The sequence below is a fragment of the Pseudomonas sp. NFIX10 genome, assembly GCF_900111955.1.
Taxonomy (GTDB): domain Bacteria; phylum Pseudomonadota; class Gammaproteobacteria; order Pseudomonadales; family Pseudomonadaceae; genus Aquipseudomonas; species Aquipseudomonas fluorescens_AA.
On sequence record NZ_FOKH01000003.1, the window covers coordinates 1 to 223,003 of the forward strand.

The 223,003-nt window shown below is 62.0% G+C and carries 218 protein-coding genes and 5 pseudogenes (1 of these 223 cut by a window edge); 102 read left to right on the plus strand and 121 right to left on the minus strand.

The window, feature by feature from the left end; all coding sequences use genetic code 11:
• Window positions 1-276: transposase (locus tag BM321_RS03440; protein WP_139236195.1), on the plus strand; the 276-nt coding region annotated here is incomplete at its 5' end.
• Between the two features lie 82 nt (window positions 277-358).
• Here the strand turns inward: BM321_RS03440 and BM321_RS03445 are convergent.
• Both BM321_RS03445 and BM321_RS03450 read right to left on the minus strand, forming a co-directional pair.
• The gene (locus BM321_RS03445; RefSeq protein ID WP_092441523.1) at window positions 359-859 is read right to left on the minus strand and encodes an HIT family protein; all 501 of its coding nucleotides are present in this window, start codon (window positions 857-859) and stop codon (window positions 359-361) included.
• Between the two features lie 227 nt (window positions 860-1,086).
• Window positions 1,087-1,953 carry a LysR family transcriptional regulator gene (locus BM321_RS03450; protein ID WP_092441524.1) on the minus strand — a complete coding sequence of 289 codons (867 nt, stop codon included), beginning with the start codon at window positions 1,951-1,953 and terminating at the stop codon, window positions 1,087-1,089.
• A 110-nt stretch (window positions 1,954-2,063) separates the two neighbouring features.
• Between BM321_RS03450 and BM321_RS03455 the strand changes: the two genes are divergently transcribed.
• Window positions 2,064-2,993, plus strand: a complete 930-nt coding sequence (locus BM321_RS03455; protein ID WP_092441525.1) for a DMT family transporter — start codon at window positions 2,064-2,066, stop codon at window positions 2,991-2,993.
• A gap of 174 nt (window positions 2,994-3,167) precedes the next feature.
• On the opposite strand, the gene BM321_RS03460 is transcribed toward BM321_RS03455, so the two are convergent.
• The 14 genes from BM321_RS03460 to BM321_RS03530 all read right to left on the minus strand — a co-directional run bounded on the left by BM321_RS03460 (window position 3,168) and on the right by BM321_RS03530 (window position 17,927).
• Window positions 3,168-3,710: a hypothetical protein gene (locus BM321_RS03460; protein WP_092441526.1), complete on the minus strand. Its 543-nt coding sequence runs from the start codon at window positions 3,708-3,710 to the stop codon at window positions 3,168-3,170.
• Window positions 3,711-3,786: 76 nt separating this feature from the next.
• Window positions 3,787-4,425: a response regulator transcription factor gene (locus BM321_RS03465; RefSeq protein ID WP_092441527.1), complete on the minus strand. Its 639-nt coding sequence runs from the start codon at window positions 4,423-4,425 to the stop codon at window positions 3,787-3,789.
• A complete protein-coding gene (locus BM321_RS03470) occupies window positions 4,412-5,470 on the minus strand; it encodes a sensor histidine kinase (protein WP_092441528.1) in 1,059 nt (352 codons plus the stop codon). Before BM321_RS03470 ends, BM321_RS03465 begins: the two co-directional genes overlap by 14 nt.
• A 58-nt stretch (window positions 5,471-5,528) precedes the next feature.
• Complete coding sequence (locus tag BM321_RS03475; protein ID WP_092328097.1) at window positions 5,529-6,833, minus strand: ABC transporter ATP-binding protein; 1,305 nt, start codon at window positions 6,831-6,833, stop codon at window positions 5,529-5,531.
• A gap of 10 nt (window positions 6,834-6,843) precedes the next feature.
• Window positions 6,844-8,592, minus strand: a complete 1,749-nt coding sequence (locus tag BM321_RS03480) for an ABC transporter permease (RefSeq protein WP_092441529.1) — start codon at window positions 8,590-8,592, stop codon at window positions 6,844-6,846.
• Window positions 8,593-9,227: 635 nt separating this feature from the next.
• A complete protein-coding gene (locus tag BM321_RS03490; RefSeq protein ID WP_092328094.1) occupies window positions 9,228-10,301 on the minus strand; it encodes a protein-glutamate methylesterase/protein-glutamine glutaminase in 1,074 nt (357 codons plus the stop codon).
• 2 nt (window positions 10,302-10,303) lie between these two features.
• The gene (cheD, locus tag BM321_RS03495; RefSeq protein WP_092441531.1) at window positions 10,304-10,801 is read right to left on the minus strand and encodes a chemoreceptor glutamine deamidase CheD; all 498 of its coding nucleotides are present in this window, start codon (window positions 10,799-10,801) and stop codon (window positions 10,304-10,306) included.
• Window positions 10,798-11,634, minus strand: a complete 837-nt coding sequence (locus tag BM321_RS03500) for a CheR family methyltransferase (protein WP_175534897.1) — start codon at window positions 11,632-11,634, stop codon at window positions 10,798-10,800. Before BM321_RS03500 ends, cheD begins: the two co-directional genes overlap by 4 nt.
• Window positions 11,631-12,167, minus strand: coding sequence for a chemotaxis protein CheW (locus BM321_RS03505; RefSeq protein ID WP_092328091.1), 537 nt, complete (start codon window positions 12,165-12,167; stop codon window positions 11,631-11,633). Before BM321_RS03505 ends, BM321_RS03500 begins: the two co-directional genes overlap by 4 nt.
• 39 nt (window positions 12,168-12,206) lie before the next feature.
• Complete coding sequence (locus tag BM321_RS03510) at window positions 12,207-13,865, minus strand: methyl-accepting chemotaxis protein (protein WP_092441532.1); 1,659 nt, start codon at window positions 13,863-13,865, stop codon at window positions 12,207-12,209.
• A gap of 33 nt (window positions 13,866-13,898) precedes the next feature.
• A complete protein-coding gene (locus tag BM321_RS03515) occupies window positions 13,899-16,001 on the minus strand; it encodes a chemotaxis protein CheA (RefSeq protein ID WP_092441706.1) in 2,103 nt (700 codons plus the stop codon).
• Between the two features lie 28 nt (window positions 16,002-16,029).
• A complete protein-coding gene (locus BM321_RS03520) occupies window positions 16,030-16,314 on the minus strand; it encodes an STAS domain-containing protein (RefSeq protein ID WP_092441533.1) in 285 nt (94 codons plus the stop codon).
• Between the two features lie 15 nt (window positions 16,315-16,329).
• The gene (locus BM321_RS03525; protein WP_003203044.1) at window positions 16,330-16,698 is read right to left on the minus strand and encodes a response regulator; all 369 of its coding nucleotides are present in this window, start codon (window positions 16,696-16,698) and stop codon (window positions 16,330-16,332) included.
• 11 nt (window positions 16,699-16,709) lie between these two features.
• Complete coding sequence (locus BM321_RS03530) at window positions 16,710-17,927, minus strand: methyl-accepting chemotaxis protein (RefSeq protein WP_092441534.1); 1,218 nt, start codon at window positions 17,925-17,927, stop codon at window positions 16,710-16,712.
• Window positions 17,928-18,299: 372 nt separating this feature from the next.
• Between BM321_RS03530 and BM321_RS03535 the strand changes: the two genes are divergently transcribed.
• Window positions 18,300-19,646, plus strand: a complete 1,347-nt coding sequence (locus BM321_RS03535) for an MATE family efflux transporter (protein WP_092441535.1) — start codon at window positions 18,300-18,302, stop codon at window positions 19,644-19,646.
• Between the two features lie 171 nt (window positions 19,647-19,817).
• Entirely contained in the window at window positions 19,818-20,486 is a 669-nt protein-coding gene (locus tag BM321_RS03540; RefSeq protein WP_092441536.1) for an HAD-IA family hydrolase, read from the plus strand.
• Between the two features lie 129 nt (window positions 20,487-20,615).
• Here the strand turns inward: BM321_RS03540 and ppnN are convergent, their stop codons facing one another.
• The gene (gene ppnN / locus BM321_RS03545; protein WP_092441537.1) at window positions 20,616-21,989 is read right to left on the minus strand and encodes a nucleotide 5'-monophosphate nucleosidase PpnN; all 1,374 of its coding nucleotides are present in this window, start codon (window positions 21,987-21,989) and stop codon (window positions 20,616-20,618) included.
• Between the two features lie 217 nt (window positions 21,990-22,206).
• On the opposite strand from ppnN, the gene BM321_RS03550 reads away from it, so the two are divergent.
• Entirely contained in the window at window positions 22,207-22,740 is a 534-nt protein-coding gene (locus BM321_RS03550; protein ID WP_092441538.1) for a DUF3087 family protein, read from the plus strand.
• A 4-nt stretch (window positions 22,741-22,744) separates the two neighbouring features.
• Here BM321_RS03550 and BM321_RS03555 read toward each other — a convergent pair whose 3' ends face one another.
• From BM321_RS03555 to BM321_RS03600, 9 genes are all read right to left on the minus strand, one after another.
• A complete protein-coding gene (locus BM321_RS03555; protein ID WP_092441539.1) occupies window positions 22,745-23,215 on the minus strand; it encodes an arsenate reductase ArsC in 471 nt (156 codons plus the stop codon).
• A 186-nt stretch (window positions 23,216-23,401) separates the two neighbouring features.
• Complete coding sequence (locus tag BM321_RS03560; protein ID WP_092441540.1) at window positions 23,402-23,629, minus strand: hypothetical protein; 228 nt, start codon at window positions 23,627-23,629, stop codon at window positions 23,402-23,404.
• A gap of 63 nt (window positions 23,630-23,692) precedes the next feature.
• Window positions 23,693-23,872 (minus strand): con-10 family general stress protein, encoded by a 180-nt coding sequence (locus BM321_RS03565; RefSeq protein ID WP_082343568.1) that lies wholly within the window; start codon window positions 23,870-23,872, stop codon window positions 23,693-23,695.
• A 220-nt stretch (window positions 23,873-24,092) separates the two neighbouring features.
• Complete coding sequence (locus BM321_RS03570) at window positions 24,093-24,656, minus strand: ATP-dependent Clp protease proteolytic subunit (protein ID WP_092328079.1); 564 nt, start codon at window positions 24,654-24,656, stop codon at window positions 24,093-24,095.
• A gap of 115 nt (window positions 24,657-24,771) precedes the next feature.
• Window positions 24,772-25,827, minus strand: coding sequence for a DNA topoisomerase IB (locus BM321_RS03575; protein WP_092441541.1), 1,056 nt, complete (start codon window positions 25,825-25,827; stop codon window positions 24,772-24,774).
• Window positions 25,828-26,017: 190 nt separating this feature from the next.
• Window positions 26,018-27,097: a molybdenum ABC transporter ATP-binding protein gene (gene modC / locus BM321_RS03585; RefSeq protein WP_092441543.1), complete on the minus strand. Its 1,080-nt coding sequence runs from the start codon at window positions 27,095-27,097 to the stop codon at window positions 26,018-26,020.
• Window positions 27,098-27,100: 3 nt separating this feature from the next.
• Window positions 27,101-27,781: a molybdate ABC transporter permease subunit gene (gene modB, locus BM321_RS03590; protein ID WP_092441544.1), complete on the minus strand. Its 681-nt coding sequence runs from the start codon at window positions 27,779-27,781 to the stop codon at window positions 27,101-27,103.
• Window positions 27,782-28,534, minus strand: a complete 753-nt coding sequence (gene modA, locus BM321_RS03595) for a molybdate ABC transporter substrate-binding protein (protein ID WP_092441545.1) — start codon at window positions 28,532-28,534, stop codon at window positions 27,782-27,784.
• A gap of 224 nt (window positions 28,535-28,758) precedes the next feature.
• Window positions 28,759-29,832, minus strand: a complete 1,074-nt coding sequence (locus tag BM321_RS03600; RefSeq protein ID WP_092441546.1) for an NAD(P)H-dependent flavin oxidoreductase — start codon at window positions 29,830-29,832, stop codon at window positions 28,759-28,761.
• A gap of 148 nt (window positions 29,833-29,980) precedes the next feature.
• Here BM321_RS03600 and BM321_RS03605 point away from each other — a divergent pair, with 148 nt between their 5' ends.
• Window positions 29,981-30,469, plus strand: coding sequence for a GyrI-like domain-containing protein (locus tag BM321_RS03605; protein ID WP_092441547.1), 489 nt, complete (start codon window positions 29,981-29,983; stop codon window positions 30,467-30,469).
• On the opposite strand, the gene ada is transcribed toward BM321_RS03605, so the two are convergent.
• From ada to BM321_RS03630, 5 genes are all read right to left on the minus strand, one after another.
• A complete protein-coding gene (gene ada, locus BM321_RS03610) occupies window positions 30,433-31,506 on the minus strand; it encodes a bifunctional DNA-binding transcriptional regulator/O6-methylguanine-DNA methyltransferase Ada (protein ID WP_092328069.1) in 1,074 nt (357 codons plus the stop codon). The genes BM321_RS03605 and ada overlap by 37 nt on opposite strands.
• Window positions 31,507-31,593: 87 nt before the next feature.
• The gene (alkB, locus tag BM321_RS03615; RefSeq protein WP_092441548.1) at window positions 31,594-32,274 is read right to left on the minus strand and encodes a DNA oxidative demethylase AlkB; all 681 of its coding nucleotides are present in this window, start codon (window positions 32,272-32,274) and stop codon (window positions 31,594-31,596) included.
• Window positions 32,261-32,989 (minus strand): 2OG-Fe(II) oxygenase, encoded by a 729-nt coding sequence (locus tag BM321_RS03620; RefSeq protein ID WP_092328066.1) that lies wholly within the window; start codon window positions 32,987-32,989, stop codon window positions 32,261-32,263. The genes alkB and BM321_RS03620 overlap by 14 nt, the downstream gene beginning before the upstream one ends.
• Window positions 32,990-33,287: 298 nt before the next feature.
• Window positions 33,288-33,458 carry a hypothetical protein gene (locus BM321_RS30390; RefSeq protein ID WP_092441549.1) on the minus strand — a complete coding sequence of 57 codons (171 nt, stop codon included), beginning with the start codon at window positions 33,456-33,458 and terminating at the stop codon, window positions 33,288-33,290.
• Between the two features lie 28 nt (window positions 33,459-33,486).
• Window positions 33,487-33,789: a DUF1883 domain-containing protein gene (locus tag BM321_RS03630; protein WP_003182962.1), complete on the minus strand. Its 303-nt coding sequence runs from the start codon at window positions 33,787-33,789 to the stop codon at window positions 33,487-33,489.
• A 202-nt stretch (window positions 33,790-33,991) separates the two neighbouring features.
• Here BM321_RS03630 and BM321_RS03635 point away from each other — a divergent pair, with 202 nt between their 5' ends.
• Both BM321_RS03635 and BM321_RS03640 read left to right on the plus strand, forming a co-directional pair.
• Window positions 33,992-34,342, plus strand: coding sequence for a hypothetical protein (locus BM321_RS03635; RefSeq protein WP_092328063.1), 351 nt, complete (start codon window positions 33,992-33,994; stop codon window positions 34,340-34,342).
• Window positions 34,343-34,450: 108 nt separating this feature from the next.
• On the plus strand, window positions 34,451-34,681 hold the full coding sequence (locus tag BM321_RS03640) for a hypothetical protein (protein ID WP_072411518.1): 231 nt from the start codon (window positions 34,451-34,453) through the stop codon (window positions 34,679-34,681).
• 30 nt (window positions 34,682-34,711) lie between these two features.
• Here the strand turns inward: BM321_RS03640 and BM321_RS03645 are convergent, their stop codons facing one another.
• Window positions 34,712-34,993 carry a hypothetical protein gene (locus tag BM321_RS03645; RefSeq protein ID WP_092196633.1) on the minus strand — a complete coding sequence of 94 codons (282 nt, stop codon included), beginning with the start codon at window positions 34,991-34,993 and terminating at the stop codon, window positions 34,712-34,714.
• Between the two features lie 115 nt (window positions 34,994-35,108).
• Window positions 35,109-35,321 carry a hypothetical protein gene (locus BM321_RS03650; protein ID WP_072411522.1) on the minus strand — a complete coding sequence of 71 codons (213 nt, stop codon included), beginning with the start codon at window positions 35,319-35,321 and terminating at the stop codon, window positions 35,109-35,111.
• 234 nt (window positions 35,322-35,555) lie between these two features.
• On the opposite strand from BM321_RS03650, the gene galU reads away from it, so the two are divergent.
• The 4 genes from galU (at window position 35,556) to ahpF (ending at window position 40,534) form a co-directional block, all read left to right on the plus strand.
• Window positions 35,556-36,395 carry a UTP--glucose-1-phosphate uridylyltransferase GalU gene (gene galU / locus BM321_RS03655; protein ID WP_003182953.1) on the plus strand — a complete coding sequence of 280 codons (840 nt, stop codon included), beginning with the start codon at window positions 35,556-35,558 and terminating at the stop codon, window positions 36,393-36,395.
• A 292-nt stretch (window positions 36,396-36,687) separates the two neighbouring features.
• Window positions 36,688-38,043 (plus strand): glutathione-disulfide reductase, encoded by a 1,356-nt coding sequence (gene gorA, locus BM321_RS03660; RefSeq protein ID WP_092441550.1) that lies wholly within the window; start codon window positions 36,688-36,690, stop codon window positions 38,041-38,043.
• A gap of 241 nt (window positions 38,044-38,284) precedes the next feature.
• Entirely contained in the window at window positions 38,285-38,848 is a 564-nt protein-coding gene (gene ahpC / locus BM321_RS03665) for an alkyl hydroperoxide reductase subunit C (protein ID WP_092441551.1), read from the plus strand.
• Window positions 38,849-38,971: 123 nt separating this feature from the next.
• Window positions 38,972-40,534 carry an alkyl hydroperoxide reductase subunit F gene (gene ahpF, locus BM321_RS03670; protein WP_092441552.1) on the plus strand — a complete coding sequence of 521 codons (1,563 nt, stop codon included), beginning with the start codon at window positions 38,972-38,974 and terminating at the stop codon, window positions 40,532-40,534.
• 175 nt (window positions 40,535-40,709) lie between these two features.
• On the opposite strand, the gene gloA is transcribed toward ahpF, so the two are convergent.
• Window positions 40,710-41,231, minus strand: a complete 522-nt coding sequence (gene gloA / locus BM321_RS03675; RefSeq protein ID WP_092441553.1) for a lactoylglutathione lyase — start codon at window positions 41,229-41,231, stop codon at window positions 40,710-40,712.
• A 195-nt stretch (window positions 41,232-41,426) separates the two neighbouring features.
• Between gloA and BM321_RS03680 the strand changes: the two genes are divergently transcribed.
• Window positions 41,427-41,963 (plus strand): DUF4946 domain-containing protein, encoded by a 537-nt coding sequence (locus tag BM321_RS03680; RefSeq protein ID WP_092441554.1) that lies wholly within the window; start codon window positions 41,427-41,429, stop codon window positions 41,961-41,963.
• A gap of 109 nt (window positions 41,964-42,072) precedes the next feature.
• Here BM321_RS03680 and BM321_RS03685 read toward each other — a convergent pair whose 3' ends face one another.
• Both BM321_RS03685 and BM321_RS03690 read right to left on the minus strand, forming a co-directional pair.
• Window positions 42,073-42,438: a histone-like nucleoid-structuring protein, MvaT/MvaU family gene (locus BM321_RS03685; protein ID WP_092328055.1), complete on the minus strand. Its 366-nt coding sequence runs from the start codon at window positions 42,436-42,438 to the stop codon at window positions 42,073-42,075.
• Window positions 42,439-42,662: 224 nt separating this feature from the next.
• Entirely contained in the window at window positions 42,663-44,207 is a 1,545-nt protein-coding gene (locus BM321_RS03690; protein WP_092441555.1) for an EAL domain-containing protein, read from the minus strand.
• A gap of 153 nt (window positions 44,208-44,360) precedes the next feature.
• On the opposite strand from BM321_RS03690, the pseudogene BM321_RS29420 reads away from it, so the two are divergent.
• Together BM321_RS29420 and hppD are read left to right on the plus strand one after the other, a co-directional pair.
• Window positions 44,361-44,492: pseudogene (locus BM321_RS29420) on the plus strand (EamA/RhaT family transporter); the annotation flags it as partial.
• 290 nt (window positions 44,493-44,782) lie between these two features.
• Window positions 44,783-45,859 (plus strand): 4-hydroxyphenylpyruvate dioxygenase, encoded by a 1,077-nt coding sequence (hppD, locus tag BM321_RS03700; RefSeq protein ID WP_092441557.1) that lies wholly within the window; start codon window positions 44,783-44,785, stop codon window positions 45,857-45,859.
• A 176-nt stretch (window positions 45,860-46,035) separates the two neighbouring features.
• Here hppD and rarD read toward each other — a convergent pair whose 3' ends face one another.
• The 3 genes from rarD to BM321_RS03720 all read right to left on the minus strand — a co-directional run bounded on the left by rarD (window position 46,036) and on the right by BM321_RS03720 (window position 49,585).
• Window positions 46,036-46,920, minus strand: a complete 885-nt coding sequence (gene rarD / locus BM321_RS03705) for an EamA family transporter RarD (protein WP_092441558.1) — start codon at window positions 46,918-46,920, stop codon at window positions 46,036-46,038.
• 145 nt (window positions 46,921-47,065) lie between these two features.
• On the minus strand, window positions 47,066-48,079 hold the full coding sequence (locus BM321_RS03715; RefSeq protein WP_092441560.1) for an aldo/keto reductase: 1,014 nt from the start codon (window positions 48,077-48,079) through the stop codon (window positions 47,066-47,068).
• Window positions 48,080-48,274: 195 nt separating this feature from the next.
• On the minus strand, window positions 48,275-49,585 hold the full coding sequence (locus BM321_RS03720; RefSeq protein ID WP_092441561.1) for an MFS transporter: 1,311 nt from the start codon (window positions 49,583-49,585) through the stop codon (window positions 48,275-48,277).
• Window positions 49,586-49,771: 186 nt separating this feature from the next.
• On the opposite strand from BM321_RS03720, the gene BM321_RS03725 reads away from it, so the two are divergent.
• The 5 genes from BM321_RS03725 (at window position 49,772) to BM321_RS03745 (ending at window position 55,873) form a co-directional block, all read left to right on the plus strand.
• On the plus strand, window positions 49,772-50,896 hold the full coding sequence (locus BM321_RS03725) for a sugar diacid recognition domain-containing protein (protein ID WP_092441562.1): 1,125 nt from the start codon (window positions 49,772-49,774) through the stop codon (window positions 50,894-50,896).
• Between the two features lie 284 nt (window positions 50,897-51,180).
• Window positions 51,181-52,317, plus strand: a complete 1,137-nt coding sequence (locus BM321_RS03730; protein WP_092441563.1) for a glycerate kinase — start codon at window positions 51,181-51,183, stop codon at window positions 52,315-52,317.
• Between the two features lie 80 nt (window positions 52,318-52,397).
• Window positions 52,398-53,579: a pyridoxal phosphate-dependent aminotransferase gene (locus tag BM321_RS03735; RefSeq protein WP_092441564.1), complete on the plus strand. Its 1,182-nt coding sequence runs from the start codon at window positions 52,398-52,400 to the stop codon at window positions 53,577-53,579.
• Between the two features lie 286 nt (window positions 53,580-53,865).
• Window positions 53,866-54,567 (plus strand): response regulator, encoded by a 702-nt coding sequence (locus tag BM321_RS03740; protein WP_092441565.1) that lies wholly within the window; start codon window positions 53,866-53,868, stop codon window positions 54,565-54,567.
• A gap of 4 nt (window positions 54,568-54,571) precedes the next feature.
• Window positions 54,572-55,873: an ATP-binding protein gene (locus BM321_RS03745; protein ID WP_092441566.1), complete on the plus strand. Its 1,302-nt coding sequence runs from the start codon at window positions 54,572-54,574 to the stop codon at window positions 55,871-55,873.
• A gap of 56 nt (window positions 55,874-55,929) precedes the next feature.
• Here BM321_RS03745 and BM321_RS03750 read toward each other — a convergent pair whose 3' ends face one another.
• Complete coding sequence (locus tag BM321_RS03750) at window positions 55,930-56,571, minus strand: DUF1345 domain-containing protein (protein ID WP_060741690.1); 642 nt, start codon at window positions 56,569-56,571, stop codon at window positions 55,930-55,932.
• A gap of 44 nt (window positions 56,572-56,615) precedes the next feature.
• Complete coding sequence (locus BM321_RS30395; protein WP_175534893.1) at window positions 56,616-56,810, minus strand: hypothetical protein; 195 nt, start codon at window positions 56,808-56,810, stop codon at window positions 56,616-56,618.
• Window positions 56,811-57,169: 359 nt separating this feature from the next.
• Between BM321_RS30395 and BM321_RS03760 the strand changes: the two genes are divergently transcribed.
• Entirely contained in the window at window positions 57,170-59,248 is a 2,079-nt protein-coding gene (locus tag BM321_RS03760) for a putative bifunctional diguanylate cyclase/phosphodiesterase (protein ID WP_092441568.1), read from the plus strand.
• A gap of 5 nt (window positions 59,249-59,253) precedes the next feature.
• Here the strand turns inward: BM321_RS03760 and BM321_RS03765 are convergent, their stop codons facing one another.
• Complete coding sequence (locus BM321_RS03765; RefSeq protein WP_092441569.1) at window positions 59,254-60,357, minus strand: DNA alkylation repair protein; 1,104 nt, start codon at window positions 60,355-60,357, stop codon at window positions 59,254-59,256.
• Between the two features lie 255 nt (window positions 60,358-60,612).
• Between BM321_RS03765 and BM321_RS03770 the strand changes: the two genes are divergently transcribed.
• Window positions 60,613-60,924, plus strand: coding sequence for an RcnB family protein (locus BM321_RS03770; protein ID WP_092328025.1), 312 nt, complete (start codon window positions 60,613-60,615; stop codon window positions 60,922-60,924).
• A gap of 4 nt (window positions 60,925-60,928) precedes the next feature.
• Here BM321_RS03770 and BM321_RS03775 read toward each other — a convergent pair whose 3' ends face one another.
• Window positions 60,929-61,252, minus strand: a complete 324-nt coding sequence (locus tag BM321_RS03775) for a protealysin inhibitor emfourin (RefSeq protein ID WP_053122893.1) — start codon at window positions 61,250-61,252, stop codon at window positions 60,929-60,931.
• Window positions 61,252-62,313 carry a M4 family metallopeptidase gene (locus BM321_RS03780; RefSeq protein ID WP_092328024.1) on the minus strand — a complete coding sequence of 354 codons (1,062 nt, stop codon included), beginning with the start codon at window positions 62,311-62,313 and terminating at the stop codon, window positions 61,252-61,254. The genes BM321_RS03775 and BM321_RS03780 overlap by 1 nt, the downstream gene beginning before the upstream one ends.
• A 145-nt stretch (window positions 62,314-62,458) precedes the next feature.
• Here BM321_RS03780 and BM321_RS03785 point away from each other — a divergent pair, with 145 nt between their 5' ends.
• Together BM321_RS03785 and BM321_RS03790 are read left to right on the plus strand one after the other, a co-directional pair.
• Window positions 62,459-62,800 (plus strand): FKBP-type peptidyl-prolyl cis-trans isomerase, encoded by a 342-nt coding sequence (locus BM321_RS03785; RefSeq protein ID WP_092441570.1) that lies wholly within the window; start codon window positions 62,459-62,461, stop codon window positions 62,798-62,800.
• Between the two features lie 132 nt (window positions 62,801-62,932).
• On the plus strand, window positions 62,933-63,709 hold the full coding sequence (locus tag BM321_RS03790; RefSeq protein ID WP_092441571.1) for an ArsR/SmtB family transcription factor: 777 nt from the start codon (window positions 62,933-62,935) through the stop codon (window positions 63,707-63,709).
• 60 nt (window positions 63,710-63,769) lie between these two features.
• On the opposite strand, the gene BM321_RS03795 is transcribed toward BM321_RS03790, so the two are convergent.
• The gene (locus BM321_RS03795) at window positions 63,770-64,564 is read right to left on the minus strand and encodes an AraC family transcriptional regulator (protein ID WP_092441572.1); all 795 of its coding nucleotides are present in this window, start codon (window positions 64,562-64,564) and stop codon (window positions 63,770-63,772) included.
• A gap of 109 nt (window positions 64,565-64,673) precedes the next feature.
• Between BM321_RS03795 and BM321_RS03800 the strand changes: the two genes are divergently transcribed.
• Window positions 64,674-65,603, plus strand: a complete 930-nt coding sequence (locus BM321_RS03800; RefSeq protein ID WP_092441573.1) for a DMT family transporter — start codon at window positions 64,674-64,676, stop codon at window positions 65,601-65,603.
• 83 nt (window positions 65,604-65,686) lie between these two features.
• On the opposite strand, the gene BM321_RS03805 is transcribed toward BM321_RS03800, so the two are convergent.
• The 5 genes from BM321_RS03805 to BM321_RS03825 all read right to left on the minus strand — a co-directional run bounded on the left by BM321_RS03805 (window position 65,687) and on the right by BM321_RS03825 (window position 71,908).
• Complete coding sequence (locus tag BM321_RS03805; protein ID WP_092441574.1) at window positions 65,687-66,706, minus strand: branched-chain amino acid aminotransferase; 1,020 nt, start codon at window positions 66,704-66,706, stop codon at window positions 65,687-65,689.
• 236 nt (window positions 66,707-66,942) lie between these two features.
• On the minus strand, window positions 66,943-68,325 hold the full coding sequence (lpdA, locus tag BM321_RS03810) for a dihydrolipoyl dehydrogenase (protein WP_092441575.1): 1,383 nt from the start codon (window positions 68,323-68,325) through the stop codon (window positions 66,943-66,945).
• Between the two features lie 18 nt (window positions 68,326-68,343).
• Window positions 68,344-69,612, minus strand: a complete 1,269-nt coding sequence (locus BM321_RS03815) for a dihydrolipoamide acetyltransferase family protein (RefSeq protein ID WP_092441576.1) — start codon at window positions 69,610-69,612, stop codon at window positions 68,344-68,346.
• Complete coding sequence (locus BM321_RS03820; protein ID WP_018605866.1) at window positions 69,613-70,671, minus strand: alpha-ketoacid dehydrogenase subunit beta; 1,059 nt, start codon at window positions 70,669-70,671, stop codon at window positions 69,613-69,615. It lies immediately after the preceding gene.
• Window position 70,672: 1 nt separating this feature from the next.
• Window positions 70,673-71,908, minus strand: coding sequence for a 3-methyl-2-oxobutanoate dehydrogenase (2-methylpropanoyl-transferring) subunit alpha (locus BM321_RS03825; protein ID WP_092441577.1), 1,236 nt, complete (start codon window positions 71,906-71,908; stop codon window positions 70,673-70,675).
• Window positions 71,909-72,100: 192 nt separating this feature from the next.
• Between BM321_RS03825 and bkdR the strand changes: the two genes are divergently transcribed.
• Window positions 72,101-72,589, plus strand: coding sequence for a Bkd operon transcriptional regulator BkdR (gene bkdR / locus BM321_RS03830; RefSeq protein WP_003202929.1), 489 nt, complete (start codon window positions 72,101-72,103; stop codon window positions 72,587-72,589).
• 128 nt (window positions 72,590-72,717) lie between these two features.
• Here the strand turns inward: bkdR and BM321_RS03835 are convergent, their stop codons facing one another.
• Complete coding sequence (locus tag BM321_RS03835) at window positions 72,718-73,581, minus strand: MBL fold metallo-hydrolase (protein WP_092441578.1); 864 nt, start codon at window positions 73,579-73,581, stop codon at window positions 72,718-72,720.
• A gap of 206 nt (window positions 73,582-73,787) precedes the next feature.
• Between BM321_RS03835 and BM321_RS03840 the strand changes: the two genes are divergently transcribed.
• Window positions 73,788-74,588, plus strand: a complete 801-nt coding sequence (locus BM321_RS03840) for a sulfite exporter TauE/SafE family protein (RefSeq protein ID WP_092441579.1) — start codon at window positions 73,788-73,790, stop codon at window positions 74,586-74,588.
• A 35-nt stretch (window positions 74,589-74,623) separates the two neighbouring features.
• Here the strand turns inward: BM321_RS03840 and BM321_RS03845 are convergent, their stop codons facing one another.
• From BM321_RS03845 to BM321_RS03875, 7 genes are all read right to left on the minus strand, one after another.
• Window positions 74,624-75,493 (minus strand): aldose 1-epimerase, encoded by an 870-nt coding sequence (locus BM321_RS03845; RefSeq protein WP_092441580.1) that lies wholly within the window; start codon window positions 75,491-75,493, stop codon window positions 74,624-74,626.
• A 139-nt stretch (window positions 75,494-75,632) separates the two neighbouring features.
• The gene (locus BM321_RS03850) at window positions 75,633-76,913 is read right to left on the minus strand and encodes a TRAP transporter large permease (protein WP_072411600.1); all 1,281 of its coding nucleotides are present in this window, start codon (window positions 76,911-76,913) and stop codon (window positions 75,633-75,635) included.
• On the minus strand, window positions 76,913-77,440 hold the full coding sequence (locus tag BM321_RS03855; protein WP_092441581.1) for a TRAP transporter small permease: 528 nt from the start codon (window positions 77,438-77,440) through the stop codon (window positions 76,913-76,915). The genes BM321_RS03850 and BM321_RS03855 overlap by 1 nt, the downstream gene beginning before the upstream one ends.
• 75 nt (window positions 77,441-77,515) lie before the next feature.
• Entirely contained in the window at window positions 77,516-78,484 is a 969-nt protein-coding gene (locus BM321_RS03860) for a TRAP transporter substrate-binding protein (RefSeq protein WP_092441582.1), read from the minus strand.
• Between the two features lie 56 nt (window positions 78,485-78,540).
• Window positions 78,541-79,446 carry an SMP-30/gluconolactonase/LRE family protein gene (locus tag BM321_RS03865; RefSeq protein ID WP_092441583.1) on the minus strand — a complete coding sequence of 302 codons (906 nt, stop codon included), beginning with the start codon at window positions 79,444-79,446 and terminating at the stop codon, window positions 78,541-78,543.
• 42 nt (window positions 79,447-79,488) lie between these two features.
• Entirely contained in the window at window positions 79,489-80,310 is an 822-nt protein-coding gene (locus BM321_RS03870) for an NAD-dependent epimerase/dehydratase family protein (RefSeq protein WP_092196517.1), read from the minus strand.
• 145 nt (window positions 80,311-80,455) lie between these two features.
• Complete coding sequence (locus tag BM321_RS03875; RefSeq protein WP_092441584.1) at window positions 80,456-81,757, minus strand: OprD family porin; 1,302 nt, start codon at window positions 81,755-81,757, stop codon at window positions 80,456-80,458.
• 793 nt (window positions 81,758-82,550) lie between these two features.
• On the opposite strand from BM321_RS03875, the gene BM321_RS03880 reads away from it, so the two are divergent.
• Both BM321_RS03880 and BM321_RS03885 read left to right on the plus strand, forming a co-directional pair.
• Window positions 82,551-82,886 carry a DUF6124 family protein gene (locus BM321_RS03880; RefSeq protein WP_072341965.1) on the plus strand — a complete coding sequence of 112 codons (336 nt, stop codon included), beginning with the start codon at window positions 82,551-82,553 and terminating at the stop codon, window positions 82,884-82,886.
• Between the two features lie 268 nt (window positions 82,887-83,154).
• Window positions 83,155-83,775, plus strand: a complete 621-nt coding sequence (locus BM321_RS03885) for a TetR/AcrR family transcriptional regulator (RefSeq protein ID WP_060741719.1) — start codon at window positions 83,155-83,157, stop codon at window positions 83,773-83,775.
• A gap of 143 nt (window positions 83,776-83,918) precedes the next feature.
• Here the strand turns inward: BM321_RS03885 and preA are convergent, their stop codons facing one another.
• From preA to hydA, 3 genes are all read right to left on the minus strand, one after another.
• The gene (gene preA, locus BM321_RS03890; protein ID WP_092441585.1) at window positions 83,919-85,193 is read right to left on the minus strand and encodes an NAD-dependent dihydropyrimidine dehydrogenase subunit PreA; all 1,275 of its coding nucleotides are present in this window, start codon (window positions 85,191-85,193) and stop codon (window positions 83,919-83,921) included.
• Window positions 85,194-86,561 (minus strand): NAD(P)-dependent oxidoreductase, encoded by a 1,368-nt coding sequence (locus BM321_RS03895; RefSeq protein WP_092441586.1) that lies wholly within the window; start codon window positions 86,559-86,561, stop codon window positions 85,194-85,196. It abuts the gene before it with no gap.
• A gap of 182 nt (window positions 86,562-86,743) precedes the next feature.
• The gene (gene hydA, locus BM321_RS03900; protein WP_092441587.1) at window positions 86,744-88,183 is read right to left on the minus strand and encodes a dihydropyrimidinase; all 1,440 of its coding nucleotides are present in this window, start codon (window positions 88,181-88,183) and stop codon (window positions 86,744-86,746) included.
• A gap of 608 nt (window positions 88,184-88,791) precedes the next feature.
• Here hydA and BM321_RS03905 point away from each other — a divergent pair.
• The 4 genes from BM321_RS03905 (at window position 88,792) to BM321_RS03920 (ending at window position 93,797) form a co-directional block, all read left to right on the plus strand.
• Complete coding sequence (locus BM321_RS03905; RefSeq protein WP_092441588.1) at window positions 88,792-90,276, plus strand: NCS1 family nucleobase:cation symporter-1; 1,485 nt, start codon at window positions 88,792-88,794, stop codon at window positions 90,274-90,276.
• Between the two features lie 149 nt (window positions 90,277-90,425).
• Window positions 90,426-91,709: a Zn-dependent hydrolase gene (locus tag BM321_RS03910; RefSeq protein WP_092441589.1), complete on the plus strand. Its 1,284-nt coding sequence runs from the start codon at window positions 90,426-90,428 to the stop codon at window positions 91,707-91,709.
• Window positions 91,710-91,827: 118 nt separating this feature from the next.
• The gene (locus BM321_RS03915; RefSeq protein ID WP_092441590.1) at window positions 91,828-93,312 is read left to right on the plus strand and encodes a helix-turn-helix transcriptional regulator; all 1,485 of its coding nucleotides are present in this window, start codon (window positions 91,828-91,830) and stop codon (window positions 93,310-93,312) included.
• Between the two features lie 239 nt (window positions 93,313-93,551).
• On the plus strand, window positions 93,552-93,797 hold the full coding sequence (locus BM321_RS03920; protein WP_092327991.1) for a DUF1652 domain-containing protein: 246 nt from the start codon (window positions 93,552-93,554) through the stop codon (window positions 93,795-93,797).
• Window positions 93,798-93,832: 35 nt separating this feature from the next.
• Here BM321_RS03920 and BM321_RS03925 read toward each other — a convergent pair whose 3' ends face one another.
• Both BM321_RS03925 and BM321_RS03930 read right to left on the minus strand, forming a co-directional pair.
• Complete coding sequence (locus BM321_RS03925) at window positions 93,833-95,218, minus strand: sensor histidine kinase (protein WP_092441591.1); 1,386 nt, start codon at window positions 95,216-95,218, stop codon at window positions 93,833-93,835.
• Window positions 95,196-95,879, minus strand: a complete 684-nt coding sequence (locus BM321_RS03930; protein WP_053122824.1) for a response regulator transcription factor — start codon at window positions 95,877-95,879, stop codon at window positions 95,196-95,198. The genes BM321_RS03925 and BM321_RS03930 overlap by 23 nt, the downstream gene beginning before the upstream one ends.
• Before the next feature lie 276 nt (window positions 95,880-96,155).
• Between BM321_RS03930 and hcnA the strand changes: the two genes are divergently transcribed.
• The 3 genes from hcnA to hcnC are packed head-to-tail and all read left to right on the plus strand — an operon-like array spanning window position 96,156 to window position 99,140.
• Window positions 96,156-96,479 (plus strand): cyanide-forming glycine dehydrogenase subunit HcnA, encoded by a 324-nt coding sequence (gene hcnA, locus BM321_RS03940; protein ID WP_092204872.1) that lies wholly within the window; start codon window positions 96,156-96,158, stop codon window positions 96,477-96,479.
• The gene (gene hcnB / locus BM321_RS03945; RefSeq protein ID WP_092441592.1) at window positions 96,476-97,885 is read left to right on the plus strand and encodes a cyanide-forming glycine dehydrogenase subunit HcnB; all 1,410 of its coding nucleotides are present in this window, start codon (window positions 96,476-96,478) and stop codon (window positions 97,883-97,885) included. Before hcnA ends, hcnB begins: the two co-directional genes overlap by 4 nt.
• Window positions 97,878-99,140: a cyanide-forming glycine dehydrogenase subunit HcnC gene (gene hcnC, locus BM321_RS03950; protein ID WP_092441593.1), complete on the plus strand. Its 1,263-nt coding sequence runs from the start codon at window positions 97,878-97,880 to the stop codon at window positions 99,138-99,140. The genes hcnB and hcnC overlap by 8 nt, the downstream gene beginning before the upstream one ends.
• 178 nt (window positions 99,141-99,318) lie before the next feature.
• On the opposite strand, the gene BM321_RS03955 is transcribed toward hcnC, so the two are convergent.
• Both BM321_RS03955 and BM321_RS03960 read right to left on the minus strand, forming a co-directional pair.
• The gene (locus BM321_RS03955; RefSeq protein WP_092327983.1) at window positions 99,319-99,930 is read right to left on the minus strand and encodes a glutathione S-transferase; all 612 of its coding nucleotides are present in this window, start codon (window positions 99,928-99,930) and stop codon (window positions 99,319-99,321) included.
• Between the two features lie 30 nt (window positions 99,931-99,960).
• A complete protein-coding gene (locus tag BM321_RS03960) occupies window positions 99,961-100,884 on the minus strand; it encodes a MurR/RpiR family transcriptional regulator (RefSeq protein ID WP_003202885.1) in 924 nt (307 codons plus the stop codon).
• A gap of 313 nt (window positions 100,885-101,197) precedes the next feature.
• On the opposite strand from BM321_RS03960, the gene iolC reads away from it, so the two are divergent.
• The 14 genes from iolC (at window position 101,198) to BM321_RS04025 (ending at window position 118,186) form a co-directional block, all read left to right on the plus strand.
• Window positions 101,198-103,144 (plus strand): bifunctional 5-dehydro-2-deoxygluconokinase/5-dehydro-2-deoxyphosphogluconate aldolase, encoded by a 1,947-nt coding sequence (iolC, locus tag BM321_RS03965; RefSeq protein WP_092441594.1) that lies wholly within the window; start codon window positions 101,198-101,200, stop codon window positions 103,142-103,144.
• Between the two features lie 150 nt (window positions 103,145-103,294).
• Window positions 103,295-104,188, plus strand: a complete 894-nt coding sequence (gene iolE / locus BM321_RS03970; protein WP_092441595.1) for a myo-inosose-2 dehydratase — start codon at window positions 103,295-103,297, stop codon at window positions 104,186-104,188.
• A complete protein-coding gene (gene iolB, locus BM321_RS03975) occupies window positions 104,185-104,994 on the plus strand; it encodes a 5-deoxy-glucuronate isomerase (RefSeq protein WP_092441596.1) in 810 nt (269 codons plus the stop codon). Before iolE ends, iolB begins: the two co-directional genes overlap by 4 nt.
• 30 nt (window positions 104,995-105,024) lie before the next feature.
• The gene (locus tag BM321_RS03980) at window positions 105,025-106,527 is read left to right on the plus strand and encodes a CoA-acylating methylmalonate-semialdehyde dehydrogenase (protein ID WP_092441597.1); all 1,503 of its coding nucleotides are present in this window, start codon (window positions 105,025-105,027) and stop codon (window positions 106,525-106,527) included.
• A gap of 35 nt (window positions 106,528-106,562) precedes the next feature.
• Entirely contained in the window at window positions 106,563-107,384 is an 822-nt protein-coding gene (locus BM321_RS03985; protein WP_092441598.1) for a TIM barrel protein, read from the plus strand.
• Between the two features lie 151 nt (window positions 107,385-107,535).
• Entirely contained in the window at window positions 107,536-109,467 is a 1,932-nt protein-coding gene (gene iolD / locus BM321_RS03990) for a 3D-(3,5/4)-trihydroxycyclohexane-1,2-dione acylhydrolase (decyclizing) (protein ID WP_092441599.1), read from the plus strand.
• Window positions 109,468-109,496: 29 nt separating this feature from the next.
• Complete coding sequence (locus BM321_RS03995) at window positions 109,497-110,507, plus strand: bifunctional inositol 2-dehydrogenase/D-chiro-inositol 1-dehydrogenase (protein ID WP_092441600.1); 1,011 nt, start codon at window positions 109,497-109,499, stop codon at window positions 110,505-110,507.
• Between the two features lie 153 nt (window positions 110,508-110,660).
• Entirely contained in the window at window positions 110,661-111,713 is a 1,053-nt protein-coding gene (locus BM321_RS04000) for a Gfo/Idh/MocA family protein (protein WP_092441601.1), read from the plus strand.
• A gap of 142 nt (window positions 111,714-111,855) precedes the next feature.
• Window positions 111,856-112,008 (plus strand): hypothetical protein, encoded by a 153-nt coding sequence (locus tag BM321_RS30400; protein WP_170842345.1) that lies wholly within the window; start codon window positions 111,856-111,858, stop codon window positions 112,006-112,008.
• A gap of 51 nt (window positions 112,009-112,059) precedes the next feature.
• Entirely contained in the window at window positions 112,060-112,986 is a 927-nt protein-coding gene (locus BM321_RS04005) for a sugar ABC transporter substrate-binding protein (RefSeq protein WP_092441602.1), read from the plus strand.
• Window positions 112,987-113,060: 74 nt separating this feature from the next.
• Window positions 113,061-114,614: a sugar ABC transporter ATP-binding protein gene (locus BM321_RS04010; RefSeq protein ID WP_092327968.1), complete on the plus strand. Its 1,554-nt coding sequence runs from the start codon at window positions 113,061-113,063 to the stop codon at window positions 114,612-114,614.
• A gap of 34 nt (window positions 114,615-114,648) precedes the next feature.
• Entirely contained in the window at window positions 114,649-115,671 is a 1,023-nt protein-coding gene (locus BM321_RS04015; protein WP_072404895.1) for an ABC transporter permease, read from the plus strand.
• 327 nt (window positions 115,672-115,998) lie between these two features.
• A complete protein-coding gene (locus BM321_RS04020) occupies window positions 115,999-116,403 on the plus strand; it encodes a TraR/DksA family transcriptional regulator (RefSeq protein ID WP_003202859.1) in 405 nt (134 codons plus the stop codon).
• A 559-nt stretch (window positions 116,404-116,962) separates the two neighbouring features.
• Complete coding sequence (locus BM321_RS04025; RefSeq protein ID WP_371856609.1) at window positions 116,963-118,186, plus strand: methyl-accepting chemotaxis protein; 1,224 nt, start codon at window positions 116,963-116,965, stop codon at window positions 118,184-118,186.
• A gap of 186 nt (window positions 118,187-118,372) precedes the next feature.
• Here the strand turns inward: BM321_RS04025 and BM321_RS04030 are convergent, their stop codons facing one another.
• The 3 genes from BM321_RS04030 to BM321_RS04040 form a co-directional block, all read right to left on the minus strand.
• Window positions 118,373-118,609 carry a DUF2789 family protein gene (locus BM321_RS04030; protein ID WP_092327966.1) on the minus strand — a complete coding sequence of 79 codons (237 nt, stop codon included), beginning with the start codon at window positions 118,607-118,609 and terminating at the stop codon, window positions 118,373-118,375.
• A gap of 87 nt (window positions 118,610-118,696) precedes the next feature.
• Window positions 118,697-118,927 (minus strand): hypothetical protein, encoded by a 231-nt coding sequence (locus BM321_RS04035; protein ID WP_060741744.1) that lies wholly within the window; start codon window positions 118,925-118,927, stop codon window positions 118,697-118,699.
• Between the two features lie 131 nt (window positions 118,928-119,058).
• Window positions 119,059-119,295 carry a hypothetical protein gene (locus BM321_RS04040; protein WP_092441603.1) on the minus strand — a complete coding sequence of 79 codons (237 nt, stop codon included), beginning with the start codon at window positions 119,293-119,295 and terminating at the stop codon, window positions 119,059-119,061.
• A 428-nt stretch (window positions 119,296-119,723) separates the two neighbouring features.
• Between BM321_RS04040 and BM321_RS04045 the strand changes: the two genes are divergently transcribed.
• From BM321_RS04045 to BM321_RS04055, 3 genes are all read left to right on the plus strand, one after another.
• On the plus strand, window positions 119,724-120,173 hold the full coding sequence (locus BM321_RS04045; protein ID WP_060741745.1) for a hypothetical protein: 450 nt from the start codon (window positions 119,724-119,726) through the stop codon (window positions 120,171-120,173).
• Window positions 120,174-120,325: 152 nt separating this feature from the next.
• A complete protein-coding gene (locus tag BM321_RS04050; RefSeq protein WP_092327963.1) occupies window positions 120,326-121,336 on the plus strand; it encodes an ABC transporter substrate-binding protein in 1,011 nt (336 codons plus the stop codon).
• Window positions 121,337-121,471: 135 nt separating this feature from the next.
• A complete protein-coding gene (locus tag BM321_RS04055; RefSeq protein WP_072404887.1) occupies window positions 121,472-121,909 on the plus strand; it encodes a DUF3995 domain-containing protein in 438 nt (145 codons plus the stop codon).
• A gap of 194 nt (window positions 121,910-122,103) precedes the next feature.
• Here the strand turns inward: BM321_RS04055 and BM321_RS04060 are convergent, their stop codons facing one another.
• The 7 genes from BM321_RS04060 to BM321_RS04090 all read right to left on the minus strand — a co-directional run bounded on the left by BM321_RS04060 (window position 122,104) and on the right by BM321_RS04090 (window position 129,383).
• Window positions 122,104-122,466, minus strand: a complete 363-nt coding sequence (locus BM321_RS04060; RefSeq protein WP_092252613.1) for a Na+/H+ antiporter subunit G — start codon at window positions 122,464-122,466, stop codon at window positions 122,104-122,106.
• Complete coding sequence (locus tag BM321_RS04065; RefSeq protein WP_003202841.1) at window positions 122,463-122,741, minus strand: K+/H+ antiporter subunit F; 279 nt, start codon at window positions 122,739-122,741, stop codon at window positions 122,463-122,465. The genes BM321_RS04060 and BM321_RS04065 overlap by 4 nt, the downstream gene beginning before the upstream one ends.
• Window positions 122,738-123,226: a Na+/H+ antiporter subunit E gene (locus BM321_RS04070; protein ID WP_092327961.1), complete on the minus strand. Its 489-nt coding sequence runs from the start codon at window positions 123,224-123,226 to the stop codon at window positions 122,738-122,740. The genes BM321_RS04065 and BM321_RS04070 overlap by 4 nt, the downstream gene beginning before the upstream one ends.
• A complete protein-coding gene (locus BM321_RS04075; RefSeq protein WP_092441604.1) occupies window positions 123,223-124,908 on the minus strand; it encodes a monovalent cation/H+ antiporter subunit D in 1,686 nt (561 codons plus the stop codon). Before BM321_RS04075 ends, BM321_RS04070 begins: the two co-directional genes overlap by 4 nt.
• Window positions 124,905-125,249, minus strand: coding sequence for a Na+/H+ antiporter subunit C (locus BM321_RS04080; RefSeq protein WP_003202835.1), 345 nt, complete (start codon window positions 125,247-125,249; stop codon window positions 124,905-124,907). The genes BM321_RS04075 and BM321_RS04080 overlap by 4 nt, the downstream gene beginning before the upstream one ends.
• A complete protein-coding gene (locus BM321_RS04085) occupies window positions 125,249-128,173 on the minus strand; it encodes a monovalent cation/H+ antiporter subunit A (protein WP_092441605.1) in 2,925 nt (974 codons plus the stop codon). Before BM321_RS04085 ends, BM321_RS04080 begins: the two co-directional genes overlap by 1 nt.
• Window positions 128,174-128,378: 205 nt before the next feature.
• A complete protein-coding gene (locus tag BM321_RS04090; protein ID WP_175534899.1) occupies window positions 128,379-129,383 on the minus strand; it encodes a DMT family transporter in 1,005 nt (334 codons plus the stop codon).
• 12 nt (window positions 129,384-129,395) lie between these two features.
• Between BM321_RS04090 and BM321_RS04095 the strand changes: the two genes are divergently transcribed.
• Window positions 129,396-129,959, plus strand: coding sequence for a helix-turn-helix domain-containing protein (locus BM321_RS04095; RefSeq protein ID WP_092441607.1), 564 nt, complete (start codon window positions 129,396-129,398; stop codon window positions 129,957-129,959).
• 14 nt (window positions 129,960-129,973) lie between these two features.
• Window positions 129,974-131,413, plus strand: a complete 1,440-nt coding sequence (locus BM321_RS04100; RefSeq protein ID WP_092441608.1) for an FAD/NAD(P)-binding protein — start codon at window positions 129,974-129,976, stop codon at window positions 131,411-131,413.
• A gap of 171 nt (window positions 131,414-131,584) precedes the next feature.
• Here BM321_RS04100 and BM321_RS04105 read toward each other — a convergent pair whose 3' ends face one another.
• The 10 genes and pseudogenes from BM321_RS04105 to BM321_RS04145 form a co-directional block, all read right to left on the minus strand.
• Entirely contained in the window at window positions 131,585-132,700 is a 1,116-nt protein-coding gene (locus BM321_RS04105) for a Gfo/Idh/MocA family protein (protein WP_092441609.1), read from the minus strand.
• A gap of 230 nt (window positions 132,701-132,930) precedes the next feature.
• A complete protein-coding gene (locus BM321_RS04110; RefSeq protein WP_003180553.1) occupies window positions 132,931-133,698 on the minus strand; it encodes an SDR family oxidoreductase in 768 nt (255 codons plus the stop codon).
• Between the two features lie 23 nt (window positions 133,699-133,721).
• Complete coding sequence (locus BM321_RS04115; RefSeq protein WP_092441610.1) at window positions 133,722-134,789, minus strand: phosphotransferase family protein; 1,068 nt, start codon at window positions 134,787-134,789, stop codon at window positions 133,722-133,724.
• Window positions 134,790-135,107: 318 nt separating this feature from the next.
• Entirely contained in the window at window positions 135,108-135,785 is a 678-nt protein-coding gene (locus tag BM321_RS31170) for a methyl-accepting chemotaxis protein (RefSeq protein WP_371856610.1), read from the minus strand.
• A 195-nt stretch (window positions 135,786-135,980) separates the two neighbouring features.
• Window positions 135,981-137,408 (minus strand): annotated as a pseudogene (locus BM321_RS31175) (FIST signal transduction protein); the annotation flags it as partial.
• Between the two features lie 426 nt (window positions 137,409-137,834).
• Window positions 137,835-138,674, minus strand: a complete 840-nt coding sequence (gene yghU / locus BM321_RS04125) for a glutathione-dependent disulfide-bond oxidoreductase (protein ID WP_092441612.1) — start codon at window positions 138,672-138,674, stop codon at window positions 137,835-137,837.
• 43 nt (window positions 138,675-138,717) lie between these two features.
• Window positions 138,718-139,452 (minus strand): substrate-binding periplasmic protein, encoded by a 735-nt coding sequence (locus tag BM321_RS04130; RefSeq protein WP_092441613.1) that lies wholly within the window; start codon window positions 139,450-139,452, stop codon window positions 138,718-138,720.
• Between the two features lie 28 nt (window positions 139,453-139,480).
• Window positions 139,481-140,824 carry a GGDEF domain-containing protein gene (locus BM321_RS04135; RefSeq protein WP_092441614.1) on the minus strand — a complete coding sequence of 448 codons (1,344 nt, stop codon included), beginning with the start codon at window positions 140,822-140,824 and terminating at the stop codon, window positions 139,481-139,483.
• Window position 140,825: 1 nt separating this feature from the next.
• On the minus strand, window positions 140,826-141,584 hold the full coding sequence (locus tag BM321_RS04140) for a substrate-binding periplasmic protein (protein WP_092441615.1): 759 nt from the start codon (window positions 141,582-141,584) through the stop codon (window positions 140,826-140,828).
• Window positions 141,585-141,706: 122 nt separating this feature from the next.
• Window positions 141,707-142,702 carry an aldo/keto reductase gene (locus BM321_RS04145; RefSeq protein ID WP_092441616.1) on the minus strand — a complete coding sequence of 332 codons (996 nt, stop codon included), beginning with the start codon at window positions 142,700-142,702 and terminating at the stop codon, window positions 141,707-141,709.
• A 114-nt stretch (window positions 142,703-142,816) separates the two neighbouring features.
• Here BM321_RS04145 and BM321_RS04150 point away from each other — a divergent pair, with 114 nt between their 5' ends.
• Window positions 142,817-143,740, plus strand: coding sequence for a LysR family transcriptional regulator (locus BM321_RS04150; protein ID WP_092441617.1), 924 nt, complete (start codon window positions 142,817-142,819; stop codon window positions 143,738-143,740).
• A 7-nt stretch (window positions 143,741-143,747) separates the two neighbouring features.
• On the opposite strand, the gene BM321_RS04155 is transcribed toward BM321_RS04150, so the two are convergent.
• Window positions 143,748-144,359, minus strand: a complete 612-nt coding sequence (locus BM321_RS04155) for a TetR/AcrR family transcriptional regulator (protein ID WP_092441618.1) — start codon at window positions 144,357-144,359, stop codon at window positions 143,748-143,750.
• 184 nt (window positions 144,360-144,543) lie between these two features.
• Between BM321_RS04155 and BM321_RS04160 the strand changes: the two genes are divergently transcribed.
• Window positions 144,544-145,269, plus strand: coding sequence for an SDR family NAD(P)-dependent oxidoreductase (locus BM321_RS04160; protein WP_256573368.1), 726 nt, complete (start codon window positions 144,544-144,546; stop codon window positions 145,267-145,269).
• A gap of 35 nt (window positions 145,270-145,304) precedes the next feature.
• The gene (locus BM321_RS04165; protein ID WP_092204315.1) at window positions 145,305-145,964 is read left to right on the plus strand and encodes an NADPH-dependent F420 reductase; all 660 of its coding nucleotides are present in this window, start codon (window positions 145,305-145,307) and stop codon (window positions 145,962-145,964) included.
• Between the two features lie 81 nt (window positions 145,965-146,045).
• Here BM321_RS04165 and phnE read toward each other — a convergent pair whose 3' ends face one another.
• The 6 genes from phnE to ppk2 form a co-directional block, all read right to left on the minus strand.
• Window positions 146,046-146,813, minus strand: a complete 768-nt coding sequence (gene phnE, locus BM321_RS04170; RefSeq protein ID WP_092441619.1) for a phosphonate ABC transporter, permease protein PhnE — start codon at window positions 146,811-146,813, stop codon at window positions 146,046-146,048.
• The gene (locus BM321_RS04175; protein WP_092441620.1) at window positions 146,810-147,637 is read right to left on the minus strand and encodes a PhnE/PtxC family ABC transporter permease; all 828 of its coding nucleotides are present in this window, start codon (window positions 147,635-147,637) and stop codon (window positions 146,810-146,812) included. Before BM321_RS04175 ends, phnE begins: the two co-directional genes overlap by 4 nt.
• Complete coding sequence (locus BM321_RS04180; RefSeq protein ID WP_092441621.1) at window positions 147,631-148,431, minus strand: phosphonate ABC transporter ATP-binding protein; 801 nt, start codon at window positions 148,429-148,431, stop codon at window positions 147,631-147,633. The genes BM321_RS04175 and BM321_RS04180 overlap by 7 nt, the downstream gene beginning before the upstream one ends.
• A complete protein-coding gene (locus BM321_RS04185; protein WP_092204319.1) occupies window positions 148,428-149,279 on the minus strand; it encodes a putative selenate ABC transporter substrate-binding protein in 852 nt (283 codons plus the stop codon). The genes BM321_RS04180 and BM321_RS04185 overlap by 4 nt, the downstream gene beginning before the upstream one ends.
• Window positions 149,280-149,478: 199 nt before the next feature.
• Window positions 149,479-151,098: an inorganic phosphate transporter gene (locus tag BM321_RS04190; protein ID WP_092327610.1), complete on the minus strand. Its 1,620-nt coding sequence runs from the start codon at window positions 151,096-151,098 to the stop codon at window positions 149,479-149,481.
• 67 nt (window positions 151,099-151,165) lie between these two features.
• Window positions 151,166-152,083 (minus strand): polyphosphate kinase 2, encoded by a 918-nt coding sequence (gene ppk2 / locus BM321_RS04195; RefSeq protein WP_092327920.1) that lies wholly within the window; start codon window positions 152,081-152,083, stop codon window positions 151,166-151,168.
• 222 nt (window positions 152,084-152,305) lie between these two features.
• Between ppk2 and BM321_RS04200 the strand changes: the two genes are divergently transcribed.
• From BM321_RS04200 to BM321_RS04215, 4 genes and pseudogenes are all read left to right on the plus strand, one after another.
• Window positions 152,306-153,241 carry a Ppx/GppA family phosphatase gene (locus tag BM321_RS04200; protein WP_092441622.1) on the plus strand — a complete coding sequence of 312 codons (936 nt, stop codon included), beginning with the start codon at window positions 152,306-152,308 and terminating at the stop codon, window positions 153,239-153,241.
• A gap of 250 nt (window positions 153,242-153,491) precedes the next feature.
• Window positions 153,492-154,589, plus strand: a complete 1,098-nt coding sequence (locus BM321_RS04205) for a carboxynorspermidine decarboxylase (RefSeq protein WP_058545429.1) — start codon at window positions 153,492-153,494, stop codon at window positions 154,587-154,589.
• Between the two features lie 25 nt (window positions 154,590-154,614).
• Window positions 154,615-155,859 carry a saccharopine dehydrogenase family protein gene (locus tag BM321_RS04210; RefSeq protein ID WP_041476374.1) on the plus strand — a complete coding sequence of 415 codons (1,245 nt, stop codon included), beginning with the start codon at window positions 154,615-154,617 and terminating at the stop codon, window positions 155,857-155,859.
• Window positions 155,860-156,177: 318 nt separating this feature from the next.
• A pseudogene (locus BM321_RS04215) lies at window positions 156,178-156,679 on the plus strand (GNAT family N-acetyltransferase).
• Between the two features lie 84 nt (window positions 156,680-156,763).
• Here the strand turns inward: BM321_RS04215 and BM321_RS04220 are convergent.
• The 5 genes from BM321_RS04220 to BM321_RS04235 all read right to left on the minus strand — a co-directional run bounded on the left by BM321_RS04220 (window position 156,764) and on the right by BM321_RS04235 (window position 159,675).
• Window positions 156,764-157,552 carry a nucleotidyltransferase domain-containing protein gene (locus BM321_RS04220; protein ID WP_092441623.1) on the minus strand — a complete coding sequence of 263 codons (789 nt, stop codon included), beginning with the start codon at window positions 157,550-157,552 and terminating at the stop codon, window positions 156,764-156,766.
• A 96-nt stretch (window positions 157,553-157,648) separates the two neighbouring features.
• Entirely contained in the window at window positions 157,649-157,807 is a 159-nt protein-coding gene (locus BM321_RS30405; protein WP_158264733.1) for a hypothetical protein, read from the minus strand.
• A 197-nt stretch (window positions 157,808-158,004) separates the two neighbouring features.
• Window positions 158,005-158,760 carry an SIR2 family NAD-dependent protein deacylase gene (locus tag BM321_RS04225; RefSeq protein WP_092441624.1) on the minus strand — a complete coding sequence of 252 codons (756 nt, stop codon included), beginning with the start codon at window positions 158,758-158,760 and terminating at the stop codon, window positions 158,005-158,007.
• Between the two features lie 14 nt (window positions 158,761-158,774).
• Window positions 158,775-159,254, minus strand: coding sequence for a DUF4760 domain-containing protein (locus tag BM321_RS04230; RefSeq protein ID WP_092441625.1), 480 nt, complete (start codon window positions 159,252-159,254; stop codon window positions 158,775-158,777).
• The gene (locus BM321_RS04235) at window positions 159,247-159,675 is read right to left on the minus strand and encodes a DUF1810 domain-containing protein (protein WP_092327619.1); all 429 of its coding nucleotides are present in this window, start codon (window positions 159,673-159,675) and stop codon (window positions 159,247-159,249) included. Before BM321_RS04235 ends, BM321_RS04230 begins: the two co-directional genes overlap by 8 nt.
• A 226-nt stretch (window positions 159,676-159,901) precedes the next feature.
• Between BM321_RS04235 and BM321_RS04240 the strand changes: the two genes are divergently transcribed.
• Both BM321_RS04240 and BM321_RS04245 read left to right on the plus strand, forming a co-directional pair.
• Window positions 159,902-160,702, plus strand: a complete 801-nt coding sequence (locus BM321_RS04240; protein WP_256573367.1) for a DUF3108 domain-containing protein — start codon at window positions 159,902-159,904, stop codon at window positions 160,700-160,702.
• The gene (locus tag BM321_RS04245; RefSeq protein ID WP_092441626.1) at window positions 160,689-161,354 is read left to right on the plus strand and encodes a LuxR C-terminal-related transcriptional regulator; all 666 of its coding nucleotides are present in this window, start codon (window positions 160,689-160,691) and stop codon (window positions 161,352-161,354) included. Before BM321_RS04240 ends, BM321_RS04245 begins: the two co-directional genes overlap by 14 nt.
• A 251-nt stretch (window positions 161,355-161,605) precedes the next feature.
• Here the strand turns inward: BM321_RS04245 and BM321_RS30410 are convergent, their stop codons facing one another.
• Window positions 161,606-162,289, minus strand: coding sequence for a PDC sensor domain-containing protein (locus BM321_RS30410; protein ID WP_092441627.1), 684 nt, complete (start codon window positions 162,287-162,289; stop codon window positions 161,606-161,608).
• A gap of 295 nt (window positions 162,290-162,584) precedes the next feature.
• On the opposite strand from BM321_RS30410, the gene BM321_RS04255 reads away from it, so the two are divergent.
• Entirely contained in the window at window positions 162,585-163,496 is a 912-nt protein-coding gene (locus BM321_RS04255) for a bifunctional helix-turn-helix transcriptional regulator/GNAT family N-acetyltransferase (protein ID WP_092441628.1), read from the plus strand.
• A gap of 6 nt (window positions 163,497-163,502) precedes the next feature.
• On the opposite strand, the gene BM321_RS04260 is transcribed toward BM321_RS04255, so the two are convergent.
• Entirely contained in the window at window positions 163,503-164,246 is a 744-nt protein-coding gene (locus BM321_RS04260; RefSeq protein ID WP_092441629.1) for a GntR family transcriptional regulator, read from the minus strand.
• A gap of 134 nt (window positions 164,247-164,380) precedes the next feature.
• On the opposite strand from BM321_RS04260, the gene BM321_RS04265 reads away from it, so the two are divergent.
• The 5 genes from BM321_RS04265 (at window position 164,381) to BM321_RS04285 (ending at window position 170,429) form a co-directional block, all read left to right on the plus strand.
• Entirely contained in the window at window positions 164,381-165,220 is an 840-nt protein-coding gene (locus BM321_RS04265) for an ABC transporter ATP-binding protein (RefSeq protein ID WP_092441630.1), read from the plus strand.
• Window positions 165,217-166,218, plus strand: a complete 1,002-nt coding sequence (locus tag BM321_RS04270) for an ABC transporter substrate-binding protein (protein ID WP_092441631.1) — start codon at window positions 165,217-165,219, stop codon at window positions 166,216-166,218. The genes BM321_RS04265 and BM321_RS04270 overlap by 4 nt, the downstream gene beginning before the upstream one ends.
• A gap of 7 nt (window positions 166,219-166,225) precedes the next feature.
• Window positions 166,226-166,975 (plus strand): ABC transporter permease, encoded by a 750-nt coding sequence (locus BM321_RS04275; protein ID WP_060741800.1) that lies wholly within the window; start codon window positions 166,226-166,228, stop codon window positions 166,973-166,975.
• Between the two features lie 52 nt (window positions 166,976-167,027).
• Complete coding sequence (locus tag BM321_RS04280; RefSeq protein ID WP_092441632.1) at window positions 167,028-169,397, plus strand: hypothetical protein; 2,370 nt, start codon at window positions 167,028-167,030, stop codon at window positions 169,395-169,397.
• Between the two features lie 267 nt (window positions 169,398-169,664).
• A complete protein-coding gene (locus tag BM321_RS04285) occupies window positions 169,665-170,429 on the plus strand; it encodes an SDR family NAD(P)-dependent oxidoreductase (protein ID WP_092441633.1) in 765 nt (254 codons plus the stop codon).
• A 176-nt stretch (window positions 170,430-170,605) separates the two neighbouring features.
• Here the strand turns inward: BM321_RS04285 and BM321_RS04290 are convergent, their stop codons facing one another.
• Window positions 170,606-171,421 (minus strand): helix-turn-helix transcriptional regulator, encoded by an 816-nt coding sequence (locus BM321_RS04290; RefSeq protein ID WP_371856607.1) that lies wholly within the window; start codon window positions 171,419-171,421, stop codon window positions 170,606-170,608.
• A gap of 94 nt (window positions 171,422-171,515) precedes the next feature.
• On the opposite strand from BM321_RS04290, the gene BM321_RS04295 reads away from it, so the two are divergent.
• Together BM321_RS04295 and BM321_RS04300 are read left to right on the plus strand one after the other, a co-directional pair.
• Complete coding sequence (locus tag BM321_RS04295) at window positions 171,516-172,472, plus strand: threonine dehydratase (protein ID WP_092441634.1); 957 nt, start codon at window positions 171,516-171,518, stop codon at window positions 172,470-172,472.
• Window positions 172,473-172,764: 292 nt separating this feature from the next.
• A complete protein-coding gene (locus tag BM321_RS04300) occupies window positions 172,765-173,274 on the plus strand; it encodes a hypothetical protein (protein ID WP_175534896.1) in 510 nt (169 codons plus the stop codon).
• A 131-nt stretch (window positions 173,275-173,405) separates the two neighbouring features.
• On the opposite strand, the gene BM321_RS04305 is transcribed toward BM321_RS04300, so the two are convergent.
• From BM321_RS04305 to BM321_RS04320, 5 genes are all read right to left on the minus strand, one after another.
• Complete coding sequence (locus tag BM321_RS04305) at window positions 173,406-173,996, minus strand: helix-turn-helix domain-containing protein (RefSeq protein WP_170866797.1); 591 nt, start codon at window positions 173,994-173,996, stop codon at window positions 173,406-173,408.
• A 53-nt stretch (window positions 173,997-174,049) separates the two neighbouring features.
• The gene (locus BM321_RS30415) at window positions 174,050-174,211 is read right to left on the minus strand and encodes a hypothetical protein (RefSeq protein WP_170847644.1); all 162 of its coding nucleotides are present in this window, start codon (window positions 174,209-174,211) and stop codon (window positions 174,050-174,052) included.
• 122 nt (window positions 174,212-174,333) lie between these two features.
• Window positions 174,334-175,047, minus strand: coding sequence for an ABC transporter ATP-binding protein (locus tag BM321_RS04310; protein ID WP_092441636.1), 714 nt, complete (start codon window positions 175,045-175,047; stop codon window positions 174,334-174,336).
• 3 nt (window positions 175,048-175,050) lie between these two features.
• A complete protein-coding gene (locus BM321_RS04315; RefSeq protein WP_092441637.1) occupies window positions 175,051-175,896 on the minus strand; it encodes an ABC transporter permease in 846 nt (281 codons plus the stop codon).
• A 62-nt stretch (window positions 175,897-175,958) separates the two neighbouring features.
• Entirely contained in the window at window positions 175,959-176,951 is a 993-nt protein-coding gene (locus BM321_RS04320) for an aliphatic sulfonate ABC transporter substrate-binding protein (RefSeq protein ID WP_092441638.1), read from the minus strand.
• Window positions 176,952-177,253: 302 nt separating this feature from the next.
• On the opposite strand from BM321_RS04320, the gene BM321_RS04325 reads away from it, so the two are divergent.
• A complete protein-coding gene (locus tag BM321_RS04325) occupies window positions 177,254-178,201 on the plus strand; it encodes an ABC transporter substrate-binding protein (RefSeq protein ID WP_092327642.1) in 948 nt (315 codons plus the stop codon).
• A gap of 280 nt (window positions 178,202-178,481) precedes the next feature.
• On the opposite strand, the gene BM321_RS04330 is transcribed toward BM321_RS04325, so the two are convergent.
• Entirely contained in the window at window positions 178,482-179,432 is a 951-nt protein-coding gene (locus BM321_RS04330) for a DNA/RNA non-specific endonuclease (protein ID WP_092441639.1), read from the minus strand.
• A 123-nt stretch (window positions 179,433-179,555) separates the two neighbouring features.
• On the minus strand, window positions 179,556-180,155 hold the full coding sequence (gstA, locus tag BM321_RS04335; protein ID WP_092441640.1) for a glutathione transferase GstA: 600 nt from the start codon (window positions 180,153-180,155) through the stop codon (window positions 179,556-179,558).
• A 112-nt stretch (window positions 180,156-180,267) separates the two neighbouring features.
• Here gstA and BM321_RS04340 point away from each other — a divergent pair, with 112 nt between their 5' ends.
• The 3 genes and pseudogenes from BM321_RS04340 to BM321_RS31185 all read left to right on the plus strand — a co-directional run.
• Window positions 180,268-181,173: a transcriptional regulator GcvA gene (locus tag BM321_RS04340; protein WP_092441641.1), complete on the plus strand. Its 906-nt coding sequence runs from the start codon at window positions 180,268-180,270 to the stop codon at window positions 181,171-181,173.
• Window positions 181,174-181,337: 164 nt separating this feature from the next.
• Window positions 181,338-182,015: pseudogene (locus BM321_RS31180) on the plus strand (PAS domain-containing protein); the annotation flags it as partial.
• A gap of 114 nt (window positions 182,016-182,129) precedes the next feature.
• A pseudogene (locus BM321_RS31185) lies at window positions 182,130-182,603 on the plus strand (methyl-accepting chemotaxis protein); the annotation flags it as partial.
• Here BM321_RS31185 and BM321_RS04350 read toward each other — a convergent pair.
• Window positions 182,584-184,218, minus strand: a complete 1,635-nt coding sequence (locus tag BM321_RS04350) for an ATP-binding response regulator (protein WP_092441643.1) — start codon at window positions 184,216-184,218, stop codon at window positions 182,584-182,586. The pseudogene BM321_RS31185 and the gene BM321_RS04350 overlap by 20 nt on opposite strands.
• Window positions 184,219-184,349: 131 nt before the next feature.
• Between BM321_RS04350 and BM321_RS04355 the strand changes: the two genes are divergently transcribed.
• On the plus strand, window positions 184,350-184,739 hold the full coding sequence (locus BM321_RS04355) for a hypothetical protein (RefSeq protein WP_139230449.1): 390 nt from the start codon (window positions 184,350-184,352) through the stop codon (window positions 184,737-184,739).
• 61 nt (window positions 184,740-184,800) lie between these two features.
• Here BM321_RS04355 and BM321_RS04360 read toward each other — a convergent pair whose 3' ends face one another.
• The 3 genes from BM321_RS04360 to BM321_RS04370 all read right to left on the minus strand — a co-directional run bounded on the left by BM321_RS04360 (window position 184,801) and on the right by BM321_RS04370 (window position 186,720).
• On the minus strand, window positions 184,801-185,226 hold the full coding sequence (locus BM321_RS04360) for a hypothetical protein (RefSeq protein WP_139230448.1): 426 nt from the start codon (window positions 185,224-185,226) through the stop codon (window positions 184,801-184,803).
• A gap of 41 nt (window positions 185,227-185,267) precedes the next feature.
• Window positions 185,268-185,765 (minus strand): hypothetical protein, encoded by a 498-nt coding sequence (locus BM321_RS04365; RefSeq protein ID WP_092441646.1) that lies wholly within the window; start codon window positions 185,763-185,765, stop codon window positions 185,268-185,270.
• Between the two features lie 316 nt (window positions 185,766-186,081).
• The gene (locus tag BM321_RS04370) at window positions 186,082-186,720 is read right to left on the minus strand and encodes a response regulator (RefSeq protein WP_092327652.1); all 639 of its coding nucleotides are present in this window, start codon (window positions 186,718-186,720) and stop codon (window positions 186,082-186,084) included.
• Window positions 186,721-186,820: 100 nt separating this feature from the next.
• On the opposite strand from BM321_RS04370, the gene BM321_RS04375 reads away from it, so the two are divergent.
• The 5 genes from BM321_RS04375 to BM321_RS04395 all read left to right on the plus strand — a co-directional run bounded on the left by BM321_RS04375 (window position 186,821) and on the right by BM321_RS04395 (window position 193,346).
• Window positions 186,821-188,428 (plus strand): ATP-binding response regulator, encoded by a 1,608-nt coding sequence (locus BM321_RS04375; protein WP_092441647.1) that lies wholly within the window; start codon window positions 186,821-186,823, stop codon window positions 188,426-188,428.
• A gap of 174 nt (window positions 188,429-188,602) precedes the next feature.
• Window positions 188,603-190,657, plus strand: coding sequence for a 2Fe-2S iron-sulfur cluster-binding protein (locus tag BM321_RS04380; protein WP_092441648.1), 2,055 nt, complete (start codon window positions 188,603-188,605; stop codon window positions 190,655-190,657).
• A gap of 129 nt (window positions 190,658-190,786) precedes the next feature.
• The gene (locus BM321_RS04385) at window positions 190,787-191,416 is read left to right on the plus strand and encodes a glutathione S-transferase family protein (RefSeq protein WP_092441649.1); all 630 of its coding nucleotides are present in this window, start codon (window positions 190,787-190,789) and stop codon (window positions 191,414-191,416) included.
• 98 nt (window positions 191,417-191,514) lie between these two features.
• On the plus strand, window positions 191,515-192,435 hold the full coding sequence (locus tag BM321_RS04390) for a LysR family transcriptional regulator (RefSeq protein ID WP_092441650.1): 921 nt from the start codon (window positions 191,515-191,517) through the stop codon (window positions 192,433-192,435).
• On the plus strand, window positions 192,435-193,346 hold the full coding sequence (locus tag BM321_RS04395) for a LysR family transcriptional regulator (RefSeq protein ID WP_092441651.1): 912 nt from the start codon (window positions 192,435-192,437) through the stop codon (window positions 193,344-193,346). The genes BM321_RS04390 and BM321_RS04395 overlap by 1 nt, the downstream gene beginning before the upstream one ends.
• A gap of 3 nt (window positions 193,347-193,349) precedes the next feature.
• Here BM321_RS04395 and BM321_RS04400 read toward each other — a convergent pair whose 3' ends face one another.
• Complete coding sequence (locus BM321_RS04400; RefSeq protein ID WP_092441652.1) at window positions 193,350-194,273, minus strand: AraC family transcriptional regulator; 924 nt, start codon at window positions 194,271-194,273, stop codon at window positions 193,350-193,352.
• 110 nt (window positions 194,274-194,383) lie between these two features.
• On the opposite strand from BM321_RS04400, the gene BM321_RS04405 reads away from it, so the two are divergent.
• On the plus strand, window positions 194,384-194,731 hold the full coding sequence (locus tag BM321_RS04405) for a carboxymuconolactone decarboxylase family protein (RefSeq protein WP_092441653.1): 348 nt from the start codon (window positions 194,384-194,386) through the stop codon (window positions 194,729-194,731).
• 283 nt (window positions 194,732-195,014) lie between these two features.
• On the plus strand, window positions 195,015-195,929 hold the full coding sequence (cynR, locus tag BM321_RS04410; protein ID WP_092441654.1) for a transcriptional regulator CynR: 915 nt from the start codon (window positions 195,015-195,017) through the stop codon (window positions 195,927-195,929).
• Window positions 195,930-195,944: 15 nt separating this feature from the next.
• On the opposite strand, the gene BM321_RS04415 is transcribed toward cynR, so the two are convergent.
• Together BM321_RS04415 and cynS are read right to left on the minus strand one after the other, a co-directional pair.
• A complete protein-coding gene (locus BM321_RS04415; RefSeq protein WP_092197834.1) occupies window positions 195,945-196,604 on the minus strand; it encodes a carbonic anhydrase in 660 nt (219 codons plus the stop codon).
• Window positions 196,605-196,703: 99 nt separating this feature from the next.
• The gene (cynS, locus tag BM321_RS04420; protein WP_092327666.1) at window positions 196,704-197,171 is read right to left on the minus strand and encodes a cyanase; all 468 of its coding nucleotides are present in this window, start codon (window positions 197,169-197,171) and stop codon (window positions 196,704-196,706) included.
• Between the two features lie 227 nt (window positions 197,172-197,398).
• Here cynS and BM321_RS30420 point away from each other — a divergent pair, with 227 nt between their 5' ends.
• A complete protein-coding gene (locus BM321_RS30420; protein WP_256573366.1) occupies window positions 197,399-197,671 on the plus strand; it encodes a hypothetical protein in 273 nt (90 codons plus the stop codon).
• 17 nt (window positions 197,672-197,688) lie between these two features.
• Here BM321_RS30420 and BM321_RS30650 read toward each other — a convergent pair whose 3' ends face one another.
• Both BM321_RS30650 and BM321_RS04435 read right to left on the minus strand, forming a co-directional pair.
• Entirely contained in the window at window positions 197,689-198,051 is a 363-nt protein-coding gene (locus BM321_RS30650; protein WP_218190438.1) for a hypothetical protein, read from the minus strand.
• 63 nt (window positions 198,052-198,114) lie between these two features.
• Window positions 198,115-199,056, minus strand: a complete 942-nt coding sequence (locus BM321_RS04435) for a DMT family transporter (protein WP_175534894.1) — start codon at window positions 199,054-199,056, stop codon at window positions 198,115-198,117.
• Window positions 199,057-199,130: 74 nt separating this feature from the next.
• On the opposite strand from BM321_RS04435, the gene BM321_RS04440 reads away from it, so the two are divergent.
• The gene (locus BM321_RS04440) at window positions 199,131-199,985 is read left to right on the plus strand and encodes a LysR family transcriptional regulator (RefSeq protein ID WP_092441656.1); all 855 of its coding nucleotides are present in this window, start codon (window positions 199,131-199,133) and stop codon (window positions 199,983-199,985) included.
• 41 nt (window positions 199,986-200,026) lie between these two features.
• On the opposite strand, the gene BM321_RS04445 is transcribed toward BM321_RS04440, so the two are convergent.
• The 3 genes from BM321_RS04445 to BM321_RS04450 form a co-directional block, all read right to left on the minus strand.
• Window positions 200,027-201,733, minus strand: coding sequence for an amidase (locus BM321_RS04445; RefSeq protein ID WP_092441657.1), 1,707 nt, complete (start codon window positions 201,731-201,733; stop codon window positions 200,027-200,029).
• Window positions 201,734-201,952: 219 nt separating this feature from the next.
• Window positions 201,953-202,123 carry a hypothetical protein gene (locus BM321_RS30425; protein ID WP_175534892.1) on the minus strand — a complete coding sequence of 57 codons (171 nt, stop codon included), beginning with the start codon at window positions 202,121-202,123 and terminating at the stop codon, window positions 201,953-201,955.
• 67 nt (window positions 202,124-202,190) lie between these two features.
• Window positions 202,191-203,534 carry an OprD family porin gene (locus BM321_RS04450; RefSeq protein WP_092441658.1) on the minus strand — a complete coding sequence of 448 codons (1,344 nt, stop codon included), beginning with the start codon at window positions 203,532-203,534 and terminating at the stop codon, window positions 202,191-202,193.
• Between the two features lie 310 nt (window positions 203,535-203,844).
• On the opposite strand from BM321_RS04450, the gene BM321_RS04455 reads away from it, so the two are divergent.
• From BM321_RS04455 to BM321_RS04465, 3 genes are all read left to right on the plus strand, one after another.
• On the plus strand, window positions 203,845-204,576 hold the full coding sequence (locus BM321_RS04455) for a GntR family transcriptional regulator (RefSeq protein ID WP_092441659.1): 732 nt from the start codon (window positions 203,845-203,847) through the stop codon (window positions 204,574-204,576).
• Window positions 204,577-204,698: 122 nt separating this feature from the next.
• Entirely contained in the window at window positions 204,699-205,988 is a 1,290-nt protein-coding gene (locus tag BM321_RS04460; protein WP_092441660.1) for an MFS transporter, read from the plus strand.
• Between the two features lie 28 nt (window positions 205,989-206,016).
• A complete protein-coding gene (locus BM321_RS04465; protein ID WP_092441661.1) occupies window positions 206,017-206,847 on the plus strand; it encodes an amidohydrolase family protein in 831 nt (276 codons plus the stop codon).
• Between the two features lie 109 nt (window positions 206,848-206,956).
• On the opposite strand, the gene BM321_RS04470 is transcribed toward BM321_RS04465, so the two are convergent.
• Window positions 206,957-208,306 carry a S8 family serine peptidase gene (locus BM321_RS04470; protein WP_092441662.1) on the minus strand — a complete coding sequence of 450 codons (1,350 nt, stop codon included), beginning with the start codon at window positions 208,304-208,306 and terminating at the stop codon, window positions 206,957-206,959.
• A gap of 215 nt (window positions 208,307-208,521) precedes the next feature.
• Here BM321_RS04470 and BM321_RS04475 point away from each other — a divergent pair, with 215 nt between their 5' ends.
• The 4 genes from BM321_RS04475 to BM321_RS04490 all read left to right on the plus strand — a co-directional run bounded on the left by BM321_RS04475 (window position 208,522) and on the right by BM321_RS04490 (window position 212,122).
• The gene (locus tag BM321_RS04475) at window positions 208,522-208,743 is read left to right on the plus strand and encodes a hypothetical protein (protein ID WP_092441663.1); all 222 of its coding nucleotides are present in this window, start codon (window positions 208,522-208,524) and stop codon (window positions 208,741-208,743) included.
• A gap of 95 nt (window positions 208,744-208,838) precedes the next feature.
• Complete coding sequence (locus BM321_RS04480; protein WP_092441664.1) at window positions 208,839-211,022, plus strand: PAS domain-containing sensor histidine kinase; 2,184 nt, start codon at window positions 208,839-208,841, stop codon at window positions 211,020-211,022.
• Entirely contained in the window at window positions 211,019-211,420 is a 402-nt protein-coding gene (locus BM321_RS04485; RefSeq protein WP_092441665.1) for a response regulator, read from the plus strand. The genes BM321_RS04480 and BM321_RS04485 overlap by 4 nt, the downstream gene beginning before the upstream one ends.
• 258 nt (window positions 211,421-211,678) lie before the next feature.
• Entirely contained in the window at window positions 211,679-212,122 is a 444-nt protein-coding gene (locus tag BM321_RS04490) for an HIT family protein (protein WP_092327690.1), read from the plus strand.
• A gap of 36 nt (window positions 212,123-212,158) precedes the next feature.
• Here BM321_RS04490 and BM321_RS04495 read toward each other — a convergent pair whose 3' ends face one another.
• On the minus strand, window positions 212,159-213,016 hold the full coding sequence (locus BM321_RS04495; protein ID WP_092441666.1) for a LysR substrate-binding domain-containing protein: 858 nt from the start codon (window positions 213,014-213,016) through the stop codon (window positions 212,159-212,161).
• 242 nt (window positions 213,017-213,258) lie between these two features.
• On the opposite strand from BM321_RS04495, the gene BM321_RS04500 reads away from it, so the two are divergent.
• The 9 genes in view from BM321_RS04500 to metC are tightly spaced (at most 55 nt apart) and all read left to right on the plus strand, a layout consistent with a single transcriptional unit that may run on beyond the window.
• Window positions 213,259-214,101 (plus strand): transporter substrate-binding domain-containing protein, encoded by an 843-nt coding sequence (locus BM321_RS04500; protein ID WP_092441667.1) that lies wholly within the window; start codon window positions 213,259-213,261, stop codon window positions 214,099-214,101.
• A 55-nt stretch (window positions 214,102-214,156) separates the two neighbouring features.
• A complete protein-coding gene (locus tag BM321_RS04505) occupies window positions 214,157-215,008 on the plus strand; it encodes a transporter substrate-binding domain-containing protein (protein WP_092441668.1) in 852 nt (283 codons plus the stop codon).
• Window positions 215,005-216,429, plus strand: coding sequence for an FAD-binding oxidoreductase (locus tag BM321_RS04510; protein WP_092441669.1), 1,425 nt, complete (start codon window positions 215,005-215,007; stop codon window positions 216,427-216,429). The genes BM321_RS04505 and BM321_RS04510 overlap by 4 nt, the downstream gene beginning before the upstream one ends.
• On the plus strand, window positions 216,426-217,637 hold the full coding sequence (locus BM321_RS04515; RefSeq protein ID WP_092441670.1) for an aminotransferase class I/II-fold pyridoxal phosphate-dependent enzyme: 1,212 nt from the start codon (window positions 216,426-216,428) through the stop codon (window positions 217,635-217,637). Before BM321_RS04510 ends, BM321_RS04515 begins: the two co-directional genes overlap by 4 nt.
• Window positions 217,634-218,368: an amino acid ABC transporter permease gene (locus BM321_RS04520; protein ID WP_060741886.1), complete on the plus strand. Its 735-nt coding sequence runs from the start codon at window positions 217,634-217,636 to the stop codon at window positions 218,366-218,368. The genes BM321_RS04515 and BM321_RS04520 overlap by 4 nt, the downstream gene beginning before the upstream one ends.
• The gene (locus BM321_RS04525; protein ID WP_092441671.1) at window positions 218,358-219,146 is read left to right on the plus strand and encodes an amino acid ABC transporter permease; all 789 of its coding nucleotides are present in this window, start codon (window positions 218,358-218,360) and stop codon (window positions 219,144-219,146) included. Before BM321_RS04520 ends, BM321_RS04525 begins: the two co-directional genes overlap by 11 nt.
• Window positions 219,133-219,969, plus strand: coding sequence for an amino acid ABC transporter ATP-binding protein (locus BM321_RS04530; protein ID WP_060741888.1), 837 nt, complete (start codon window positions 219,133-219,135; stop codon window positions 219,967-219,969). Before BM321_RS04525 ends, BM321_RS04530 begins: the two co-directional genes overlap by 14 nt.
• 11 nt (window positions 219,970-219,980) lie before the next feature.
• Window positions 219,981-220,580, plus strand: a complete 600-nt coding sequence (locus BM321_RS04535) for a cysteine dioxygenase family protein (protein WP_092441672.1) — start codon at window positions 219,981-219,983, stop codon at window positions 220,578-220,580.
• 46 nt (window positions 220,581-220,626) lie between these two features.
• On the plus strand, window positions 220,627-223,003 hold the 5' portion of the coding sequence (metC, locus tag BM321_RS04540) for a cystathionine beta-lyase (protein WP_092441673.1). 392 nt of this gene lie beyond the right edge of the window; 2,377 of the gene's 2,769 nt are visible here — the first part of the coding sequence; it begins with the start codon at window positions 220,627-220,629; its stop codon lies beyond the right edge, outside the window.

Consider the following 223,003-nt stretch of genomic DNA (forward strand, 5'->3'; position numbering starts at 1 on the left):
CGCGCCTGGGATCGAGTCGTCCCATTTTTTGTTTTCCCACCGGCCATTCGAAAAGTGATCTACACGACCAATGCAATCGAAAGCATCAACGCTCAACTGCGCAAGATCATTAAAACGAGAGGACACTTCCCAACCGATGACGCTGCAATCAAATTAATCTGGCTGGGCTTGCGCAATATCACGGCGAACTGGGGCAGTGCGGCCCACGACTGGAAAAGTGCCATGAATCAATTCGCGATCCTGTACGGGGACCGGTTCATCAGGCCGACGTGGTAAATGAAGGTCTGCCTAACGGCAGGCCGTTACCGGCCCGCACACAAAAAACCTGACACTCCCGCGACGGATGATGTTTTGATGTTCATGTGACCGGTACAACTGAGTTGAATGACTGACTCAATCTTTCAATCACTTGTTCAATTGACGGCCCCTGAATGGTTGGCGGCGTTGTGCTCTCCCCAAACTCCCGCCAAATGAACAACGTCAGCTCCGCACCGTCGGTCAATGTCTGGGCATCCCTTTGATTCCCAAAGCTCTCCAGCAGCCTGTACCGCGTATCTTTCCAAAATAACGCCTCGACCCAGTCGTACACCGGGATGAAATGGAAGTGGATCGGGTAGCGGGGATCGTGGCCGAATCGGCTGATGTAAAGCCATTTGGGGTTGAGCTGTGTTTCAAGGACGCTCTGGATGTGTGCCATCAGGCCACCCAGCTCCGCTAACGCCGACGCGGGCAATTGGGCCAATGAGTTCACGTGAGCTTTGGCGCCGAGCATGAGGTAGCCGGGCAGGGCGGACGCCAAGTGATGGTTGACTGTCCAATGGTTCGTTTCATGGAGGATAAACGGTGGTGCTGGTTCCAAAGCTGACTCCCTGTCGTAGTGCGGTTAGGACCGATCCTTCAACTATGTAACATTTTTCAGCCGTGCGCTGACAGGCAAGATTGATGAGAACCTGTGGCGAGGGAGGGCGGTGGACCGAGTTGTTGGCTTTTAGGGCCGCTTCGCGCCCCAACGGGGATAAATCCCCTTGCCACAAGAATGGTCAGTGGGATACCGCCAATCCAATGGCTTTTGTGGCGAGGTTGCAACTACCCTTCGAACTCCGTCTTCAACATCGTCAAAAACGCTTCCCTGGCAGGATGCCGGCCAGCGTTTTCATGCCAGTAGAAAAGGTTATCGATGCCCGTCAGCTCAGGGAATTCATACCCTATCCAGCCAGCCCCCTGGCGGTATTGCTCATAGATCCCACGAGGCACCAGCGAGACGCCGGCACCGGCACTGACGCAGCCGACGATGGCGCCATAGCTGGCGATGCTGATGATCGGTTGCACTTGGTCATGGCGCAGCAACCACTGCTCCAAGGCAAAGCGGTACGGACAGCCCGGGGGCCACATGAAGATGGCCTTGCCTTGCAGGTCGGCGGCGTTGCGCAAGGGGCCGTGGGATTCGGAGGCGATGAGCATCAGGTCTTCGCGGTACATCACGGCGCGCTTGAGCCCCGGCCGCTCCACATCGACCGCCACGATCACACCGTCGAGCCGGTGGTGCTGGGTATCGTCCAGCAACTGTGCCCAAGTCCCCGTGCTCAGTTCCAGCGACACCTGAGGATACTGCGCGTGGTATTTGGCCAATAACTGCGGCAGGCGCCCCGTGGCGCTGGATTCGATGGCGCCAATGCGCAGCGGTCCGCTTGGCGTGTGACTGGGGTTGACCACGCGGCGGGCTTCTTCCGTCAGGCCGAGGATTTTTATCGCGTATCCCAGGAACACCTCGCCCGCCGGGCTGACCCGCAAGCCGCGACCTTCACGAAAAAACAACGGTGTACCCAACTCCCGCTCCAGGGATTTGAGCCGTGCCGTGATGTTGGACGGCACGCAGTGCAGCACTTCGGCGGCGCGGGCGATGCTGCCGGTGTCGCAGACGGTCTTGAGCATGCGCAGTTGGGACAGGTCCATAACTCACCCAAAGTGAATAGTTGGCTGAGTTTAAGTCACTTGTATTGAGGGTGGGTGGTTTTGATACTGCGGCGTAAATAGACCAAGCGCTCAGTGCGCAGGAACTCTGAATGGAAACCCGTTGTGTGCCGTTTGAAGGCTTGAAGAACCCCAGCAGACCCCGCGTAAAAGTGATCCTGGCGACGATGTTCGTGATTCTTTGCTGGGCCTATTCGCCGATTGGTATTCGCATCGGCTTGCAGGCCTACGAACCGGGTCAACTGGCATTGGTACGGTTTCTCATCGCTTCGGTGTTCATGGCCGTCGTCGCGATGGCGAAGGGTATTGCCTGGCCACGTCTCGGGGATTGGCCGTTGCTGGCGGTGTTGGGTTTCTTTGCCGTGAGTCTGCACCACATCGCTCTCAATTACGGGCAGCGGGGTGTCAGCGCTGGGGCGGCCAGTGTCCTGGCCCAGTCCACCCCTCTGTTCAGTACGTTGCTGGCGCATTCTGTCTTCAAGGAAAGAGTTGGCGCTTGGCAATGGGGCTGTGTCCTGTGCGGCTTGCTTGGCGCTGCCATAGTCGTCACGGGGGATCGAGGCTTGGGTGACATGGACGCCCGTGGGCTATTGATTCTGCTGGCGGCGCTGTCCTGGAGTATGTATTTCGCTTTGCAGAAGCGCCATACCCATCGCTACGACGGTTTGACCCTGGTTTGTTACACCGTCTGGTCGGGCACACTCCTTTTGTTCATTTTCGCGCCGGGCATGTTGAGCGCGGCACGACAGGCTTCGGCTTCGGTGAACCTGGCGGTGTTGGTTCTCGGTATTTTTCCCAGCGCGCTGGCATACCTTGCTTGGGCCTACGTGCTGGCGCACAGCAACGTGAGCCGCGCTTCCATGGCGCTTTACCTGATACCGCCCACGGCGATGTCGATGGCTTGTCTAGTCCTGGCCGAACGCCCAGCGGCGATGGTGATGGTTGGGGCGGTTATCGTGTTGGCGAGTGTGCTTGCGTTGAATTTTGAGCCGGCGAAGGTGGCAAAAGCCGCCGCTGGCTGAGGATTACCTGACCGGATGGTGATGTGCCAGGCCGGCTGACGCGGATCGATCGTTCCCATGCTCCCGCGTGGGAATGCCACCAGGGACGCTCTGCGTTCCGCCCTTGGCATATGACGCAGAGCGTCACGGGATGCATTCCCACGCGGAGCGTGGGAACGATCAACGCAGCGCCCCTTATTTTTTAACCTGATAATCCTGGCCCCACACGCGCACGGTGTTGATTTTCTCGTTCAACCCTTCAAACACAAACTTCTGCCGCACGGCCGTCTTCGGCGGAATGGTGACTTCATCCGGGTTTTCAAACCCTGCGAGCTTGTTGGCGTAACCGGCCTGGTCGATGGCGAGCAAGGCGCCCGTCTGGCCGAGGTTGATCAGGCGCAGTTGGGTGTCGGTGCTGTTCTTGAAGCCGAGGGTGACGCTGAAGGTGTCGTCGACGGGCTCCAGCTTCAGGACTTCGATGGTGACGCGGTCTTTCAGGTGCTCATTGGAAGAAATGATCGCCGCGCCGTCGGTGCCCTGCACCGATTCACGGCCATCGAGCACGCCTTCGCTGACACCGCCCAACAGGTTCTTGCCAGCGGTAATGAAGCTTGAGACGGCTGCCTTGGTCGAGTCCTTGATGAGGCTGCCGTCGGTTGGCTCGCCTTCGGCGAAGCACAGCGAACTGAGCAAAAGGCTGGAGACGAAGAGGGTAGAGCGTGACGGCAGAAGGTTCATACCTGAGTCCTTGAGGGGGGCAGCGACATCGCCCGTCAACAGGGCGAACGGCAATGATAGCCGTGATCATGGGCCGCTAGCGATCTGCTTCCTTGAGTTTTTCCGACATCTTCACCAGCGTTGCCAACGAGTCCGCATCCATCTTGCGCATCAACGACCCGCGGCGCACTTTCACGGTCACCTCGCTCAAGCCCAGTCGGGCGGCCACCTGCTTGTTCAACAGCCCTGACACGACCAGGTCCATCACCTCGCGTTCGCCGTCAGTCAACGCGTCATGCCGACGTTTCAACGCGTCGACACTCGCCGCGGCCTTGCGCCGTTCCAGGTCGCGGTTCAGGCCCAGGGTGATTGCATCGAGCAGGTCCTGTTCGCGGAATGGCTTGGTCAGGAACTCCAGCGCCCCGGCCTTCATGGCTTTGACGGACATGGGAATGTCGCCATGGGCGGTGATGAACACCACCGGAACCTGGATATTCAAACGCGCCATTTCCTGTTGGAAATCCAACCCACTCAGGCCCGGCATGCGCACGTCGAGGATCAGGCACGCCGGGACGTCCGGCCGTTCGGTATCCATGAATTCACGGGCCGAGCCGAAGGCCATGCTCGCCAGGCCCACGGAGGCCAGCAGGTCTTGCAGTGAGGCCCGCACCGAAGGGTCGTCGTCGACGATGAAGACCCTCGAATCGGGCTGGTCTTGCATGTCAGTTTGGCTCATCGGATTCCCTTGTGACGGCGGGCAGCGTGAAGTGAAAGGTCGAACCTGACGGCAAATGGCTGGTGGCCCAGAGCCGTCCGTCATGGGCCTCGATGATCGAGCGGCTGATGGCCAAGCCCATCCCCATGCCGTCCTGCTTGGTGCTGTAGAAGGCGTCGAACACCCGTTCACGGTCGCTGGCCGGCAAGCCATTGCCTTGGTCGGATACCGAAAAGAGCAGTTGCCCAGGCGATTCGAGCGTCACCTGAAACTGCAGAATCCGCTGCTCGACGTCAACCTGACGCATGGCGTCGAGCGCATTCATCGCCAGGTTCAGGATCACTTGCTGGATCTGCACTTCGTCCGCCAGCATCGGCGGCAGTCCGTCCTGGACCTGCACCTGCACAGTGATGTTCTGCTCGTTCAGCTCGCCCGTCATCAAGCGCAACGCGGCATGGACCGTGTCGGCCACGTTCAGCCACTGCTTCGTCGGTGCTTGATGCCGGGCCATGCCGCGCAACCGAACGATGATATCGCTGGCCCGGTGGGTGTCGGCGATGATCCGCTCCACCGCCTGCCGGGCCTTGGGCAGGTTGGGCGGCTCGGTCGCCATCCAGCGCAGGCAGGCACCGCCGCTGGCGGCCACGGCAGCCAGGGGCTGGTTGACTTCGTGGGCGATCGAGGCGGCGAGCTCGCCGAGCATGTTGATGCGGGCGATGTGTGCCAGGTGGGCGCGGGTCTGGTGCACCGTGCGCACGGCGGCCGAGAGCCGCAGCGCCAGGTACGTCGTGCCGGCGATGGCCGCCAGGCTGATCAGCACGTTGATCAGCCCGGCCTCGGTGTCGCCAAATCGCGTCAGCCGATAGCTCAGGATCGTCAGGACCATGCAGATGAACGCGACCCCGGCCACGGCGCGTGCCGGCAGGATTCTCACCGCGATCAGCACCACCACGATCTGGAAGACCCCGACCGCGATTTCCAGGTCGGTGACCGTATCGATCGCCGCGATGCCGAGGGCCAACCCCAGCAGGAGCAGCAGGCGCAGGGTCAGCTGGGTTCTTCTCATTGAATGTCCATCGCGCATTGCTCCAATGACCGATCCACGCAGTTTATACCGCAGCACCTCAGGATGGATTGTCCAGGCTGAACTGATCGGCCACTTCGTCATAGGCGAACAACTCGGCGTAGCGTCCCCATTGCGTGACACAGTCCAGCGTAATAGCGGCATCGTGCTCGGACATGAAATCTTCCAGTTGGTCACGGAAACGTCTGGCCGGTGCGGTGCGGGTGGGGCGGTCGTCCAGCACCCGGCGCACATGCCCCACCAACGGCACATATTTAAGCAGGTGCCGGGCAAACAGGTGCTTGCGCTCATCCACCGCTGACTCGGCGTAGCGCAGCCCGGCCGGCAGGAGGGTGATGTGGCCGTCCTGCAGGTCGGCCAGGCGCAGGAGCTGCAACACCTCGGCGACGGGCAAAAGATCACTGGCGGTGTAGCGCAATGCGTCGGCGAGTTCGCGCAAATCCGCTTGGCCGGCAAATGGCTGATCCTGCACCGCTTCGATCAGCCCGGCCAGGGCATTGCTGGAAATCGACGGCAGGACCATGCCCACGCCACTGCCTGCAAAGCTCTCCTGGCGTGCGGAGCCGACATTCGCGCCGCCGGCCATCTGCACGTAAATGTGTTCGACCAAGGCTTGGAACGCCGGGTCGGCGCGATTGCGCGGCTGGCTGAGGTCCACGGCGATCTCACTCATGACCCGCCCCGGGTTGGAGGAAAAAATCAGTATCCGGTCACACATCAGTACGGCTTCTTCGATGTTATGGGTGACCATCAGGATCGACCTGATTGGCATGCGCCCTTCACGCCACAACTCCAGCAGATCGGTGCGCAGCGTTTCGGCGGTCAATACGTCCAGGGCGGAAAACGGCTCGTCCATCAACAACACATCCGGATTGACCACCAGTGCGCGGGCCAGGCCGACGCGCTGGCGCATGCCGCCCGACAGTTCCTTGGGGAAGGCGCTTTCGAAGCCGTCGAGGCCGATCATATCGATGGCGGCCAGTGCCCGCCGCCGTCGTTCAGGCGCCGCCACGCCTAAGGCTTCGAGGCCGATCTCGACGTTTTGCAGCACCGTCAGCCAGGGGAACAGGGCGAAGCTCTGGAACACCATGCGCACCGAACTCGCCAGTCCTTGGGCATTGGGCGGAAAATCCACCACCCCCGTGGTGGGCGAAATCAGGCCGGCGATGGAGCGCAGCAAGGTCGATTTGCCGGAGCCCGAACGCCCCAGCAGGCCGACGATTTCGCCTTCGTCCAAGCGCATGCAGACATTGTCCAGGACCCGGCGCTCGGCACCGCCGCCCGTGCCGTAGACATGGCCGACTTGCTGCACATCCACCAGGCAGCGTTTGTCTATCACTTGCATGAGATTCCCCTCAATCAATTCGAAGCCGACGTTCGGCGAAACCGTACAGCGGGCGCCACAGCAACCGGTTGAAACCGACCACGAAAATCGACATGACCACAACGCCCAGCGCCACCCGATGCAGATCCCCGGCCGTGGTGGCCTGGGCGATAAAGGCACCCAAGCCGGATGCATACAGATGCTGATCGCCCCAGGACACCGCCTCGGCGACAATGCTGGCGTTCCATGAGCCACCCGCTGCCGTGAGGGCGCCGGTGATGTAGTAAGGGAAGACGCCCGGCAGCGCGACCTGGCGCCACCACTGCCAGCCGCGTACGTGGAAGCTGCGCGCCGCCTCGCGCAAATCCGTTGGCAGGGCGCTGGCACCGGCAATCACGTTAAACAGGATGTACCACTGGGTGCCCAGGATCATCAGCGGCGAGAGCCAGACATCGGGATCGAGTTTCAGGGCAACGATGGCGATCACCGCAAACGGAAACAGCACGTTGGCGGGGAAGGCCGCCAGCAATTGCGCGACGGGTTGCAGGCGTTCGGCCCAGCGTGGGTTCAAGCCGATCCAGACGCCGATGGGCACCCACACTACGCTGGCCAGCACGATGAGCACGCTGACTCGCAACAGGGTGGCCAGGCCCAGGCCGAAGGTACTGGCGACATCGTCCCAGCCCAAGGTGCTGCCAATGAAACGCGACAGGTGCAGGATGCCGGCGATGCAGGCCGCGGCGACCAGGGCGAGCCAAGCCAGGTCGGCGGCGCGGCTGACGCGGGCGCTGGTCTTGAAGCGGATGGACGGCAGCCGAGGGATCTTTTCCAGAAACAACGACGCCTTGATGCTGCCCAGCGCCAGCAGCACCAAGGGCACCAGTCGAGTCGAGCGCAGCAGGTCATAGACTCTGGACCGTGGGCGTTTCTGGGAGGCGGTCTGTTCAAAGCGGAATTTGTCCGCCCAGGCGACAATCGGCCGGAAAAACAGCAGATCATAGGCAATGATCACCCCAACCATGGCCAGCACCGCCCAAGCGATCGCGGCGATGTTTTGCTGCTCGATCGCCAGTGCCAGCCATGAACCGATGCCCGGCAGGCTGACGGTGGTGTCGCCGACGGTAATGGCTTCGGACGCGACGACGAAAAACCAGCCGCCGGACATCGACATCATCATGTTCCACACCAGGCCCGGCGTGGCGAACGGTAGCTCCAACCTGACAAAACGTTGCCATGGCGAAAACGAGAACTGTCGGCTGACGTCGTAGAGATCGTTGGGCACGGTTCTCAGCGATTGATAGAAACTGAAGGTCATATTCCAGACTTGGCTGGTGAAGATGGCAAAGATCGCCGCGCACTCCACGCCGGTCTCCTTGCCCGGGAACAGTCCCATGAAGAACACAACGGTAAAAGTGAGAAAGCCCAGGACTGGCACGGATTGGAGAATATCCAGCGCCGGCAGGATAAGCATTGCCGCCTTGCGGCTTTTGGCTGCCAAGGTGGCAATGACCAGGGAAAAAACCAATGAAACGAACAAGGCGATGAACATGCGCAACGTGGTGCGCAAGGCATATTCCGGCAGGTGCACCAGCTCCAGGGACAGTGGCGAAGCGTCCAGCACGCCGAGGGGCTGGTTCATCTGATCCAGGCCATGGAATACAAAGGCAGCCAAGAGCACCAGGAGGCCCAATAGCGCCATGTCGGCGCGCCAGGAATGGGCGGGGAGTTGTCCTCTGTTTTTGAAGGGCGTCAATGCGGGTGCAAGGAATGAAGGGCGCATGGATCACCTCTATAACTAAGCTTTGGAAATCAGGGCAGCGACCACACTGGCGATCATCGGAAGTCATGAAGTTGAAGCGCACTTGAACGGTGGCGTTAAATGCCCGGCAAGATTAAGTGCTGCCCGGGTCGATGACCACGCTGACTTGGGACATGAAAATATACGTTGGTATATCCGTTCCCTTCGGTGAGAGAACTCTGCGGCAGGGCTTTATCTTTTGTTGCTCAATGAAATTGTGCGAGGAGGGTAGGAGGGTGTTCGTCTGATCCGTATTTTCCTGCGTCAGGTGCCTCTGTAATGAACCTGGGCCCGGCCCCAGAATAACCACGCGGCCAGCCTATCGAGCTGCCCGTGTGCTGCTTTTTTTTGGTCCAGGAGTGTTCATGGCGAAGATGGCGATTTTTCTAGGTGGGTTTTTGGCACTGACTCTTTTGATCGGCGTGCTGGCGACGATTTCGCCCGTATAGGCATAGGCTGCTGAAGCTTCTGTGACGAGGGATCGCGCCTCGCCACAACTCCACTGTGGGAGCGAGCTTGCTCGCGATAGCGGTGGTACAGCTTGCATCCATGTTGAATGGTCCGCCGCCATCGCGAGCAAGCTCGCTCCCACAGGTTTTGATTGCCTTTTTTATCTGTTACCGATGCAAGATCACCTGCGCAATGTCCTGCAACCCCATCACCCGTTGTGCAGCATTGAGTTTGATCGCTTCCTTGGGCATGCCGAAGACCACGCAACTGGCTTCGTCCTGGGCCACGGTGGCGGCACCGGCGTCGAGCATTTCCTTCAGGCCGCGGGCGCCGTCGTCGCCCATGCCGGTCATGATGATGCCGGTGGCGTTGCGGCCGGCGAATTTGGCGACTGAGCGAAACAATACATCCACCGAGGGGCGATGGCGGTTGACCAACGGGCCGTCCACCACTTGCACGTGGTAGAACGCGCCGCTGCGGGTCACCATCATGTGTTTGCCGCCCGGGGCGATGAGCGCCAGGCCCGGGTGGATGCGGTCGTTGTTACGGGCTTCGCGCACTTCGATCTGGCACAGGCTGTTGAGCCGGGCAGCGAACGAGGCGGTGAATTTTTCCGGCATGTGCTGGACGATGACGATGCCCGGACAGACCCGTGGCAGGGCGGTGAGCACCGCTTCCAGGGCCTGGGTACCACCGGTGGAGGTGCCCAGGGCGACGATGCGTTCGGTGGTCTGCGCCATGGCATGGCCGTTGGCGGCGGGCAGCATGGCGTCGGCGGTGAGTTTGGTCGCCGGTGTCAGCGTCGTCGGGGCGGGACGCTTGCCGAGGTTGCGCACGTTGACCTGGGCGGCGGCACGGATCGCCGACACCAATTCCGGCGCCGACTCCAACAGAAAGTTCTTCAGCCCGGTGGTGGGCTTGGTGATGATTTCCACCGCACCGGCGGCCATCGCCTGCAACGTCGTTTCCGCGCCCCGGGGCGTCAGGGACGAACAGATCACCACCGGGGTGGGGCGTTCGCTCATGATTTTCTTCAGGAAGGTGATGCCGTCCATGCGCGGCATTTCCACGTCCAGCACGATCACGTCGGGCCATTCCTTGGCCAGTTTATCCATGGCGAAAATCGGGTCGGACGCCGCGCCCATGACGTGGATGTCCGGTGTCTCGCTGAGAATCGCCAATAACACCTGGCGAACCACGGCAGAGTCATCCACCAGCAGTACATTGATCTTTTTTGACATGGTCAGTGCCGGGTCCTTATAGGTTGGTGCCTGACCCACACATCGCCACTGCACAGGTCGAAGATGATGCTGCGGTGGCCGGTGCTGCCCATGTCCTGGGCGATCAGGTCGAGGCGATAGAGGGCGGCCATTTCCAGCGCGGCATTGACGTTCAGTCGCGCCACATCGCCGTAGGGCACATGCCGTTGCAGTTCGGGGAACATCTCCCCGCCGCCGAACAGCTTGAGTTGGTAGTCCTCGGGGTCGGTGTGGTGCGCCCGGGCCTGACGGATGAACAGTTCGATGGCTTCGTCGGCGTAGAGGCCATTCAGTGCGGTGGAGCAGCGCACTCGGCTGGGCAGCATGAAGTGGCACATGGCACCGATCCTGCGTTCGGGGTGCCACAGCGTGATCGCCACGCAAGAGCCAAGAATCGTGCGCAGGCGGGTCGGGCAGGTGGCGAAGCGAAACTCCCCTGGCGCCAGGTACTCCTCGGCCACTGCTCTGATGGCGGCGTTCATGGTTTGCGGTAAATCGAGGGCGCCACCAGTTTCAACGCATCGGACACACCGTTGAGACTCTCCGAGTGGCTGACGATGAAATACCCGCCGGGCTTGAGCCGGGGGATCAAGCGGGCGACCACTTTGCTTTTGGTCGGTTGGTCGAAATAGATCATGACGTTGCGCAGGAAGATCACATCGAACTCCCCCAGCTCCGGCAACGTGTCGTTGAGGTTGACCTGGATGAAGTTGACCCGGTTGCGCAACGCCCGGTCGATGAGGAACGTGCCTTGCTGGCTGCCGGTGCCCTTGAGGCAGTATTTCACCAGCAGCGGCTGGGGCAGGGTGCGGGCGCGTTCCATCGGGTAATGCCCGGAGCGCGCCTTGGCCAGCACCTGGCTGCTGATGTCCGAACCAATCACTTCCCAGGGCGTGGTGCCCAGCCCTTCGGCCAGGGTCATGGCCAGGCTATAGGGTTCTTCCCCGGAAGAGCTGGCCGCGCTCCACAGGCGGAAGGTCTTGCCCGGCTTCGCGTGGGGCAGTACGTGTTGGCGCAGGAAGTCGAAATGTTTGGGCTCGCGGAAAAAGTAGGTCTCGTTGGTCGTCAGCAGGTCCAGCGCCACTTGTAATTCATCGGTGCGCTGGCCGTTCATGATCAGCTTGAAATACTCGCCGTAGCTGTCCAGCCCATAGTGCTTGAGGCGCTTGAACAGACGCCCGGCCACCAGGGCTTTCTTGGCCTCGGACAGGCTGATGCCGGCGGCCTGGTATAGCCAGGACTGGAACTGGCCGAACTCTCGGTCACTGAGCGCCAGCGCATTCGCGGGGCGTTCCTTGCAGCTATCGGCGTTCACGGGGCATCCACTTCCAGCGCGTTCGGGCTGGTTTCGGCGAGTTGGGACATTTCGTCGATGGACAACACGCGGTCCACCTCCAGCACGATGACGAACTTGCCATCGACCTTGGCCATGCCACTGATGAAATCGGCTCGGATCTTCGCGCCGAAGCTCGGTGGCGGCTCGATCTGCGAAGCCGGGATCTCCAGCACCGCCGACACCGTGTCCACCAGCAGGCCAATGTCCTGGGCCTGGCCGTCGGCACTGGACGCCTCGATGATCACCACGCACGAGCGCCGGCTGATCGCCGAATTCGGCCGGCCGAAACGGGCCGACAGGTCGACGACCGGCACGACCGCGCCCCGCAGGTTGATCACCCCGCGCACGAAGGTCGGCATCATCGGTACCACGGTCAGGTTGCCGTATTCGATGATTTCCTTGATGCACAGGATGCCGATGGCAAACATCTCCGTGCCGAGCATGAACGTCAGGTATTGCGCTTCTTCCTCGACCGCGATGGCGGTCTGACGTGTGGTCGCGATGGCGCCCATTGCTTTTTCTCCTTTAAGCAAGCCTGTGGAACCGGGCCATCAGAACCGGGTGAATTCCGATTCGTCCGGGGCGGTGGCCATGTTGTAGGCAAACGCCTTGGGCATGATCGGTGCCGGTGCCCGCGTCGGTTTGCGGCCGGAGGAGCCGGGGGTGTTATCGACCCTGGCAACTTGCACAGCAGACTTGGGCGGCGTGTCCAGGGTGAAGAAGCTCATGGCCTGTTGCAGCTGTTCGGCCTGGCTGCTCATTTCCTCGGCGGTGGCGGCCAGCTCTTCGCTGCTGGAGGCGTTCTGTTGGGTCACCTGGTTGAGCTGGGTCATGGCGGTGTTGATCTGCGCCACACCGGCGGCCTGCTCTTCGGAGGCGGCGCTGATTTCCTGCACCAGATCCGAGGTCTTGTTGATCGAGGGGACCATCTCGTTGAGCAGGTTCCCAGCCTTTTCCGCCATATCGACGCTGCTGGAAGACAGTTCGCCGATTTCCTGGGCGGCCACCTGGCTGCGTTCGGCCAGCTTGCGCACTTCGGCGGCGACCACGGCGAAACCTTTGCCGTGTTCACCGGCTCGGGCCGCCTCGATGGCCGCGTTGAGCGCCAGCAGGTTGGTCTGGTAGGCGATGTCGTCGATGATGCTGATGCGCTGGGCGATTTTCTTCATCGCCACCACAGTCTGCTGCACCGATTCGCCGCCGTCGGTGGCTTCCTTGGCGGCTTTGCTGGCCATGCCATCGGTGACCTTGGCGTTCTCGGTGTTCTGGTTGATGCTGGCGCTCATCTGCTCGATGGACGCGCTGGTTTCCTCGACACTGGCCGCTTGCTCGCTGGTGGCCTGGCTCATCGATTGCGCGGTGGCGCTGACTTCTTCCGAGGCGCTGGCCAGGTTGTCCGCGGCGTTACGCACTTCGCCAATGATGTGCGAGAGCTTGCCGACCATGTTCTGCATGGCGTTGAGCACCATGCCGGTTTCGTCCTTGGAGCCGCTTTCGATTTTCGCGTTCAGGTTGCCTTCGGCCAATTGTTCGGCGACGGCGGCGGCCTGTTTCAGGGGGCGGGAAATGATTCGTGAAATGAACAGCGCCAGGCCCAGGCCCACCAGCAGGGCGGCAATCAGCACGACGATGATCGACAGGCGCGACTTTTCAAACAGCGCTGCGCCACGCTCGCTGGCGGCGCCAGCGCCGGCGTCATTGAGTTCCACCAGTTTTTGCAGGTCGTTGACCACCAGATCGAATTGACGCTTGGATTCGCCCTTGAGCAGGGCATGGGCTTGCTCGGTCAGGTTTTGCCGAGACAGTGCAAGCAGGTCCTTGCTGACGGCGAGGTAAGCGACCCAGTCATTGCGGGTGGTTTCGAACAGCTGGCGGTCCTCTGCATTGGAGAGCAGTTTTTCATAGGTCGCCAGGCGCGTCTCGAAGGCCTTTTTGGCCTCTTCGGCTTCTTGCTCGATGGTGACGCGTTCCTGTTCGGAATCGGCGGTAATGTGGCGGTTTTCCTTGAGGCGGTAGTTTGCCCCGTAGAAACGCATGCCCGAGGCGGCACGCATGGAGGGCATCCAGTTTTCCCGGATCTCGACGGTGGTGCTGTTCACCTCGCCCAGTTGGATGATCGCGAACACCCCCATGACGGCTGTCAGGGCCAGCACCACAAGAAATGAAGTGATCAGTTTGGTGGCGATTCTAAGATCGTAGAACCATTTCATTGGGAAGTACCTCTCCATGGAATTGCTAAAGCGTCAGCGAGCGTTGGCTTGTTGTAATTGAGTCGGGGTGTAGCGGTTTTCTGTCTGGGCGATCTCGGTGAGCAGCGCCGGTACGTCGAGAATCAACGCCACGGCGCCACTGCCCAGGATGGTCGAGCCACTGATGCCGCGAAGGGCGCCAAACAGCTTGCCCAGCGGTTTGATCACGGTCTGGAATTCACCCAGCAAGTCATCCACCACCAGCCCGGCCTTGAGTTCGGCGTAGCGCACCACCACCACGTTCTGCCGACGCGCCGCCGGGCCTTCGTGGCTGAAGTGATCGCGCAGGTAGACCAGGGGCAGCACCTCGCCGCGCAGGTCGAGGTAGCCTTGCTCGCGGCTGGCGAGCCCATCGTCTTCGCTCAGCTCGATGCATTCCTGGACCATGTCCAGCGGTATCACATAGGTCGACTGACCGATGCCCACCAGGAATCCATTGATGATCGCCAGGGTCAGTGGCAGGCGGATGCGCACCACGGTGCCCTTGCCAGGCTGGCTGTCCAGGTCGACGGTGCCGCGCAGCAGGGTGATGTTGCGCTTGACTACGTCCATGCCCACGCCACGCCCCGAAAGGTTGGTCACGGCCTGGGCGGTGGAAAAGCCGGGTTCGAAAATCAGGTTGTAGATTTCCTGGTCGGTGGGGCTGGCACCGGGCTGTACCAGGCCACGTTCCTGGGCTTTTTCCAGGATCCGGTCGCGGTTCAGGCCGGCGCCGTCGTCGGCGATTTCCAGCACGATGCTGCCGGAGTCGTGATACGCGTTGAGGTGCAAGTGCCCCTTGACCGGTTTGCCGGCCGCCAGCCGGGCCTCGGCGGTTTCAATGCCGTGGTCCATGGCGTTGCGCAGCAGGTGCATGAGTGGGTCGCCGATTTTTTCCACCACGGTCTTGTCCAGCTCGGTCTCCGCGCCGCTGATGATCAGGTCGATGTCCTTGCCCAGTTCCTGGCTGACATCGCGCACCACCCGACGGAAGCGGTTGAAGGTTTCGCCAATGGGGATCATGCGCAGGCGCAGGGCGCCGTCGAGAATTTCTTCCACCAGCCCGGAGACCGACGAGGTGGCTTCCTGCAACGGGTCGTTGTGGCAGGTGCGGGCCAGCAGGCTGGCGCCGGCGCTGGCAATGACCAGTTCGCCCACCAGGTTGATCAACTCGTCGAGCTTGTCGGCGTTGACCCGTACGTAGGTGCCGTCCTTGGCCTTGCTGTCGCTGGTCACCGCTTGTTTGTCGGTGGCGATCTGGGCGGGCATGCGCGGTGTCTTGCGCTGGTCGGACAGCAACTCGCCGGTGGCGACCAGCGCAGTGGTTTCCTCGGCCGGTTCCGGTGATGTGGTCATCAGGCCGGTGTTGGCCGGAGGCGCAATGTCGTCATCTTGGGCAACGATCTCGATCTCGCAGTCTTCCCGGACGAAATCGAACACTTCGTTGATCGCCCCGTGGCTGGCGGCCGAGCGAAACGCGATGTCGAAGCCCAGGTAGCAGGACTCGGCGTCCCAGGCATCGGCGGCGGGCAGAGCGTCGGTCAGGGTGGTGAGGTCGACGATTTCACCCAGGGTTTGCAGGTAGCGCAGGAACGACAGCGGGTCCATGCCGTTGCGGAACACGTCCTGGCCGAAGCGCAGGGAAAGATGCCAGAGGCGCGTTTCGCCAGGTTCGCGGGTTTCGGTTTCCTGCGCCGGCGTTGGCGCCGCGGCCGGCGAGGGCGCCTGGTATTCCTGCAGGATCTGGCACAGCTCCACTTCCCGTTGCAGGGCCGGTGGCGGCAGCGCTCCGCCCTGGTTGGCGGCCACGTTGACCAGTTCCAGCATGTGGTCGCTGGACTTGAGCAACACCGCAATCAGGCCGGCGTCCACCTCGACGCTGCCGTTGCGCAGGCGGTCGAGCACGTCTTCGACGATGTGGGTAAAGCTGACGATCGGTTCCAGGCCGAACAGGCCGGCCGACCCCTTGATCGTGTGGGCCGCCCGGAAGATCGCGCCGATGGCGTCATCGTCGCCGGGGTCGGTTTCCAGTTGCAGCAGCGACTCTTCCATCGCCTGCAACTGTTCCCGCGCCTCGACGATGAAGGTCTGTTGTGCCTGATCGAGATTGATGCTCACGCTCATTTCCTTTGTCGTGTCCGACGTCCTAGGCAACCAGGTTGCACAGGGCAAGTGTCTCCGTGACGGCCTGGCTTTGGCCGGTGAGGGTCAGTTGGGTCCCGGCCCGGGAGGCCTCGCGCTGCACCATCAGCAGCAATTGCAGGCCAGCGCCGTCCATCTCGGTGATCTGCGACAGATCAAGGGCCATTCGCGGCGTTGCCCCCAGGTGCGGCAGCCACTGTGCGGCCAGCTCGGTCGCGGTGTAGATCGTCAGCTCGCCGTCGATGTGCACCTGGGCGGTGTCATCCTGTGTTTCGTAGTGCAACGGCATGGGAGCCTCCGGCTATCAAGGAAGAATCAGCTTGGATACCGCCGCCAGCATCTGCGCCGGCTGGAACGGCTTGACCACCCAGGCCTTGGCCCCGGCGGCCTGGCCTTCCTGTTTCTTCGATTCCTGGGATTCGGTGGTGAGCATGATGATCGGCGTGAACTTGTAGCTGGCCAGCTTCTTGACCTCCTTGACGAAGGTGATGCCGTCCATGTTGGGCATGTTCACGTCACTGATGATCAGATGCACTTTCTGGCCGTTGAGCTTGCCCAGCGCGTCCTTGCCATCGCTGGCTTCGATCACGTCATAGCCGGCACTTTTCAATGCGATGCCGACCACCTGCCGAACGCTCGCGGAGTCGTCGACAACCAATACACTTTTAGCCATGAGCGGCTCTCCTAAAAGAAGGTAATTTCCTGTGAACTCTGTTGCGCGCTCGAGTCGCCGTGGTGATTGCGGCGTTGCTCGTCGGTGGCGTAGGTGGTTTCCATGCGCGCCAGCCATTGGCGGGCATCGATGGAGACGGCCTGGTCGGGCGACTGACTGGCCTGCTGCAGATGCACATGCAGGTCCTCTATGTTGTCGCGCACGTGGCTGAGGATCTGGCTGACCCGATCCTGGAATTGCAGGCTGACCAGCACCTCGGTGAGTTCATCACGGATGCCGAAGCTTTCCCGTTGCAGCATGTCGGCCGAGTCGGCCAGGCGGCCGGTGACACTCTTGAAGCGCTCCAGCACCTGCTGGATGCTTTGCTCGGAGGCACTGACCGAATGGCTGTCCTGGTCCGCGCCGCTGGAGGCGGCATGCACCAGTTGGGTGATGGCGGTGTTGATGATGTCGACCTTGGCCGACATCTGCTGGCCGGTCTCGCTGGACTTGCTCGAGAGGCTGCGCACGGCGTCGGCCACCACCGCAAACCCACGCCCGGCCTCGCCGGCACGGGCGGCCTCGATGGCGGCGTTGAGGGCCAGCAGGTTGGTCTGCGCGGCAATCGCCGCGACGTCGGCGGCCATGGTCCGCAGCTCGCCGGTATAGGCCGTCAGGTTGCGCACCTGGGCCAGGGTTTCGTCGCGGCTGGCCTGGGTGGCCTTCAGGGAATCGATGACCTTGACCAGTTCACCTTCGCTTTGGGCCAGCACCTGCACGGCGCCGCCACCGCTGCCGCCGGCCAGTTCACCGGCGGCCAATTGCGAGGCTTGCACGGTGTCTTCCAGGCGTGACGAAATGCCGGTGAAGCGGCTGGTCAGGGAAACGATCGCGGTTTCGGTCTGCTGCCGGGAACTTTCGACCTGCTTGGCCCAGATCGGCATGGCACCGAGGATGACGTCGTTGAGTTGTGCGTGGGTTTTATGGGCCAGGTGCTCGCTGCCTTGCAGGTCGTGGTGGGCGATGGCGGCGGCGAGGGCACTGTCGAACTGCTGGCGTTGCGAACGCGCACCCCATACGCCAGCACCGACGCCCAGCGCCAGGATCGCCACACTCAAACCGATGTTTTGCCCACTCGTGCCATTGAACGCCAGCACGCCAATGCCCGCGGCAATGGCCACCAGCACGGCACTCCAGAGAATGCGTGGTTGTGATTGGGAAAGGGAATGACCGTGAGAGTACGACGTCATGGTTCGGTCCTTGAACAGTGGTGCTGAGGTAATTTGCGAATAACTGGTTATCTGCAAAGTCGGCACTGTCTTGAGGACCAGTCGTCCGATTTCGATAAAAATAATGGCACAGTGATATCTGAGAATAGACGAGATTGGGAAATTGTCGAGATGGCCTGACCTGTGGAGATCCCCGGGCTAGGGCGCTTGCTCCGGCTGGGGCGTGAGGCGAGCCTTTGCGCCAAGGGCGTTAGTCCTGTGGATTTGGGACGGCTGCGCAGCCCGACGGTAGCATGCGCCCTCGCCACGAAAACGGACATCTTCTGAAACAGAATCGATGTATTGAGCTAAATTACCCCGCATCGGATTTTCGAACCTGCCATCAGAGTCCCCATGCCGACCCAGCCCCTCTGGAAAACCTATCTCCTGTTCCTGATCCCCATGGTCCTGTCCAACTTCCTGCAGTCCATGTCCGGCACGTTCAACAGCATCTACATCGGCCAGATGCTCGGCACCCAGGCATTGGCGTCGGTGTCGGGCATGTTTCCCATCGTGTTTTTCTTTATCGCCTTGGTGATCGGCCTGGGCGCGGGGGCGGGGGTGTTGATCGGGCAGGCCTATGGTGCCGGCGAAACCGGTACGGTGAAGGCGATTGCCGGTTCGACCTTGTTGCTGGGAGCGATCATTGGCCTGGTGGCGGCGGTGCTTGGCAGTGTCTTTGCGCGTCAGGCGTTGCAAGGGCTCGGCACGCCGGCCGATGTGCTGGAGGACGCCATTTCCTATGCCCGGGTCATGCTGTGGATCTTGCCGATGTTGCTGGTATTCGTACTGTTCACCCAGCTGCTGCGCGGGGTGAGCGATACGGTGTCACCGATGTTGGCGCTGCTGGTGTCCACCAGTGTCGGGCTGCTGCTCACGCCAGCGTTGATTCGCGGCTGGCTGGGGTTGCCGCAGATGGGCATCCAGAGTGCGGCATGGGCGGGGCTGGCGGGGACGACGTCGGCGATGCTGATGCTGGCGTGGCGCCTGCGTCGCCGCGAGCATGCCCTGGCGCCGGACCGTGCGTTGTTCGCGGCGATGCGCCTGGACAGGGACATCCTCGGCAAGGTGTTGCGCATCGGCCTGCCCACGGGGTTGCAGATGGTGGTGATCTCGTTGTCGGAATTGGTGATCCTGGCGCTGGTCAATCGCCACGGCTCCCAGGCCACGGCGGCCTACGGCGCGGTGACGCAGATCGTCAACTACGTGCAGTTTCCGGCGCTGTCGATTGCCATCACTGCCTCTATCCTCGGCGCCCAGGCCATCGGTGCCGGCCGCCTGGAGCGCCTGGGGCCGATCCTGCGCACGGGGCTTGCATTCAACCTCTGGCTCACCGGTGGGCTGGTGCTCCTGGGCTACCTGTTGTCCCACTGGCTGCTGGGGCTGTTCATCACTGACCCGGCGGCCCGGGTCCAGGCCGAACATTTGCTGCATATCATGCTCTGGAGTTTGCTGGTGTTCGGCTTCCAGGCGATCGTCGGCGGCATCATGCGCGCCAGCGGCACGGTGTTGGTGCCGGTCGCCATCTCGATTTTCTGCATCGTCGCTGTGCAAGTGCCGGCCGCGTATCTGCTGGACGCGCACTTCGGGCTGCAAGGGGTGTGGATGGCGTTCCCGGTGGCTTACTTGAGCATGCTGTTGTTGCAGACGCTTTACTACAAGCGGGTCTGGCAGCATCAGCCGATCGAGCGGTTGGTGTAATCAATCCATCACCGGCCCCTGTGGGAGCGAGCTTGCTCGCGATGGCGTCGGCACACTCGGCATCGATGCAGGCTGATCCACCGCTATCGCGAGCAAGCTCGCTCCCACAAGGGTTTGGTGCCTGGCGATGTTACAGTGGTCGTTACCCGTCATGCCGCCACCGAGGATCCGATGCCAGCCAGCCCTCTACCCAACCTTGCCTACCGCGCCTTCCTCTTCGACATGGACGGCACACTGCTCAATTCCATTGCCGCCACCGAGCGGATCTGGACACGCTGGGCCCTGCGCCATGGCTTGGACGTGGCGACGTTCCTGCCGACCATCCATGGTGTGCGCGCCATCGACACCATCGCCCGCCAGCACCTGCCAGGGGTAGATGCCCAGGCCGAGGCCGAGCAGCTTACCCGGGAAGAAATCGAAGACGTCGAAGGGGTGGTGCAAGTGCCCGGTGCGCTGGCATTTCTGAAAAGCCTGCCGCCAGAGCGATGGGCAATCGTCACCTCAGCGCCCATGGCATTGGCTTTGCGGCGTATGGAAGCGGCGGGGATCCCGCGCCCGGCAGTGATGGTGACCGCCGAGGACGTGAGTGACGGCAAGCCCGACCCCACCTGCTATCGCCTGGCGGCCGAACGCTTGCAGGTGGCGCCCCAGGAGTGTCTGGTGTTTGAAGACGCCGAGGCCGGTATTCGGGCAGGCGAGGCCGCCGGGGCCGATGTGATGGTGGTGACGACAACGCACACGCACCCCGTGGTCACCCTTCATCCGCAGATCAAGGATTACCTCGGGCTAGGCATTGAGGTGGATGAGGCCGGCCTGATGCGACTGCCTTCGATGCTATGACCGCCGCGAAACTCCTGTGGGAGCGAGCTTGCTCGCGATAGCGGTGGTTCAGCCTGCATCAATGCTGAATGTACCGACGCCATCGCGAGCAAGCTCGCTCCCACATTGGATCTGTGGTCCTCAGAGAGGTCAGGTCACCACGCGATAACACGGCACATATGCCGCGCCGCCCGGCAGTTTCATGCGGTGTTGGGCGACGAAGGCCTGGAGCAGGCGGTCGAGGGGTTCCATGATGGCGGCGTCGCCGTGGATCTCGTAAGGACCGTGCTCTTCGATCAGGCGGATGCCCTTGTCCTTGACATTACCGGCCACGATCCCCGAGAACGCCCGGCGCAGGTTGGCGGCCAGTTCGTGGGCGGGCAGGTCACGGCTCAGGCCGAGGCTGGCCATGTTGGCGTGAGTCGGGTCGAACGGGCGCTGGAAGCCCTCGTCGATCTTCAGCAGCCAGTTGAAGTGGAAGGCGTCGTTGCGCTCGCGGCGGAACTGCTTGACCTCCTTGAGCCCCTGGGTCATCTGACGGGCCACTTCGGCCGGGTCGTCAATGATGATCTGGTAGTGCTTCTGCGCGGCCTCGCCCAAGGTTGCACCGACGAACGCATGCAACTGGTCGAGGTACGGCGCGGCGCTTTTCGGCCCGGTGAGCACGACGGGGAAGGGCAGGTCCTCGTTGGCTGGGTGCATCAGGATGCCCAGCAGGTACAGGAACTCTTCCGCCGTACCGGCGCCGCCGGGGAAGATGATGATGCCGTGGCCCACACGCACGAAGGCTTCCAGGCGTTTCTCGATGTCCGGCAGGATCACCAGCTCATTGACGATCGGGTTCGGCGCCTCGGCGGCGATGATTCCCGGCTCCGTCAGGCCCAGGTAGCGCCCACCCTGGATGCGCTGCTTGGCATGGGCGATGGTGGCGCCTTTCATCGGGCCTTTCATCACGCCCGGGCCGCAGCCGGTGCAGATGTCCAGGCTGCGCAGGCCGAGTTCGTGGCCGACCTTCTTGGTGTATTTGTATTCTTCGGTGTTGATCGAGTGACCGCCCCAGCACACGACGATTTTCGGCTCCACGCCAGGGCGCAGGGTGCGGGCGTTGCGCAGCAGGTGGAACACGTAGTCGCTGATGCCCTGGGACGAGCTGAGGTCGATGCGCTGGCTGTCCAGTTCGTTCTCGGTGTAGACGATATCGCGCAGGGCACTGAAGAGCATTTCCCGGGTGCTGGCGATCATTTCGCCGTCGACGAACGCATCGGCTGGCGCGTTCAGCAGCTCCAGGCGTACGCCCCGGTCCTGCTGGTGAATGCGGATCTCGAAGTCCTTGTAGGCTTCCAGGATGGTCTTGGCGTTATCGACATGGGCGCCGGTATTGAGAATGGCCAGGGCGCACTGGCGAAAAAGGGTATAGATACTGCCGGAACCGGCTTCGCTCAGTTGCTGCACTTCGCGCTGGGACAAGGTCTCCAGGCTGCCCTTGGGGCTTACCGAGGCGTTGATTACATGTCTTTGAGTCATTCAGCTTTCCTTGAAAACGATGCCATGCACACAACGACGGCATCTTGAAAAAAACGTCCACGCCGAAAGATCGCACGATCCTTGCGCTATCGCCATGGACTTCGATCCGGGCCCGGCGAGTCGGCGGCCATACAAAATGAGCCCCAGCATAGCTAAATCGACCGGGCAGGCGATAATGCGTGACTCTTTTGATGCCGTACAAGGAAATTGCGCCGCGATGTTCGAGATCAAACCGTGGGATGGCGACACCTACCGCAGGCAGACCCGCCGCAGCACCCTGATCATCGCGGTGGTGTTCCTGGCCCTGGCGATGCTGCTGTCCAGCCTGGCCGTGATGCTGTTGGGTACGCCCGGAGGCGATAACTTTCGCTTCAACCTCGGTGGGGTGATTGTCGCCGTGTTGGCGATGGCCGTGCTGATGCGCCAGTATTTCTGGTCGCAGCCGTGGATGGCCGCCGCGGTATATGGCTGGCAGCTCAAGCGCAGCCTGATGAAAATCACCAACGTGATGCACCAGGTGACGGCCGGTGTGCAGGCCCAGGACCCCACCGCCATGAAGCTGCTGCGCTTCTATCACCTGGGACTGGCCCAGATGCATCAGCTGGACGCCAACTCCAGCGCCCAGGGCTCATTGGCGCGTGAAGCCGACGGGCACCTGGCGAACATGCGGGCGCTGGGCCTGGACACCGAACAGTCGCGCCTGGACCCAAGCTGGATCGAGACGGTGAAGCAGGCGTATAACGCCGGTTGAGCGGTCAGAGGGTGCCGATGCGGTCCAGCTCGGCTTTCAGGGCCTGGGCGTCCAACTGGTCGAAGGGCAGGGCGAAGAAGGCCCGGCAGCGGGCTTCGATGCGGTCCAGGGTGCTGTGGAACGCCTGGCCGACCTGATCATCGTTGCCTTTGGCCTCCGACGGGTCCGCCAGGCCCCAGTGGCTCTTGAGCGCCGGACCGAAATACACCGGGCAGGCCTCGTTGGCGGCGTTGTCGCACACCGTGATCACGACGTCCGGCGGGCTGCTTTCGAAAGCATCGTTGCCTTTGCTGCACAAGCCGTTGATACAGATACCGGCCTCCTGCAAGGTGCTCAGGCTGCGCGGCAGCACTTGGCCCTTGGGAAAGCTGCCGGCGCTGACGGCTTCGAACCCGGCCGGGGCCAGATGGTTGAACATCGCTTCGCTGAGAATGCTGCGGCAGCTGTTGGCGGTGCACATGAAGAGGACTTTCATCGATTCGGCTCCGATAGGCGCGGGGTGGGCTGCGCTGGAGTATATATGGATAGTCGAATATATGAAATTCCATATTTTTAGCGCCGTTGGATGGTTGAAATGCCAGTGCGTGGCGAAGGAGTTTGCTCCCTAGCCGCAGGGTGTTCGAAGTGTCAAACAAACGGGGCGTTACGGAATTAGTTTGAATTATGGCTGTTTGAAATGTCCCGGCACGCCATGTTCTTCTTCGTTGGGCCTGGTTTTCTTCTGAACTTGCACATCGCTGAGTTCAACTTTCTCGAGTTCATTGAACGTTGCCCTCAACAAGGCTTCGGCTTCGCTGACACTCAATGTCTCGGAGCGGGCCTCGACCACGCGATTGTCGGGTTGGCCGTTGCTGATGAAACTGATAATGAATCGATCCCGGCTGCTCATGGGCGACCTCTGTACGATCAAGCGCCAGGGCGCAGCGTGACTGCGTCCTGGCGGTTTTCCAGGTTACGATTTTCTGCCGCCGCCATGGCTGCGTTCGCCACCTTTCCTACCGGCTTCAGAGGCTTTTTCCCGGTCGTTCGCAAAATTGCCGCCCGAAGCATGTCCGCCTTTCTTGCCGGCTTCCGATGCTTTTTCACGATCATTTGCAAAATTACCTGGGTTCTTGTTTCCAGTGTTAGCCATGTTGAGAATCCTCATTTTGGTTAAGCGAGCAACTGCCTCGCCTAGCTGTGAAAGAAGATTCCCGGGGGAAGTTTAATGAAAACGTTTCGTTGGCGACGAACGGTTATAGATCGAATAAAAGCCAAGGGGAAAGTTATACAGCCGCTTCGCTTGAAAGTTGTACAGGATTACTGGGTTTTATTGATAAGCCCATAAGCATTTTATTTATCAATGACATTATTTAATCTTCACCGCCGCTGACTTTCCAGTGCTTGGCCTCCACAGGAAACACGACTTGCTCGACCCGATGGGCGATGCCAAAGGCCAGGGAATTTTCAGCCGGAATCACCCGTTCCTCGGCGCACAGGCACTTGAAGATATCCAATTGAGTCGCGGCGCCAGCGGTTTCCTTGACGTAGATCTCCACGTACCGCGCCACGTCGTTGTCCAGGCTGGACAGGTACTCACGCAGGCGTGAATGGTCCACGGATTTCTGGCCGAAATACCAGTTCATCGGATGAATCAGGAACCTCGAGTGCGGGGTGGTGGTGCGGTCGCTGGCGGCCAGGAACATGATGATGCCCATCGACTCGATGTTGCCGGCGTTGACCGCCCGCACCGGCACTGGAAGGGACTTGATGAAGGTATAGAGCGTAAAACCGAAGTTGGTGCTGCCGCCGACGGTGGAGAGGTTGAGCATCAGCGAGTCGGCGCCTTTTTCAATGGCTTCCAGGCAATTGTCCCGGAAGCGTTCCGTGGTGCCCTGATCGATCTGGCAATGGAAATGGACAATGTGTTCGGACATCTGAAGCTCCTGTCGATTTCACCCTTTTTAAATCTGCACGTGGTCGTGCCGTAAAATTGGGAGTCCGGTGGCCTGCCGATGTTCCGCCTTCTTGGCTCGTTACGGGCGAATCGCGTCAAGCCGATTGCGCCTGTTCGCATGCCTCGGCGGCTTGTGTCATCCGTTGCAAGAATAGCGTCAATCCGGCTTCTTCTTCGCTGAGGCCTTTGCGGGCCCGGGGTTTGGGCAGTGCCTTCAGGGCACCGAGCAGAAAGCCTTCCACCACCGCCGGGTGGATATAGCATTTGCGACAGACGGTCGGTGTGTTGCCCAGTTGTCGGGAGACCTGCTTGACCATCTCGGTGACGTGTCTCTTGGCTTCGGTCTCGGTTTCCCAACGCAGCGCCCGCAGCCCGGCCAGAGCGGCTGCGCTGCCGGCCCAGGTGCGGTAGTCCTTGGCGGTGAAGTCGGCGCCGGTCAGGGTCTTGAGGTAAGCGTTGATGTCCGAAGAACTGATGGAGTGGCGCTCGCCGTGTTCGTCCAGGTACTGGAACAGGTTCTGCCCGGGAATCTCCTGGCAGCGCTTGATGATCCGCGCCAGGCGCCGGTCCTTCACGGTGATCTGGTGCTCGATGCCGCTTTTGCCGCGGAACTGAAAGGCGATGGCACTGCCGTTGACTTCCACATGCTTGTTGCGCAGGGTCGTCAGGCCGTAGGAGCGATTGGCGCGAGCGTATTGGGGGTTGCCGACGCGGATCAGGGTCATGTCCAGGAGGGTGATGACCGTGGCCATGACTTTGTCGCGGCTGAAACCGGGCGTGGCGAGGATTTCTTCCAGGCGTTTGCGCAGGCGCGGCAGGGCACGTCCGAATTCCAGCATCCGCGAATACTTGTCCGCATCGCGCACCTCACGCCAGCGCGCGTGGTAGCGGTACTGCTTGCGCCCGCGGGCATCGCGCCCGGTGGCCTGGAGATGACCTCGGGGGTCGGTGCAGATCCACACATCCGTGTAGGCCGGCGGCACCGCCAGGGCGTTGATGCGCTGGATCTCGGCCGCGTCGGTGATGCGCTGGCCCTGCGGGTCGAAATAACAGAACTTGCCACGCAATTTCTTGCGGGTGATGCCGGGGGCGGTGTCGTCGACGTAATGCAGGTCGGCCGGCAGTGCATCCGGCGGCAGGGTGTCGGGCATGAAGAAAGTCCTTGGCAGCGAATCCGGTGGCCTGTGATCGATTGACCGCAGCCCGTTGCGGTCGTGCCAAGATTCTGCGGTTGCCCGCACCCCTTGTGGGAGCGAGCTTGCTCGCGATAGCGATGAATCAGCTTGCATCAATGCTGGATGTACCGCCGTCATCGCGAGCAAGCTCGCTCCCACAAGGGGACTACGCCAACACTGCCACCGCCTTGATCTGCGCCCACAACGCCAGCCCCGGCCGCAGGTTCAACTGGTCGCGGGAATAGCGAGTGATGCGCGCCAGCAGCGGAGTACCGGCGGCTTCCAGGCGGACCAGCACATGGGCGGCGTTGTCGGCGGTCTGTTCGCTGACCACTGTGACCGGCAGGCGGTTGAGGATGCTGGTCTGGGCATCGTTCGCCAGGCTGAGGCTGACGTCCCGGGCCTGGACCTTGAAGCGCAACGGCTGGCCGAGGGCCAGGGACGTGTGGGCCACGCGCACGGTCAGTTGGCTGTCGGGCAGGTTCAGGGTCAGCAATTGATACGCCGGGTCATAGCTGCTGACCTTGCCCTCGATCACCACCCCGGCGTCATCCCCCAGGGCCAATGGCAGGTCTAGCCGGGCCAGGGTTTCGCCGATGGGGCCGCTGGCCTGCGCGCGGCCAGCGTCGAGCAGCACGATATGATCGGCCAGGCGCGCCACTTCGTCCTGGGAATGGCTGACATACAGCACCGGGATGTCCAGCTCATCGTGGAGTCGTTGCAGGTAGGGCAGGATTTCGTTTTTGCGCCGGGTATCGAGGGCCGCCAGCGGCTCATCCATCAGCAGCAGCCGCGGGCTGGTGAGCAAGGCACGGGCGATGCCCACCCGTTGGCGCTCGCCGCCGGAGAGGTTGTGCGGCTGGCGCTCGAGCAAGTGCCCGATACCCAGCAGATCGGTGGCCTGGTCCATGTCCACCCGCCGTTGTGCCGGCGCGATGCGCTTGAGGCCGAACGCCAGGTTGGCCCGTACCGACAGATGGGCGAACAGGCTGGCCTCCTGGAACACATACCCCACCGGCCGCTTGTGGGGCGGCATGAACACACCGTGCACGCTGTCCTGCCACACTTGGCCGTTGACCTCGATAAAGCCCCGGCCCGGCCGCCCCAACCCGGCAATGCAGCGCAGGCAAGTGGTCTTGCCGGATCCGGAAGGCCCATACAGGGCGGTCACGCCACGGCCTGGCAGTTGCACATCCAGGTCCAGGGAAAAAGTCCCGTGGTCGAGTTGCAAACGCACGTTGATCATCGATCAGCCCCAACCGGCACGGGTTCGACGGCTGGAATACAACGCCAGCAGCACCAGGAATGAAAACACCAGCATCGCCGCCGCCAGCCAGTGGGCCTGGGCATACTCCAGGGCTTCGACATGGTCGTAGATCTGCACCGACACCACCCGGGTTTTCTCCGGGATGTTGCCGCCGATCATCAGCACCACGCCGAATTCGCCGACGGTGTGAGCGAAACCCAGAATCGCCGCGGTGATGAAACCGGGACGGGCCAGGGGCAGGATGACGCTGAAAAACGTATCCCAGGGCCCTGCTCGCAGGGTGGCGGCGACTTCCAGGGGGCGACTGCCGATGGCCGCGAAGGCGTTTTGCAACGGCTGCACCACAAACGGCATGGAATAGATCACCGAGCCGATCACCAGCCCGGTAAAGCTGAAGGTGAGGGTACCCAACCCGAGGACCTGTGTGAGCTGGCCGATCCAGCCGTTCGGCCCCAATGCCAGCAGCAGGTAAAAGCCAATCACCGTGGGCGGCAGCACCAACGGCAACGCCACTAATGCCCCCACCGGCCCGCGCAACCGGGAGCGGGTGCGTGACAGCCACAACGCGATGGGCGTGCCGACGAGCAGCAGGATCACCGTGGTCAGTGACGCCAGTTTCAGGGTCAGCCAGATGGCGGCATAGTCGGCGCTGGTCAGGGGCATTTAGCGTTGGTAACCGTAGGCTTGGATGATGGCAGCGGCTTTCGGGCCCTTGAGGTAATCCACAAGGGCCACGGCGGCGGGGTTGTCCCGGCCCTTGGTGAGGATCACCGCGTCCTGTCTGATCGGGTCATGCAGTTTGGCCGGGACGATCCACGCCGAACCGCTGGTGACCTTGCCGTCCTTGTAGATTTGCGACAAGGCGACGAAGCCCAGTTCGGCGTTACCGGTGGAGACGAACTGGTAGGCCTGGGTGATGTTCTGGCCTTCGACGAGCTTGCTTTTGACCTGGTCGGTCAAGCCCAGCTTGTCCAGCACCTGGGTCGCGGCCAGGCCATAGGGCGCGGCTTTCGGGTTGGCGATGGACAGGTGTTGGAAGTCGTTGCGCTTGAGGACCTGGCCCTGGTTGTCGATATAACCGGCCTTGGCCGACCACAGCGCCAGGGTGCCGACAGCGTAGGTGAAGCGCGAGCCCTTGACGGTGTCGCCTTCGCTTTCGAGCCTGGCCGGGGTGGTGTCGTCGGCGGCGAGGAAAACCTCGAATGGCGCGCCATTCTTGATCTGCGTGTAGAACTGCCCGGTGGCGCCGTACGCCGCCACCAGTTTATGCCCGGTGTCTTTTTCGAAATCGGCGGCAATGGCCTGGATCGGCGCAGTGAAATTGGCGGCGACCGCCACCTGCACCTCGGCGGCCTGGACGGCGCCAATAGTCAGGAACGGGATCAACAGCAACGGCGCGAAGCGGGTGAGGCGCATAGGTGGAGGCTCCGAGGGCAGGTTCGCTATATACCGGAATATATAGCGAATGGCCGACAAACGGAACGTGGCATTTTGTCGGGGCAACGAGAAGGCGAGGACTGGCCCCATCGCGAGCAAGCTCGCTCCCACAAGGGATAAGGGCACCGGCAAATCCGGACACACCACCGGACCTGTGGGAGCGAGCTTGCTCGCGATGGCGGCCTGACAGGCGATGACGACCGTCAGGACCGCCCACGGTTGTTGAATCGGGCCAATGCCTCTTCAGCCAACCGCCGGGTCAGTTCGGCGCTCGACAGCTCGCGCCCCAAGGGAAACGCCTGGCCGGCCCAGAGGTTGCTGAAGTCCGCTTCGCCCTTGGCGCGCAACGGCATCAATGCGCCGCCCGCCAGGGGAAATGCCGGCGCGAGCGGGCTCATCGGGCCCACTTCGCGCATCACCCGGTTGACGATGCCCCGGGCCGGGCGGCCGGTGAACAGGTTGGTGACGGCGGTCTGGCTTTCCTTGGCCGTGCGCAACGCCCGGTGATGGGACGCGCTGATTTTCGCCTCGGGAGTGAACAGGTAGGCGCTGCCCAGTTGCACCGCCGAGGCGCCCAGGGCGAATGCCGCGACAATCCCGCGCGCATCGCCAATGCCGCCGGTGGCGATCACCGGTACCTTCACCGCATCTACCACCTGCGGCAGCAAGGCAAACAGGCCGACCTGGGTGTTGAGGTCGTCGCTGAGGAACATCCCGCGATGCCCCCCGGCTTCATAGCCCATGGCGATGATCGCGTCGCAACCATGCTGTTCGAGCCAAATGGCTTCCTCGACGGTGGTGGCCGACGAAAGGATTTTCGCCCCGGTGGCCTTTACCCGGTCCAGCAGGGATTTTTCCGGCAGGCCAAAGTGGAAACTGACCACCTTGGGACGCATCTCCTCCAACACCCGGCAGGCGGCATCATCGAAGGGGGTGCGGTTGGACACCGGGGTTGGTGCGTCGAAGTCGACGCCCAGTTCCTGATAATACGGCTTGAGCCGTTGCTTCCAGGTCTCGGCCCGCTGTTCGTCGAAGGCCGGCGGCTGGTGACAGAAAAAGTTCACGTTGAACGGCTTGTCGGTCTGTTCGCTGATGGTCGTCAGCGCCTGGCGCAACTGCTCGACATCGAGCATCGCCGCCGGCATCGAACCCAGCCCGCCGGCATTGCAGGTGGCGACCACCATGGCCGGCCCGGTCACCCCGGCCAGCGGCCCCTGGATGATGGGCAGCTCGATACCGAGCAGATCAAGAAGGCGAGTGTCTGGCCACTGGCTCATGTGCGGGGTCTCCGACGGCAGAAGGAAACAGCGTTTTTAGCAGGTGTGGGCCGGCGAGGGCCAGTCGAGTTTTTCAATCGCCCTCCGCAACTTGATCCCGTCGGTGGGAGGGTTACCATGCGGCTTCAGTCATCAAGGAGCCTGACCCATGGACGTGAAACTCAAGACCGTCGAACCCTTCACCGTGGCCGGTTTGCAGGTGCGTACGCGCAACACTGACGAGCAGCGGCCCGACACGGCGAAGATCGGCCCGATGTGGCAGCAGTTCTTCAACGAAGGGTTGTTCGACCGCATCCCGGCCCGGCAGTCGGAGTCGTTCGTCTACGGGGTGTATTCCAACTACGAGTCCGACGCCACCGGCTACTTCGATGTGACGGCCGGCGTACAGGTGGATGCGACCAGCGCCGGTTACCCCGCCGTGGACATCGAGGGCGGGGATTACCTGGTGTTTTCGGCCAAGGGGCCGATGCCCGATTGCGTGATCCAGACCTGGGGCCTGATCTGGGCCTACTTCGCCGATAACCCGCAAACCCTGCGCCGTTTCACCACCGATTTCGAGGTCTACAGCGGCCCCGACTCGGTGGCGATCTACATCGGCGTTCAGTCCCCGGCCGAGCGCTCCAGCGCCAGCAACTGACGCTTGCGCTCCACGCCCCAGCGATAGCCCGACAGGTTGCCGTCGCTGCGCACCACCCGGTGGCAAGGGATCGCCACCGCCAGGCTGTTAGCGCCGCAGGCTTGGGCCACGGCGCGCACGGCCTTGGGCATGCCGATGCGCTGGGCGATCTCGGCGTAGCTGGCGGTGCTGCCCGCGGGAATGTCCCGCAACGCTTGCCAGACCCGTTCCTGAAAGGCGGTGCCGCGCAGGTCCAAGGGCAGGTCCAGGCCCAGGGCCGGTGCTTCGACAAAGCCCACCACTTGGGCAATCAACTGCTCGAATTCCCGGTCGGCGCCAATGAGGTTGGCCCGGCGGAATTTGTCCTGCAGGTCCCGCACCAGCGCGTCGGGGTCGTCTCCCAGCAGGATCGCGCACACGCCACGCTCGCTTTGCGCCACCAGGATCGCCCCGAGGGAGCATTGGCCGACGGCGAAACGGATGTCGGTGTTCTGCCCGGCGGCGCGGTAGTCCGTAGGCTTCATGCCCAACACTTTGTCGGCGGCTTCATAGAAGCGGCTGTTGGAGTTGAAACCGGCGTCGTACAGCGCTTCGGTGATCGTGCCGCCATCGGCCAGGCGTGCGCGTACCTTGCGTGAACGATGGGCGGCGGCGTAACCCTTGGGCGTCAGGCCGGTGACGGCCTTGAAGACCCGATGAAAATGGAAGGGGCTCAAGCCGGCGCTTGCTGCCAGCTCATTCAGGCCTGGCAGTTCCTCGGCCGCCTCGATCTGCCGGCAGGCCGCCGCGACTCGGGCCGCTTGTTGGGCGGCGATCTGGGTCTGGTCCCGGGCCACGCGCTTGCTGGGCCGGTAGCCGGCGGCCTGGGCCTGTTCCGGCGTGTCGAAGAATTCGACGTTGCGCGGGTTGGGCAGGCGCGACAGGCTGCTGGGGTGGCAATAGATGCCGGTGGTTTTCACGCCATAGACGAATTGCCCATCGGCGCGCGGATCCCGGGCGAGCACGGCGGCCCAGCGGGGATCCAGTTCAGGGGCAAGATTGTTCGAAGTGTTGTTCATGGTCGTTATCCCATTGGCCCGTTTTGCCTACAGTAGCGAGCCATCCACGTGGCGACACTCCGGGTCTTGCGGTTGAATTCTGCACCTTCATCCGGCGGTGCGAAACGTCAGGTTGATCCGCTGGGCCCCCAGGCGCGGGTGTTGTCCTTCCTTGAGCGGCAACACGCCGTGGTAACGCAACCGGTCCACGCCGCCCCAGACCACGATGTCACCATGGAGCAGCGGGATGCGCAGGCTCTTGTCGCTGCGCTCGAAGCCGCCGAACTGGAACACCGCTGGCAAGCCCAGGGAGATCGAGACGATGGGCGCGGCGAGGGAGCGTTCGTCCTTGTCCTGGTGCAGCGACATCCGCGCGCCAGGCACGTAGCGGTTGATCAGGCAGCTGTCGGGTTCGAAGTGCTCGAACTGCGCCTGCCGGGCGGCGGCCTGGGCCAGTTCGCGAAACACCGCCGGCATGTCGGGCCAGGGGTGGCCGGTCTGCGGGTCATGGGCGGTGTAGCGATAGCCGCTGCGGTCGGTGGTCCAGCCCAGGGCGCCGCAACTGCTCAAGGCCACCGACATGGTAAAGCCACCGGGCGTGACCATCTGCCGGAACGGCGCAGCCTGCAGGACGCTTTCCAGCGCCGGCAGCAAACGGTCGAGCCAGGGCAAGGCGAACCCACGCAGCACGAAGGATTGTTGGCCAATCTGTTCGATCTGGCCGGACGTGGTGGGCGCCTGGTCGGCGAACAGGTCCAATGTGATCGGTGTGTCGTTACTGCGCATCATGAAAAATGATTCCCAGGGTGTGCCGTCTGCCGCTGTGCACGCGGCTGACGCCATGGCGCATGTTCACCCGATAATAACCGCGAACGCCTTTGACTGGCCGTTGGTGCACGGCAAATACCACGGCGTCGCCCTGTTTCAGATCGATGACCTGGGGCCGCGACTGCATGCGCGGGCGCTGTTCAGTGAGGACAAACTCGCCGCCGGTAAAGTCCTGGCCCGGTTCCGACAACAGGATCGCGACCTGCAAGGGGAACACTTGCTCGCCATACAGATCCTGGTGCAGGCAGTTGTAGTCCTGCGGACCGTATTGCAGCAATAAGGGCGTCGGACGCGATTGTCCCGCAGCGTGACAGCGTTGGATGAAGTCGGCGTGCTGGTCGGGATATCGCCCTTCAAGGCCCATGCATTCGTTCCAGCGGTTCGCCAGCGGCACCAGCATTGGGTACAACGCCTGACGCAGCTGTTGGATGAGGTCCGGTAGCGGATAGCGGAAATACTGATACTCGCCGCGCCCGAATCCGTGGCGGGCCATGATCACCCGAGAACGAAAAAGCCCGCTCTCTGCGTATAAACCGCTGAGCATTCGACATTGCGTGGCGGGCAGCAGGTTGCGGATGAGCGCGCTGCCGTCCTGCTCGAGGCTGTGTTCCAGGGCCGACCCATCCAGGTGATTTATTCGTTGGGTCAGTGAGGGCAGATGCGGGGGGGTGGGCATGATGACAATCCTTGGTGCAAAGGATTGATCAGTCTGGGGAGTGCTTCGTTGGTCAACACTCCGGTTCTTGCGATGCATCAATGTCTTGAGTCGCTCCCGTCAGCAGGCACGACGAATCCTCTGTGGCGAGGGAGCTTGCTCCCGCTCGACTGCGCAGCAGTCGTAAAACCTGCCAGCGCGGTCTGCCTGCAAGAATGCACCAGACAATGGGGCGGCTTCGCCGCCCAGCGGGAGCAAGCTCCCTCGCCACAAAAGCATTGTGCCGCCTTGATGCCACAAAATTTATCAGGGTGAGTCTTTACAGCGCTTTACTGACACTGACGTCGCTGATTACATCGTCGGTTTCGCCATGCAGCTTTTGCAACGCGGCCCGGGCTTCTTCCTCGGTGCCGGTTTCCATCTGCGCGAATTCGAAGCGGCGTTCGCCGTTTAGCTTGTACTTGATGACATATTTGGTCGTCTGGGCCACGGTTTTGCCTTTCTTGAAAGGGCGATGCTCAGCTCAGTTTCGAGCTGGAACGCCGGATGATTTTGATCTTGTGGGTCAGGGTCGGCTTGCGCGTGACGCTGATTGCACGGCGGTTGACGGTGTCGATGGTGATGTTCCAGAAACCGGTGCTCGGCGCTGTGATCCTGGCCGGGAACGTGTCGAACGCGCCACCGTGATAGGTGTGCCGGCCGCCGTTCTTGAAGCTGCGGAAGTTGGCGTCGTTCATCAAACGGATGTTGCACATTTGGGAGCATTCGATGACGACAATGTCGTCTTCGTTCAGGTGCTCGCGCTGGTGAATGAATTTCATGGGCGCCTCCAGAAGGGCTTTTTCTACAAAATCAAAACGATAGCAAAGGGCAATGAGGCGCAGTTTATCAGCCTCGAGTGTTAATATCCGGCTCGCGCTCCAGGCTTTGTTCATTTATCGCAGGTGGCGGGGAAAAAAAGCGGTTCGGCGCCGGAGCAAAACGGCGTCTGCACTGTCGGAGGATCTTTATTGGAGGAAACATATGAAGCGCAGCGTGTGGGTGTTGGCATTGGCCATGAGTGGATGTGCATCGGTATCGGACATCAATCAGACGCCTCCCACCATGAGCGTCATCTCCGGAAAGAAACCACACGAATATGCCAAGTGCGTTGCCGACAAGCTGGCCAGCAGCCGTGGCTCGCTGCAAATGGAGCCGCACAAGAGCGGCGTGCGGCTGATCGTGCCGGGCAAACTGTCGTCCTTGCCGGCGGCGGTGTTCGACATTGACGAGCGTTCCAGTGGCAGCAGCATCAAGCTGCACGAAAGCATGTCCAACGTGCCGGTGCGTCCGGGCGACGTGCAGGATGCGGCCAACGCCTGTATTTCCGGCTGAGCACCGTCAGCGCCTGACGAGCGGGCGGCCATCGGCTAGACTGGTGCCCTCGACAAAAAATGCCGCCACGGTCAACGTTGGCGGCATTGTCATTCATGGAGTCAGTCGATGAAACGCGAGCAGGTGCGCGAGCGCCATGCAGAAGGCCTTATTTACGCCACCCACGTGATTCAGAACCCGGCGAACCCGGGCGAATGGGTGGTGTTCTTCAAGAAAAGCGCAGGGCGCAGTTTTTTCCTGGTGGATGAGCAGGACGAAGTCGAGTCCTTCAGCCAACTCGATGACCTGATCGAGACCATACGCGGGCTGGGCATCAAGACCGCCGAGATCCACATCTAGTGTCCTGTATCGTAGATACAGGACACTCGCTTATTTACAGACCACCACGACACTGCGGCTGCTGAAGTTGCCGACGTCGACGCCCAGGGTCTTCTCGCTTTCCTTGGCCTGGGGCGTGCCGTCGGTGCCGACGATGCGGTAGCCGGTGCCGGCACAGGACGCATCGGCCTTTTCATAGCAGGTCGCCCAGGAATTGGCCTCGCCCGAGCAGTCGATGGTCAAGCCCTGCTCGCCATTATCGAGATAGGTTTTTTCGGCCGAGGCACAGCCCGCCAGGGCCAGGACTGTAAACAGCGCCAGAAGTGTCTTCATGGGATCGTCATCGAGGAGGAAAGGGCAACGGCGAGATTATAGCGAATGGCCATTGCGGTACAGCGAAACCGGCCTCATTCGATGCCCGGGTGGCATTTACTAGAGGCCGGTCTGTTTATTTCTTGCGGCGGGGGCTGCGTGCGGGGGCGCTTTCGCGTTCATTCGTCGCTGGGGCAGCGCGTTCGTCCTGGAATACCGCAGCCACTTCCACTGCCATGGCCTTGCTAGGCAAGGGACCGGCGACCTGCTCGCCGTGGTAGTTGATAATCCACCACTGGCCGTCCTTGCCCTGGCTGACCGAATAACCGTTTGCGTTTCTTGCCGACATCTAGCTGCCTCAATTGGCGTGATCAAGGGCGTCATGATACGTCAAATGCTCGCAAACAGCGCTCACTGGCGTACAGTGGACCGCTGCTGCCATCGAAACGAAAGGCGATTGAACTATCCGCCGTTTTTTATTTCTCTATGATGGCACCGGTTGGCCAGTGCGGGCATTGTAAGGTGCCCGTCGCCTGATTAGACTGCGCCGAAACTCGTACACACCGCCTTTTCAAGGACTTATATGATCAAGAAATGCTTGTTCCCAGCAGCCGGTTACGGTACTCGCTTCCTGCCAGCGACTAAAGCCATGCCCAAAGAAATGCTGCCGGTGGTGAACAAGCCACTGATCCAGTACGGCGTCGAAGAAGCCCTCGATGCGGGCCTGACTGAAATCTCCATCGTGACTGGTCGTGGTAAACGCGCGCTGGAAGACCATTTCGACATCAGCTACGAGCTGGAAAACCAGATCAAAGGCACCGACAAGGAAAAATACCTGGTCGGCATCCGCAAACTGCTGGATGAGTGCTCGTTCTCCTACACCCGCCAGACCGAAATGAAAGGCCTGGGCCACGCGATCCTGACCGGCCGCCCATTGATCGGCGACGAACCGTTCGCCGTGGTCCTGGCGGACGACCTGTGCGTCAACCTCGAAGGCGACGGCGTCCTGACCCAGATGGTCAAGCTGTACAAGCAGTTCCGCTGCTCCATCGTGGCGATCCAGGAAGTCGATCCGCAGGAAACCAACAAGTACGGCGTGATTGCCGGCGAAATGATCCGCGACGACATCTACCGTGTGCACAGCATGGTTGAAAAACCAAAGCCTGAAGACGCACCGTCGAACCTGGCGATCATCGGTCGCTACATCCTGACCCCGGATATCTTCGACCTGATCGAACAGACCGAGCCAGGCAAGGGCGGCGAAATCCAGATCACCGACGCCCTGATGAAACAGGCCCAGAACGGCTGCGTCATGGCCTACAAGTTCAAGGGCAAGCGTTTCGACTGCGGTGGCGCCGAAGGCTACATCGACGCGACCAACTTCTGCTTCGAGAACTTCTACAAGACCGGCAAGGCTTACTGATAGCCGCCGCGCCTTGAAAAACGCCCCGACTGGTTCGGGGCGTTTTTTTGCGCGGGGAAAGTCTCTCGCACACAAGCAAACCCCCTGTGGGAGCGAGCTTGCTCGCGATCGCAGTGTGCCAGCCAACATCAATGCTGCTGATCCGACGCCATCGCGAGCAAGTTCGCTCCCACAGGAATTGCGTTTAATCCAGCCCGGCTGGCTTTTTCGTTTTCCGCCCCCATAACCCACCGCAACGCTGCCTCAGGTGAAAACAGCAGGTATGCTGATGACCTGCCGAAGGAGATAGAAAATGGCCTATGATTTTGACTTGTATGTGATTGGCGCCGGTTCCGGTGGTGTGCGGGCTGCGCGGTTCGCCGCCGGTTTTGGGGCAAAGGTGGCCGTGGCGGAAAGTCGCTATCTGGGCGGGACCTGCGTCAACGTGGGCTGCGTGCCGAAAAAACTGCTGGTCTATGGCGCGCATTACGCCGAGGACTTCGAGCAAGCGTCGGCCTATGGCTGGACGGCGGGCGAGGCGAGTTTCGACTGGGCCACGCTGATCGCCAACAAGGACCAGGAGATCAATCGCCTCAACGGCATCTACCGCAACCTGCTGGTCAACAGCGGCGTCACGTTGCACGAAGGTCACGCCAGGCTGACCGGGCCCCATGAGGTCGAGATCAACGGCCAGCGTCACACCGCCAGGCATATCCTGATCGCCACCGGCGGCTGGCCGGTGATCCCGGACATTCCGGGGCGCGAGCACGCCATCAGCTCCAACGAGGCATTCTTTCTCAAGGAGCTGCCCAAGCGCGTCATCGTGGTGGGCGGTGGCTACATTGCGGTGGAGTTCGCCGGGATCTTCCACGGCATGGGCGCGCAGACGTCGTTGCTGTATCGCGGCGAACTGTTCCTGCGCGGTTTCGACGGTGCGGTGCGCAAGCACCTGGCCGAAGAACTGACCCGTCGTGGCTTGGACCTGCAATTCAACGCCGACATTAAATCCATCGAAAAACTGGACGACGGCAGCCTGAGGGTCGAGCTCAAGGATGGCCAAACGTTAATCACCGATTGTGTGTTCTACGCCACCGGCCGACGACCGATGCTCGACAATCTCGGCCTGGAAAACACCACCGTCGCGGTGGACGAGAAGGGTTTCGTCAAGGTCAACGAAAAATACGAGACCACCGAACCGTCGATCCTGGCCATTGGCGACGTGATCGGTCGCGTCCAGCTCACCCCTGTCGCCCTGGCCGAAGGCATGGCGGTGGCGCGGCGTCTGTTCAAGCCCGAGCAATATCGACTGGTGGATTACCGGATGATCCCCACCGCCGTGTTCAGCCTGCCGAACATCGGCACGGTGGGCCTGACCGAGGAGCAGGCCAGGGAAGAGGGGCATGAGGTCGAGATCTTCGAAAGCCGTTTCCGGCCGATGAAGCTGAGCTTGACTGATTGCCAGGAGCGCACCCTGATGAAACTGGTGGTGGATGCCCAGACCGACAAGGTCCTGGGTTGCCACATGGTCGGCCCGGATGCCGGTGAAATCGTCCAAGGCTTGGCCATCGCCCTCAAGGCCGGTGCCACCAAGCGCGACTTCGACGAGACCATCGGCGTGCACCCGACCGCCGCCGAAGAGTTCGTGACGATGCGTACGCCCGTCGCCTGACGCGGCCCGTAGCCGTTGCGTAGGAGCTGACGAGTGCAACGAGGCTGCGATCTTTCCCCCAGACACTTGAGTCCCAAGCGGAAGATCGTAGCCTTCACCAGTACCTACAGATTTTTTCTATCTATATAGATTCCTGATAGCCAAAACCAATCATTCACATCAGGTTTGCCAATGAGCCAGCCGGGGGATGAGTGGTTAAGATTCCCTCCATCAACTTCTCAACCCTGATGGAGAAACATCGATGCCTATCATCAACAGCCAAGTTAAACCGTTCAACGCTACCGCTTTCAAAAACGGCGCATTCGTCGAAGTCTCGGATGCCGACCTGAAAGGCAAGTGGTCTGTCGTGTTCTTCTATCCGGCCGACTTCACCTTCGTTTGCCCAACCGAGCTGGAAGACCTGGCCGACAACTACGCCGAATTCCAGAAGTTGGGTGTCGAGATCTACAGCGTCTCCACCGACACTCACTTTGCTCACGCTGCCTGGCACAACACTTCGCCAGCCATCGGCAAGATCCAGTACACCATGATCGGCGACCCGACCCACGTCATCTCCCGCAACTTCGACGTGCTGATCGAAGACGTCGGCCTGGCTGACCGCGGTACTTTCGTGATCAACCCTGAAGGCCAGATCAAGATCGTCGAGATCAACGACGGTGGTGTAGGCCGCGACGCTTCCGAGCTGCTGCGCAAGATCAAGGCCGCTCAGTACGTTGCCGCTCACCCGGGCGAAGTCTGCCCAGCCAAGTGGAAAGAAGGCGAGGCCACCCTGGCTCCGTCCCTGGACCTGGTCGGCAAGATCTAAGTCTGTGAGTCATCCGAGGGCGATCCGCTCTTAATCAAGTAAGCCGCTTCGCCCCAAAAACGCCCGGGCGAGATTCGCTCGGGCGTTGTTTTTTTCTGAATTCACAAAATGGAAATCGCCCGTATGTTGGACGCCAATCTTAAAGCTCAGTTGAAGTCATACCTGGAACGGGTCACCCAGCCGATCGAGATCGTCGCCTCCCTCGATGACGGTGCGAAATCCCAGGAAATGCTCGCGTTACTCCAAGACGTTGCCAGTCTTTCCGACAAGATTACCTTGCTCGACAACGGTACCGATGGGCGCAAGCCGTCGTTTTCGTTGAACCGCCCGGGCGCCGATATCAGCCTGCGTTTTGCCGGCATCCCCATGGGCCACGAATTCACTTCGCTGGTGTTGGCCCTGCTGCAAGTCGGCGGCCACCCATCGAAGGCCAGTGTCGAGGTCATCGAACAGATTCGCGCCCTTGAAGGCGAGTTCAACTTCGAGACGTATTTCTCGCTGTCGTGCCAGAACTGTCCGGACGTGGTCCAGGCGCTGAACCTGATGGCGGTGCTGAACCCGAACATTCGCCACGTCGCCATCGACGGCGCGCTGTTCCAGGCCGAAGTCGATGAACGCCAGATCATGGCCGTGCCCAGCATTTACCTGAACGGCGTGAACTTCGGCCAGGGCCGCATGGGCCTGGAAGAGATTCTCGCCAAGATCGACACCAGCGGCATCGAACGCCAGGCTGAGAAAATCAGCGCCAAGGATGCTTTCGATGTGCTGGTGGTCGGCGGCGGCCCGGCTGGCGCTTCGGCGGCGATCTACGCGGCCCGTAAAGGCATCCGCACCGGTGTGGCGGCCGAACGTTTCGGCGGCCAGGTGCTCGACACCATGGCCATCGAGAACTTCATCTCGGTCCAGGAAACCGAAGGGCCGAAACTGGCCGTTGCCCTGGAAGAACACGTCAAGCAGTACGACGTGGACATCATGAACCTGCAGCGTGCCGACGCCTTGCTGCCGGGCAAGGACGGCAGCCTGCATGAAATCAAGTTCGCCAGCGGTGCGAGCCTCAAGGCCAAGACCGTGATCCTGGCGACCGGTGCCCGCTGGCGCGAAATGAACGTGCCGGGCGAGCAGCACTATCGCAACAAGGGCGTGGCGTACTGCCCGCACTGCGACGGCCCGTTGTTCAAAGGCAAGCGCGTGGCGGTGATCGGCGGTGGTAACTCCGGCGTCGAGGCGGCGATCGACCTGGCGGGTATCGTGGCCCACGTCACCTTGCTGGAGTTCGATGTGCAATTGCGTGCCGACGCGGTGTTGCAGCGCAAGCTGCACAGCCTGCCGAACGTGGCAGTGGTGACCAACGCCCAGACCACCGAAGTGACGGGGGACGGCCAGAAGGTCAATGGCTTGCGCTACAAGGACCGTCCGAGCGGTGAAGTGCGGGACGTGGAGCTGGAAGGGATCTTCGTGCAGATCGGCCTGTTGCCCAACACCGATTGGCTCAAAGGCACCGTCGAGCTGTCGCCGAGGGGTGAGATTATCGTCGATGCCCGTGGTGAAACCTCGATCCCAGGCGTGTTCGCCGCCGGTGACGTGACCACTGTGCCGTACAAGCAGATCGTGATCGCCGTGGGCGAGGGCGCCAAGGCTTCGCTGAGTGCCTTTGACCACCTGATCCGCACCTCCGCGCCGGCATAAACAGCCGAAAGCGGCAAGACAAAACCCCAGGGGCCATGGCTCATGGGGTTTTTTATCGACCATCATTCTGTGGGAGCGAGCTTGCTCGCGATGGCGGTGGGGCAGCTTGCCTCAATGCTGAATGTGCTGCCCTCATCGCGAGCGAGCTCGCTCCCACAATGGACATCAGTACAGCTTACAGCGGCGCAGGTTGGATGATTTCGACCCAGTAGCCATCCGGGTCCTTGATGAAGGCCAGGCTTTTCATGCGGCCATCGGTCAGGCGTTTCTGGAAGTCGCAGCCCAGTGCTTCGAAGCGCTCGCAGGCCGCGACGATGTCCGGTACCGAGATGCAGATGTGGCCGAAACCGCGTGGGTCGGTGTTGCCGTTATGGTAGGCGAACGCCGGGTCGCTTTCGGTGCCGTGGTTGTGGGTCAGTTCCAGGATGCCAGGGATCGATTTCATCCATTCGGTACGCGCCGCCGCGTCCGTCGGGATCTGGTTCTTGTCCACCAGCGCCAGGAAGTACAGGCTGAATTCGGCTTCCGGGAAGTCGCGTTTTTCCACCAGCGAGAAACCCAGCACGCGGGTATAGAAATCCAGGGACTTGGTGATGTCCTTGACCCGCAGCATGGTGTGGTTGAAGACGAACCTGGCCGTGGCGGCGTCAGGTTGTGCGGTGACGCCAGGGAAAGTATTGAGTTCGTGCAGGCTCATGGGCCCTCCGGAAAATAAGTGGGGCAAACGGCATCGCAAGCGTGGTCGCGACGGTTCCTGGGCTTGCGTCAGACGGCTTCCTTGCAGGTACGCCCATGATACGCAAGGGGCGCGGCATCGCCAAACCACACGTGGCTATTGCCTGGTGCTGCCCCGGGCTTCAGACTTTACGATTCGTCCTTGAGTGGCCTCGCAATGATTCGACCGTTCCTTTCGCTGTTTGTCCTGCTGTTTGCCAGTGTTGCGAGTGTCGGTGGTGTCCAGGCCGACGAACCGCAGATCCTGTGGCCCCAGGGCTGGGTCGTCGAACCGCTGCCGGCAGACGCATCGGCCTCGGCGCCACCCGGAACCCTGCGCCAACGGGCAACCAAAAGTGATCCCGCAGGCAACGCCGTGATGGTCATGGAACTGACCACCACCCCCGTCGAGCCCGATCATCAGGTCAACTTGCAAGGCGTATTGTTGGAAATGCGCAAGTCAATCCAGAAGGATTTTTTCCAAGGGGGTTACCAAAGTGTATGCACTAAGGTCCATGCCTCAATGTTGGGCGGTGTAACTGCATTGGAAACCACTTGCACGATCACGCAAAACGGACGACATGTATTGTCTCAGGCACTCGTCGCGGCACTAAATGAGGGCAAGGCTTATGTGCTGTCCTATGCAGGGCAGGCGCAGGTGTTTGTTGAAAGCCAGGATGAAATACAGTCGGTGCGAAACAGTTTGAAACTATGACGTCTTCAGCGTAATACGCCAATGGGTTTAATCCTAAAGTCCTGCCCATAAAAAAGCCCTGAGTGTTCAGGGCTTTTTTGCGTCTTGGGGGGTTGTCAACCACGCACTGTCAACCACGCAGCCAAGAATCGACGGTCTTTGCACCGTACTGTTCTTTCCAGGCTTTCAGGCCGCGGTGATTGCCGCCCTTGGTCTCGATCAGTTCGCCGGTGTGCGGGTTCTGGTAAACCTTTACCACGCGCGCGCGGCGTGTCTTGGTGGGCTTGGTCGATTGCAGGCTCGCCTTGGATGGGTTCGGATCGAGGATCGCGACGATGTCGCGCAGGTTCTTGCCGTAGGTTTTCATCAGTCCCTGGAGCTTTTCCTCGAATTCGATTTCCTTCTTGAGCCCGGCATCGTTCTTCAGCGATTCCAGCTGCTTGAGCTGTTCTTGAAGGGCCTTTTCGGCTGCACGAAATTCAGCGAGTCTGGACAAAATGATTACTCCAATCAAAATATTTGGCTGATACCAACCGCAAACAAAGCTATAAGCCAAGCGCCTTGAAGCGACTCGGTGTTAATGACTCTCTCCTGTTATGTGGCACAGGTAGAAAAATTGTAGTAGTTAATCCAGAAAGTGTAAATCGTAACTTTTTCGTTATGTAACAACAGCAAACGCTTTTATCAATTGGCAGGACATCGTCAATAGATCGACGGCAGTTAACTGCCATTAGTGCCGGTCAAGGTCTCGACGAATGCCTGCCCGCTCATCGGTCGGCCAAATAGATAGCCTTGTAGAAAGTTCACCCCATGGGTGCTCAGGTAGTCGCTTTGTTCGACGGTTTCGACGCCCTCGGCAACCATATCCAGGCCCAACTTGCCCGACAGTTCGATGATGCTATCGAGGAGGTGGCGCGACAGGGCGTCGGCACCGATCATCGCGACAAAACTCTGGTCGATCTTCAGGAAGTCCACGTTGAACTGGCGCAAGTACGCCAGGCTGGAATGACCGGTGCCGAAATCGTCGAGGGCGATCTTGACGCCCAAATCCCTCAGTTGGTCGAACAGTTGTCGGGTCACGGCTGTCGGTTCGATCAGCTCGCGCTCGGTCAACTCCAGCACCAGGGTCATTGCTCCCGGCACGAAGGCATTGAGGAACTCGCGGCATTCGTCCACCAGCGCCAGATCCTGGCAGTGGCGGGCGGTGATGTTGATACCGACATGAAACGGCGCTTCGAGTCGAGGCGCAAGCGGCACCAGCAGATGCATGGTTTGCTGCATCAGCGCACGGGTCATCGGCACGATCACGCCACTGTGTTCGGCGAAGGGGATGAACAGATCCGGGCGGACCAGGCCTTCCTTGGGATGGTTCCAGCGCATCAGCACCTCGACGCCGGCCCAGCGTTTACTGTCGCTGTGCACGACTGGTTGCAGGTAGGGCACGAACTCGCCGGCTTCCAGCGCCCGTTGCAATTCACGGCTGGGAGACGAGGCGCGCTGTTGCAGCCAGTGTCCGAGTGTCCCGGCCACAACGCCGAAGAAAATCAGCAGGCTGAACAGCGGCGGATATTCCCTGGCCATGTAGCGCCAGGTTTCACCCTCGTCGAATCCGGCTTCCACATTGAAGGCGTAGCGCGCTGAACCCAGTTCGGTCTGGGCCACCGGCGACCCGGGCAAGGGCGCTGGCCGGACCTTGCCGTCCGCCGCCAGCCAATTCGGCCCGACTTGCAGCCGCAGCCGGGCCTGGCGGCCGATCAGGCGCAGGACGTTGGCCAGGTGATACCCGTCAAGGGTGGCCAAGGCGCCTTGCCGGCCTTCATTGAGCCGGTAGATCAGCAACGCGGTGTCCGGGGTCACCGGGTTGCCGTCCAGGAGCCACAGCGTGCCTTGGTGATAGTCGCTCGGGTTGACGCGTTCCTCGAAGGCCCCGAACAGCGAGCTGCAATAGAGGTTGTTGTCCCAGATCAGGTTGGTCGAGCGGACGAAGGGCCGGCGCGTCACCTGTTCGCGCAAGGCCAGCTTCACCGCTTCGCAGGGCTGGCCGGCCAGGGGCAATAGTTCACGGGCCGCCAACGCGGTGTTGTCGAGCATCAGTTCGATCTGCCGGACCGACTCCTCGGCGGTCTGCCGGGTGTGTTGCGCCAGCGTCCGTTCGGCTTGCATGTACAAAATGACCAGCCCCGACAGGATCGGCACCAGGCCGCAAAGCAGGGTGACCAGATAGCGACGGGGCCGGGTGTGCGAGCGGGTGGCGGTCAAGGGCATCGGCACAACCTGAGGGAAAGGGGATGAGGGGAGCGTCGGATGCCGACCATGATAGATGGCCTGTCGGTGACTTGCCTGTCTGTGGGCAGGCCCGCAATGAATCCCCCTCGCCACAGGTTTCGCGTTGTTCTCATTAGCGTGCGGTGTGAAACCATGAAAACCCTCGAACAAACCGTCCCGATTCCGTCGGACCTGCCGGTCTACCTGAAGCTCGCCATGGTCACCATGATCTGGGGCGGGACCTTCGTGGCCGGCCGGATCCTTGCCGATGTCTATTTTCCTGTGCAACAAACCCCTTGCGCGGTCGAAGGAAAAGGCGATTTGATACAGAAGGCGGACAAATCCGGTTACGCTGTGTAGAATCGATTTACGCATATAAGAATAACGTCTTCTGGCAGCAGAAGCCTCGCCCGCAAGAGCCTTGGGTCGACAATGAAGATACTTGGGTTTCAACTGATCTACGGCGATTTCCTCGCCCGCAGCGTTCGTGGCATTTCCTGCGCGCCGCCCCGTGTCCCCAGCATTGCCTGCAACTAACGTTTTTTGTTAATTGACCAGAATGATGAGGCGCCGACATGGCAGATCTATACGAAAACCCCATGGGCCTGATGGGCTTCGAATTCATTGAATTCGCATCCCCGACCCCCAACACCCTGGAGCCGATCTTCGAGATCATGGGCTTCACCAAGGTGGCTACCCACCGCTCCAAGGATGTGCACCTGTATCGCCAGGGCGCGATCAACCTGATCCTCAACAACGAACCCCACAGCGTGGCGTCGTACTTTGCCGCCGAGCACGGCCCATCGGTGTGCGGCATGGCGTTCCGGGTCAAGGATTCGCAACTGGCCTACAAGCGCGCCCTGGAACTCGGCGCCCAGCCAATCCACATCGAGACCGGCCCGATGGAGCTGAACCTGCCGGCCATCAAGGGCATCGGCGGCGCGCCGCTGTACCTGATCGACCGTTTTGGCGAAGGCAGCTCGATCTATGACATCGATTTCGTGTTCCTCGAAGGCGTGGACCGCAACCCGGTGGGCGCGGGCCTGAAAATCATCGATCACCTGACCCACAACGTCTACCGCGGGCGCATGGCCTACTGGGCCGGCTTCTACGAGAAGTTGTTCAACTTCCGCGAGATCCGTTACTTCGACATCAAGGGCGAATACACCGGCCTGACCTCCAAGGCCATGACCGCCCCGGATGGCATGATCCGCATCCCGTTGAACGAAGAGTCGTCCAAGGGCGCCGGGCAAATCGAAGAGTTCCTGATGCAGTTCAACGGCGAGGGCATCCAGCACGTGGCCTTCCTCACCGATGACCTGATCAAGACCTGGGACCACTTGAAAAGCATCGGCATGCGTTTCATGACCGCGCCGCCGGACACCTACTACGAAATGCTCGAAGGCCGCCTGCCGAACCACGGCGAACCGGTGAATGAATTGCAATCGCGGGGCATTTTGCTCGATGGTGCTTCCGAGCAGGGTGACAAGCGCCTGCTGCTGCAGATCTTCTCGGAAACCCTGATGGGGCCGGTGTTTTTCGAATTCATCCAGCGCAAGGGCGACGACGGCTTTGGCGAAGGCAACTTCAAGGCGCTGTTCGAGTCCATCGAACGCGACCAGGTGCGTCGGGGCGTGCTGGCCACCGATTAACACCTGATCCATGAAAAAGCCCGCCCGGCAGTGATGTCGGGCGGGCTTTTTATTGAACGACGCAGACCTCCTGTGGGAGCGAGCTTGCTCGCGATAGCGGTGGGTCAGCTTGTATCGATATTGGCTGATCAGACGCCATCGCGAGCAAGCTCGCTCCCACAGGGCTCGCGTTGGCCTCAAGCCCTGCGCCGCTGCCGCACCAGGTGCTTGAAGCCTTCGAACACCAACACTGCCACGGCCATCCAGATGGGGATGTAGGTCAGCCATTCAGCGGCCTTGATGCTTTCGCCCAACAGCAGCGCAACGCCCAGCAGCAGGACCGGTTCGACGTAACTCAACAAGCCGAACAGGCTGAACGGCAGCAGCCGGCTGGCAACGATGTAGGACACCAGCGCGCTGACGCTGATCACCCCGAGCAACGGGATCAGCAGCGACAGCCGCGGGTATTGATCGAACACGTTGAAACCCTGTTCACCGCTTTGCACGAACCACAGCGCCACGGGCAGCATTAGGGTCATGTCCAGCCAGAGCCCGCCGAGGTTGTCGGTCTTGATGCGTTTGCGCAGGATGAAATAGATCGGGTAGCCGATCACCACCAGCAAGGTTGCCCAGGAAAAACCACCCACCTGGTACAACTCGTTGAACACGCCAAGGGTGGCGAAGAACACGGCGACTTTCTGCAGGTAGGACAGGCGCTCGCCATAGACGATGCGCCCGGTCAGGACCATCGACAGCGGCAGCAGGAAGTACCCCAGCGACACGTCCAGGCTGTAGCCATTGAGCGGCGCCCACATGAACAGCCACAGCTGCGCGCCCATCAGGGCCGAAGAGACGATTGCCGCGATCAATAGCCGTGGCATGGCGATCAGGCGGCGGAGCAGCGCCGTGACCAGGTGCCACTCCCGTACCATCAACATGAACACGGTCATGCATGGCATCGTCAGCAGCATGCGCCAGCCGAAAATCTCCAGGCCGGTCAACGGTGAGAGCAGCGAGGTGTAGTAGTACATGACGGCGAACAGCGCAGAGGCCGAGACCGATAGAGCGATGCCTTTGGACACTGAGGCCTCTTATTTTGATGGGCAGGAACACCGTTGTGGCGAGGGAGCTTGCTCCCGCTCGGCTGCGCAGCGGCCGCAACTGAAGGGGCCGCTGCGCGGCCCAGCGGGAGCAAGCTCCCTCGCCACGTTCTTGTTCGATGAATGATTATGACGTACGCGGAACTCGCCCCGACACGAAATGACTCACATCATTGAACCCCGGCGTCGACGCATGCCCCGGCGTCACCAGCGAATCGATGAAGGCTTCATCTTCCGCGCTGATCTTCACCGCCTGCGCCTTGATGTACGAATCCCACTGCTCCTCGGTGCGCGGCCCGACGATGGCCGAGGTCACGGCGCTGTTGTTCAGCACCCAGGCGATGGCGAACTCGACGATGCCCACGCCCCGGCCCTGGGTGTATTGCAGGATCTGCTGGGCAATGCGCAGGGACTCGACCCGCCATTCGGTTTCCAGGATGCGTTTGTCCTGGCGCCCGGCACGGCTGTTGGCGTCCGGTGCCACATCCGGCGCGTACTTGCCGCTGAGCACGCCGCGGGCCAGCGGGCTGAACGGCACCACGCCAAGGCCATAGTGCTGCGCCGCGGTGATCTGCTCGGTTTCCGCCTGGCGGTTGACGATGTTGTACAGCGGTTGGCTGATCACCGGTCGGTCGATGCCCAGGCTGTCGGCGATCCGGATCACTTCGGCGATGCGCCAGCCACGGTAGTTCGACAGGCCCCAGTAGCGGATCTTGCCCTGGCGAATCAAGTCGCCGACGGTCGACACGGTGACGTGCAGCGGGGTGTTGTGGTCTTCGCGGTGCAGGTAATAGATGTCCAGGTAATCGGTGCCCAGGCGCGTCAGGCTGGCCTCGATGCCATTGAACAGGTGCTTGCGGCTCAGGCCGCTGCGGTTGGGCACGCCATCCGGAGGGCCGAAGCCGACCTTGGTGGCCAGCACCCATTCGTGGCGGTGACGGGCGATCGCCTCGCCGACGATTTCCTCGGAGCGACCGTGGGTGTAGACGTCCGCGGTGTCGATGAAGTTGATGCCCTGGTCCCAGGCCTTGTCGATGATCCGCAGCGAATCCTCGGTGCTGGTCTGTTCGCCGAACATCATCGTGCCCAGGGTCAACGTCGAGACTTGCAACCCGGAATGGCCTAGCGTGCGGTAGCTCATGACAAGATCCTTTTATCCATGGAGAAAGGCTCAATCAAACCCCAGAACCACCGCGCGGATCAAACAGATTTATCAAACACCGCTGAATCCCTGTGGGAGCGAGCTTGCTCGCGATAGCGGTCGAACAGTCAACATCAATGCCGACTGATCCGGCGTTATCGCGAGCAAGCTCGCTCCCACAGGGAAAAATGGGCGTCAGGTGCGCAGGGTGCGGGTCATACGCAGCGCCAGCAGGCTGCCACACACGATCACCCCGGCGAGCAGGTACAACGCCGCGTCGGTCGAGCCGGTGGCGTCCTTGACCCAACCCACCAGGTACGGGCTGAGGAAACCGGCCATCTGACCCATGGAATTGATCAAGGCCAAGCCACCGGCGGCGGCTCCGGCGCTGAGCAGGGCGGTGGGCACCGGCCAGAACATCGGCAGGCCGGTGAGGGCACCCATGGTGGCAATGGACAGGCCGATGATGGCGATGGCCGGGGTGGTGGCGAAGTTGACGGCAATCAGCAGCCCGGTCGCGCCCATCAGCATCGGCACCACCAAGTGCCAGCGACGCTCCTTGTGCAGGTCCGCCGAGCGGCCCACCAGCAACATGAACACCGCTGCCAGCAGGTAAGGGATCGCACTCAGCCAGCCAATCACCAGGTTATCGCTGAAACCCAGGTTCTTGATGATCGACGGCAGCCAGAAGTTGATCGCATAAACGCCGCTCTGGATGCAGAAGTACACCAGGCCGAAGGCCCAGATCGCCGGGTTCTTGAACACCGCGAGCAACGAATCGGTGGCGTTTTTTGGCTTGTTGGCCAGGTCTTCGGCATGGTCGGCGGTGAGCACGGCGCGTTCCTCGGCGGTCAACCATTTGGCGTTGGCGAAGGTGTCGCTGAGCAGGAAGAACGCCAGAGCGCCGAGAATCACCGTCGGGATGCCTTGCAGCAGAAACATCCACTGCCATCCCGCCAGGCCGCCCTGGCCCGCGGCGAAGTGGTTGAAGATCCACCCGGAAAACGGGCTGCCCAACAGGCCGGACACCGGGATGGCCGACATGAACAACGCCATGATCCGGCCGCGACGGAATGTCGGGAACCATTGCGAGAGGTACAGCACCACGCCAGGAAAGAATCCGGCTTCGGCCGCACCCGTGAACAACCGCAGGGTATAGAACTGAGTGGGGGTGGTGACGAACAGCAGGCAGGTCGACAGCGTGCCCCAGGTGATCATCATCAATGCGATCCAGCGCCGGGGGCCGAACCGGGTCAGGGCCAGGTTGCTCGGTACGCCACACAGCACGTAGCCGATGAAGAAAATCCCGGCGCCGAGACCGTACACGGTTTCACTGAATTTCAAGGCATCGAGCATCTGCAGCTTGGCGAAGCCAACGTTGACCCGGTCGAGGTAGTTGAACAGGTAGCAGATGAAGATGAAGGGGATCAAACGCAGGGTGATGCGCTTGTAGACGGTATTCTTTTCGTCGTGGGTAGCCAGGAGGGCTGCTGCGCTCTGGGACATGGCGAGGTCTCTCTTTATTATGATTTTTGCGAGCCAGGGGGTAACGTTGACCGCCCCTTGAGTCTCGGCCAGCCCAAGGTCCGGTGTCTTTGTGCTTGAGCACAGGATTTGAATGCCGGTCCTGTGCGCCTGACCAACCCCATGCCTGATAACAACAATTCATGTCCCCTGCAAGGAACACCGCCCATGTTCGAACTCGATCACGACCTGGCACAGGACATCGTCGACCGGGCGATGGCGATCCTGCCGTATAACGTCAATGTCATGGACAATCAGGGCCTGATCCTCGGCAGTGGCGAGCGCGAGCGGGTCAATACGCGCCATGAGGGTGCGCAACTGGTCCTGGCCAATGGCCGGGTGGTGGAAATCGACGAGCACACCGCGATGCACCTCAAGGGCGTGCAGCCGGGAATCAACTTGCCGCTGATGCTCGATCAACGGCTGATCGGCGTCCTGGGCATCACCGGCGAGCCTGCGCAACTGCGTACCTATGCCGAACTGGTGCGCATGACCGCGGAGATGCTGGTGGGCCAGCGCAACCAGCAGGCCGAACAGCAATGGCGCCGCCAGCGTTGCGATGACTTGCTGGCGTTGCTGCTGGGGGACGCCGGGGATTCGCCACGACTGCTGGACGAAGCCCGGCAATTGGGGCTCAAGCCACAATTATCGCGGGTGCCGTACCTGTTCGAACTGGGCCTGGAGCACGGGTCCGGCCAGACCGTCGAGACATTGAGCGCCTGGCTGATGTCTCGCTACCCGGACAGTTGGTGCCTGACGTCGTCCGAATCTTCCTTGCTGTGGTGCCGGCCGGTGACCGCCTCGGTGGAGAACGAGCGCCTGCTGGGCAAGCTCGACGGGTTGGGCTGGTGCATTCTGCGCGTGGCGGTGGGCGGCCAGGCCGAAGGGCTCGCGGGCCTGCGTCGTTGCTACCGGCGAGTCGGGGACCTGCTGGCCTACGGGCGCGATGTGTTGCCGCAGTCGCGAATGCTGATCCTCAACCGTTATCGCTTGCCGGTGATGCTCTGGCGTCATCGCAGCGACGACGCCCTGGATGAATTGCTGACCCCGCTGCGCAAGGTCATCGCCAAGGACAGCAACGGCCAGTTGCTCGCTACCCTACGCAGTTGGTGCGAACACGACGGCCAAAGCCAGGCCTGTGCCGAAGCCCTGGGCATCCACCGCAACAGCCTGCGCTACCGCATGGAACGCATCGCCGAGCTCAGCGGCGTGGATCCGTTGCGGCTAGATGGGATGCTGGCGTTGTACCTGGGAGTGCAACTGTTGCCGCAGACCGAAAGCACACCGCTATAACCCTGTGGGAGCGAGCTTGCTCGCGATGACGGTGGCACATCCAATACCTGTGCAAGCTGACACACCGCTATCGTGAGCAAGCTCGCTCCCACAGTTTGATCTGCGGCACTACTTCTGTGGGAGCGAGCCTGCTCGCGATGAGGCCGGCAGCTTCAACCTGAATCCTCCTGGAAAACCGGTATTTGTGAAAGTGAACAATAATGCCCGGTGTCTTTTGTGCGGCAGACCGGCGTCACGGCTGCGGTCAACTGGCAGCATGGCGTGCATCGGAACCGGAGAATCATATGAAAATAGTCATCGCCCCCGACTCGTTCAAGGACAGCCTCAGTGCCCAGGGCGTCGCCGATGCCATTGCCCAGGGGTTGGCTCAGGTCTGGCCGGATGCCCAGTTGGTCAAGTGTCCAATGGCCGACGGCGGCGAGGGGACGGTGGAGTCGGTGCTGGCCGCCTGCAACGGTGAGTGGCGTCACACCCGGGTCCGCGGCCCCCTGGGCACTCCCGTCGAGGCCCGCTGGGGCTGGTTGGCCGACAGCCGCACCGCGATCATCGAGATGGCCGAAGCCAGTGGCTTGCAGCTCGTGCCACCGGAGCAGCGCGATGCCTGTTCCAGCAGCACCTACGGCACCGGCGAGTTGATCCGTGCCGCCTTGGACGAAGGGGCCGGGCGGGTGATCCTGGCCATCGGCGGCAGTGCCACCAACGATGGCGGTGCCGGCGCGATGCAGGCCCTGGGCGTGGCGTTGCTGGATGACCAGGGCCAACCCCTTCCGCCCGGCGGACTGGCTTTGGCGAACCTGGCGCGCATCGACCTGGGCGACCTGGATCCGCGCTTGTCCCAGGTCAGTTTCGAGATCGCCGCCGATGTCGATAACCCGTTGTGCGGGCCCCATGGCGCTTCCGCGGTCTTTGGGCCACAGAAGGGCGCCTCGGCCTCTCAAGTGCAGGCATTGGACCGGGCCCTGGGGCATTTTGCCGAACACTGCGCCCGGACGTTGAATAAGGACGTGCGTGACGAGCCGGGCAGCGGCGCCGCCGGTGGCCTGGGGTTCGCGGCCAAGGCGTTTTTGGGGGCGCAGTTTCGTGCCGGCGTGGATGTCGTCGCCCAACTGACCGGGCTGGCCGATGCGGTCAGCGGCGCCGACCTGGTGATCACCGGCGAAGGCCGTTTCGACGCCCAGACCCTGCGCGGCAAGACCCCCTTCGGCGTGGCCCGTATCGCCCGCCAGCACGGCGTACCGGTGGTGGTCATTGCCGGCACGCTGGGGGAGGGTTACCAGGCACTGTATGAGCATGGCATCGACGCCGCCTTCGCCCTAGCCAGCGGGCCGATGACCCTGCAAGAAGCCTGCGCCGACGCCCCGCGCCTGCTGAGCGAGCGCGCCCGGGATATCGCCCGGCTTTGGCGGGTGGCGGCCCGATAGCCCCTCACCACAAAAGCGCTGGCGCGGAGTGTGATTTGAGATAGGGTTGAGGCTGGACATCGCGCAACCAGGAGACGTACATGCGCTTTTCAGCCTTGACCCAACGCATCACCGGCGACGGTGCCGCTGCCTGGGATATTCACGACCGGGCGCTGGCCATGCGCGAACAGGGCATGGATGTGTTGCTGTTGTCGGTGGGCGACCCGGACTTCGACACGCCGCGCGCCATCGTCGACGCCGCGGTGGGCAGCCTGCGGGCTGGCGACACCCATTATTCCGACATCCGCGGCCTGCACACCCTGCGTTCCAGCATTGCCCGGCGTCACCGCCAGCGTTGCGGCCAACCAGTGGGCGCCGAACACGTCACCGTGTTGCCAGGGGCGCAATGCGGGGTGTATGCGGTCGCGCAATGCCTGCTCAACCCTGGCGACGAAGTCATCGTCGCTGAGCCGATGTATGTCACCTACGAAGCGGTGTTCGGCGCCTGCGGGGCAAAAGTGGTGCCGGTAGCGGTCCGCCCGGAGAACGGTTTTCGGGTCGAACCGGCGGACGTTGCCCGTCTTGTGACCCCGCGTACCCGGGCGATGCTGCTCAACAGCCCGAACAACCCGTCCGGTGCCAGCCTGCCGATGCCCACCTGGCAAGCCTTGGCGCGGTTGTGCATCGAACATGACCTGTGGCTGATCAGTGACGAGGTCTACAGCGACCTGATCTACGAAGGCGAACACATCAGCCCGGCCAGCCTGCCAGGCATGGCCGAGCGCACGGCGACAATCAACAGCCTGTCCAAATCCCACGCCATGACGGGGTGGCGCATCGGCTGGGTCATCGGGCCGCAGGCGCTGGCCGGGCATTTGGCGAACCTGTCGCTGTGCATGCTGTTCGGCTTGCCGGATTTCGTGCAACGCGCCGCCCAGGTAGCCCTGGAGCAGGATTTGCCCGAAGTGGCGCAGATGCACGAGCAATATCGCCAGCGTCGCGACCTGGTGTGCGCCATGCTCGATGACTGCCCGGGTCTCAAGCCGGTGCGGCCTGACGGCGGCATGTTCGTGATGGTCGACGTGCGCCAGACCGGCCTCGATGCCCAGGCGTTCGCCGAGCGGCTGCTGGACGGATATGGCGTGTCGGTCCTGGCCGGCGAGGCGTTCGGACCGAGTGCGGCGGGGCATATCCGGATTGGGTTGGTGGTCGATCAGGTGAAGTTGGCGGAGGCCTGCAGGCGGATTGCCTCGTGTGCCGGTCAGTCCTTACAAATGCGCTGAAGTTTCACAATGCTCAATCGCAGTGTATTCACAAAGAGCTCACGATCCAGAAAAGGGGGAATCCGGTAAAGCTTTGTAGGCAGTGTGTGAAATTGTGTAAGGGATTTAGCGCTGGGTGAGCGAGGGCGTATATCCTTGGCAGCTTGAGATTTTTCTGCGCCTGTTACACCGCTATCGCGAGCAAGCTCGCTCCCACAGTGGTTTTGTGTCGTCCCCAAGACTCTTGTGGGAGCGAGCTTGCTCGCGATAGCGGCATTGCCGGCGCCACAGCATTTTCTGGAAACACATGGCCAACATCCTCCTGGTGGAAGACGACACCGCACTCTCTGAACTGATCGCCAGTTACCTGGAGCGCAACGGCTATCAGGTCAGCGTCCTCAGCCGTGGCGATCATGTGTGTGAGCGGGCGCGGGTCGATCCGCCGGACCTGGTGATCCTCGACCTGATGCTACCGGGGCTGGACGGCCTGCAGGTCTGCCGCCTGTTGCGGACCGACTCGGCGACCTTGCCGATTCTGATGCTCACCGCCCGGGATGACAGTCACGACCAGGTACTGGGTCTGGAGATGGGCGCCGACGACTACGTCACCAAGCCTTGCGAGCCCCGGGTATTGCTGGCGCGGGTGCGCACCTTGTTACGGCGCAGTAGCCTCATCGAGCCGCAGACGGCCAACGACCGCATCCTGGTGGGCAACCTGTGCATCGACCTGTCCGAGCGCACGGTGACCTGGCGCGGGCAGGCGGTGGAATTGTCCAGTGGCGAATACAACCTGCTGGTGGTGCTGGCCCGGCATTCCGGCGAAGTGCTGAGCCGCGACCAGATCCTGCAGCGCCTGCGGGGTATCGAATTCAACGGTACCGACCGTTCGGTGGACGTGGCGATTTCCAAGTTACGACGCAAGTTCGACGACAACGCCGACGAAGCCCGCAAGATCAAGACCGTGTGGGGCAAGGGCTACTTGTTCAGCCGTTCCGAGTGGGAATGCTGAGCCGATGTGGAAGCTGCTGATCCGCCTGTACCTGGTCACCATCGTGTCCTACAGCGCGGCGATCTACCTGATGCCGGAACTGGTGGTGCGCCTGTTCCACGAGCGTTTCCTGACCTACAACCTCGATTATTCCCGGGGCCTGCAAACCTTGTTGGTCAAGCAATTCCGCGCTGTGCCCAGCGAACAGTGGCCGACGCTGGCGGCGCAGATGGACAAGGAGTTCGACCCGCTGCGCATTCAACTGGCCGCCATTGATGACAACGGTTTCAGCGCCGAGGAACAGACGCGTCTCAAGCGTGGCGAGAATGTGGTGCGCCTCGGTGACTGGGCCTGGCGAACCCTGGCGGCGGCGCCGCTGGATGAGCGCACGGCGGTGAAGATGGTCGTGCCGCCGGACCCGGCCGATGTCAGCTGGTTGTACTGGAGCATCAACGTGTTGATCGGCGCGACGATGCTGGCCTGCCTGTTGCTCTGGTTGCGGCCTCACTGGCGCGACCTGGAACGCCTGCGGCGCACCGCCGAGCGTTTCGGCAAAGGTCATCTGGGGGAGCGTACGCACATCGCCTCCAGTTCGAATATCGGCAGCCTGGCCCACGTGTTCGACACGATGGCGGGGGACATCGAGAACCTGCTCAACCAACAGCGGGATCTGCTCAACGCCGTGTCCCACGAACTGCGCACGCCCCTGACGCGGCTCGACTTCGGCCTGGCCCTGGCGCTGTCCGATGACCTGCCGGCACCCAGTCGCGAGCGTCTGCAAGGGCTGGTGGCGCACATTCGCGAGCTGGATGAGTTGGTGTTGGAGCTGCTGTCCTACAGCCGGTTGCAAAACCCGCAACGCTTGCCCGAACGGGTCGAAGTGGCACTGGATGAGTTTGTCGACAGCATCCTGGGCAGCGTCGACGAGGACCTGACGGCACCGGACGTGGTGATTGATGTGTTGTTGCATGGGACGCTGGAGCGTTTCGTGCTGGACCCACGGCTGACCGCACGGGCGTTGCAGAACCTGCTGCGCAATGCCATGCGGTATTGCGAAAAGCACATCCAGATCGGCGTGCTGGTGGGGGATCGAGGCTGTGAGATCTGGGTCGACGACGACGGCATCGGCATTCCCGACAGCGAACGCGAGCGGGTGTTCGAGCCGTTCTACCGCCTGGACCGCAGCCGCGACCGCGCCACGGGCGGCTTTGGCCTCGGCCTGGCCATCAGCCGCCGGGCTCTGGAAGCCCAGGGCGGCACCTTGACGGTGGAAGCCTCGCCACTGGGCGGGGCACGTTTCAGGCTGTGGCTGCCAACACCGCCCTGAAGCCTGTGGCGAGGGCGCTTGCTCCCGCTGGACCGCGAAGCGGTCCCAATGGCCCCTTACCCAAACAACCCCGCCGCAATATTGATCGAAAACCCCAGGATCGCCGTGTTGAACACAAACCCGATCAACGATTGCGCCAATACGATCTTGCGTAATTGCCGCGTGGCAACCCCCACATCCGAGGTCTGCACCGCGACCCCGATGGTGAAAGAGAAATACAGAAAATCCCAATAGTTGGGCGTGGTCAGCCCTTCGGCAAACCGCAACGCCGGCTCCTTGCCCTCCCAGGTGTAATACAGCCGTGCGTAGTGAACGCTGAAAATCACCCCGATCAGCAACCATGAACCGATCACGGTCATTGCCGTGAAGCCGTAATGCAACAGCTTGCCAGCGGCTTGCAGGTCGCGGCTGCCGGCCAGCTCGAAGGTGATGGTCGCCAGGCTGGCCAATGCCGCGACGCAGACCGTCAGCAGCACCAGCCCGGCATTTTCATCTTCAATTTCGGCGATGCGCTTCACATCGGGCGCCTTGGCCCGCACGGTCAGCCAGAACATCAGCACCAGGTAGGTCCAGACCCCGGCATTCCAGCCGATCAGGATCTTGCTGATGATCGAGTCTACGGGAGCCAGGATACCCACCGCCAGGCCAAGGACCGTGGCGCTGGAAAGACGCGGGTGAGTGCGGGCGAGGAAGGGCATGGAGGCTCACTGTCCGGAAAAGAGGCGCCTAGTAGTATGAGGCATCAAGCGAAGGGGCGACTGTCTATCGCGCTGGATTCGATCAATTGCACGCCCGCTTCCTGCATCCGCCGGATCGCCGCCTCCATCGAGCCCTCCCTGTCGATGCCCCGGCAGGCGTCTTGAGGTAGCCGGTCAAAACCGGTCGGGGTCTGGTGGTCCGCTTCCATGGCCCGGGGCCCGTGTGCAGACTGACTCACCGCTATCGCGAGCAAGCTCGCTCCCACACTGGATCTCCAGTGAATCTAAAACCTGCGCCCGGCCTAAATCCCACTGTGGGAGCGAGCTTGCTCGCGATGACGGCGGCTCATTCAACATTGATGCAAGCTGACCCACCGCTTTCGCGAGCAAGCCCGCTCCCACATTGGAGCTGCGGTGAACGCATGATGGATGGCTTGCAAAAAAATCTCCCGGCTCGGGGAGTGTCTTTCGTCGAAAATATTCCAGCGTTGATGGCTTTTTGATATTTGCTTCGTGCGTCCCTGTCACGATTCAGTACAATCGCCGACCTCTGACCGGGCATGGAAGCAGTACGGCTCTTCTGTTACGAGAAAAAACCATGCTCATCGGCAGTTATTCCCCCGCCCTTGTTTCGATTTCCTTGTTTGTTGCCGTGCTGGCTTCCTACACCGCGCTGGATCTGGCCGGGCGTATCGCGACCGCCCAGGGGCGTGCCGCGCATTTATGGATGACCGGGGGCGCGCTGGCGATGGGGGTGGGCATCTGGTCCATGCACTTCATCGGCATGCTGGCGTTCACCTTGCCGGTTGAGCTTGGCTACGATGTCTCGATCACCGCGCTGTCGCTGCTGACCGCCATTCTTTCCAGCGGTTTTGCCCTGTGGCTGGTCAGCCAGCCGCGATTGCCGGCGTGGCAGTTGGCATTCGGTGCACTGATCATGGGCGCCGGGATCAGCGCCATGCATTACACCGGCATGGCCGCGCTGCGGATGCAGCCGGGCATCGATTATGACCCGACGCTGTTCGGGGCTTCGTTGGTGATTGCTGTCGGCGCGTCGGCGGCGGCGCTGTGGATTGCCTTTCGCCTGCGCCAGAACAGCCCCCACGTGCGTCTGGCGCGCGCGGGCGCTGCGGTGGTCATGGGCATCGCCATCGTCGGCATGCACTACACCGGCATGGCCGGGGCGCGGTTCAGCGAGGGCAGTTTCTGTGGTTCTCTGGACGGCTTGAGCGGCAAGGGCCTGGACAATCTGGTGTTGATCACCACCCTGGCGGTGTTGGCCATTGCCTTGCTGACATCGATTCTCGATGCGCGCCTGGAAGCCCGCACCGCCGAGCTGGCCCAGTCCCTGACCCGGGCCAACCGGGAGCTGACGCAGTTGGCCCTGCACGATCCCCTCACCGGGCTGCCCAACCGTGTGCTGCTGGCCGACCGGATCGACCAGGCCATGCATCGGGTGCAAGAGCAGGGCGGCTGCTTCGCCTTGATGTTCATCGACCTCGATGGTTTCAAGCCGGTCAACGATGCCTTTGGTCACCACATGGGCGACCTGTTGCTGCGGGACGTGGCCCTGCGCCTGCGCGAAGACCTGCGCAGCCAGGACACCCTGGCGCGGATCGGTGGTGACGAATTCGTGCTGTTGGTGCAACTGGCCGAGCCCGACGATGCCCTGCGACTGGCGGCACGCCAGGTCGGCTTGATCGGGCGCACGTTCCGGGTGTCTGAGCATGACTTGCAGATCTCCGCCAGCGTCGGCATCGCCCTTTACCCTGGCAACGGTCAGAGCGCTGAAGAGCTGCTGATGAACGCCGACGCGGCGATGTACCACGCCAAGGGCGCCGGCAAAAATGGCTACAGTTTTTTCGACGCCTCGATGAACAGTAACGCCCGCAAGCAATTGCAGCTGTTGCAAGACTTGCGCATGGCCGTCGAACAGCGACAGTTCAGCCTGCATTACCAGCCCAAGTTCGACGCGGCCAATGGCCGTCCGGTCGGGGCCGAAGCCTTGTTGCGCTGGACCCACCCGACCCAAGGCCTGTTGATGCCCGACACGTTCATCGACCTGGCGGAAAAGACCGGGTTGATCATCCCTATCGGCGAATGGGTGTTGAACGAAGCCTGCCGGCAGATGCGCGAATGGTACGTGCTCGGTTATACCGACTGGCGCATCGCGGTGAACCTCTCGGCCTTGCAGTTCTGCCACACCGGTTTGGTGCAGAGCGTGGCCAAGGCGTTGGAAACGCACAAGCTGCCGGCCAACAGCCTGACCCTGGAAATCACCGAAACCACCGCCATGAGCGATGCGGACGCGAGCATGACGGTGTTGCAACTGCTCTCGGACATGGGCGTGGATTTGTCCATCGACGACTTCGGCACCGGCTATTCGAGCCTGATGTACCTCAAGCGCCTGCCGGCCAACGAGCTGAAGATCGATCGCGGCTTCGTGCGGGACCTGGAGCACGACAGCGATGACGCGGCCATCGTCTCGGCCATCGTTGCCCTCGGCCAGGCCCTGGACCTGCGGATTGTCGCCGAAGGCGTGGAGACCGACATGCAACAAGACTTCCTGACCCAGTTGGGTTGCGATTCGCTGCAGGGCTATCTGTTGGGCCATCCGCTGCCGGCCGAGCGTTTCCTGCAGGACATTCGCCAGGCGAAAACCATGGCGATAGCCTGACCCCCTCAGGAGACGATATCGAACGCCGTGCTGCCCAGCCGCTCGCCGTTGACCAGCAGGTGCACGGCATGCCGGCCCGCGTAGTGTTTGCGGGTGGTCAGCTCGCGAATATGTTGCGAACGGCTGAGGTTGACGCGACCCTGGGCGGGCAAGTCGAAGGTCTTGAGTTTGAAGACTTTGGCCGAGGTGCCGCCCGAGGCTTTCACGTAGTCGACGGCGTAGTCGATCACCAGGCGCTGGCTCTGCCCGAGGGTTGATTGCACCGTGAAGGACAGCGTGACCTGTTCTCCCAAGCGAATCACCGCCGGTGTCACCTGCAAATCCAGCACTTGGACCTGCGCCTTGCCGCCGGCGCCGATGACCCCCAGCGCCCTCGGGTTACCTTGTTTGATCAAGCTACGCAGCGCATGCCGGGCAATCCACGCGGTGTGGCGGTCTTGCAATGGCCAGCCTTCGATCTGGTCCAGCACCCAGTCGGGATGCTGCTTGGTGACGTCGTTGAGGTGGTTGGCCACGGATTTGCGCACATAAAGGCTCTCGTCGCCCTTGAGCGTGTCGAGGATCGCGGCGGCCAGGTCGGGGTTGGCCTGGATCGGTTCCAGGTGAAACGACCACGGCAGGCGCGGCCGACTACCTTCGCTGGCCAGGCGGCGCACGTGCTCGTTGGCGTCCAGGGCCCAGCCGTGCATGACCTTGAGGGTGCGCTCCAGATCGTCCCGCAAGAAGTGCCGCACGGCGAACTCCGACGAGCCGAACCGAGTGAAATACTGGAGCGCGTCCAACGACACGTCGAAGTGATTGCGGCCGTAAGACGCCACGTAGTGCGGCAGGAACATGCTGACGAACATGCTGTTCAGGCGCGGGGCCAGGGCGCGCAGCACCTCCAGCGACGCTTCATAATCGAGAGGCAGCACAGCGTGCAGGCACTCGCTGACCCGGGCCATGCGCTGCATCACCGACAACTCGGCCAGCCCGTCGTTGGCCATGCGCAAGAATGCCTTGGCGTCGAATGCCGGATACACCGCGCGCATTTCGCTGGCGATGTGTTCCAGGCGGGCGCTGTTGAAGATTTCCTTGAGGGCAGGGGAGGCAGTGGTCGGGGTCGTCATGGCAGGGTCCGTCGTGCAGGGGCTGTCACTATATCCCGTGGCGAGGGAGCTTGCTCCCGCTCGGCTGCGTTGTAGGAGCTGCCGAAGGCTGCGATCTTTTGATCTTTCGCTTGGGATTCAAGTGTTTTGGGAAAGATCGCAGCCTCGTTGTACTCGACAGCTCCTACGAGTTCCTACGAGCTTCTACGGTAAAAGGAATGATTTGCCGCCCGCGAAGTCCCAGATTCAGTCCCTCGAATAACTGGAGTTTTTTCTATGCGCAAACCCACCCTGATCGCCAGCCTGGTCCTGATTGCCAGCCTTGGAACAACCCTTGGGCCTGTTGCGCAAGCGGTCGAGAAAACCGGAGACGCCCTGGAGCATTCGCCGAGCAATGGCCGCAGGCTGGTGGAGAACGACCGGGTACCGGCGGACTACCAGCGCGCGGACAGGGCCATGAAAGACTGGAAGCAGAAGAAACTGGAACAGCCGACAAGCGAGCAGCAATGGGTGCAGATCGACGACAAGTACCTGCTGATCGAAACCGTGTCCGGCGCGATCGTCAAGATCGTACCGGCCACACGTTAAATCTTCAGAGCACTTCGCCTTTGTCCCATAGGTGAACCAACTCGCCGGGTGCCCGGTCCTCGGGCACCTGCAGCACCATCTCGTCGTCCTGGTCGTTGGCGCGATAACGCACCTCGATCTGGAAAAACCGCTGGTCGCCGCGCCCGGGCGTGGAGGAGGTCAGCGGCAGGCAGCCCTCCAGGACCGAACAGATGCGTGTGCGCTGGTCGAGGTCGCACTGGGCGAACTCGATTTCCCGTGGCCGGGTCAACGCATGGATGGCGGCCACGCCGCCCTGGCGCGATAGCCGTACCACGGCTTTGTCGTCGAGGTCTGGAAGGGTTTTCATCAGCTCTCCTGTGTCAGGTCGACGCCGACCTGGGCCCAGCCGTTCTGTACCGCTTGCACTTCCCGCGTGCCGAAGCGCTGGCGGGCATGCTCGACGGTCAGGCGGGCGAAGGCGCTGAAGGACGCGTCATTGGCCAGTCTTCGGTCGCACAAGGTTTCATACCAGATCCGGCCGGCCTTTTCCCAGGCAAATCCGCCCAGCGTGGTCGCTACCAGATAAAAGGCCCGGTTGGGAATGCCGGAGTTGATGTGCACGCCACCGTTGTCTTCACGGGTAATCACGAATTCGCGCATGTGCGCCGGTTGCGGGTCCTTGCCCAGCAGCGGGTCATCGTAGGCGCTGCCGGGGTTGGACATGCTGCGCAGGCCGTCGCCGTTGATCTTGTCGGTGAGCAGGTCGGCGCCGATCAGCCAGTCGGCCTGGTCGGCGGTCTGTTCGAGCACGAACTGCTTGACCAGCACACCGAACACGTCGGAGATGGACTCGTTCAGCGCACCGGACTGGTTGGCATAGATCAATCCGGCTTCGCTTTCGGTGACGCCATGGGCCAGTTCGTGGGCCACCACGTCCAGGGAGCGGGTGAAGCGCTGGAAGATTTCGCCGTCACCGTCGCCAAACACCATCTGTGCGCCGTTCCAGAAGGCGTTTTCATAGCCCTGGCCGTAATGCACGCTGCCCACCAGGGCGAAGCCTTTGTTGTCGATGGAATCGCGCCCCAGGACCTTCCAGAAAAAATCGTAGGTGGCGCCCAGGGCGTCGTAGGCCTCGTCCACGGCGGGATCGCCACTGGCCCGCTGGCCTTCCAGGCGTACCGGCTGGCCGGGCAGTTCCATGCTGTTCTGGGCGTCATGCACGCTGCGTTGCGGGTGTCCGGCCTTGCCGGGCTTGGGCAGCGCCGCCGCGACGGGCGGGGAGCTAGGCGGGCCAGGGTTGTGCCGCAGGTTGCGCACGTGGGTCAAGGTGCCGAGGGCGCTGGAGCGTTGCTGTTCGGAACCGTGGGCAATGATGCGATTGAGGATGTACGGTGGAATGAAGCCGTGGAGCGGACGAGAGTCGATCATCAGAAAATCCTTATCTGAAACGCAGGGTCGATACCCATGTGAACCGAATAGGTCGTTGCGGTTCCCTGATGCGTGGCAGACAACGTTTGCCATGCAGCCTGATTTCTGCGAAAACCCCGCGCCTGGATCACACGAGGGATACGCCATGAATGAAGAACTGCAAATCATCGACCTGCAACAGGGCGACGGCAAAAGCGTAGTCAAAGGTGCGCTGATCACCACCCAATACCGCGGCACCCTTGAAGACGGCACCGAATTCGATTCGTCCTACAGTCGCGGCAAACCCTTCCAATGCGTGATCGGCACCGGTCGCGTCATCAAGGGCTGGGACCTGGGCCTGATGGGCATGCAAGTCGGTGGCAAGCGCAAGTTGTTGGTGCCGGCCCACCTGGCCTACGGTGAACGGTCCATGGGCGCATACATCAAGCCCAACGCCAACCTGATCTTTGAAATCGAGTTGCTGGAAGTGCTGACCCGGGACGATTGAAGGATGCAGGAGCCGGTCCGCAGGCTCGTGTAGCAGGGGGACGTGTCCATGACGAGATGCTTTGATCGTGAGGGGAAAAGTGCTGCTACTATCTCCAGTTGATGCATGGCTTGATTCGTCCTGGAGCGAAATATGAACGCAGAGCGTCATGACGTAGGTGTGTCCCAAGTGGCCGCAGCGATTGCCGAGCCGGCCCGTACCCGAATGCTCTGCGCCTTGATGGACAGCCATGCCCGGACCAGCACTGAGCTGGCGAGCATCGCCGAGGTCAGCGCATCGACCGCCAGCGCCCACCTGACGAAACTCAAGGACCTGGCCTTGGTGCGGCTGCATGTCCAGGGCCGGCACCGCTATTACAGCCTGGCGGATCCCCGTGTCGCCCAGGCCCTGGAAGCACTGATGGTGATCGGCCAGAGCGCCGCGCCTACTTTCACGCCACGCACACCGGATCGCTTGCAATGGGCGCGCACCTGCTACGACCACATGGCCGGCACCCTGGCGGTGCGGCTGCATGATCGGATGATCGAGGCCGGGTGGCTGGTGGAGGTGCCAGAACAGGGCTATCGGTTGAGTGAAGCCGGTGTGGGGCTGTTCGAGGGGTTGGGCATTGACCTCCAGGTCGTCGCCGCGCAACGACGCCGATTCGCATGCCCCTGCCTGGACTGGAGCATGCGCCGTGAGCACCTGGGTGGGGCCCTGGGAGCGGCGTTGCTGCAAGTGGCGATCAAGCGCAAGTGGGTGATCCAGGACCTGGATAGCCGGGCGCTGGGCGTGACGGCCATTGGTCGTCGGGAGCTGGCGGGGCGGTTCGGGGTCAGTGCAGAGAGGGATGTCGAGCCCGCCATCGCCATCGCCATCGCGAGCAAGCTCGCTCCCACCATGGACCTGCGGCAAGCGCAGGATCTGTAGACAACGGATAACCTTGTGGGAGCGAGCTTGCTCGCGATAGCAGTATCAGCAGCCCCCTCGCTATCCGGTCATATGTTGGCGTCGATACTCATCCGGCGTGGTGCCCATCATTTTGCGAAACATGCTGATGAACGCCGAGGCGCTGCTGTAGCCCAGGTCCAGGCCAATGGTTTCCACGCTCTGGCCACGTTCGAGCAGGGCCAGGGCCTCGATGACTTTAAGGCGCTGGCGCCATTCCACCAGAGACATGCCCAGGTCCCGTTGGGCCCGGCGCATCAGCGTGCGTTCGGTGGTGTTGGCGGCGCGGGCCAGTTGCGGCAAGGAGCGCGGGTCGCTGGGATTCGCCTCCAGGGCCCGCAATACGGGGCCCAGCAGTGGATCATCCGAGAAGGGCAGGTAGCTACCGGCCTGGGGCGCCTGAGTCAGCTTGTCCACCAGCACCTGCAGCAAGCGCTGCTGCTCGGGTGTCTGGGGTTGGCTCGGCGGGTCGCTGCGCAGCTCTTCCAGCAACGCGCGGATCAGTGGACTCAAGGTCAGCGCGCAGGGTACGGCCGGCAGCGCAGCGCACAGTTCGGCCGCCAGGTACAACGAGCAATGACAGGCCTCATGCCGATTGAACCCAACGTGTTCCATGTCCGGCGGCAGCCAGATGCCGTACTGCGGTGGCGCCAGGTAGTGGTGCTGGGCGATCTCGATTTCCATCACCCCGCTGTAGGAATAGACGAACTCACCCCAGGCATGCCGATGCCGGGGATAAGTGGCGTGGGCCGGCATGCAGGCGCTGCGAAAGAAAATCGGCGAGGGCAGGGCCGCGTCGAACGGAGGCATTTTCAGATGTTGGGCTGGAGGCTGCATATCGACCGCAATGGCGGATTACCGGGATGGCTTGTCGGGTAATCACTATATCCAGCAAAGGTGTCAGGCAGACAATCCTTTCATCCATTTCTGCCCAAGGACCTTTCCCATGACCACCCGCCGCGCCCTGGATGGCCAGGTCAGTGCCCTGATGACTGGACTCTGTGCCATCTGGGGGTTCCAGCAAGTCGCGATCAAGGCCAGCGCCGCCGACATGGCGCCGATGCTGCAACTGGGCGTGCGCTCGGCCATCGCCGCGGTGCTGGTCTGGCTGTTGGTGCTGGCGCGGGGTGAACGCCTGTCCCTGGCCGATGGCAGTTGGCGTCCTGGCCTGTTGGTGGGGCTGTTGTTTGCCCTGGAGTTCGTGATGGTGGGCGAAGGCCTGCGTCATACGACGGCTTCGCACATGGTGATCTTCCTGTACACCGCCCCGATGTTCGCCGCCCTCGGCTTGCACTGGAAACTGCCGAGCGAACGCCTCAAGCCGGCGCAATGGTTGGGCATCGCGGTTGCCTTCGGCGGGATCGTGGTGGCCTTCAGTGGCGGCTCGGGGGCGGCGGGCGGCAGCTCGTTGCTCGGTGACGGCATGGGCTTGTTGGCCGGCGCGCTGTGGGGCGCGACTACGGTGACCGTCCGTTGTTCGCGATTGACGAACCTGCCCGCCAGCCAGACGCTGCTGTATCAATTGGTCGGCGCCGGGGTGCTGCTGATCGGGATGTCGGTGGCGTTGGCGCAAACGACGATCAACCCCACGCCGCAACTCATTGCCAGCCTGGCGTTCCAGGTGTTGCTGGTGTCCTTCGCCAGTTTCCTGATCTGGTTCTCGCTGCTGCGCCACTACCTGGCTTCGCAGTTGGGCGTGCTGTCGTTCATGACGCCGCTGTTTGGCATCGGTTTTGGTGTCTGGTTGCTGGATGAGCCGCTGGAGCCGAACTTTATCGTTGGCGCGGTTCTGGTGTTGGGCGGGATCTTGCTGGTCAGCGGTTACGGCTGGTTTCGCCAGCGTTGGGGGCGGTGGTTGGTATTGCGTCGGGGGTAGCCGAAGCAGCCAGTAAAAAGCCCACCCTTGCCGAGGCAGGGGTGGGCTTTTTCATGCACGCACTGAGCAGGCGGTTGCTTAGGTCAAACCTTGACGATCCAACCCGCTGGCGCTTCCACGTCGCCGGTCTGCACGCCGGTCAGCTCTTTGTAGAGCTTCTGGGTGATCGGGCCGACTTCGGTTTCGCTGTGGAATACGTGCAGCTTGTCCTTGTAGCTGATGCCGCCAATCGGGGTGATCACCGCCGCAGTACCGCAGGCACCGGCTTCCTTGAAGTCCGACAGCTTGTCGATGAACACGTCGCCTTCGATCACTTCCAGGCCCAGGCGCGATTTGGCCAGTTCGATCAACGACAGGCGGGTGATGCCCGGCAGGACCGAAGGGGATTTGGGGGTGACGAATTTGTCGTCGTGGGTGATGCCGAAGAAGTTGGCCGAGCCGACTTCCTCGATTTTCGAATGGGTCATCGGGTCGAGGTAGATGCAGTCGGCGAAACTGGCTTTCTTGGCCTGGGAGCCGGGCATCAGGCTGGCGGCATAGTTGCCACCGACCTTGGCCGCACCGGTGCCTTGCGGGGCGGCGCGGTCGAAGCTGGAGATCAGGAAGTTGTGCGGGGTCAGGCCGCCCTTGAAGTAGGCGCCAACCGGGATGCAGAAAATCGAAAAGATGAACTCGGGTGCGGTGCGCACGCCGATGTTGTCACCCACGCCGATCACGAACGGGCGCAGGTACAGCGCGCCGCCGGTGCCATACGGCGGGATGAAGCGCTCGTTGGCGCGGACCACTTGCTTGCAGGCTTCGACGAACTGCTCGGTGTCGACCTGCGGCATCAGCAGGCGGGCGCAGCTGCGCTGCATGCGGGCGGCGTTCTGGTCCGGGCGGAACAGGTTGATCGAACCGTCCTTGCAGCGATAGGCCTTCAGGCCTTCGAAGCACTGCTGACCGTAGTGCAGGGCGGTGGAGCCCTCGCTGATGTGCAGCACGTTGTCGTCGGTCAGGGTGCCCGCGTCCCAGGCGCCATCGCGCCAGTGCGACAGGTAGCGCTTGTCGGTCTTGATGTAGTCAAAGCCCAGTTTGTCCCAATTGATGCTCTCGTTACCCATGACACCCTCTATTGCTTAACAACCGTCGAAACGGTTCAAGGCTTCTGACGTTTTTTGGATGGGGACAACAATACTTCATTCCGGGGCTGTTTCGCAGCCTCACTGACATGATTGTTCCCACGCTCCGCGTGGGAATACTTCAACGGACGCTCCGCGTTCGGCTTTGGGACGCGGAGCGTCCCTGGCTGCATTCCCACGCGGAGCATGGGAACGATCCTTGGCGGTGGACTCCATCTTTACAGATGCAACGCATGCCCCAACGCCCGCAACGCCGCTTCCTGCACAGCCTCGCCCAGCGTCGGATGGGCGTGGATGGTGCCGGCGATGTCCTCCAGGCGCGCCCCCATTTCCAGGGACTGGCCGAATGCCGTGGACAGCTCCGATACGCCGACGCCGACCGCTTGCCAGCCCACGATCAGGTGATTGTCCCGGCGCGCCACGACCCGGACGAAACCGCTTTTCGATTCCAGGGTCATGGCCCGGCCGTTGGCGGCGAACGGGAAGCTCGAAACCAGGCAGTCCAGCCCGGCAGCCTTGGCCTCGTCCGGCGTCTTGCCGACCACCACCAGTTCCGGGTCGGTGAAGCACACCGCGGCGATGGCGGTCGGGTTGAATTCCCGATGCTGGCCGGCGATCAGTTCGGCGACCATTTCGCCCTGGGCCATGGCCCGGTGCGCGAGCATCGGTTCGCCGCTCAGGTCGCCGATGGCCCAGACGTTGCGCATGCTGGTCTGGCAACGGTTGTCGATTTTCACCGCCGAACCGTTCATCGCCAGGTCCAGCGCTTCGAGGTTCCAGCCCTGGGTGTTGGGTTTGCGCCCGACCGCCACCAGCACCCGGTCGGTGTCCAGGTTCAGCGTGTCGCCATTGGGATCACGCACTTGCAAGGTGCTGGCCTGGGCATCGAACCCTTCGACGCTGTGCTTGAGGTACAGCTTCACGCCCAGTTGCTTGAGCGCCTCGTGCACCGGCTGCGTCAACTCGCCGTCGTAAGCTGGCAGGACCCGCTCCTGGGCCTCGACCACGCTGACCTCGGCGCCGAGCTTGCGATAGGCGATGCCCAACTCCAGGCCGATGTAGCCGCCGCCGACCACCACCAGGTGCTTGGGCACCGAGGTGGGGGCGAGGGCTTCGGTGGAGGAAATGATCGGCCCGCCCAGTGGCAGCATCGGCAGGTTGACGCTTTTCGAACCGGTAGCCAGCAGCAGGTGTTCACACTGGATGCGGGTGTCGCCGACGTCAACGGTCTTGCCATCGACCACCTTGGCCCAGCCATGAATGACCTGGACCTTGTGCTTTTTCAGCAATGCCGCGACGCCGGTGGTCAGGCGATCGACGATGCCGTCTTTCCATTCCACGCTTTTGCCGATGTCCAGCGTTGGCGCCGCCACCGTGATGCCCAGGGCCGAGCCCTGACTGTGATGTCGGGTCTGGTGGAACTGCTCGGCCACATGGATCAACGCCTTGGACGGGATGCAGCCGATGTTCAGGCAGGTCCCGCCCAACGCCTGGCCTTCCACCAGGATGGTCGGGATGCCCAGCTGGCCGGCGCGGATCGCCGCCACATAACCGCCAGGACCGCCGCCGATGATCAGCAGCGTAGTGTTCAAAGTTTGCATTGCCTGCTCCATTGATGATTAGTCCACGAACAGGGTGGCGGGTTGTTCGAGCAGGCCGCGCAGGGCCTGGATGAATTGCGCCGCATCCATGCCGTCGACCACCCGGTGATCGAAGGAGCTGGAGAGGTTCATCATCTTGCGGATCACGATCTGCCCCTTGATCACCATGGGCCGCTCGACGATTTTGTTCACGCCGACAATCGCCACTTCCGGCAGGTTCAGCACCGGCGTGCTGACAATGCCGCCGAGGGCACCGAGGCTGGTCAGGGTGATGGTCGAGCCGGACAGTTCATCACGGCTGGCCTTGCCCGTGCGCGCTGCTGTGGCCAGGCGGGCGATTTCCGCCGCGCTGTCCCACAGGCTACGGGCTTCGGCGTGACGCACCACCGGCACCATCAGGCCAACGTCGCTCTGGGTGGCAACGCCCACATGCACCGCGCCTGAGCGATGGATGACCTGGGCTTCGTCGTCGTAGCGGGCATTCATCTGCGGAAAGTCCCGCAGGGCCACGACCAGGGCGCGGACCAGGAAAGGCAACACGGTCAGCTTGCCGCGACTGGCGCCGTGTTTTTCATTCAAGTGAGCCCGCAGCTCTTCCAGGGCTGTGACGTCGATTTCCTCGACGTAGCTGAAATGAGCCGCGCGCTGGGTCGCTTCCTGCATGCGCTGGGCGATCTTGCGGCGCATGCCGATCACCGGGATCTGCTGCTCGTCGTGGCGTTCGGCATAACCCGAACCGCCCTTGGCCTGGGACGACGGCCCCTGGGCCAGATAGGCTTCGAGGTCTTCGTGCAGGATCCGCCCGGCCGGGCCGCTGCCCTGGACCAGGCGCAATTGAATGCCCAGGTCCAGCGCGTGTTTGCGCACGGCCGGCGAGGCCAGTGGACGCTCGTCGGGATCGCGGGCCACCGGGGCTTGCGGCGCCGGGCGAGGGGCGGCGGTCTTCTCCACCACCGGATCAGGCGTGGCCACTGGCGCCGGCTTCGGCGCTTGCACAGCCGCCGCGGCGGGAGTCGGTTGTGCCGATTCTTTCAAGTTACCCGCACCCTCGACTTCAATGCGGATCAGTTCGCTGCCCACCGCCATGACTTCACCCGGCTCGCCACCCAGGGCGATGACCCGGCCATGCACCGGCGAAGGGATGTCCACCATCGCCTTGTCGGTCATGACATCGGCCAGTACCTGGTCTTCGACCACCATGTCGCCGACCTTGACGTGCCACACCGACAGTTCCACTTCCGCGATGCCTTCGCCGATGTCCGGCATCTTGATAACGTGCGTGCCCATTCAGACCTCCATGACCCGTTTCAACGCCGCGCCCACTCGGGACGGCCCAGGGAAATACGCCCACTCCTGCGCATGCGGGTAGGGGGTGTCCCAACCGGTGACACGCTCGATGGGCGCTTCCAGGTGGTGGAAGCAGTGTTCTTGCACCAACGACACCAGTTCGGCGCCGAAACCGCAGGTGCGGGTGGCTTCGTGCACCACCACGCAGCGGCCGGTTTTCTTCACGGATTTGACGATGGTTTCAAGGTCCAGCGGCCAGAGGCTGCGCAGGTCGATGACTTCGGCGTCGATGCCGGTTTCTTCGGCCGCCACTTGAGAGACGTAGACCGTGGTGCCGTAGGTGAGCACCGTCACGTCCTTGCCCGGGCGGGTGATGGCGGCAACGTCCAGCGGCACGGTGTAGTAGCCGTCCGGCACCTGGGCCGAGGGGTGTTTCGACCACGGGGTTACCGGGCGGTCGTGGTGGCCGTCGAACGGGCCGTTATACAGGCGCTTGGGTTCGAGGAAGATCACCGGGTCATCGTTTTCGATGGAGGCGATCAGCAAGCCCTTGGCGTCGTAGGGGTTGGAGGGCATCACGGTGCGCAGGCCGCAGACCTGGGTGAACATCGCCTCGATGCTCTGGCTGTGGGTCTGGCCGCCATAGATGCCGCCGCCGCAGGGCATGCGCAGGGTCATCGGCGCGGTGAACTCGCCGGCCGAGCGATAGCGCAGGCGCGCCGCCTCGGAAATGATCTGGTCCGAGGCCGGGTAGACGTAGTCGGCGAACTGGATCTCGGCCACCGGCCGCAATCCGTAGGCGCCCATGCCCACCGCCACGCCGACGATGCCGCTTTCGGAAATCGGGGCGTCGAACACCCGCGAAGTGCCGTATTTGTTCTGCAGGCCTTCGGTGCAGCGGAACACGCCGCCGAAGTAGCCCACGTCCTGGCCGAACACCACGACGTTGTCGTCGCGCTCGAGCATCACGTCCATGGCCGAGCGCAGGGCTTGGATCATGGTCATGGTGGTAGTGGTCATGGCGGTGTCCAACGCAATATTGTTGTTGTGGTCGTTCATGTCAGATCCCCAACTGCTGACGCTGGCGCTTCAAGTGCTCCGGCATCTCTTTGTAGACGTCTTCGAACATGGTCGCGGCGCTTGGAATCTGCCCCCCGGCGAGGGTGCCGTACTGTTCGGCTTCCTTCTGCGCGGCGATCACCTCGGCTTCGAGTTCGGCGCTGACCGCCGCATGTTCCTCTTCGGACCACTGCCCGATCTTGACCATGTGCTGCTTGAGACGGGCAATCGGATCGCCCAGCGGGAAGTGGCTCCAGTCGTCGGCGGGGCGGTACTTGGAGGGATCGTCCGAGGTGGAGTGCGGACCGGCGCGGTAAGTGACCCATTCGATCAGGGCCGGGCCGAGGTTGCGGCGGGCGCGTTCGGCGGCCCAGCGCGAGGCGGCGTAGACCGCCATGAAATCGTTGCCATCGACACGCAGGGAGGCGATGCCGCAACCGACGCCGCGTCCGGCGAACGTCGTGGCTTCACCGCCGGCAATGGCCTGGAAGGTGGAAATCGCCCACTGGTTGTTGACCACGTTGAGGATCACCGGCGCCCGGTAGACGTGGGCGAAGGTGAGGGCGGTGTGGAAGTCCGATTCGGCGGTGGCGCCATCACCGATCCAGGCCGAGGCGATCTTGGTATCGCCCTTGATCGCCGAGGCCATGCCCCAGCCCACGCCCTGGATGAATTGCGTGGCGAGGTTGCCGGAAATGGTGAAGAAACCGGCGTCCTTGACCGAGTACATGATCGGCAACTGCCGGCCCTTGAGCGGATCGCGCTCGTTGGACAGCAGTTGGCAGATCATGCCCTCCAGCGGCACGTCGCGGGCCATCAGGATGCTTTGCTGGCGGTAGGTGGGAAAGCACATGTCATCGATGTTCAGCGCCAAGGCCTGGCCGCTGCCGATGGCTTCCTCGCCAAGGCTTTGCATGTAGAACGACATTTTTTTCTGGCGCTGGGCGACCACCATGCGGTTGTCGTAGATGCGCGTCTTGAGCATGGCGCGCATGCCTTTGCGCAGGATCTCGACGGGAATGTCCGCCGCCCAGTCGCCCAAGGCATTGCCCTGGTCATCGAGCACGCGGATCAGGCTGCGGGCCAGGTCGGCGGTGTCGGCGGGTTCGACGTCGATGGGAGGTTTGCGCACCGTGCCGGCATCGGACAGATGCAGGTAGGAAAAGTCGGTCTTGCAGCCGGGACGGCCCGAGGGTTCGGGGACGTGCAGGCGTAGCGGTTCGTACGCTGGGTTCATGGCTTTCTACGCTCGATCTTGTGAGTTTCTTGTAGTGGGCGCGCTAGCTGACGAATGTCCCCGGGTAGGGGAAATTGTCCTACAACAATCATAGGCTCGGCGAAGAAGAATATTTTTCTCTGTTAGCTTGCTGTTCAGATCATTTGCAGATAAAAAATCTGCACAACGATAAAAAACAGGATTATTTGTCTCATGCGTAAATTGGATCGCACCGACATCGGCATTCTGAACAGCCTTCAGGAAAACGCCCGCATCACCAACGCCGATCTTGCCCGTTCGGTCAATCTGTCGCCGACGCCGTGCTTCAACCGCGTCCGGGCGATGGAGGAGCTGGGAGTGATCCGCGAGCAGGTCACGCTGCTGGATGCCGACCTGCTGGGGTTGCACGTCAACGTGTTCATCCATGTCAGCCTGGAGAAGCAGGTGGAGGAGGCGTTGCAGCACTTCGAGGAGGCGATTTCCGACCGGCCGGAGGTGATGGAGTGCTACTTGATGGCCGGCGATCCGGACTACCTGATCCGCGTGCTGGTGCCGACCATCCAGTCGCTGGAGCGGTTCATGATGGACTTCCTGACCAAGGTCCCGGGGGTGGCGAACATCCGTTCGAGCTTTGCCCTCAAGCAGGTGCGCTACAAGACCGCGCTGCCGTTGCCGGCCAATGGGCTGACCTTGGGGACCTGAGGCTCCATTGTTGCCTGACCCACTGCCATCGCGAGCAAGCTCGCTCCCACACTGGATTGGTGGTGTTAATCAATCCCCTGTGGGAGCGAGCTTGCTCGCGATGAGGCCATTGCATTCAGTACAAGCTTCTAAAGCTGATTGATCGGAATCTTCAGATAGGTCACGCCATTGTCCTCGGCCGGCGGCAGGTGGCCGGCCCGCACATTCACCTGGATCGCCGGCAACAGCAGCGTCGGCATGCCCAGTGTCTTGTCGCGCTGGGTACGCATGGCCACGAACGAGGCTTCATCGATGCCATCGCGGACATGAATGTTGTGCTGGCGCTGCTCACCCACGGTACTCACGCAGTGGGACTCGCGTTCCTCCGGTGGATAGTCGTGGCACACGTACAGCCGCACTCCGGCGGGAAAGGCCAGCAGCTTGCGGATCGAGGCGTAGAGCTGATGGGCATTGCCGCCGGGGAAGTCGCAACGGGCGGTGCCTACGTCGGGCATGAACAGCGTGTCGCCCACCAGGATCACGTCGCCGTCGATCAGGTAGGCCATGTCCGCCGGGGTGTGGCCGGGCACGTGCAGGGCGGTGGCCTTGAGGTTGCCGATCAGGAAGGACTCGTCGGGCGCGAACAGACGGTCGAACTGCGAACCGTCGACGGCGAAGTGCGGCTCCAGGTTGAACAGGGTCTTGAACACGTTCTGCACCTGGCCGATGGACTCGCCGATGGCGATCTTGCCGCCCAGCTCCCGCCGCAGATAAGGCGCGGCGGACAAGTGATCGGCATGGGCGTGGGTCTCCAGCAGCCATTGCACCGTCAGTCGATGTTCCCGCACAAACGCGATCACCCGATCCGCCTGCGCGGTGCCGCTGCGGCCCGAGGCCGGATCGTAGTCGAGCACCGGATCGACCACCGCGCAGTGCCCGCCATCGTGTTCATACACAACATGGGTATAGGTCTTGGAGGCGGGGTCGAGAAAACTCTGGATCTGCGCGGACATGACAGCGAACCTGTACGGGAAGAACTCATGAAAGGGGCTGCTACGCAGCCCAGCGGGAGCAAGCTCCCTCGCCACATACCAATCTAAAATAGCTTGTTGCAACGCTTGAGGTTTACAACATATGGTCCGCAGCTTAGTGAGGGCCAAGGCGTCCTGCAAATGCGATCGCACCTGCCAACAGGTGTGCGCGGCTTGAGAGAACCTGAATGTTACTGGCAAGTTTTTTTGGTGTGGTCATGGGCCTGGTCCTTGGCCTGACGGGGGCGGGTGGCGGCATCCTGGCAGTGCCGGCGTTGGTGTTGGGCCTGGGCTGGAGCATGACCCAGGCCGCGCCGGTGGCGTTGTTCGCGGTGGGCAGCGCGGCGGCGGTGGGGGCCATCGACGGGCTGCGCCATGGCCTGGTGCGCTACCGTGCGGCCCTGCTGATCGCACTGCTGGGCGCGGTGTTTTCGCCGCTGGGCATCTACCTCGCCCACCAGCTCTCGGAAAAAATCCTGATGATGCTGTTCAGCCTGCTGATGGTGCTGGTGGCGGCGCGCATGTTGCGTCGCGAAACGCCGCAAGTCGGCCCCAGCGATCATGGCGCCGCCAGTTGGGGCCAGAAAAACTGCATGCTCGACCGCCAGACCGGCCGCCTGGCCTGGACGCCTCGTTGCACCGCCACGCTGTCGGCATTGGGCGCAGTGACAGGCATGGTCTCGGGGCTGCTGGGCGTGGGGGGCGGCTTCCTGATCGTGCCGGCATTCAAGCAACTGACCGACGTGCAGATGCGCGGGATCGTCGCGACGTCCTTGATGGTCATCAGCCTGATTTCGTTGATTGGCGTGGTGGGCGCGTTCCATGCCGGGGTGAGCATCGACCGGGTAGGGATGGCGTTCATTGCGGCGAGCATCGTCGGGATGCTACTCGGCCGGCAAGTGTCGGCCAAGGTTCCGGCCCGGGCGCTGCAGGTGGGGTTCGCCGGGGTGTGCCTGGGGGTGGCAGTGTTCATGTGGGTGCGGGCGTAGCGGTCATGAACCGGGACTGCCCATGGCCAGAGGGGTTACAGCAACCGACATTGCATCGAAAACCCCAGCGCCACCGATTGCCCTTGCTCCAGCAAACGCAACCCCGGTCGTCCCGGCCAGTGGTGGGCGTTGACTGGGTGGCTGACCGGTTCGATGCAAAAGAAATCCAGGCCCACGGGGCAGTACAGCAGGAAGTAATCGCAGCCGCTGGCCTGGCACTCCAGCTCATAGCCCAGGTCCGGCTGTTGGATCAGGCAATGCCCGTCCCAGCCACCGAAGCCATTGTCCACGAGGGTGTCCGGCAGTAAACGGGCCTCCTGGAAACTCCAGTGTTCGGGAAGGTCGATCCGTTCCGTCGGCAGTTTCGTGGCGTCGCACAGCCAGGCTTCGCTCGCCCGGGTTTGCAGGCGTGTGCCGGCGGTGCGCGGGAAGTACGGGTGAAGGCCGAACCCATGCCACGCCGGCTGTTTTGCCGTGTGGGTGACGAGCATCGCGATCTGCAACTGGCCGCCGCGCAAGCGGACACGCAAACTGGCGCAATAGCCGAACGGCTGCTGGCTGTCGAGTTGCAGCAGCGCTTCCTGGGCATTCTGTTCGGTCACTTGCCACGGTTGCTGCCAGGCGCTGCCATGGATGGGGAACGGGTCGTTGGGGCTGTTGGCGTCCAGGGCCAGCCAGCCATCAGGGCAATCGAAACCGCCGTTGGCGATCCGGTTCGACCAGGGGATCAACGGGAAGCCACCGAGCTTGCCGGGCAGGCCGTTTTCCAGGGCTTGGGGGGCCGGCGGGCGTAGCAATGGCGCGCCGCTGCTGCGCAAGGTCCAGTCCACCAGGCTGGCGCCCAGGTGCGGGGCCAGGGTGAGGCGGGTCAGTTCGTCTTCGAGATGGAGAAGGGGTGGGGTCATGGTGGTGTTGGTCTGCTGAATTGAAAATGGTGTTACAGCGTTTTTTGTGCGAACGCTGTTGTGGCGAGGGGATAAATCCCCTCGCCACAGATAATCTCTGCCACAGATAAATCCCCTGATCACAGGGGATTTGTCATTCTTACAACACCAGGTGCGGCAACCACAGCGACAGGGCTGGCACGTAGGTCACGAGCATCAGCACCAGGAACAGCACGGCGTAGAACGGCAGCAGCGCCTTGACAGTGGCTTCGATGCTGACCTTGCCGATGGCGGAGCCGACGAACAGCACCGCCCCCACGGGCGGCGTGATCAGCCCGATGCCCAGGTTCACCAGCATGATCATGCCGAACTGCACCGGGTCCACGCCGATGCCGACGATAACCGGCATCAGGATCGGCGTCAGGATCAGGATCAGCGGCGCCATGTCCATCACGGTGCCCAACAACAGCAACATCACGTTGATGCACATCAGGATCACGTAGCGGTTGTCCGACAGGGTCAGGAACATCGTGGTGATCTTCGCCGGGATCTGCATCAGCGTCATGATGTAGCCGAAACTGGCGGCGAAGCCGATCAGGATCATCACGATGGAGATGGTGCGCACGGTGCGGTGCATCAGCTTCGGCAGTTCACGCCACTTGTAGTCGCGGTAGATGAACATGGTCACGAAGAACGACCACAGCACCGCGATGGCCGCCGATTCGGTGGCGGTGAAGATGCCCGACAGGATGCCGCCAAGGATGATCACCATCGCCATCAGGCCCCACAGGGCTTCGCCGACGATTTTCAACGCCTGGCGCATCGGGATCACTTCGCCCTTGGGGTAGTTGCGCTTTTTCGCGAAGATCAGGCACAACACCATCAGGCACGCGCTCATCAGCAAGCCCGGCACGATGCCCGCCATGAACAGCGAGGCAATCGAGACCGTGCCGCCGGCGGCCAGGGAGTAGAGCACCGAGTTATGGCTTGGCGGGGTGAGCAGGGCTTGCACCGAACCGCTGACGGTCACGGCGGTGGAAAAGTCTCGCGGATAGCCCTTGCGTTCCATTTCCGGAATCAGCACCGAGCCCACCGACGCGGTGTCGGCCACCGACGAACCGGAGATCGCACCGAAGAAGGTCGAGGCCACGATGTTGACCAGTGACAGGCCACCACGCACAAAACCCACCAGCACCCCGGCACACGCCACCAAGCGGCGGGACATGCCGCCCTCGGCCATGATCGCACCGGCCAGCACGAAGAACGGAATGGCCAGCAGGGAGAACTTGTTCACCCCGCCCGCCACCTGGATCATCACGGCCTGGAACGGGATGTCGATCCACCACGCACCGATCAGGGCGGCGGCGCCCAAGGCGTAGGCGACCGGCATGCCGATCAGGATCAACACGATAAAACTGCCCAGCAGAATCAGAGCGTCCATTAAGCGGCACCTTCACTTTCTTCAACCAGGTCGAACTGCACGACCCGCCGTTTGCTCTGGTCACCGAGCAAGAGTTTTTCCAGGACGAAAACCAGCGTCAGCAAGCCGCCCAGGGGAATCGGCAAATAGGTCACGCCAACTCGCAGGCCGGGCAGGGAAGCCATGAACTGGTTCCAGGTGGACATGCACAGCTTGAAGCCCCAGACCGTCATGAAGATGCAGATCAGGGCCATGAGCAATTGGGAAAGAATCGACGCCGCGGATTTCAGGTGCGGTGGCATGCGGTCGGTGACCATGGCCACGGCCATGTGCGCACCGGCGCGGTAACTGGCGGCGGCACCAATGAAGGTGAACACCATCATCAGCAGGATCGCCGTGGGCTCGGGCCAGCTCGAGCCGGAACCCAGCACGTAGCGGGCGAACACGCCCCAGGGAATCATCAGGGAAATCGCCAGGACGGAAAGGCCGGCAACCCAGATGCACGTCATGTAGATCTTATCGTTGATACGCAGCAGCAAATTCTTCATCGGGTTCCACCGTAACCGGGCACGCCTTGGGCATCAGGCGTGCCGGGCCTTTTCATGAGTACAGAACGGGAGGCATTACTGAACGGCTTCGATACGCTTGATCAGGTCGGCATAGGGCGCGCCGTACTTGGCTCGTACCGGTGCGGTGGCGTCGTAGAAGGGTTTTTTGTCGACCGTGATGAACTCGACACCCGCCGCCTTGAGTTTTTCTTCGCTGGCGGCGGACTTCTGGTCCCACAGCGCGCGTTCTTCGGCCTGGGCAGCCTTGGCGGCCTTCCTGACCAACGCCTGTTGATCCGGGGTCAGTTTCTCCCAAGTGATTTTCGACATCACGATCGGCTCTGGCAGGATCAGGTGTCCGGTGAGGCTGTAGTACTTGGCGTTTTGGTAGTGGTTGTGTTCGAGCAGGGTCGGCGGGTTGTTTTCCGCGCCGTCGATCACGCCGGTCTGCAGGGCGCTGAAGATTTCACCGGTGTCCATCGCGATACCGTTGGCGCCCATGGCGTTCATCATCTCGATGAACATCGGGTTGCCTTGCACACGGATCTTCATGCCCTTGAGGTCTTCGAGCTTGCGCACCGGCTTCTTGGTGTAGATGTTGCGCGTGCCGCCGTCCATCCAGGCCAGGGCCACCAGGCCGAACTCGGAATTGGTGATCCGGTCGAGGATCGCATCGCCCACATCACCGTCGATGACGGCGCGCATGTGGGCCTGGTCGCGGAAGATGAACGGCATGTTGAACACGTTCACATCCGGCACCACTGGACCGACGATGCCCAGGCTGACCCGGGACATCTGTATCGCGCCGACTTGCATCTGCTCGATGACTTCCTTCTCGGAACCCAATACACCGCCTGGGAAGTATTTGAAGGTCAGCTCGCCGTTGGTCTCTTTGGTCAGGGTATTGCCCATGCTTTCTTCGGCCATCACGGTGGGATAGCCCTTGGGATGGATGTCGGCGATCTTGAGTTCAAGGGCATGGGCCGCCTGGGCCAGGAAGGCCAGGGGCAGGGCTGCGATCAAAAGCGTGCGTTTGAAATTCATGGTCCATCTCCAGTGTTGTTGTTTTTATGGCTCATCCAATGAAGCGGCACAGCAGGTCAGTTCGCGGAGTGCTTCAACCCTCCAAAAGCGGGTTCGGCCAGGCCCTTGACGCCAGGCTTGAGGGCGAACACGCCCCCGGCCAGGGACTGTGGGTCGTTGTCGTCGCCGGGGCGGATCGAGGTGACGAAGAGGGTGTCCAGACGGCTGCCGCCAAAGGCGCACATGGTGGGTTTTTTTACCGGTACCTCCAGTGAGCGGTCGAGACGTCCATCCGGGGTGAACCGGTGAATCAGCCCGGCGTCATTGGCGCAGATCCAGTAGCAACCGTCGGCGTCGACTGCCGCGCCGTCCGGGCGACCGGCCAGGGGCAGCATGTCGACGAACAGCCGCCGGTTGGATGGGGTACCGCTGTCGATGTCGTAATCGAACGCCCAGATCTGCTGGACCAACGGGTGTGAATCGGAGAGGTACATCGTCCGCCCGTCCGGGCTGAATCCCAGGCCGTTGGGCACGATGAAACCGCTCAGTTGCGCCTCGACCGGGCTGCGTTGCCCGGCTTCATACCGGTACATCCGGCCTTCGTCGGCGTTGGCGGCCATGTTCAGCACCATGCTGCCGGCCCAGAAGCGGCCCTGGCGGTCGCAACGGCCATCGTTGAGGCGCATGTCGACGCGGCTGTGCTCGACGCTCGCACAGCGTTCGCTGTCCAGGCTGCCGTCGTCATGGGGGTGCAGGCGGAAGAAACCGCTTTCCATGCCCGCGACCCAGCCGCCGTCCTGGTGACGGGCGATGCAGGCAAGCATTTCGGGGGCTTCCCAGCCCTGGATTTTTCCGCTGCTGGCATTCCAGCGTTGCAGGCCACCGCTGGGGATGTTCACCCAATACAGGGCGTTTTCCTCGGGAACCCACACCGGGCTCTCCCCGACGGCGTTGCGTGCATCGACAATCAATTCGGCTTGCATGGTGATTCCTTTGTACGTTCGTATCCCATGGAAACAGGCCAATCAGTCGTCGAACGGGCCGGCCGCTACGAAGGCACCGCCCTGGTAGATCCTGGCCGGGTCATCGGCGGCCGGCATTGGCTGGGCTTCGATCTTGTCGCGGAAAATCTCGGAAGTGTCCTTGGGTTGGTAACCCAGGTGCGCGGCGTGGCTGTTGTCCCACCAGACGTCACGGTTGGCGGACACGCCATAGACCACGGTGTGGCCGACCTTTGGCGTGTAGAGCGAGCATTCGATCAGTTGGGTGAGGTCGTCGAAGCTCAGCCAGGTGCTCATCATCCGGCGGTTCTGTGGCTCGGCGAACGAGGAGCCGATGCGGATGCTCACGGTCTCGATGCCGTAGCGATCGAAGTAGAAACTGGCGACGTCTTCGCCGTAGGACTTGGACAGGCCGTAGTAGCCATCCGGACGGCGAGGGGAGAGGGCGTCGAGGGCCTCGTCCTGCTTGTAGAAGCCGATGACGTGGTTGGAGCTGGCGAAGATCACACGCTTGACGCCGTGCTTGCGCGCCGCTTCGTAAATGTGGAAAACGCCGCTGATATTGGCGCCCAGGATTTCTTCGAATGGGCGTTCGACCGAAACACCCCCGAAATGCAGGATGGCGTCGACGCCTTCCACCAATCGGTGCACGGCCTGTTTATCGGACAGGTCACACGGCACCACTTCTTCGCTTTCATCGATGGCCGGGGCCATGTTGGCGATGTCCGACAGCCGGATGTGACGGGCGAAAGGCTTGAGGCGCTCGCGCAGGACTTTGCCCAGGCCGCCGGCGGCGCCGGTCAGCAGCAGGCGATTGAGGGGTTGGCGAATCGGTGTCGTCGTCATGGCATTACCTGAGCAAACAGTGAGTGATATCCGTTGTATAGGCCATATGACCGCGGGCACAGGGTGACCTTTCCTTGTGGGAGCGAGCCTGCTCGCGAAGGCGCCAGCCCAGCCGCCCCCTCACCAGCAGACCCACCCAACCGCCTTACAACAAACTGATCGGATAGCTGATGAAAATACGGTTCTCATCGAACTCGTTGGTGCTGAAATCCCGGCGCATTGTCGAGTTACGCCACTTCACGTTGAGGCTCTTCAACGCGCCGCTCTGCACGGTGTAGGCCAGCTCACTTTCCCGTCCCCACTCCTTGCCATCGTCGACCGTGGCGGTGTGCACGTTGTCACCGCTGATGTAGCGGTTCATCAGGGTCAGGCCCGGCACGCCGACGGCGGCGAAGTTGAAGTCGTGGCGCAGTTGCCAGGATTTTTCCTTGGCGTTGTCGTAGCTGGAGTTGTAGCTGTCGTTGGCTAGGGTGCCGCCGCTGGTGCCGTTGACGCGCATCCAGGCGTCATCGCCGCCGACTTTCTGCAGGCCGACGTAGAAGGTGTTGCCGCCGTATTTGGCCGAGAGCATGGCGAACGCGGTTTTGTTGTCCAGGTCGCCGGCCAGGGCGCTGCCGTCTTCCTTGCCGATGAAGTAACCGAGGTTGGCGCCCAAAGTCCAGTCGCCGATGGGCTGGCTGTGGGTCAGGTTGAAATATTGCTGCTGATAGATGTCGGACAGTTCCGCGTACCAGACACCGACCTGGGTGCGTTTTTCATTAAAGGCGTATTCACCGCCACCGAAATTGAAACGGTCGGAGGTGAACGCACCGCGGCCGTTCATGGACATGTCTTCCATGCTCGCGTCATTGCGCGGGCTGTTGCCACGGAACTGGCCGCCGTAGAGGCTCAGGCCGTTGATTTCGGTGGAGGTCACCTGGCCGCCACGGAAGGTTTGCGGCAGGGAGCGGCCGTCGTCGGAACGCAGGATCGGCAGCACCGGCATCCACTCGCCAACCTTCAATTCGGTCTTCGACACCTTGGCCTTCAGGGCCACGCCCAAACGGCCGAAGTCGTCGGCCGGGCGACCGTCGTCATGCACCGGCAGCAATTGCGTGCCCGCCGTGCCACGGCCGCCGTCGAGTTTCACCGAGTACAGGCCCAGCACGTCCACGCCGAAACCGACCACGCCCTGGGTGAAGCCGGACTTGGCGTCGAGGATGAAGTTCTGGGTCCACTCTTCGGCCTTGCCCTGGGCGTTGTTCGGGTTGGTGAAGTTGCGGTTGAAGTAGGCGTTGCGCAGGTTCAGCGTCGCCTTGGCGTCATCGACGAAGCCTTCGGCGCTGGCGGCCGTTGGTAGAAAGGCGGCAAGGCCGCTGCAACCGAACAGGATCAGGGCGGGGCTGGTGTTGAGAAGGGTATGGCGGTTTGGACGTTGGTCGGGCGAAAAACGGACACGTGTGCTCACTTTGACGCTCCCTACTTTTTTGTTGTTTTTATTTTTGTCATACGTCGTCGTACAACATTTGAGGGATTATTTGGAAGCGACTGCTCATTGTCAACTGGCCATTATCGGAATTGTCCAACTCGGCTGTGCTTCAAGATGAGGCGTTTCAATGGCTGTTGTTGGACGAGGTTAAGATCCCAGGCGTAGCGCCGGGCAGATCTGTGGTTTGAGGATAGTGGGGAGGGTGCTTGGTTGTGCGATGACTGGTCTAAGACATTAGTCGAATGCCCACGATCTAATTGACGGTGAGGTCTCTTGTGGCGAGGGAGCTTGCTCCCGCTGGGCTGCGCAGCAGCCCCAAGTTCTTTGTTTCAGCACAATTTTTGGGGGCGGCTTCGCCACCCAGCGGGAGCAAGCTCCCTCGCCACAGGTGTTTTGTTAACCCAGGCTTCCAGTCCATCAGGGAAACCGTGTTTATTCAGATGTAGGAACGTTCTGGATCGGGCTACGTCGTCTTGCGCCATTGCCTACACCTGCGCCAGAATCCGCCGGCTTGTGCGCCTTGCGGTCGGGTTTTATCGTTTCCGGGTCACTGATTGAATCAGTGATCGGGTTTGGTAGCCCGGGCTGTCGGTGCATAGCGTCATCTCTTGCGAGTGCAATCACGCACTTCGCTTTTTGGTGGCCATGCGCAGGGTCTCTTCGGAGGCGCCGGCTCCGATGCCCGGTCTACCAACCTTCGTATGGCCGCCACCCTAATTCGTTTGGTAGCGAGAGGGTGTTGGCTCCCTTCTACAGCATCGGAGCTTCAACTATGTTCAAAGTAACTCCCAACCCGCCGGACACCGATCCAGCCAACTCAAAAAAATTCGACAAAACCGCCGACCGCATCCTCGACGCCTACCTCAAGCCCAAACCCGGCAAACCCGAGGCCGATCCCGGCCAACTGTTCACCGTCGCCCATGGCGTCGACACCGAAACCCTGCTCGCCAACCTCAGCGAAAACCTGGCCTCGGCCAATGCCATGGTCAATGACCTGGCCTTCGACCTGGAAGGTCCCAGGCGTCACATCGCCCTGGGCATCCAACAATTGATTGAACTGAGCGGACTGCTGGCGAACCGCGCGCTGGATAACGTCGAAGCACGCTAGCCGGCTCACCACCCCCCCCCTGTGGCGAGGGAGCTTGCTCCCGCTGGGCTGCGCAGCAGCCCCAAAATGAACTGACGCGGTTCTTCCAGGAACACCGCTCCAGCCGGTTTTACGACTGCTGCGCAGCCGAGCGGGAGCAAGCTCCCTCGCCACAGGGGCACTGTGTACATCCGCCTGAGCATGCACGGTCAAATAGGGAGCGAGTCCCCAGTGTTTTCGAAAGTGGGCGGATGCTAGTCTTGAGCAACGCTGTTGCCAGGGAGCCCTCATGGGCAATCACAAGATCGAGATTCGTCGCAGTAACGTCGAGAAAATCCTGTTGGCCGCCGAGAAGGTCTTTGCCGAGAAAGGCTTCGGCAGCACCGCCATGGCCGACATCGCCGCCGAAGTGCAATTGCCGCGTTCCAACCTGCATTACTACTTCAGCACCAAGAGCGAACTGTACAGCGCCGTGCTGTTCGATCTGCTGGAGGTGTGGAAACAGGATGCCTTGTGCTTCGAAATGTTCGACGACCCGCGGGTGGTGCTCAGCAGCTACATCCGCGCCAAGATGAACCACTCCCGCAGCCGGCCCTACGGCTCCAAGGTCTGGGCCAACGAAATCATCCACGGTGCCCCGACCCTGGGCCAGGCGCTGGACGCCAGTCTCTATGACTGGGCCAAGATGAAGGAAGCGAAAATCCGCCAGTGGGTGGAGGACAAACGCATCCTCCCGGTGGAGCCCTCGAGCCTGCTCTACATGATCTGGGCCTCGACCCAGCACTACGCCGACTTCGACCACCAGATCAATATCCTCAACGACCACCAGCCGCTGTCCGACATGCAATTCGAACGGGCGGTGCAGACGGTGACCGGTGTGATTCTGCGGGGGATCGGGTTGGAGCCTTGAGGTGTCGTGGTGAAGCTGATGGCCTCATCGCGAGCAAGCTCGCTCCCACACTGGATCTCGGGTGTACACAACATCTGTGAACGACACGATCCACTGTGGGAGCGAGCTTGCTCGCGATGGCGCCAGTCCAGGCACCTCAGTCCTCAAACCGCGACATGATAGGGATTGCGCGGATCATGGTTCCAATCCAGAAACGGCTTGCCGGTGTCCACCGTCACCATTTCGATGCAGTCCTGCACCGGGCAGGTGATCTGGCACAGGTTGCAACCCACGCACTCTTCATCGATCACTTCATATTTACGCGTACCGTCCGCCTGCTTGAGGCTGGCGATGGCCTGGTGTGAGGTGTCTTCGCAGGCGATGTGGCAGCGCCCGCAACCGATGCAGGCCTCCTGGTCGATCTTGGCGATGACCTGGTAGTTGATGTCCAGGTACTTCCAGTCAGTGGTGTTGCCCACTGCGCGACCGGAGAATGCTTGCAGATTGGCGTGACCTTGACTGTCCATCCAGCGTGACAGGCCGTCCTTCATCTCCTCCACAATGCGGAAACCATGCAGCATCGCCGCCGTGCAGACCTGCACAGCGCCGCTGCCCAGGGCGATGAATTCCGCCGCGTCGCGCCAGCTGCCGATGCCGCCGATGCCGCAGATCGGCAGACCTTGGGTCTGCGGGTCGCGGGCGATTTCGGCGACCATGTTCAAGGCGATGGGCTTGACCGCCGAACCGCAGTAACCGCCATGGGTGCTCTGGCTGCCGACGCTGGGCAGGGCGACCATGCGGTCCAGGTCGACGCTGGTGATGGAGTTGATGGTGTTGATCAACGACACCGCGTCCGCACCGCCCCGATGAGCCGCCCGTGCGGCGACGCGGATGTCGGTGATGTTCGGCGTGAGCTTGACGATCACCGGCAGCGAGCAATAGGTCTTGCACCAGCGGGTCACTTGCTCGACGTATTCTGGCACCTGGCCGACCGCCGCGCCCATGCCGCGTTCCGGCATGCCGTGGGGGCAGCCGAAGTTCAGTTCGATGCCGTCGGCGCCGGTGGCTTCCACCAGGGGCAGGATGCGTTTCCAGGATTCTTCGACGCAGGGCACCATCAGCGACACGATCAACGCCCGGTCCGGCCAGTTCTTTTTCACCTGGGTGATTTCCCGCAGGTTGATCTCCAGGGAACGGTCGGTGATCAGCTCGATGTTGTTGATGCCCAAGACCTCGCGATTGGCACCGTAGTGGGCCGAATAACGCGAGGACACATTCACGGCCGCTGGATCCTCACCGAGGGTTTTCCAGACCACGCCACCCCAGCCGGCCTCGAAGGCGCGGACCACGTTGTAGGCCTTGTCGGTGGGTGGCGCGGAGGCCAGCCAGAACGGGTTGGGTGCTTTGATGCCGGCGAAGACAATCGACAGATCGGCCATTTACGCAGCCTCCACGTTAAGCATCAGTTGAGCGTTGATCGCCTCGGCGGCGAGCTTGCCGTGCTGCACGGCCTGCACGGTGAGGTCCTGGTCCAGGCTGGTGCAATCGCCGCCGGCGTAGACACCGGGAACACTGGTGCGCAGGTGTTCGTCCACCAGAATTCGCCCGTCCTGGCGCTTGAGCTCCCGGGCCAGTGGATCCACCAGTGCGTTGTCATCGAAGGCTTGGCCGATGGCTTTGAAAACGGCGTCGGCGGCCAGGTCGAAGGTCTCGGCCCCGATGACCAGTCGACCGTTTTCCAGATGGGTCCGGGAAAAGCGCATGCCGCGCACATGCCCGGCATCATCGAGCAACACCCGTTGCGGTTGGGCCCAGGTCAGCAGACGCACCTGATTGGCCTTGGCGATGTCTTGCTCATGCAAGGTGGCCCCCATGTCCTCAAGGCCACGACGGTAGACCAGGCTGACGTCCCGGGCGCCGAGGCGAGCCATCTGCACGGCCATGTCGATGGCGGTGTTGCCGGCACCGAGCACGATGCAACGGTCGGCCAGGGGCAACTGGCTGAGGTCGTCGGCCTGGCGCAGTTCGCGGATGTACTCGGTGGCGGCCAGCAGCCCCGGCGCCTGTTCGTCGCTCAGGCCCAGTTGTTTGCTGGCGGCCAGGCCGAGGCCGAGGAACACTGCGTCGAACTGCTGGTGCAGGTCGCTCAGGCTCAGGTTCTCGCCGAGTTTCTGGCCGTGACGGATTTCGATGCCGCCGATGCCCAGCAGGAAATCCAGCTCGCGCTGGGCGTAATCGTCCACCAGTTTGTACTTGGCGATCCCGTATTCGTTGAGGCCGCCGGCCTTGTCCCGGGCTTCGAAAATCACCACGTCATGGCCATGCATCGCGCTGCGGTGCGCACATGCCAGCCCCGCCGGCCCGGCCCCGACCACCGCGATGCGCTTGCCTGTGGCGGCGGCACGCTTGAATGGGTGTTCGCTGAAGTGCGCATTGTCCACCGCGTAGCGTTGCAGCGAGCCGATCAACACCGGCGCGCATTCATGGGCGTTGTTGCGCACGCAGGCTTGCTGGCACAGCACCTCCGTGGGGCAGACCCGGGCGCAACTGCCGCCGAGGATGTTGGCCGAAAGAATTTTCTGGGCCGCGCCTTGGACGTTGTCCTGGTGGATGTTGCGAATGAACGAGGGAATGTCGATTTCGCTCGGGCAGGCGTTCACGCAGGGTGCGTCGTAGCAGTACAGGCAGCGAGACGCTTCCAGGTGGGCCTGGCGCGCGTTGAGCGGCGGCGCCAGGTCGCTGAAGCGGGCGGCGAGGGTGGCCGGGTCTTCCTGGGAATGGGGGAGGTGACTCAAGGGCTGGATCATGGAGTGGGCCTCACGGTGTTTGAGGTGCTGCCTCTGGTGGGCAGTGGTTTTTTCGGTGTCTGGACTGGCGCCTTCGCGGGCAAGCCCGCTCCCACAAGGGATTTGCGGCATACCACATATCTGCGTCTATCCCAGATCCAATGTGGGAGCGGGCTTGCTCGCGAAGGCCGAAGGCCTGGATTTCAGCGTTTCACGGCGGTTGGCTTATTCAACTCCGCCCGCTTGCTCAGCAAATCGAACACCGCCGGGTACGCCGGCCGTTCGATGTAGCGCCCGGCGCCGCGCTCGGCCCGCAGGTCGCCGTCGGCCCACACCAGCCGACCCTGGCTGATGGTGTGGCTGGGCACGCCGCGCACGGTCTTGCCTTCGAAGATGTTGAAGTCCACTTGCTGGTGGTGGGTCTTGGCTGAGATCGTGCGGCTGCCCTGGGGATCCCAGAGCACCAGGTCCGCATCGGCGCCGACGCGGATCGCCCCCTTGTGTGGGTAGAGGTTGAAGATTTTCGCGGTGTTGGTGGAGGTGAGGGCGACGAAGTCCTGCATCGACAATTTGCCGCTATTGACCCCCTCGTCCCAGAGCACCGCCATGCGGTCTTCGATTCCGGCGGTGCCGTTGGGGATCTTGCTGAAGTCGTCACGCCCGGCGGCCTTCTGTTCGGCGCAGAAGCAGCAGTGGTCGGTGGCGGTGGTGTGCAGGTTGCCGGACTGCAAGCCGTGCCAGAGTGCCTCTTGATGCCCGCGTGGGCGGAAGGGCGGGCTCATCACGTAGCCGGCGGCGGTCTGCCAGTCGGGATTGCGATAAACACTGTCGTCCAGCAGCAGATGCCCGGCCAGTACTTCACCGTAGACCGGTTGGCCCTTGCTGCGGGCGTAGGTGATTTCGTCCAGGGCTTCCTTGGTGGACACGTGCACCAGGTACAGCGGCGTGCCCAGGGTTTCGGCGATGCGGATGGCGCGGCTCGCGGCTTCGCCTTCCACTTGGGAAGGGCGTGACAACGGATGGGCTTCGGGGCCGGTGATGCCCTGGGCCAGCAGCTTGCGTTGCAGGTGGTAGACCAGTTCGCCATTCTCGGCGTGCACGGTGGGCACCGCGCCCAATTCCAGGCAGCGCTCGAAGCTCGCCACCAAGGTGTCGTCGGCGGCCATGATTGCATTCTTGTAGGCCATGAAATGCTTGAAGCTGTTCACCCCGTGATGGCTGACCAGCTCGGCCATTTCTTCGCGCACCTGTTCGCTCCACCAGGTGATCGCCACGTGGAAACCGTAGTCACTGGCGCTTTTCTCGGCCCAGCCCCGCCATTGATGAAAGGCTTCCATCAGCGACTGTTGGGGGTTGGGAATCACGAAGTCGATGATCGAGGTGGTGCCGCCGGCGAGACCCGCCGCCGTGCCGCTGAAGAAGTCTTCACTGGCGACCGTGCCCATGAACGGCAATTGCATATGCGTATGGGGATCGATGCCGCCGGGCATCAGGTATTGACCGCTGCCGTCGAGCACTTCGACAGCGGCGGGAACATCCAGGTTGTCGCCGATGGCCTTGATCACGCCGTCGGCGCAAAACACATCGGCGCGATAACTTTCATCATGGGTAATAACGGTGGCGCCACGGATCAACAGAGACATTCCGAGTTCCTCGCAGGCATGACCGACTGTTGCCGGTTCTTTATGTTTTATCGATCACGGTAGGTAAAGTCGTGCCGGTTTATATTCTTGTCACAACTGTCAGGATTAGACGCTAGCTGGAGTTTATGAAATGAGCAAGATTATTTTTTATAAGCTTATTAGTTAATTAAATTATTGAAATTTAAGGATTAAATTATAAATTCACCAAAATGGTGAGCCTGCTCACCATTTTGACGCACTTGACAGGATCGTTATTTGAGCGAGATTTGTCATGGTAAATCAGCGGCTTGAAAGCGTTGCAAGTACGGCCTAGACACTTCCCGTCGATCCGGGGTGCACCACTTTGAATCCCTCACTCGACAGGGCGCGAAGGTCATCTAGCCTCTAGGGCGGTAGGCAGGAAGTGAAACAAGGCAATAACGTGGCTTTAAAACGTTAAACATCAAAAGGTTGAAAGGGTTATATCGATCATCCGGTCAGCTCGGCGCATTATCCGGCACGGTTATTGAGTGCCGTCGTGGGTCTGGCGGGGTGGTCGGTAGCACGCGTGCAAGTACTCCGGCCATCGCCCGTCGATGAGCAAAAATAATGAAAACAGTGGAGCGGACATGACCAGATCAACAGTGACCGAGCGCGATGGATTGTTCGAGCTTGAGGCCGGCAGCGACGTCCTCGACAGCCCCCGTTATAACCACGACATCGCGCCGACCAAGGTGCACGAGCGAACCTGGAACAAATGGCACATCACCGCACTGTGGGTGGGCATGGCGATCTGCGTGCCGACCTACACCCTCGGCGGCGTGCTCACCGCCTATTTCGGCCTGACGGTGGGCGAGGCGCTGCTGGCAATTCTGTTTGCCAACATCATCGTGCTGATCCCCCTGACCCTGAACGCCTTCGCCGGGACCAAGTACGGCATTCCGTTTCCGGTTCTCTTGCGCTCGTCCTTTGGGGTCATCGGTTCCAACGTACCGTGCCTGATCCGCGCCCTGGTGGCGTGCGGCTGGTTCGGCATCCAGACGATGTTCGGCGGGCTGGCGATCCACCTGTTTCTCGGCTCGGTGTTCGACGGCTGGAAGAGCCTGGGCGGCACCGGCGAAGTGATCGGCTTCATGGTGTTCTGGGTCATCAACCTGTGGGTGGTGTTGCGCGGAGCCGAGTCGATCAAATGGCTGGAAACCTTGTCTGCGCCCCTGCTGGTGCTGGTGGGCGTCGGACTGTTGGTGTGGGCATTGCCCAACGTTTCATTGACTGAACTGATGGCGGTCCCGGCCAAGCGGCCCGAAGGCGCCGGGGTGACCGGCTATTTCCTCGCCGGGCTGACGGCCATGGTCGGTTTCTGGGCCACCCTGTCGTTGAACATTCCGGACTTCAGCCGGTATGCCAAGAGCCAGAAAGACCAAGTCGTGGGGCAGATCATCGGCCTGCCGTTGACCATGTTCCTGTTCGCCTCCCTCGGCGTGGTCATGACCGCCGCCTCGGAAAAGCTGGTGGGGGTGACCGTCTCCGACCCGGTGACCTTGATCGGGCACATTCAGAGCCCGGTATGGGTGGCGCTGGCCATGGTGCTGATCATCGTCGCCACGCTGTCGACCAACACCGCCGCCAACATCGTTTCCCCCACCAACGACTTCCAGAACCTGGCGCCGAAACTGATCGGCCGCACCAAGGCCGTGATGCTCACCGGGCTGGTGGGGCTGGCGCTGATGGCCCACGAACTGTTGAAGAAACTCGGCCTGATCGTCTCCGAGGTCAGCCTCGAGTCGGTCTATTCCAATTGGTTGCTGGGTTATTCCAGCCTGCTGGGGCCGATTGCCGGGATCATGGTGGTGGATTATTTCCTGATCAAGAAACAGCAACTGGACCTGGCCGGGTTGTACCGCGACGACATTTACCCGGCGTGGAACTGGAACGGCTTCATCGCCTTTGGTGTGCCGGTGGTGCTGACACTGTTGGCCCTGGGCAGCGATGCGTTCAGCTGGTTCTACAGCTACGGCTGGTTCACCGGCTCGGCGCTGGGCGGGGTGATTTATTACGGGCTGTGCAGTCTGCAGGGGGCCAGCCCGGCTGTCGCCAAGTCACCTCTGCAATAACAGATGAATGCGGTTCCTGTGGGAGCGGGCTTGCTCGCGAATGCGGTGTATCAGCCAAAATTGATGTTGACTGACCCACCGCATTCGCGAGCAAGCCCGCTCCCACACTGGACCGCGTTGAATGAGATAACTGCCTGAAGGAGATGCCCATGAACGCAGCCATCGACGTCCTGCAATCCACCCATCCGCACATCAACCGCGACCGCCTGTGGCAATCGATCATGGACCTGGCCCAGCTCGGTGCCACGGTCAAGGGCGGTGTGTGCCGGCTGGCCCTGACCGACCTCGACCGCCAGGCCCGCGACCTGTTCGTGCAATGGACCCAGGCGGCGGGCTGCACCGTCAGCATCGATGGGGTGGGCAATATCTTCGCCCGGCGCCCGGGGCGCAATCCGAACCTGCCACCGGTCATGACCGGCAGCCACATCGACACCCAACCCACCGGCGGCAAATTCGACGGCTGTTTCGGCGTACTGTCCGGCCTGGAGGTGCTGCGCACCCTCAATGATTTGAACATCGAGACCGAAGCCCCCTTGGAAGTGGTGGTCTGGACCAACGAAGAAGGCTCGCGCTTCGCCCCGTGCATGATGGGCTCCGGGGTGTTCGCCGAGAAATTCACCCTCGAAGAAACCCTCGCCAAGACCGACGCCGAGGGCATCAGCGTGGGCCAGGCGCTCAACGCCATCGGCTATGCCGGCCCGCGTCCGGTCAGCGGGCATCCGGTGGGGGCGTATTTCGAGGCGCACATCGAACAGGGGCCGATCCTCGAGGACGAGGGCAAGACCATCGGCGTGGTGATGGGCGCCCTGGGGCAGAAGTGGTTCGACCTGACTTTGCGGGGCGTCGAGGCTCATGCCGGCCCGACCCCGATGCACCTGCGCAAGGACGCCCTGGTGGGCGCGTCGGTCATCGTCGGCGCCGTCAACCGCGCCGCCCTCGGTCATCAGCCCCATGCCTGCGGCACGGTCGGTTGCCTGCAGGCCTATCCGGGCTCGCGCAACGTCATCCCCGGCGAGGTGCGCATGACCCTGGATTTCCGTCATCTGGAACCGGTGCGCCTGGATTCGATGATCGCCGAGGTCAAGCAAGTGATCGAAGACACCTGCCGGCAGCACGGCCTGACCTTCGATTTGAAACCCACCGCCGACTTCCCACCGCTGTATTTCGACCAGGGCTGCGTCGACGCCGTGCGCGGGGCCGCCCAAGGGCTGGGCCTGTCCCACCTGGACATCGTCAGCGGTGCCGGCCATGACGCGATCTTCCTCGCCGAACTGGGCCCGGCCGGGATGATCTTCGTGCCCTGTGAAGGCGGCATCAGCCACAACGAAATCGAAAACGCCGCCCCGGATGACCTCGCCGCCGGCTGCGCGGTGTTGCTGCGGGCGATGCTGGCGGCCTCCCAGGCGATTGCCGAGGGGCGCATGGCGGCGTGAAGGGTGGAAGATCGCAACCTCGTTGCACGCGACAGCTCCTACACGGCTGCTACAGGGAACGTGTCATCAATGGGGATGGTCGTAACTTCCATGCGCGCCTGAATCACATGGAGACCCAATGAATCAGCAAGTCCCGACCACCGATACCAACCGTCGCCAATTGCTGCAGATCATTGCCGGACTGTCCGACGGGGTGATGTTGATCGAGGTCGACCAGACCATTGCCTGGGCCAACGCAGCGGTCTTGACCATGCACGGGGTCACTGATCTCAAGGCGCTGGGTGCTAATGCCGAGGAGTACGCCCAGCGCTTCAATTTGCGTTACCGCAACAATCATCCGCTGACGGAAGACAACTACCCCATCGCCCGGGTTGCCCGTGGCGATGAGTTCAGCGATGTGTTGGTGGAAGTCACGCCCAGGGCCGAGCCGGACCGTACCTGGGTGCATCGGATCCGCAGCATGGTCCTGGCCGACCGCAACGGCGAGCCGGAACTGCTCGTGTTGATCCTCAGCGATGCCACTGAATGGGCCAGCGCCGAGCAGCGCTTCGAGAAAACCTTTGGGGCCAACCCGGCGCCGGCGGTGATCTGTCGCCTCAGCGACCTGCGCTACATCAAGGTCAATCCGGGGTTCCTGGAGATGACCGGCTACAGCCGCGAGCAGGTGATCGGGCGTTCGGTGTACGAGCTGGATGTGCTCGAAGCCGCTGAAAAACGCGACCTGGCCGTCGAGCGCCTGGGGCAGGGCGCGACGATTCCGCAGATGCAGGCCGAGTTGAAATTGCCCGATGGCACCACCAAGCAGGTGGTCGTCGCCGGTCAGCCCCTGGACCTGCATGACGAAGACTGCATGCTGTTTTCCTTCATGGACATGGAGCCGCGCCGCAAGGCGGAAACGGCGCTGCGCCAGAGCGAGGAGCGTTTTGCCAAGTCGTTCCGCCTGTCGCCCGTGCCCACCCTGGTGTGCAGCGCCGAACAGCTATTGCTGGAAATCAACGAAGCGTTTCTCCAGACCACCGGTTACGCCAGCGAAGAGTTGCTGGGTAAAACCGTGGAGGAGATCGGTTTTCTCGACCCGGACGCCGGCGCCGCGCTGTTTGCCCGGTTGGAAAAGACCGCCGCAGTCTCCAGGATCGACGTCAAGGTGCATAAGAAAGGCGGTCAGCTCATCGACTGCGAGGTCGCCGCCGACACGGTGCTCATCCAGGACAAGCCCTGTTACCTGCTGGTGCTGATGAACATCACCGAACGCAAGCGCTCGGAGCTGGAGTTGGTGGCGGCCATCGAGGAGGTGATGAAAGACGCGTCCTGGTTCAGCCGGACCCTGATTGAAAAACTGGCCAACGTGAAGAGCATCAACGCCCAAGTGCCGAGTGTGTCATTCACCGAGCTGACGGCCCGGGAACGGGACGTGCTGGGGCTGATCTGCGAGGGGCTGGCAGACAAGGAAATCGCCGCGAGGCTGAAGCTGGCGCCCAACACCGTGCGCAATCACGTGGCGACCCTGTATTCGAAGCTGGATGTCCACAGCCGTAGCGAGGCGATTGTCTGGGCGCGAGAGCGAGGTTTGTTCGCCGGCGAACGGCGAATGAAGGCACCATGATAGCCAGTGCAAATGTACCGGGTGTACTGGTGCAAATTCGGGTTTTGCACGAGGGGGCGGTTCCTTAGGCTATGAGGGTGCGACATCGTTTGTGATGGCGCGTCCCCGCGAAACACTCAAGGAATATGCCACGATGTGCTGTGAACGAACCCGATACGAGCGCGACAGGATATCCATTCGGACCAGGAGGTCGGTACTGTCCATCGTTCATTTGTCCCCTCAGGGCTGAGGTGCATCCCATGACCCATTTGGCCCCCTTGCGTGCCCGTCTCGAACAAAGCTTTACGCCGCTGGCCTGCGAATGCAGCCTCAATGGCGACGGCACCCTCACCGTGCGTCTGTATCACCGTGAAAGCGGCGAGGTGGATTTGGTGGTGAGCGGCATGAGTGTCGACAGCGTCCGCTCGGAAGAGAGTATCGCGAAGTTGATCGATGAGCTGCGCTATGAACTGCAAAACACCCCGCTGCATCGCAGTGAGCTCTGATAGATAAAGATCAGGCACCCCACACCCACCCGCGGCTACAACAATGGCCCCCGGCAATCGAGCACCAACCGCGCGCCGCCCTGTTCGCTGCTGCCCACCTCCAACGTAAACCCGTGCAGGTTGACGATCGCTGCGACGATCGACAGGCCTAGGCCGAATCCGCCGTGCTGGCTGCTGCCCTCTGCACGGTAGAAACGGCGGAACACCGCCTTGCGCTCCGCCTCGGGGATACCCGGGCCGGAGTCGAGCACTTCGATGCGCGTGCTATCGCCCTGGTCGACCCCACGCAGGATCACCGTGCCCCCCGGCGGGGTGAACTTGATGGAGTTGCTCAGCAGGTTCGACACGGCCTCGAACAGCAAGGCCCGGTCGCCGTTGAGCAGGGGCAGGGCGTCGGGCGCCTCCAGGATGAAGGTCAGTTCGCGTTCCTCGGCCAGGGGCAGGTAAAAATCATGCAACTCCTGCAATAACTGCAACGGATCGAGGCGTACGAAACCCGAGCGCCGTTGCTGGTCTTCCAGTTCGGAAATCCGCAACAAACCGCGAAACCGCGCCATCAGGGTGTCGGTCTCGGCGATCACCTGGTCCATCTGCAAGGCCTCGGGGGAGCCGTCCGGCGCTTGCTGCTGGATGCGATAAAGCTGGGCACGCAGGCGCGTCAGCGGGGTACGCAGGTCATGGGCGATGTTGTCGCACACACCCTTGACCTCATTCATCAGGCGCTCGATGCGCTCGAGCATGGCATTGACGATCGCCGCCAGCATGTCCAGCTCATCGCGCCGGCTCGACAGCGGCAGGCGGTGGGTCAGGTCGCCGGCGACGATGGCTTCGGCGCTGGCCTGCAACTGGCGAATCCGTTGCAGCGGTCGGCGGCGTAGCAGGTGCCAGCCAGCGATGCCCGGCAGGATAGTCAGCGATACGCCCCAGAACAGTGCGTGCAAGATGATCCGTGTCACCGCGAACAGCGAGCCGTTGTCCCGGGCCAGGACCAGCCAGCGGCCGTCCTGGGTACGGGTCGCCACCGCGTCGCAGCTGTCCGAAGGCACGCCCGGGTCATCGGAGTCGACGCAGCCGCCGAGCATGTGGATCTTGCCGTCGAGGGGCAGGTCGGCAGGCACGCGCAGGATCGGCCCGCCCAAATGGCGCAGTTGCGGATCGAACAGCCCGTAGGCGTCGACGCCGCGCTCGTCCAGCGTCAGGCTGGCCATGAGCGCATCTTCCAGTTGGTCGCCGTGGATCCGGGCGAACAGGTGCTGGCGCTGCATCAGGGAGTGTTTGGCCAGGCTGTCGAGGTAGCCAAACACTTCGTAATACATCACCCCCATCAGGATCGCGCTCCAGATCACGAACAGCGAACTGTACAGCGCCAGCAGGCGGCTGCTGGAGGAGCGCCAGCCCTTAGCGGGGTTCAGCAATGACATAGCCGGAACCCCGTACCGTGCGAATCAGCGGTTCCAGGCCCGGCGGGTCGATTTTCTTGCGCAGGCGGCCGATGTGGACGTCGATCAGGTTGGTGCCGGGGTCGAAGTGATAGCCCCAGACTTCCTCGAAAATCATCATGCGCGAGAGGATTTGCCCGCTGTTGCGCATCAGGAATTCCAGCAGCTTGTATTCGGTGGGCAGCAGGCTCAGCAGCTGCCCGTTGCGGCTGGCTTCGCGGCTGATCAGGTTCAGTTCCAGGTCGGCCACCCGCAGCGCGGTTTCCGGCTCGCGGGTGCCATTGTTGCGCCGCAGCAGCACTTCGACCCGGGCGGCCATTTCGTCGGTGGCGAACGGCTTGGTCAGGTAATCGTCACCGCCGGCCCGCAGGCCACGCACGCGCTCATCCACATCGGAAAGGGCGCTGATCATCAGGATCGGCGTGGCCACGCCCATGGTGCGCAGCGTGGTGACGATCACCAGCCCGTCGAGCTCAGGCAGCATGCGGTCCAGCGTGATCAAGTCGTAGTCGCCGCTGACCGCCCGTTCCAGGCCTTCGCGACCGTTGTCGACCCAATCGACGTCCAGGCCGTTGCGGGTCAGCTCGGCCACGATTTCACGGGCGGTCACGGCGTCGTCTTCGATGGTCAGGATGCGGTTCATGGGCGGTACCGTGTGGGGAAGTTGGAGCGATTTCGCAGCATTCTGCCAAAAATTACCTGTCGGCTTTCTGAAAAAAAGTTCATGGACCGGCACGCCGATTCGCTGGCCTGGGTCAACACTTGGTCACAAATTATCGCTAACATGAATTTCGCTCGCACTATCATGTCGTGTCTGTTGCCCCGCCTCGGTGCGCTGTTGCCGGGTACCGACGCGAACCGGTGGATGTGTGCCGCAAGGAGCCGAAACCTCACTGAACCTTCAAGGAAGAGCAGCATGATGCAACCTCAAGACGTTCTACACCGAACATTCGATATCCAGCCGTTGACCCGCGCCGACATGACGGTGCGCCTGGACGGGCAAGCCGTCAACGCCGCCCACGGGGAAACCGTTCTCACCGTCATCCAGTCCCTGGGGCAACGCCAGGTCGCCCGCAACGACCACGACCAGATCAGCGGCGCCTACTGCGGCATGGGCGTGTGCCAGTGCTGCCTGGTCAAGATCGACGGCCGCCACAAGCGCCGCGCCTGCCAGACCCTGGTGCGCCCTGGCATGCAGATCGAAACCCGGGCCAACCGCATGACCGAAACGGAGGCGCCATGAGCCTCGATCCGGTGATTGTCGGCGGCGGGCCGGCGGGCATGGCTGCGGCCATCGAGCTGGCCACCCATGGGGTGCGTTGCACCTTGCTCGAAGAAGCGCCACGCCTCGGTGGCGTCGTGTACCGCGGGCCGCTGCGCGATGGCGTCAGCCTGGATTACCTGGGGCCGCGCTACAGCGAAGCCCTGGAAAAACTCCACGGAGAATACCAGCGACACGCCGGGTTGATCGAGGTGCGATTGGGCAACCGTGTCATCGGTGCCGAAGGCTTCCGGGCGTTGATGCTGCTGGATGCCGACGAGCGCCTGGGGGAGGTCGCCTATTCCCACCTGGTCCTGGCGGCCGGTTGTCACGAACGCAGCGTGCCGTTTCCTGGCTGGACGCTGCCGGGAGTGATGATGCTCGGAGGCCTGCAATTGCAGATCAAGAGCGGCGTGGTCCGGCCACCGAGCCCGGTGGTGATCGCCGGCACGGGGCCGTTGCTGCCGCTGGTGGCCTGTCAGCTGCACGCTTCGGGCGTGGCGGTGGCGGGTGTCTTCGAAGCCTGTGGGTTCGGCCGGATCGCCAAGGAAAGCCTGGCGTTGCTGAACAAGCCGCAGTTGTTCCTCGACGGCCTGAGCATGCTGGCCTACCTCAAGCTCAATCGCATTCCCGTGCGCTATGGCTGGGGCGTGGTGCAGGCTGACGGCGAGGGTGAGTTGAGCCACGTCACCGTCGCGCCTTATTCCGCGACCTGGGAGCCGGACCTCAAGCGCGCCGAACAGGTGCCGGCCCAGACCCTGGCGGTGGGCTACGGGTTTATCCCGCGGACTCAATTGAGCCAGCAGATGGGCCTGGAGCACGGTTTCAGCGAGGACGGCTATTTGCGGGCCGTGTCCGATGCCTGGCAACAAAGCAGCGAAGCGCACATTCACCTGGCCGGCGACATGGGCGGGATCCGTGGCGGTGAAGCGGCCATGCTCAGCGGGCGCATCGCGGCGTTGTCGATCCTCATGCAACGCAACGTGCTGGATCCGTCCACGGCCCTGGCCCACCGGGAGCGCTACCAGGCGCAATTGGCGCGGATCATTCGCTTTCGCGCCGCCGTGGATCGCTACACCCAGCGTGGTGCCGGGCAAACCGCGTTGCCGGCCGCCGACACGGTGATCTGCCGCTGCGAGCACGCTACCCGCGCCGACATCGACCGGGCGCTGGAGCAAGGCGTGCAGGACATGGCCAGCCTGAAGATGCGCACCCGCGTGAGCATGGGCGATTGCCAGGGGCGGATGTGCGTCGGCTACTGCACCGACCGCTTGCGCGAAGCCACCGGGCGCGCCGACGTGGGTTGGCTGCGGCCGCGTTTCCCCATCGATCCGATTCCCTTTTCAGCGTTCCAGAATGCCGGCACGGAGGCCGTTTCCCATGATTAAGGACTACGACGTGGTCATCGCCGGTGGCGGTGTGATCGGGGCCTCGTGTGCCTATCAACTGTCCAAGCGCACACACCTGAAGATCGCCCTGATCGACGCCAAGCGCCCCGGCAACGCGACCCGCGCCTCGGCGGGTGGGTTGTGGGCCATCGGTGAGTCGGTGGGCCTGGGTTGCGGGGTGATCTTCTTTCGCATGATGTCGGCCAACCGCAAGCGCCAGACCCAGGGCGCCGCCGTGGCGGTGGATGCCAGCACGCCGCACATCCTGCCGCAGTCGTTCTTCGAGTTCGCCTTGCAGTCCAATGCGATGTACCCGCAGTTGCACCGCGAATTGATCGACCGCCATGGCATGGATTTCAAGTTCGAGGAGACCGGGCTCAAGTTCGTGATCTACGATGACGAAGACCGTTTGTACGCCGAGCACATCGTCGCCTGCATTCCCCACCTGGCGGACCAGGTGCGCTGGCTTGACCAGGCGGCCTTGCGTGCAGCAGAGCCGAATGTGAGCCATGAGGCCCTGGGTGCCCTGGAGTTTCTCTGCGATCACCAGCTCAGTCCGTTCCGCCTGGCCGACGCCTACACCGAAGGTGCCCGGCAGAACGGCGTCGACCTGTTCTTCAACACCAACGTGACCGAGGTGTTGCGCAGCGGCACGCGGGTGACCGGGGTGCAAACCGATGAGGCGGGGACTTTCCACTGCCGGACCCTGATCAACGCGGCCGGCGCCTGGGCGGCGGACCTGAGCGAGCAGGCCACCGGCGTGCGGATTCCGGTCAAGCCGGTCAAGGGCCAGATCCTGCTGACCGAGCGCATGCCGAAAATCCTCAACGGCTGCCTGACCACCAGCGACTGCTATGTGGCGCAGAAAGACAACGGTGAAATCCTCATCGGCAGTACCACCGAAGACAAGGGTTTTGACGTGACCACGACTTATCCGGAGATCGAAGGGCTGGTGCAAGGCGCGGTGCGCTGCATTCCGCAGTTGGTCGACATCAACCTGAAACGAACCTGGGCCGGCCTGCGCCCGGGTTCGCCTGATGAACTGCCGATCCTGGGGCCGATGCGCGGGGTGGAAGGCTATCTCAACGCGTGCGGGCATTTCCGCACCGGCATCCTGACCTCGGCCATCACCGGCGTGTTGCTGGACAGACTGGTGAACAACGAGCCCTTGCCGTTGGACATCACGCCGTTCCTGGCGGACCGTTTCGAGGTGGCGCCGAGGGTCGTCGAGCCGAGGGAAATGGAACTGGCCTGAGCAAATCCTGTGTGGAAGTCTGTGGCGAATACATATCCCGCAGACATCCGGGAACAAACTGTGGGAGCGAGCTTGCTCGCGATGGCGTCAGGACAGTCAGTATCCCTGTTGACTGGTACACCGCTATCGCGAGCAAGCTCGCTCCCACAGGGATCCAGGGTAAATCGGAATCCTGCGCTTACTCCATCGGCGTGCTGACAAACGCCTCCAACCCTTCTGCATAGGCGGTGAACGCGCTGATCGATGGGAATGACTTGCCCTGCACCTGGTCCGGTACCACCAGGTTGGTGAAGCTCCAGGCCACTGCCACGGTGATGCCCGCCTGATCGAGTGTGCCGTCGGTGGCCAGCGGCTGTTTCACCAGTTCCTGTTCGAGCATGTCATAGGCCGCCGCCAGTTGGCCTTCCACGCGTTCGACCCAAGGGGCATGTTGGATTTCTGTCGGCCGCAGGTTGCGTTCGTAGTAGATCTGCACCGACTTCTCGCACGCCGCCAGGGCCAGGCCGATCAGGCGCAGGGCGCGCAGCCGTTGCCCACTGTCCACCGGCATCAGGCTTTTGCCCGGCGCGGCCAAGGCCTCGAGGTGGTCGATGATCAACGTGGAATCCATCAGCACATTGTCATCGTCCAGCACCAGGGTCGGGGCCTTGACCACCGGGTTGATGCGCTGGAATCGTTCGAAATGCCTGAACACCGAAACGGACTCGTGTTCCAGGGCAACCTCCAGGCACTTGGCGGAAATGGCGACGCGGCGCACGTAGGGCGAGTCCAGCATGCCGATCAGTTTCATGACGTCTCCTTCAGAAAAATCTTGCGGGTGTTAATCCTCGAACCCGACCTGTTCATGGATTTCATCGACCTTGAGTTCCAGCCGGTAAGCCACGGCGATGAACAACGCCTGGCACAGGCACAACGTGGCGCTCAACGAACGAAAGGCGAACGAACTGCCTTCGTTCACCAGCAACACGGCGTTGGCCCGCTTGGCCAGGGGCGAGAGATTGCTGTCGGTGATGATCAGGGTCTTGGCCTGGTGATGCTGGGCAATGCGCAGGCAGTGCTGGGTTTCCTTGCCGTAGGGCGTAAAGCTGATGGCGATGACCAGGTCGTTGGCCCGCACACTGCGCATCTGCTCGCGGTAGCTGCCCCCCAGGCCGGACACCAGGTGAATGCGTTTGTTGGTGTGCTGCAGGTTGTAGACCAGGTAATCGGCGACCGCGAACGAGCGGCGTACGCCCACCACATAGATATTGTCGGCGTTGACCACCAGGTCCACGGCCTTTTCGAACGCCTGGTCGTCCAGCTCCAACCCCAGGCGCTCGATGCCCGACAGGGTCGCGTTGACGCACTCGCGGGCCAGGTCGCCGCCGCTGGCTTTTTGCGACTTGTTGGCGATCATGCTGCGGATGCGCTGCTGGTAGTTCTGCACCGGCGTGGTCTTGTGGGTGTAGGCCTCGCGGAACAAGGCCTGCATTTCGCTGAACCCGCTGAAGCCGAAGCGCTGGGAAAACCTGACGATGGCCGAGGGGTGTACTTCGCATTCCCGGGCGATGTCACTGATGCGGTCGACCATGATCCGGTCGCTTTGCTGGCTCATGTAGCTGGCGATGCGCTTGAGCTGGCGCGGCAGGCTTTCGTATTCGTCGGTGATCAGTTGCAGCAGGCGCTCGGCATTGATCGGTGGGCTCGGGAGGGCGGGTTCGGACGCGCTCTCGGACGGCGCCGGCAGATCATCGGGGCGGGTCATAAAAAATCCTTCTGGCTTGTTCTTATAGGGCGGCCTTAAAAAAGGCCGGCCCTCGACAATAGGTTGGCTGGTCGCAGTCTACAGCGTAGGCGCAGGGAAAATCATGGGCGGACAAATGTTGCAGCAGGTGCTGAAACGATGCACTGCGTCTGGTTCGCTTTGGTTATTGCGTATTGGAAAAAATATTCCACATAAAAAATTTATAGAATAATTATTGATTGTTGCGCGCTGCTCGTTTTAGTCTGCATTCACCAACAGCGTTGGCGCCGGTGTCGGCGACAAGCGCAGGCTGATAAAAATAACAGGAGCCAGCATGGGCCAGACTCGTTTTGCCAGTGGGCGTCAATTGGATGTGATTTGCCTGGGACGCCTGGGCGTCGACCTCTACGCGCAGCAAGTCGGCGCGCGCCTGGAAGATGTTTCGAGCTTCGCCAAGTACCTGGGCGGTTCCTCGGCCAACATCGCGTTCGGCACGGCGCGCCTGGGCCTCAGGTCGGCGATGTTGAGCCGGGTAGGCGATGACCACATGGGCCGCTTCCTGGTGGAGTCCCTGGCCCGCGAAGGCTGCGATGTCAGTGGCATCAAGGTCGATCCCGAACGCCTGACGGCCATGGTCCTGCTGGGGATCAAGGACCGGGAAACCTTTCCCCTGGTGTTCTACCGGGAGAACTGCGCCGACATGGCGCTGCGCGCCGAAGACATCGACGAAACCTTCATTGCTTCCAGCAAGGCTTTGCTGATCACCGGCACGCATTTCTCCACCGACGGCGTCTACAAGGCCAGTCTCCAGGCGCTGGACTATGCGCAAAAACATCAGGTCAAGCGGGTCCTGGACATCGATTACCGGCCAGTGCTTTGGGGCCTGGCGGGCAAGGCCGATGGCGAAACGCGGTTTGTGGCCGATCAGAAAGTCAGCCAGCACGTGCAGAGCATCCTGCCGCGCTTCGATCTGATCGTCGGCACCGAAGAAGAATTTCTCATCGCCGGCGGCAGTGAAGACCTGCTGACCGCGTTGCGTACCGTGCGCTCGCTGACGGCGGCGACCTTGGTGGTCAAGCTCGGCCCCCAGGGTTGCACGGTGATCCATGGTGCCATTCCGGCCCGGCTCGAAGACGGCGCCATTTACCCGGGCGTGCGGGTCGAAGTCTTGAATGTACTGGGCGCCGGCGATGCGTTCATGTCCGGATTTCTCGCCGGCTGGCTGGAGGATGCCAGCGATGAACGCTGCTGCCAGTTGGCCAATGCTTGCGGTGGGCTGGTGGTGTCGCGCCATGCCTGCGCCCCGGCGATGCCGACCCGCGCCGAACTCGACTATTTGTTCGACAGCCCGGTGCCCATCACCCGGCCGGACCAGGATGTCGTGTTGCAACGGCTGCATCAGGTCAGCGTGCCCCGCAAGACCTGGAAACAGCTGTTCATCTTCGCCTTCGACCATCGCGGACAACTGGTGGAGCTGGCCCAGAAGGGCGGCCGCGAGTTGAGCAGCATCGGCGAACTCAAGCAACTGTTCATCCAGGCGGTGGCGCGGGTCGAAGCCGACCTGCGGCACCAGGGCATCGAGGCTGACGTCGGTCTGCTGGCCGACCAGCGCTTCGGCCAGGATTCGCTGAACGCTGCCACCGGCCGTGGCTGGTGGGTGGCGCGGCCGGTGGAAGTGCAGGGTTCGCGGCCACTGGCCTTCGAACACGGGCGCTCCATTGGCAGCAACCTGGTCGCCTGGCCACAGGAGCAGATCATCAAGTGCCTGGTGCAATTTCACCCGGACGACGAACCGCTGCTGCGCCTGGAGCAAGAGGCGCAATTGATGGGGTTGTACAAGGCCTCCCAGGCCAGCGGCCATGAATTGCTGCTGGAAGTCATTCCGCCCAAGGATCATCCGTCGCCGCACCCGGACGTGCTCTATCGCGCCCTCAAGCGCCTCTACAACCTGGGCATCTTTCCGGCGTGGTGGAAGATCGAAGCCCAGGGCGCGGATGAATGGCAGCAGCTCGATGAGCTGATCCAACAGCGCGACCCGTATTGCCGTGGCGTGGTCCTGCTGGGCCTCAACGCCCCGGCCGCCGCGTTGGCCGAAGGGTTTCGCCAGGCCAGCCAGAGCAGCACCTGCCGCGGTTTCGCCGTGGGCCGCACGATCTTCCAGGAACCGAGCCGGGCCTGGCTGGCCGGGGAAATCGATGATGAAACGCTGATCCAACAGGTGCAGGGCCGGTTTGTGGAGTTGATCGAGGCGTGGCGTGCTGCGCGAAGTCAGACATTGTGAATACTGAACCTGTGGGAGCGAGCTTGCTCGCGATAGCGGACTGACAGTTGACAACCAGTCGCCTGACCCACCGCTATCGCGAGCAAGCTCGCTCCCACAGGGTTCATTGCCGTCTTCAATGGTTATGAAAAAACAATAAAAGGTGCAGCCATGCCCGCTATTCGAATTGGCATCAACCCGATTTCCTGGAGCAACGACGACTTGCCATCGTTGGGCGGCGAGACGCCGTTGAGTACGGCGCTAAGTGAAGGCAAAGCCATCGGTTACGAAGGCTTCGAGCTCAACGGCAAGTTCCCCAAGGACGCCAAGGGCGTCGGCGATGTGCTGCGGCCGTACGACCTGGCGCTGGTCTCCGGCTGGTATTCCAGTCGCCTGGCCCGGCGCTCGGCGGCGCAGGAGATCGACGCCATCGCCAGCCACGTCGAGCTGTTGGCGCAGAACGGCGCCAAAGTGCTGGTGTACGGCGAGGTCGCCGATTCCATTCAAGGCCAACGCATTCCATTGGTCGAGCGGCCGCGTTTTCACACCGACGCGGCCTGGCAAGCCTACGCCGACAAACTCACCGAGCTGGCGCGTTTCACCTTGTCCCAAGGCGTGCGCCTGGCCTATCACCACCACATGGGGGCCTACGTCGAGTCGCCTGCGGACATCGACAAATTGATGGCCCTGACCGGCAGCGAAGTCGGCCTGTTGTTCGATTCGGGTCACTGTTACATGGGCGGGGGCGAACCGCTGCATGTCTTGCGCAAGCACATCGAACGCATCTGCCATGTGCATTTCAAGGACGTGCGCAAACCGGTGGTGCAACTGGCGCGCAATAACCTCTGGAGCTTCCCCGACTGCATCATCAACGGCACCTTCACCGTGCCGGGGGATGGCGATATCGACTTCGCCGCGTTGCTCGATGTGCTGCTGGCCGCCGACTACCAGGGCTGGCTGGTGGTGGAAGCCGAGCAGGATCCTGCCGTAGCGCCGAGTTATGCCTACGCCAAGAAGGGCTACGACACCCTGCGCGCCCTGCTGCAAGAAAGGAGTGCGTCATGAGCCTGTTGATCAAGAGCCATTCCAGCGGCCGAACCATGGTCCAGTTGCCAGCGGGTGAGCTGGAATACGTCGGCTTCGCCGCCTATCGCCTGAGCCTGGGTGAAACCCTGCCGGTGGCCGCTGGCGACAAGGAGCTGTGCCTGGTGCTGCTCAGCGGGCGCATCAGCCTCAAGGGCGAAGCGCCGGGGCAGGGCGCCTTCGATTGGGACAACCTTGGCGATCGCCAGTCGGTGTTCGAGGACAAGTCACCTTATGCCGCTTACCTGCCACCGGGCAGCCAGGCCCAGGTCACCGCCCTGAGCGATGTGCAAGTGGCGGTGTGTGCCGCGCCGGGTTCGGCGCGTAATGAATACGGCCCGCGTCTGATCCGCCCGGAGAGCATGAAGCGCAGCGTGCGCGGCAAGGGCGCCAACACCCGTTATGTCTGCGACATCCTGCCGGACAGCGAACCGGCCCACTCACTGCTGGTGGTGGAAGTGCGCACGCCGTCGGGGCACTCCTCGAGTTACCCGCCGCACAAGCACGACACCGACGACCTGCCGCACCAGAGCTTCCTCGAAGAGACCTATTACCACCAGGTCAACCCGTCCCAGGGCTTCGTGTTCCAGCGGGTCTACACCGACGACCGCAGCATCGACCAGGCCATGGCCGTGGAGAACAGCGACCTGGTGGTGGTGCCCAAGGGTTATCACCCGGTCAGCGTGCCCTATGGGTATGAGTCGTACTACCTGAACGTCATGGCCGGCCCGAAGCGGGTCTGGCAGTTCCATAACGACCCGCAGCACAGTTGGCTGCTCGACCTCTGAATGCCACACTTTCCACGGAGAACAAGAACAATGAGTGACACCCCGGTAGTAGGCCATTACATCGACGGTCGAGTGCAGGCCAGCGACAGCGCGCGCCTGAGCAATGTCTTCAACCCGGCCACTGGCGCGGTGCAGGCCAGGGTGGCCCTGGCCGAACCGAGTACCGTCGACGCGGCGGTGGCGTCGGCGCTGGCGGCGTTCCCGGCCTGGTCCGAGCAGTCGTCCCTGCGCCGTTCGCGGGTGATGTTCAAGTTCAAGGAATTGCTCGATCGGCATCACGACGAACTGGCGCAGATCATCAGCCGTGAACACGGCAAGGTGCTGTCCGACGCCCACGGTGAAGTCACCCGGGGCATCGAGATCGTCGAGTACGCCTGCGGTGCGCCGAACCTGCTCAAGACCGATTTCAGCGACAACATCGGCGGTGGCATCGACAACTGGAACCTGCGTCAGCCCCTGGGTGTTTGCGCCGGGGTCACGCCGTTCAACTTCCCGGTGATGGTGCCCTTGTGGATGATTCCCCTGGCGCTGGTCGCCGGCAACTGCTTCATCCTCAAGCCTTCGGAGCGCGACCCGTCCGCCAGTTTGCTGATGGCCCGCTTGCTGACGGAAGCCGGCCTGCCGGATGGCGTGTTCAACGTCGTCCAAGGCGACAAGGTGGCGGTGGATGCGCTGTTGCAGCACCCGGACATCGAAGCGATTTCCTTTGTCGGCTCCACACCGATCGCCGAATACATCCACCAGCAAGGCACGGCGCACGGCAAGCGCGTCCAGGCCCTGGGCGGGGCGAAGAACCACATGATCGTCATGCCCGATGCCGACCTCGACCAGGCGGCGGATGCGTTGATCGGTGCGGCCTACGGCTCGGCCGGCGAGCGCTGCATGGCGATTTCCATCGCCGTGGCGGTGGGTGAGGTGGGGGATGAACTGATTGCCAGACTGTTGCCCCGCATTGATCAACTGAAGATCGGCAACGGCCAGCAGCCCGGCACCGACATGGGACCGCTGGTCACCGCCGAGCACAAGGCCAAGGTGGAAGGTTTCATCGACGCCGGCGTGGCCGAGGGCGCCCGACTGATCGTTGATGGCCGTGGTTTCACGGTGCCGGGGGCCGAGCAGGGGTTCTTTGTCGGTGCGACGCTGTTCGACCAGGTCACCGCCGAGATGAGCATCTACCAGCAAGAGATTTTCGGGCCGGTGCTGGGGATTGTCCGTGTGCCGGACTTCGCCACGGCGGTGGCGCTGATCAATGCCCATGAGTTCGGCAACGGCGTGTCGTGCTTCACCCGTGACGGCGGCATCGCCCGGGCGTTCGCCCGCAGCATCAAGGTCGGCATGGTGGGCATCAACGTGCCGATCCCGGTGCCCATGGCCTGGCATTCCTTTGGCGGCTGGAAGCGTTCGCTGTTCGGCGATCACCATGCCTACGGCGAAGAAGGCCTGCGCTTTTACAGCCGCTACAAAAGCGTGATGCAGCGCTGGCCCGACAGCATCGCCAAGGGTCCTGAATTCAGCATGCCGACTGCCCAATAACCCGTTTTTTCTACAGTGCCGGAGGGAGAACAACAATGAATAAGCCCCTGCGTTTTGCCTTGAATCGAATGGTCGCCCCGCGCCTGTCACTGCCCGAATTCATTGACCTGGCCCTGGCGTTGAAAACCGATGCCATCGAGATCCGCAACGATCTGAAGGGCGTCGAGATCGAGGACGGCATGCCGCCCGGCCGTGTGCGTGAGTTGTGTGAGGAAAGGGGCATCAAGGTGCTGTCGATCAATGCCCTTTACCCTTTCGACGTGTGGAACGAGGAGCGTCGCGCCCAGGCCGTGCGGCTGGCCGATTACGCCCGTGAATGCGGCGCCGAGGGGCTGGTGGTGTGCCCGCTCAACGACCGGGCCGACCCGCGCAGCGAGGCTGACCGAGCGGCGGGGCTGCGTACCGCCCTCAGCGAACTGGCGCCGATCCTGCGCGCCTTCGGCATCTACGGCTTCATCGAACCCCTGGGTTTCGAAGAGTGCTCGCTGCGCCACAAGCGTACCGCCGTGGACGCGATCCAGGCCATCGGCGGGCTGGATGTGTTCCGCCTGGTGCACGACACCTTTCACCATCATCTGGCGGGGGAGCAGGCGTTCTTTCCCGAACTGACCGGGCTGGTGCACATCTCCGGCGTCGAAGATGCCCAAATGCCTTTGGCGACGATTCGTGACGGCCATCGGGTGCTGGTGGGCGCGGCTGACATCCTGGGCAATGCCGCGCAGATCGAGGCGCTGCGGGCCGGTGGCTACGAGGGCTACCTGTCCTTCGAACCGTTTGCCGAGAGTGTCCATGAACTGGCCGACATTCGCCAGGCGTTGGGGGCGAGCATGAATCACCTGCAACGCTCACAGGCCTGACCCGACTTCCTGAACGATGGAGAACCCCTTGTGGGAGCGAGCTTGCTCGCGATGACGGCGCCCCAATCAATACATGCGTCGCCTGACACACCGCTATCGCGAGCAAGCTCGCTCCCACACTTGACCGAGTTGCGTTTGAAAAGGTGCAAGCATGACCACAACACGACTGACCATGGCCCAGGCCCTGGTGAAATTCCTCGATAACCAGTACGTCGAGGTCGATGGCGTCCAGAGCAAGTTCGTCGCCGGAGTCTTTACCATTTTCGGCCACGGCAACGTGCTGGGCCTGGGCCAGGCGCTGGAGCAGGACAGCGGCGACCTGGTGGTCCATCAGGGCCGCAACGAACAGGGCATGGCCCATGCCGCCATCGGGTTTGCCAAGCAGCACCTGCGGCGCAAGATCTACGCCTGCAGCGCGTCGGTCGGCCCCGGTGCGGCGAACATGCTGACCGCCGCGGCCACCGCCACGGCCAATCGCATTCCGTTGCTGCTATTGCCCGGCGATGTCTACGCCAGTCGCCAGCCGGACCCGGTGTTGCAGCAGATCGAACAGTTCCACGACCTGAGCATCAGCACCAACGACGCCTTCAAGGCCGTGAGCAAATACTGGGACCGCATCAACCGCCCCGAGCAGTTGATGACTGCGGCGATCCAGGCCATGCGCGTGCTCACCGACCCGGCCGAAACCGGCGCGGTGACCCTGGCGCTGCCCCAGGACGTGCAGGCCGAAGCCTACGATTACCCGGATTACTTCCTGCAAAAACGCGTGCACCGCATCGACCGTCGCCCGGCCACCGAAGCAATGCTCGGCGACGCCCTGGCGCTGCTCAAAGGCAAGCGCAAACCGTTGATCATCTGTGGCGGCGGCGTGCGGTATTCCGGAGCCAATGCGGCGTTGCAGGCCTTCGCCGAGCGTTTCGACATTCCCTTCGCCGAGACCCAGGCTGGCAAGAGCGCCGTGGTGTCGAGCCATCCGTTGAACGTCGGTGGCGTCGGTGAGACCGGTTGCCTGGCGGCGAACCTGCTGGCCAAGGACGCCGACCTGGTCATTGGCGTCGGGACGCGCTACAGCGACTTCACCACCGGCTCCAAATGGTTGTTCCAGCACCCGGACGTGCAGTTCCTCAATCTCAATATCAGCCCCTGCGACGCCCTGAAGCTCGACGGCGTGCAGTTGCTGGCCGACGCCCGCTCAGGCCTGGAGGCGCTGTCTGCGGCGATGGGCGACTACCGCGCCGAGTGGGGCGGGCAGATAGCCGATGCCAAGGCTCGCTTGGACGCCGAGGTGGACCGCGTCTACCAGTCCGATTACCGCGTCGAAGCGTTCCTCCCGGAAATCGACGACCACATGGACCCGGCGGTGTTTCGCGAATTCATCGAACTCACCGGTTCCTGCCTGACCCAGAGCCGCGTGTTGGGCACTCTCAACGAAACCCTGGCCGACGATGCGATCATCGTCGCCGCCGCCGGCAGCTTGCCCGGCGACTTGCAGCGCGCCTGGCGCAGCAAGGGCGTGAACACCTATCACGTCGAGTACGGCTATTCGTGCATGGGTTATGAGGTGAACGCGGCCTTGGGTGTGAAACTCGCCGAGCCCGAGAAAGAGGTGTACGCCTTGGTGGGCGACGGTTCCTACATGATGCTGCACTCGGAACTGGCGACCTCGATCCAGGAGCGACGCAAGATCAACGTGGTGCTGCTGGACAACATGGCCTTCGGCTGCATCAACAATTTGCAGATGGGAAATGGCATGGACAGCTTCGGCACCGAGTTCCGTTTCCGCAACCCGGACACCGGCAAGCTCGACGGTGCCTTCGTGCCGCTGGACTTCGCCATGAGTGCCGCGGCCTATGGCTGCAAGACCTACAAGGCGACGACCCTGGAGGAGCTGCGCGCGGCCCTGGCGGATGCGCGGCGCCAGACGGTCTCCACCTTGATCGACATCAAGGTCCTGCCCAAGACCATGATTCACAGCTACCTGTCGTGGTGGCGGGTGGGCGTGGCGCAAGTCTCCACCAGCGCCCGCACCGATGCCGTCGCCAAGACCCTCAATGAACGACTGGCCAAGGCCCGTCAATACTGATTGCCCCAACCCTACGAAAGGAGTTCCACATGTCTTTGAAGCTGGGCGTCATTGGCACCGGGGCCATCGGCCAGGACCATATCCGTCGTTGCAGCCAGACCTTGCTCAACAGCCAGGTGGTGGCGGTGACCGACATCAACCTGCAACAAGCGGCCAAGGTCGTGGCCGATCTCAAGCTGACCGCCGAGGTCTACCCCGACGGTCATGCGTTGATCAAGGCGCCGGACGTGGAGGCGATCCTCGTCACCTCCTGGGGCCCGAGCCATGAAGAATTCGTGCTGGCGGCGATTGCGGCGGGCAAACCGGTGTTCTGCGAAAAGCCCCTGGCGGTCACGGCCGAAGGTTGCCGCAAGATCGTCGACGCCGAAGTGGCCCACGGCAAGCGCCTGGTGCAGGTTGGTTTCATGCGGCCCTACGATGAAGGCTATCGCGCGCTCAAGGCGGTGATCGACAGCGGCCAGATCGGTGAGCCGCTGATGCTGCACTGCGCCCACCGTAACCCGCGCGTGGGCGAGAACTACAAGACCGACATGGCGATCACCGACACCCTGATCCACGAGCTGGATGTGTTGCGCTGGTTGCTGGCCGATGACTACGTGTCGGTGCAGGTGGTGTTCCCACGCAAGACCAGCAAGGCCTTGGCTCACTTGCGGGACCCACAGATCGTCCTGTTGGAAACCGCCCGGGGCACGCGCATCGACGTCGAGGTGTTCGTCAATTGCCAGTACGGCTATGACATCCAGTGCGAAGTAGTGGGGGAGACCGGCATCGCCAAGCTGCCGGAACCGTCCCAGGTGCAACTGCGCAGCGGCGCCAAGCTGTCCAATGCGATCCTGATGGATTGGAAGGACCGCTTCATCGCCGCTTACGACGTCGAACTGCAGGCCTTCATCGACGGCGTGCGCGCCGGGCAAGTGGGCGGGCCCTCGGCCTGGGATGGGTTTGCCGCGGCGGTGGCGGCGGATGCCTGTATCGAAGCGCAGCAGAACGGGCAGATCGTCAAGGTCGACCTGCCCGAGCGCCCGCGTTTCTATGGCTAACCCCAATCCCCTTTGGGTATGCAGTCAAATGGTGGGAGCTGAGCTTGCTCGCGATAGCGGTGGGTCAGTCAACATGATGCAGGCTGATCCGCCGTCATCGCGAGCAAGCTCGCTCCCACAGGGTGTTTATCCAATGACTTTCAAGGAGCTTTCATGCGAATCGGGCTAGTCGGCTATGGCAAGGGTGGGCGGTTCTTTCATGCGCCGCTGATCAGCAGTCTGCCGGGGGCTACGTTCGTCGGCGTGGTGACCCGCTCCGTCGAGCGCCGCCAACAATTGGCCAGCGATCACCCGCAGGCCCAGGCCTTCGACACCCTCGAACAATTGGTGGCCGCGGGCGTCGATGCGGTGGTGGTGTCCACGCCTTTGGACGGTCGCCCGGCCATTGTGATGCACGCCATCGAACTCGGCGTGGCGGTGGTCAGCGACAAACCGTTCGCCCCTGACGCCGCGCAGGCCGAGGCGATGGTGTTGGCCGCCGAACGTCGCAACGTGCCTTTGAGCGTGTACCAGAACCGCCGCTGGGATTCGGATTTCCTGACCCTGCGCAAGCTGTTGACCTCCGGGGCCCTCGGGCAAGTCATTCGTTTTGAGTCGAGTGTCGAACGTTATTCGCCAACCTCGGTAGGCAAAGGCAGCGGTGGTGGGTTCCTGCGCGATTTGGGCAGCCACTTGGTGGACCAGGCGCTGCAACTGTTCGGGCCGGTGGTGCGGGTCTACGCCGAGCTGGACTACCGTCAGCCAGGCCAGGTGTTCGACAACGGCTTCTTCATGTCCTTGACCCATGCCAGCGGCGTCATCTCCCACTTGAGCGGCAATTGCGTGCAAAACGCACCGCGCCCGCGCTTTCGGGTCAGCGGCACCGAGGGCTGCTACACCGTCGAAGGTTTGGACGGGCAGGAGGCTCAGGCATTGGCCGGGTTGAGCCCGGCGACCGAGGGCGAGCGCTGGGGGGCTGAAGAACATCGGCGCTGGGGCTGGTTCGAACACGGCACCGAGCGCGAGCGGGTGGCCTCGGAGCGTGGCTGCTGGCTGGCGTTCTATCAACACCTGCAAACCGCGTTGCAGGGCACTGGCCCGCTGCCGGTGAAGGCCCGTGATGCGCTGGCGACCACCCGCATCCTCGACGCCGCCAGGCAGAGTGCCGGGCAGGGCGAAGTGGTGCGGTTGTCCACGCCGGTGGGTCATGGAATAAAAAACGAATAAAATTCTAAAATCAGTTGATATGGAAAATATTTTCCAATAAAGTCGATTCCAGGTTACCGACAACCCTGTTTGTCTTCCGCCAAGCCAGCCTTGAACGGACGACAGGCGAAACAAAAACAAGAAACACAGCTAGGTACCGTCGATGAAAACCTTCAGCCGTTCTGCGTTTCACCTGCCACGTCTACTGCGTCTGTCCGCAGTCTTTCCCCTGTTCGAATCCCTGTGTATCCAGCGCAACGGCGCCGTGGTCTGCTGCATGCCCGGCGCGCCCATCGTGCGTTTGCCCCGTTCCTGATCCGCTACGCCTTATCCATAAAACCAACAAAAAAGTGGAGAAAGACCGTTCATGAAGACCAAGACCCGTATCGCCTCGCTGGCCCTGTCGTTGATGCTCACCAGCGGCGCTGCCCTGGCGGACCTGAAGATCGGCGTCAGCATGTCCCAGTTCGATGACACCTGGTTGACCTACCTGCGCGAATCCATGGACAAGAAAGCCAAGTCCCTGCCGGACGGCGTCACCCTGCAGTTCGAAGATGCCCGCAGCGACGTGGTCAAGCAGTTGAGCCAGGTGGAAAGCTTCATCAGCCAGAAGGTCGACGCGATCATCGTCAACCCGGTGGACACCGCCGCGACCCAGCGCATCACCAAGGCTGCCGTGGCCGCCGGCATCCCGCTGGTGTACGTCAATCGCCGTCCCGACGACCTGAAACTGCCGGCAGGCGTGGTCACCGTGGCCTCCGACGACTTGGAAGCCGGTCGCATGCAGATGCAATACCTGGCTGAAAAAATGGGCGGCAAGGGCAACATCGTGATCCTGTTGGGTGACCTGGCCAATAATTCCACCACCAACCGCACCAAGGGCGTCAAGGATGTGCTGGCCAAGTACCCCAACATCAAGATCGAGCAGGAGCAGACCGGCACCTGGTTGCGCGACAAGGGCATGACCCTGGTCAACGACTGGCTGACCCAGGGACGCGAATTCCAGGCGGTGGTGGCCAACAACGACGAGATGGCCATCGGCGCCGCCATGGCCCTCAAGCAAGCGGGCACTGAGCCGGGCACGGTATTGATCGCCGGGGTTGACGGCACGCCGGACGGTTTGAACGCCATCAAGAAAGGCGAAATGGCGGTCTCGGTATTCCAGGACGCCAAGGGCCAGGCCGATGGCTCGATCGACACGGCGGTGAAAATGGTCAAGAAGCAGCCGGTCGAGCAGGCCGTCTGGGTACCGTACCGCCTGATCACACCGGAAAACGTCGATCAGTTCAAGTGACGTTCAACCCGGCCCCACCACAATAATAAGCAGGCAAGGTCGCAACGCCGACCTTGCCGAGGGAGTACCTGATCATGTTCGCTTCAGCGACTGCTTCGAGCGCCCCGGCCGTGACTTTCCAGCCGGATGTATCACTTGATGAGCCGTACCTGCTGGAAGTCGTCAATGTCAGCAAGGGCTTTCCCGGTGTGGTGGCCCTGTCCGATGTCCAATTGCGGGTACGCCCCGGCTCCGTGCTGGCCCTGATGGGCGAGAACGGTGCGGGCAAATCCACCTTGATGAAGATCATCGCCGGCATCTACCAGCCCGACGCCGGTGAACTGCGCCTGCGCGGCAAGCCGGTGACGTTCGACACGCCGCTCGCGGCGTTGCAGGCCGGCATCGCGATGATCCATCAGGAACTGAACCTGATGCCCCACATGAGCATCGCCGAAAACATCTGGATCGGCCGCGAGCAGCTCAACGGCCTGCACATGGTCGACCATGGCGAGATGCACCGTTGCACCGCCCGGCTGCTGGAACGCCTGCGCATCAAGCTCGATCCCGAGGAGCTGGTGGGCAACCTGAGCATCGCCGAGCGGCAGATGGTGGAAATTGCCAAGGCCGTCTCGTATGACTCCGACATCCTGATCATGGACGAGCCGACCTCGGCCATCACCGAGACCGAAGTCGCCCACCTGTTCTCGATCATCGCCGACCTCAAGTCCCAGGGTAAGGGCATCATCTACATCACCCATAAGATGAACGAAGTGTTCGCCATCGCCGATGAAGTGGCGGTGTTTCGCGACGGCGCCTACATCGGCCTGCAACGGGCCGACAGCATGGATGGCGACAGCCTGATTTCGATGATGGTCGGACGCGAACTGAGCCAGTTGTTCCCGGTGCGGGAGCAACCCATCGGTGAGTTGGTGCTGTCGGTGCGCGACCTGAGCCTGGACGGCATTTTCAAAGGCGTGTCCTTCGACCTGCATGCCGGGGAGATCCTGGGCATCGCCGGGTTGATGGGCTCGGGCCGGACCAACGTGGCCGAGGCGATTTTCGGCGTGACCCCGAGCACCGGCGGCGAGATCCGGCTGGACGGCCAACCCGTGCGCATCAGCGACCCACACATGGCCATCGAGAAGGGCTTCGCGCTGTTGACCGAGGACCGCAAGCTCAGCGGCCTGTTCCCGTGCCTGTCGGTGCTGGAGAACATGGAGATGGCGGTGCTGCCCCATTACGTCGGCAACGGTTTCATCCAGCAGAAAGCCCTGCGCACCTTGTGTGAGGACATGTGCAAGAAGCTGCGGGTCAAGACCCCGTCGCTGGAACAGTGCATCGACACCCTGTCCGGCGGCAACCAGCAGAAAGCGCTGCTGGCGCGCTGGCTGATGACCAACCCGCGCATCCTGATTCTCGACGAGCCGACCCGCGGCATCGATGTCGGCGCCAAGGCCGAAATCTATCGGCTGATTTCCTACCTCGCCAGCGAAGGCATGGCAGTGATCATGATTTCCTCGGAACTGCCGGAAGTATTGGGCATGAGCGACCGGGTCATGGTGATGCACGAAGGTGACCTGATGGGCACCCTCGACCGCAGCGAAGCGACCCAGGAACGAGTGATGCAACTGGCTTCGGGCCTGTCCTGATGCTCGTCAGTCCAGATAAAAAAGGTAAGTGGCTATGAACGCAATACTGGAAAACAAACCCGCGGCCGCACCGACCAGGCCCCGGCGGCGCCTGCCGACGGAGTTGAGCATCTTCCTGGTGCTGATCGGCATCGGCCTGGTGTTCGAAATGTTCGGCTGGATCATGCGTGACCAGAGTTTCCTGATGAACTCCCAGCGCCTGGTGTTGATGATCCTGCAAGTCTCGATCATCGGCCTGCTGGCCATCGGCGTGACCCAGGTGATCATCACCACCGGTATCGACTTGTCGTCCGGCTCGGTGCTGGCGCTGTCGGCCATGATCGCCGCCAGCCTGGCCCAGACGTCGGACTTCGCCCGGGCGGTGTTTCCCTCGCTGACGGATTTGCCGGTGTGGATACCGGTGGTGGCGGGGCTCGGGGTGGGGCTGCTGGCCGGGGCGATCAACGGCAGCATCATTGCCATTACCGGCATCCCGCCATTCATCGCCACCCTCGGCATGATGGTCTCGGCCCGTGGCCTGGCGCGCTACTACACCGAAGGCCAGCCGGTGAGCATGTTGTCCGATTCCTACACCGCCATTGGCCATGGCGCCATGCCGGTGATCATCTTCCTGGTGGTGGCGGTGATCTTCCACATCGCCCTGCGCTACACCAAGTATGGCAAGTACACCTACGCCATTGGCGGCAACATGCAGGCGGCGCGGACCTCGGGCATCAACGTCAAGCGCCACCTGGTGATCGTCTACAGCATTGCCGGGTTGCTGGCGGGCTTGGCCGGCGTGGTGGCTTCGGCGCGAGCGGCGACCGGGCAGGCGGGCATGGGCATGTCCTACGAGCTGGACGCGATTGCGGCGGCGGTGATTGGCGGCACCAGCCTGGCGGGCGGGGTGGGGCGCATCACCGGGACCGTGATCGGGGCGCTGATCCTCGGGGTGATGGCCAGCGGCTTTACCTTCGTCGGCGTCGATGCCTATATCCAGGACATCATCAAGGGCTTGATCATCGTGGTGGCGGTGGTCATCGACCAGTACCGCAACAAGCGCAAACTCAAGCGCTGATTCCCCCGAGGTTGCGACAAAGCGCCACGCCTGACCCGCGTGGCGTAGCCATTTGTCTTCTTAATACAGCTATTGCAGCGAATTTCTTGTTATAAACGCACTCCGATGACTGCCAAAAGCCTGTCAGAGAACATTTGAGGGGCTTGTCGGACATTTTCCCTATGTTTTCAGTTGCTGAGGCCTCGACTCGGCCTTAGACTGCCGCCCCTCGTAAATTGAGTGCCGGGTGGCGCTTGGAATAGACGGCGCCTTCCCGATGAGCGTGGCAGCTGCGCTGCGGGACGCTCCATAATTCGCCTTAATGCACGTTTTTTTATAGAGAAATCAATGACAAAGGAAAAGTTGCTGGCCATGCCGGCGGATGACTACATGAATGCCGAGCAGCTGGCTTTCTTCACCAAGCTGTTGCAGAACATGAAGGTCGAAACCCACGAGCGCATCGAACAGAACCGAATCGCCATTGAAAGCCTGGACACCCCGGCCGACCCGGCGGACGCTGCTTCCGTAGAAGAAGAGCGTACCTGGCTGGTCAACGCCATCGATCGCGACCAGCGCATGCTGCCTCAACTGGAGCAGGCCCTGGACCGTATCAACGACGACAGCTTCGGCTGGTGCGACGACAGCGGCGAGCCGATCGGCCTCAAGCGCCTGCTGATCAGCCCGACCACCAAGTACTGCATCGAAGCCCAGGAACGCCACGAACAGATCGACAAGCACCAGCGTCAGGCCTGATTCGCTTTTCCGAAAAAAGATCGCGACCTTTTGACGAAGGCCGCGATCTTTTGCTTTCGCCCGTGCCTGTTCGTCTACTTCCGTTGACCTGCTGCAAGAACACGACTAATGGACCATGGATAATGGCTCGGTAGTGGCGTTTAATGCGGTCATAACAACGAAAATGTGGGTGACGGACATGGCGACAGACGGAACGCTGGCGGGTGCGGTGCCGGCCTCGGTACCTGCGACAGAAAGCGCGGCACGCTGGCTGACGCCGACCTTGCAGAGCCTCGCCCTGGCGTTGCTGCTGTGCGGCATGGCCCTGGGCGGCTGGTCGCTGTACCTGGGCCTGCCGCTGGTCATGCTCATCGTCTGGTTGCCGCGCCTGCGTTCGCGCGTGGCCGCGGCCCCCGCATCCACGACCGACCCATTGGCCGAGCTGACCCGCGACCTGTCCTACACCACCAGCCATAACGCGCTGTCGGCGGCTGGTGTCGCCTATTCGGTCAAGCAACTGGCCGGCAAGGTCCAGTCCCAACTCGATGCGGCGGCGCAGATCGTCAGCAATGCCGAATCGATGATCGCCACTGAACAGGCCACTTCGCAACTCAGCCAGCAGGCCTTGGGCGCTGCCAGCGAGGCCCATCGCAGCAGCGTGGCCGGGCGTAGCGAACTGGTGGAATCCATCAGCCGCATGCACCAGCTCAGCCAGCGTGCGAATGACAGCCGTGAGTTGATCGAGGCCTTGAGCGTACGCAGCGATGAAATCCAGCGAGTCAGCCTGGTGATCCAATCGATTGCCAGCCAGACCAACCTGCTGGCGCTGAACGCGGCCATCGAGGCGGCCCGCGCCGGTGAGCATGGCCGCGGGTTCGCGGTGGTGGCCGATGAGGTCCGCGGCCTGGCCGGGCGCACCGCCGCGGCGACCGGCGAAGTCGGGGTGATGGTGGCCGACATCCAGCAGCGCACGACCCAGGTGGTGGAGCAGATCCGTCAATTGGCCGCTGACCTGGACAGCGGCGTGCAGCAGGTGGAGCACACCGGCCAGCATTTGGAAAACATTGCCCGGCTCGCCGCTGGCGTCGAAACCCAGGTCAGCGCCATCGCCCAAGGCACCGACACTAATCGCGAACAACTCGACAGCCTGTTCCACGCCATCGAACAGATGCGCAGCGACCTGTCCATCAGCGACCAGCAGACCCAGCGCCTGGCCGAGGCGGCGGTGCAGATGGAAGGCCAGGCCGAAACCATCAGCGAACGCCTGGCTGAGGTGGGGCTCGACGATTATCACCAACGGGTCTACGACCTGGCGCGGGAAGGGGCGAGCCAGATCGCCGCGCAGTTCGAGGCCGACATCGACCAGGGCCGTGTCAGCCTGGAGGACTTGTTCGACCGTAATTACCAGCCGATCCCCAATACCCAACCGGCCAAATTCCAGACCCGTTTCGACCGCTACACCGACCAGGTCCTGCCGGCGATCCAGGAGCCGTTGCTGGCCCGCCACGAGGGGCTGGTGTTTGCGATTGCCTGCACCCAGCAGGGCTACGTGCCGACCCACAACAAGGCGTTCAGCCAGCCACTGACCGGCGATCCCCAGGTGGACACGCTGAATAACCGCACCAAGCGCAAATTCTCCGATCGCACCGGGATTCGTTGCGGCAGCCACCAGCAACCCGTATTGCTCCAGACCTACACCCGCGACACGGGAGAACTGATGCACGATCTTTCCGTGCCGATCATGCTCAAGGGGCGTCACTGGGGTGGTTTGCGGTTGGGCTACAAACCCGAGAAGCCGCGTTAGGCCGGAACGGCATCGATGTGGCAGGAGGCCTTTGTGGCGAGGGGATTTATCCCCGTTGGGTTGCGCAGCAACCCCACGGCTGCAACTCCATTCATACTGACACCCCGCACCCTCAGGCTTCAGGGCTGCTGCGCAGCCCAGCGGGGATAAATCCCCTCGCCACAGGGTTCAATGCAGCTTGGTTGATTATTTACCGTCGTGCAGCCGTACATTCAGTTGATCCACCAGCACCGCCTCTTCGCCGTCGGCCAACAGCCATTCGCGCAGCAGGTCTTTTTGCTGGTCCGACCAGAAGTCGGCTTCCACCAGCTTGATCTCCGGCGCCAATGGGTGTGCAACGATGAAATCGTCGATGGCTTTGCCGTCCGAGGGCAGGCCGAGTTGGTCGAACAGAGTACTGAGGTCGTGAGAAGGCTGTTCCATGGAAGTCTCCTTTGGGTGGGGCGCCGTCGTAGCGCCTCGGGGCTTACCTTCATCTGAGGCAAGCGGTCATCAGGAGTTCGATTGGAATCAGGCTTTCAAGGCCCCTTCATCCACGGCGGCCTTCAACGCCCTGGCTGCTTCCCTGGCAGCCTCGGCCGCGAGCTGCGAAGTCTTGAACCAGCGATCCTTTTCCACCTGGTGGCAACTGACGGTGGTCAACGGTGGCTTGGCACGCATCACGATGACGGCCTGGAACTCGCCTTCGACTTCTCTGGCTTCGCCCCGGATAAAAAACTCGCCAATATCAAATTCCGTCACGTCGCGCCTTCTCCTCGAAACCATTATGGGTGCGCGATCCGCCGATTTACGACGGTCTTCGCTGGGCGGGCAGTATGGCAGTAGTTGCCTGTCGGCGGCTGAGTTAACTCATGGACGGGCACATAAGCGTTTCAGGCGCTGTTTTCAAGGCGCTTGGCCAGGTAGCAGGCCTCGTTATGGTCGGTGCGGAATCCTCTTACACGTCCAGTCGATGTTTCTTCAATGTGAAAAAAACACTTGCCGGCCAAGACGACCCGATAACGCGGTTGAATCAACGAAATTGGCAGGCAATCGGCTCCGTCAGGGCTGTTGGCTGGTTCAGCGATGCATGGGGTGACGGGGAGGGCTTGGGTGGTGAAAGTGGCCATTGTGAATTCCTTTTCATGGTTTACCGACGAATTGTCGGGTACTTCGAGTAGTCTCCACGCCTTCGGCTACTCTAGAATCGGCAGCGTCGTGGGGACGGTTGCGCCTATCTAAAGCAATTTTTTTTGGGCTCGATGTCAGAAAAATGCTTTTTTAAGTGAGAAATTTCCCTAAAGTTAGTAGTCCCATCTTTTCCGATGCTCAGAGTGGCGTTTTCCTTCAGCCTCTGGCGACCCCCCGGGAAAGACGGCGAGAGCGGCAACCTTTAGTCTGCTCTCGCCCCGGGACAGGGGCGCGCCGTTCATTTCGAATTTCAGTGACAGGTCCATTACGACACTACCGTCGGTACGGGTTCTCGTGGTCCGTCCTTTGCGCAGGGCGGGTCTTTTTCAAAAATGGGGATGTTTCCTTGGCAGTAAGTAATCTCGACATGCATGCGTTATTTGTACTTGGTGACCTGCGGGCAAAACTGGTCAAACAATTCCAGTCACGTTTCGTCTACATCACCGAGCAGACCGCCGAAGGTATTTATGTCGCCGAAATCGACACCGAGTCGGCCCTGGTGGTCGATGACAAGCCCAGGCTCGAGCTCAAGGTCGGTGATCATTTTCGTGCAGCGGTATTGCCCAGCCGTGAAGGTGGCAAGTTTGAAATCCGCTTTCGCGAAATCAAACTGACGGTCTATGGCCTGGGCGATTACGCCTTCGTCACGACCCCGGGTGGTCATGCCATTCTGTTCAAGGAAGGCCACAGCGTGGTGACCGTGTTTGCGGCCAACGAGCAGTTGCAGGAAGGCTTGACCAAGACCTTGAAGGCGGTGACCGCCAAGGCCGCCAAGTGGCGCAAGGGCGAGCTGGTGACTTTCAAGGCCAGTGAGTGACCGTTTCGGGGCCTGTGCGCCCAAACCAATGACAGTTTCGCAAGAACTCGCTGGAACCTCGGCTACAGTCAATTGACTGAACTATTCATGGGCTTGCGTTCGGTTACGCAGGGCCGTTCAGCTATTGCTGTATCTGGCATGAGGTGCAAAGCATGAAACGAGTTCGACAGTGGCTGGCTGCCTGGGCCACCTTCGCGGTGTTGGTTTCACCCCTTCCGGTGTCGGCCGCTACAGCGCCGATCCACTTTGCCGACTTGAACTGGGAAAGTGGCAGCCTGATCACCGATATCCTGCGAGTCATCGTTGAAAAGGGCTATGGATTGCAGACCGATACATTGCCCGGCACCACCATTACCCTGGAAACCGCCCTGGCCAACAACGACATACAGGTGATCGGCGAAGAATGGGCCGGTCGCAGCCCCGTGTGGGTCAAGGCCGAGGCCGAGGGCAAGGTGGTCGCCTTGGGCGATACGGTCAAAGGCGCGACCGAAGGCTGGTGGGTGCCCGAGTACGTCATCAAGGGCGACCCGGCCAGGGGCATCAAGCCCCTGGCGCCGGACCTGCGCAGCGTCGAAGACCTGGCGCGCTACAAGCACGTGTTCAAGGACCCAGAGAGCCCCGACAAGGGCCGCTTCCTCAATAGCCCCATCGGTTGGACCTCCGAGGTGGTCAACAAACAGAAGCTCAAGGCGTATGGCTTGTCTGACAGCTACGTGAATTTTCGCAGCGGCTCGGGGGCGGCGCTGGATGCGGAAATCAGCTCGACGATCCGCCGGGGCAAGCCGATCCTGTTTTACTACTGGTCGCCCACGCCGCTGCTCGGGCGTTTCAAGCTGGTGCAGTTGCAAGAGCCGCCGTTCGATGCCGAGGCCTGGAAGACCCTGACCGACGCCGATAACCCCAACCCGAAGCCGACCCGCTCACTGGCCTCGAAGCTGTCGATCGGTGTCTCGGCGCCGTTCCAGAAGCAATACCCGGAGATTGCCGAGTTCTTCAGCAAGGTCGACTTGCCCATCGAGCCGTTGAACAAGACCCTGGCCGACATGAGCGAGAAGCGCACGCCACCCCGTGAAGCCGCCGAGGCGTTCCTCAAGGCCCATCCTGAGGTCTGGCAGGCCTGGTTGCCCAAGGAGGTCGCCGACAAGGTGTCCGCCGGCTTGTAGGGGGGCGCACCAGCGGGTTGAACGCTTGATCCTGGGCAATGAATCATTCACTGGAAACTGGCACCCTGCGCCCGTCCAGCGAAATGCCAAATTCGAGCTAGGATGATTGTTCAACCTTTTTCAGGAGGCTGGCGAATGACGCTTTTATTGGCTCGGTCGCTGGTCGCAGTGTTTGCGACCATCAGCTTGATTCATTTGTATTGGGCCCTGGGTGGGCGGTGGGCGGCCCTGGCGGTGGTGCCCCAGGTGCCGGTGAGGCAGGGGGAGGCGCTGCGACCGGCGTTCGACCCCTCGGGCTGGCTGACGTTGCTGGTCGCCCTGGCACTGCTGATGATTGCGCTGCTGGTGTGCCTGCGGGTCGGCCTGCTGGCCCAGCCGGTCACCCATCGGGCGTTGCAGTGGCTGATCAGTGCGATCGCCTTGCTGATGTTCGCCCGGGCCATTGGCGAGTCGAACCTGGTGGGCTTCTTCAAGGAGGTCAAGGGCTCGACATTCGCCAGGCTCGACACCTGGGTCTATTCGCCGTTGTGCGTGGTGCTCGGAGCGGGGTTGCTGACGGTGGCGTGGGCCTGAACGGCAGTGCGGTGCAAATGGGTTTGAGTGATGCGGTTGTTTGTGGCGAGGGGATTTATCCCCGCTGGGCTGCGAAGCGGCCCCAAATTTTTGTCTTCGAATCGAGAGTCTGGCGAGCGCTGCGCACTCGAGCGGGGATAAATCCCCTCGCCACAACTGTGTCTGGCTCAGGGGCTTAGCTTTACCTCACCGGCTTAGATACCGTCCTCTGTCCGTCTACTGCTCACTTCCGCCGGCACATCATCCCCGGCCATGCGTTTGCGGAACAACGCTGCCCGAGCCAGCAGCAGGGTGGTCACCGGTACGGTGATCGACAGCAGGATCGGGATCAGCCAGGCGTGCAACACCGGCCCGGACTTGAGCGCCGAAAAATACACAATCGAGGCCAGCGCCACGCACCAGGCCCCCAGTGTGGAGGCCAGGGCCGGTGGGTGCATGCGCTGGAAAAAATCCTTCAAGCGTACCAGGCCGATCGCCCCGGCCAGGGCGAAAAGGCTGCTGAGCACCAGCAGGATCGCCACCGGGATTTCAACCCACATCGACAGTTCGCCGTTCATTCGATCACCTCGCCACGCAGCAGGAACTTGGCCAGGGCGAACGAGCCGACAAAGCCGAACAGGGCGATCAGCAGCGCCGCCTCGAAATAGGTATCGCTGGCATAACGGATGCCCAGCACCAGCATCATCAGCATCGCCACGATGTACAGGTAGTCTAGGGCCAGTACCCGATCCTGGGCCGAAGGGCCCTTGAACAGCCGCCACAGGGTCAACACCATCGCCAGGGAGAACAGGAACAGGCTCAACAGAATCGCATTGGACAGCAACGGGCTCATTCGAAAATCTCCATCAACGGGCGCTCGTAGGTGGCCTTGAAATGCGCGATGAAGGACGCCTCGTCCTCCAGGTCGAAGACATGCATCAGCAGGATGCTGCGATCCAGGGCCAGTTCCGACCAGACGGTCCCGGGAATCACCGTGGTGATCATCGACAGCGCAGCCAGGCCGTTGGCATCGCGCAGGTCCAGCGGCACCTTGATGAACCGCGAGCGGGGTGGCCGTCGGCCGGCGTTCAGTACACCCCAGGCCACCGCCAGGTTGGACCCCAGCACGTCGCGGCCCACCAGCAGGAACAAGCGCAACACCACCCACGGTCGCCGGATGCGGATCGGTCGCGGTCGCAACGGGCGCATCATCAACGGAGCCAGGAACCCCAGTGCAGCGCCCAGCAACAGATGGCCGGCGCTGAGGGACACATTCAACACCAGCCACAGCAAACACAGCGCCAGGGACAACCAGGGGGCGGGAAACAGGCGCTTCATGGCTGCACCTCCCGCAACGCGGCGCGTGCTTCGGGGTTGGGCACGGCGCGGGTGGCGAGTACCGACATCACGTAATGTTCCGGGTTGTTCAGCGCATCGGCAGCGGATTGGGTATAGCGCAGCAACGGCTCGGCCTTGAAGGTCAGGGCGATGCCCAGGCCCAGCAGCACGACGATCGGCAGGCATTCGAACGGCCGCAGCAACGGCGAGGGTCGCTCTTGCGGCGTCCAGAAGCGCTGGATGCCCAGGCGCGAGAAGGCGATCAACGAGGCCAGCCCCGACAGGATCAACAACGCCAACAAGCCCCACGCCTGGTTCGACACTGGCGCCCCGGCGCTGGCCTCTAGCCCCAGGGGATTGAGCAGGGCACTGAGCAAGCTCAACTTGCCGATGAAGCCCGAGAGCGGCGGCATGCCGATGATCAACAGCGCGCAGAAGATAAAGCTCAAGCCAAGGAAGGCCATGGTCCAGGGAATCACCTGCCCGACCACGGCTTTTTGCTCGTCATCGAGGTTGATGCCCTTGGGCGGCTGCAAGGATTCCAGCGGTCGCGGCAACGTGTCGAAGTCGTCGTCCAGGGACAGTTCATTGGCCGAGCGCGAACGCTCGATCAGTTCGGCCAGCAAGAACATCGCACAGAGCGCCAGGGTCGAACTCACCAGATAGAACAGCGCCGCACCCACCAGGTTCGGTTGGGCGAAGCCGATGGCCGACAACAGGATCCCGGCCGAGACCAGGATGCTCAGGCTCGCCATGCGCTCCAGACGCTGGGCGGCGAGAATGGCGATGGCGGCGCAGACGATGGTCGCCATGCCGCCGTAGATCAGCCAGTCGGCGCCGAAATACGCCGAGGCGCCGGCCTGGCCGGAGAACAGCAGCGTCCACAGGCGCAGGATGGTATAGACACCGACCTTGGTCATGATCGCGAACAGCGCCGCCACCGGTGCGCTGGCGGCGCTGTAGGCCGGCACCAGCCAGAAGTTCAGCGGCCACATGCCGGCCTTGGCCAGGAAAGCCACCGCGAGAATGCCTGCCCCGGCGTGCAGCAAGCCGCGGTCGGCCTCTGGCACCAGCGGGATTTTCAGGGCCAGGTCGGCCATGTTCAACGTGCCGGTGACGCCATAGATCAGCGCCGCGCCGATCAGGAACAACGACGAGGCCAGCAGATTGATGGAGATGTAATGCAGGCCCGACGACACTCGCGCCCGGCCCGAGCCGTGCAGCATCAGGCCGTAGGAAGCCGCCAGCAGCACTTCGAAGAACACGAACAGGTTGAACAGGTCCGCCGTCAGGAAGGCACCGTAGAGGCCCATCAACTGGATCTGGAACAACGCATGGAAACTGGCACCGGCGCGGTCCCAGCGGGCCGTGGCGAAGAGCAGGGCGCTGACGCCGATGATGCCGGTCAGTACCAGCATCAGCGCCGACAGGCGATCGACCACCAGGACGATGCCGAACGGCGCCTGCCAATTGCCGGGCAGGTACACGCCAATGGAGGCGGGCAAGGCCTGGTCCTGGGTCCAGTAGAGCAACAGCACGGCGATGCCCAGGCCCAGCAGGCTGGAAAACAGGTTGATCCGGGCCTTGAGCGGGCGGTGCTTCTCGCCCAGCATCAGCATCACCGCCGCGGTCAGCAGCGGCAGCAGGATGGGCGCGGCGATCAAGTGGGGCGTCAACATCATTCCTTGGGCTCCCGACCGTCCACATGGTCAGTACCGGTCAGGCCCCGGGAGGCGAGCAGCACTACCAGGAACAGCGCGGTCATGGCGAAGCTGATCACGATGGCGGTCAGCACCAGGGCCTGGGGCAGCGGGTCGGTGTAGTGCAGCAGGTCCTGGGGCACGCCGTCCTTGATGATCGGTTCCTTGCCGATGAACAGGCTGCCCATGCTGAAGATGAACAGGTTGACGCCATAGGACAGCAGGCACAGGCCCATGACCACCTGGAAGGTCCGTGGCCGCAGCACCAGCCAGACGCCGGACGCGGCCAGTACGCCGATTGCGATTGCGATGACTTCTTCCATCAGACGGTGGCTCCTGTGACGGGGGCGATGGGTTTGGCTTGCAGGCCCGGTTTATGGGCCCGCACCGACTGGTGCGCCAGGGCGGTGAGGATCAACAGCGTCGAGCCGACTACCACGGCGTACACGCCAATGTCGAAGAACAGCGCGCTGGCCAGGTGAATGTCACCCAGCAACGGCAATTCGAAATGCCAGGTGTGGGTGGTCAGGAACGGATAACCCACGGCCATCGCCCCCAGGCCGGTGGCGGTGGCGAACAACAGTCCGATGCCCATCCAGCGCAGCGGGCGCAGGCTCATCTGCGCCTCGACCCACTGGGTACCGGCGACCATGTATTGCAGGATGAACGCCACCGACATCACCAGCCCGGCCACGAAGCCGCCCCCGGGTTGGTTGTGGCCGCGCATGAACAGGTAGAACGACACCACCAGGGCAATCGGCAGCAGCAGGCGCACCAGCACCGACGGCACCATCATGAAGCCCAAGGCGGTGTCGCTGGCATGGCGCGGGTTGACCAGGTCGGTGACCACGTCCGGTGCCAGCAGGCGCTGTTGCGCCGGTAGCTGCATGCTTTCCTTCGGTGGTCGGAAACGCCGCAACAGGGCGAACACCGCCAGGGCCACCGCCACCAGCACGGTGATTTCCCCCAGGGTGTCGAAGCCGCGGAAGTCCACCAGCATCACGTTCACCACGTTGCTGCCGCCGCCTTCGGGCAGGGCGCGGCTTAGGTAGAACGATGAAATGTCGTTGGGCGTCTGCCGCGTCAGCATGGCATAGGACAGCAACGCCATGCCGCCGCCCACCGCGATGGACAGCAGCAAGTCCCGCAGGCGCCGGATGCGCGCGCGCCGCTCGCTGTTGGGCAGTGGCGAGACGTCCTCGATCCGCCGTGGCAGCCAGCGCAGGCCCAGCAGGATCAGCACCGTGGTCACCACTTCCACCACCAGTTGCGTCAAGGCCAGGTCGGGGGCGGAAAACCAAACGAAGGTCACGCAGGTCATCAGGCCGCAGACGCTGACCATGGTCAGGGCCGCGAGCCGGTGATACTTGGCCTGCCAGGCCGCCCCCAGGGCACAGATGATTGCCAGCAGCCACAAGGTGACGAAGACGATGGAACCGGGGATCTTCGGCCGGTCCCCCCAGACCAGCGTGCTGTACAGCATCGGGATCAGCCCGGCGAGCACGGCGGCCAGGACCAGCCAGAACAACTGGGCCTGCAGGCGGCGGGTGCTGATCCGTCGCTCCAGGCGCCGGCTCTGGCGCATCATCAGCACCAGGCAGCGCTCGAACAGGCGCTTGCCGCTGAGTCGGCCAATGAGCGGCGGGTGCTTGATGTGCCCTTGCCGGAACTGATTGCGCAGCAACAGGTACAGGACGATGCCGCCGGACATCGCCACCAGGCTCATGATCATTGGCGCGTTCAAGCCGTGCCAGATCGCCAGGCTGTACTCGGGTAGCGTGCCGCCCACCACCGGCAACGCGGCGGCCGCGAGCAACGAGCCGACCACCTGGGCCGGAAAAATCCCCACCAACAGGCAGGTGAACACCAGCAACTCCACCGGCGCGCGCATCCAGCGCGGTGGTTCGTGGGGGGTATGGGGCAGGTCGGTGGCGGTGGGGCCGAAGAACACATCCACGGTGAAGCGCAGGGAGTAGGCGACGCTGAAGGTCCCGGCGATGGTGGCGATGATCGGCAGCGCCAGCTCGACCCAGGCGGTGGCGGAAATGAACACCGTTTCGGCGAAGAACATCTCCTTGGACAGGAAACCATTGAGCAGCGGCACCCCGGCCATGGCCGCGCTGGCCACCATGGCCAGGGTCGCGGTGAACGGAATCAGCCGCACCAGGCCGCTGAGCTTGCGAATGTCGCGGGTGCCGCTTTCGTGGTCGATGATCCCGGCGGCCATGAACAGCGACGCCTTGAAGGTGGCATGGTTGAGGATATGGAACACCGCCGCCACGGCCGCCAGCGGACTGTTCAGGCCCAGCAGCAAGGTGATCAGCCCGAGGTGGCTGATGGTGGAGTAGGCCAGCAAACCCTTGAGGTCGTTCTGGAACATCGCGCAGTAGGCGCCCAGCAGCAAGGTACAGGCCCCCGCGCCACTGACGATGTAGAACCATTCTTCACTGCCCGACAGCGACGGCCACAGCCGCGCCAGCAGGAACACCCCGGCCTTGACCATGGTCGCCGAGTGCAGGTACGCCGACACCGGCGTGGGGGCGGCCATGGCGTGGGGGAGCCAGAAGTGGAAAGGGAATTGCGCGCTTTTGCTCAGGGCGCCGATCAGGATCAGCGGCAACAGGATGGGGTAGAGGGCATGGGCCCGGATCAGGTCGCCAGCGGCCAGGACCTTGTCCAGCTCATAGCTGCCCACGACATGGCCGAGCAGCATCACCCCCGCCAACAGGCAAAGCCCGCCGGCACCGGTTACCATCAACGCCATATAGGCCCCGCGCCGTGCGTCGGAGCGGTGGTGCCAGTAACCGATCAACAGGAAGGAGAACAGGCTGGTCAGTTCCCAGAAGAACACCATCTGGATCAGGTTGCCGGAGATCACCAGCCCGAGCATTGCACCCATGAATGCCAGGAAGAAGGCGAAGAAGCGCGGCACCGGATCGTCCGGCGACATGTAATAGCGGGCGTACAGCGACACCAGCGTACCGATGCCCAGCACCAGCAACGAAAACAGCCAGGCGAAACCGTCCAGGCGCAGCACGAAATCCAGGCCCAGGCTCGGCAACCAGTCATAGTGCTCGCGGATCACGCCGCCGTCGGCGATCTGCGGGTACAGCAAGGCCACCTGAACGGTGCCGGCCAGGGCCACGAGGCCGGCCAGCAGGGATTCGGCGTTACGGGCGTTATGCGGCAGCAGCGCCGCGACACAGCTGCCGATGAAGGGCAAAAGCAATAGAACTATCAGTGACATAGGCTTCTATTCGGCGGGAGGTTGTGAGGGATCATACGTGGCGTATTCCCGATCACCAACCGTGAGGGTGTCGCAGAATCCTACAAGGTAAGCAGTGTTTTCCGACTTTGCAGGGTTTCAGATGACCTTGAACGCACCGTCAATGTCGGGATGGCCATTGTCGAAGGGGGGATTTTTTCGCCAAGCGTTGGCTTGCTGGCCGTCCTCAACCTTCCTGTTCAAGCCCTTCATCTGCAGGGATGGCGTCTTTGTTGCGGGTCTTCAGCTCACTGATAATCACCGCCGCCACAATCAGCGCCGCGCCGAACAACGCGATCGCCGGCAGCCGCTCTCCGGCCAGGCGCCCGGCGATGCCGGCCCACACCGGTTCGCCGGCATAGATCAGCGTGGCGCGGGTCGGCGAGACGCTTTTCTGCGCCCAGTTCATCGCCACCTGGATTGCGGCACTGGCGGCGCCCAGGCCCACGGCACTGGCCAGCAGCAACAGGGAAAAATCCGGGATCGTTTCCTGGGTCGGCACCACCATCAGGAACGCCAGCACCGCCGTGCTCGCCAGTTGCACCACGGTCACCCGGCGCACATCGACCTGGCCGGCATAGGCGCTGATCAGGATGATCTCGGCGGCAATCGCGATGGCGCTGATCAACGTGGCGATTTCACCGGGGCTGAAATTCAATGAAGCACCCGCCGGCCCCGACACCAGCATCAAGCCGGTGAATGCCAGCATGATCCCGATGCTGGGCATCAGGCCAGGGCGCCGGCCCAGCACCAGCCATTGCAGCAACGGCACGAAGGGCACGTAAAGCGCGGTAATGAACGCCGACTGGCTGCTGGGGATGGTTTGCAGGCCGACGGTCTGCAAACCGTAGCCGAGCATGATGGCCACGCCGATGAAGCACCCGGCTTTGAGTTCGAACAGTGTCAGGTCGCGCAGGTGCCGCCAGGAGAACAGGGCGACAAATGCGGCCGCGGCAGCGAAGCGCAGGCCGACGAAAAACATCGGCCCGCTGACCGTCATGGCGTGCTGTACCAGCAAGAATGTCCCACCCCAGATCATGGTGATCAGCACCAGCACGCATTCGGCCTTGCTGAACCGGGAGAAACGGGAGGAAGCTTGAGTAGAGTTCACCGATGCCATGACCTTGCGCGCCACTTGAGGGGGACGCACAATGCGCCCGAAGTTGGGCAGTATAATGCGCAACCCAGCCATGTGAGCAATATAGTGCACAAAGTATCCGGCCAGCGGGCTTCCGTCCTGCAACACGTCAGCCAGAACATCCGTCGTCTGCGCCATGCCGCGCAGCTCAGCCAGACCGCGCTGGCGGAATTGTCCGGGGTCAGCCGGCGCATGCTGGTGGCCATCGAGGCGGGGGAAAAGAACGTCAGCCTGACCACCCTCGACCGTGTCGCCGAAGCCCTCGACGTGGCCTTCAGCGATCTGATCCAGGCCCCCGAGGCGCGTGACCCGAGTCGCATCAACGAACTGGCCTGGGCCGGCACCATTCCTGGCAGCAAGGCCGTATTGCTGGCCAAGGCCACCGCCAGCCGTGAAGTCGAGCTTTGGGAATGGCGCCTGGAGCCCGGCGAGCATTACCATTCCGAACCCGACGCCGATGGCTGGAGCGAGCAGCTTTACGTCTTCGAAGGTTGCCTGACCTTGCTGTTGGGCGATGAAGCGCGCCAGATCGGTGCCGGTGAGTTTTTCATGTTCGCCAGCAACCAGCCCCATGCCTATCGCAACGATGGCTCGGTGGCGGCGAGATTCGTACGCAACGTGGTGATTTGATCCGGGAGAGCGGTATGGACACAGCGTTGGATCGACCGGCGAGCGACTTCACTCGCCAAGCCGATATCCTGATCATCGGCGGCGGCCTGAGCGGCACCATGCTGGCGGCGCAATTGCTGCGCCTGCCGGGCCGGCGCAAGGTGCTGATCGTCGAGCCGCGCAGCGAACTGGGCCGGGGCGAGGCCTACAGTGCCGTGGAATTGGGGCACACTTTGAACGGCAATGCGGCGCGCATGAGCGTCGATCCGGACAACGCCGACGACCTGACCCAATGGCTCACCGCGTTCATCGAAGCCGGCGGCTGGCCCGAGTCGGATCAGCAGCACGTGCCGATCAGCGAGCTGTTCCCACCCCGGGGGATATTTGGCCTCTATGTGCAGCAACGCCTGGCCGAGGCCCGCGAGCTGGGTGCACGAAGCGGTTCGACCGCCGAGCATGTGCGCGGGGAGGCTGTGGATCTGCGGCTTGCCGACGATGCCGTGATGGTTACGCTTGCCGACGGCCAAGTCTTGCGAGGCGGTTTCGCGGTGCTGGCCACCGGCATGTTCCCGGCGGCGCGCACCCCGCAAACCGAATCCAGCGGCTTGAATGCCGCGGCCCTGGATCCCTGGGATGTGGCCGCGATGCGCCAGCTCGATCCCCAGGCCACGGTGCTGATCATCGGCTCGGGCCTGACCATGGTCGATGCCGTGGTGTCCCTGGAGCAGGCCGGGCACCGTGGCCCCATCGAGGTGTTTTCCCGCCATGGGCTGTTGCCGCACGTGCGCCGCCAGCCGCCGGCCTGGCAGGATTTTCTCGCCGAAGATCACAGTTTGCGTTCGCCGCGCCAGTTGATGCGGGCCCTGCGCGAGCAATGTCGCCAGGCCCAAGCTCAAGGTATCGATTGGCAAGCGCCGCTGGACACCGTGCGTGCGCATATCGGGCGCTTGTGGAACCAGGCCAGTGACGTGCAGCGCCGACAGTTCGTGCGGCATGTGCGGCCGTGGTGGGAGAGTCATCACCATCGTTCGCCACCGTTGAGCGCGGAGTTGGTGGCGCGTTTGCATGGGGAAGGGCGGTTGCGGATTCAGGCGGCATCGTTCAAGGGGTTGGTACCTTCTGTCGGAGGGGCATTAAGTATCTACATCCGCCGACGGGGCGAGGCCGGGCTAACGGTGGTGGAGGGCGCGGCACTGATCAACTCCAGTGGTATCGAGTACGACTGGCGCCGCGTGGCACGGCCGTTGCCGCAACAGTTGCTGGCCCGGGGGCTGATCCAGCCGGGGCCGCTGGCCCTGGGCATCGCCGCCCGTGCCGATGGTGCGGTGCTGGATGCCGAAGGCAGACCCGCCGAGCGCCTGTTCGCCATGGGCCCGCCACTGCGGGGGATGTGGTGGGAAAGCACCGCCGTGACCGACGTGGCGAGTCAGGCCAAGGCGTTGGCGGGGCGGTTGGTTCAATTGCAAACCCAGTGAACGCGGTCCCCCGTGGCGAGGGAGCTCGCTCCCGCTGGGCTACGAAGTAGCCCTAAAACCATTCACCGGGTGTCAGGTTGGTCGCATTCAGCATTCAGTCTCTTTAGGGTTGCTGCGCAACCCAGCGGGAGCAAGCTCCCTCGCCACAAAAGTGTTCACTGAGGTGAGCGGTTACAGCTCGCTGACCTTGACCCAACGCTCCTCCCGCGCCGCGATGCGTATCGCGGCCGCTAGCCGCTCCACTTCCCAGGCCTCGTCGAAGTCCGTGCCGCTGCCGCCTTCGCCAGCGAGGGCCATTATCAGTTCCTGCACCTCCAGCGTCTTCAATTCGTTGTAGCCCAACTGGTGTCCGGCGGCGGGGCTGAATGCGGCATAGCCGGGCAGGTCCGGACCGGCCAGCAGGCGTTGGAAACCTGGCTGGCCGGCGCGACACAGGCGCAGTTCATTGAGCCGTTCCTGATCGAAGGCCAATGTGCCGAGGGTGCCGCTGATCTCGAAACTCAGGTGGTTCTTGTAGCCATGCTTGAGCCAACTGCTGCTCACTGTGCCCCGGGCGCCATTGGCGAAACGCAGCAGCCCGTGGACGTGGTCGTCCACCGCGATGGCCCGTTGTTCGGCATTGCCGGCGCTGGCAGGGCGTTGGTGATGCACGGTCTGGCTGTCGGCGCACACGGCCTCGACATCGCCCAACAAGTGCCGGGCCATGGCCAGCAAGTGGCTGCCCAGGTCGGCCAGTGCGCCACCGGCGTGGGTCGCTTCGCAACGCCATGACCACGGCGAAGCGGGATTGGCCATGAAGTCTTCGCTGAACTCACCCTGGAAGCTGATGATCTGCCCCAGTTCGCCGCGTTGGATCATGTCCCGCGCCTGCTGAATGATCGGGTTGTGCTGGTAGTTGTAGCCGACCCGCGTCACCACCCCCGCGGCCTTAGCCGTCTGGCGCATCTGCTCGGCCTGCTCCAGGGACACCGCCAGGGGCTTTTCACAATAGACTGGCTTGCCCGCCGCCAATGCCGCCATGGCCATCGGGAAGTGCAGGTGGTTGGGTGTGGTGATGGCGATCAGGTGAACCTTCGGGTCGTCGATCAGCCGTTGCCAGTCGCTGTGGGCCGTCTCGAATCCCCAACTCTGGGCGCACTGCCGGGCACGCTGTGGATCGGCGTCGGCCAGGGCCGCGAGTGTCAGGTTCAGGGGGAGGTCGAACACTGCCTTGGCATTGTGGAACGCCAAGGCATGGGCACGGCCCATGAAGCCGGTGCCAATCAGACCGATGCCGAGTTCACGCATGAGAAGAGCCCTTTGAATTGTTATTTTCAGAAGGCTCTTTATGGAATAAATATTCGCTAATTGCAAATATTGGAACAAATATTCATTTCGCGATCGCAGAGGATCCCCTTGTGGGAGCGAGCTTGCTCGCGATGGCGGAGTGTCAGTGAAAAAGATCTTGGCTGACACACCGCCATCGCGAGCAAGCACGCTTCCACAGGGTTCTCACAGGTCTGCCATGGCGTTCGCTATCAGGACAGGAACCCACCATCCACATTCAACGCCACACCCGTGGTGTAGCTCGACGCATCGCTGGCCAGGTACAGCACCGCGCCGGCCATTTCGCTCGGGTCGGCCACGCGCTTGAGGGGGATCTGCGCCAGAGCGGTTTTCAGGATGGCGTCGTTCTTGACCAGCGCCGAGGCGAACTTGGTGTCGGTCAGGCCCGGCAGCAGGGCGTTGCAACGGATGCCGAACTGCGCGCATTCCTTGGCGAAGACCTTGGTCATGTTGATCACCGCGGCCTTGGTCACCGAATAGATGCCCTGGAAGATCCCCGGCGAGATGCCGTTGATCGACGCCACGTTGATGATGCTGCCGCCGCCGTTCTCACGCATCAGCTTGCCGGCTTCCACCGACATGAAGAAATAGCCGCGGATGTTCACGTCCACGGTTTTCTGGAACGCACCCAGGTCGGTGTCCAGGACGTTGCAGAACTGCGGGTTGGTGGCGGCGTTGTTCACCAGGATGTCCAGGCGCCCGAACTGTTCGCGGATACCGGCGAACACCTGGCTGATCTGCTCCATTTCCCCGATGTGGCAGGCGATGGCGGTGGCCTTGCCGCCGGCGGCGATGATCGCATCGGCCACGTGCTGGCAACCGTCGAGCTTGCGGCTGGACACGATCACATGGGCGCCTTGCTGGGCCAGCAGTTTGGCGATGGCTTCGCCGATGCCGCGGCTGGCGCCGGAAACGAAGGCGATTTTACCGTCGAGGTCGAACAACTGGGTCTTGGACATGCTGTTTCCTTGTGATGGGGCGCTCAGAGCGTGGATTTACCGATGACCTGCAGGCTCATCTGCTCCAGCAGTTTGTTCATCTGAACGAACTGCGCGAAGCGTTTGTCCTGGGTCTGGCCGTGGAAGAAGCGGTAGTAGATCTGCTGGACGATCCCGGCCAGGCGGAACAGGCCGTAGGTGTAGTAGAAGTCGAAGTTGTCGATGCGGATCCCGGCGCGCTCGGCGTAGTAATCGACGAATTCGCGGCGGGTCAGCATGCCGGGGGCGTGGCTCGGCTGGCGGCGCATCAGTTGCACCGGCGCCGGGTCGTCCGCCTCGATCCAGTAGGCGAGGCTGTTGCCCAGGTCCATCAAGGGATCGCCGATCGTGGTCAGTTCCCAGTCCAGCACACCGATGATCTGCATCGGGTTCTCCGGGTCGAGGATCACGTTGTCGAAGCGGTAGTCGTTGTGGACGATGCTCGAAGTGGGGTGGTCGGCGGGCGTCTTGTCATTGAGCCAGGCCTTGACCGCCTCCCATTTCGGCGCATCGGGGGTCAGGGCTTTTTCGTAGCGGTCGCTCCAGCCACGGATCTGCCGGGCCACGTAGCCTTCGGGCTTGCCCAGGTCGGCCAGGCCGCAAGCGGTGTAGTCGACGCGGTGCAGTTCGACGAGCCGGTCGATGAAGCTCTTGCACAGCGCTTCGGTGCGGGCGGCGTCGAAACCCAGTTCCGGCGGCAGGTCGGAGCGCAGGATGATGCCCTTGACCCGTTCCATCACGTAGAACTCGGCGCCCATCACCGACTCGTCGGTGCAGTGCACATAGGCTTTGGGGCAGTACGGGAACGCTTCGCGCAATTGGTTGAGGATGCGGAACTCACGGCCCATGTCGTGGGCGGACTTGGCCTTGTGGCCGAACGGCGGCCGACGCAGGACGAATTCCTGTTCGGGGTATTCCAGCAGGTAGGTCAGGTTCGATGCGCCACCGGGAAACTGGCTGATCCGTGGCAGGCCGGTCAGGCCGGGAATGTGGGCCTTGAGGTACGGGTCGATCAGGTTGGCATCGAGTTCTTCACCGTCGCGCACGCGGGTGGACTGATCAGTAAACGCCATGCTTATCCCTTCTGCTTATTTTGGAGGCCATCGATCATTGGCTAATCTAATGGCGCGTGGGAGGCGTCACAAGCACGCCAGGGTCTTATAGGTTAGCGTGTTGCCGGATAATCAGCGGGCTTGATGCATGGCGGCGTGCGCGGCGGAAGCGGGCGAGCTATGGTTCTGGGAGTCGCTGTCAAAGGAGCCGCCGCGATGGGATGCCCGCAAGTCTGTAGCACCGCGACCCTGCAATGCAACTTGTGAACAACCACAAACTCCCACAAGGGGAATTGTGGTGATCACCCAATTTCGATCCACCGCCGGGGCGACCCGGCCTCACGCATTGGCGTGGGTCAGCCCGGTCAAGGTGTCGGCGATGGCCTTCGTGCGTTGTGCCGTGCCTTCGGTGGTACGGCTGGAGTCTTCCAGGGCATCGAGCATCTCCCGCAGGGCGCTCACGGCAACGGACTGGTCTTCGATCTGTTGGGCGACGCCTTGGATCTCCGTCGAGAGCAGGCCGATGTCCACGCCGATTTCCGCGGCATTCTGGCGGGTGATTTCCGCAAGCTTGCGGACCTCATCGGCCACCACCGCAAAGCCTCTGCCCATCTCACCGGCCCGCGCTGCTTCGATGGCGGCGTTGAGGGCCAACAGGTTGGTCTGGCCGGCGATTTGCTGGATGACCTGTACGATCGACTGGATACGCAAGCTCGAGCTGGCGAGCGCACGGGCACCGACCACCGCTTCACCCGCTTGGGTGGCAAGCTGCTCGACGGTGGTGCCGGCCTGCCCGGCCACGCTGTTTTGCCGGTCGATCGTGCCCGTCAGGTCATCCATCGACAGGTGCAGTTCGCCAGAGTAATGCTTGATTTGCGTCGCCATCAGCGCTTGTTGCTGGCTGGCCTGCGCCAATACCTGGCCCAGGTCCGTCAGGCCGTCGAACACCGGCAGGATCGTCTGGTCCAGGCCGCGAGTGTCCAAGGCGCTGCTGAAGTCATTCATCTTGAATGCCATGATCTGCTTGACCACGACATGATTCAGACCCGCCAGCTTCTTGATCTGGCGGCGCAGGAAAAATGCCTTGAACTCGCCATAGTGGGTGCTGAAGTGATCGACGTACTCATCGACAAAACCGGCGCCCTTGGTGACCCTGAAGAAGAAAATCGCCGTGAGTGTCTGGTTAAGGTTCAGACCGAGGATTTCACCAAACGTCGAGAAGCCGGCCAGAGGCACATCCCCGAAAATACCGGCCATGCTGCCCAGGTCGCTGCTGTTGTTGAGCCGGCGCAGGATGCAATCGTTGAGAATGGCGGCCACCGGCTGGCCACCTTTGCCCTTGAGGAATTTCTCGTAGTCGAGCCGGGTCGCCTCGCGCAGGGGCGTGCGCTTGACCATCACCAGCTCTTCGCCGGGCGCCACGTCGCAGAACAACTGGATGATCTGCTGCTGATGGTCGATGCGGGCAATGGAACGGACGAACAGCTCATCACCCACGCGGATAGCGAATGAATAATCGGCCAGCTTCTTTTCCAGCGCCTGGGCACTGCACTCGAAGGCCTCGCACAGCGCCTGGACCATGCTCTTGATGTTTCCACGGCTGTCGATGACCTGGTCGATGGTGCGGTCTTCGACCGACGCGGTCAGCACGCTGAATGTCAGCCCGGCAGGTTGGAAGTTCTGGCTCTTGAACACCCCGAAGCGCACATCCGCCGCGGTTTTCAGAAAGACAATCTGCGCATGGTTCTGGTAACTGCGTTGCCCATCACTGATCAAGGTCTTCTTGAAATCCGCCTTCCCACCGGCCGAGCCGCCGACGAACAGGCAGGGGAAACGGCCTGATTCATAGAGCGCTTCCATAAAGAACGATTCGGAAGCCGAAAGACCATCGAACACCACGTAGGCCAAGGTATCGCGATGGTCAATGGGCGTGCTCACCTGCACCTGCTTGATGTTATTCACCAATCGGGCGATTCGCTCACGCATGGCCAGGCGCTTGCCGTCACCGCGAATGTCCTCGCACTCCAGTGGCACCATCACCACCTCGGCCGACGCAATCACACTGGCGTCAAACAGCTGCAGCACCACCCGGTCCCAGGTCTCGCCGGTCTGGCAGTACAGCGTGTTCGCACCGTTGCACAGCTCACCCGACGTCGTGCACAGGCTGATGGTGCTTTGAGGAAAACGCTGCTTGACCTTGGCGGCGACCCGGTCGATGTCCAGGTGAGGGGAGACAAACCCGGCGATCAATACTGGTGTGATGCGTACGTTGGCCAGCGCCTGGTCCAGTTCGCTCAACGTGCAGGCCACGCTGACCGCCCCTTGTGTGCGGGCTCGGGCTTTGTTGAAGAGATTCGATAGGTTCATGGCGGGACTCGGTTGAGCGCGACGTGACGCGTACGAGGTATGCGTGCGGAGTCCTTTCCCTGTAGCGATCACGGCTGGGGACTTGTATGGGCGTGAGCTTGTGCTATTTGCGGGGGCGGTCCATAGGGGCTTTTGGTTGGGGTTTGTTCCGTCTGTTGGATAGCGACTTTCGTATTGGTCCTGGGAAACCTGCGGAAAAATCAGTATTTGCAACCGCTGAATACTGGATAAAAAACTGTGGGAGCGAGCTTGCTCGCGATAACGTCGGCACATTCAGCATCAAGGCCAACTGATCCACCACCATCGCGAGCAAGCTCGCTCCCACAGGGGGCTGTGCAAGTCGAGAAAGCGAGGTTCACCCCCGATCCAATGTGGGAGCGAGCTTGCTCGCGATAACGTCGGCACATCCAGCATCAGTGCCAACTGATCCACCGCTATCGCGAGCAGGCTCGCTCCCACAGGGGGCTGTGCAAGTCGAGAAAGCGAGGTTCACCCCCCGATTCAAGGTGGGGGCTGTGCCAGTCGATAAACTGAGGTTCACCCCGATCCAATGTGGGAGCGGGCTTGCTCGCGAAGACGTCGGCACATCCAGCATCAGTGCCAACTGATCCACCGCTATCGCGAGCAGGCTCCCTCCCACAGGGGGCTGTGTCAGTTGAGGAGCCCAGGTTTACCAGCGATCCGGCGTGCGACCTGGCCTCAGCCCAAATCCCCAGCCTCATGCCGCTCCGGCACCTGGCTCGCCTCATCTCCCCAGGTGCGGTTGACCCGCTGTCCGCGCAGGACGGCGGGGCGCTTGGCAATGTCTTCCGCCCAGCGCTGCACATGGGTGTATTCGTGGGCACTGAGGAATTCGGCGGCGCCGTACACGTTGTTGCGCACCAGTTGGCCATACCAGGGCCAGACCGCGATGTCGGCGATGGTGTAGTCGTTGCCTGCCAGGTATTGGCTTTCACCGAGGCGGCGGTCCAGGACGTCGAGTTGACGCTTGGCTTCCATGGTGAAGCGATTGATCGGGTATTCGAGTTTCTCCGGCGCATACGCGTAGAAATGCCCGAAGCCACCGCCCAGGTACGGGGCAGAGCCCATCTGCCAGAACAGCCAGTTCAGTGTTTCGGTGCGGCCCGCCGGATCGGTGGGCAGGAAGGCGCCGAATTTTTCCGCCAGGTGAAGCAGGATCGAGCCGGATTCGAAGACCCGAATGGCGGGTTCCACGCTGCGGTCCAGCAGGGCCGGGATCTTGGAGTTGGGGTTGATCTCGACAAAGCCGCTGGAGAACTGGTCGCCCTCGTTGATGCGGATCAGCCAGGCATCGTACTCCGCGCCCGTATGACCCAGCGCCAGCAGTTCCTCCAGCAGGATGGTCACCTTCACGCCGTTGGGCGTGGCCAGGGAATAGAGCTGCAGCGGGTGCTTGCCAACCGGCAAGGTTTTGTCATGGGTCGGCCCGGCGACAGGGCGGTTGATGCTGGCGAAATGGCCGCCAGACGGGGCGTCGTTTTTCCAGACCTTGGGCGGAACGTAGGACGCTTTACTCATCGGGACATACCTCATCGTTGCTTGTGGTGTGATCCCCCAGAGTCTACCGCTGTTCGCTCATGATGCGTGCGACTTCACCGGAAGCCTTGAGTTCTTCGAAGGCGCGTTGGGCCTTGGCGACGACTTCGTCCGGCGTGCTCAGGCTGAAGGCCAAGTGGACCCTATGGGGTTGTTCGTCGAGGATATAGACCTCTTCCAGCGAAGCGAAATCCACTTGCGCATCCTTGCTCATCAGGCGTGCGGTGTTCTCCGGCATCGGCAGCAATTGGATCTGGCGATTGAGCAGTTTCTGAAAGTTGTCGTGGTTGTTGGCCGAGATGACCAGCCGGGTGAACCCGCGCTGCTGCAGGTAAATCTGCTTGGCGTCGTTTCGCACCACGCCGATGCTGTACTGCTTGGCCTGCTCGAGGCTGCTGACGGTGATGTCGCGGTTATCACGCAGTTTATAGAGTCGGCTCGCCACCCGATGTATTTCACCCACCCATTTGAACAATGTCTCGCGGGCCGGGGTGCGGTCCAGCGGGAAGATCAGTACATTGGGCTCGTGCAGCGCTTTTTCGTAGGCCCGGGCCCACGGGTACAGCGACAGGCTGTAGTCGGTGAGCTGCGCGTTTCTCAGTGTCTCCTCGGCAATGCGAATGCCCGGCCCGACGACCTTGTCGTCACGCTGATAGGCGTACAGGGAGTCTTCGGTGACGACTTCGATTGTGCCGGCGTGGCTTGCCAGGCTGATCGAGGCCAGTAGCAGGCATGAGCAGAGTGTCAGGCGAATGTGCATATGCAGACCTCATGGCGCGCGGTGGTCGTTACAGGGCGACGCGGTCGCGTCCCTGGTGTTTGGCCCGATACAACGCCTGGTCGGCGCGTTGCAGCAATTGATCGAAATGGTCCATGGTCTCCAGGTCCAGTTCGGCAACGCCGATGCTCACGGTGACAAAGGACGAGACCTTGGAGCCGCTATGGGGCAGCTCACGTTCCGCCAGGCAGGTGCGAAAGCGTTGAGCCGCTTGGCAGGCCTGTGCGGCGTCGACATTGGGCAGGACCACGACGAACTCTTCGCCGCCCACGCGGGCGGTCAGTTCGCCAGAGCGGCCGAACACGCTGCGCAGGGTCTCTGCGATTTCTTTCAGGCACAGATCGCCCTGCATGTGGCCGTAGGTGTCGTTGTAGATCTTGAAGAAATCGACGTCGCACATGAGCACGGCCAGCGGGGTGTTGTGGCGGATTGCCCGACGAAACTCGATTTCCTTCAGTTCGTCGAAGTAGCGACGATTGGCCAGGCCCGTCAAGGCATCGTGACGGGACAGCGCTTCGAGCGATTGGTTGGCCGCTTTCAGTTCCGCGGTGCGGGCCTCCACCAGTTCGGCCATTTGATCGCGGCTGGCGGCCAGGGCCAGTTCGTCCGAATGCTGGCGTTCGAGGTGGGCGTACAGATTGTCCTGGAGTTCATTGACCTGGAATTCCAGCAGGCTCAGTTCGTCCTGGCGATTCACCGCCCGTTGCAGCTTGAGGTGATGTTTGAGGGTATGCGGCGCGAGTTCGCCCAGGTGACGGGCGATATGCACCACATGCACGGTCACCAGGCGGTTGAACATGGTCATGACCAACCCGGCCAGCAGCAAGGACTGGATGAGCTGGGTGATGACGATGCTGCGTGCTTCGCTCCAGAGACGCTCCCACAGCAGGTTGTTGTCGCCTTCGATGGTCAGTTCACCAACTTTCTCATGGGCCCCGGCGTAGGGCTCGGCGATGAGCTGGCGATGCAGCACCGGCACCACGCCCGATTGATCGACGGCGTATCGATTGAGTTCGATGACTTCCGGTGCTTGCCCGGGGCGCAGGATGTTCAACACCACGCGCCCCACGGGCGCCGCCGCGGCGACGCTGGTGATTTGCTGGTCGAGGGATTCGCGGTCCAGTTCCCAGATGGCGTAGGCCAAGGTGTTCTGGAACACCTGATCGATCAGGGCCAGCTCCGAATTCATTTCCGCCAGGTTGTTTTCCCAGGCCAGCCAGGTGCGCCAGGTGACCATCGCCAGGGTGAAGAGCAGGCAGAACAACAGCGTTGCCAGCACCAGGCGCCGGCCCAGGGAGCTGAACGCCTGGGTCGGTGGTGGCTGGGACGCCGCCGTGCGGAAAGAGTCCCCCATGTCATAACCATTTGTGCAGGATGGCGTCGTAGACCCCATTGCGACGGATGGTCTCAAGGCCGGCGCGGAATTTCTCCACCGTCTCGGCCGGCGTCTTGCGGCTGAACGCCATGCTCAGGCCGTCTGGGCTGCTCAGTTCGGGAAGCGCCAGCGAGCGGATCAGCACCTTGTCCGGGTCTTCGCCATTCTGGCGAGTCAGGTACAGCGCGTTGAGCTCGTTGGAAATCCACAGCTCCACGTGATCGACCTTGAGCTTGCGGTAGTTGTGTTCGTACTTGGTGCTCGACTGCAGTTCCTCGCCGATGCGAAAACCCTTCGAGACCAGGTATTGCTCGCCCACGTCCTGATTGACCGTGGCGATCTGGTGACCATGGGCGTCGGCCAGCGAGTCGAGTTTTACCGGCCGGTCTGCCAGCGAGTAGATGTACCACTGCGTCGGGCCAATGGTGCCTACCCACTGGAAAAGCGATTCGCGTGCAGGCGTGCGGACGATCGAATAGATCAACACATTGTTTTCGTTGAGCGCCAGCTCGTAGGCCCGGGCCCAGGGCATGGGCTGGATAGGCGCGTCCAGGCCGACCTCCTTGAGCACGGCCTGGACCACTTCGGTGCTCATGCCGGTCACGCGTCCGTTCTGCGTCATGTTGTAGGGCGGCAGCTCCTCCGTCACGATGCGCAGGGGTGTCTCTGCCGCGCAAGCGCTTGCAGTGAGGAACATCACGACGCCCCACGTCAGCAGGCGATTCAGCGACAAGCTCATTGATCGTTACCCTATGCAACTGGCAGAGCCCGGCGAGGCCTGGGACTATATTGATAGGGTTATCGGCTGGGCTGGCGCCTGCTTGAGTCCGGCCTGTCGAAACCGACAGCCCAGCCGATGGATCAACCGTTCAACAACGTCATCGTCTGCGCCTGGTATCGGTCGCCCGCCACCACACCTTCGCCTGCGAAAATCCCATCCAACTGGGCCAGTTCGTCAGCGCTCAATACCACTGAAGCCGCCGCCACATTGCTCTCCAGATACTTGCGCTGTTTTGTGCCCGGGATCGGAATGACGTGGTCACCCTGGGCCAATACCCAACCCAGGGCCAGTTGCGAGGCGCTGATGCCCTTGTCCGCGGCCAAGGCCTTGACCCGTTCGACCAGCGCCAGGTTGCGCTTGAAGTTGTCGGCCTGGAAGCGTGGGCTGAAGCGGCGGTAATCGTCGGCGGCAAAGTCTTCCGGCGATTTCAGCTCGCCGGTCAGAAAGCCTCGGCCCAAGGGGCTGTAGGCAACGAACGCAATGCCCAGGCGCTTGCAGGTATCGAGCACGCCATTGTGTTCAGGCTCGCGGGACCACAACGAGTATTCGCTTTGCACCGCTGCCAGCGGATGCACGGCGTGGGCCCGTTGGATGGTCTCGACGCTGGCCTCCGAGATGCCGATATGGCGGACCTTGCCGGCCTTGACCAGCTCGGCCATGGCGCCGACGGTTTCCTCGACGGGCACTTCGGGATCGATGCGGTGTTGGTAGTAAAGATCGAGGTAGTCGGTTTCGAGGCGCTTGAGGCTGCCCTCGATCGATTGCCGGACGTATTCGGGACGGCCATTGACGCCCCGGGCATGGGGATCGCTGCTGCGCACCAGGCCGAACTTGCTGGCCAGGTAGAGGCTTTGCCGTTTGCCCCGCAGGGCGCGTCCCAGCAATTGCTCATTGGTGTAGGGCCCGTACATGTCGGCGGTGTCGAACAGTGTCACGCCCAATTCCAGGGCGCGGTGGAGCGTGGCAATCGCTTCTGCCTCGTCCACGCCCGTGGTGTAGAAGTCCGACATGCCCATGCAGCCCAGGCCGATGGACGAAACGTTAGGGCCGTATTGGCCGAGTTGGCGGGTCTTCATGATGTTTTGACTCCTGGATATGAACGACCCGTTCAGTGTCTGATAAGCGTTTTTCTGGATAAATACACGAATATTGATTTAACTATTCGTGATTCCTGAATAGTGAGGCGCACATTGGACCGACTACATGCCATGCAGGTGTTCCGACGCATTGTGGAGCTGGGCGGCTTCGGCAAGGCGGCCGATGACCTTGGATTACCCCGTGCCACCGTCAGCCTGTTGATCCAGCAGTTGGAAGCTCACCTCGGTGTGCAGTTGCTACAGCGCACCACCCGCCAGGTGCGCGCGACACTGGACGGCGAAGCGTATTACCAACGCAGCGGCCAGTTGCTGGACGACCTCGCTGACCTTGAGAGCTCGTTGTCGGCGCAAAGGAGCCAGCCTCGCGGTACGTTGAAGGTGGACATGCCGATCGCTTTCGGTTGCACCTGGATCCTGCCGCGCCTGCCGGATTTCTACCGGCGCTACCCGGCGCTGCAACTGGACATCGGTTTCCACGATCGCCAGGTTCATCTGCAGCGCGAAGGCGTGGATTGCGCGATCCGCGCTGGGCATGTCGTTGACCAGGCCTTGGTGGCCCGGCCTATCGTGCGGCTGCATCAACTGACCTGCGCCAGCCCCGACTACCTGGCACGCTTGGGCACGCCCCGGGGGTTGGACGACCTGGCGGCCCATCGCGCCATCTGTTTTGCGACGGGCAATGGCCGCTTCTTCCCGTTCGAATTCGAGGTGGCGGGGCAGGTACGCGAATGGCTATTGAGCGGTGAACTGACCGTCAACAATGCCGATGCCTACGTGACCGCCTGCGAAGCGGGATTGGGCTTGATACAGGTGCCGCGTTACCACGTGCAACGGCAATTGGCCGAGGGCCACCTGGTTGAAGTGCTGGATAAGTACCGCGTGCCGACCTGGCCCATATCGGCGGTGTACCCGCCCCATCGGCAGCTGTCGCCACGGGTGCGGGTATTTATCGATTGGGTGATCGAGTTATTGCATGGCGTGGCGGATACGCAGCCGGCGTTGATGGTGCGAGTCTGACGGCCAATCATTGATTCGCCCTGGGCTCGCTTGCAGGGTTGGACGGCCAGGTCGACAACGCCTGCTCGACAACCGCCTCCAGGATCTCGCGGGTGAATCCGGCTTTGGCTTGAACGGCCATTCCGTGGGTCATGGCCATCACGAACGCGGCCAGCGCCGTGCAGTTGGCCGATTCCGGCAGATCACCCTCCGTCTTCGCCCGTTCGAAGCGCTCCCGCAGCGACGCTTCTCCGGCTGCGCGTGCGTCGATCAAGGCCTGGCGGATGGGCTCGGCATCGTCCGAGCCGGCCAACGCGCCATGAATGCCAAGGCAGCCCTTGCGGTCCGGGTAGCGCGTATTCACCTCGACAGCCCCGCGAAGAATGTAGGCGGCGACGTCGCGTGAAGTGGGTTGTTCCAGCGCTGCCGGAAAGAAATCCAGGTAACGCGCGTAGTAGCGCTCGAGTGCCCGGAGGAACAGCGATTCCTTGTTGCCGAACGCGGAGTAGAGCGCCGGGCGTTCCACCCCGGTGGCTTGCGTCAGGTCGGTGTAAGACGCGCCCTCGTAACCTTTGCGCCAGAATACGCAAAGCGCCGCGTCCAGCGCCGTATCCACGTCGAACTCGCGTTGACGCCCCATCAGATCACCCCCGGCTTTTTCATAACGATCGATATTAAACTGCTTGACGGTCTCTGTCCAAATTCATACTGTTCGTTACGCTAACGCTCGTTACGGTTGGCAAGTGCCTTCTTGGCGAGGGCGTTCAGGCATTCATGAAGAGGATTTACCCATGCAGAAATTACTGGCAGGCAAGGTTGCGCTCGTGACAGGTGGTTCCCGAGGGCTCGGTGCGACCCTCGCGCAGGCGCTCGCCGAACTAGGGGCGGATGTTGCGATCAGCTACGTGGCCTCGGCCGAGAAGGCCAAGGCCGTGGTGGAAAAACTTGAGGCGCAAGGCGTCCGTGCCCGTGCCATCCAGAGCGACCAGGCCGACAGCACGGCGGCCAAGCCGTTGATCGACGAGGTGATCGCGCATTTCGGCAAGCTCGACATCCTGGTGAACAACGCGGCGATCGCTGTCCAGGGCAAGACGGTCGATGACCCCGATCTCGACACCGTCAATCTCGATCGCCAGTGGCAGATCAACGTCATGGGCGCGGTGGCGACCACGCGTGCGGCGGCTGCGGTGCTGTCGGACGGCGGTCGGATCATCTTCATCGGCTCGCTCCTGGGCGGTCACGTACCGTTTGCCGGAGCGGCCGATTATGCCGGGACCAAGGCGGCCATCGTCGGCTATGCCAAGGGTGTCGCACGGGATCTGGGGCCGCGCAATATCACGGTCAACGTCGTCCAGCCCGGCATCATGCCGACCGACATGGCGGCACAAGTGCTCGGCGACGGCGTGCCCGAGGCGATCCTCGACCTGCACCCCATCCGCCGCATCGCCACGCTCGAAGAAGTGGCGGCCACGGTGTGTTTCCTGGCCGGGCCGAACGGTGCCTATATCACGGGCAGCGCCATCGATGTGGCTGGCGGTTTGAGCATCTGACCCCGCGCCCGATCCAACACTGAGGTGAATGACTCATGACCACTATCGGCATCATCGGGGCTGGCGAAGTTGGCAGCCATATCGCGCGAGCGGCCATTGCGAACGGCTATGAGGTTGTCATTGCCAACTCGCGAGGCCCCGAGACGTTGCGCGGGCTGGTCGAGGCGCTGGGGCCGTCGGCGCGTGCGGCGACGGCTGCAGGCGCGGCCGCGGCGGGCGATTTCGTTATCGTGGCCGTCCCGCTCAAGGTCGACAACGACATGCCCGTGGAGGCGCTTGCAGGGAAGGTCGTGCTCGACACGAATAACTACATGGTCTGGCGTGACGGCCATATCCCGGTCATCGATTCGGGGCAAAAGACCGTCCATGAGCTTCGCCAGGAGCAACTGCCCACCTCCCGGGTGGTCAAGGCGTTCACCCACATCCAGGCGCCCCGGATCCTCACGTGGGGCAGGCCGGCCGGCTCTCCCGACCGGCTGGCCCTGTCAGCTTCCAGCGATTATGCCGATGCGTTGGAGATCGTCACGCGCCTGTACGACCAGTTCGGTTTCGACACGGTGGATAACAGCCCGTTGAGCGAGTCGTGGCGCAGCGCCCCCGGACAGCCGGCATGGAAGCAAGAGCGCCAGAGCCGATCCGAGCTGCTCGCCAACCTTGCCAAGGCGCGTCTCGTCAAGGCTTCTGCCGTAGGGTGAACGTACCGATGAACACCTCGGACGCCTGGGCGGCCGGGTGTTCGCGCAGGCTGCCCGGGGTATTGAGCGCGCCCGCGTCATTCAAGCCTTGACCCAACGCTGGCGGCTCCAGCCGCTCAAGGTATCGACGCCGAGTACCAATAGGAGCATCGCCAGGATGACCGTGCTGCCCTGGGCCTCCTGGAACAGGCTGAGGCTGACATAAAGCATTTGCCCAAGCCCTCCGGCACCGACAAAGCCGAGCACGCTGGCCATGCGGATGTTGTTTTCCCAGCGATACAGGACGTAGGCCAGCAGTTGCGGCATCAGGTTGGGCAGTGTCCCGTAGCAGAACGCCAATACGGCGTTGCCGCCTTGCAAACGGATGGCGTCGGCCGGTTCGGAAGGGGTATTTTCCAGCGCCTCGGCGAACAGGCGACCGAGTACGCCAGTGGTGTGCAGGGCGAGCGCCAGGGTGCCGGCATTGGGACCGAGCCCGGCGGCCAGGACCATCAGTGCGGCCCAGACCAACTCCGGAACCGCGCGCAAGGCGTTGAGTATCAGGCGCGAGGCACTCTGCAAAGGCCAGCCGAAGCGTCCGGCCGCAGGCAAGGCCAACAGCAGGCCGAACACCGCGGCGAGCAGGGTACCGAGGGCGGACATGGCGAGGGTTTCCAGGGCGCCGTGACCGATCGCTTTCAGATGGCCCGGGCTCAGGTCCGGGCTGAGAAAGCGCTGCGCATAAGCGCCCATCCGCGCCAGGTTGCCGTTGTCGCCCAGCATGCCCAGGTCGATGCCCAGGTAAAGGAACGATGTCATGACGGCCGCGCCGATGGCCAGGAGCAGCACCAGATTGAACAGGCGATTCATGCCAGCCTCCAGCGCAGCAGGCGGCTGAGTTGATCGGCAAGCAGTACCAGCAACAGGAACGTCAGCAGCAGGCTGGCCACTTCGCCGCCAGCGAACATTCGCAGCGACAGGTCCATTTGCTGGCCCAGGCCGCCGGCGCCGACGAAGCCCATCACCACCGAGGCGCGGATGGCACATTCCCAGCGGTAAACCGTGTAGGACAACAGTTCCGCGGCGACATTGGGCAGGATCCCGTAGCAGAAGGCGGCGAGCCGACCGCTGCCTGACCGCAACAGCGCGTGGGCCGGGCGCTGGTCCACCGACTCGTAGATTTCCGCGTAGACCTTGCCCAGCATGCCGCTGTAGGTAATGGCGATGGCCAATACGCCCGCCGTCGGGCCGAGGCCGACCGCGCGCACGAAGAGCAGGGCCCAGACGATTTCCGGGACGCTGCGCAGGAAGATCAGCAGGCCACGAACCGGCCAGCGCAGCCACTGTCCGCCGGGGCTGGGGTGGCCGCCTCGGGAGGCTGCCGACAGCGACAGGGCGCGGCTGGCCAACAGGCTGGCGGGTACCGCCAGCAGCAACGCCAGGGCCATGCCGGCCGTTGCGATGGCCAGGGTTTGCAGGGTGGCCTGCCAGAGCAACGCAAGGAATTCCTCGCCATGGGCCGGGGGCCAGAAGGCTGACACGAAACGGCCCATCTCGCTTTGACTGTCACTCGCCAGTAGCACCCGCAGGTCCAGTTCGCTGTAGCGGATGCCCGGCCACAACAGGACAAGGGCAAGCAGACTGAGCAGCAGGCGCGGTCGGCTGGCGGGATCTCGGGTATCGCGTGTCAGCATCGGGGTATCTGCACGCTCAGGGACGGCAAAGGCAGCGGCGAAGACGACTGCAACTGTTCGTTGGCGTAGAGCTTGTCGAGCAACGCACGGTCGATGGCGCTAGCCGGCAGGTCGAAGAGAACCTGTCCGTCACGCAGGCCGATGATCCTGGAAAAGTGCTCGAGGGCCAGCTCTACCGCATGCAGGCTGGCGACCAGGGTGACGTTGTGCTCCCGGGCATGACGGCAGAGCACCGACAGCGTATGCCCGGCCAGTACCGGATCCATCGCCGAAACCGGTTCATCGGCCAACAACACCTCGGGCGCCTGGTACAGCACGCGGGCAATGCCCACGCGCTGCAGTTGTCCGCCGGACAGTTGCTGGCACTGGGCGAACAATTTGTCGCCCAGGTCCAGCCTGGCCAGTGCCGCGCGTGCGCCCGGCACATCCAGCGGGTACAACAGGTTCAGCAGGCTCTTGCCGAGACCCCATTGTCCCAGCTTGCCGGCCAGCACGGCGGTGACCACACGTTGGCGCGGCGGGAGCGGCGGCGCTTGATGGACCAGGCCAATGCGCGCCCGTAAGTGCTGGCGCTGGCGGGCAGACAATTGCCAGGCGCGCTCGCCCAATATTTGCGTGTCGCCGCTACCCGGTTGCAGGGCAGTGGCCAGTACATTGAGCAAGCTGGATTTCCCCGCGCCGGACGGGCCGATGATGGCGACCTGTTCGTTCGCGCCGATGTGCAAGTCCACGCCACGCAGCGCCTGGACGCCGTTGGCATGGGTAACGCTGACCTGGGTCAGTCGCAGGGTCATTTGAGCAGTTCGGCGGCGCGTGCGGCTTCCTCGATGCCCTTGTAGTTCTCAGGCTTGGTTTCGATGAAGCGGCTGGCGGCTTGCAGGTCGAGGATTTCCTTGTCCTTCGGGTTGGCCGGGTCGAGTGCGAGGAAGGCGGCCTTGATCTTGGCCGCCAACGCGGGGTCGAGGGTTCCGCGCACTGTCCAGTTGTAGTCGAAGTAGGCTGGGGTGGTGGCGAAGACCTTGACCTTGTTCGTGTCGACCTTGCCGGCGGCGACCAGTTTTTCCCAGACGCTGGCGTTCAGTACCCCGGCGTCGACCTTGCCGGCCTGGACCCAGGCGACGGTGGCGTCGTGGGCGCCCGAATAGCCGACACGGCTGAAGTAGCTCTCTGGCTTGATGCCGTCCTGGAGCATGAAATAGCGCGGCATGAGACTGCCGGATGTCGACGATACCGAACCGAAGGCGAAGGTCTTGCCCTTGAGGTCGGCCAGGGATTTGACGGTCGGGTCGGCGGTGATGAATTTGCTGGTGAACTGGGCGTCCTGTTCGCGCTGGACCAGCGGGATGGCGTTGCCGGTTTTCAGGCGTGCCTGGACGAAGGTGAAGCCCCCCAGCCATGCCATGTCGATCCGGTCGGTGGCCAGTGCCTCGACCACGGCCGGGTAGTCGCTCACGGGGACGAACTCGACCTTCATGCCGGTTTGCTGTTCCAGGTAAGCCCCCAGCGGCTTGAATTTGCGCAGCAGCTCGGTCGGGGCCTCATCGGGAATCGCGCTGACTTTCAGGGTGTCGGCGGCCTGCGCCAGCCAGCTGCAAAACGACAGGGCAACACCAGCGGCCAATGCCAGGGAAGGCTTGAGCATGGAAGATCTCCGGTAGAGAAAGGCAAGGAATGTCGAAGCATCACGCCCACATGGAGGGCGGTACGCCGTTCTGTGAGGGTAGACGAAGGAGAGGGATGTTAACCGTTTCTGGTTGTGAACTCACCCAGTCCCCTGTGGGGAGCTGTGGTGAACGGGAGAACCGAGGCCTCTGTCAGGTGAGGCCCCGGCGAACAGCAGGTCAGAACAGTTTGGTGAACAACCAGTAGAGGCTGCCGGACAGCAGGATGGCGGCAGGCAGCGTCAGTACCCAGGCCATCAACAGGTTGCGGATGGTGCGCATCTGCAGGCCAGAGCCGTTGGCGACCATGCTGCCGGCCACGCCGGAGGAGAGCACGTGGGTCGTGGACACCGGCAAGCCGAACATGTCGGCGGCACCGATGGTGAGCATGGCGACGGTTTCGGCCGAGGCGCCTTGGGCGTAGGTCAGGTGGGTCTTGCCGATTTTTTCACCTACCGTCACCACGATGCGTTTCCAGCCGACCATGGTGCCCAGGCCGAGGGCGATGGCCACGGCGATTTTCACCCACAGAGGAATGAAGCGCGTGGAGGTGTCGATCTGCTGTTTGAACAATTGCAGCTGGGCGCTGGTGTCGGCGTCGAAGTGACCGACCTTGTTCTTGTCCATCAGGCGAATGGTTTCGCTGGTCAGGTACATGTCGTTGCGCACGTTGCCCACGGCTTCGGCCGGCACCTTGGCCAGCGAACCGTAGCCCTTGACCTCGGCGCCGATGCTGCCGGTCATGGCGGCTAGGGCCGGCACCAACTGAGGCGTCGCTTCCTTGCTGCCAACGTAGGTGGTGAGGATCGCTCGCGGGTCCGTCGGGGCCGGTAGCGGCGAGTGCTTCACCAGGGCTTGCTGGGTGACTTGTGCCACAGCGGCGAATTGCAGGGCCTGGTCGGCGGGCATGGTGCGGTTCAGCGCATACGCCATCGGCAGGGTGCCGACCAGGATCAACATGATCAGGCCCATGCCTTTCTGGCCGTCATTGGAACCGTGGGCGAATGACACACCGGTGCAGGTCAGGATCAGCATGCCGCGAATCCACCAGGGCGGCGGGGTGTTGCCTTCCGGCGCCTTGTACAGCGAGCGGTTCTTGACGAAGGCCCGCAGCGCCAGCAACAACAACGCCGCGCAGCCGAAGCCCACCAATGGCGAGAGCAGCAATGCATAGCCGATCTTGGTCGCCTGGGCCCAGTCCACGCCGCTGGTGCCGTCGCGCCCGTGCATCAAGGCATTGGCGACGCCCACGCCAATGATCGAGCCGATCAGGGTGTGGGACGACGACGCCGGCAAGCCCAGCCACCAGGTGCCCAGGTTCCAGAGGATGGCGGCGATCAGCAGGGCGAAGATCATGGCGAAGCCGGCGGAGGAACCGACTTGCAGGATCAGTTCGACCGGCAGCAAGGCGATGATACCGAAGGCCACCGCGCCGCTGGCGAGCAGCACCCCGAGGAAGTTGAAGAAGCCCGACCAGGCCACGGCCACGTTCGGCGCCATGGAGTTGGTGTAGATGACGGTGGCCACGGCGTTGGCGGTGTCGTGGAAACCATTGACGAATTCGAAGCCAAGGGCAATCACCAGTGCCACGCCCAACAGCAGGAACGGCGTCCAGGTGGTCACCACGGTGCCGAGTTCGTTCATGTCGTGCATCAGGCTGTAGGCGGTAAACAGCAAGCCGCTGCCCAGTACCGCGAAAAACACCATCAGGGTGAGCACGCTTGGCTTGCGGTTGAGTTGCGGTCTCGAGCTGGGGGCGATGGCACTCGAGGAGTCCATGGTCAGGGTCTGGTTCGTCATGATGAAATCCGGCTCAGTGAGCGGTGGAAGTGGGGGCTCGGTGCCGGGCGTCCCTGCCTGGCGGGTCTCAGTAGACCTGGGGCACGATGAGCTCCGGTGGCGTCGGACTGCGGGAGTAGTCTTCCTGGCGTACCCGCTGCGGCAGTTCGATGGTCGGCAGCTCCACCTCTTCATAGGGCATTTGCCCAAGCAGGTGATGGATGCAGTTGAGCCGGGCTTTTTTCTTGTCGTCGGCCTGCACCACCCACCAGGGCGCCTCGGCGATGTGGGTGCGTTCGAGCATGATTTCCTTGGCCTTGGTATAGGCCTCCCAGCGCCGGCGGGACTCCAGGTCCATGGGGCTGAGCTTCCATTGCTTGAGCGGGTCATGGATGCGGCTGAGGAAGCGCAGGTGCTGTTCCTGGTCGGAAATGGAGAACCAGTACTTGATCAACTGGATGCCGGAGCGGGCGAGCATCCGCTCGAATTCCGGCACGGTACGGAAGAACTCTTCGTACTGTTCGTCGGTGCAGAACCCCATGACTTGCTCGACCCCGGCGCGGTTGTACCAACTGCGGTCGAACAGCACGATTTCACCCGCCGCCGGCAGGTGCGAAACATAGCGCTGGAAGTACCATTGAGTCCGTTCACGGTCGTTGGGGGCGGGCAGGGCGGCGACGCGACACACCCGGGGATTGAGCCGCTGGGTAATGCGCTTGATCACGCCACCCTTGCCGGCGGCGTCGCGTCCTTCGAAAAGGATCACGACCTTGTGCCCGGTCTTGACCACCCAACTTTGCAGCTTCACCAGTTCGCCCTGAAGGCGGAACAGTTCGCTGAAATACAGGCGTCGGATTTCTTTCTCGCTGTTATCCGGGCCGTGTTCATCGAACAAGGCGTTCAGGTCATGCCCGTCTTCGGATAGCTCCAGCTCCAGTTCTTCGTCGCTGTGATCGAGCAATTCGCGGTGGATGCGCTGTACCAAGGTGTCCTGGGTTGAAAGCATGATGGAAAACTCGGTCGTGGAGGCGCCATCCACGCTAGTTGCAATTTGTTACATAGTAGTGACGGTCATCTGTGCTTCATGCGCTGCCCTTGGCTAAAACAGTTACTGGAGCACAAGGGGTGTCATTCAGGTGTCATCGAACCCATGGCAGGATCTTCGCAAACCATCGTGGAATGCCCGCAGTGCTTGTGCCTGCTGGCTGATGAATCAAGGAACACCACTATGAAAGGCGACGCCCCCCTGTTCGCGGCCATTGACCTGGGCTCCAACGCCTTTCGCCTGATGATTGGCCAGTCGGTCAAGCGCAATCGACAACGGGTGATCCAGGAAGTGAAAACCCTGCGCGAGCCGGTCCGATTGGCCGAGGGCCTGCAAGCCGGGGCCCTGGACGAGCTGGCGCTGGATCGAGGCTGGCAAGCCCTGGCCCGATTTGGCAAAAAGCTGCGGGGCTTCGAAGCGGGACGGGTGCGGGCGGTGGCGACCAGTGCCGTGCGCGAAGCGGCCAATGCCCAATTGTTCCTGGCCAGTGCCGAGCGGCACCTGGGGTTTCGGATCGACGTGCTGTCCGGACATGAAGAAGCCCGGCTGGTGTATGCCGGTGTCGCCCATGCGGTGCCCGGTGTCGAGCGGACGCGACTGGTGGTGGACATCGGCGGTGGCTCGACCGAACTGATTCTGGGGCAGGGCGCTCAGCCGCTGCTGACGGAAAGCATTGCCATCGGCAGCGGCACCTTTGGCGCGCGTTACTTTGCGGACGGACGCATCACCGCTCAAGCGCTGCTGGAGGCTGAACGCGTGGCGGTCCTGCAGTTTGAAGCGGTGGCGGCGCGTTATCGCGTGCAGGGCTGGCAGCAGGTGATCGGCTCTTCCGGTACGGCGCGGATGTTGGCCAAAGTGCTCAAGGCCAATGGTCTCAATGATGTTGGACAAGGCGGCATTACCTACAGCGGGTTGTTGCGCCTGTCGTTGCGGCTGCTGGAAGTCGGCCATGTCGACCGCCTCAGATTGGCCGGCTTGCAGAGCCATCGCCTGGGCATCCTGCCCGGTGGCCTGGCGATCATGCTGGCGGCGTTCAAGGTCTTCGGCATTACAGACATGATCGTTTGCGAAGCGGGCCTGAGGTTTGGTGTCCTTCATGACCTGATGCATAAACACTGACACCGATGGCCTGTTGTGCAAGGCCGGTTATCCGCGACGGCTCAAGGTCGAGCGTCAGCGCCCTTTGGTTATCCTCCCTTTGCCAGATTCAGCATTTCGTCGCCTGGGCGGCCGGTATGTCCGGTGATCGCAAAGCGTCGATCTGGATCAGGATGATTGCGTGAACGGGGCTTTTCGCTCTTTCGATCTGCAGTCAGTGAAGGCACAATGCGCATCCTTTTTTGGCTCGCCTTGCCCGGAGGCCTCGAAAATGATCAAAACGCCGTACTACCTCATCGACAAACAAAAGCTGCTGGCGAACATGCAGAAGATCGCCTATGTGCGTGAGCAGTCCGGGGCCAAGGCCTTGCTGGCGCTCAAGTGTTTCGCCACTTGGTCGGTGTTCGACCTGATGCAGCAGTACATGGACGGCACCACGTCGTCGTCGCTTTATGAACTCAAGCTCGGCCGGCAGAAATTCGCGGGCGAGACCCACGCCTACAGCGTGGCCTGGGCCGACGATGAGATCGAGGAGATGCTCGCCAACTGCGACAAGATCATCTTCAACTCCATCGGCCAGTTGCAGCGCTACACCGAGGCGTCGGCCGGCAAGGTTCGCGGCCTGCGGGTCAACCCGCAAGTGAGCAGCTCCGATTACCTGCTGGCCGACCCGGCGCGACCGTTCAGCCGCCTGGGCGAATGGGATCCAGTGAAAATCGAACAGGTCATCGAGCATATCTCCGGGTTCATGTTCCACAACAACTGCGAGAACGGCGATTTCGGTTTGTTCGACCAGATGCTGGGCACGATTGAGGAGCGTTTCGGTCATCTATTGCATAAGGTCGAGTGGGTCAGCCTCGGTGGCGGCATCCATTTCACCGGCGAGGGTTATGCCCTGGATGCCTTTTGCGCACGGCTCAAGGCCTTCTCGCAGAAGTATGGCGTGCAGGTCTACCTGGAACCGGGCGAGGCCGCGATCACCCAGAGCGCGTCGCTGGAAGTCACCGTGCTCGACACGCTCTACAACGGCAAGCACCTGGCCGTGGTGGACAGTTCCATCGAGGCACACATGCTCGATCTGCTGATCTATCGCCTGGACGCCAAGCTGGCACCGAGCGAGGGCGAACACACCTACATGGTGTGCGGCAAGTCCTGCCTGGCTGGAGACATCTTTGGCGAGTACCAATTCGATCGTCCGCTGTCCATCGGCGATCGGCTGTCGTTCATCGACGCAGCGGGCTACACCATGGTCAAGAAAAACTGGTTCAACGGCCTGAAAATGCCGTCCATCGTTGTGAAGCAACTCGACGGCAGCGTCGAGGTGGTTCGCGAGTTTGTTTACGACGACTACTTGTCCAGCCTCTCTTGAGTTGGCGGAAGGAGAAATAAAGAAATTGAAGAAGAACGTACTTATCATTGGTGCAGGAGGTGTCGCCAAGGTGGTGGCCCACAAGTGCGCGCAGCACAACGACGAACTCGGTCGTATTGCTATCGCGTCGCGCAACATCTCCAAATGCCAGGCCATCATCGACAGCGTCAAGGCCAAGGGTAGCCTCAAGCAACCCGCCGACATCAAGGCCTTTGCACTGAACGCTCTGGATGTCGAAGCGACCAAGGCGCTGATTCGCGAAACCGAGTCGCAGATCGTCATCAACGTCGGCTCTGCCTTCCTCAACATGTCGGTGCTGCGTGCCTGCATCGATACCGGCGTGGCCTACCTGGACACCGCCATCCACGAAGAACCGGGCAAGGTCTGCGAGACGCCGCCCTGGTACGGCAACTACGAGTGGAACCATCTCCAGGAGTGCCAGGAAAAGAACATCACCGCCATTCTCGGCGTGGGCTTCGACCCGGGTGTGGTCAATGCCTATGCGGCACTGGCGCAACAACAGCATTTCGACCGCATTGATTCGATCGACATTCTCGACGTCAATGCTGGCTCCCATGGCAAATATTTCGCCACCAATTTCGATCCGGAAATCAATTTCCGCGAGTTCACCGGACAGGTGTGGAGCTGGCAGGACAGCCAGTGGACCAGCAACACCATGTTCGAGGTCAAGCGCACCGACGACCTGCCAGTGGTCGGCTCGCAGAACCTGTACCTGACCGGCCACGACGAAGTGCACTCGCTGTCGAAGAACCTCGACGTGCCCAACGTGCGTTTCTGGATGAGCTTCGGCGAGCACTACATCAATGTGTTCACCGTGCTCAAGAACCTCGGCCTGCTGTCCGAGCAACCGGTCAAGACCGCCGAAGGCCTGGAAGTCGTGCCGCTGAAAGTGGTCAAGGCCGTGCTGCCTGACCCGAGCTCGCTGGCGCCGGGCTACACCGGCAAGACCTGCATCGGTGACCTGGTCAAGGGCGTCAAGGATGGCCAGCCGCGCGAGATGTTCATCTACAACGTGGCCGACCACGAGGACGCCTACGCCGAAACCGACAGCCAGGGCATTTCCTATACCGCCGGCGTGCCACCCGTGGCCGCGGCCTTGCTGGTGGCCCGTGGCGAGTGGGACGTGCAGCGCATGGTCAACGTCGAAGAGCTGCCTGCCGAGGCGTTCCTCGAGGCGCTGGATGTGATGGGCCTGCCGACACGCATCAAGGACGAACATGGCGACCGTCCCTGGAACCAGAACGCCTGAAGGACTCCAGGCGGGTTCCCCATTGGCTCCCCCGATAGGAACTGCAGGATCGCTCTGGATTCTGCAGGCGATTGAATCAGGAGACTCACCGTCGCGTGAATACCTGGCAATCTGCGGGAAGCCTTGAAGAAATGCTCCGTATCGAAAGGTACGGAGCATTTTTCGTTTAGAAGGCCATCCAATAGGCCCGTGGCGAGGGAGCTTGCTCCCGCTGGGCTGCGCAGCGGCCCCAACAAAGAACCGCCCAAGCAGAAACCCTCGCCATGAACGATCACCCGACCTTACGATTGCGCTTCACGGCCCCAGGAGAAGCCATCAGTGAAACCCTTCAGAATTCGCGAGCTGCAAATGACCGATGTGCAAGCGCTGCTGGCCTTCGAAATCCATAACCGTGAATGGTTCGAGTCGCAGATCGACGCACGCGACCCTGCCTTTTATTCATGGACGGGCGTCACCAATCACATTGAAGGCTATCTGGCCGATTTTTGCCGTGGGCGTCTGGCACCCGTTTGTGATCGAAGACGCCAGCGGGAGAATAGTGGGGCGGGCGAATTTGAAAGGCATCCATTCACCACGCGGTTGCGCCGAGGTGGGCTACCGCATTGATCAACGCGCTTGCGGGCAAGGGCTGGCAACGCGGGCCCTGAAACATCTGATCGAGGCGGCGCGGATGCGTTGGGGGCTTACGCAACTGGTGGCTTATGTCTATGAGCACAACATCGGCTCAAGGAAGGTCCTTGAGCAGTGCGGGTTTGTGCCTGACGCGCTGTCGGGCAGCGAGGCCGTCGAGGGTGGAGGCCGCTTTGCGCTTTCGATCTAGAACTCGGTTCACACCGGACAGTGTCAGGAATCGCTTGTACGTTTTAAATCCGTCCTGGCGATTCGATAAAGCCAATGTCTTGGATTATTCCCACGTTTCCTTCAGTACTGAGCGAAACAGCTCCGACAGGAGCGGCTCGACTTCCTTACGTCCGCTGCGCGTCGGCTTGATAGCCTCAAGCCGATGCAACTCCCGCTCAATGAATTTCTGAATAGGCATGATCTGCGGTGAAAGCCCCATTTCTGGTGATGCCCGCTTGATCGCAAGCAAGTCATCAATGGCCCGGTGCAATTCGGGCTCACCGTCGATGACTTGGCGCAGCGTGTCAAACTCGATGGGAGCTGGTTTATCAAAGCGCTCCAGCCACCGTACCGATAGCAATGGCCGCAGTACGTAGAAATATTTTTTCAGCGGTACTTCAGGAGACTGCAAGTACCCCCTGAAATTGGTCTTCGCCATGCTGCGATAATGGTAGATACCGCTTTCAACCGAGTAGACCTGCGGCAGCAACGCTTTGGCGCGTTCGTGAAATGAGCCAGAACGTTCATAGATGATGGTGGACTGCACCCATTCGACAAACCCCGGGTTTGACTTCCAGAACAGTCTCAAGGCCTTGCGCAGATCCCAACCATTGACGTCCATATCATCGATGATCGGGTACTCGATGACGTCGCGTTGCTCCTCTAGGCCGACCGAGAGATACCACTCAGGTTTATTGACGTAGATGAAGCGTGCGTCATAGTCACTATTGGGGGACGCGAATCCCCAGGCACGACTGCCTGACTCTACGGCGAGCAGGACCTTCACCTCATGTTCATTTTCAGCACGGCGGAGACGGTCTTGAACTTCTTCCCGAACAGCTATGGAAACCATGTGCTCACTCTGATCAGATGAATTTGTGTGCAATAACACCATTTTTGATGGCGCGACTGTTAAAGCAGGGAGCTATTAAGTAACAATTCCGACGAATCAATACTGATGCTCCACCGCAGCGTTATAGCGCAACAGCAACTCGTCATAACCGGCCCGTGCTGCGACGAGGTCCTGGTTCAGTTCAGCGGCGTCGGCTCCTGAGGCCCAATGCTGCTGCAGGCGCTCCAGGGCGACGATCCAATTGCTGGCTGCCAAGTTTATCTGGGTCCACACGGGGCGGCTGTCATTGGCTGAGCGCAGACGGGCAGGGCCAGCACGAAAGTATCGGCGTCTGTCCTGGCGGTTGCCAACATTTGATGCATGACAAGCAGTTGTTGCGGCGTCAGGGGGGCGCCTTTGGTCATTGCCTCGAGGGCGTTCTTTGGGATCATGGGCAGGTTTTGCAGGAAGCATCAGCCCAACGCCTCGACCAGCTTCGGCAACCAGTGGGTCGCATCGCCCACTAGCGTTTTATCGGAAGCGGGCCCCATTGGTTCGATATTGATATGCACCAGCCAGGCGCCATGCTCGGTTGCCAATGTTGGAATCCGTGCCGCCGGGTAGACGTTTCCCGAGGTGCCAATGGAGAGCATGACGTCGCAGTCGCGGGCCGCGCTGAAGGCCTGGTCCAGTTCCCGCTCCGGCATTCCCTCGCCGAACCAGACGACATTGGGGCGGATCCGGCCGTCGCAGTGTGGGCAACGTGGGGGTTTCAGGCTGTCGCAGTCCGGCCCGACATCCACGGGCAACGCGCCCAGGTAGGGACGATTGCACTGGAAGCAACGGGCGCTGGCCAGATCACCGTGAAGGTGAATCACCTCCTTGGATCCGGCTCGTTCGAGCAGGTCGTCGACGTTCTGTGTGATGACGGTCACGCGGGGCAAGCTCTGGGTCAGCCTGGCGACTGCCCGGTGCGCGTCATTGGGCTGCGCTTGGTTAACCAGCGTTCGGCGCCAGCTGTACCATGCCCATACCTGTGCAGGGTCTTTGGCGAAAGCGGCGGGGGTGGCCAGTTTCTTTGGGTCGTAACGCGCCCAGAGGCCGGTCGAGGGATCACGGAACGTGGAGATACCGCTTTGTGCGGAAATGCCGGCACCGGTAAAAATGGCAAGGTGCTTGGCCGCTCGCAGGCGTTTCACCGTTTCGGCGAAAATGACTTCTGGATTCACCGTCTCATCCCCCGTCAGACCTGAGAGCACTGGTCGCGCAGCCAGTCGAAGTTGCTCCAGTACTTTCGGTCGCCGCCGGGCTGGGCACGTTTTGTCTCAATGAAAGGGGCAAGTATCTGGTGGCAGTGCTTGATGCTCGGCGCCCAGTTTTCGATGATGATGTGCTTGTTCTTGATCAAGTCGGCACGCAATAACGCCGCGACGACGTCGTAGTTCGCACAGGTCAGCGAGGCGTGCTGGACATGGGTGGCGTCCCATTGGTCATGATGCAGGGTCGACAGCGTGGCGCGAACCGCTTGCCGGGCATCCCGGGCCTGGCTGGCTTGCAGGAACTCGACAATCGAAATGATGCTCTGGGCCTCGGATGCCTGTTGAGTCGCCTTCAGTTGTGCCGTCAGGATGACCACCTGGCGAACAACCAGGTACATCGACAGCAGGGCCACCAGGGCCACGACCACCTGGACCACCAACGTCCATGTTTCGTAATTAGACATTTTTTCTCTCTCGCCCCTTAAGTAGTTCCAGTGTTCTTGAGTCGACATTCACCCGATCCTCCAGCGCCTGGGCATACACGCAATGCTCGCCCGCGGCCGCTGCGAACAGCGTCATGCAGGACGCGAATTTCATGGCGTCGAGTGTCCCCAGGAGTTTCTCTACCGCGACGTCCGAGTCCAGGACGGCGCGGGTTGCGCACTCCAGTCGTGGTCCCAGAAGCGGGTGATGCAAATAGTCGCGCGCTTCTTCCAGATCGCGCAGGCCGTAGTAGGTGGCGTTCTCGCTGACACCCAGGCCGCGTAATTGGGGAAAGATGAACCACATCCAGTGGCCTTCCTTGCGGCCGTGCCGTAGCTCGAGCAAAGCGCGGTCATAGGTTGACGCTTGCGCCTGGACAAAACGCTCCAGTGATTCGGTCATGCGAGCCTCTGATACCGGTTTCAAGGCTGAAGAATGAAGCGCGCCAGGTTCGATCAAAAGTAGTGGCTTTATGATGTCATGGTCTGGCGCGTATCGGTAGTCTCGATCATCACCCCCATTCAGAACGAGGGCAAAGCCTATAGCACACTTGCGCTATAGCGCCGGTCGGCACTCGACCCTAACCTATGAGCGCTATCGGGTTTTCGACCGGCCGCAACGAGCCTATTTGAACAAGGATCTGTTTTTGAAAAACACACCCGCCAGAAAGTCCAACGTCTGCCCGGCTTATCGCAAGCGCCTCGCAACGGCATTTGCCGTCTCGGCCCTTGTCGCCAGTGGCTGGGGTTCTTTGATCGCCGGTGCGTCGGCTGCCACTGCCAGTGAGACATCCTCCGCGGCTTGCACCAACGAGGCGGATTTCCAGGCCGGGACGGTAGTGGAGTATGAAAGTCGCGACAACCTGTCGCCAGCCACCAGTCGCGGTAAAACCGAGACGCTCGGGCGCGAGGCGTTTGCCGGCGCCAATCCGGTGGCTTCGGTGCACACGTCGTTCCTGAACAATGCGCCGTTTTTCCTGACGACGACCTTCGCCGAGATCAAGGACGGTCGGCTTATTCGTTACGGTGATCGCCATGGTGCCGGGGCATCGTTGATGACCACCACCTACCAGCCTCCCGCTTCCACACCGATTGATCTGCAACCTGGGCAGACCGTCACCGTCAGCTACAAGAACAAAGCGGTGAGCGCCGGGGGAACGGTCGAGTTCGATGTCGTCGAGAAGCTGACTTATAACGGGCGTGAAACGATCAAGACGGCCCTGGGGACGTTTGATACCTGCAAGTTCACCAATGAAATCTTCACGGGCCCGGTTTCGGCCGAGCAGCCGAAACAGGTTGTCGTTGTCCAGAATTGGTTTCCCGCGGACGGACCTTATCGTGGTCAGTCGATCCGATCCGTCACGCCTCCGGCCAATGGCGTTGCGCAGAGAATCAGTGAAGTCGTCAAGATGCAGTATGGGACACGATGAGAGACGCGTCTCGGGTCGGAAGATTTGCCGGATTATCGTGGCAGATGAGCATCCGCTGTTCCGAGAGGGGATGATGGTGTTGCTGGAGCGCCTGATACCTGACGCAGTGATCGAGCAAGCAGGCAGTCTGGAGGAAGTACGGACGCTGGCAACGAATGGACAACCTCTCGATACGCTGACTCTTGAAATACGTCTTCCCGGCCTGGGCTCCATCAGCGAGCTCGCGCAGTTGCGCCAGGCACTCACGCACACCGTGATGATTGTGGTTTCGACGCTGGATGACAGCGATGTCATTGGCCGTGTCATGGCCACCGGTGTAGACGGGTTTGTCGGCAAGAGCCTTTCTCCCGACCAGGTCGGCCAGGCCATCGCCGATATTCGCCGTGGCGAAGTGCGGGTCAAGTATGCGCCTTCGGGCTCGCTGCCACTCGGTCCCGATGATGACATGAGCAAGCTCACGTCACGGCAGCGAGAGGTCTGGCAATTGATCGCCGAAGGCAAGACCAACAAGGAAATCGCCTCAGCGCTTGAGATCTCTCCCTTCACCGTGCGCATTCATGTCTCTTCGTTGATCCGTGCGCTGAACGTTCCCAACAGGGCGGTGGCCGCTGCCCGTTTTGCCGGGCGCGAGGCGCTTCAGACCTTGCGCTAGTGCCTCAGACCTTCGAACCGGCATGGGCAGCCTCGTCGGTGCGCGAGGTGTCATGGAATTTCGCCTGGGACTTGCCCGCGCGCTTGGCCCGGTAGAGCGCTTCATCGGCCTGGGCCAGCGCATCGGCAAACTCGCCGCCGGTCCACAGCGTCCCGCCGATGCTGCAGCCGACCGTGATCGACTCCCCGGCCAGCGCTCGACCGACCAGCTTTGTCCGCGCCCATCGAGCGTGATCCCGGCGGGTTTGCCGATCATGTCCTTGGGCCCAGCAAGACGGTGCCGTCCTTGCTGATGACCAGGAACTCCAGGCCAGGCAGGCGCTCCTGCAAGGGGTCGAAAAGCGATCGACCGACTTCCGCGGCCCATTCCCAGGAAAGATGCGTCGCGAGCACCCCCGTGAGATTTCCGGCGACGTCCTTGATTGGCATGCTGATATCGACGAATTTCATCGCTTCCCTGGAAGGATTCGGCAGCAACTTGGCCAGCAGGACGGCTTCGTGAACATCGCCAATGAATGTCTCTTCACGCGCCCTGGCAAAGACCGGCCGTTGCGAGATGTCGGCACCTGCGAGCACCCCGTTGGTCGATGCGACCACTTTGCCGTGGGCGTCGGTGAGGCCGATCCAGGAATAGTTCGGGAACTGCTGGCTAAGGTGGTCGAGCAGGGCGCGTGCTTCGCCGGGGCTCGCCGTGTTGCGCAGGGTTTCCAGCTTGCTCAGGACCGTGAGCGCTTTTGAACGGTTACTCATGTCGCGATCGAGGCGATCGATCATCGAGTAGGCATATTCGCTCAGTTGCAGCCCGGTTTGCTCCTTGAGCCGCGAAATGGAGGACTCGCCGATAACGGTGCCGAAGATGCAACTGAGGAGCAGCACCACCAGTGCCACGACGATGGCGAAGCGTGCCCGCAAGCTTTGGAAGAGAGGGATATACATGTCGGGCCGCCATGGGGATGGGATTGGAAAGGCCTTTATTCCATGGCGTTCTTGGTATGCATCCTCTCAAAATTTTCCAGTTTGGGGTACTGGTCCGCTCACCACTGAGCGCGACGACAGGAGCACTGTCACTACCTGCCTTATCGCTGATAGGCCAGCCAACGGAAAGCTTGACTGAACGCACGGATGGGTATTTAGTTGTGCGGTACAACTAAATACCCATCCGCATTCGAGGTCCCCCGTGAACCATTGCCCACCAGCCCTGATTGAGAAAATCCGTTCGGCGTCGCGTCTCATGGTGCGGGAGCTGGGGTTCATGCACACCACGTTGGCTGCGACGGGTTATCCGCCGTCGTCGGTGCACACCCTCGTGGAGCTCGGCAATCGCCAATCCCTGACCGCGGGCGAGCTTGTCGAGATGCTCGGCCTGGAAAAATCCAGCGTGAGTCGGATGGTGCGCAAGCTCATCGAGGCCGGCGAGATCGAAGAAATTGCCCATGAACAGGATGCGCGGGCCAAGAGACTGCGACTCACCGCCCAGGGGCAAGACACCCTCCGAACCATCGATGCTTTCGCCACGCAACAGGTTGTCGCGGCCATGTCTCACTTATCCAATGAGCAATGTCAGACCGTGAGTGAGGGGATTGCCAGCTATGCCGTCGCGCTACACGCCCATCGGCTCGGTACAGCGCCGCCTGCGCCTGCGCAGTTGGAGATTGCGCGTGGCTACCGTCCTGGCGTCATTGGCCGCATTGTGCAAATGCATGCGGACTATTACGCCAGGCATTCGAACTTCGGCCAGTTGTTCGAAAGCCTGGTTGCATCGGACATGGCCGAGCTGATGGGACGCCTGCACAATCCGCGCAATGAGGTCTGGGTAGTCCTGGATGGCGAACGAATAGTCGGTTCGATTGCCATCGACGGTGAAGGCGAGGGCGGCAGTGCGGTGCTGCGCTGCTTCATCCTGGATGATTCGGCGCGCGGCCAGGGGGCTGGCAGGCGTCTGTTGGCCGAAGCGATGAAGTTCTGCGACGAGTGGGGCTTTAGCTCAACGATCCTCTGGACGTTCCAGGGGCTCGACGCTGCTCGCAAGCTGTATGAGGCGTTCGGTTTCAGGTTGGAGCAGGAGCAAGAGGGGCAGCAATGGGGGCGACAGGTCATTGAACAGTGTTTTGTCAGGCCGGGCCCAACCGCCTCGCCAATTTGAATTGTATCAATTGGCGCTATTGGATTTGAAAACCCCACTGAGCACGAAGGCATAGCGTTCCGGGCGGATGAAAAATGTCGTGCGGTCGCAGCAACGGCCATCGGCGAAATAGGACGTGCGCTCCATGACCAGCAGCGCGGCACCGCGTTTGACGTGCAGCGCGCCGGCCAGGCTTTTGTCGGCTTCCTGTGCACGGATGGCCAGGTCGGCGCGACTGACCGCTAGGCCGGTGATCGATTCGAGAATGGAATAGATCGGCTGATGTTCGACCTCAGCCCAGGCCACGCTGGCCAACTCTGCCGGCAGGTGGCTGCGTCCCAATGCGATGGGTTCGTCATCGACGAAGTGCAGTCGCTCCAGAAGCAGGCAGTCGTGCGCTTGCTCAAACAGACCCCGCAGGGTTTCCGGGACGGGCTGCAGGGCATGGCTGAGCACCTGCATGCTCGGTTGCAGCCCTTGTAGCAACAACGCCTCATGAAAGCTGCGCAACGCATCCAGGCCGTGGCGTACCTGCTTGGCCGCTACGAAGGTGCCTTTGCCTTGCTTGCGCTCCACCACACCGTCGTCGCTGAGCTTGCCCACTGCCAGGCGAACCGTGACGCGGCTCACCCCGAACCGTTCGCCCAACTGCGCCTCGGACGGTAGCTTCCCGCTGGGTTCGTAGTCGCCGCGCTGGATTTCTTCCAGCAGTTGATGGGCGATCTGTTCGTAGAGCGAGGTGGTGCTGTCGCGAAGAATGGAGGTGGACACTGTCAGCTTCCATGGCCTTGAGTGGGGCAGGGTGCCTTCACTTCTAAGGTTATAAAAATAGGTTATTGGGACTACTTGTATTAATACGTATTATGTCAGGCATTCCCATTGTAAACGACCTGACGACACTTGCCATGCCCAAAACCCTCCCTTACCCGCAGCCGCAAGCCGACGCCCTGACGGTCGATGACATCAGCTTCAGCTACCCCAACGGGCATCGCGTATTTTCCTCTTTCAGCCTGAACGCCAAACCCGGTGAGTTTGTCGCGATCCTCGGGCCATCCGGCTGTGGGAAAACCACCTTGCTGAACCTGTTGTCAGGGTTCGTGCAACCGCAAAGTGGCCGCATCACCATCAACCAGACAGCGGTACGCCCGGAGCGTTCGGAGTTGGGTTATGTGTTCCAGGCGCCGCAATTGTTTCCCTGGTTGAGCGCCTTGGAAAACGTCCGTTTTGGTCTGCGGATGAGCGCCCGCACCGACGAATCGCAGCAGCGTGCACAGGCATTGCAGTACCTGCGCCTGGTCGGTCTGGAGAGTGCGGCGCATCGGCTGCCGCACCAGCTTTCCGGTGGCATGCAACAGCGCGTCTCCCTGGCCCGGACCCTGGCCCTGGAACCCAGCGTATTGCTGATGGATGAGCCGTTCGCCGCGCTCGATGCCATCAGCCGCAACAGCATGAACGAAGAGACGTTGCGCATCTGGGCCGAACTGGGCCAGACGGTGTTGTTCATTACCCACGACATCGACGAAGCGGTGTTCCTGGCCGACCGGGTCATCGTGCTCAACATCGCCCCCGGGGGCATTCACAGCGAGCTGGAGATCCACCTGCCGCGTTCCCGCAGCAACCTGAAAACCCGTCGCCTACCGGCGTTCCTCGATTACCGCAATGAGCTGATGACGCGCATTGCCCAGGTGATGGACGCCTGCGACACCACGGTTCACCCCACCCCTCGACTTGAGCTGACAGCATGATCAAACGTTCGCTGCTTGCCCTCACATTGTCTGCCGCCACGTTGGCAGGCAGCGCATTCGCCGTGGCGGGCGAGGCGAAACCCTTGCGCGTGGGTTATGTCTTCGCCATGGCCAACGCCCCGGCGCTGATCGCCGACAAACAAGGTTACTACCGCGAAGAAGGCTTGAACGTCGACCTCAAGGCCTTGGGCGATGGCCCGGTGATCCAGCAGGCACTGGCCGCCGGTGAACTGGACGTGGCCTATGTCGGCACCCCGCCGGTGTACCAGTGGTTTTCCCGCGGGCTGCAAAGCCGGATCCTGGCGAAGGTCAATTACGGCCAGGCCGCGGTGATTGTCGACGCCAAGAGTCCGATCACCCAGCTGGAAGCGCTCAAGGGGAAAAAACTCGCCGGGGTCAAGAAGGGCAGTGGCATGGATGTGCTGCTGCGCGGTTATGTCCTGAAGGAAAAGGCCGGGCTCGATCCGGACAAGGACCTGGACATCATCGACATGCCGCCGGGCAACATGAACGCTGCCCTCGAGCGTGGCATCGTCGACGCGGCATTTTCCTGGGAACCCTTCGTCAGCCAGTCGGTGTTGCGCGGTTCGAGCCGGATCCTGCTGGACGTCAACCAGGCGCTGCCCCAGTACCCGTGGTACGTGGTGATCGCCTTGCCGAAAACCTTGCAGGAGCGCCCGGATGACGTGGTGAAGCTGCTGCGCGCCCATCGCAAGGCCATCGCTTTCCTCAACGAACATCCCGCCGAATCGAACCGGCTCATCGCCGAGGCGTTCAAGCTCGAAGCGGTGCAAGGCCCGGACGGCAAGACCATCGCCCCCGAAACCATCGTCGCCCAGGCCCGGACCCGCCTGGGCTGGTCGGCGGACTTGCAGGCGGCGGACATCCAGTTCATCCAGCGCCTGATGGATTACTCCCACGACCTGGGTTTTATCGACACCACGCTCAAGACCGAACAGATCGTGGATACCTCCTACCTGGAAAAAGCCGCGCACTGAGTCCGTCATGTCCTTGCCAAAACCGAATTGGGGATGGGCGTCGCTGCCATTCCTGTTGTTGATCTGGATCGCCCTGGCGAGCCGCTTTCCCACCTACATCCTGCCGCAGCCCTGGGACGTTGCCCGCGAGGCGCTGCGCTGGCTGGGTGACCGTTCGCTGTGGCAGCACCTGCAGGCCAGTGTGCTGGAAGAGCTGGGTGGTTTTTGCGCCGCGGTGATCGTTGCGCTCCTGCTGGGCACGGCCGCGGGCCTGTCCTCGCGCTTTCGCGATTTCATCTCGCCGCTCAACAGCCTGTTCATGGCCATCCCGCCGATTGCCTGGGCGCCGCTGATCATGATCATTTTCGGCCTGGGTTATGTCTCCATCGTGCTGGTGATTTTCATTGCCGCGATGTTCCCCATGGCGGTGACCATCCAGGAGGGCGTGCAGAGCATCCGCGGCGGTGAAGTTCGCGCGGCACGGACCTTGGGTGCCAACGCCTGGCAGCTGTTGGCCCACGTCTATTTGCCGGCCTCGTTGCCGTTCGTGACCGCCGCCTTGCGCATCGGCTTCAGCCAGGGCTGGCGGGCGCTGGTGGCGGCGGAAATGATCGGCGCTTCCCGAGGTATCGGCTGGATGGTCGCCACGGGTGGGCAGATCGGCAACAGCAGCCAGGTGCTGCTGGGCATTGTCGTGATCGGCTTGATTGCCTGGCTCATGGAAAGCTTTGTGTTCCGGCGCATCGAGCGTCACTACCAGCAATGGCGCGTGCAATAAGCATCGCCCCACGTATTCGAACCCTTCAGTGGACCACTGCACGAGGTGTCATGTGAGTAACGTTTTCGATCCCCGCGAAGCCGGGCATTACATCGCCCCCCAAGGCCTGTACGAGCGCAACAAGAAACGTCCGTTCCTGGGCAGCGTCCACTGCGACCGTGACACATTGGTCGCCGGGCAGTGGGATGAAATCACCCTGGTCTACGAGGTCGGTGGCAGCGGCCTGGCCGACGGCGCGTGGCTCAAGCTGGCCTTCAAGTTCTATTCCGACTGGGCCTTGTTCCAGACCTCGAACCCGGCCGGCCCCAACTATGTCAGCGCCGAATACCAGGCTGGTGAGCTGGTCCCCGGCCAGAGCCAGGCCACGGTGCAGCACTTGAAGGTGCGCTTCGACCAGAAGGGCCATGAACGGCCATTTCAGAAAGCGATCATCATCGACATCATCGACGGGTACCTGAACCCGGGAGATAAAGTCATCATTCGCCTGGGGGACCGACGCCAGGGCGGGGCGGGGACGCGGGTGCAGAGTTTCGTCGAGAAGGACTTCCGTTTCCGCCTGTTCATCGACCCGCTGGGCAGCTCGAAATTTGCCGAAGTGCCGGGCGACCCCTTGTTGGACATCGTGCCGGGACCGGCGCAGCGTGTGCAGCTGATCGTGCCTCGACTGGTCAGCGCCGGGGAAGCCTTCGATGTCCTCTTGCGGGTGGACGATGCCTGGGGCAACACCTGCCGAAACCTGCCGCTCGAGGGGGTACTGACCCTGGTCGATCCGGAGGGCGGCGAGCGTCGACAGCCGTTCACGCTGGCGTCCGAAGGTTGGGCGACGGCCCGGCTCGAGGCGCTTGACCTCGGCGCCGTGGGTGAGTGGCGTTTGTCCGCCAGCGTGGCGGCGCCGTTTGTCGACGGGGCCCAGGCCTTCGTCACCGTCGACCCGGCCGGTACGGCGTTGCGCCCGCTCTACGCCGACCTGCATGTGCATTCCGATGACACGGTGGGCACCAACGACACGCTGTACAACCTCAGCTACGGTCGCGATGTCGCCGGGCTCGACGTCCTCGGCTACACCGCCAATGACTTCAATATCACCGAGCAACGCTGGGACCAGGCGGTCAAGCTGATCCACGAGCTCAATGAGTCGGGCCGATTCGTGTGTTATCCCGGAACCGAATGGTGCGGTAACTCTTGTGCGGGCGGCGACCGCAACGTCGTATTCCTGCATGACCGCAAACCCGAGTTCCCCTTCGACAATCAAGGACGACTGGTGCGTTCCTTCGAATGGAATGAGTTCACCGCCGGCACCATCAAGCCTGGCGCCTGGCCGGTGGACGAGTTGTACGCCGCCTATGCCAAGGACCCTGAGGGCCATCTGATGATGCCCCATGTCGGTGGACGCCGTTGCAACCTCGACTGGCATCACCCGGAACTCGAGCGGCTGATTGAGGTGGGTTCGGCCTGGGGCCAGTTCCATTGGGTCTACGCTGAAGCGCTGCAGCGTGGCTATCGGGTTGGCGCCGCGGCGAATAGCGATGAGCACCAGGGCCGCTGCGGTGGCGGCGTTCCGGCCACGGCGGTGTTCGGCTCCCGTGGCGGGTTGACGGGTGTGGTCGCCGAGGCTTTCGACCGCACCAGCGTCGGCAAGGCCTTGCGCGCCCGCCGTACCTTCGCCACGACCGGTGAGCGTTCGTTCGCCAGCCTGCGCCAGGGCAAGCACTTCATGGGTGAAGTCTTCACTGCCGATGCGAATGCCTCCCTGGACTATCGACTGCTGGGGGAGGCCGGGTGGGAGCAGGTCGATCTGTTCGATGGCGACCAGTTGATCTGGTCGCGCAACCTGCACCAGGAACTGGGTTTCTGCGCGCAACGCATTCGCCTGCGCCTGGGGGGCGCGCGGATCAAGGACCGCTATCGCGGTGCGTACTGGACTGGCGAAATCCGTATCACCGGCGCGATCATCAATGGTTTCCGTGCCTTGGGCCTTGACCATCCCGAGCAGACCGTATGGCGCAAGGACGCCACGGTCCTGGCGTTTCGCACCGACACCAATGGCGATACCGACAGCATCGAAATCGACTTGTCGCAACTGGCCGGCGCCACGCTGCAGATCCACAGCCGTATCGACAATTACGTCAAGGTCGGCGACCCGTCCGAACCGCAACCTTACGTGCACGCACCGACCGTGGTGATGGAGCTGTCCGGCGATGAGTTGTTGGCGCAATCGCAAGTGGTCGAAGAGTTGCCGGGCGCGGAGTTGAAACTGTCCCTGGAACGGATGACCGCTGCACCGTTGCCCCGTGAGTTGCAGGGGCGCATCGAACTGGCCCGCTTGGGGCTTGATCCAGGGCGTGAACACCCCTTGTTCATCTGTGCCCGCCAGCGGGATCAGTCACGGGTCTGGACCTCCGCGCTGTTCCTGACCCTGTAGGCGCTGTCGAGTGCAACGAGGCTGCGATCTTTCCCCAGACACTTGAATCTCAAGCGAAAGATCAAAAGATCGCAGACTTCGCCAGCGCCTACTGAGCCCGGCGGGAGTTCTCTCTGGTCACATTTGCGCAAAACCCCGACAGTCCCAGCAAGCCTGCGAAAGCCTGGCCGTCGCCATTGCGAGAAAGTGAAGTCGTCGATAACGACAGCGCCCACGGGCGCCGGGCGGGCGAATGTCTCGTCTGCCCACTCACGCAGGAGAGCGATCATGACCGATATCCAACACAACATTCCCCACGAAGTCCAAGGCAAGGTTGCACTGGTCACTGGCGCCGCCAGTGGCATCGGCAAGGCCATCGCATTGCTGTTGCATGCCCGCGGCGCCAAGGTAATCGCTGAAGACATCAACCCCGCCGTCCATGAGCTGGCCCGTCCCGGGCTGGTGCCGCTGGAGGCCGACATCACCGCGGATGGCGCCGCCGAGCGCGCTGTCGGCCTGGCCGTCGAGCAGTTCGGCCGGCTGGATATCCTGGTCAACAATGCCGGGATCATCATCAATAAACTGGTCATCGACATGACGCGCCAGGACTGGGAGCGCATCCAGGCGGTCAACGCCACGGCCGCTTTCCTGCATTCACGCGAAGCGGTCAAGGCGATGATGCCGAACAAGTCGGGGGCCATCGTCAACATTGCGTCCTACGCGTCCTATTTTGCCTTCCCGACCATTGCCGCCTACACCGCGTCCAAAGGTGCCCTGGCGCAACTGACGCGCACCCTGGCCCTGGAAGTCATCGAGCATGGCATTCGCGTCAATGCCATCGGTGTTGGCGATGTGGTCACCAACATCCTCAATGACGTGGTCGAGGACGGTCCGGCGTTCCTCGCCCGGCACGGTGAAGCCGCGCCCATCGGCCGGGCCGCACGGCCGGAAGAAATTGCCGAGGTGGTTGCGTTCCTGGCCTCGGATCGCGCGAGTTTTGTGGTCGGTGCGGTGGTCATGGCCGACGGCGGCATGACCGTTACCGCTGGCTGAATCGAGTGATGGATTGCACCTGGGTAACCGGCCGGGCTGTGCACCCGGCCGGTGTTGTTGTCAGAGCTGCGCCCGACGAAGCCTGCCTCTCAAAGGGACCACGCTATTCTCGGGCACAGGCAGTGGCCGCCCGACCAAGCCCATGCCTTCGCTGACCAGTACCGTGCCCAGAGGGTTCAGAGCCTCGAATACCCGCGCAACTGCGCCGGGCTGACGCCAAGACGTTGCTTGAACAGCGTGGTCATGTGCGCCTGGGAATTGAAGCCGCAGATGTGGGCGATATCGGTCAGTCGGGCGGTTGAATCGCGCATCAGCGCCCGTGCCTTGGCGAGGCGCCGGTCGATCAGGTAGCTGTGTGGGCTTTTGCCGGTCGCCTGCTTGAACGCCCGCATGAAATAACCTTCGGACAAACCCAGCAGCCCGGCCATTTCCTTGACCCCCAGCGGGCCGTCGAGACCGGCGTCGATGAATTCATCGAGCAGGCGCATCCGACCGCCCGTGATCGAACCTTGGGAGTGTGCCGAAAACCGCTTGTGGTCCTTCACTCGCTCAGCCAGCCCGAGCGCCCAGGCTTCCCAATCGTCCTCTGCCGTGGCACGCAGCAGTGCGCTGCGCATTCTCAAGGCGAGGGTGATGGCCTGCGGGTCAATACGATTGTTGAACGCATGTTTCGCCGGCAACGCCAGGCCGTCGGTGCGCACCATCCGTAGGTATTCACCGCCCCGGGGGGATTCGGAGAACACGTCGCACCCGGCGGGAACGAATGCCAGGCCGTTGGGCAGCGCCTCGAAGGGCAGCACGCGGTCGCTGCCGATGGCGTGTCGGCCACGCTGACTGTCGAAGGCAAAACCGATCGCCGACTGGGTCGCGACGTAGCGGGTCGCGTAGGCACAGCCGGGGAGCAATTCGATCGCCCAGGGCCCTGCCTCGATACGACGGACCGGTTCAGACAGGAGCGGCGGTTGATGGTTTCGCATGTTCATGAACAGCATAGTAATGAAGAGCGGGCCTGAAAGTCAGGTCAGTTTTCTGAAAGCCCCGTCGCCGTCGCGCTGATTAGACTGGGCAAAACCAGGAGGCCCAATCATGCACACACTGACCCGCGACGACATCGAACACGCTGCCCGCCATCTCTATCAATTCATGCCCGCCACGGCCCAATACGCCTGGCCGTTGCTGGCTGAACGGTTGGGTTGCACGGTGTGGGTCAAGCACGAGAATCACACCCCGACCGGGGCCTTCAAGGTACGCGGTGGCCTGACCTTCGCGCACTGGCTCAAGCGCGAGCATCCCGAGGCGAAAGGCATTGTCACGGCGACGCGCGGCAACCATGGCCAGAGCCTGGCGCTGGCGGCCACTGCCTTGGGTTTGAAAGCGTTGATCGTCGTGCCGCAAGGCAACTCGGTGGAGAAGAACAATGCCATGCGTGGCTTTGGCGGCGAGGTGGTCGAACATGGCCGCGATTTCGATGAGGCCCGGGAAGAAGCTGCACGCCTGGCCCACGCACAAGGCCTCTACCTGGTGCCGCCGTTCCATCCTGAGTTGGTCAGGGGCGTGGCGACTTATGGGCTTGAGCTGTTCAAGGCGGTGCCGGACCTCGACACGGTCTACGTGCCGATAGGCTGTGGGTCGGGGATTTGCGCAGTCATCGCCGCCCGCGATGCCTTGGGGCTGAAAACCCAAGTGGTGGGTGTCGTGTCCACCGAGGCCGTCGCGGCAAAGTTGTCATTTGAAACGGGAAGACTGTGTGAGACCGCTACGGCGACTACCTTCGCGGACGGGTTGGCCGTGCGTAGACCCATTCCCGAGGCCTTTGCCATCTATGGGGCCGCTGCGGCGCGGATCGTCGCGGTCAGCGATGCGGAAATTGCCGAGGCCATGCGGGTGTATTACACCGACACCCATAACCTGGCCGAGGGCGCAGGTGCCGCGGCCTTGGCGGCACTCATGCAGGAACGTGAAGCGATGCAGGGGAAAAAGGTGGGAGTGATTCTGTCCGGCGGGAATATTGACCGGCCGGTGTATGCCCGGTTGATTGGCTGAGCCCCTCGTAGCGGGAAACCCTGGAGGATATTTAGATCGATTATTTCTTACGGTTATTGATATAGGTTTGGATGGCATATCCATGACCGAAGAATCGAAGCTGTCGCTTGGAAAGTATCTGCAATGAAAGCGCAGTGCATGCAGAAGCAGACGACTTTGCACGTGTCGCTCCGGTAAGCCTGTCTGAACGTTCATTCCTGCTGTTCGATCGCCATCTTGTCGGGCCCGGGTCAATGCTTAGAATCCGCCCCATCAGCTCGTCCGACTCTCGAACCTTACAGGGAACACCACCATGATGAACGCCATGCAGATGCCAATGCCGATGAACGCCAACATGCCGATGATGCCAATGATGGGCATGCCGATGATGATGGCGACCATGACCTGCGAAATGATGGACGACGGCATGATGTGCAAAATGATGCCAGCCGCCGGCATGGACATGGCCATGTTCAAGAACAGCGCCGACATGATGCAGATGATGATGAACTGCGGCATGCCGATGATGATGCACTGCGGCAACATGAGCATGATGTGCATGTCCCAGGCGAGCATGGCCATGCCGATGGCGAGCATGATGATGCCAATGCCGATGATGGGCATGCCGATGCCGATGATGAAGTGCGTGATGGAATGCACGGTGATGGCGGACTGCATGATGTGCAAAGTCATGCCGATGGCGGGCATGAACATGGACATGATGAAGAACTGCTGTGCCTTGATGATGAAGATGATGGACGACTGCGGCATGCCGATGATGATGAGCTGCAACGGCATGCCGATGATGTGCTGCACCTGCTGATTACAGCCGGGCAACGTCCTTGAGACTGGCCCCGTGGCGAGGGAGCTTGCTCCCGCTGGGCTGCGCAGCCGCCCCCATTTTGTGAGCGTTGCGCACTCAAACGGGAGCAAGCTCCCTCGCCACAGGCGGGGTCAGTCCAGGCGTTCCGGGTAGGTGACCACCAGGTACGCCACCGCTTCGCTGTCGGCCGGGTTGCGGTAGCGGTGTGGTTGGTCGGCATAAAACAGAATCGAGTCGCCAGTGGAGAGCAGGTAGCGCTCGTCGTTGACGCTGATCTCCAGCACACCCTGGGACACCACCAGGTTCTCCTGAACACCGGGCCCATGCCCTTCGGACTGGTCCTCACCCAAGGGGCCCAGGCGCAGCTCGTAGAATTCCGACTGGCGTGCCACATCGAACGGGAACAGGGCACGGCTGACAAAGGCGCCACTGGCGCTGACCAGGCGTTTGCTCTGGCTGACCGACAGCACCGCCACCCCTTCGAAAGCCCGATGTTCCAGGAACGCGGCAACCGACACCTTCAGGCCCTTGGCAATTTTGCACAGTACCTTGATCGAGGGGACGCTGCGTCCGGACTCGATCTGCGCCAGCATGGCCCGGCTTACCCCGCACTGGCGGGCGAGGGCGTCGAGGGACAGGTGACGCTTGCCGCGCAGGCGTTGCAGGTTCTGCGCGACCCGTTCGCAAATCGGATCTTCATCCAAGGCTTCCAGGTTGTTCAGATCCACTTCGGGTTCGTCGGCACTCGCCAAAAAGCGCGAGGGTTCCTGGATGCTCACGCCTGGTACGTCCTGGTCGGCTGGAACGCCTGGACCCACTGGAACGCCTGGTAACCGGCATTACGCGCGTACATTTCCCACATGGCCCGGGCCAGTTGCTGAGCCTGCTTGCGTTTGCGGAACTGGACGAAGTCGATAACGTTGTCAGTCGGTTTCATAAGGCACTTCACTGTCGTGACCAATGGGACGGGATGAGCTGAGAGTACGTGGTTATGTTTATAACCATAAATACTTATTGTTTATTTGTTAATGCTTTTAAGTGCTTAGTGAAGCGCCTTGATCAAATCACATGGGCACGCTGCAGTTCGGTCAGGGCCAGCGCCTTGAGTCGGGCCAGCAACGGGTTGCGCCGGTCTCGCGGATGGTCCAGTTGCACCGTCAACGCTTGGCGAATGCGGCTGGGGCGGTTGTCCATCACCAACACCCGGTCGCTCAGGTACAGCGCCTCGTCGACATCGTGAGTGACCAGCAACAAGGCGATCCCATGCCGCTCGGCCAGTTGCAGCAACAGGTCCTGCAATTTCATGCGGGTGAAGGCATCGACGGCGCTGAAGGGCTCGTCCAGCAACAGCACCTGCGGTCGCGCGTACAGGCCGCGGGCAATCGCCACCCGCTGCGCCATACCGCCGGACAACGCCTTGGGCAACGCGTCGGCAAAACCCGTGAGGCCGACTTCCTCGATCAACTGCGCGACCCAGGCCTTGTCGTAATCGTCGTCATCACTGAACCCGATGTTCTGTTGCACCGTCAGCCAGGGCATCAATCGCGGTTCCTGGAACACAAAGGCCAGGTGTTCGGTGTGGCTGAGCAGTTGCCCTTCGAAGTCTTTCTCCAGACCGGCGACGATGCGCAGCAAGGTGCTCTTGCCACAGCCGCTGGGGCCCAGCAGGCACACGGCTTCCCGGGGTTGCAGTTGCAGGTGGATATGATTGAGCACGGTAGTGTCGGCGAAAATCTTGCGCTCGACGTGGATGTCCAGCAGGGCTTGGGTCATGGCTCACTCCTCGGTGCCGTTAAAGGTGTCGCGCCAGGCCAGGAAATGTTTTTCCAGGGCGGCGAGGATGCCGTCGCTGAGCTTGCCCAGCAGGGCGAGCACGATGATCGCCGCCAGCACGATGTCCGGACGCGAGGTTTCGCGGCCATCGCTGAGCAGATAGCCCAGGCCTTTGGTCGCGGCGATCAGCTCGGCGGCCACCAGGAACATCCAGGCCAGGCTCATGCCGCCGCGCAACCCGGTGAACAGGCCGGGCAGGGCGGCGGGCAGGAGAATCCGCCGTACCAGACGGCGGCGGCTGAAGCCGTACATTTGGCCGACCTCCACCAGCTTGCGGTCGATGTTGCGAATCGCTGCCACGCCATTGAGGTACACGGGAAAGAACGCGCCGATGGCGATCAGCACCACCTTCGAGGTTTCGTCGATGCCCAGCCACAGCAGGAGCAATGGCACCCAGGCCAGGCTGGGGATCGAGCGCAGGCCGGCGAAGGTCGGCTCCAGATAGGCTTCGGCCTCCCGGCTCAAGCCAACCCAGGCGGCAAAGACCAACGCCAGGCTGGCGCCGATGGCAAAGCCCAGCAGCACTCGCAACAGGCTGGCGCTGATATGTTTCCAGAGCGCCCCCTCAGCCAGGTCGCCGAGGGTCAGGGCGATCTCGCTGGGGGCCGGCATCTGGTAGGCGGGCAGCCAACCGATGCGCACGATGATCTCCAGGAACACGACGATCAGCACCGGTAGGGCCAGCCCCTTGAGGCGCAGTCGCCAGCGGTCGGGATTGAACAGGGCCGCTTTACCCGATGCGGACAGGGCCAAATGGGGGCTGGAGAGGTCTTCGCTGTTACTGCTCATGGCGTTCCTCCGGCAACGCCGAATCCGCGCCAGGCGCGGATCGGTTGTCGCCTGGGCAAGGGTTATTGACGGGCCACGGCCTGCTGGCGGCCGGTGTCGAGCAATTGATCGATCACCTGGTCCACATTCACCCCGCGACGAACCAATTCTTCCGAGACCAGGATCGGCGCGGCAGCCTTGGAAGCCAGCACATCCTTGGCACTCAATTGCGGGCTGCCCAGGTCGGTGCGGGACAGTTGCAGCCGGGCGACTTCCAGCGGCAGTCCGGATTTGTCGGCCAGCAACTTGGCCAGCTCTAGCGGATGCTCCACCGCCCAGGCCCGAGCCTGTTCGTAGGCCGCAAGCACGGTGTCGATGGTCTGCGGATGCTCCTGGGCATATTTCTCCGTGACGCTGACCACGCCGTAGCTGTTGAAGGCGGGGTTGCGATACAGCAGGCGCGACCCGGCTTGTACTTCGCTGGCGGCCATGTGCGGGTCGAGACCGGCCCAGGCGTCGACATCGCCTTTTTCCAGGGCGGTACGACCGTCCGGGTGCTGCAGGTGCACCAGCTCCACATCGTCTTTCTTCAGCCCGGCCTGTTGCAGGCTGCGCAGGGTGAACAGGTAGGGATCGGTGCCTTTGGTGGCGGCGATTTTCTTGCCCTTGAGGTCGGCGACCGTCTGGTACGGCGAATCCTTGCGCACCACCAGGGCGGTCCATTCGGCGCGACTGTAGACATACACCGACTTGATCGGGCTGCCATTGGCCCGGCTCAGCACCGCGGCGAGGCTGGCGGACGAAGCGAAGTCGACGCCGCCGCTGTTGAGGTATTCCAGGGAGCGGTTACTGCCTTGGCTCAGGACCCAACTGACCTTGGTCTGGGGCAAGGCCTTTTCCAGGTAACCGAAGTGCTTGAGCACCAGGCTGACCGGCGAGTAATACGCATAATCCAGGTGCACTTCGGCCGGGGGGCTTTCTGCGGTCTGGGCCAGGGATGGCAGGCTCAACGCCAGGGCACAGGCACCGATCAGGGATCTGGCCAGGGCCAGTGAAAAACGGAAGTCGGGTTTCATGGAGCAGCTCCAGCAAGGCGGCGAGAAGGCAATGTTCTTATTTCCGAAAGATCGGAGCGCGGAAGAAAATCGCGCTTGAAAGGAATATTGCAGGCTCTGTGCCATAGCCGGCGAAAGGGCGATTTCCGGGTACCGCCCTGGGGTGAAGGCTTCAAGGAAATGTTGCCGGGGCAACAGTCTGTTGCGGCACTGTTGGGTCATGGACAGTGGCTGCTTATGACTATGAGCTTATGCGCTAAAAGAATTTCTAACGAGAATTACAAGAGCGTTATGTTCTATGAAATTCACTCAGGAATGCCTTCATGAAGTTCGCCCGATCCCTGCGCCGTCTGCTCCTCAGCACATTGTTCGTCGCTCCTTGGCTCCAGGCCAGTGAGCCGTTGGTCCTGCATGTCGGCGATCAGAACTATTACAACGTGCGGGCTTCGGTGGAGGCCTCGGGAGTGCTTGAGGGCGCCCCCTACCGCGTCGACTGGAAACACTTCCAAGCCGCCGCGCCCCTGGCCGAGGCGCTGAATACTGGCGACCTGGACCTGGGCTTTCTCGGCGATTCGGGTTTTCTGTTCCTGGCTGCCAAACAGGCCCCGGTGAAACTGATCGGTGTTTCGCGGCAGAACCCGGACACCATTGCGCTGTTGGTGCCCAAGGACTCACCGGTCAAGACCATCGCCGACCTCAAGGGCAAGAAGGTCGCCTATTGGCCGGGCGCGTGGAGCCAGCAACTGACCCTGCGGGCCCTGGAGCAGGCCGGCTTGCCGGAAAACCATGTGGAATTCATCAAGCTGATGCCGATCGACGCGGCGGCGGCCTTGCCCCAGGGCAGCATCGATGCCTTTCCAGTGTGGGAGCCCTACATCTCGCAACAGATCCTGTTCTCCGGCGCCCGGCCGATCCTGACGGCGAAAAACCTCATGCCCGGTCTCAGCGCCATTGCCGCTTCGACGCCGGCCATCGACAGCAAGCGCGAAGCCATCGCCGACTTCCTCGGCCGCGTGAAACAAGCCCGTACCTGGGTCGACAACCACACCGACTCATACGCGGACTTGTGGGCGAAAAAGGCCAACCTCGACCAGAACGTCTCACGCCATTGGTTGCGCCAGGCCCACATGAGCGTCGGCCCGGTGGATCGACAGGCCGCCGCCGACCTGCAAAGCACTGCGGACTTCCTGTTCAAGGTCAAGGCGCTGCCAGCCCCGCTGGCCACTGCCGGGATTATCGACACATCCTTCAGCCACGCCTTGAGCGAATAAGTCCCACCGTTTTTTGAGTCGCTCGCCAACATCCCATGCAGCTTCAATCCCCTGTGGGGGCGAGCTTGCTCGCGATAGCGGCGGGTCAGCTTGCAGAGATATTGACTGTGCCGCCGTCATCGCGAGCAAGCTCGCTCCCACAGTTTTTTGAGTTGTTCATAAACATCGCATGCACCTTCAATCCCTGTGGGAGCGAGCTCGCTCGCGATAGCGGTGGGTCAGTTTGCGGGGATGTTGACTGGTGTCGCCGTCAGCGCGAGCAAGCTTGCTCCCACCGTTTTCAAAGGCGGATGTCTTCAGGCCCACGGATCGGCGCTTCAATCCTCGTACCTGTCAGTCGCTCTTCATTGGAAAAACCGTCGTAGTCAGCCAAGTCGCCAAAGCGGATACCGGTCAGCGCTTCAATTCGATCGACGCTGCGTCGGTAGGTCTTGAGCGCTCCGAACACAAGTTCCAATTTTTCCAGTTCCTGGCGCTGGTCAATCATGTAGGCACTGGCCGAAGGTTTGCCGTCGTCACCGAGAAAGGCCACGACTTTCCAGAACGCAGTGGGGATCTGTACGCCTCTGTACGTTTGATCATCGCCGCGGAACAACGGCCCGGTAAATATCGTCGCCCTGGCTTTCCACCGGCGCGTGTTATCGAGGATGTAATCCTCAAGCTCGAGCCAGGTTTTTTGATTGAAGGCTGCCATCTGCGGCGAGCAATTGGTGAAGTGGAAGGTGTCGTTGTTGGCGGTCTGTGCATCGGAGCCCCAATTGGGGTCCTGTCGTCGGACCAGATGACCGCGATCCAGCAAATTGCCGGCGTACAGCGCTTCTCCAATCTGGGCATCGCTGGGGATTCGACCGTCGTATGCCCAGGCATCACGACCCCGGTCGATCTCGACACTGCGGGCGCCATCGATGTTGACGCCCGCCACCAGGGCCAGGCGTCGCCGTCGCGAAAGAACGATGGAGAAGTGCTGATAATCCAGGCGATTGTCGACGGTGCCGGTCGGGTAGACGTCATCGACCAACGTCGCTTCTACGCTTGGCCAAGGCACTATGAAGTCGCCGAGAAAGCCGCTGTCGTATCCCCGCCGGTCCCGCAACTGCACCGCCGGTGTGACGGCCGGCTCTGGCTGTTTGCCCAGTGTGCCGGACACGCGCCTGGCGGGTTCCTGCAGGGGCTGCAGATCGGCAAGCCGTGGTCGATGGGCGAAGTCCACCGGAAGTCCTTGTGGTGGCATGATCCTACCTCACTGAATGGGAACGAAAGTAATCAGCAAACGTAGCGAGCATGCTCCGGCACCATGAATTTTTTATGATGCTGCCTTGCGGACAAAACTGCGAAGGTGATCGCTCGCCTGTGACTAGGCCGCCTCCGCCGCCATGGCTGCCCGGACGCTGGGGCGCGTGGCGACTCGGGTCATGAACGACGCCAGCACCGGCCAATCCCCGATCTCGATATCGAACAACGGCAGCCAGTTCAAAACGGTGAACAGATAACCGTCGGCCAGGCCGAAGCTGCCCATCAGGTAGTCCTGTCGTGCAAGGGCCTGGCTGAGGTAGTCCAGGCGCTTGAACAGTCTTGCCTTGAAGATCGCCTTGGTGGGCTCTGCGATGTCGGCGTTGAACAGCGGGGCACAGCCGCTGTGGAGTTCGGCGCTGATGAAGTTCAACCACTCCTGCAGGCGAACCCGCTCCCAGGTGCCATTGGCCGGGGCCAGCGCGTTGCCGGGGACCAGGTCGGCCAGGTACTGGACAATGGCGGGCCCTTCGGTCAGCACGCTGCCGTTTTCCAACACCAAGGCGGCCACGTAGCCCTTGGGGTTGATGCTCAGGAAGTCGAGCCCGTCGGCGGTTCGCTTGGTCTTGTTGTCGACCCGGATCAATTCGAAGGGCAGACCCAATTCCCGCAGCACGATGTGCGGGGACAATGAGCAGGTCATGGGGGCAAAGTACAGTTTCATGGTTTCCTCACAGGGGCGGGCGGGCCGTCAGAATCGGTGAGGGGCGGGACATTTTCAAAGGACATCTTCAGTGCTAGCGTATGACAAAATCTCATGAGTGCAGCAAACCTCCATGGCCACCCGAATCCCTTCTCTCAATGGCCTTAAAGCATTCGAGTCAGCTGCCAGGCACATGAGCTTTACCAACGCCGCAGCAGAGCTGAACGTCACTCAGACAGCCATAAGCCATCAGATCCGCCGGCTCGAAGAGGAACTGGGTGTGCGCTTGTTCCTGCGGCTCAAGGACGGCCTGGCCCTGACCGCTGAAGGTCAGGCTTATTTCCCAGGCGTTCGGGCCGCCTTCCATGAACTGCGCTATTGCACCGAGACGTTGCTGGAAAGCCGCAGCAACAGTGTCTTGACGATCAGCACCCTGGTTTCGTTTGCCTCCAAATGGTTGCTGCCGCGGCTGGCCTCCTTCCAGCAGGCGTTCCCCAATATCGATGTGCGCGTCACTGCATCCACCGAACGGGTGGATTTTCGCAAGGGCGGCGTCGATGCGGCCATCCGTTACGGTGTCGGCGAATGGAAGGGCGTGCGGGCCGACTGGCTGATGGCCGACGAAATCTTCCCGGTCTGCAGTCCCAGGCTGTTGCAAGGTCCCACCCCCTTGCAGGACCCCGGCGATCTGGCCCGGCACACCTTGTTGCAGGTCAGCGGGGTGACCCGTGACGACTGGCGTTCGTGGTTGAGTGCCGCTGGCCAACCGAAAAGCCTGGCCGAAGGCAGCCGGCTCACCTTCGACCTGGCCATGATGGCTGTGCAGGCGGCGGTCGACGGCCTGGGTGTGTGCATCGGCCGCTCAACGTATGTCGAGGACGACCTCAAGGCGGGCCGCCTGGTTGCACCCTTCGATCTGCGACTGAAGTCTGACCTGGGTTTTTACTTCGTCACCCCACATGAACTGGCCGATGCCCCGAAGGTGCAGGCCTTTAGAACCTGGCTGATGGACTCGATAGGTTTTGGCGCCGAAACATAATTACGCCATACCGTTCAGCCCCCAGCGAGCCGGTCGATATATATACAAAGGTCCGGTTACTTCGAGGGTACGTCATGTTTAATAAAAAACTAAAAGATGAACTGACGGCTAGGACGGCCGAATTGGCAACGTACAAAGGATTGGTCGGCGCCCTGGAGCGGTCGATGGCGGTTATCGAGTTTAGCCCCGATGGCAAGGTCCTTCGGGCGAACGAGAATTTCCTGAGCACGATGGGGTACCGTGCGGATCAATTGGCCAGCCTGTCCCATCGGGATTTCTGCCCTCCTGCATTGGCGGGCAGCGCCGAGTACCGTGAATTCTGGAACAAGTTGCGCACCGGTCAATTCGTATCCGGCACGTTTCACCGCCGCAGCGCGTCAGGCCAGAACGTGTGGCTGGAAGCCAGCTACAACCCGGTGGTGGACGAACAAGGCCGTGTCGTGAAGGTGGTCAAGTACGCACTCGATGTCACCGCCAAGGTGACCGCCGAGGCCGAAACACGCGGCCGGCTGGCGGCCCTCGACCGAGCCATGGCGGTCATCGAGTTCGACCTGGGCGGCAACATCCTGACCGCCAACGACAACTTCCTGAATGTCATGCACTACTCACTGGCTGAACTCAAGGGCAAGCACCACCGGATGTTTTGCGAACCGAGCCTGGTGAGTAGTTCGGAGTACAGTGATTTCTGGCGTCGTCTGAACGCCGGTGAGTTTTTCAGCGGACAATTCAAGCGTCTCGGCAAAAACGGCAAAGTTGTCTGGCTGGAAGCCAGCTACAACCCGGTCTACGACGCCGAAGGCAAGTTGTGCAAGATTGTGAAGTTCGCCAGTGACATCACCGAACGGGTAGAGAAATTCGAAGAGGACTCACGCGGCGCCTCCCGTGCGTACCACATTTCCGCCGAGACCGAACGCGTGGCCGAGCAGGGCGCCCTGGTGATCCACCAGACCGCCAAGGAGATGCGCGAGATCGCCGACAACATCGGCGCCTCCGCGCGCCTGGTTGGGCAACTGGGCGCACGTTCGGAAGAGATCACGGCCATCGTCAATACCATTCGCGGCATTGCCGACCAGACCAACCTGCTGGCCCTCAACGCGGCCATCGAGGCTGCGCGGGCCGGCGATCAGGGGCGGGGGTTCGCGGTGGTGGCCGACGAGGTCCGGCAACTGGCCGGGCGCACCAGTCGTTCCACCTCGGAGATTGCCGAAATGATCGGCATGATCCTCTCCGAAACCCGCGATGCCGTCGCGAGCATGAACGTGACCCACGAGGGCGCCTTGCGCGGTGTCACCCTGGCAGACCAGGCCGGATCGGTCATCGTGCAGATCCGGAACGGGACCACCGATGCCCTCGATGCGGTGAGCATGTTCGCCTCCAAGCTCGACGAGTCCGAGGTGATTCCCAAAACGGCTATCGGCTGGGTGGGGTGAGGTGAGCTGAGCCCTCGCCCTGGCGATCCATGGACTTGAGCAGTTCAAGCAAGACTGTTCGCAGCTCCGGCGGTCGCACGGGCTTGGCCAGCACCGAGATATTCAGGCTTTGCAATGACTGGCGTATGCGCTCGATCTCGTGTCCGGTGATGACCAGCGCCGGGACTTGCCAGCCGCGCTGCTCGCGTATCGCGGCAATGCATTCGGCGCCCGAGACTTTCGTGCCCAGGTCGAAATCGGCGATGACGATGTCGCAATCGCTGGTCAGCCCCTCGCCGTCGCTGTGGGCCTCAACCTCGCAACCCCATTTTTCCAAAAGCGCCGACGTCGCCATCAGGACGTTGGCGTCGTCTTCCACCAGGCACACCCGTAATCCGTCCAAGCGATTCTGGACGGGCGACACCTTGGGCTCGATGGCCCTTGGCGCCGCCGGTTCGAGGCCGCTGATCGCCACCTTGGTGCCTTGTCCGACCGTGGAGCGAATGTGTATATCGACACCGAGTATCTGGCTGATGCGCTTGACGATGGACAGGCCCAGGCCAAGGCCCTCGACATCCTTGTCGCGCACATGGCGCACGCGGTAGAACTCCTTGAACACTTCGGGCAAATGTTCGGCGGCAATGCCGCGCCCCTTGTCGTAGATCACCACGGCCAGGCGCTTGCCCTGGCGCCGCACGCCGATCAGTACCGGTTGGCCGGGCGCGTATTTGAGGGCGTTGGACAGCAGGTTCTGGACCATCGTGGTCAGCATGCCTGGATTGACGCTGACCCAGTAAGGGCTGGCGCGCAGGCGCAGTTCGACCCCAGCCCAGCGAGCCGCCTCGGTGTTCTGCTTGACCACGTCCTGTAGTAGCGCGCCCAAGTGGACGGTATCGGCCTTCGGCATCAGTTGGCCATGGTCCAGGGTGTAGATATCGAGGATCGAACGGAACAGCTGCGACACGGTGTGCAGTGAACGGTCGATGTTGTCCACCAGCCGCAATTCCTCCAGGCCCAGCCTGGCGTCACGCAGGCAGGCGGTGAACAGGCCGATGGAGTGGATCGGTTGGCGCAGGTCATGGCTGGCCTGGGCCAGGAAGCGGGATTTTTCCTGGTTCGCGGCAATCGCTTCTTCCGAAGCAATGCGGGTGCGCTTGAGCAAAATGTGCGCATAGGCCGGCACCACGATGGTGGTGACGATCAGCATCAGGAACATATAGGGTTGGGTATGCCAGAACGGGTTGAGCCAGAAAATCAGCACCAGGGTCGACAGTGCGATAACGGTTGCCAGCGCCAGGTAGCGCGAGCCGAAGCGCATGCCGTTGCCCAGGGTGACCCAGAGCAGTGCGGCGTAGATCGGCAGTGCGCCTTCGCCACCGACGATCATGGAGAAAGCGACGCCGGTGTAGTCATGCAACATGGCGAAGAGACGCCGCCAGAAGAAATGCCCCGGCCAGCGTTTGATTGCCATGCGCAGGAACACCGAGGCGAAGATGAACGTGCTGATATAGACAATGATTGGCACATAACGCGCGGCGTCTTGGGAGAGGCTGGCCAGCACGACGATATACAACAGCGCACAGGCGCTGACGGTCAGGCGCAACGTGGCCTGGTCGAGTTCACTGTTCTTTTCCACGGGCGTTCGAACCTCATGTGTCTCTGGTGCCTTGAGCAAGCGTAGCGCCTAGCCCATCTGTGCTATTCAGAATTGTTGCCCGAGTCAGGATACTTCAGGAGGCATGACCACTCAGGACGTTGGGAGAGTACATGAACGGAGTCGTTCGTTTTTTCAGTGCGATCAGCGCCACGATACTGTGTGTTTCAGCGGCCCATGCAGGTAGCCAGGCGTGCACGATGGAAGGTGCAATGAACGTCATGGGGCAACACATCGAGGCGAAAGACTGCGTGCAAGCGAGCGATAAGCAACCGACGGCCAAGTTCCGTTCCAGCTGTGAATCCTTCGCCAACATGCCGGTCGCGCTTGGTGGCGAAGCGGGCAAGATCACCTACTCGCAAACCTGCCCGGAGAATCCCCAGGGCACCTGTGTGAATGTGAACGGGCAGGGCGTGGACTTCTATTACTACAGGCGTACCGCTGAGCTGTTGGACAGCACCCGCAAGGGGTGTGCCTTGAGTGGAGGAACCTGGAAGGAGTAGTTCGAGCATCACGGTCGTCGTTGCTTGAGGTTGGGGACAGGCTCGACGCCGTCCCCAACGATCAATAGGATCTTTTGTTGACGCAGGTGTGGGCGAACCGGTTGAAGCCGTCGTTCGCATCGAAGTTGGTGACGACGTTGTTTTTGTCAAAGGTCAGTGTAATGACACACGTCCCCGGCCTGATCGACGTGTCCCATTGGTTGGTCGTGACCATTACACCGTTTTGCATCTGGGTTTCGCTGCCCAGATAGATGTTTCTCCGATAAGAGCCGTCCATGAACCACTGGAGCGTTTTCGCTCCAGTCGCGTCGGAGACCGACTGCCGATCAGGCTCACCATAAATGTCCACGGCCTCGGCCAGTGTCTTGCCACGCCACATTTGCCGGGCAATGATCTCCTCCAGGCCACCGGTGGTGCCGCATCCGGTCAGCAGGGTGCTGGCAAATGCCAATACCCACAGCCAACGCCCATTGTATCTGCGCATCAAGACCGCCTCTCTTCAAGCCACCGATCAATGACGCCAGTGTCTTAGTAGACCCGGTAGTACTTGACCACGTCATCGACGAAATAGATGATCAATCTCGAACCCTGGGTTTGGCTCTGGGGTTTCTTGGTGCCGGTCGCGCTGCTGACATCATTGGCCACATCTTGCGCTTTCGAGAGTTGCGCCGACGTGTCGTACATTTTCAGGCTGGTCTCGGTGGAAACGTACTTATGGGCCAGCTTCATGTACTTATCCAGGCCCTCATCTTCCTTTTCGTAGGTCCAGTTCGATTCGTTGCTGGTACTTGTCGAATCAAGTTCTTCGCTGGTCGGTGCGCCGAACATCTGAGTGATCTGGCTTTTTGTCGTCTTGCCCGGAATGACCGTTTGCTTGAGGTAAGAGACGTCGTATTTTTTGGCGCCCTGATTCAAGGAGCCCATCAAGTTGCCCAAGTCACCGGTGTTTGCACAACCGTTGAGTACGCCCGCCAGCACGCACAGCGCCAATCCATTTCTAAGTGTTTTTCCATATTCGAAGGACATGATGACTTACCTTGAGTTAATGTCAGGACCATTCCATTTCAACCGCGCAGACGGTGAAGTTGACCCAGCATTGCGCCGCCTGTGGACTTATTTAATCCATAGGCTTCGCACACCATGACATTTCGATAGGCACAGTGAGACTGCACGGCGAATGGCGTGTTGGCTTTGTTTATGATTGGCTGTATGGACAGCCTTTGTATGGAGCGCCCACAGCTTAGGGGGAGAGTACTGGGCGAAGCTATAGTACAAGTGTGCTATGGCTTGGGAGGCGAGCAGGGAGGGTGACGCTCAATGAATATTTGCGGCCGTCATACATTTAATTGTCTTGTTTTTCCGACCATCCTCCATGGCTTGGGAAGTTGGAAAATTGCGCCGCGGCCGCCGCGCGCGTGGGGACACCCAGGGCTTTGAGCAGGCTCGATACATGGATACGCACCGTGAAGGGGGAAATGCCCAGGTCCCGGGCTATTTCCTTGTTGGTCTTGCCGGCCGCGATCAACCCAAGCACTTGCCGTTGGCGCACGGTCAGCTGGGAAAGCGCGTCGTCCTGTACCGAGCTTTCGGCTTGATACTTCACCACCACTTCGCCTTCGCGTATTGCCATGATGGCGTCGGCAATACCGGAGGGGTCGATATTCTTGCCGATGAAACCGTCGGCCCCCAGCGCCATCACCTGGGAAATAACATCGATGTCATCCATCATTGAAACCACAATAATGGAGGTCCGTTTGAATTCACTGCGCAACTGGCCTATGACTTGCAGCGATTTGATCCCGGGAAAGCGCAAGTCGAGTATCAGGGAGTCCACTTCCACCCCGGAACGCGCCAGTGCCAATACTTCATCCAGATTGCCAGCTTGTTCGATGGTGGCTGTCGGCAGAAGCCGTTCGATGGTTCTCAACATCCCTTCACGAAACAAAGGATGGTCATCTGCGACAATGACTCTGCACGTCATGCTTCAGATCCTTCTGACTTCAAGTTCGCGCATCGTAACCTAAACTGCCCCTCGGGTTTCGGTTTGAAACAAACTTTCATGTTGGAATAGTCCTTTGAATATGACGGAAAAGAATAGCGAGCTTGATCAGGCTACATTGAGATTGACGGTCGGGGCATGTACTGCGCTCTACATCATTGTGGTGGCCTTTCTGGCCAGCGACTTCGAAACCTATGTACCGATCCTGTGGTACATGGCCTTTTTCTTCGGCACCGCGCTCCCGCTGCGCATGGCGGTCAAGCGCTGGCCCGGGCACTTCTTCCTGCGTCGTCTTTTTGCCATGACCTTGGATTATGCAAGCCTCGCCTTCGCCTTGATCGTGGGTGGAGAGGGCATGCTGCCGGTGTACGCGGCAGTGCTCTGGGTCACGTTGGGCAATGGCATGCGCTTCGGCTCGCGCTACCTGGCGCTGGCAACCGTTCTCGCGCTGTCGACCCTGGGGGTGATTTTCATGCTCACGCCGTTCTGGCGTGGCCAGCCCTATCTGTTCCTGACGTTGATCGTCACTACCATCGTGGTGCCTGCCTATGCGCATATCCTGCTGACCCGTACCCGCATCGCTTCGGAAGAGGCGATTGCCGCGAACCAGGAGAAATCCCGCTTCCTGGCCCAGGCCAGCCATGACTTGCGCCAGCCGATCCACTCGATCGGCTTGTTCACCGCCTGCCTGCGCGATGCCCGGCTGGGACAGGAAGAGCTGCGACTGGTGGACAACATCGACCGTTCGCTGCACATCGTGTCGCAGCTGTTCCGTTCGATCCTGGACATCTACACCCTCGATAACGGGCAGCTTGAACCGCAGGCCGAATCCGTGCACCTGGGCGCGTTGCTCCAGGACGTGGTCAAGCAGAACACCGAAGCCGCCCGCTGGGCCGGTGTCGAGTTACGCCTGCGGCCTTGCCGGCACTGGGTCAGTGTCAATGCCGGTTTGTTGGCGACCATGGTGCAGAACCTGGTCTCCAATACGCTCAAATACGCCCCCGGCCAACCGGTATTGATCGGTGTGCGTCCGAAAGGCAGTGGCCTGGCCATCTTTATCTACGACAAGGGCCGGGGCATTGCCGCCGAACATCTGCCTGAGGTGTTCAAGGAGTTTTATCGGGTACGCCACGTCCGTGACAAGGATGTCGAGGGACTGGGCCTGGGGTTGTCCATCGTCAAGCGGATCAGCCACCTGATCAATCTGGACATTCAGCTGCACTCCCGGCTCGGCCAGGGCACGCGCGCCATGATCCAAGGGCTGGAAAGGGTCGCGCCAAGGGCTGTAGTGGACAGACCGGTACCCACGCAAAGCCGTTTGCAGGGTTTGCGGGTGTGCCTGGTGGAGGATGATGCCAACGTGCTGATGGCGACGTCTGCGCTGTTGGAGAAGTGGGGATGCGAAGTGGAAACCCACAACGACGGGGTAGGTGTGACCAGTGACTGCGACATCATCATTGCCGACTTTGACCTGGGTACGAAAGTATCGGGCGCCGAATGCATCGCCGCGATTCGCGAACAGCGGGGCTGGGAAGTCCCCGCCATGATCATGACCGGCCATGAAATCGAAAGAATTCGCCACGCGCTGCACCACATGAACATTTCGATCCTGGCCAAGCCCGTGCGGCCTCCGGAGTTGCGGGCGACCTTGCTCGAATTGACCAAGCATTTCGCCAGTGTCAGGCCATGAGCCCACCATTCCAGTTTATGAAACGGTGGATTGCAGTTTGTGCGTATTCCTGCGCAACCGCTTTGGGCAGAAGATGATCCCAGCCACTTGCACACCCGTGCAGAAGGTGGCGGAGAATCCCTAACCGTAGCGCACTGGCGCAGGCGTTCATGCTGCGAGCGCGAGGAGTAGCTGATGGACGAAGCCTTGCAAGTCAAAAACTCGCCCTGGCACGAAGGAGAGCTGACCTTGCAGCGCTCCGTCGGCGCGGTCGACATGATGGCCAGTGTCGGCCAACGGCAACTGGCGCGTACGTGGATGCCGGACCAGCACCGGGAGTTCTACGCCCAGTTGCCTTTCGTGGTGCTGGGGGCGGTGGACCGGCAAGGCGACGTGTGGGCGACCCTGCGCACGGGGCAGCCGGGTTTCATGAATTCTCCCGATCCGCAGACCCTGCACATCAACCTCGAGCCCGAGCCGAACGACCCTGCCCAGGAGGGCATGGGCGAGGGGGATGCCATCGGCATGCTGGGGATCGAATTGCACACCCGTCGGCGTAATCGCATGAATGGCGTCGTGCGCCGTCAGCTTGCCCCAGGGCTGGAGATTGCAGTGAGCCAGGCCTATGGCAACTGCCCTCGCTACATCAACCTGCGCCAGTATCAATTTGTCGACGCACAGGCGGTCGCGCCGCGGCAGTTGACCGTGTCGGACCCGCTGGTGCGGCGCCTGGTGACGGCGGCCGATTCGTTTTACATCGCCACCTACGTGGTGCGCGATGGCGAGCGGCAGGTCGATGCTTCTCACCGTGGCGGCAAGCCGGGGTTCGTGCGCATGGATGAAGACGGGTCGCTGACCATTCCGGATTTTTCCGGCAATCTGTTCTTCAACACCCTGGGCAACATCCTGCTCAACCCACGGGCCGGGCTGGTGTTCGTCGATTTCCAGACCGGCGATCTGCTGCAAATGAGTGGCTCGGCGCAAGTCTTGCTGGACGATCCCCAGATCAATGCCTTCCAAGGCGCCGAGCGGCTGCTGCGCTTCACACCGCAACGCATCGTCTATCGTCCGGCCGCCATCGCGCTGCGCTGGAAGGATCAGGAGGAAGGCGATTCGCCCAATTCATTGATGACCGGCAGTTGGGAGCAAGCCGCCGAGCGTTTGCAGGCTGAGGCGCTGCGTAGCCGCTGGCGTGCGTTGCGGGTTGCGCGAGTCGTGGATGAGAGCCACAACATTCGTTCGTTCTATCTGCAGGCGAGCGATGGCTTGGGTTTGCCCCGGTTTGAAGCCGGGCAACATTTGCCGGTGCGGATCCAGCTGGAGGGGCAGAAAGCGCCGTCGATCCGGACCTATAGCGTTTCCAGCGCGCCGTCGGATGACTTCCTGCGCATCAGCGTCAAGCGCGATGGATCGGTGTCGTCCCACCTGCATGAGCAGGTGCGGGCGCTGCACGAGATCGAAGCGCGGGCGCCCCAGGGCCATTTCACCGTCCAGGCCACCGAGCAGCGTCCGTTGGTATTGCTGGCAGCGGGGGTGGGCATCACGCCGCTGTTGTCGATGTTGCGCGAGGTGGTTTACCAGGGGCAACGCATCAGCCGCATGCGCCCGGTCTGGCTGGTGCAAAGCGCCCGCTCGGTGGCCGACCTGGCGTTCCGTGAAGAGATCGACGAACTGGCCGCCCGTGCCGGCGACAAGCTCCAGATTGTGCGCATGGTCAGCCAACCGCCCACCGAAGCAACGGTGGGTGAAGGTTATGACCTGGCGGGCCGGATCGATGTGGAACTGCTGAAGAAACTGCTGCCGCTCAACGACTACGACTTCTATCTGTGCGGGCCGGGCAGCTTTACCCAGGCGCTGTACGACGGGCTGCGCAAATTGCGCATCCCTGACGATCGCATCCATGCGGAAACCTTCGGTCCCTCCACCCTTGTGCGGGACATCGAAGTCAGCATGCCGGCGCCCCAGCAAGTGCCGGCCGCGACTGAAGCGGTGAAGGTCCTGTTCGCCAGTTCCGGCAAGGAGGCCCGTTGGGAACCCGGCGGCGGAACGCTGCTGGAACTGGCCGAGGCGCGCGGCCTGAACCCGGAATTCAGCTGCCGCGGCGGTTCCTGCGGCACCTGCAAAACCCGCTTGAGCCGCGGCCAGGTGCATTACCTGAGCCAGCCGGCCGAACCGGTTGGCGAGGGCGAAGTGCTGATCTGCTGCGCGGTGCCGGCCCAAGGCAGCGAGCCGTTGGTGCTTGAGGTCTAGGCTTGCGATCGTTTCACGGGGTGAAATGCTGGATTGTAAAAGCTGGTGATTCCACTGTCCGGAGCAGGAGCAGAGGATAGCGCCATCGACGCGATCATCGCTTCGAGCCCAAACAACATGGAGTACGTCATGCCTGAGAACGCGATCAAACTTTATCGCCACCCGTTGTCGGGTCACGCCCATCGTGTCGAGCTGATGCTCTCGCTGCTGGGCCTGCCGACCGAGCTGGTATTCGTGGACTTGATGAAAGGCGAGCACAAGACCCCGGAGTTCCTCGCCATCAACAGCTTCGGCCAGGTGCCGGTGATCGATGACAACGGTGTGGTGCTGGCCGACTCGAACGCGATCCTGGTCTACCTCGCGGCCAAGTACGGCAAGGGTCAGTGGTTGCCCAGTGATCCGCTCGCCCAGGCCCGGGTGCAGCGCTGGCTTTCGGTGGCCGCGGGCCAGATCAACCAGGGGCCGGCCAACGCCCGATTGATCACCGTCTTCGGCGCCGGCTATGACGCCGAAGACGCCATCAAGCGTTCCCACGCCCTGTTGAAGGTGATGGAGACGGAGCTGGGGCAAAGCCGGTTCCTGGCCGGTAAGCAACCGACCATCGCTGACGTGGCCGCGTACACCTATGTGTCCCACGCACCGGAAGGCAACGTCGCGCTGACCGACTACCCGAACGTGCGTGCCTGGCTGGGCAGCATCGAAGCCTTGCCGAATTTCGTCGGCATGCAGCGCACCGCCAAGGGCTTGCAGCAAGCCTGAGTCAAACCGCAGGCGCTTGCCGGGGCCATCTTCCGGCAGGCCTTGAGGCCGTAACCGCCACCTATGTTCAATCTCCCTCAAGCCAGGCTGGATCACCCATGGATCGCTTTCAGGAAATGCAGATTTTCATGATGGTGGCCGAGGAGGAAGGGTTCGCCGCTGCCGCCCGGCGCTTGCGCATTTCGCCACCGAGCGTGACGCGGGCCATTGCGGCGATGGAAGAACGGATCGGCACCCAGCTGCTGTCCCGTACCACCCGCACTGTGCACCTGACCGAAGCGGGGCAACGCTACCTGGAAGATTGCCGGCGGATCCTGAGTGAGCTCGAAGAGGCCGAGGAGGCCGCCGCCGGCAGCTACTCGATCCCGTGCGGGTATCTGACGGTCACCGCGCCGGTGCTGTTTGGCGAGTTGTACATCGCGCCCTTGCTGACGGATTACCTGGATCAGTTTCCCTCGGTGCACCTCAATGCCTTGTTGGTCGACCGTTTGGTGAATATCGCGGACGAGGGCATCGATGTGGCGATCCGCATCGGCCATTTGCAGGAAAACAATCAGCACGCCATCAAGGTCGGTGAGGTACGCCAAGTGATTTGCGGCGCCCCGGCCTATTTCCAGCGCCATGGACGGCCAACCCACCCTGGCGAGTTGAGCAAGGCCAATATCGTGATGTCTTCAGCCAGTCATTTGCTGAGCCACTGGCAGTTCATGGACGAAGCGAACTCGCTGAGCCTGCGGGTTGATCCACGCCTGGTGGTGACCGCGAATCAGGCTGCGATCAATATCGCCCGCCAAGGCTGGGGCGTTACCCGGGTATTGTCCTATCAAGTGGCCCGGCAGGTCGCCGAGGGTGAACTGGAAGTGGTGCTCAAGGCCTTCGAACCCCCGGCGTTGCCGATTCACGTGGTGTATCAGAAGAGCAATCGAGTGCCGGCCAAGGTGCGTACGTTCGTGGACTTCCTCGCGGATCGGCTGGGGGACGACGTCACGCTCAAGCCTGTCGTGAAAGGCACCGGCTGATGGCGCGCCACCATGAAATGCTGGTATTCCACGCGCTGTCGCAGTGCCCCAGCCTCGCCTCGGCCGCCCAACGCCTCAACGTCTCCGGACAGACCGTGATGCGTGCGGTCGCTCGACTGGAAGCGCGGCTGGGTGTGCGGTTACTGTCACGAAGCACGCGCGGGGTGGTGCTGACGGAAGCCGGGGTCGGCTTCATGGCCGATTGTTCACGCATCCTCAAGGCCGTTGACGAGGCTGAAGCATCGGCCAAGGGCTGGCATGTCCAGGCGCAGGGCAATTTGACGATTCTGTTGCCCACGTTGTTCAGCCGTTATGTCATGGCCCCGGTATTGGCCGGCTACCTGGATCACTTTCCCGAGATCAGGGTATTGGCCCACTACCATGATCGTTTCCCGAACATGCATGAGGAAGGGCTGGATGTCGCGGTGCTGGTTGGGCATCTGCCCAGTTGCTCATTGATCGCACGGCCTGTCGGCAGTGTTCGCTCGCTCGTCTGCGCCAGTCCGGGTTACCTGGCCAGGCATGGTGAGCCGGTTGTGCCGCGGGATTTGCACGAGCATCGACTGATCGCCACGCAGGCCAACCAGGACTGGGTCCAGTGGTCTTTTCAACAGCAGGGCGAGGCCAATGGCTTCAAGGCCCGCACGCGGCTCAGTTGCGCCACGCTACAGGCGGCCATCGAGGCTGCGGCTCATGGGGCCGGGTTGACGCGCTGCTTGAGCTATCCGTTGTACGACTATCTGAGCAGCGGACGCCTGCGCAGGGTCTTGCAAGCCTATGAGCCGCCCTCCATGCCCGTGCAGGTGGTCTACCGTGAAAGACGCAAGGCACCGATGCGTGTGCGCAGTTTCGTGGACTACATCGTCGAGCACCTGCGCGAGCACCCGGCCCTGCGAGCGGATATCTCTTGATAGTCAGCGTGGGTTTGGGGCCTGGATCCCACGGCGCACCCGCCCTGGCGCCTCGCCATAGATTTCCTTGAATTTCTTGCTGAACGCAGCCTGGGATTGGTAGCCGACCTGTACGGCAATGTCGCTCAACCCCAGGTGTGAGTGGCTGAGCAGACTGAAGGCCAGCTCCATTCGCACTTGCGTCAACAGTACCCACGGCGAGACGCCGCCCAGCTTGACGAATGCCCGCATGAAATTGGCCCGGGACATGCTCGCGAGGTCCGCCAGGCCCTGAATGGTCCACTCGTGCGCAGGGTCCGCCAGCATCGCCTGCCAGGCCCGGCCCAGGCGCTTGTCGCCGAGCAGGGCCAGCGAGCCGCTGTCCTGGCCATGGCTCGCCAGGTGCGCACGTAGAATCAGGGTGAACAGGGCCTGGGACAAGGCGTCGAGCAAGAAGCGAGCGCCGGGCTGGTTCTCATCCGCTTCCCCGCGAAGGATTTCCACCAACGCCGGCAAAGGTCCGTTGGCCGGTAATGCGCCGCTGGGAATCACCAGGTAGTCGGGCAGGGCACTGAACAGCAACGAAGCCCGGTTGAAGTGAAAACCACCGCAAAGCATGTCCAGCTCCGCGCTGGCACCGCCAATGCGGTGAATCGGCAGGGCGCCCCCGGTCACGATCCGGGGTAAGGTCGGCGTCACCATTTTTCCAGGGCTGTGCATGAGGTGCGGGGCGCCTCGCGGCAGCAGCAGGATGTCACCGGCGCGCATGGGCAAGCGCTGCCCATCGGCAAACTCGACGCGGCATTCGCCGGCCAGCACGATGTGATAGGGCGCCGTGCCCAGGGCCTGCTGGCCGTGTTCCAGGGCCCAGTCGCCCTGGAACTGACAGCGCAGGTCCAGGCTGCCGCGAACGTTGGCCAGGCTGATGAGTTTATCGATCGCATTCATTTGAGCGTTTCGCCAAAAAAACTGAGCGGATTGAGCAAAGCCGAGTGGCGCCAGGGTGAAAAACTGAGGGCGTCAAAACAGTACACCCAACCCACTCAGGAGTTAATGCCATGTTCAATAACTGGTCCGAATTGTTGCCCACTATTCAAAAGGCGTTTGGCGCGCTGGGCCGCAGTAACCCGAAAATGGTCAAGGCCTATATGGCGCTCGGGGAAGCCGCCAGCGAAAACAACGTGCTCGATGCCAAGACCTGCGAGCTGATCTCGATCGCCATCGCCGTGACCACCCGTTGCGACGGTTGTATCGCCGCCCATACGGATGCGGCGATCAAGGCGGGGGCGAGCCGTGAGGAGGTCGCAGCGGCCCTGGCCACTGCGATTTCGTTGAATGCGGGCGCTGCCTACATTTACTCGCTGCGGTCGCTTGAGGCGTATGACACGCTGAAAAAACCGGTGTGACTTATAGCCGGTCCCAAGCCTGGTTTGCCGTGCACTTAAGAAAAATGATGGACCTGTGGCGAGGGAGCTTGCTCCCGCTCGGCTGCGAAGCAGTCGTAAACCGGCGGGTGCGGTGTGTCTGATGCTCCGCATTTGGCAGGTTTTGGGGCCGCTTCGCAGCCCAGCGGGAGCAAGCTCCCTCGCCACGGTTGGGGGCTTGGCCATCGCGTTCGTGGCGGATGTGGACGCAAGATGTCCCCTATACAATGCATCGCAATTACCCAAGCTCCAGGTGGTGGTTCCGATGTTGCTACGTCACTTGCGCTATCTGCTGGCGGTCGCTGACCACGGTGGTTTCACGCGCGCCTCCGAGGTGTTGCACGTGTCGCAGCCGACCCTGTCGCAACAGATCCGGCAACTGGAAGAAACCCTCGGCGTGAGTCTGTTCGACCGTACGTCTCGCACAGTCAGGCCCACGGATGCCGGGACGGCCTATATCGAATGCGCCCGGCGGGTGCTGGTGGAGCTGGCCGCCGGCAAGCGCGCGCTGCACGACGTCAAGGACCTGTCCCGCGGCAGCTTGAGGCTGGCCATGACCCCAACGTTCATGGCTTACCTGGTCGGGCCACTGGTGCGTGACTATCGAGCGCGATATCCGAATATCCATCTGCAAATCTTCGAGTTGTCGATGGTCGATATCGAGGAGGGCTTGGCGAATGACACGTTAGACATCGCCATCGCATTTGACCAGGTCAGGAGCGCCGATATCGAATCGATCCCGGCATTCACCGAAACCCTGGGGCTGATGGTGGGGCGCAATCATCCGTTGTATGACTGCCAGGCCGCATTGACGGCTGAGCAGGTCGGGCAACTGGAGTTCGCCTTGTTGAGCCCGGACTTTGCCACCCGTACGTGCATCGACGACTACTTCGTCCAGGCTCGGATCACGCCCAAGGTGAGCATTGAGGTGAACTCGGTCAGCACGTTGCTGGAAGTGATTGGGCATTCGGCCGTCGCCACCATTCTTCCGGAACCCATCGCCACCCAGGAGCGCGCACTGCGCAAGCTGGCGCTGCAGGACGCGGCGCCCCGACGTGGAGCTTCGCTGTTGCGGCGCAAGAACAACTATCACAGCGCGGCGTCCGTGGCTTTCATGGAGACACTGTTGCACGGGATGGATGGCTTTGGGGCCGCTGATCGAGGTGGGCAACTGCCCTAGACAAAACAGCGACCCTCACGCGGCAGTCGCCGTCCGGGCCGGTACGGCACACGCCTGGGGGTTGTCCGCCAAGGACCTGAAGCTGCGATTGTCGACGTCCAGGGCGTCGATGGAGCCGGTCTCGATGTCATAGACCCAGCCGTGCAGGTTGAGCAAGCCCTTCTCCTGGGCCAGCCGCACACTCGGGTGCGTCTGGATGTTCGCCAATTGGGCGATGACGTTTTCACGCACCATCGAACTGACTTTCGCCGCGTCATCGACGTGAGGCCGTGACTCATTGATGACCCGTGCCGACTCGGCGTGTTGCAGCCAACCGCTGACCGCCGGCAGGTGATTCATGCAGGCGCATTTGGCGACGGCGGTCATGGCACCGCAATCGGAATGACCACAGATCACGATATCCCTCACGCCCAGCACCGCGACGGCATATTCCACCGTCGCGGAAACACCGCCTGGGTGCGGGCTATAGGACGGCACGATGTTGCCGGCATTACGGATCACGAACAGTTCGCCGGGTTCCTGCTGGGTCAGCAGTTCCGGCACAACACGGCTGTCGGAACAGGTGATGAACAACGTGCCCGGGTGTTGCGTGGTAGCCAGGTGTTTGAACAGGTCCGTCCGTTGTGGAAAGACCTCCTGCTGGAACTTCAGGAAACCTTCGATCAGCGCTTTCATGCTGCTTGCCTCCAATGAATAGGGTGTTATCAGTCGTGTAGCCGTTGCCGACCAGGCTGTATTCAAGAATGTGGGGTTCACCTTGGGAATCACGACAGGTCAGAACGGACGCAGGGGCAGGAACTTGCCGTCCAGTGTGATCACCGCACGCGAGCCGCCTTCAGGGTCTTCGACTTTCTTGAGGTCGAGCTTGAAGTTGATCGCGCTGATGATGCCGTCGCCGAACTGCTCGTGAACCAGGGCCTTGAGGGTGGTGCCGTAGATCTGGATCATTTCGTAGAAGCGATAGATCGTCGGATCGGTCGGCACGCCAGCGAGGCTGCCGCGCAGGGGAATGATCTGCAGGCGGGCGACCGAGTCAGCGGTCAGGTCGAGCTTCTCGCCAATCACCTTCGCCGCGTGTTCCGGCAATGGATGCTGGCCGAGCAGGGCGGCGGTGACGTAGGCGAGGCTCAGGCCGGTGCCATCGGCCAAGTCCTGCCAGGACAGGTGCTTGCGTGCCTTGGCATCCAGCACTTCGGTGGTCAGGGCCAGGCTGATGTCGTTGTAGGCGTGGGACTGTTGCATGGCGTAGCTCCTATCGGTTTGGATCGGGTTGATGTCGCTTGGTTGAAGCCATCATCTGCCGCTTTGTTTATAGCGTCCAAGACCGATATGCAATGCAATGTATTGGTGTTGCCTATGGATTGGGGCCCACGTTGTCGAGGTACAAATCCTGTAATTGTTGACCTGTACTAATCTGTTGGCAGGCACGGTAGAAGCAGTCGTGTAACTAGCCAGCAGAGATACCTCGAATGACGAACCATGAAACCGATGTCGGCAGAGCCAATGAGGCCGACCTGGACGGGATCCTGGCGCTTCAGGCCGCGAATCAGATGGCCCGTGGCGGCTCGCTTTCTGCGAGCCTGCCAAGGGCCCGTGTGGCAGCGATGATGCAGGAAATGCCTCTGATCGTTGCGCGTCGAGAGGGCCGTATCAGCGGTTTCCTGATGACTACCACGCGGGCGATGAATGCCGACCTGCCGTTTACTCGTACATCGGTTAGACAGGAAAAAAGCGCTCACTAGACGATAGTGCCAGTCAGTTAAGCCCTCATACCCGTGGGAGCAAAGCTTGCTCGCGATTGGGGTGAGCCAGTCGACAACGCCATTGACGGGTCTGCCGCTATCGCGAGCAAGCTTTGCTCCCACAGGTTTTGTGCCGTTTGATCTTTTAACTGACTGGCATTACCCACTAGACGATCACCTGAGTGGCAGAAAGAGCGCGGTAATCGGTAGCGATTCAAGGGCAAGCTGAACGTCGCCATGAACTGCCGGTGAAAATGGTATTTCGAAAAAGCCGCAACGCCGCTCAACGTATCCAGGTCCAGGCAGTCATCAAGGTGCAGGTCGATGTAATCGAGCACCTTGCGCATGCGGGATTGGTAATGCTTTTTTGTGTCGGTCATGGTCTTTCCCAGTAAAGGCCACCAGCATGAGGCCGGCGAGCACAATGCGCTCGACCGATCTTGCTATCTTGAACTTGCAGCCTGCCGGGCTTCGGTGCCGACGACCAGCCAGATGCCGATCCCGGACACCGCCATCCCCACCACCATCTGCCAGGAAAGCGGTTCGTTGAACATGGCCCAGGCCCAGAGCATCGTAATGGGCGGGCTGAGGTACAGGACACTGGCGACGCGGGTGGCGGTTGCGCGGCGCAGGCACAACCAATAGAGGCCGTAGCCGCCCATGGTCGACAGGCCCGCGGTCCACAATACGCTCAGTGCGAAACCTGTGCTGGGCAGCGGGGCCAGGCTGCCATGGACGCCCTCGACCAAGGCGAAGGCCAGGCCCGACACGCAACACTGCAGCCAGAGGTTGGGCAGCAGGCCCAGCGATTGTTCGGCGGGTAAGTATTTCTGCCACAGGGTCGCGACGGCGAGCGAGAACATGCCAAGCAGCGGCAGGCCATAGGCCCACAAGGGCGCATTGCCCCACGCCAGTGCGCCCTGGGTCACCAGCATGACGCCGAGCAGGCCGATGAGCAGCCCCGTCCAGACCTGCCAGGCCAGTCGTTGCCGGAGTACACCTGCGGCCAGCAGCGCCAGGCCCATTGGCAGCAGGTCGGCGACCAGCGCGGCCAAGCCCGCCGGCACGCCCAGGGCAATGCCTTGGGTGATGCCGCCCAGGTAGCCCGCCATCGCCAGGAGGCCGATGCCGGCATTCTTCAAAAGTGCGACGGGCGAGGTCCGGCGTAGCGACCTGGCGACGAAGGGAAACAGGACGAGCGTGACCACGACACACCGCCAGAAGACCACCAGCAGGGCCGGCGCATAATCGATGGAAAAGCGCGCGCCGACGAAGCCCGAGCTCCACGACACCAGCAATGCCGCTTCGAGCAACGGCAATGGAATCAGCCAGTACCAGGCGGACCGGGGCAGGGACGTGCAGATCATCGATTTATTCGGGTTCATGGCCACAGGCTACGAAACCCGGCTAATCTAATAAATCAAAATGTAATGCATCAGTAGTTCACGAAGATTGAATCATGACGGCCATACTCGATATCGACTTGATACGTACTTTTCATGCGGTGGCGCGGATCGGTAAGTTCAGTGCGGCGGCAGACCAACTGCACAAAAGCCCGGCAGCGGTCAGCGTGCATATTCAGCGTTTGGAAGCGGTCGCTGGCGGGCGGTTGCTCAACCGGGACAACCAATCGGTATCCCTCACCGCGTTGGGCCAGCGTTTGCTCGTGGCGACGACGGAGCTGCTGAGCACCCACGATCGGGTACTGGCGGACCTGCACGGAACCCGTTTGGCGGGACGTATCACCTTGGGGGTGCCGGATGAGTACGCAGACCATGTGATCCGCGACATCCTTCCGACCTTCGCCGCCGCGTGGCCCAACGTGGTGCTGGAGCTCAAGACTGCGCCAAGCTATGCGCTACGCGACCTGGTGCAGCGCGGCAAGCTCCAGGCGGCGGTGGTCGCCCAGCCGAAGGGGCAGACGAATGCAGAGGTGCAAGTACTGGTGTCCACCACGCCGGTCTGGGTCGGGCCGGCCCACACGACGGCGGCTTCGATGGAGCCGCTGCCGCTGGCGGTACATGCGGCGCAATGCCCTTATCGACAAGCGATGCTGGAGTCCCTCAGGCAAAGCGGGCGCAAGACCCGCATCGTTATGGAAAGCCCCTCCAACCAGGCCGTCAAGGCCTGCGTGGAGGCCGGGTTGGCGATCAGCCTGATCGACCGTGGACGGGTGACGGATGCCATGCGGATCCTCGAAGGCCTGCCGGTGATCGCGGAGCATGAGGTGGTGTTCATGCGAGCCCAGGCGTCACGCGGCGATGAAACCGTGAACCTGCTGGCCCGTGCCATGCAGCAGTATTTCCGGCTGTAGGCATGTAGTCGGGGGGCCGCTGCGCAGCCCCCATGATCGGCTCAAGCCGACAATGGCGGTGTCCGAGGCGGGACCAGGCGCTTGGAGCCAATCGACTCGAACGCCGATGCCAGCTGCAACAGCCTCGAATCGTCATAGGCACGCCCGGCGAATGTCAGCCCGACGGGCATGCCGATGTCCGCCATGATGCCCATTGGCACGGTGACCGTGGGTACGCCCAAGTGGCGGATGGCGAGGTTGCCGTTGGCGACCCAGACCCCGTTGCTCCAGGCGATATCGGCAGATTCCGGATTGATATCCGCATCCGCCGGTCCGACGTCGGCGACGGTCGGGAAGATCACCGCGTCCAGGCCCAGCCGCTGCATCCAGTCTTCCAGGTCGATCCGGCGTGTCGCTTCAAGCCCCCGCAACCCGTCGGGCAGCGTCTGGATCTGGTCCCAGGGCGTAATGCCGCGTTGGGCCATCTTCACATACTCGTCCATGCCGGCGGCCAGATCGTCCTCCCGGTTGGGCAGGGTGCCCGGGTCGTGGGGGAAGATCTGCGGTCCGTCGACATCGGCCAGGCGATTCAATTTCGGATCACCGTTGGCCCGCAGGAAGTCATCGAATGCCCAGGCCGACAGGTCCCACAACTCATGGTGCAGGAACTCCTTGGAAACCAGGCCGCGGGTGAACACTGTCGGTGCGCCGGGACGGTCGCCCTCGCAGTTGGACACCAGCGGGAAATCCACCTCGACCACTTCGGCGCCGCAAGCCTCAAGGGCCTTGCGGGCTTGCTCCCAAAGGTCGATCACCGAGGCGCGGGTGACGATTCGCTGCCCGGTCGGGCCACCGATGCCGGGGGCTTCGGCGGTGCCGGCTTCAGGGTCCGCATTGATGTACATCCGTGGCACGCCGAACCGAATGCCAGCCAGCGCCGCCGGGTTGCTGGCAAGGCTCGGATACGAGGCGGGACGAACCGACTCGACGCTCGGAATCGGCACCCAGGGTTGCAGCCGCCACAGGTCGCCACGGGTGTCCGGGTCCTCGGCGACCACCACATCCAGCACTTCGAGCAGGTCGGCCATGGTCCTGGCGAAGGGCACGACGACGTCCATCGTCGGCGTCAACGGCCAATTGCCCCGCACCGAAATCACCCCGCGTGACGGCGTGTAGGCGCACAGGCCGTTGTTCGACGCCGGGCCGCGGCCGCTCGACCAGGTTTCCTCGGCAAGGCCGAACGCCGCGAAACTGGCGGCAGTTGCCGTGCCCGCACCGTTCGAGGAGCCGGAGGCAAAGGGCGCGGTGAGGTAGTCGCCGTTGTACGGGCTTTCCGCACGGCCATACACCCCGCGCTGCATCCCGCCATTGGCCATGGGCGGCATGTTGGTCTTGCCCAGGCAGATGGCCCCGGCGGCGCGCAGTCGTTCGATGGTGAACGCATCGCGATAGGCCACCAGGTCCTTGAACGCCGGGCTGCCGGAGGCGGCGGTGAGCCCTTTGACCAGATAACTGTCCTTGGCCGTATAGGGAATGCCGTCGAGTGGGCCGAGGGTCTGGCCACTGGTCCGACGGGCATCGGAGGCGTGCGCTTCCTTCAGCGCATCCGGATTGCGCACCACCACGGCGTTGAGGGCCGTGGGTGTGTCGGGGCCGTCGTAGGCATCGATCCTGGCGAGGTAGGCCTGGACAAGCGCTACCGCCGTGGTCTGGCCCGATTCCAGCGCGGCGCGCAGTTGGGCAATGGAAACTTCGGTGATGTCGATCATGCAGTTACCGCCGCGGTGGAAGGATGATGGCTGTGCGGGTCCATTGACATGGAGGCCTGGCACTTCAGGTCATCTCAAGGTGGATATTTATCGGGTTTCGCCTACTGTACTACGGAAGAACCATCAAGGGCAGTCCCGGTTTACCGGACGTCTTCTAGATTGTAGAAAAATTTCCCACCTCAATATCTCGTTAAGAAACGGCTTAGGCAGGATCAACGATCAGCGCTGCGCCTCAGCGGCCCCGTCGACTTTCCAGCACCGTGGTGCTTCCACGGTGCTCCCGATCAGCTTGTCCAGGCCACTGTAGCGCACGCGCCCCATGACAATGCCATCAATGTCATGGGGCGCGGCGTAGCTCGCCAACACCTTGGCCGGGTGACGTTGGGGCATGCTTCGATTCGCTCCATGAGCGATACAAGCACTGGAAGGCCTCGCTGATTCAGTCAATGTAGCAACGTCAGAACGGCCCCAGCTTGAGCGGGTACTCGATGACGATATACAGCCGGTCGATGTCATCGCCGCCCTGGCTGCTGTTGGCGCGGTGGGTGACATGGGACAGTTGCAACGACAGGTCCTTGGCCGGGCCTGATTGCACGATGTAGTGCAGGTCCAGGTCGCGTTCCCAATGGCGTCCGCCAGCACCTTGGTGCGGACTGTAAGTGCCGGTGTCGCTATCGAACGGGTTGTAGGCACCGCCTTGAGGGGCATGGCTGCCGTCGATCCCGCGTCCAGTCACATAGCGGGCCATGAAGCTCAGGCCGGGGATGCCCAAGGTGCCCAGGTCGAGGTCGTAGCGAGCTTGCCAAGAGCGCTCGCCCGGGCCGTTGAAGTCGGCATATTTGATCGAGTTGGCCAAGTAGATGGAGTCGCCGCCGACGAAATCGAAGGGCGTGTCGCCGTTGATTTTCTGATAGGCCAGGGTGAACGCCTGGGCATTGAGCCGATACTTGCCACTCAGGCTATAGGCCGTGGTGTCGATTGCCCCGGCGTTGGCCTTGCCGTAGTCGCGGGTGTGGTATAGGTTGCCGTCAAGGAGCAGTCCGCCAAGGGTGGCATGCAGGTTGGCATAGTACTGGCGCCAGGTATCGCTCAGTTCGGAGGCGTAGAGCGCGCCGCCCAGGGCTTGCCCGGTAAACAGGTCGGCGCCGATGAAGTCGATGGCGCTGTTGCGCGTCGTCGCGCCATACCCGGAAAAATCACCCTTGCTGGTCGAAGCGTCCTGATTCTTGAACGCACTGAAGTGGCCCGCCTGCAGGTCGACCCCGTTGAACTCGCGGCTCGAGAGCAGCAGGCCGCTGGCGTATTCGGGTTGCAGGCGCTTGTCTGCGGTATCGAATACCGGGCTCTGCACGGTCATTTCGCCGACCGCCAGGGTGGTGCGTGAGGTGTTGAATTTCAGCGCGCCGCCCGCACTGGAGTAATGCTCCTCGCTTCGCCCATCCTCATCCAGCGGCAATAATCCCGTTCCGGAATGCCCCTTGCCGCCGTCCAGTTTCAACCCCAGGAACCCGTGGGCATCGATGCCTACGCCGATCGTGCCGGGGGTGAAACCGGACTCGAACGAGGCGATGAAGCCCTGGGCCCATTCCTGTTTGTAGCTTTTGCCTGCCGGGGTCGGGGTGCGATAGTCATTGTTGAGGTAGAAGTTGCGGCTGAGGACTTCCAGCGTCGCCCCGTCGAGAAAGCCGGGTGTGCTTTGCGCGAGTTCCGCTGCCATCGCCGGTGCGGCGCTGCCTGTGAGCAGGGCAAGCAGCCAGAGCGGCTTCAGGGCGGCAATTGAGTGGTGGGGTGCAGGCAACATGCTTCATTTCCATGTGAAATTGGGCGGGCGAAGGGGCGGTACTACCCGCTGCCAGCAGGGAAATGTCCGGCGCACCGCAAGATGGGCCGGCAGTTCCCCGCTTGAGAAAGCAGGTCTGGGCAGAGGGCTTCATTCTTGGGGGCGGGGCGCGAGCGTGCGAGTTAAACGTTGTTAATTGCGGGTGGCTGCGTCATTGGATTCACCATTCGCCAACGAGACCCCCTGGCACTTCTTGACAGCCATCGAACCTGGGTAAATACTCGCCGCTCATATTCATATATATAACTAGATAACAAGGTGAATAAGGTCAATGAGCTCTCTCTCCAGCGATGTCCGTCTGCCGCTTTACCAACGTTTGCGCGACCAATTGGCTGAGCAGATCGCCAATAACCGCTGGCGCCCGGGGGAGGCGATTCCGACCGAGGCCGCCCTTTCAGCGGAGTACCAGTTGTCGACCGGCACAGTGCGCAAGGCCATCGATGCGCTGGTCAGCGAGGGCATCCTGGAGCGCCAGCAGGGGCGCGGTACTTTCATTCGCCGGCCGCAGTTTCAATCGTCGTTGTTCCGTTTCTTCCGTTTTCAAAGCGCTTCTGGTGAACGCCGGGTCCCCGAGAGTCGGATCTTGTCCGTGGAGCCGGTGACCGCGCCGTCGGCGGTGGCCCAGGCCCTGGGGTTGCCGGTGGATGCGCCGGTGATTCGCCTGGTGCGGGTGCGTCTGCTGGAAGTGGAGCCAGTGCTCGCCGAAGAAATCTGGTTGCCCCGTAGCCGCTTCCAAGCCTTGCTCGACATCGACCTGAGGCAAAAAGGCCCATTGCTTTATCCCATTTATGAAGAGGTTTGCGGCCAGGTCGTCGCCTATGCCGAAGAAACCCTCACCGCCGAATCGGTGAATGAGGTGCACGCAAGATTGCTGCAGGTGCCGGTCAACAGCCCGGTGGTGGTGATCGAGCGCCTGGCACGGGACTACGCTGGCAATCCCCTGGAGTGGCGACGCTCTCGCGGGCATGCCGAGCACTTCCGCTACAGGGTGGAAATTCGCTGACCCGACCCGGCTAGCGGCGAGTCGGTCGCTGCTGTCCTTACCGTTTTGTTTGTCATGACTGGCCCTGTAGCGGCGCGGTTCGCTCTCGGCTGCCTTTCGTTTCACTTACAAGGATAAGAATCATGTTCAGTTGGTATCGCCAAGTCACTGCGCGGGAGCGCAAAACGTTTTGGGCCTGCTTCGGCGGATGGTCGCTCGACGCCTTGGAAGTACAGATGTTCGGCCTGGCGATACCGGCGTTGATCGCCGCGTTCGCCCTGACCAAGGGCGATGCCGGGCTGGTCAGCGGTGTGACCCTGGTCACTTCGGCCATTGGCGGCTGGGTCGGCGGGACGCTGTCGGACCGTTACGGTCGGGTGCGCACGCTGCAATGGATGATCCTGTGGTTTTCGTTCTTCACCTTCCTGTCGGCATTCGTCACGGGCTTCCACCAGCTGTTGATCGTCAAGGCGTTGCAAGGCTTCGGGATTGGCGGGGAATGGGCCGCCGGCGCGGTATTGATGGCCGAGACCATCAACCCCAAGTACCGTGGCAAGGTCATGGGCACGGTGCAAAGCGCCTGGGCGGTGGGTTGGGGGCTGGCGGTCGGCGTCTTTACCTTGATCTATTCCCTCGTGCCGCAGGACATGGCCTGGCGGGTGATGTTCGTCGTGGGCCTGCTGCCGTCGTTCCTGATCATCTGGGTGCGGCGCAACGTTGAAGAGCCGGACAGTTTCCAGCGCCTGAAAAAAGACAACGTCATCCCGCAAAGTTTCTTCAAATCCCTGGCCGGTATCTTTCGCCCCGAGTTGATCCGCGTGACCTTGTTTGGCGGGTTGCTGGGGCTAGGGGCGCACGGTGGTTACCACGCGGTGATGACCTGGCTGCCGACCTTCCTCAAGACCGAGCGCAACCTGTCGGTGCTCAACTCCGGCGGCTACCTGGCGGTGATCATCTTCGCCTTCTGGTGCGGCTGTGTGGTCAGCGGCCTGTTGATCGATCGCATCGGACGTCGGAAGAACATCGTGTTGTTCGCGCTGTGCTGCGTGGTCACCGTGCAGTGCTATGTGTTCCTGCCGTTGACCAACACCCAGATGTTGTTCCTGGGGTTCCCGCTCGGCTTCTTCGCGGCCGGTATTCCGGCGAGCCTCGGGTCGTTTTTCAACGAGTTGTACCCGGCGGATGTGCGCGGTGCCGGTGTGGGGTTCTGCTACAACTTCGGCCGGGTGCTCTCATCGGTGTTCCCGTTCCTGGTCGGCCACATGAGCGATTCCATGTCCTTGGGCTCGGCCATTGGCATCGACGCCGGGATTGCCTACGGCGTGGCGGTGATCGCGGCGCTGTGCCTGCCGGAAACCCGCGGCCGCAGCCTGGAAGCCACCGCTGCATCGGCGCCTGTGGTTGAGCCTGACAGCCAGAGCGCCCGGGCCTGATTTCCCTTATTGTCGATAGATGAAACCCATGGTTGATACCTGTACCAAACCGATGACCGGCATTGACTGCCACGCCCATGTGTTCAGTCGTGAGCTGGAACTGGCCGCTGTCCGGCGCTACACACCCGACTATGACGCCACGCTCGCTCAATACCTGGGCCACTTGCACGCCCATGGCTTGAGCCATGGCGTGTTGGTGCAGCCGAGCTTTCTCGGCACCGATAACCGCTACCTGCTGGCCGCGCTACGGCAAGCACCGGAGCAGTTGCGCGGGGTCGTGGTGGTGGAGCGAGACGTCAGCCGCGCCGAGCTGGACGACATGGCCCGGTTGGGCGTGGTCGGTGTGCGCTTGAACCTGATGGGCAAAGCCTTGCCTGATTTTCGAGACGCCGCCTGGAGCGGCTTGTTGGGCCACATCGCGGAACTGGATTGGCACGTCGAGTTGCATGCCAACCTGGTGGACTTGCCGGGGATGATGGCTCAGCTGTTGCCATTGGGTATCAAGTTGGTGGTCGATCATTTCGGCCGCCCGGATGCGCGCTCGGGGCTGGATCAACCTGGCTTCGCCCAATTGATGGCGCTGGGGCAGGGCGGGCAGGTGTGGATGAAGGTGTCCGGCATCTATCGATTGGGCGCAACGGCCCCGCGCAACCTTGAATTCGCCCGCGCCTCGTTGGCGCTGCTGGAACGCAATTTCGGTCCCGAACGCCTGGTGTGGGGCAGCGATTGGCCGCACACTCAGCATGAAGCGCATGTCGGCTTCGAGACGGTCATGGCGCAATTGCGCGCGTTGGAATGCTCGGCGTCGCTGATGCATGCGTTAATGGTCCAGACACCCCAGGCGCTCTTCAAGTTTTGAGGCGCGCAGAAGTGTAGGGGGCGGCACTTGCCATATCACCGTATTGCGGCCCAACATCGTCAGCGTGGTCACAGCAGCCAGCGGATCGAGCTGGCTGCCACTGGTCTCTTTAGATCGCCGACGCCGGCAGTTCGGCCGCAGACTGTGAAACAATGGCGTTCACGATATGGGGAAGTGGACCGATATGTCCACCTGTTCCTTGAGGTGATCCCGTCCGGATTAATAGCTCTCTCATGTGTCTTGGCGTTATTACCGTGCCCTTTCTTTTAAACCATGACTGCACCGCAATGACGGCTCCCGCTACAACTGCCGTGGCCGCAGAGGTTCCTGTAAAAGTTGAGGTATAAGTCCTCGTAGGCCCTCCATTAAAAAGATCACCCTTGCCACAAGTGGCTACATAGCCGTCACCCCACCCCTGTAAATGTATCGGGCTACCATATGTAGAAAAATAGAAGCGATTACGGCCTGTCCGTGTTCCAGCGCCGACGCGAATACTCCCATTGTCCCCACGACTTCTGTACTCGTCATAAAACGGATGGTCTAAATCTTCACCGCTATTGCCGGCGGCGGCGACAACAATAATTCCAGCGTCGGTGGCCTGTTTCGTTATATCCCAAACACCTCTATTAAAATCAGCGGGTACGAGTTCGTTCTCACGGCCGCCAGTTTGCATTTCATATATAAATACGTCCCCTGCCCTTAAATGCTTCAAGCCCTCAGCAATACCGCCAACACGGCCAAGAGGCCCCTGCGAAATCCCATAAAATACATCAGCATCGTAGGCAACACCCAGCATGCCAAATCCATTGTTTCTAGCAAAGACGATACCAGCAACTGCAATGCCGTGGTCATCAGTACTTCCACCGGGTAATGGGACGAGCTCTATAAAATTAGAGCCTTCCAGATCTTCATGATCAGCAAAAGGGCCGTTTTCGATATCTGCACATCTAATCCCTTGCCCTGTAGCCTCAAATAATCGCCAGGCATTCATGGCATCAATACCGATAACATTTGATCCCAAATCACCTTGGAGATAATCTTGCCGATCAACAAAATTCGGCGTTGTACTCGTGGGGCCTGCCGACATGCATTCGCCTGACGGCGTCGGAACAGGCTCGACTGGATCAGGCACAGGTTCGACTGGCTCGATCTCGACATATTCTACAATGGCCATATTCTTCAACGCGGTTGCGAGGCGCTGCACTTCTTCGAATGGCATGCAGGGGGCGTTTTTAATATAAACGAGCCCCTTGTATTGAGAGAAGTCAATGCTGTTTTCTTCGTTTTTTATTTCGCCTGTCTCTGCCAAATCTGGAATGGCATGGCGATATTCTAAGTTAGATAAAAAACTCGCATCCTTTGATATTTTTTCTGATTTATTGAAAAATATCTTTCCATTTGCTACGTTGGAAATACTGGCTGGAGTGAACTTCACAAGCAAATTATAGGTTTTGTTCATCACGCACTCTCCATGGGGCTATCCTGAGAAGTGCTGTTGTGAAAACTACAACCAAGGCTGGGTATGTTCAGCTTCAGCCCGACTTCTGGTCCCACAGCAGTGGCGCTCTTGCCGCTCTCAACTGCTCGCTCGTTATCGTCATTTAAGCCCTTAGGTAAGGGCGCGGATTATGGCCAATTCAGAGAATAGTAGAAGTATGTCCGCCGTCAAGCGCCGTGAAGGCTCTCGATTTATGGCTTGGCGAGTTTCCGGACATCGCGCATCTGCGCCCAGGAAGGACGCTGATCGACTGGCCGCACAAGCGGCATGAAGCGAATATTGGTTTCGAAACGGCGATGGAGCAGTTGTGTGCGTTGGAATGTTCGGCGCCACTTATGCGCATGCGGATGTTAATGGTCCAGGAACCTCAGGCACTGTTTCAGGGCGCGAGGTTGTGACGTTGAGTTTTTCCTGAACTCGCCCGGTGAATAGGGATCTAGACATCCATTGATGCCCTGTGAAAGGTTTCAGCCAGGCGGCTTGAGGATGACTGATGTCGAACATTGAAGAGCTACCCAGGGAAACGCGTACACCAAGCGAGTACGAAAGCTTGATCGCGATGGGGACGAGCGCACTCGATGCCATTCCTGGTGCGGTGTACCTCTGTGATCGCAAGGGGTGGCTCGTCAGGTACAACGGTGAGGCGGCCGAGCTATGGGGAAGGGCGCCGGCACTTGGAGAGAACGGTGACCGTTTCTGCGGCGCCCATCGACTGTTCCTGACCGACGGTAGGCCGCTGGCATTCGAACACTGCCCGACAGCCTTGGCGCTCAATACCGGCATTGCCTCGCGCAATCAGGAAGTGCTCATCGAGCGCCCGGATGGCTCGCGGTTCGTGGCGCTGATGAACATCCGCGCGCTCAAGGATTGCCGAGGCGTCATTCAAGGGGTGATCAACTGCTTCCAGGATGTTTCGGCGCACCATGCCATGGCCGAGGAGCTTCGGCGCAAGAGTGCCGACCTGGAAGACTTTTTCGAAAACAGTGCCGTGGGCCTGCATATCGTCAGTGGCGAGGGCATCATCCTGCGCGCCAACAAGGCGGAGCTGGCGCTGCTGGGATATCCGGCAGAGGAATACATCGGGCGGCACATCACCGAGTTTCATGTCGACGAACCGGTTATCGGCGATATCCTCACCAAGCTGGGCAGTGGCGACTGCCTGGAGAGTTATCCGGCGCGGCTGAGGGCGAAAGACGGCTCGATCAAGCATGTCACCATCACTTCGAACGGGCGCTTCGAGGACGGAAGGCTTTTCAACACCCGTTGCTTCACCATCGACAGGAGCTGCGTCCACGCGGCCGAGGCGGCGCGCCAGGACAGCGATGAGCGGCTTTCGGCGACCTATGAGGCGGTGACCATCGGGATTTCCGAGGTCGATATCGACGGTCGCTTGCTCCGGGTGAACGACGCCCTGTGCAACATGCTGGGTCGGTCGCGGGAGGAGCTCCTGTCGATGACGTTCCTGGACTACACCCACCCGGACTGCATCGCGCAGGATGCGGGCTTGTATGCCCGCCAGGTGGCCGGTGAACTGGATAACTACGTGCTGCGCAAGCGCGCCCTGAAGCCCGATGGCGAGGTGGTCTACCTCGACATCCACAGCTCGTCGGTGAGGGACGCCAACGGTGCGTTTCGTTATGGCGTGCGGGTGCTGCAGGACGTCACGCTGGCGCGGCGGATGGAAAACCAGATCCGCGAAAGCGAACGGCACATGCGCAATCTGCTCGAAGCATTGCCTGCCGCGGTGTACACCACCGACGCCGAGGGCCGCATCACGTTCTACAATCGCGCCGCTGTCGAACTGTCGGGGCGCACCCCGCAGTTGGGCGACATGTGGTGCGTGACCTGGAAGCTGTTCAATACGGACGGAACCGCGCTTCCCCACGATCAATGCCCGATGGCGGTGGCGCTGAAGGAAAACCGGCCGATACGCGGCGTCGAGGCCATCGCGGAGCGGCCGGATGGCAGCCATGTACCGTTCACGCCGTTTCCCACGCCGTTGCATGACGCCGATGGAAACCTGGTGGGCGCCATCAACATGCTGGTCGATATTTCCGAACGAAAACAGGCGGAGAACCGGCAGAAAACGCTGATCGATGAACTCAATCACCGGGTCAAGAACACCCTGGCCACGGTGCAATCGCTGGCGGCTCAGACCGCGCGCAATGCAGAGGATGCGAAGGACGGTTACAGGCGTTTCGAGGCCAGGCTGTTGGCATTGTCCCGTGCACACGACCTCTTGACCAAGCGCCACTGGGGGCAGACGCCACTCGACACCCTGGCCCATGAAGTGCTGCTGCCGGTCTTTGGGCATGAGCCTGGCCGTGTCGTGATCGAGGGCACTCGCGTGGACGTCGGCACCCGCGTGGCGCTCAACCTGACGATGACCCTCAATGAATTGGCGATCAACGCACTCAAGTACGGGGCCATGTCGGTCGAGACGGGGACGCTTGCTGTCACCTGGCACTTGCAGACCCAGGCGGACGGATCATGGCTGACCCTCGACTGGCAGGAGCGTGGAGGGCCGCTGGTATCCCCGCCGGAACGGGAGGGGCTGGGTTCACGCCTGATGAAGCGCTGCATCGAGCGCGACCTGGGTGGCACGTTTGACCTCATCTATGCCCCACAGGGCGTTTGCTGTCGCTTTTCGTTCCCGATTGGAGCGGACGGGGCATGAGCCCATTGGCTGGAACCCGGGTGCTGGTCGTCGAAGACGAAGGCGCGATTGCCCTGTTGATCGAGGAGATGCTGGAGGAATTCGGATGCGAAGTGGTGGCCTCGGTCGCCCGCCTCGCTGCCGCATGTGAGATCGCCGGCTCGGTGCAGGTGGACCTGGCGATCCTGGACGTCAACCTGGCCGGCGAGCGTGTGTTCCCGGTGGCCGACATTCTTCGTAGTCGCCAAATCCCCTTTCTATTCAGCACCGGATACGGCGCCAGCGGGCTGCCGGCCGAGTACGCCGCGCGGCCGGTTCTGCACAAGCCGTTTTCGGAAAGTGAATTGCAGCGGAAAATTGCCGTTACGCTGAAAGAAGCCGACAAAAGTGACCCGACAATCAGCCCTGGCGCCCACTGAACCACCGCCATCGCGAGTAAGCTCGCTCCCACAATGGCTGGCGGCGAACCGTGATGGAGTGCCCCCCGCAAATCCCCTGTGGGAGCGAGCTTGCTCGCGATAGCGGTCCGGCATCCAGCACCGATACCAACGGATACGACACCCTCCCCAGCAAGCCCAGCCCTGACGTTCAAGCAGGCCTTTACGAGACGTTGCCAGTGGACTGTGCTAAATCTCTTACCGGCAACCCACCTCTCCACACCCATTCAAGGAGTGAACATGAGTCTCCACGGTCATTACGATCCGCAGAACATCTTTGCGCTGATCCTTCGCGGCGATGCGCCGTGCTACAAGATTTACGAAGACGCCGATGTGCTGGCTTTCCTGGATATCTTTCCTCAATCGCGCGGCCATGTCCTGGTCATCCCCAAAGCCTCCCAGGCGCGCAACATTCTCGAAGTCGAGCCCGCTGTCCTGGGCGCGATGATGTCTGCCGTACAGCGCCTGACGCGCATCATCGTGGACGAGTTGCAGCCGGATGGGGTCCAGGTTGCGCAGTTCAATGGCGCTGTGGCCGGGCAAACGGTCTTTCACATTCACATGCACATCATTCCTCGCTGGGAAGGTGAAGAGCCGGGTGTGCATGGCCGGGGCAAGGCCGATCCCGAGGAACTGGAAACACTCCAGGCTCGCCTGGTCGAGCGCATTCGCTCAGGGGCCTGACGCCGGTCAAGTTCCTGCCAAGGGGCACGGGCCGTATCAGTTCCCGTGCCCCTGGTTGCCGCGGATCAACTCGTAAGCCCGGCGCACCAATGGGTTGACGGTATTGGGTCGAATCCACAGGTGATAAGTCACGTCCGGCAGCCGCGGTAAACCATCGTTTTCCCCCAATACCCGCATGTCCGGGCCGAGCATTTCCATGCTGCGTGGGGTCACCCCTAGACCCGCGCGGGTCGCGGCCTTGATGCCGATCAGGTTCGAGGCCAGGTACGCCTGGCGCCAGGGAATCTTGGCGCGTTCGAGCGCCTCGAGGGCATAGCGGCGATAGATGCTGGGCTCATCCACCAGAATCAGCGGCAGCGGTTCGCCGGGGTTGTGCAGGTACTGGGCCGAGCAGATCCACCACACCGGCGAGGTGCGCAAGGCGAAGCCTTCAAGGCTCGGATCCTGGCGGGTGGAAATGATCATGTCCACCTTGCCTCGATGCAGGTCGTCCATCAGGAACGGGCTGCGTCCGACATCGATTTCCAGGCGCAAGCGCGGGGCCGAACGGGCGATGTGGCTGAGGATCGGGGGCAGGATGGTGTCGGCGATATCGTGGGGCGAACCGATGCGCAGCACGCCGCTGAGGCTGCTCTCACGCAGGGAACTGAGGACGTCGTCATTGAGCGATAGCATCTGTCGCGCATGCCGCAGCAATTGCTGGCCGGCTTCCGTGAGCTGTTTTTGCCGTCCGCGTTTTTCGAACAGGCTGACCCCGACTTGCTGCTCCAGGCGTTGCATGTGCTGGGTCACTGACGATTGTGTGCGAGACAACTGGGCGCCGGCTTCGGCAAAGCTGTGGTGATCGGCCACGGCGATGAAGGTGCGCAGTAATTCGAGATCAAGGGTCGACATGGCGGTTGCTTCACATCAAGGGTACAAACCTAAACATTACAGATTTTTATGAGTTGAGGGGAGCATTGCGGCGAGCGCTTGACTGTAAGCCAGTAAAACAGCGGTTATAAGTTTTTTGCTTGGCAACCAAACTCCGAGAGTTATAACGATATTAGATATTTGAATTTCCTTTGCCTCCAAGTGCTACCTAGGATGCCCACTCATCAGGTCGGGGGACGCCGGCCATCCATGAGGGGAAATCCATGTTGCTCGAGCGCTCACCCGTAAAACGATTGCTGCCTGTCATGCTGGGCGCCTTGATTTCGTTGTCAGCCGTCAACATGGCCCAGGCCGATGCCACCCTGGACAAGATCGAACAGCGCCACGAACTGGTGGTGGGTGTGCTGCTGTCCGGTGGCCCGTTCGGCGGCATCGACCCCACCACCCAGAAACCGCGCGGCTTGAACGTCGAGCTCGCCCAGGAATTGGGCCGGCAACTGGGCGCCGAGGTGCAATTGGTGCCGGTATTGCCCGCCAACCGCGTGCAGTTCTTGCAGCAGGGCAAAGTCGATGTGCTGATCGCCAATATGGAATGGACCGCCGAGCGCGGTGAAATCCTCGGGTTCGTACCCACGCCGTTCTACCGCGTCGGTGGTACCGCGGCGGTGCTCAAGGACAGCACGATCAGCCGCTGGGAAGACCTGAAGAATCAACCGGTGTGCACCTCCCAAGGCAGCAGCTACATCAAGCCGCTCACCGAGTTGGGCGTCCAGATCAAGGCTTTCAAGAGCTCCTCGGAATCACTCCTGGCACTGCGTGGCAATAACTGCGTCGCGGCGGTGCACGACGCCACGCTGATCAATCCACTGATTGCCGATAACGCCGAATGGCAGGGTTACCGCGCCCTGAGCCCGGAGCTGAACCCGGCACCCTCGGTGATCTGGACGCGCAAGGGGGAAAGCGACACCCAGGCCAGGCTTGACCCGATCATCAAGCAATTGCACCGCAGCGGCTGGCTGATCGAGGCCCAGACCCGTAACCGCATCACCCCGGCGTCACCCGCCTTGGTGGAATTGCAGAAACAGTTCCAGGCCAACGGCGCTTGAGCATCATCGCGCCTGTTTTCGCTCTTCAACCCACCGACGTTCAAGGTCATTGTCCATGATTTCATTTTTCGCCCCACGAACCCTGGTCAGCCTGTGCCTGGCGTGGTCCGTCGGCTGCGCGGCCAGCCTGGCCCACGCCGATGCCACGCTGGACCGGATCGAGCAACGGCATGCCATCAGCGTCGGGGTGATGCTCAGTGGCGCGCCGTTCGGCACCATCGACCCCAAGACTGGCGAGCACCTGGGCTATAACGTCGAGTTGGCCCAGGGCATCGGCAAGGCGCTGGGCGTGGAGACCCAGACCGTGTCGGTGCTGGCGCCAAACCGTGTGCAATTCCTGCAACAGGGCAAAGTCGACATCCTGATCGCCAACATGCAGTTCACCCAAGAGCGTGGCGAGATTCTCGACTACGTGCCGACGCCCTATGAGGAGGTCGGTGGGGCGGCGCTGATTCGCAAGGGTTCCGGCATCAGCCAGTGGGCCGATCTCAAAGGCAAGCCGGTATGCGTGTCCCAAGGCAGCAACTTCATCAAGCCCCTGCAAGAAACCTACGGCGCACAGATCAAGGCTTTTCGCAGCCAGTCCGAGTCGCTGCTGTCGTTGCGCGGCAATGGCTGCGTGGCAGCGGTCCATGTGAGCCCGACCCTGCATGCGTTGTTGAGCGAAGCCGAATGGGCCGGTTATGAAATCCCGCTGCCGGGGGATCTGATCCCATCGAATTCGGTGATCTGGCTGCGCAAGGGCGAGCACGACACCCAGGCCAAACTCGATGCCATCGTGCGCGACTGGCACCGCAGCGGCTGGCTGATCGAACTGGGCGAGCGCACCGGCATGGCACCGTCCCAGGCCCTGCGCGATCTGCATGCCAAGTACAGCCAGGCGGCCCCCCTGGCCGCGCAACCATGAGCCAGTCGTTGTTTCTGACGTTACAGGCACTGGTCGGCACCAAGCATGTGCAGGGCAGCGAAGACGCCGCGCCGTACCTGACCGACAAGCAGGGCCGTTACGTCGGCCAGGTGATTGCCGCGGTACACCCGGCCAGTACCGAAGAGGTCGCGGCGGTGGTCCGGGCTTGCGCCGCGACGGACACACCGGTGGTGGTGCAGGGCGGCAACACCGGGCTGATGGGCGGCGCCACCCCGGATGCCAGCGGCCGTGCCGTGTTGCTGTTGCTCGACCGAATGAATCGGGTACGCGTCGTGGACACCGACAACGACACCCTGACCGTCGAGGCGGGCTGCATCCTGCAAACCGTCCAGGACGTTGCCCGCCAAGCCGGTCGCCTGTTCCCTTTGAGCCTCGGTGCCGAAGGCAGTTGCACCCTCGGCGGCAACCTGGGCACTAATGCCGGCGGCACTGCGGTGCTGCGCTACGGCAATACCCGTGAATTGACCCTGGGCCTGGAAGTCGTGACCGCCCAGGGGGAAATCTGGGATGGCCTGCGCGGCTTGCGCAAGGACAATACCGGCTACGATTTGCGGGACCTGTTTATCGGCAGCGAAGGCACGCTTGGCATTATCACCGCCGCGACCCTGAAGCTGTTTCCGCTGCCCAAGGCCCAGGCCACCGCGTTTCTGGCGTTCGACTCCCTGGAGCAGGCCGTGGCCTTGTTGTCCCATGCCCGCGCCGGCTTTGGTGCCAGCCTGACGGCCTTCGAGTTGCTCAGTGCCGAGTGCCTTGCGCTATTGCGCGAGCAGTTTCCCGACGGCCCGCGTCCCTTCGCCAGTGCTCGCCAGCCTTGGTTCGCGCTGTTGGAACTGTCCGATAACCGCAGTGAAAGCCATGCACGGGAAGTCTTCGAGCAGGTACTGGGCGAAGCCTTCGAGCAGCACCTGCTGGCCGATGCGCTGATCGCCGAAAACCTCGTCCAGAGCCAGGCATTCTGGCAATTGCGGGAAAACATGAGCGATGCGCAAAAGCGTGCCGGTCGCAACATGAAGCATGATATCTCGGTGCCGATTTCCCAGGTCGTGGCGTTCGTTGCCCATACCGACGCGCTGTTGCAGGAGCGGTTTCCCGGCGTGCGGCATTACACCTTCGGTCACTTGGGGGACGGCAACCTGCATTACAACGTCGCCCATCCGCTGGACTCCACGGTCGACGCGCACATGGCCCATTACGCCGCCCTCAGCCGACTGGTCCACGACAGCGCCCACGCCCATGGCGGTTCGATCAGTGCCGAACACGGGATCGGCCAGCGCAAGGTGAACGAGCTGGGGCGCTACAAAAGTACCGTGGAACTGGACCTGATGCACCGGATCAAGCAGGCGCTGGATCCGCGCAATCTGCTCAATCCGGGCAAGGTCCTGGAGCAAATTCAGCCATGACGCTTTATCTGTCCAAGCGCGTGCAGCGTGTCTCGCTGTCCGCCAATGCCGCCGCCAAGTCCCGGGCCACGGCCCTGCGTGAAGCCGGTCGCGACATTCTCGACCTGACCACCGGTGAGCCGGATTTCGATACGCCGGCGCACATCAAGCAGGCCGCCTATGCCGCCATTGCCGCCGGTGCCACCAAGTACACGCCGACGCCGGGGGTGAAGGCCTTGCGAGTGGCGGTGCAACGCAAGCTGCACACGGAAAACCAGCTGGACTATCCGCTGGCATCCATTGTGATTGCCAACGGTGCGAAACAGATCATCTTCAATGCCTTCGCCGCGACCCTCGATGACGGCGACGAAGTGCTGGTACCGACGCCATACTGGCCGTCCTTTCCGGACAGCGTGCGCTTCAACGGTGGTGAGCCGGTGTTCATCGAATGTGGGCTGGACCAAGGCTGCAAGCTCACGCCTCGACAACTGGAGCAACACATCGGCGAGCGCACGCGCTGGCTGATCCTCAACAGCCCCGGCAACCCCAGTGGCGCGGTGTACAGCGAGGCAGAACTGCAAGGCTTGGCCCAGGTGCTGCGCCGGCATGCCCACGTGCTGATTCTGCTGGATGAACTCTACGAACATATTCGTTTCGACGGGCGCCCGCCCCAGAACCTGCTCAACATCGCGCCGGATTTGCAATCGCGCTGCCTGCTGGTGGGCGGAGTGTCGAAAACCTATGCCATGACCGGTTGGCGCATCGGTTTCGGTGCCGGGCCGCAAGCGCTGACCGATGCCATGACCGTGGTGCAATCGCAATCCACCTCCGGGGCGTCCTCGGTCGGCCAGGCGGCGGCCTTGGCGGCGTTCGAGGGCGGGCTGGATTTCTTGCCGGAACAGGTCGCGGCCTATCGTCAGCGCCGTGATGTGCTGGTGAGCACCTTGCGCAATGTCGAGGGCCTTGAAGTCCTCGAGCCTCACGGTGGTTTTTTCGTCTTTGTGTGCTGCGCCGGGCTGTTGGGGCGCTATCGCCCGGACGGCCGGCGGCTGGAGCACGATGCCGATGTCATTGCGTACCTGCTGGACGAGGGCGTGGCTGGCGTTGCGGGCAGTGCCTATGGTTTGTCGCCGTGGTTTCGCCTGTCCATCGCCACGGCGACCGAAACCGTCGCCGAAGCGGGCCGCCGTATTGCCTACGCCTGCGGCCAATTGAGGGGCGAACCATGACCCATTGGCTGGAGCAATTCGTCCATTGGAGCGCGGGCCTCGGCCTCAACTACAACTTTCTGCTCGATGCCTATCAGCGCGGCACGCTGGAGCAGGGCGCGCTGACCACGGTGTTGCTGTGCCTGCTGACCATCGTCGGCAGCCTGCTGGCGGGCGTCGGCCTGGCGGCGCTGCTGACGTCGGGCAAGGCCTGGCTTGCAAGGCCTGCGCGGGTGTTTGTCGAAGTCACGCGCAACACGCCGACCCTGGTGCAGCTGTATTGCGCCTTCCTGGTGTTGAACATGCTGCTGACCGAGGCCGTCGGTGCGGCCAACCCGCTGACCCCCTTCGCCTGGGTGGTGATCGTGATCTCGCTGCACAAGGGCGCGTTCCATGCCGAGGCGCTCAGGGCCGGCATCGAGGCCGTGCCCACGGTGACCCTGGAGGCGGCCAGTTCGCTGGCCTTCAACAGCCGCCAGTTGTTATGGAACGTGCAACTGCCCCTGGCCCTGCGTTTTGCCTTGCCGTCGCTGATCAACAACCTGATCGACCTGGTGAAAATGACCGCCGTGGCCTCGGCCATCGCCGTGGGCGACATCACCTATGCGGCCATCATGATCTGGACCCAGAGCGATAACGTGCTGGAACTGATGATCCTGATCCTGGGTTTTTTCGGCCTGCTGAGTTTCACCGTCAACTGCGTGGGGCGCTACCTCGAAGCGCGCCTGAGGATGCCCGGCTATGGCCATTGATTCGTCCGTCATCGCGCCACTGGCCAGGCCGCGGCGACATTTCGGCAAAGTGCTGCTGGGGCTGGCGACGTTGTCCTGGCTGGTGTATGTCGCCCCGCACAGTCCGGTGTTCAAGGCCTTGTTGCAATGGTCGCCGGCCCTGGCCGCGGGGTTCGGCCAGAACATTCTCATCAGCCTGCTGGCCATTGGGCTGGGCTCCGCGGCGGGGCTGCTGGTCGGCGCCATGGTCCTGTCGCCGCTGCGCTTGCTGCGCTGGCCGGCGCGGATCTGGGTGCAAGTCTTCCGCAACGCGCCCTGGCTGGTGCTGATCTACTTCACTACGTATGTGTTCCCGTTCGAGGTTCGTATCGGCAGCGGCTATGTCGCGTTCCCCGACTGGGTCAAGGTCACCCTCGGCCTGGCTTTGCCCGCCAGCGCCAATGTCGCGGAAATCTTCCGTGGCGCCATCGCCTCGATTCCCAGTACCCAATGGGAGGCGGCGCGTTCCCTGGCGTTCACCCGTGGGCAGATTTTCCGCTCGATCATCCTGCCGCAGTGCTTCAAGCGCATGTTGCCGCCGTGGATGAACCTCTACGCGGTGATCACCATGGGCACCGCATTGGCCTCCCTGGTGGGCGTGCACGACGTGATCGACACCGCGCAGATCGCCAGCAACACCGTGAACCTGACCGGTTTCACCGTGGTGATCTACCTGAGCCTGCTGGTGCTGTTCTTTGCCTATTGCTACCCGATTTCCCGCCTCACCCAATACCTGGAGCGACGTTATGCCTTCTACTGAAACCGTCGCCGAACCCCTGGTCAGCCTGCGCGACCTGCACTTGTCGTTCGGCAGCAACCCGGTGCTCAAGGGCATTGACCTGGACGTGCGCCGTGGCGAAGCCGTGTCGATCATCGGCCCGTCCGGCTCGGGCAAATCGACAATCCTGCGTTGCATCACCGGCCTGTTGCAACCCCAGCGGGGCAGCATCCGTGTCGGTGCCACCGAGGTCCACACCCTCGCCCAGGAAGCCCAGCGCATCGAGTTGCGCAAGCGCGTGGGGTTCGTGTTCCAGCAGTACAACCTGTTCCCGCATCTGTCGGTGCTGGAGAACCTGGTGATTGCGCCGCGCAAGGTCCTGGGCCGCAATCGGGCCGACGCCGAAAAAGATGCCCGCGCCTTGCTCGCCAAGGTGCGCATGGAGCACAAGGCCGATGCCTATCCGGGACAACTCTCGGGCGGCCAGCAACAACGGGTGGCGATTGCCCGCGCCCTGGCGATGCGGCCGGAGCTGATCCTGTTCGATGAAGTGACCTCGGCCCTGGATCCGGAAACTGTCGGCGAAGTGTTGACGGTGATTCGCGAGCTGACCGAAGAGGGCATGACCTGTGTGCTGGTGACCCACGAAATGCGTTTCGCCGAGGAGATCAGCGATGTCGTCTATTTCACCGAGAACGGCGTGATTGTCGAGCACGGTAGCGCCGCGCGGATTTTCCAGCACCCCACCAGCGAGCGCACCCGGGAGTTTCTGCGCCATGCCTTGGGTGACCCGGGGCGACGGCCGCCCATCGCCGATGATCCTTACCTGTTGACCAACCTGAGTCGCTACAGCCTGTCCGTCTAAAGGAGCCTGCCATGACCACCCCTGACCGTGCCGATATCATCGAGAACTTCCTCAAACAAGTGCGCGTCATTCACCAGCGTGGCGTCGATCGAGCCGCGCTCGAACAGATCGTCGTGCTGCTGGAAGCCCTGGCCGAGCGCCGCGACCTGTTCAACTTCGAGGCCTTTCCGGCACCGGAGTCGGGGCAGGGCAGCACCGCGTTTCGCTATCGCCTCAATGACGACGGCGACACCCCGACGCTGTACCTGAACTCGCTGCTACCGGGCAAAAGCACCATCCCCCACAACCACGAGACCTGGGCCATCATCAGCGCCATTGAAGGCCAGGAAATCAACTACGTCTATCGACGCGATGACGAAGGTCGCGAACCGGGATACACCACCTTGCACCTGGAAAAAGAGGTGATCGTGCAACCCGGTACATCCATCGCGTTCCTGGGTGAGGACCTGCATGGCATTCGGGTCGCAGGCGAGCAACCGACCCTGCATTTCCATCTCTATGGCTTGCCGCTGGAGTCACTCAACGGTCGTTACGGCGTCGAAGCCGACGGGCGCATCCTCAATTACAACGCCTCGCAAATGGCCCCGTCGATCAAGGCCTATGCCCACTGACGCCAACCTTGCGTTCCAGTCACTCCATTTTTCCAGCGGGACTCCCATGAGCCAGACCCTAACTCCCCAGCAACTGCAGCAGTGGTTGTTCGACGGGCAGGAAATCGCCCTGTTTGATGTGCGTGAGCACGGCCAATATGGCGAAGCCCATCTGTTTTTCGGGGTGAACCTGCCCTATAGCCGTTTGGAGTTGGAAGTGTGGCGGTTGGCGCCGAACCTCCAGGTGCGGTTGGTGCTCCATGATCAGGATGGCGGGGATCTGGCGGAGCGTGCGGCGCAACGCCTGCAAGCGTTGGGCTATGTCAATGTGCACATCCTGGAGGGCGGCGCCGATGGCTGGCAGGCCGCCGGCTATCAGCTGTTCGCTGGTGTGCACGTGCCGTCCAAGGCTTTTGGCGAGCAGGTGGAGGCGGTCCGTCATACGCCTCACGTCAGCGCCCGTCAACTGGCGCAGTGGCAGGCCCGGGGTGAGCCGCTGGTGATACTCGACGGCCGACCGTTGGAGGAGTATCGCAAGATGACCATTCCCGGTTCGATCTGTTGCCCCAATGGCGAACTAGGCTACCGCGTGCACGACCTGGTGCCGGACGAGCAGACCCCCATCGTGGTCAATTGCGCCGGCCGGACCCGCAGTATCATCGGCGCCCAGACGTTGATCGACCTGGGCTTGAAAAACCCTATCTATGCCCTGGAAAACGGTACGCAAGGCTGGCACCTGGAAGATCTTCAACTGGAACACGGCAGCGAGCGTCGCTATGCCGATGAGGTGTCGAGCAGCACGTTGCCGGGGCAGCGCCTGGCGGCGGCACGCCTGGCCGAACGGGCCGGAGCGCCCGCCGTCGGGGCTGCGCAGGTCGAGCAGTGGGCCGCGGAGGCCGGGCGCAGTCTGTTCCTCTGCGACGTGCGTACCGCCGAGGAGTTTGCCGCTGGCACGTTGTCGGGTGCGCAACACACGCCGGGCGGGCAGTTGATTCAATCCACCGATCTGTACGTGGGCGTGCGCCAGGCGCGGGTGGTGCTGTTCGACAACGACGGTGTGCGCGCACCAATCATCGCCAGTTGGTTGCGGCAGCTGGGGCACGAGGCCTTTGTGTTGTCCGGTGGGTTGAGCAGTGGCCTGGCATTACCGGCACGCGCCGGCGTCGCGCCTGAAAAGCTGCCGCTGATCAGCGTGCAGGCCTTGGCCGATGCCCTGAAGGATGACGCAGTGGCCTTGATCGACCTGCGTTCGAGCCGGGCGTATCGCAAAGGTCATATCGCCGGAGCGCGTTGGTCGATCCGACCATTATTGGCCCGTGCGCTGGCGGGCGAGCAGCGGCCGCTGGTGCTGGTGGCCGATGACGCCCGACTCGCCGCCCTGGCGGCACTGGAGCTGCCTCGAGCGGAGGTCCGCTTGCTGGACGGCGGTCCAGATGCCTGGCGCTCGGCGGGCCTGGCGCTGCAAGAAGGCGCCGATACATTGCCGGATGCACAGTGCATCGACTTCCTGTTCTTCACCCATGACCGCCACGCTGGCAACAAGGACGCGGCGCGCCAATACCTGGCGTGGGAAATCGGTCTGCTGGCGCAAATGAGTCAGGAGGAGGTCGCCAGCCTCAAGCCATTGCAGGGACAGCCTCAAGGCACTGTCGCTGAGCGGCTGCGGACTCGTCTGGTCCATGGCGCGCGCACCGCAAAGGGTGGCGGTGCCAGGCCCGTCAACGTACCGGTCAGCCGTCTGAGCACGGTGCTGTTCGACAACCTGGCCCAGATGCGTGACGCCCGTGCCCGGCGCGACAGCGAGCGAGTCCTGAGTTATGGCGCCCGGGGCAATCCGACGGCTTTCGCCCTGGAAGACCTCGTCACTGAATTGGAGGGTGGCTACCGCACGCGGCTGTTTGGCACCGGGTTGGCTGCCGTGGCGCAAACCTTCCTGGCCTACCTGCGGCCTGGCGATCATGTGCTGATCACCGATGCGGTGTATGCCCCGGTACGGCGTGTGGCCCGGGACTTCCTCGAGGCCTTCGGCATAGCCGTCGACTACTTCGCCCCCGACGGCAGCGACCTGCCCGGACGGTTGCAGGCCAATACCAAAATGGTCTACACCGAAGTGCCCGGTTCATTGCTCTACGAGCTCTGCGACTTGCCGGCCATCGCCGCACTCTGCAAGCCGCGCGGCATCTTGCTGGCGGTGGACAATACTTGGGGTTCGGGCGTGTTGTACCGGCCACTGGCATTAGGCGCCGACATCTCGATCATGGCCCTGACCAAATACCTGAGCGGCCACAGCGACGTGGTCATGGGCAGCGTGTGCACGCGTCAGGAGGCTTGGCCGGCACTGGCGGCCATGAGCGACAGCTTCGGCAACACCGTCAGCCCCGACGACGCCTACCTGGTCCTGCGTGGCGCACGCACCCTCGTGCCACGCCTGGACACCCATGAGC

Excerpts from the sequence above, each read along its gene's own strand:
- BM321_RS03450 (WP_092441524.1), bottom strand. The coding sequence starts at position 1,953 with ATGGACCTGTCCCAACTGCGCATGCTCAAGACCGTCTGCGACACCGGC.
- BM321_RS03455 (WP_092441525.1), top strand. The coding sequence starts at position 2,064 with ATGGAAACCCGTTGTGTGCCGTTTGAAGGCTTGAAGAACCCCAGCAGA.
- BM321_RS03460 (WP_092441526.1), bottom strand. The coding sequence starts at position 3,710 with ATGAACCTTCTGCCGTCACGCTCTACCCTCTTCGTCTCCAGCCTTTTG.
- BM321_RS03465 (WP_092441527.1), bottom strand. The coding sequence starts at position 4,425 with ATGAGCCAAACTGACATGCAAGACCAGCCCGATTCGAGGGTCTTCATC.
- BM321_RS03470 (WP_092441528.1), bottom strand. The coding sequence starts at position 5,470 with ATGAGAAGAACCCAGCTGACCCTGCGCCTGCTGCTCCTGCTGGGGTTG.
- BM321_RS03475 (WP_092328097.1), bottom strand. The coding sequence starts at position 6,833 with ATGCAAGTGATAGACAAACGCTGCCTGGTGGATGTGCAGCAAGTCGGC.
- BM321_RS03480 (WP_092441529.1), bottom strand. The coding sequence starts at position 8,592 with ATGCGCCCTTCATTCCTTGCACCCGCATTGACGCCCTTCAAAAACAGA.
- BM321_RS03490 (WP_092328094.1), bottom strand. The coding sequence starts at position 10,301 with ATGTCAAAAAAGATCAATGTACTGCTGGTGGATGACTCTGCCGTGGTT.
- cheD (WP_092441531.1), bottom strand. The coding sequence starts at position 10,801 with ATGAACGCCGCCATCAGAGCAGTGGCCGAGGAGTACCTGGCGCCAGGG.
- BM321_RS03505 (WP_092328091.1), bottom strand. The coding sequence starts at position 12,167 with ATGGGCGCCATCGCGACCACACGTCAGACCGCCATCGCGGTCGAGGAA.
- BM321_RS03510 (WP_092441532.1), bottom strand. The coding sequence starts at position 13,865 with ATGAAATGGTTCTACGATCTTAGAATCGCCACCAAACTGATCACTTCA.
- BM321_RS03520 (WP_092441533.1), bottom strand. The coding sequence starts at position 16,314 with ATGCCGTTGCACTACGAAACACAGGATGACACCGCCCAGGTGCACATC.
- BM321_RS03525 (WP_003203044.1), bottom strand. The coding sequence starts at position 16,698 with ATGGCTAAAAGTGTATTGGTTGTCGACGACTCCGCGAGCGTTCGGCAG.
- BM321_RS03530 (WP_092441534.1), bottom strand. The coding sequence starts at position 17,927 with ATGACGTCGTACTCTCACGGTCATTCCCTTTCCCAATCACAACCACGC.
- BM321_RS03535 (WP_092441535.1), top strand. The coding sequence starts at position 18,300 with ATGCCGACCCAGCCCCTCTGGAAAACCTATCTCCTGTTCCTGATCCCC.
- BM321_RS03540 (WP_092441536.1), top strand. The coding sequence starts at position 19,818 with ATGCCAGCCAGCCCTCTACCCAACCTTGCCTACCGCGCCTTCCTCTTC.
- ppnN (WP_092441537.1), bottom strand. The coding sequence starts at position 21,989 with ATGACTCAAAGACATGTAATCAACGCCTCGGTAAGCCCCAAGGGCAGC.
- BM321_RS03550 (WP_092441538.1), top strand. The coding sequence starts at position 22,207 with ATGTTCGAGATCAAACCGTGGGATGGCGACACCTACCGCAGGCAGACC.
- BM321_RS03555 (WP_092441539.1), bottom strand. The coding sequence starts at position 23,215 with ATGAAAGTCCTCTTCATGTGCACCGCCAACAGCTGCCGCAGCATTCTC.
- BM321_RS03560 (WP_092441540.1), bottom strand. The coding sequence starts at position 23,629 with ATGAGCAGCCGGGATCGATTCATTATCAGTTTCATCAGCAACGGCCAA.
- BM321_RS03565 (WP_082343568.1), bottom strand. The coding sequence starts at position 23,872 with ATGGCTAACACTGGAAACAAGAACCCAGGTAATTTTGCAAATGATCGT.
- BM321_RS03570 (WP_092328079.1), bottom strand. The coding sequence starts at position 24,656 with ATGTCCGAACACATTGTCCATTTCCATTGCCAGATCGATCAGGGCACC.
- BM321_RS03575 (WP_092441541.1), bottom strand. The coding sequence starts at position 25,827 with ATGCCCGACACCCTGCCGCCGGATGCACTGCCGGCCGACCTGCATTAC.
- modC (WP_092441543.1), bottom strand. The coding sequence starts at position 27,097 with ATGATCAACGTGCGTTTGCAACTCGACCACGGGACTTTTTCCCTGGAC.
- modB (WP_092441544.1), bottom strand. The coding sequence starts at position 27,781 with ATGCCCCTGACCAGCGCCGACTATGCCGCCATCTGGCTGACCCTGAAA.
- modA (WP_092441545.1), bottom strand. The coding sequence starts at position 28,534 with ATGCGCCTCACCCGCTTCGCGCCGTTGCTGTTGATCCCGTTCCTGACT.
- BM321_RS03600 (WP_092441546.1), bottom strand. The coding sequence starts at position 29,832 with ATGAGCCAGTGGCCAGACACTCGCCTTCTTGATCTGCTCGGTATCGAG.
- BM321_RS03605 (WP_092441547.1), top strand. The coding sequence starts at position 29,981 with ATGGACGTGAAACTCAAGACCGTCGAACCCTTCACCGTGGCCGGTTTG.
- ada (WP_092328069.1), bottom strand. The coding sequence starts at position 31,506 with ATGAACAACACTTCGAACAATCTTGCCCCTGAACTGGATCCCCGCTGG.
- alkB (WP_092441548.1), bottom strand. The coding sequence starts at position 32,274 with ATGATGCGCAGTAACGACACACCGATCACATTGGACCTGTTCGCCGAC.
- BM321_RS03620 (WP_092328066.1), bottom strand. The coding sequence starts at position 32,989 with ATGCCCACCCCCCCGCATCTGCCCTCACTGACCCAACGAATAAATCAC.
- BM321_RS03630 (WP_003182962.1), bottom strand. The coding sequence starts at position 33,789 with ATGAAATTCATTCACCAGCGCGAGCACCTGAACGAAGACGACATTGTC.
- BM321_RS03635 (WP_092328063.1), top strand. The coding sequence starts at position 33,992 with ATGAAGCGCAGCGTGTGGGTGTTGGCATTGGCCATGAGTGGATGTGCA.
- BM321_RS03640 (WP_072411518.1), top strand. The coding sequence starts at position 34,451 with ATGAAACGCGAGCAGGTGCGCGAGCGCCATGCAGAAGGCCTTATTTAC.
- BM321_RS03645 (WP_092196633.1), bottom strand. The coding sequence starts at position 34,993 with ATGAAGACACTTCTGGCGCTGTTTACAGTCCTGGCCCTGGCGGGCTGT.
- BM321_RS03650 (WP_072411522.1), bottom strand. The coding sequence starts at position 35,321 with ATGTCGGCAAGAAACGCAAACGGTTATTCGGTCAGCCAGGGCAAGGAC.
- galU (WP_003182953.1), top strand. The coding sequence starts at position 35,556 with ATGATCAAGAAATGCTTGTTCCCAGCAGCCGGTTACGGTACTCGCTTC.
- gorA (WP_092441550.1), top strand. The coding sequence starts at position 36,688 with ATGGCCTATGATTTTGACTTGTATGTGATTGGCGCCGGTTCCGGTGGT.
- ahpC (WP_092441551.1), top strand. The coding sequence starts at position 38,285 with ATGCCTATCATCAACAGCCAAGTTAAACCGTTCAACGCTACCGCTTTC.
- ahpF (WP_092441552.1), top strand. The coding sequence starts at position 38,972 with ATGTTGGACGCCAATCTTAAAGCTCAGTTGAAGTCATACCTGGAACGG.
- gloA (WP_092441553.1), bottom strand. The coding sequence starts at position 41,231 with ATGAGCCTGCACGAACTCAATACTTTCCCTGGCGTCACCGCACAACCT.
- BM321_RS03680 (WP_092441554.1), top strand. The coding sequence starts at position 41,427 with ATGATTCGACCGTTCCTTTCGCTGTTTGTCCTGCTGTTTGCCAGTGTT.
- BM321_RS03690 (WP_092441555.1), bottom strand. The coding sequence starts at position 44,207 with ATGCCCTTGACCGCCACCCGCTCGCACACCCGGCCCCGTCGCTATCTG.
- hppD (WP_092441557.1), top strand. The coding sequence starts at position 44,783 with ATGGCAGATCTATACGAAAACCCCATGGGCCTGATGGGCTTCGAATTC.
- BM321_RS03715 (WP_092441560.1), bottom strand. The coding sequence starts at position 48,079 with ATGAGCTACCGCACGCTAGGCCATTCCGGGTTGCAAGTCTCGACGTTG.
- BM321_RS03720 (WP_092441561.1), bottom strand. The coding sequence starts at position 49,585 with ATGTCCCAGAGCGCAGCAGCCCTCCTGGCTACCCACGACGAAAAGAAT.
- BM321_RS03725 (WP_092441562.1), top strand. The coding sequence starts at position 49,772 with ATGTTCGAACTCGATCACGACCTGGCACAGGACATCGTCGACCGGGCG.
- BM321_RS03730 (WP_092441563.1), top strand. The coding sequence starts at position 51,181 with ATGAAAATAGTCATCGCCCCCGACTCGTTCAAGGACAGCCTCAGTGCC.
- BM321_RS03735 (WP_092441564.1), top strand. The coding sequence starts at position 52,398 with ATGCGCTTTTCAGCCTTGACCCAACGCATCACCGGCGACGGTGCCGCT.
- BM321_RS03740 (WP_092441565.1), top strand. The coding sequence starts at position 53,866 with ATGGCCAACATCCTCCTGGTGGAAGACGACACCGCACTCTCTGAACTG.
- BM321_RS03745 (WP_092441566.1), top strand. The coding sequence starts at position 54,572 with ATGTGGAAGCTGCTGATCCGCCTGTACCTGGTCACCATCGTGTCCTAC.
- BM321_RS03750 (WP_060741690.1), bottom strand. The coding sequence starts at position 56,571 with ATGCCCTTCCTCGCCCGCACTCACCCGCGTCTTTCCAGCGCCACGGTC.
- BM321_RS03760 (WP_092441568.1), top strand. The coding sequence starts at position 57,170 with ATGCTCATCGGCAGTTATTCCCCCGCCCTTGTTTCGATTTCCTTGTTT.
- BM321_RS03765 (WP_092441569.1), bottom strand. The coding sequence starts at position 60,357 with ATGACGACCCCGACCACTGCCTCCCCTGCCCTCAAGGAAATCTTCAAC.
- BM321_RS03770 (WP_092328025.1), top strand. The coding sequence starts at position 60,613 with ATGCGCAAACCCACCCTGATCGCCAGCCTGGTCCTGATTGCCAGCCTT.
- BM321_RS03775 (WP_053122893.1), bottom strand. The coding sequence starts at position 61,252 with ATGAAAACCCTTCCAGACCTCGACGACAAAGCCGTGGTACGGCTATCG.
- BM321_RS03780 (WP_092328024.1), bottom strand. The coding sequence starts at position 62,313 with ATGATCGACTCTCGTCCGCTCCACGGCTTCATTCCACCGTACATCCTC.
- BM321_RS03785 (WP_092441570.1), top strand. The coding sequence starts at position 62,459 with ATGAATGAAGAACTGCAAATCATCGACCTGCAACAGGGCGACGGCAAA.
- BM321_RS03790 (WP_092441571.1), top strand. The coding sequence starts at position 62,933 with ATGAACGCAGAGCGTCATGACGTAGGTGTGTCCCAAGTGGCCGCAGCG.
- BM321_RS03795 (WP_092441572.1), bottom strand. The coding sequence starts at position 64,564 with ATGCAGCCTCCAGCCCAACATCTGAAAATGCCTCCGTTCGACGCGGCC.
- BM321_RS03800 (WP_092441573.1), top strand. The coding sequence starts at position 64,674 with ATGACCACCCGCCGCGCCCTGGATGGCCAGGTCAGTGCCCTGATGACT.
- BM321_RS03805 (WP_092441574.1), bottom strand. The coding sequence starts at position 66,706 with ATGGGTAACGAGAGCATCAATTGGGACAAACTGGGCTTTGACTACATC.
- lpdA (WP_092441575.1), bottom strand. The coding sequence starts at position 68,325 with ATGCAAACTTTGAACACTACGCTGCTGATCATCGGCGGCGGTCCTGGC.
- BM321_RS03815 (WP_092441576.1), bottom strand. The coding sequence starts at position 69,612 with ATGGGCACGCACGTTATCAAGATGCCGGACATCGGCGAAGGCATCGCG.
- BM321_RS03820 (WP_018605866.1), bottom strand. The coding sequence starts at position 70,671 with ATGAACGACCACAACAACAATATTGCGTTGGACACCGCCATGACCACT.
- BM321_RS03825 (WP_092441577.1), bottom strand. The coding sequence starts at position 71,908 with ATGAACCCAGCGTACGAACCGCTACGCCTGCACGTCCCCGAACCCTCG.
- bkdR (WP_003202929.1), top strand. The coding sequence starts at position 72,101 with ATGCGTAAATTGGATCGCACCGACATCGGCATTCTGAACAGCCTTCAG.
- BM321_RS03835 (WP_092441578.1), bottom strand. The coding sequence starts at position 73,581 with ATGTCCGCGCAGATCCAGAGTTTTCTCGACCCCGCCTCCAAGACCTAT.
- BM321_RS03840 (WP_092441579.1), top strand. The coding sequence starts at position 73,788 with ATGTTACTGGCAAGTTTTTTTGGTGTGGTCATGGGCCTGGTCCTTGGC.
- BM321_RS03845 (WP_092441580.1), bottom strand. The coding sequence starts at position 75,493 with ATGACCCCACCCCTTCTCCATCTCGAAGACGAACTGACCCGCCTCACC.
- BM321_RS03850 (WP_072411600.1), bottom strand. The coding sequence starts at position 76,913 with ATGGACGCTCTGATTCTGCTGGGCAGTTTTATCGTGTTGATCCTGATC.
- BM321_RS03855 (WP_092441581.1), bottom strand. The coding sequence starts at position 77,440 with ATGAAGAATTTGCTGCTGCGTATCAACGATAAGATCTACATGACGTGC.
- BM321_RS03860 (WP_092441582.1), bottom strand. The coding sequence starts at position 78,484 with ATGAATTTCAAACGCACGCTTTTGATCGCAGCCCTGCCCCTGGCCTTC.
- BM321_RS03865 (WP_092441583.1), bottom strand. The coding sequence starts at position 79,446 with ATGCAAGCCGAATTGATTGTCGATGCACGCAACGCCGTCGGGGAGAGC.
- BM321_RS03870 (WP_092196517.1), bottom strand. The coding sequence starts at position 80,310 with ATGACGACGACACCGATTCGCCAACCCCTCAATCGCCTGCTGCTGACC.
- BM321_RS03880 (WP_072341965.1), top strand. The coding sequence starts at position 82,551 with ATGTTCAAAGTAACTCCCAACCCGCCGGACACCGATCCAGCCAACTCA.
- BM321_RS03885 (WP_060741719.1), top strand. The coding sequence starts at position 83,155 with ATGGGCAATCACAAGATCGAGATTCGTCGCAGTAACGTCGAGAAAATC.
- preA (WP_092441585.1), bottom strand. The coding sequence starts at position 85,193 with ATGGCCGATCTGTCGATTGTCTTCGCCGGCATCAAAGCACCCAACCCG.
- BM321_RS03895 (WP_092441586.1), bottom strand. The coding sequence starts at position 86,561 with ATGATCCAGCCCTTGAGTCACCTCCCCCATTCCCAGGAAGACCCGGCC.
- hydA (WP_092441587.1), bottom strand. The coding sequence starts at position 88,183 with ATGTCTCTGTTGATCCGTGGCGCCACCGTTATTACCCATGATGAAAGT.
- BM321_RS03905 (WP_092441588.1), top strand. The coding sequence starts at position 88,792 with ATGACCAGATCAACAGTGACCGAGCGCGATGGATTGTTCGAGCTTGAG.
- BM321_RS03910 (WP_092441589.1), top strand. The coding sequence starts at position 90,426 with ATGAACGCAGCCATCGACGTCCTGCAATCCACCCATCCGCACATCAAC.
- BM321_RS03915 (WP_092441590.1), top strand. The coding sequence starts at position 91,828 with ATGAATCAGCAAGTCCCGACCACCGATACCAACCGTCGCCAATTGCTG.
- BM321_RS03920 (WP_092327991.1), top strand. The coding sequence starts at position 93,552 with ATGACCCATTTGGCCCCCTTGCGTGCCCGTCTCGAACAAAGCTTTACG.
- BM321_RS03925 (WP_092441591.1), bottom strand. The coding sequence starts at position 95,218 with ATGTCATTGCTGAACCCCGCTAAGGGCTGGCGCTCCTCCAGCAGCCGC.
- BM321_RS03930 (WP_053122824.1), bottom strand. The coding sequence starts at position 95,879 with ATGAACCGCATCCTGACCATCGAAGACGACGCCGTGACCGCCCGTGAA.
- hcnA (WP_092204872.1), top strand. The coding sequence starts at position 96,156 with ATGCAACCTCAAGACGTTCTACACCGAACATTCGATATCCAGCCGTTG.
- hcnB (WP_092441592.1), top strand. The coding sequence starts at position 96,476 with ATGAGCCTCGATCCGGTGATTGTCGGCGGCGGGCCGGCGGGCATGGCT.
- hcnC (WP_092441593.1), top strand. The coding sequence starts at position 97,878 with ATGATTAAGGACTACGACGTGGTCATCGCCGGTGGCGGTGTGATCGGG.
- BM321_RS03955 (WP_092327983.1), bottom strand. The coding sequence starts at position 99,930 with ATGAAACTGATCGGCATGCTGGACTCGCCCTACGTGCGCCGCGTCGCC.
- BM321_RS03960 (WP_003202885.1), bottom strand. The coding sequence starts at position 100,884 with ATGACCCGCCCCGATGATCTGCCGGCGCCGTCCGAGAGCGCGTCCGAA.
- iolC (WP_092441594.1), top strand. The coding sequence starts at position 101,198 with ATGGGCCAGACTCGTTTTGCCAGTGGGCGTCAATTGGATGTGATTTGC.
- iolE (WP_092441595.1), top strand. The coding sequence starts at position 103,295 with ATGCCCGCTATTCGAATTGGCATCAACCCGATTTCCTGGAGCAACGAC.
- iolB (WP_092441596.1), top strand. The coding sequence starts at position 104,185 with ATGAGCCTGTTGATCAAGAGCCATTCCAGCGGCCGAACCATGGTCCAG.
- BM321_RS03980 (WP_092441597.1), top strand. The coding sequence starts at position 105,025 with ATGAGTGACACCCCGGTAGTAGGCCATTACATCGACGGTCGAGTGCAG.
- BM321_RS03985 (WP_092441598.1), top strand. The coding sequence starts at position 106,563 with ATGAATAAGCCCCTGCGTTTTGCCTTGAATCGAATGGTCGCCCCGCGC.
- iolD (WP_092441599.1), top strand. The coding sequence starts at position 107,536 with ATGACCACAACACGACTGACCATGGCCCAGGCCCTGGTGAAATTCCTC.
- BM321_RS03995 (WP_092441600.1), top strand. The coding sequence starts at position 109,497 with ATGTCTTTGAAGCTGGGCGTCATTGGCACCGGGGCCATCGGCCAGGAC.
- BM321_RS04000 (WP_092441601.1), top strand. The coding sequence starts at position 110,661 with ATGCGAATCGGGCTAGTCGGCTATGGCAAGGGTGGGCGGTTCTTTCAT.
- BM321_RS30400 (WP_170842345.1), top strand. The coding sequence starts at position 111,856 with ATGAAAACCTTCAGCCGTTCTGCGTTTCACCTGCCACGTCTACTGCGT.
- BM321_RS04005 (WP_092441602.1), top strand. The coding sequence starts at position 112,060 with ATGAAGACCAAGACCCGTATCGCCTCGCTGGCCCTGTCGTTGATGCTC.
- BM321_RS04010 (WP_092327968.1), top strand. The coding sequence starts at position 113,061 with ATGTTCGCTTCAGCGACTGCTTCGAGCGCCCCGGCCGTGACTTTCCAG.
- BM321_RS04015 (WP_072404895.1), top strand. The coding sequence starts at position 114,649 with ATGAACGCAATACTGGAAAACAAACCCGCGGCCGCACCGACCAGGCCC.
- BM321_RS04020 (WP_003202859.1), top strand. The coding sequence starts at position 115,999 with ATGACAAAGGAAAAGTTGCTGGCCATGCCGGCGGATGACTACATGAAT.
- BM321_RS04025 (WP_371856609.1), top strand. The coding sequence starts at position 116,963 with ATGATCGCCACTGAACAGGCCACTTCGCAACTCAGCCAGCAGGCCTTG.
- BM321_RS04030 (WP_092327966.1), bottom strand. The coding sequence starts at position 118,609 with ATGGAACAGCCTTCTCACGACCTCAGTACTCTGTTCGACCAACTCGGC.
- BM321_RS04040 (WP_092441603.1), bottom strand. The coding sequence starts at position 119,295 with ATGGCCACTTTCACCACCCAAGCCCTCCCCGTCACCCCATGCATCGCT.
- BM321_RS04045 (WP_060741745.1), top strand. The coding sequence starts at position 119,724 with ATGCATGCGTTATTTGTACTTGGTGACCTGCGGGCAAAACTGGTCAAA.
- BM321_RS04050 (WP_092327963.1), top strand. The coding sequence starts at position 120,326 with ATGAAACGAGTTCGACAGTGGCTGGCTGCCTGGGCCACCTTCGCGGTG.
- BM321_RS04055 (WP_072404887.1), top strand. The coding sequence starts at position 121,472 with ATGACGCTTTTATTGGCTCGGTCGCTGGTCGCAGTGTTTGCGACCATC.
- BM321_RS04060 (WP_092252613.1), bottom strand. The coding sequence starts at position 122,466 with ATGAACGGCGAACTGTCGATGTGGGTTGAAATCCCGGTGGCGATCCTG.
- BM321_RS04065 (WP_003202841.1), bottom strand. The coding sequence starts at position 122,741 with ATGAGCCCGTTGCTGTCCAATGCGATTCTGTTGAGCCTGTTCCTGTTC.
- BM321_RS04070 (WP_092327961.1), bottom strand. The coding sequence starts at position 123,226 with ATGAAGCGCCTGTTTCCCGCCCCCTGGTTGTCCCTGGCGCTGTGTTTG.
- BM321_RS04075 (WP_092441604.1), bottom strand. The coding sequence starts at position 124,908 with ATGATGTTGACGCCCCACTTGATCGCCGCGCCCATCCTGCTGCCGCTG.
- BM321_RS04080 (WP_003202835.1), bottom strand. The coding sequence starts at position 125,249 with ATGGAAGAAGTCATCGCAATCGCAATCGGCGTACTGGCCGCGTCCGGC.
- BM321_RS04085 (WP_092441605.1), bottom strand. The coding sequence starts at position 128,173 with ATGTCACTGATAGTTCTATTGCTTTTGCCCTTCATCGGCAGCTGTGTC.
- BM321_RS04090 (WP_175534899.1), bottom strand. The coding sequence starts at position 129,383 with ATGGCTGGGTTGCGCATTATACTGCCCAACTTCGGGCGCATTGTGCGT.
- BM321_RS04100 (WP_092441608.1), top strand. The coding sequence starts at position 129,974 with ATGGACACAGCGTTGGATCGACCGGCGAGCGACTTCACTCGCCAAGCC.
- BM321_RS04105 (WP_092441609.1), bottom strand. The coding sequence starts at position 132,700 with ATGCGTGAACTCGGCATCGGTCTGATTGGCACCGGCTTCATGGGCCGT.
- BM321_RS04110 (WP_003180553.1), bottom strand. The coding sequence starts at position 133,698 with ATGTCCAAGACCCAGTTGTTCGACCTCGACGGTAAAATCGCCTTCGTT.
- BM321_RS04115 (WP_092441610.1), bottom strand. The coding sequence starts at position 134,789 with ATGGCGTTTACTGATCAGTCCACCCGCGTGCGCGACGGTGAAGAACTC.
- BM321_RS31170 (WP_371856610.1), bottom strand. The coding sequence starts at position 135,785 with ATGGCATTCAAGATGAATGACTTCAGCAGCGCCTTGGACACTCGCGGC.
- yghU (WP_092441612.1), bottom strand. The coding sequence starts at position 138,674 with ATGAGTAAAGCGTCCTACGTTCCGCCCAAGGTCTGGAAAAACGACGCC.
- BM321_RS04130 (WP_092441613.1), bottom strand. The coding sequence starts at position 139,452 with ATGCACATTCGCCTGACACTCTGCTCATGCCTGCTACTGGCCTCGATC.
- BM321_RS04135 (WP_092441614.1), bottom strand. The coding sequence starts at position 140,824 with ATGGGGGACTCTTTCCGCACGGCGGCGTCCCAGCCACCACCGACCCAG.
- BM321_RS04140 (WP_092441615.1), bottom strand. The coding sequence starts at position 141,584 with ATGAGCTTGTCGCTGAATCGCCTGCTGACGTGGGGCGTCGTGATGTTC.
- BM321_RS04145 (WP_092441616.1), bottom strand. The coding sequence starts at position 142,702 with ATGAAGACCCGCCAACTCGGCCAATACGGCCCTAACGTTTCGTCCATC.
- BM321_RS04155 (WP_092441618.1), bottom strand. The coding sequence starts at position 144,359 with ATGGGGCGTCAACGCGAGTTCGACGTGGATACGGCGCTGGACGCGGCG.
- BM321_RS04165 (WP_092204315.1), top strand. The coding sequence starts at position 145,305 with ATGACCACTATCGGCATCATCGGGGCTGGCGAAGTTGGCAGCCATATC.
- phnE (WP_092441619.1), bottom strand. The coding sequence starts at position 146,813 with ATGAATCGCCTGTTCAATCTGGTGCTGCTCCTGGCCATCGGCGCGGCC.
- BM321_RS04175 (WP_092441620.1), bottom strand. The coding sequence starts at position 147,637 with ATGCTGACACGCGATACCCGAGATCCCGCCAGCCGACCGCGCCTGCTG.
- BM321_RS04180 (WP_092441621.1), bottom strand. The coding sequence starts at position 148,431 with ATGACCCTGCGACTGACCCAGGTCAGCGTTACCCATGCCAACGGCGTC.
- BM321_RS04185 (WP_092204319.1), bottom strand. The coding sequence starts at position 149,279 with ATGCTCAAGCCTTCCCTGGCATTGGCCGCTGGTGTTGCCCTGTCGTTT.
- BM321_RS04190 (WP_092327610.1), bottom strand. The coding sequence starts at position 151,098 with ATGACGAACCAGACCCTGACCATGGACTCCTCGAGTGCCATCGCCCCC.
- ppk2 (WP_092327920.1), bottom strand. The coding sequence starts at position 152,083 with ATGCTTTCAACCCAGGACACCTTGGTACAGCGCATCCACCGCGAATTG.
- BM321_RS04200 (WP_092441622.1), top strand. The coding sequence starts at position 152,306 with ATGAAAGGCGACGCCCCCCTGTTCGCGGCCATTGACCTGGGCTCCAAC.
- BM321_RS04205 (WP_058545429.1), top strand. The coding sequence starts at position 153,492 with ATGATCAAAACGCCGTACTACCTCATCGACAAACAAAAGCTGCTGGCG.
- BM321_RS04220 (WP_092441623.1), bottom strand. The coding sequence starts at position 157,552 with ATGGTTTCCATAGCTGTTCGGGAAGAAGTTCAAGACCGTCTCCGCCGT.
- BM321_RS04230 (WP_092441625.1), bottom strand. The coding sequence starts at position 159,254 with ATGTCTAATTACGAAACATGGACGTTGGTGGTCCAGGTGGTCGTGGCC.
- BM321_RS04235 (WP_092327619.1), bottom strand. The coding sequence starts at position 159,675 with ATGACCGAATCACTGGAGCGTTTTGTCCAGGCGCAAGCGTCAACCTAT.
- BM321_RS04245 (WP_092441626.1), top strand. The coding sequence starts at position 160,689 with ATGGGACACGATGAGAGACGCGTCTCGGGTCGGAAGATTTGCCGGATT.
- BM321_RS30410 (WP_092441627.1), bottom strand. The coding sequence starts at position 162,289 with ATGTATATCCCTCTCTTCCAAAGCTTGCGGGCACGCTTCGCCATCGTC.
- BM321_RS04255 (WP_092441628.1), top strand. The coding sequence starts at position 162,585 with ATGGTGCGGGAGCTGGGGTTCATGCACACCACGTTGGCTGCGACGGGT.
- BM321_RS04265 (WP_092441630.1), top strand. The coding sequence starts at position 164,381 with ATGCCCAAAACCCTCCCTTACCCGCAGCCGCAAGCCGACGCCCTGACG.
- BM321_RS04270 (WP_092441631.1), top strand. The coding sequence starts at position 165,217 with ATGATCAAACGTTCGCTGCTTGCCCTCACATTGTCTGCCGCCACGTTG.
- BM321_RS04275 (WP_060741800.1), top strand. The coding sequence starts at position 166,226 with ATGTCCTTGCCAAAACCGAATTGGGGATGGGCGTCGCTGCCATTCCTG.
- BM321_RS04285 (WP_092441633.1), top strand. The coding sequence starts at position 169,665 with ATGACCGATATCCAACACAACATTCCCCACGAAGTCCAAGGCAAGGTT.
- BM321_RS04290 (WP_371856607.1), bottom strand. The coding sequence starts at position 171,421 with ATGCTGTTCATGAACATGCGAAACCATCAACCGCCGCTCCTGTCTGAA.
- BM321_RS04295 (WP_092441634.1), top strand. The coding sequence starts at position 171,516 with ATGCACACACTGACCCGCGACGACATCGAACACGCTGCCCGCCATCTC.
- BM321_RS04300 (WP_175534896.1), top strand. The coding sequence starts at position 172,765 with ATGATGAACGCCATGCAGATGCCAATGCCGATGAACGCCAACATGCCG.
- BM321_RS30415 (WP_170847644.1), bottom strand. The coding sequence starts at position 174,211 with ATGAAACCGACTGACAACGTTATCGACTTCGTCCAGTTCCGCAAACGC.
- BM321_RS04310 (WP_092441636.1), bottom strand. The coding sequence starts at position 175,047 with ATGACCCAAGCCCTGCTGGACATCCACGTCGAGCGCAAGATTTTCGCC.
- BM321_RS04315 (WP_092441637.1), bottom strand. The coding sequence starts at position 175,896 with ATGAGCAGTAACAGCGAAGACCTCTCCAGCCCCCATTTGGCCCTGTCC.
- BM321_RS04320 (WP_092441638.1), bottom strand. The coding sequence starts at position 176,951 with ATGAAACCCGACTTCCGTTTTTCACTGGCCCTGGCCAGATCCCTGATC.
- BM321_RS04325 (WP_092327642.1), top strand. The coding sequence starts at position 177,254 with ATGAAGTTCGCCCGATCCCTGCGCCGTCTGCTCCTCAGCACATTGTTC.
- BM321_RS04330 (WP_092441639.1), bottom strand. The coding sequence starts at position 179,432 with ATGCCACCACAAGGACTTCCGGTGGACTTCGCCCATCGACCACGGCTT.
- gstA (WP_092441640.1), bottom strand. The coding sequence starts at position 180,155 with ATGAAACTGTACTTTGCCCCCATGACCTGCTCATTGTCCCCGCACATC.
- BM321_RS04340 (WP_092441641.1), top strand. The coding sequence starts at position 180,268 with ATGGCCACCCGAATCCCTTCTCTCAATGGCCTTAAAGCATTCGAGTCA.
- BM321_RS04355 (WP_139230449.1), top strand. The coding sequence starts at position 184,350 with ATGAACGGAGTCGTTCGTTTTTTCAGTGCGATCAGCGCCACGATACTG.
- BM321_RS04365 (WP_092441646.1), bottom strand. The coding sequence starts at position 185,765 with ATGTCCTTCGAATATGGAAAAACACTTAGAAATGGATTGGCGCTGTGC.
- BM321_RS04370 (WP_092327652.1), bottom strand. The coding sequence starts at position 186,720 with ATGACGTGCAGAGTCATTGTCGCAGATGACCATCCTTTGTTTCGTGAA.
- BM321_RS04375 (WP_092441647.1), top strand. The coding sequence starts at position 186,821 with ATGACGGAAAAGAATAGCGAGCTTGATCAGGCTACATTGAGATTGACG.
- BM321_RS04380 (WP_092441648.1), top strand. The coding sequence starts at position 188,603 with ATGGACGAAGCCTTGCAAGTCAAAAACTCGCCCTGGCACGAAGGAGAG.
- BM321_RS04385 (WP_092441649.1), top strand. The coding sequence starts at position 190,787 with ATGCCTGAGAACGCGATCAAACTTTATCGCCACCCGTTGTCGGGTCAC.
- BM321_RS04390 (WP_092441650.1), top strand. The coding sequence starts at position 191,515 with ATGGATCGCTTTCAGGAAATGCAGATTTTCATGATGGTGGCCGAGGAG.
- BM321_RS04395 (WP_092441651.1), top strand. The coding sequence starts at position 192,435 with ATGGCGCGCCACCATGAAATGCTGGTATTCCACGCGCTGTCGCAGTGC.
- BM321_RS04400 (WP_092441652.1), bottom strand. The coding sequence starts at position 194,273 with ATGAATGCGATCGATAAACTCATCAGCCTGGCCAACGTTCGCGGCAGC.
- BM321_RS04405 (WP_092441653.1), top strand. The coding sequence starts at position 194,384 with ATGTTCAATAACTGGTCCGAATTGTTGCCCACTATTCAAAAGGCGTTT.
- cynR (WP_092441654.1), top strand. The coding sequence starts at position 195,015 with ATGTTGCTACGTCACTTGCGCTATCTGCTGGCGGTCGCTGACCACGGT.
- BM321_RS04415 (WP_092197834.1), bottom strand. The coding sequence starts at position 196,604 with ATGAAAGCGCTGATCGAAGGTTTCCTGAAGTTCCAGCAGGAGGTCTTT.
- cynS (WP_092327666.1), bottom strand. The coding sequence starts at position 197,171 with ATGCAACAGTCCCACGCCTACAACGACATCAGCCTGGCCCTGACCACC.
- BM321_RS30420 (WP_256573366.1), top strand. The coding sequence starts at position 197,399 with ATGACGAACCATGAAACCGATGTCGGCAGAGCCAATGAGGCCGACCTG.
- BM321_RS30650 (WP_218190438.1), bottom strand. The coding sequence starts at position 198,051 with ATGACCGACACAAAAAAGCATTACCAATCCCGCATGCGCAAGGTGCTC.
- BM321_RS04435 (WP_175534894.1), bottom strand. The coding sequence starts at position 199,056 with ATGAACCCGAATAAATCGATGATCTGCACGTCCCTGCCCCGGTCCGCC.
- BM321_RS04440 (WP_092441656.1), top strand. The coding sequence starts at position 199,131 with ATGACGGCCATACTCGATATCGACTTGATACGTACTTTTCATGCGGTG.
- BM321_RS04445 (WP_092441657.1), bottom strand. The coding sequence starts at position 201,733 with ATGATCGACATCACCGAAGTTTCCATTGCCCAACTGCGCGCCGCGCTG.
- BM321_RS30425 (WP_175534892.1), bottom strand. The coding sequence starts at position 202,123 with ATGCCCCAACGTCACCCGGCCAAGGTGTTGGCGAGCTACGCCGCGCCC.
- BM321_RS04450 (WP_092441658.1), bottom strand. The coding sequence starts at position 203,534 with ATGTTGCCTGCACCCCACCACTCAATTGCCGCCCTGAAGCCGCTCTGG.
- BM321_RS04455 (WP_092441659.1), top strand. The coding sequence starts at position 203,845 with ATGAGCTCTCTCTCCAGCGATGTCCGTCTGCCGCTTTACCAACGTTTG.
- BM321_RS04460 (WP_092441660.1), top strand. The coding sequence starts at position 204,699 with ATGTTCAGTTGGTATCGCCAAGTCACTGCGCGGGAGCGCAAAACGTTT.
- BM321_RS04465 (WP_092441661.1), top strand. The coding sequence starts at position 206,017 with ATGGTTGATACCTGTACCAAACCGATGACCGGCATTGACTGCCACGCC.
- BM321_RS04470 (WP_092441662.1), bottom strand. The coding sequence starts at position 208,306 with ATGAACAAAACCTATAATTTGCTTGTGAAGTTCACTCCAGCCAGTATT.
- BM321_RS04480 (WP_092441664.1), top strand. The coding sequence starts at position 208,839 with ATGTCGAACATTGAAGAGCTACCCAGGGAAACGCGTACACCAAGCGAG.
- BM321_RS04485 (WP_092441665.1), top strand. The coding sequence starts at position 211,019 with ATGAGCCCATTGGCTGGAACCCGGGTGCTGGTCGTCGAAGACGAAGGC.
- BM321_RS04490 (WP_092327690.1), top strand. The coding sequence starts at position 211,679 with ATGAGTCTCCACGGTCATTACGATCCGCAGAACATCTTTGCGCTGATC.
- BM321_RS04495 (WP_092441666.1), bottom strand. The coding sequence starts at position 213,016 with ATGTCGACCCTTGATCTCGAATTACTGCGCACCTTCATCGCCGTGGCC.
- BM321_RS04500 (WP_092441667.1), top strand. The coding sequence starts at position 213,259 with ATGTTGCTCGAGCGCTCACCCGTAAAACGATTGCTGCCTGTCATGCTG.
- BM321_RS04505 (WP_092441668.1), top strand. The coding sequence starts at position 214,157 with ATGATTTCATTTTTCGCCCCACGAACCCTGGTCAGCCTGTGCCTGGCG.
- BM321_RS04510 (WP_092441669.1), top strand. The coding sequence starts at position 215,005 with ATGAGCCAGTCGTTGTTTCTGACGTTACAGGCACTGGTCGGCACCAAG.
- BM321_RS04515 (WP_092441670.1), top strand. The coding sequence starts at position 216,426 with ATGACGCTTTATCTGTCCAAGCGCGTGCAGCGTGTCTCGCTGTCCGCC.
- BM321_RS04520 (WP_060741886.1), top strand. The coding sequence starts at position 217,634 with ATGACCCATTGGCTGGAGCAATTCGTCCATTGGAGCGCGGGCCTCGGC.
- BM321_RS04525 (WP_092441671.1), top strand. The coding sequence starts at position 218,358 with ATGGCCATTGATTCGTCCGTCATCGCGCCACTGGCCAGGCCGCGGCGA.
- BM321_RS04530 (WP_060741888.1), top strand. The coding sequence starts at position 219,133 with ATGCCTTCTACTGAAACCGTCGCCGAACCCCTGGTCAGCCTGCGCGAC.
- BM321_RS04535 (WP_092441672.1), top strand. The coding sequence starts at position 219,981 with ATGACCACCCCTGACCGTGCCGATATCATCGAGAACTTCCTCAAACAA.